Source organism: Actinopolyspora xinjiangensis (assembly GCF_900104475.1).
GTDB lineage: Bacteria > Actinomycetota > Actinomycetes > Mycobacteriales > Pseudonocardiaceae > Actinopolyspora > Actinopolyspora xinjiangensis.
In genome coordinates, this window is sequence record NZ_FNJR01000012.1 from 1 (window position 1) to 220,665 (window position 220,665).

Annotated in this window: 193 protein-coding genes, 1 tRNA gene and 2 pseudogenes; 129 read left to right on the top strand and 67 right to left on the bottom strand. The window is 68.3% G+C overall.

Annotated elements, in window-relative coordinates; all coding sequences use genetic code 11:
- A partial coding sequence (locus BLQ75_RS17535; protein ID WP_170837552.1) for a methionine adenosyltransferase domain-containing protein occupies positions 1 to 479 on the top strand: 479 nt, incomplete at its 5' end.
- 67 nt (positions 480 to 546) lie between these two features.
- Here BLQ75_RS17535 and BLQ75_RS17540 read toward each other — a convergent pair.
- The gene (locus BLQ75_RS17540; RefSeq protein ID WP_092603734.1) at positions 547 to 1,839 is read right to left on the bottom strand and encodes a serine hydrolase domain-containing protein; all 1,293 of its coding nucleotides are present in this window, start codon (positions 1,837 to 1,839) and stop codon (positions 547 to 549) included.
- Positions 1,840 to 2,260: 421 nt separating this feature from the next.
- Complete coding sequence (locus BLQ75_RS17545; RefSeq protein ID WP_092603736.1) at positions 2,261 to 2,716, bottom strand: tRNA (cytidine(34)-2'-O)-methyltransferase; 456 nt, start codon at positions 2,714 to 2,716, stop codon at positions 2,261 to 2,263.
- A 235-nt stretch (positions 2,717 to 2,951) separates the two neighbouring features.
- Between BLQ75_RS17545 and BLQ75_RS17550 the strand changes: the two genes are divergently transcribed.
- On the top strand, positions 2,952 to 5,006 hold the full coding sequence (locus tag BLQ75_RS17550) for a primosomal protein N' (protein WP_092603738.1): 2,055 nt from the start codon (positions 2,952 to 2,954) through the stop codon (positions 5,004 to 5,006).
- 225 nt (positions 5,007 to 5,231) lie between these two features.
- On the opposite strand, the gene BLQ75_RS17555 is transcribed toward BLQ75_RS17550, so the two are convergent.
- The gene (locus BLQ75_RS17555) at positions 5,232 to 6,305 is read right to left on the bottom strand and encodes a polysaccharide deacetylase family protein (RefSeq protein WP_244515670.1); all 1,074 of its coding nucleotides are present in this window, start codon (positions 6,303 to 6,305) and stop codon (positions 5,232 to 5,234) included.
- Positions 6,306 to 6,496: 191 nt separating this feature from the next.
- Between BLQ75_RS17555 and BLQ75_RS17560 the strand changes: the two genes are divergently transcribed.
- The 7 genes from BLQ75_RS17560 to BLQ75_RS17590 all read left to right on the top strand — a co-directional run bounded on the left by BLQ75_RS17560 (position 6,497) and on the right by BLQ75_RS17590 (position 13,929).
- Positions 6,497 to 8,155 carry a putative glycoside hydrolase gene (locus tag BLQ75_RS17560; RefSeq protein ID WP_092603742.1) on the top strand — a complete coding sequence of 553 codons (1,659 nt, stop codon included), beginning with the start codon at positions 6,497 to 6,499 and terminating at the stop codon, positions 8,153 to 8,155.
- Between the two features lie 259 nt (positions 8,156 to 8,414).
- A complete protein-coding gene (def, locus tag BLQ75_RS17565; protein WP_092603744.1) occupies positions 8,415 to 8,963 on the top strand; it encodes a peptide deformylase in 549 nt (182 codons plus the stop codon).
- A gap of 2 nt (positions 8,964 to 8,965) precedes the next feature.
- Complete coding sequence (gene fmt, locus BLQ75_RS17570; protein ID WP_092603746.1) at positions 8,966 to 9,904, top strand: methionyl-tRNA formyltransferase; 939 nt, start codon at positions 8,966 to 8,968, stop codon at positions 9,902 to 9,904.
- Complete coding sequence (locus BLQ75_RS17575; protein WP_092603748.1) at positions 9,901 to 11,322, top strand: RsmB/NOP family class I SAM-dependent RNA methyltransferase; 1,422 nt, start codon at positions 9,901 to 9,903, stop codon at positions 11,320 to 11,322. Before fmt ends, BLQ75_RS17575 begins: the two co-directional genes overlap by 4 nt.
- Positions 11,323 to 11,365: 43 nt before the next feature.
- Complete coding sequence (locus BLQ75_RS17580; protein ID WP_092603750.1) at positions 11,366 to 11,782, top strand: OsmC family protein; 417 nt, start codon at positions 11,366 to 11,368, stop codon at positions 11,780 to 11,782.
- Between the two features lie 126 nt (positions 11,783 to 11,908).
- On the top strand, positions 11,909 to 12,370 hold the full coding sequence (locus tag BLQ75_RS17585; protein ID WP_092603752.1) for a nucleoside deaminase: 462 nt from the start codon (positions 11,909 to 11,911) through the stop codon (positions 12,368 to 12,370).
- Between the two features lie 131 nt (positions 12,371 to 12,501).
- Entirely contained in the window at positions 12,502 to 13,929 is a 1,428-nt protein-coding gene (locus BLQ75_RS17590; protein ID WP_092603919.1) for an amino acid permease, read from the top strand.
- 13 nt (positions 13,930 to 13,942) lie between these two features.
- Here the strand turns inward: BLQ75_RS17590 and BLQ75_RS17595 are convergent, their stop codons facing one another.
- Positions 13,943 to 14,431 carry a nitroreductase family deazaflavin-dependent oxidoreductase gene (locus BLQ75_RS17595; protein ID WP_170837553.1) on the bottom strand — a complete coding sequence of 163 codons (489 nt, stop codon included), beginning with the start codon at positions 14,429 to 14,431 and terminating at the stop codon, positions 13,943 to 13,945.
- A 184-nt stretch (positions 14,432 to 14,615) separates the two neighbouring features.
- Here BLQ75_RS17595 and rpe point away from each other — a divergent pair, with 184 nt between their 5' ends.
- The 7 genes from rpe (at position 14,616) to BLQ75_RS17630 (ending at position 20,844) form a co-directional block, all read left to right on the top strand.
- Positions 14,616 to 15,293 carry a ribulose-phosphate 3-epimerase gene (gene rpe / locus BLQ75_RS17600; RefSeq protein WP_092603756.1) on the top strand — a complete coding sequence of 226 codons (678 nt, stop codon included), beginning with the start codon at positions 14,616 to 14,618 and terminating at the stop codon, positions 15,291 to 15,293.
- Entirely contained in the window at positions 15,290 to 16,330 is a 1,041-nt protein-coding gene (ribD, locus tag BLQ75_RS17605) for a bifunctional diaminohydroxyphosphoribosylaminopyrimidine deaminase/5-amino-6-(5-phosphoribosylamino)uracil reductase RibD (protein ID WP_092603758.1), read from the top strand. The genes rpe and ribD overlap by 4 nt, the downstream gene beginning before the upstream one ends.
- 143 nt (positions 16,331 to 16,473) lie before the next feature.
- Positions 16,474 to 17,124 (top strand): riboflavin synthase, encoded by a 651-nt coding sequence (locus BLQ75_RS17610; RefSeq protein ID WP_092603760.1) that lies wholly within the window; start codon positions 16,474 to 16,476, stop codon positions 17,122 to 17,124.
- A gap of 44 nt (positions 17,125 to 17,168) precedes the next feature.
- Positions 17,169 to 18,437, top strand: a complete 1,269-nt coding sequence (locus BLQ75_RS17615; RefSeq protein WP_092603920.1) for a bifunctional 3,4-dihydroxy-2-butanone-4-phosphate synthase/GTP cyclohydrolase II — start codon at positions 17,169 to 17,171, stop codon at positions 18,435 to 18,437.
- Entirely contained in the window at positions 18,434 to 18,934 is a 501-nt protein-coding gene (gene ribH, locus BLQ75_RS17620; protein ID WP_092603762.1) for a 6,7-dimethyl-8-ribityllumazine synthase, read from the top strand. The genes BLQ75_RS17615 and ribH overlap by 4 nt, the downstream gene beginning before the upstream one ends.
- Positions 18,931 to 19,392: a PH domain-containing protein gene (locus BLQ75_RS17625; protein WP_092603764.1), complete on the top strand. Its 462-nt coding sequence runs from the start codon at positions 18,931 to 18,933 to the stop codon at positions 19,390 to 19,392. The genes ribH and BLQ75_RS17625 overlap by 4 nt, the downstream gene beginning before the upstream one ends.
- A gap of 426 nt (positions 19,393 to 19,818) precedes the next feature.
- Positions 19,819 to 20,844, top strand: a complete 1,026-nt coding sequence (locus BLQ75_RS17630; protein WP_244515675.1) for a beta/alpha barrel domain-containing protein — start codon at positions 19,819 to 19,821, stop codon at positions 20,842 to 20,844.
- Between the two features lie 73 nt (positions 20,845 to 20,917).
- Here BLQ75_RS17630 and BLQ75_RS17635 read toward each other — a convergent pair whose 3' ends face one another.
- Entirely contained in the window at positions 20,918 to 21,619 is a 702-nt protein-coding gene (locus tag BLQ75_RS17635) for a hypothetical protein (RefSeq protein WP_092603766.1), read from the bottom strand.
- Between the two features lie 457 nt (positions 21,620 to 22,076).
- Between BLQ75_RS17635 and uvrC the strand changes: the two genes are divergently transcribed.
- The 9 genes from uvrC (at position 22,077) to BLQ75_RS17680 (ending at position 31,942) form a co-directional block, all read left to right on the top strand.
- Positions 22,077 to 24,311 carry an excinuclease ABC subunit UvrC gene (uvrC, locus tag BLQ75_RS17640; RefSeq protein ID WP_092603768.1) on the top strand — a complete coding sequence of 745 codons (2,235 nt, stop codon included), beginning with the start codon at positions 22,077 to 22,079 and terminating at the stop codon, positions 24,309 to 24,311.
- Between the two features lie 3 nt (positions 24,312 to 24,314).
- Entirely contained in the window at positions 24,315 to 25,193 is an 879-nt protein-coding gene (gene rapZ / locus BLQ75_RS17645) for an RNase adapter RapZ (RefSeq protein ID WP_092603770.1), read from the top strand.
- 203 nt (positions 25,194 to 25,396) lie between these two features.
- A complete protein-coding gene (locus BLQ75_RS17650; protein WP_092603922.1) occupies positions 25,397 to 26,395 on the top strand; it encodes a gluconeogenesis factor YvcK family protein in 999 nt (332 codons plus the stop codon).
- Positions 26,386 to 27,402 (top strand): DNA-binding protein WhiA, encoded by a 1,017-nt coding sequence (whiA, locus tag BLQ75_RS17655; protein ID WP_092603772.1) that lies wholly within the window; start codon positions 26,386 to 26,388, stop codon positions 27,400 to 27,402. Before BLQ75_RS17650 ends, whiA begins: the two co-directional genes overlap by 10 nt.
- Before the next feature lie 445 nt (positions 27,403 to 27,847).
- On the top strand, positions 27,848 to 28,858 hold the full coding sequence (gene gap / locus BLQ75_RS17660; protein ID WP_043574628.1) for a type I glyceraldehyde-3-phosphate dehydrogenase: 1,011 nt from the start codon (positions 27,848 to 27,850) through the stop codon (positions 28,856 to 28,858).
- Positions 28,859 to 28,942: 84 nt separating this feature from the next.
- A complete protein-coding gene (locus BLQ75_RS17665) occupies positions 28,943 to 30,145 on the top strand; it encodes a phosphoglycerate kinase (RefSeq protein WP_092603774.1) in 1,203 nt (400 codons plus the stop codon).
- Positions 30,142 to 30,933, top strand: a complete 792-nt coding sequence (gene tpiA / locus BLQ75_RS17670) for a triose-phosphate isomerase (protein WP_092603776.1) — start codon at positions 30,142 to 30,144, stop codon at positions 30,931 to 30,933. The genes BLQ75_RS17665 and tpiA overlap by 4 nt, the downstream gene beginning before the upstream one ends.
- 318 nt (positions 30,934 to 31,251) lie before the next feature.
- Entirely contained in the window at positions 31,252 to 31,488 is a 237-nt protein-coding gene (gene secG / locus BLQ75_RS17675; RefSeq protein ID WP_043574635.1) for a preprotein translocase subunit SecG, read from the top strand.
- 100 nt (positions 31,489 to 31,588) lie between these two features.
- Positions 31,589 to 31,942: an RNA polymerase-binding protein RbpA gene (locus BLQ75_RS17680; RefSeq protein ID WP_092603778.1), complete on the top strand. Its 354-nt coding sequence runs from the start codon at positions 31,589 to 31,591 to the stop codon at positions 31,940 to 31,942.
- A gap of 140 nt (positions 31,943 to 32,082) precedes the next feature.
- Here BLQ75_RS17680 and BLQ75_RS17685 read toward each other — a convergent pair whose 3' ends face one another.
- The 6 genes from BLQ75_RS17685 to BLQ75_RS17710 all read right to left on the bottom strand — a co-directional run bounded on the left by BLQ75_RS17685 (position 32,083) and on the right by BLQ75_RS17710 (position 45,237).
- Entirely contained in the window at positions 32,083 to 32,613 is a 531-nt protein-coding gene (locus tag BLQ75_RS17685) for an NADAR family protein (protein WP_092603923.1), read from the bottom strand.
- Positions 32,614 to 32,716: 103 nt separating this feature from the next.
- Positions 32,717 to 34,291, bottom strand: a complete 1,575-nt coding sequence (locus BLQ75_RS17690) for a sigma-70 family RNA polymerase sigma factor (RefSeq protein ID WP_092603780.1) — start codon at positions 34,289 to 34,291, stop codon at positions 32,717 to 32,719.
- 7 nt (positions 34,292 to 34,298) lie between these two features.
- A complete protein-coding gene (locus BLQ75_RS17695; RefSeq protein WP_092603782.1) occupies positions 34,299 to 39,116 on the bottom strand; it encodes a DEAD/DEAH box helicase in 4,818 nt (1,605 codons plus the stop codon).
- Positions 39,113 to 42,034 carry a hypothetical protein gene (locus tag BLQ75_RS17700; RefSeq protein ID WP_092603784.1) on the bottom strand — a complete coding sequence of 974 codons (2,922 nt, stop codon included), beginning with the start codon at positions 42,032 to 42,034 and terminating at the stop codon, positions 39,113 to 39,115. Before BLQ75_RS17700 ends, BLQ75_RS17695 begins: the two co-directional genes overlap by 4 nt.
- 839 nt (positions 42,035 to 42,873) lie before the next feature.
- Positions 42,874 to 43,635 carry a DUF4190 domain-containing protein gene (locus BLQ75_RS17705; protein ID WP_092603786.1) on the bottom strand — a complete coding sequence of 254 codons (762 nt, stop codon included), beginning with the start codon at positions 43,633 to 43,635 and terminating at the stop codon, positions 42,874 to 42,876.
- Positions 43,636 to 44,010: 375 nt separating this feature from the next.
- On the bottom strand, positions 44,011 to 45,237 hold the full coding sequence (locus tag BLQ75_RS17710) for a DNA sulfur modification protein DndB (RefSeq protein ID WP_170837554.1): 1,227 nt from the start codon (positions 45,235 to 45,237) through the stop codon (positions 44,011 to 44,013).
- 196 nt (positions 45,238 to 45,433) lie between these two features.
- On the opposite strand from BLQ75_RS17710, the gene BLQ75_RS17715 reads away from it, so the two are divergent.
- The 3 genes from BLQ75_RS17715 (at position 45,434) to BLQ75_RS17725 (ending at position 55,120) form a co-directional block, all read left to right on the top strand.
- Positions 45,434 to 47,590 (top strand): N-6 DNA methylase, encoded by a 2,157-nt coding sequence (locus tag BLQ75_RS17715; protein WP_092603788.1) that lies wholly within the window; start codon positions 45,434 to 45,436, stop codon positions 47,588 to 47,590.
- A gap of 247 nt (positions 47,591 to 47,837) precedes the next feature.
- Positions 47,838 to 50,984, top strand: a complete 3,147-nt coding sequence (drmD, locus tag BLQ75_RS17720) for a DISARM system SNF2-like helicase DrmD (protein ID WP_092603790.1) — start codon at positions 47,838 to 47,840, stop codon at positions 50,982 to 50,984.
- Positions 50,981 to 55,120 (top strand): Eco57I restriction-modification methylase domain-containing protein, encoded by a 4,140-nt coding sequence (locus tag BLQ75_RS17725; protein WP_092603792.1) that lies wholly within the window; start codon positions 50,981 to 50,983, stop codon positions 55,118 to 55,120. The genes drmD and BLQ75_RS17725 overlap by 4 nt, the downstream gene beginning before the upstream one ends.
- A 38-nt stretch (positions 55,121 to 55,158) precedes the next feature.
- Here the strand turns inward: BLQ75_RS17725 and BLQ75_RS17730 are convergent, their stop codons facing one another.
- A complete protein-coding gene (locus tag BLQ75_RS17730; protein ID WP_211481445.1) occupies positions 55,159 to 56,508 on the bottom strand; it encodes a Shedu immune nuclease family protein in 1,350 nt (449 codons plus the stop codon).
- Between the two features lie 405 nt (positions 56,509 to 56,913).
- On the opposite strand from BLQ75_RS17730, the gene BLQ75_RS17735 reads away from it, so the two are divergent.
- The gene (locus tag BLQ75_RS17735) at positions 56,914 to 57,282 is read left to right on the top strand and encodes a hypothetical protein (protein ID WP_244515676.1); all 369 of its coding nucleotides are present in this window, start codon (positions 56,914 to 56,916) and stop codon (positions 57,280 to 57,282) included.
- Positions 57,279 to 57,818, top strand: coding sequence for a DUF3558 domain-containing protein (locus BLQ75_RS17740; RefSeq protein ID WP_244515677.1), 540 nt, complete (start codon positions 57,279 to 57,281; stop codon positions 57,816 to 57,818). The genes BLQ75_RS17735 and BLQ75_RS17740 overlap by 4 nt, the downstream gene beginning before the upstream one ends.
- A gap of 109 nt (positions 57,819 to 57,927) precedes the next feature.
- Here the strand turns inward: BLQ75_RS17740 and BLQ75_RS17745 are convergent, their stop codons facing one another.
- On the bottom strand, positions 57,928 to 58,119 hold the full coding sequence (locus BLQ75_RS17745) for a DUF397 domain-containing protein (protein ID WP_092603794.1): 192 nt from the start codon (positions 58,117 to 58,119) through the stop codon (positions 57,928 to 57,930).
- A 514-nt stretch (positions 58,120 to 58,633) separates the two neighbouring features.
- On the opposite strand from BLQ75_RS17745, the gene BLQ75_RS17750 reads away from it, so the two are divergent.
- Positions 58,634 to 59,053 (top strand): hypothetical protein, encoded by a 420-nt coding sequence (locus tag BLQ75_RS17750; RefSeq protein ID WP_139183021.1) that lies wholly within the window; start codon positions 58,634 to 58,636, stop codon positions 59,051 to 59,053.
- 38 nt (positions 59,054 to 59,091) lie between these two features.
- Positions 59,092 to 59,595: a DUF3558 domain-containing protein gene (locus BLQ75_RS17755; protein WP_223208077.1), complete on the top strand. Its 504-nt coding sequence runs from the start codon at positions 59,092 to 59,094 to the stop codon at positions 59,593 to 59,595.
- A 103-nt stretch (positions 59,596 to 59,698) separates the two neighbouring features.
- Here the strand turns inward: BLQ75_RS17755 and BLQ75_RS17760 are convergent, their stop codons facing one another.
- Together BLQ75_RS17760 and BLQ75_RS23590 are read right to left on the bottom strand one after the other, a co-directional pair.
- The gene (locus BLQ75_RS17760; RefSeq protein ID WP_092603798.1) at positions 59,699 to 59,890 is read right to left on the bottom strand and encodes a DUF397 domain-containing protein; all 192 of its coding nucleotides are present in this window, start codon (positions 59,888 to 59,890) and stop codon (positions 59,699 to 59,701) included.
- Complete coding sequence (locus tag BLQ75_RS23590) at positions 59,887 to 60,240, bottom strand: Scr1 family TA system antitoxin-like transcriptional regulator (RefSeq protein WP_342028316.1); 354 nt, start codon at positions 60,238 to 60,240, stop codon at positions 59,887 to 59,889. Before BLQ75_RS23590 ends, BLQ75_RS17760 begins: the two co-directional genes overlap by 4 nt.
- 93 nt (positions 60,241 to 60,333) lie before the next feature.
- Here BLQ75_RS23590 and BLQ75_RS17765 point away from each other — a divergent pair, with 93 nt between their 5' ends.
- Positions 60,334 to 60,753 carry a hypothetical protein gene (locus tag BLQ75_RS17765; RefSeq protein WP_092603800.1) on the top strand — a complete coding sequence of 140 codons (420 nt, stop codon included), beginning with the start codon at positions 60,334 to 60,336 and terminating at the stop codon, positions 60,751 to 60,753.
- Between the two features lie 53 nt (positions 60,754 to 60,806).
- Complete coding sequence (locus tag BLQ75_RS17770) at positions 60,807 to 61,304, top strand: DUF3558 family protein (RefSeq protein ID WP_244515696.1); 498 nt, start codon at positions 60,807 to 60,809, stop codon at positions 61,302 to 61,304.
- Positions 61,305 to 61,413: 109 nt separating this feature from the next.
- On the opposite strand, the gene BLQ75_RS17775 is transcribed toward BLQ75_RS17770, so the two are convergent.
- Both BLQ75_RS17775 and BLQ75_RS23595 read right to left on the bottom strand, forming a co-directional pair.
- On the bottom strand, positions 61,414 to 61,605 hold the full coding sequence (locus tag BLQ75_RS17775) for a DUF397 domain-containing protein (RefSeq protein WP_092603802.1): 192 nt from the start codon (positions 61,603 to 61,605) through the stop codon (positions 61,414 to 61,416).
- On the bottom strand, positions 61,602 to 61,955 hold the full coding sequence (locus tag BLQ75_RS23595) for a Scr1 family TA system antitoxin-like transcriptional regulator (RefSeq protein WP_342028317.1): 354 nt from the start codon (positions 61,953 to 61,955) through the stop codon (positions 61,602 to 61,604). The genes BLQ75_RS17775 and BLQ75_RS23595 overlap by 4 nt, the downstream gene beginning before the upstream one ends.
- Before the next feature lie 93 nt (positions 61,956 to 62,048).
- Between BLQ75_RS23595 and BLQ75_RS17780 the strand changes: the two genes are divergently transcribed.
- A complete protein-coding gene (locus BLQ75_RS17780) occupies positions 62,049 to 62,468 on the top strand; it encodes a hypothetical protein (protein WP_139183022.1) in 420 nt (139 codons plus the stop codon).
- Positions 62,465 to 63,010 carry a DUF3558 family protein gene (locus tag BLQ75_RS17785; RefSeq protein WP_244515678.1) on the top strand — a complete coding sequence of 182 codons (546 nt, stop codon included), beginning with the start codon at positions 62,465 to 62,467 and terminating at the stop codon, positions 63,008 to 63,010. Before BLQ75_RS17780 ends, BLQ75_RS17785 begins: the two co-directional genes overlap by 4 nt.
- Positions 63,011 to 63,119: 109 nt before the next feature.
- Here the strand turns inward: BLQ75_RS17785 and BLQ75_RS17790 are convergent, their stop codons facing one another.
- The 3 genes and pseudogenes from BLQ75_RS17790 to BLQ75_RS24280 all read right to left on the bottom strand — a co-directional run.
- Positions 63,120 to 63,311: a DUF397 domain-containing protein gene (locus BLQ75_RS17790; protein WP_092603806.1), complete on the bottom strand. Its 192-nt coding sequence runs from the start codon at positions 63,309 to 63,311 to the stop codon at positions 63,120 to 63,122.
- A complete protein-coding gene (locus tag BLQ75_RS24275; protein ID WP_244515698.1) occupies positions 63,308 to 63,859 on the bottom strand; it encodes a DUF5753 domain-containing protein in 552 nt (183 codons plus the stop codon). Before BLQ75_RS24275 ends, BLQ75_RS17790 begins: the two co-directional genes overlap by 4 nt.
- 90 nt (positions 63,860 to 63,949) lie before the next feature.
- Positions 63,950 to 64,180 (bottom strand): annotated as a pseudogene (locus tag BLQ75_RS24280) (helix-turn-helix domain-containing protein); the annotation flags it as partial.
- A gap of 309 nt (positions 64,181 to 64,489) precedes the next feature.
- Here BLQ75_RS24280 and BLQ75_RS17800 point away from each other — a divergent pair.
- The 10 genes from BLQ75_RS17800 (at position 64,490) to BLQ75_RS17845 (ending at position 80,577) form a co-directional block, all read left to right on the top strand.
- Complete coding sequence (locus BLQ75_RS17800; RefSeq protein WP_092603810.1) at positions 64,490 to 64,795, top strand: hypothetical protein; 306 nt, start codon at positions 64,490 to 64,492, stop codon at positions 64,793 to 64,795.
- A complete protein-coding gene (locus BLQ75_RS17805; RefSeq protein WP_092603811.1) occupies positions 64,785 to 65,108 on the top strand; it encodes a hypothetical protein in 324 nt (107 codons plus the stop codon). The genes BLQ75_RS17800 and BLQ75_RS17805 overlap by 11 nt, the downstream gene beginning before the upstream one ends.
- 563 nt (positions 65,109 to 65,671) lie before the next feature.
- On the top strand, positions 65,672 to 66,079 hold the full coding sequence (locus BLQ75_RS17810) for a hypothetical protein (protein ID WP_092603812.1): 408 nt from the start codon (positions 65,672 to 65,674) through the stop codon (positions 66,077 to 66,079).
- Complete coding sequence (locus tag BLQ75_RS17815; RefSeq protein WP_211481446.1) at positions 66,076 to 66,381, top strand: transcriptional regulator; 306 nt, start codon at positions 66,076 to 66,078, stop codon at positions 66,379 to 66,381. The genes BLQ75_RS17810 and BLQ75_RS17815 overlap by 4 nt, the downstream gene beginning before the upstream one ends.
- A 491-nt stretch (positions 66,382 to 66,872) precedes the next feature.
- Positions 66,873 to 70,826 (top strand): DISARM system helicase DrmA, encoded by a 3,954-nt coding sequence (drmA, locus tag BLQ75_RS17820; RefSeq protein ID WP_092603813.1) that lies wholly within the window; start codon positions 66,873 to 66,875, stop codon positions 70,824 to 70,826.
- 323 nt (positions 70,827 to 71,149) lie between these two features.
- Positions 71,150 to 73,054: a DUF1998 domain-containing protein gene (gene drmB, locus BLQ75_RS17825; protein ID WP_092603814.1), complete on the top strand. Its 1,905-nt coding sequence runs from the start codon at positions 71,150 to 71,152 to the stop codon at positions 73,052 to 73,054.
- 10 nt (positions 73,055 to 73,064) lie between these two features.
- Positions 73,065 to 73,853 carry a DISARM system phospholipase D-like protein DrmC gene (drmC, locus tag BLQ75_RS17830; RefSeq protein WP_092603931.1) on the top strand — a complete coding sequence of 263 codons (789 nt, stop codon included), beginning with the start codon at positions 73,065 to 73,067 and terminating at the stop codon, positions 73,851 to 73,853.
- A 464-nt stretch (positions 73,854 to 74,317) separates the two neighbouring features.
- Positions 74,318 to 76,018 carry a serine/threonine-protein kinase gene (locus tag BLQ75_RS17835; protein ID WP_092603815.1) on the top strand — a complete coding sequence of 567 codons (1,701 nt, stop codon included), beginning with the start codon at positions 74,318 to 74,320 and terminating at the stop codon, positions 76,016 to 76,018.
- A gap of 122 nt (positions 76,019 to 76,140) precedes the next feature.
- Positions 76,141 to 78,234, top strand: coding sequence for a UvrD-helicase domain-containing protein (locus BLQ75_RS17840; RefSeq protein ID WP_092603932.1), 2,094 nt, complete (start codon positions 76,141 to 76,143; stop codon positions 78,232 to 78,234).
- Between the two features lie 66 nt (positions 78,235 to 78,300).
- Positions 78,301 to 80,577: a GmrSD restriction endonuclease domain-containing protein gene (locus BLQ75_RS17845; protein ID WP_092603816.1), complete on the top strand. Its 2,277-nt coding sequence runs from the start codon at positions 78,301 to 78,303 to the stop codon at positions 80,575 to 80,577.
- Positions 80,578 to 80,740: 163 nt separating this feature from the next.
- Here BLQ75_RS17845 and BLQ75_RS17850 read toward each other — a convergent pair whose 3' ends face one another.
- Complete coding sequence (locus BLQ75_RS17850) at positions 80,741 to 81,040, bottom strand: hypothetical protein (RefSeq protein WP_092603817.1); 300 nt, start codon at positions 81,038 to 81,040, stop codon at positions 80,741 to 80,743.
- 134 nt (positions 81,041 to 81,174) lie between these two features.
- Here BLQ75_RS17850 and BLQ75_RS17855 point away from each other — a divergent pair, with 134 nt between their 5' ends.
- The 5 genes from BLQ75_RS17855 to BLQ75_RS17875 all read left to right on the top strand — a co-directional run bounded on the left by BLQ75_RS17855 (position 81,175) and on the right by BLQ75_RS17875 (position 85,481).
- Positions 81,175 to 82,035, top strand: a complete 861-nt coding sequence (locus BLQ75_RS17855) for a helix-turn-helix domain-containing protein (RefSeq protein WP_139183024.1) — start codon at positions 81,175 to 81,177, stop codon at positions 82,033 to 82,035.
- A 2-nt stretch (positions 82,036 to 82,037) separates the two neighbouring features.
- On the top strand, positions 82,038 to 82,223 hold the full coding sequence (locus BLQ75_RS17860) for a DUF397 domain-containing protein (RefSeq protein WP_092603819.1): 186 nt from the start codon (positions 82,038 to 82,040) through the stop codon (positions 82,221 to 82,223).
- A 126-nt stretch (positions 82,224 to 82,349) separates the two neighbouring features.
- Positions 82,350 to 83,015, top strand: a complete 666-nt coding sequence (locus BLQ75_RS17865) for a DUF3558 family protein (protein ID WP_092603933.1) — start codon at positions 82,350 to 82,352, stop codon at positions 83,013 to 83,015.
- A 12-nt stretch (positions 83,016 to 83,027) separates the two neighbouring features.
- Positions 83,028 to 84,557 carry a hypothetical protein gene (locus BLQ75_RS17870; protein WP_170837551.1) on the top strand — a complete coding sequence of 510 codons (1,530 nt, stop codon included), beginning with the start codon at positions 83,028 to 83,030 and terminating at the stop codon, positions 84,555 to 84,557.
- A 36-nt stretch (positions 84,558 to 84,593) separates the two neighbouring features.
- Positions 84,594 to 85,481 carry an ESX secretion-associated protein EspG gene (locus tag BLQ75_RS17875; RefSeq protein ID WP_244515680.1) on the top strand — a complete coding sequence of 296 codons (888 nt, stop codon included), beginning with the start codon at positions 84,594 to 84,596 and terminating at the stop codon, positions 85,479 to 85,481.
- Positions 85,482 to 85,535: 54 nt separating this feature from the next.
- Here BLQ75_RS17875 and BLQ75_RS17880 read toward each other — a convergent pair whose 3' ends face one another.
- Both BLQ75_RS17880 and BLQ75_RS17885 read right to left on the bottom strand, forming a co-directional pair.
- Entirely contained in the window at positions 85,536 to 85,934 is a 399-nt protein-coding gene (locus BLQ75_RS17880; protein WP_092603821.1) for a hypothetical protein, read from the bottom strand.
- A gap of 99 nt (positions 85,935 to 86,033) precedes the next feature.
- Positions 86,034 to 86,696: a hypothetical protein gene (locus tag BLQ75_RS17885; RefSeq protein ID WP_139183025.1), complete on the bottom strand. Its 663-nt coding sequence runs from the start codon at positions 86,694 to 86,696 to the stop codon at positions 86,034 to 86,036.
- Positions 86,697 to 86,958: 262 nt separating this feature from the next.
- On the opposite strand from BLQ75_RS17885, the gene BLQ75_RS17890 reads away from it, so the two are divergent.
- The 3 genes from BLQ75_RS17890 (at position 86,959) to BLQ75_RS17900 (ending at position 90,691) form a co-directional block, all read left to right on the top strand.
- The gene (locus tag BLQ75_RS17890; protein WP_092603823.1) at positions 86,959 to 87,279 is read left to right on the top strand and encodes a type VII secretion target; all 321 of its coding nucleotides are present in this window, start codon (positions 86,959 to 86,961) and stop codon (positions 87,277 to 87,279) included.
- 5 nt (positions 87,280 to 87,284) lie between these two features.
- Positions 87,285 to 89,636 (top strand): coiled-coil domain-containing protein, encoded by a 2,352-nt coding sequence (locus BLQ75_RS17895; protein ID WP_092603824.1) that lies wholly within the window; start codon positions 87,285 to 87,287, stop codon positions 89,634 to 89,636.
- Between the two features lie 377 nt (positions 89,637 to 90,013).
- Positions 90,014 to 90,691, top strand: coding sequence for a hypothetical protein (locus BLQ75_RS17900; protein ID WP_139183026.1), 678 nt, complete (start codon positions 90,014 to 90,016; stop codon positions 90,689 to 90,691).
- A 122-nt stretch (positions 90,692 to 90,813) separates the two neighbouring features.
- Here BLQ75_RS17900 and BLQ75_RS17905 read toward each other — a convergent pair whose 3' ends face one another.
- Complete coding sequence (locus BLQ75_RS17905) at positions 90,814 to 91,122, bottom strand: Kae1-like domain-containing protein (RefSeq protein ID WP_092603826.1); 309 nt, start codon at positions 91,120 to 91,122, stop codon at positions 90,814 to 90,816.
- A gap of 174 nt (positions 91,123 to 91,296) precedes the next feature.
- Between BLQ75_RS17905 and BLQ75_RS17910 the strand changes: the two genes are divergently transcribed.
- The 4 genes from BLQ75_RS17910 (at position 91,297) to BLQ75_RS17925 (ending at position 94,378) form a co-directional block, all read left to right on the top strand.
- Positions 91,297 to 92,166 carry a metallophosphoesterase family protein gene (locus tag BLQ75_RS17910; protein WP_170837557.1) on the top strand — a complete coding sequence of 290 codons (870 nt, stop codon included), beginning with the start codon at positions 91,297 to 91,299 and terminating at the stop codon, positions 92,164 to 92,166.
- Positions 92,163 to 92,810 carry a 4'-phosphopantetheinyl transferase family protein gene (locus BLQ75_RS17915; protein ID WP_092603827.1) on the top strand — a complete coding sequence of 216 codons (648 nt, stop codon included), beginning with the start codon at positions 92,163 to 92,165 and terminating at the stop codon, positions 92,808 to 92,810. Before BLQ75_RS17910 ends, BLQ75_RS17915 begins: the two co-directional genes overlap by 4 nt.
- Before the next feature lie 534 nt (positions 92,811 to 93,344).
- A complete protein-coding gene (gene rraA / locus BLQ75_RS17920) occupies positions 93,345 to 93,821 on the top strand; it encodes a ribonuclease E activity regulator RraA (RefSeq protein ID WP_092603828.1) in 477 nt (158 codons plus the stop codon).
- Positions 93,822 to 93,976: 155 nt separating this feature from the next.
- Positions 93,977 to 94,378, top strand: a complete 402-nt coding sequence (locus BLQ75_RS17925; RefSeq protein WP_170837558.1) for a VOC family protein — start codon at positions 93,977 to 93,979, stop codon at positions 94,376 to 94,378.
- A 231-nt stretch (positions 94,379 to 94,609) separates the two neighbouring features.
- On the opposite strand, the gene pgl is transcribed toward BLQ75_RS17925, so the two are convergent.
- The 7 genes from pgl to BLQ75_RS17960 form a co-directional block, all read right to left on the bottom strand.
- Positions 94,610 to 95,374, bottom strand: a complete 765-nt coding sequence (pgl, locus tag BLQ75_RS17930; RefSeq protein ID WP_092603830.1) for a 6-phosphogluconolactonase — start codon at positions 95,372 to 95,374, stop codon at positions 94,610 to 94,612.
- A complete protein-coding gene (gene opcA / locus BLQ75_RS17935; RefSeq protein WP_092603831.1) occupies positions 95,371 to 96,342 on the bottom strand; it encodes a glucose-6-phosphate dehydrogenase assembly protein OpcA in 972 nt (323 codons plus the stop codon). Before opcA ends, pgl begins: the two co-directional genes overlap by 4 nt.
- Positions 96,339 to 97,868 carry a glucose-6-phosphate dehydrogenase gene (gene zwf, locus BLQ75_RS17940; RefSeq protein ID WP_092603832.1) on the bottom strand — a complete coding sequence of 510 codons (1,530 nt, stop codon included), beginning with the start codon at positions 97,866 to 97,868 and terminating at the stop codon, positions 96,339 to 96,341. The genes opcA and zwf overlap by 4 nt, the downstream gene beginning before the upstream one ends.
- Positions 97,869 to 97,895: 27 nt before the next feature.
- Entirely contained in the window at positions 97,896 to 99,521 is a 1,626-nt protein-coding gene (locus tag BLQ75_RS17945) for a glucose-6-phosphate isomerase (protein WP_092603833.1), read from the bottom strand.
- A 262-nt stretch (positions 99,522 to 99,783) separates the two neighbouring features.
- A complete protein-coding gene (gene tal / locus BLQ75_RS17950; RefSeq protein ID WP_092603834.1) occupies positions 99,784 to 100,890 on the bottom strand; it encodes a transaldolase in 1,107 nt (368 codons plus the stop codon).
- A 49-nt stretch (positions 100,891 to 100,939) separates the two neighbouring features.
- Positions 100,940 to 103,009 carry a transketolase gene (gene tkt / locus BLQ75_RS17955; RefSeq protein WP_092603835.1) on the bottom strand — a complete coding sequence of 690 codons (2,070 nt, stop codon included), beginning with the start codon at positions 103,007 to 103,009 and terminating at the stop codon, positions 100,940 to 100,942.
- A 466-nt stretch (positions 103,010 to 103,475) separates the two neighbouring features.
- A complete protein-coding gene (locus tag BLQ75_RS17960) occupies positions 103,476 to 104,132 on the bottom strand; it encodes a DedA family protein (RefSeq protein ID WP_092603836.1) in 657 nt (218 codons plus the stop codon).
- Positions 104,133 to 104,491: 359 nt separating this feature from the next.
- On the opposite strand from BLQ75_RS17960, the gene BLQ75_RS17965 reads away from it, so the two are divergent.
- A complete protein-coding gene (locus BLQ75_RS17965) occupies positions 104,492 to 104,860 on the top strand; it encodes a group I truncated hemoglobin (RefSeq protein ID WP_092603837.1) in 369 nt (122 codons plus the stop codon).
- A 90-nt stretch (positions 104,861 to 104,950) separates the two neighbouring features.
- Here the strand turns inward: BLQ75_RS17965 and BLQ75_RS17970 are convergent, their stop codons facing one another.
- Entirely contained in the window at positions 104,951 to 105,919 is a 969-nt protein-coding gene (locus tag BLQ75_RS17970; protein WP_092603838.1) for a quinone oxidoreductase family protein, read from the bottom strand.
- 238 nt (positions 105,920 to 106,157) lie between these two features.
- On the opposite strand from BLQ75_RS17970, the gene BLQ75_RS17975 reads away from it, so the two are divergent.
- From BLQ75_RS17975 to BLQ75_RS17985, 3 genes are all read left to right on the top strand, one after another.
- Entirely contained in the window at positions 106,158 to 106,478 is a 321-nt protein-coding gene (locus tag BLQ75_RS17975) for a hypothetical protein (protein ID WP_092603839.1), read from the top strand.
- A gap of 59 nt (positions 106,479 to 106,537) precedes the next feature.
- Positions 106,538 to 107,431 (top strand): ATP-grasp domain-containing protein, encoded by an 894-nt coding sequence (locus tag BLQ75_RS17980; protein ID WP_092603936.1) that lies wholly within the window; start codon positions 106,538 to 106,540, stop codon positions 107,429 to 107,431.
- 250 nt (positions 107,432 to 107,681) lie between these two features.
- The gene (locus BLQ75_RS17985) at positions 107,682 to 108,170 is read left to right on the top strand and encodes a GbsR/MarR family transcriptional regulator (protein WP_092603840.1); all 489 of its coding nucleotides are present in this window, start codon (positions 107,682 to 107,684) and stop codon (positions 108,168 to 108,170) included.
- Positions 108,171 to 108,179: 9 nt separating this feature from the next.
- Here BLQ75_RS17985 and BLQ75_RS17990 read toward each other — a convergent pair whose 3' ends face one another.
- The 5 genes from BLQ75_RS17990 to mptB all read right to left on the bottom strand — a co-directional run bounded on the left by BLQ75_RS17990 (position 108,180) and on the right by mptB (position 113,906).
- Entirely contained in the window at positions 108,180 to 109,124 is a 945-nt protein-coding gene (locus BLQ75_RS17990) for a COX15/CtaA family protein (RefSeq protein WP_092603841.1), read from the bottom strand.
- Between the two features lie 148 nt (positions 109,125 to 109,272).
- A complete protein-coding gene (locus BLQ75_RS17995) occupies positions 109,273 to 110,124 on the bottom strand; it encodes an SCO6745 family protein (protein ID WP_092603937.1) in 852 nt (283 codons plus the stop codon).
- A 42-nt stretch (positions 110,125 to 110,166) separates the two neighbouring features.
- Positions 110,167 to 110,883, bottom strand: coding sequence for an ABC transporter permease (locus BLQ75_RS18000; RefSeq protein WP_092603938.1), 717 nt, complete (start codon positions 110,881 to 110,883; stop codon positions 110,167 to 110,169).
- Positions 110,884 to 111,008: 125 nt separating this feature from the next.
- Positions 111,009 to 111,947 (bottom strand): ABC transporter ATP-binding protein, encoded by a 939-nt coding sequence (locus BLQ75_RS18005; RefSeq protein ID WP_092603842.1) that lies wholly within the window; start codon positions 111,945 to 111,947, stop codon positions 111,009 to 111,011.
- Positions 111,948 to 112,286: 339 nt separating this feature from the next.
- Positions 112,287 to 113,906, bottom strand: a complete 1,620-nt coding sequence (mptB, locus tag BLQ75_RS18010) for a polyprenol phosphomannose-dependent alpha 1,6 mannosyltransferase MptB (protein WP_092603843.1) — start codon at positions 113,904 to 113,906, stop codon at positions 112,287 to 112,289.
- A gap of 138 nt (positions 113,907 to 114,044) precedes the next feature.
- Between mptB and BLQ75_RS18015 the strand changes: the two genes are divergently transcribed.
- The 7 genes from BLQ75_RS18015 to BLQ75_RS18045 all read left to right on the top strand — a co-directional run bounded on the left by BLQ75_RS18015 (position 114,045) and on the right by BLQ75_RS18045 (position 120,657).
- Complete coding sequence (locus BLQ75_RS18015) at positions 114,045 to 114,890, top strand: helix-turn-helix transcriptional regulator (protein ID WP_092603844.1); 846 nt, start codon at positions 114,045 to 114,047, stop codon at positions 114,888 to 114,890.
- Between the two features lie 50 nt (positions 114,891 to 114,940).
- Positions 114,941 to 116,347, top strand: coding sequence for a Fe-S cluster assembly protein SufB (gene sufB, locus BLQ75_RS18020; RefSeq protein WP_211481457.1), 1,407 nt, complete (start codon positions 114,941 to 114,943; stop codon positions 116,345 to 116,347).
- Entirely contained in the window at positions 116,347 to 117,540 is a 1,194-nt protein-coding gene (gene sufD, locus BLQ75_RS18025; RefSeq protein WP_092603846.1) for a Fe-S cluster assembly protein SufD, read from the top strand. Before sufB ends, sufD begins: the two co-directional genes overlap by 1 nt.
- A gap of 103 nt (positions 117,541 to 117,643) precedes the next feature.
- Entirely contained in the window at positions 117,644 to 118,420 is a 777-nt protein-coding gene (gene sufC / locus BLQ75_RS18030) for a Fe-S cluster assembly ATPase SufC (protein WP_092603847.1), read from the top strand.
- Positions 118,417 to 119,757, top strand: a complete 1,341-nt coding sequence (locus tag BLQ75_RS18035) for a cysteine desulfurase (RefSeq protein WP_244515684.1) — start codon at positions 118,417 to 118,419, stop codon at positions 119,755 to 119,757. The genes sufC and BLQ75_RS18035 overlap by 4 nt, the downstream gene beginning before the upstream one ends.
- Positions 119,758 to 119,767: 10 nt before the next feature.
- Positions 119,768 to 120,229, top strand: a complete 462-nt coding sequence (sufU, locus tag BLQ75_RS18040; protein ID WP_092603848.1) for a Fe-S cluster assembly sulfur transfer protein SufU — start codon at positions 119,768 to 119,770, stop codon at positions 120,227 to 120,229.
- A complete protein-coding gene (locus BLQ75_RS18045; RefSeq protein WP_043574771.1) occupies positions 120,226 to 120,657 on the top strand; it encodes a metal-sulfur cluster assembly factor in 432 nt (143 codons plus the stop codon). Before sufU ends, BLQ75_RS18045 begins: the two co-directional genes overlap by 4 nt.
- A gap of 488 nt (positions 120,658 to 121,145) precedes the next feature.
- Here the strand turns inward: BLQ75_RS18045 and BLQ75_RS18055 are convergent, their stop codons facing one another.
- A complete protein-coding gene (locus tag BLQ75_RS18055; RefSeq protein ID WP_092603850.1) occupies positions 121,146 to 122,939 on the bottom strand; it encodes a GGDEF domain-containing protein in 1,794 nt (597 codons plus the stop codon).
- A 218-nt stretch (positions 122,940 to 123,157) separates the two neighbouring features.
- The gene (locus BLQ75_RS18060) at positions 123,158 to 124,393 is read right to left on the bottom strand and encodes a lycopene cyclase family protein (RefSeq protein WP_092603851.1); all 1,236 of its coding nucleotides are present in this window, start codon (positions 124,391 to 124,393) and stop codon (positions 123,158 to 123,160) included.
- A 64-nt stretch (positions 124,394 to 124,457) separates the two neighbouring features.
- On the opposite strand from BLQ75_RS18060, the gene BLQ75_RS18065 reads away from it, so the two are divergent.
- The 5 genes from BLQ75_RS18065 to BLQ75_RS18085 all read left to right on the top strand — a co-directional run bounded on the left by BLQ75_RS18065 (position 124,458) and on the right by BLQ75_RS18085 (position 130,558).
- A complete protein-coding gene (locus BLQ75_RS18065; RefSeq protein WP_092603852.1) occupies positions 124,458 to 126,053 on the top strand; it encodes a deoxyguanosinetriphosphate triphosphohydrolase family protein in 1,596 nt (531 codons plus the stop codon).
- A gap of 110 nt (positions 126,054 to 126,163) precedes the next feature.
- Positions 126,164 to 126,844 (top strand): acVLRF1 family peptidyl-tRNA hydrolase, encoded by a 681-nt coding sequence (locus BLQ75_RS18070; protein ID WP_244515685.1) that lies wholly within the window; start codon positions 126,164 to 126,166, stop codon positions 126,842 to 126,844.
- A 489-nt stretch (positions 126,845 to 127,333) separates the two neighbouring features.
- Complete coding sequence (locus BLQ75_RS18075) at positions 127,334 to 128,962, top strand: ABC-F family ATP-binding cassette domain-containing protein (RefSeq protein ID WP_092603853.1); 1,629 nt, start codon at positions 127,334 to 127,336, stop codon at positions 128,960 to 128,962.
- Between the two features lie 419 nt (positions 128,963 to 129,381).
- Entirely contained in the window at positions 129,382 to 129,591 is a 210-nt protein-coding gene (locus BLQ75_RS18080) for a helix-turn-helix domain-containing protein (protein WP_017975887.1), read from the top strand.
- A 157-nt stretch (positions 129,592 to 129,748) separates the two neighbouring features.
- Positions 129,749 to 130,558, top strand: a complete 810-nt coding sequence (locus BLQ75_RS18085; RefSeq protein WP_092603854.1) for an enoyl-CoA hydratase/isomerase family protein — start codon at positions 129,749 to 129,751, stop codon at positions 130,556 to 130,558.
- A 200-nt stretch (positions 130,559 to 130,758) separates the two neighbouring features.
- Here BLQ75_RS18085 and BLQ75_RS18090 read toward each other — a convergent pair whose 3' ends face one another.
- Positions 130,759 to 131,502, bottom strand: coding sequence for a sugar isomerase domain-containing protein (locus BLQ75_RS18090; protein WP_092603855.1), 744 nt, complete (start codon positions 131,500 to 131,502; stop codon positions 130,759 to 130,761).
- 288 nt (positions 131,503 to 131,790) lie between these two features.
- Between BLQ75_RS18090 and BLQ75_RS18095 the strand changes: the two genes are divergently transcribed.
- Positions 131,791 to 132,582 (top strand): Imm1 family immunity protein, encoded by a 792-nt coding sequence (locus BLQ75_RS18095; RefSeq protein ID WP_244515686.1) that lies wholly within the window; start codon positions 131,791 to 131,793, stop codon positions 132,580 to 132,582.
- Positions 132,583 to 132,633: 51 nt separating this feature from the next.
- On the opposite strand, the gene BLQ75_RS18100 is transcribed toward BLQ75_RS18095, so the two are convergent.
- On the bottom strand, positions 132,634 to 133,461 hold the full coding sequence (locus BLQ75_RS18100; RefSeq protein ID WP_092603856.1) for a M55 family metallopeptidase: 828 nt from the start codon (positions 133,459 to 133,461) through the stop codon (positions 132,634 to 132,636).
- Positions 133,462 to 133,611: 150 nt separating this feature from the next.
- Here BLQ75_RS18100 and BLQ75_RS18105 point away from each other — a divergent pair, with 150 nt between their 5' ends.
- The 4 genes from BLQ75_RS18105 to BLQ75_RS18120 are packed head-to-tail and all read left to right on the top strand — an operon-like array spanning position 133,612 to position 139,006.
- Positions 133,612 to 135,453, top strand: coding sequence for an ABC transporter substrate-binding protein (locus BLQ75_RS18105; RefSeq protein ID WP_244515687.1), 1,842 nt, complete (start codon positions 133,612 to 133,614; stop codon positions 135,451 to 135,453).
- Between the two features lie 3 nt (positions 135,454 to 135,456).
- Positions 135,457 to 136,491: an ABC transporter permease gene (locus BLQ75_RS18110; protein WP_092603857.1), complete on the top strand. Its 1,035-nt coding sequence runs from the start codon at positions 135,457 to 135,459 to the stop codon at positions 136,489 to 136,491.
- Positions 136,488 to 137,390, top strand: coding sequence for an ABC transporter permease (locus tag BLQ75_RS18115; protein ID WP_170837560.1), 903 nt, complete (start codon positions 136,488 to 136,490; stop codon positions 137,388 to 137,390). The genes BLQ75_RS18110 and BLQ75_RS18115 overlap by 4 nt, the downstream gene beginning before the upstream one ends.
- Positions 137,387 to 139,006, top strand: coding sequence for an ABC transporter ATP-binding protein (locus BLQ75_RS18120; protein WP_092603858.1), 1,620 nt, complete (start codon positions 137,387 to 137,389; stop codon positions 139,004 to 139,006). Before BLQ75_RS18115 ends, BLQ75_RS18120 begins: the two co-directional genes overlap by 4 nt.
- 55 nt (positions 139,007 to 139,061) lie before the next feature.
- On the opposite strand, the gene BLQ75_RS18125 is transcribed toward BLQ75_RS18120, so the two are convergent.
- Positions 139,062 to 139,694 (bottom strand): nucleoside/nucleotide kinase family protein, encoded by a 633-nt coding sequence (locus BLQ75_RS18125; RefSeq protein WP_092603859.1) that lies wholly within the window; start codon positions 139,692 to 139,694, stop codon positions 139,062 to 139,064.
- Positions 139,695 to 139,751: 57 nt separating this feature from the next.
- On the bottom strand, positions 139,752 to 140,690 hold the full coding sequence (locus tag BLQ75_RS18130; protein ID WP_092603860.1) for a S66 peptidase family protein: 939 nt from the start codon (positions 140,688 to 140,690) through the stop codon (positions 139,752 to 139,754).
- A 304-nt stretch (positions 140,691 to 140,994) separates the two neighbouring features.
- On the opposite strand from BLQ75_RS18130, the gene BLQ75_RS18135 reads away from it, so the two are divergent.
- From BLQ75_RS18135 to BLQ75_RS18175, 9 genes are all read left to right on the top strand, one after another.
- A complete protein-coding gene (locus BLQ75_RS18135) occupies positions 140,995 to 141,561 on the top strand; it encodes a DUF3090 domain-containing protein (RefSeq protein ID WP_092603861.1) in 567 nt (188 codons plus the stop codon).
- 6 nt (positions 141,562 to 141,567) lie between these two features.
- Positions 141,568 to 142,359, top strand: a complete 792-nt coding sequence (locus BLQ75_RS18140; RefSeq protein ID WP_092603862.1) for an SCO1664 family protein — start codon at positions 141,568 to 141,570, stop codon at positions 142,357 to 142,359.
- 275 nt (positions 142,360 to 142,634) lie between these two features.
- Entirely contained in the window at positions 142,635 to 143,576 is a 942-nt protein-coding gene (locus BLQ75_RS18145; RefSeq protein ID WP_092603944.1) for an MBL fold metallo-hydrolase, read from the top strand.
- Between the two features lie 142 nt (positions 143,577 to 143,718).
- Positions 143,719 to 144,954, top strand: coding sequence for a cysteine--1-D-myo-inosityl 2-amino-2-deoxy-alpha-D-glucopyranoside ligase (gene mshC, locus BLQ75_RS18150; RefSeq protein ID WP_092603863.1), 1,236 nt, complete (start codon positions 143,719 to 143,721; stop codon positions 144,952 to 144,954).
- Between the two features lie 632 nt (positions 144,955 to 145,586).
- Positions 145,587 to 146,849 carry a sensor histidine kinase gene (locus BLQ75_RS18155; RefSeq protein WP_244515689.1) on the top strand — a complete coding sequence of 421 codons (1,263 nt, stop codon included), beginning with the start codon at positions 145,587 to 145,589 and terminating at the stop codon, positions 146,847 to 146,849.
- On the top strand, positions 146,846 to 147,289 hold the full coding sequence (locus tag BLQ75_RS18160) for a roadblock/LC7 domain-containing protein (RefSeq protein WP_092603865.1): 444 nt from the start codon (positions 146,846 to 146,848) through the stop codon (positions 147,287 to 147,289). Before BLQ75_RS18155 ends, BLQ75_RS18160 begins: the two co-directional genes overlap by 4 nt.
- An 18-nt stretch (positions 147,290 to 147,307) precedes the next feature.
- Complete coding sequence (locus tag BLQ75_RS18165; RefSeq protein WP_092603866.1) at positions 147,308 to 147,679, top strand: DUF742 domain-containing protein; 372 nt, start codon at positions 147,308 to 147,310, stop codon at positions 147,677 to 147,679.
- A 13-nt stretch (positions 147,680 to 147,692) separates the two neighbouring features.
- A complete protein-coding gene (locus BLQ75_RS18170; RefSeq protein ID WP_092603867.1) occupies positions 147,693 to 148,250 on the top strand; it encodes a GTP-binding protein in 558 nt (185 codons plus the stop codon).
- Between the two features lie 54 nt (positions 148,251 to 148,304).
- Complete coding sequence (locus BLQ75_RS18175) at positions 148,305 to 149,537, top strand: styrene monooxygenase/indole monooxygenase family protein (RefSeq protein ID WP_092603868.1); 1,233 nt, start codon at positions 148,305 to 148,307, stop codon at positions 149,535 to 149,537.
- A 168-nt stretch (positions 149,538 to 149,705) separates the two neighbouring features.
- On the opposite strand, the gene BLQ75_RS18180 is transcribed toward BLQ75_RS18175, so the two are convergent.
- Positions 149,706 to 150,614: a PAC2 family protein gene (locus tag BLQ75_RS18180; protein ID WP_092603869.1), complete on the bottom strand. Its 909-nt coding sequence runs from the start codon at positions 150,612 to 150,614 to the stop codon at positions 149,706 to 149,708.
- Between the two features lie 216 nt (positions 150,615 to 150,830).
- Here BLQ75_RS18180 and BLQ75_RS18185 point away from each other — a divergent pair, with 216 nt between their 5' ends.
- The 3 genes from BLQ75_RS18185 to BLQ75_RS18195 all read left to right on the top strand — a co-directional run bounded on the left by BLQ75_RS18185 (position 150,831) and on the right by BLQ75_RS18195 (position 153,032).
- Positions 150,831 to 151,550 (top strand): HAD family hydrolase, encoded by a 720-nt coding sequence (locus BLQ75_RS18185; RefSeq protein WP_244515691.1) that lies wholly within the window; start codon positions 150,831 to 150,833, stop codon positions 151,548 to 151,550.
- A gap of 66 nt (positions 151,551 to 151,616) precedes the next feature.
- A complete protein-coding gene (locus BLQ75_RS18190) occupies positions 151,617 to 151,880 on the top strand; it encodes a phosphoribosyl-ATP diphosphatase (RefSeq protein ID WP_092603870.1) in 264 nt (87 codons plus the stop codon).
- A 303-nt stretch (positions 151,881 to 152,183) separates the two neighbouring features.
- Positions 152,184 to 153,032 carry a VOC family protein gene (locus tag BLQ75_RS18195; protein WP_092603871.1) on the top strand — a complete coding sequence of 283 codons (849 nt, stop codon included), beginning with the start codon at positions 152,184 to 152,186 and terminating at the stop codon, positions 153,030 to 153,032.
- 257 nt (positions 153,033 to 153,289) lie between these two features.
- On the opposite strand, the gene BLQ75_RS18200 is transcribed toward BLQ75_RS18195, so the two are convergent.
- Positions 153,290 to 154,075: a thioesterase family protein gene (locus BLQ75_RS18200; RefSeq protein ID WP_092603946.1), complete on the bottom strand. Its 786-nt coding sequence runs from the start codon at positions 154,073 to 154,075 to the stop codon at positions 153,290 to 153,292.
- A 59-nt stretch (positions 154,076 to 154,134) separates the two neighbouring features.
- Positions 154,135 to 155,037 (bottom strand): RecB family exonuclease, encoded by a 903-nt coding sequence (locus BLQ75_RS18205; protein ID WP_092603872.1) that lies wholly within the window; start codon positions 155,035 to 155,037, stop codon positions 154,135 to 154,137.
- Positions 155,038 to 155,248: 211 nt separating this feature from the next.
- On the opposite strand from BLQ75_RS18205, the gene BLQ75_RS18210 reads away from it, so the two are divergent.
- Together BLQ75_RS18210 and BLQ75_RS18215 are read left to right on the top strand one after the other, a co-directional pair.
- The gene (locus tag BLQ75_RS18210) at positions 155,249 to 156,385 is read left to right on the top strand and encodes a site-2 protease family protein (protein ID WP_092603873.1); all 1,137 of its coding nucleotides are present in this window, start codon (positions 155,249 to 155,251) and stop codon (positions 156,383 to 156,385) included.
- Positions 156,386 to 156,530: 145 nt separating this feature from the next.
- A complete protein-coding gene (locus BLQ75_RS18215; protein ID WP_092603874.1) occupies positions 156,531 to 157,361 on the top strand; it encodes a tRNA (adenine-N1)-methyltransferase in 831 nt (276 codons plus the stop codon).
- Positions 157,362 to 157,445: 84 nt separating this feature from the next.
- On the opposite strand, the gene BLQ75_RS23600 is transcribed toward BLQ75_RS18215, so the two are convergent.
- The 3 genes from BLQ75_RS23600 to BLQ75_RS18230 all read right to left on the bottom strand — a co-directional run bounded on the left by BLQ75_RS23600 (position 157,446) and on the right by BLQ75_RS18230 (position 159,959).
- Positions 157,446 to 158,297, bottom strand: coding sequence for an Rv0361 family membrane protein (locus BLQ75_RS23600; RefSeq protein ID WP_170837561.1), 852 nt, complete (start codon positions 158,295 to 158,297; stop codon positions 157,446 to 157,448).
- A gap of 268 nt (positions 158,298 to 158,565) precedes the next feature.
- Positions 158,566 to 159,057, bottom strand: coding sequence for a hypothetical protein (locus tag BLQ75_RS23135; protein WP_139183027.1), 492 nt, complete (start codon positions 159,055 to 159,057; stop codon positions 158,566 to 158,568).
- Positions 159,058 to 159,278: 221 nt separating this feature from the next.
- The gene (locus BLQ75_RS18230; RefSeq protein ID WP_092603877.1) at positions 159,279 to 159,959 is read right to left on the bottom strand and encodes a hypothetical protein; all 681 of its coding nucleotides are present in this window, start codon (positions 159,957 to 159,959) and stop codon (positions 159,279 to 159,281) included.
- 537 nt (positions 159,960 to 160,496) lie between these two features.
- Between BLQ75_RS18230 and arc the strand changes: the two genes are divergently transcribed.
- Together arc and BLQ75_RS18240 are read left to right on the top strand one after the other, a co-directional pair.
- A complete protein-coding gene (arc, locus tag BLQ75_RS18235; protein WP_092603947.1) occupies positions 160,497 to 162,290 on the top strand; it encodes a proteasome ATPase in 1,794 nt (597 codons plus the stop codon).
- Between the two features lie 174 nt (positions 162,291 to 162,464).
- On the top strand, positions 162,465 to 163,418 hold the full coding sequence (locus tag BLQ75_RS18240) for an aldo/keto reductase (protein WP_092603878.1): 954 nt from the start codon (positions 162,465 to 162,467) through the stop codon (positions 163,416 to 163,418).
- 431 nt (positions 163,419 to 163,849) lie between these two features.
- On the opposite strand, the gene BLQ75_RS18245 is transcribed toward BLQ75_RS18240, so the two are convergent.
- Complete coding sequence (locus BLQ75_RS18245) at positions 163,850 to 164,440, bottom strand: helix-turn-helix domain-containing protein (protein WP_092603879.1); 591 nt, start codon at positions 164,438 to 164,440, stop codon at positions 163,850 to 163,852.
- Positions 164,441 to 164,520: 80 nt separating this feature from the next.
- On the opposite strand from BLQ75_RS18245, the gene BLQ75_RS18250 reads away from it, so the two are divergent.
- Positions 164,521 to 165,540, top strand: a complete 1,020-nt coding sequence (locus BLQ75_RS18250; RefSeq protein WP_092603880.1) for an NAD(P)/FAD-dependent oxidoreductase — start codon at positions 164,521 to 164,523, stop codon at positions 165,538 to 165,540.
- Positions 165,541 to 165,568: 28 nt separating this feature from the next.
- Complete coding sequence (locus BLQ75_RS18255) at positions 165,569 to 166,186, top strand: class I SAM-dependent methyltransferase (RefSeq protein ID WP_092603881.1); 618 nt, start codon at positions 165,569 to 165,571, stop codon at positions 166,184 to 166,186.
- Positions 166,187 to 166,284: 98 nt separating this feature from the next.
- Here BLQ75_RS18255 and BLQ75_RS18260 read toward each other — a convergent pair whose 3' ends face one another.
- Positions 166,285 to 166,932 carry a TetR/AcrR family transcriptional regulator gene (locus BLQ75_RS18260; protein WP_092603882.1) on the bottom strand — a complete coding sequence of 216 codons (648 nt, stop codon included), beginning with the start codon at positions 166,930 to 166,932 and terminating at the stop codon, positions 166,285 to 166,287.
- 154 nt (positions 166,933 to 167,086) lie between these two features.
- On the opposite strand from BLQ75_RS18260, the gene BLQ75_RS18265 reads away from it, so the two are divergent.
- A complete protein-coding gene (locus tag BLQ75_RS18265) occupies positions 167,087 to 167,851 on the top strand; it encodes an SDR family NAD(P)-dependent oxidoreductase (protein WP_092603883.1) in 765 nt (254 codons plus the stop codon).
- A gap of 100 nt (positions 167,852 to 167,951) precedes the next feature.
- On the opposite strand, the gene BLQ75_RS18270 is transcribed toward BLQ75_RS18265, so the two are convergent.
- On the bottom strand, positions 167,952 to 168,464 hold the full coding sequence (locus BLQ75_RS18270; protein WP_244515692.1) for an NUDIX hydrolase: 513 nt from the start codon (positions 168,462 to 168,464) through the stop codon (positions 167,952 to 167,954).
- A gap of 186 nt (positions 168,465 to 168,650) precedes the next feature.
- On the opposite strand from BLQ75_RS18270, the gene dop reads away from it, so the two are divergent.
- The 14 genes from dop (at position 168,651) to BLQ75_RS18340 (ending at position 184,453) form a co-directional block, all read left to right on the top strand.
- Positions 168,651 to 170,147: a depupylase/deamidase Dop gene (dop, locus tag BLQ75_RS18275; RefSeq protein WP_092603884.1), complete on the top strand. Its 1,497-nt coding sequence runs from the start codon at positions 168,651 to 168,653 to the stop codon at positions 170,145 to 170,147.
- Positions 170,148 to 170,367: 220 nt separating this feature from the next.
- On the top strand, positions 170,368 to 170,565 hold the full coding sequence (locus tag BLQ75_RS18280) for a ubiquitin-like protein Pup (protein WP_043574839.1): 198 nt from the start codon (positions 170,368 to 170,370) through the stop codon (positions 170,563 to 170,565).
- 201 nt (positions 170,566 to 170,766) lie between these two features.
- Positions 170,767 to 171,615, top strand: a complete 849-nt coding sequence (prcB, locus tag BLQ75_RS18285; RefSeq protein WP_092603885.1) for a proteasome subunit beta — start codon at positions 170,767 to 170,769, stop codon at positions 171,613 to 171,615.
- Positions 171,616 to 171,916: 301 nt separating this feature from the next.
- Positions 171,917 to 172,702 (top strand): proteasome subunit alpha, encoded by a 786-nt coding sequence (prcA, locus tag BLQ75_RS18290; RefSeq protein ID WP_092603886.1) that lies wholly within the window; start codon positions 171,917 to 171,919, stop codon positions 172,700 to 172,702.
- 206 nt (positions 172,703 to 172,908) lie between these two features.
- The gene (pafA, locus tag BLQ75_RS18295) at positions 172,909 to 174,267 is read left to right on the top strand and encodes a Pup--protein ligase (protein ID WP_043574844.1); all 1,359 of its coding nucleotides are present in this window, start codon (positions 172,909 to 172,911) and stop codon (positions 174,265 to 174,267) included.
- 61 nt (positions 174,268 to 174,328) lie between these two features.
- Complete coding sequence (locus tag BLQ75_RS18300; protein ID WP_092603887.1) at positions 174,329 to 175,804, top strand: amidase; 1,476 nt, start codon at positions 174,329 to 174,331, stop codon at positions 175,802 to 175,804.
- A gap of 163 nt (positions 175,805 to 175,967) precedes the next feature.
- Positions 175,968 to 176,954, top strand: a complete 987-nt coding sequence (locus BLQ75_RS18305; RefSeq protein ID WP_092603888.1) for a helix-turn-helix transcriptional regulator — start codon at positions 175,968 to 175,970, stop codon at positions 176,952 to 176,954.
- Positions 176,951 to 177,922 (top strand): helix-turn-helix transcriptional regulator, encoded by a 972-nt coding sequence (locus tag BLQ75_RS18310; protein WP_092603889.1) that lies wholly within the window; start codon positions 176,951 to 176,953, stop codon positions 177,920 to 177,922. The genes BLQ75_RS18305 and BLQ75_RS18310 overlap by 4 nt, the downstream gene beginning before the upstream one ends.
- 18 nt (positions 177,923 to 177,940) lie before the next feature.
- On the top strand, positions 177,941 to 178,132 hold the full coding sequence (locus BLQ75_RS18315) for a bacteriophage holin (RefSeq protein WP_244515693.1): 192 nt from the start codon (positions 177,941 to 177,943) through the stop codon (positions 178,130 to 178,132).
- A 78-nt stretch (positions 178,133 to 178,210) separates the two neighbouring features.
- The gene (gene tatA, locus BLQ75_RS18320) at positions 178,211 to 178,516 is read left to right on the top strand and encodes a Sec-independent protein translocase subunit TatA (RefSeq protein WP_092603891.1); all 306 of its coding nucleotides are present in this window, start codon (positions 178,211 to 178,213) and stop codon (positions 178,514 to 178,516) included.
- Between the two features lie 100 nt (positions 178,517 to 178,616).
- Complete coding sequence (gene tatC, locus BLQ75_RS18325; protein ID WP_092603949.1) at positions 178,617 to 179,486, top strand: twin-arginine translocase subunit TatC; 870 nt, start codon at positions 178,617 to 178,619, stop codon at positions 179,484 to 179,486.
- Between the two features lie 71 nt (positions 179,487 to 179,557).
- Entirely contained in the window at positions 179,558 to 182,356 is a 2,799-nt protein-coding gene (locus tag BLQ75_RS18330; RefSeq protein ID WP_170837562.1) for a DEAD/DEAH box helicase, read from the top strand.
- A gap of 235 nt (positions 182,357 to 182,591) precedes the next feature.
- Positions 182,592 to 183,098, top strand: coding sequence for a DUF4333 domain-containing protein (locus BLQ75_RS18335; RefSeq protein ID WP_092603892.1), 507 nt, complete (start codon positions 182,592 to 182,594; stop codon positions 183,096 to 183,098).
- A 140-nt stretch (positions 183,099 to 183,238) separates the two neighbouring features.
- A complete protein-coding gene (locus tag BLQ75_RS18340) occupies positions 183,239 to 184,453 on the top strand; it encodes a GNAT family N-acetyltransferase (protein WP_092603893.1) in 1,215 nt (404 codons plus the stop codon).
- Positions 184,454 to 184,532: 79 nt separating this feature from the next.
- On the opposite strand, the gene BLQ75_RS18345 is transcribed toward BLQ75_RS18340, so the two are convergent.
- Entirely contained in the window at positions 184,533 to 185,480 is a 948-nt protein-coding gene (locus tag BLQ75_RS18345; protein WP_092603951.1) for a 5'-3' exonuclease, read from the bottom strand.
- A 235-nt stretch (positions 185,481 to 185,715) separates the two neighbouring features.
- Here BLQ75_RS18345 and BLQ75_RS18355 point away from each other — a divergent pair, with 235 nt between their 5' ends.
- The 6 genes from BLQ75_RS18355 (at position 185,716) to BLQ75_RS18380 (ending at position 191,099) form a co-directional block, all read left to right on the top strand.
- Positions 185,716 to 186,198 (top strand): hypothetical protein, encoded by a 483-nt coding sequence (locus BLQ75_RS18355; protein ID WP_139183028.1) that lies wholly within the window; start codon positions 185,716 to 185,718, stop codon positions 186,196 to 186,198.
- 106 nt (positions 186,199 to 186,304) lie between these two features.
- Complete coding sequence (locus tag BLQ75_RS18360; RefSeq protein WP_092603896.1) at positions 186,305 to 186,871, top strand: ArsR/SmtB family transcription factor; 567 nt, start codon at positions 186,305 to 186,307, stop codon at positions 186,869 to 186,871.
- Positions 186,868 to 188,184, top strand: coding sequence for an MFS transporter (locus tag BLQ75_RS18365; protein ID WP_092603897.1), 1,317 nt, complete (start codon positions 186,868 to 186,870; stop codon positions 188,182 to 188,184). Before BLQ75_RS18360 ends, BLQ75_RS18365 begins: the two co-directional genes overlap by 4 nt.
- A gap of 254 nt (positions 188,185 to 188,438) precedes the next feature.
- Positions 188,439 to 189,593, top strand: a complete 1,155-nt coding sequence (locus BLQ75_RS18370; RefSeq protein ID WP_092603898.1) for a M24 family metallopeptidase — start codon at positions 188,439 to 188,441, stop codon at positions 189,591 to 189,593.
- The gene (locus BLQ75_RS18375) at positions 189,590 to 190,063 is read left to right on the top strand and encodes an Lrp/AsnC family transcriptional regulator (RefSeq protein ID WP_043574872.1); all 474 of its coding nucleotides are present in this window, start codon (positions 189,590 to 189,592) and stop codon (positions 190,061 to 190,063) included. The genes BLQ75_RS18370 and BLQ75_RS18375 overlap by 4 nt, the downstream gene beginning before the upstream one ends.
- A 331-nt stretch (positions 190,064 to 190,394) precedes the next feature.
- Positions 190,395 to 191,099 (top strand): class I SAM-dependent DNA methyltransferase, encoded by a 705-nt coding sequence (locus BLQ75_RS18380; RefSeq protein ID WP_211481451.1) that lies wholly within the window; start codon positions 190,395 to 190,397, stop codon positions 191,097 to 191,099.
- Positions 191,100 to 191,106: 7 nt separating this feature from the next.
- Here the strand turns inward: BLQ75_RS18380 and BLQ75_RS18385 are convergent, their stop codons facing one another.
- Positions 191,107 to 192,195, bottom strand: coding sequence for a GDSL-type esterase/lipase family protein (locus BLQ75_RS18385; RefSeq protein ID WP_092603899.1), 1,089 nt, complete (start codon positions 192,193 to 192,195; stop codon positions 191,107 to 191,109).
- 205 nt (positions 192,196 to 192,400) lie between these two features.
- Here BLQ75_RS18385 and BLQ75_RS18390 point away from each other — a divergent pair, with 205 nt between their 5' ends.
- The 4 genes from BLQ75_RS18390 (at position 192,401) to BLQ75_RS18405 (ending at position 197,511) form a co-directional block, all read left to right on the top strand.
- A complete protein-coding gene (locus tag BLQ75_RS18390; protein ID WP_092603900.1) occupies positions 192,401 to 193,006 on the top strand; it encodes an FxsA family protein in 606 nt (201 codons plus the stop codon).
- Positions 193,007 to 193,205: 199 nt separating this feature from the next.
- Positions 193,206 to 194,858, top strand: a complete 1,653-nt coding sequence (locus BLQ75_RS18395) for an amidohydrolase (RefSeq protein WP_092603901.1) — start codon at positions 193,206 to 193,208, stop codon at positions 194,856 to 194,858.
- 111 nt (positions 194,859 to 194,969) lie between these two features.
- A complete protein-coding gene (gene lnt, locus BLQ75_RS18400; RefSeq protein WP_244515694.1) occupies positions 194,970 to 196,616 on the top strand; it encodes an apolipoprotein N-acyltransferase in 1,647 nt (548 codons plus the stop codon).
- Positions 196,617 to 196,707: 91 nt separating this feature from the next.
- Complete coding sequence (locus BLQ75_RS18405; protein WP_092603902.1) at positions 196,708 to 197,511, top strand: polyprenol monophosphomannose synthase; 804 nt, start codon at positions 196,708 to 196,710, stop codon at positions 197,509 to 197,511.
- Positions 197,512 to 197,673: 162 nt separating this feature from the next.
- Here BLQ75_RS18405 and BLQ75_RS18410 read toward each other — a convergent pair whose 3' ends face one another.
- The 3 genes from BLQ75_RS18410 to BLQ75_RS18420 all read right to left on the bottom strand — a co-directional run bounded on the left by BLQ75_RS18410 (position 197,674) and on the right by BLQ75_RS18420 (position 201,006).
- Entirely contained in the window at positions 197,674 to 198,030 is a 357-nt protein-coding gene (locus BLQ75_RS18410; RefSeq protein ID WP_092603903.1) for an RNA polymerase-binding protein RbpA, read from the bottom strand.
- 602 nt (positions 198,031 to 198,632) lie between these two features.
- A complete protein-coding gene (locus BLQ75_RS18415) occupies positions 198,633 to 200,048 on the bottom strand; it encodes an MFS transporter (RefSeq protein WP_092603904.1) in 1,416 nt (471 codons plus the stop codon).
- Between the two features lie 130 nt (positions 200,049 to 200,178).
- A complete protein-coding gene (locus tag BLQ75_RS18420; protein ID WP_092603954.1) occupies positions 200,179 to 201,006 on the bottom strand; it encodes a glycerophosphodiester phosphodiesterase family protein in 828 nt (275 codons plus the stop codon).
- Positions 201,007 to 201,280: 274 nt separating this feature from the next.
- Here BLQ75_RS18420 and BLQ75_RS18425 point away from each other — a divergent pair, with 274 nt between their 5' ends.
- Both BLQ75_RS18425 and BLQ75_RS18430 read left to right on the top strand, forming a co-directional pair.
- Complete coding sequence (locus BLQ75_RS18425; RefSeq protein WP_092603905.1) at positions 201,281 to 201,643, top strand: hypothetical protein; 363 nt, start codon at positions 201,281 to 201,283, stop codon at positions 201,641 to 201,643.
- A 165-nt stretch (positions 201,644 to 201,808) separates the two neighbouring features.
- Positions 201,809 to 202,471, top strand: a complete 663-nt coding sequence (locus BLQ75_RS18430) for a VOC family protein (RefSeq protein WP_092603906.1) — start codon at positions 201,809 to 201,811, stop codon at positions 202,469 to 202,471.
- A 10-nt stretch (positions 202,472 to 202,481) separates the two neighbouring features.
- Here BLQ75_RS18430 and BLQ75_RS18435 read toward each other — a convergent pair whose 3' ends face one another.
- Positions 202,482 to 203,492, bottom strand: coding sequence for a tyrosine-type recombinase/integrase (locus BLQ75_RS18435; protein WP_092603907.1), 1,011 nt, complete (start codon positions 203,490 to 203,492; stop codon positions 202,482 to 202,484).
- Between the two features lie 182 nt (positions 203,493 to 203,674).
- Complete coding sequence (locus tag BLQ75_RS18440) at positions 203,675 to 205,036, bottom strand: M20/M25/M40 family metallo-hydrolase (RefSeq protein WP_092603908.1); 1,362 nt, start codon at positions 205,034 to 205,036, stop codon at positions 203,675 to 203,677.
- A gap of 119 nt (positions 205,037 to 205,155) precedes the next feature.
- On the opposite strand from BLQ75_RS18440, the gene BLQ75_RS18445 reads away from it, so the two are divergent.
- The 5 genes and pseudogenes from BLQ75_RS18445 to BLQ75_RS18465 all read left to right on the top strand — a co-directional run bounded on the left by BLQ75_RS18445 (position 205,156) and on the right by BLQ75_RS18465 (position 209,688).
- Positions 205,156 to 205,242: transfer RNA gene (locus tag BLQ75_RS18445), tRNA-Leu, on the top strand.
- Between the two features lie 136 nt (positions 205,243 to 205,378).
- Complete coding sequence (locus tag BLQ75_RS18450; RefSeq protein ID WP_139183029.1) at positions 205,379 to 205,855, top strand: hypothetical protein; 477 nt, start codon at positions 205,379 to 205,381, stop codon at positions 205,853 to 205,855.
- Complete coding sequence (locus BLQ75_RS18455) at positions 205,848 to 206,903, top strand: tyrosine-type recombinase/integrase (protein WP_092603910.1); 1,056 nt, start codon at positions 205,848 to 205,850, stop codon at positions 206,901 to 206,903. The genes BLQ75_RS18450 and BLQ75_RS18455 overlap by 8 nt, the downstream gene beginning before the upstream one ends.
- Before the next feature lie 526 nt (positions 206,904 to 207,429).
- A pseudogene (locus tag BLQ75_RS24760) lies at positions 207,430 to 207,795 on the top strand (transposase); the annotation flags it as partial.
- A gap of 486 nt (positions 207,796 to 208,281) precedes the next feature.
- Positions 208,282 to 209,688, top strand: coding sequence for a hypothetical protein (locus BLQ75_RS18465; protein ID WP_139183030.1), 1,407 nt, complete (start codon positions 208,282 to 208,284; stop codon positions 209,686 to 209,688).
- Here the strand turns inward: BLQ75_RS18465 and BLQ75_RS18470 are convergent.
- From BLQ75_RS18470 to BLQ75_RS18510, 8 genes are all read right to left on the bottom strand, one after another.
- Positions 209,667 to 210,593 carry a hypothetical protein gene (locus tag BLQ75_RS18470; RefSeq protein WP_139183031.1) on the bottom strand — a complete coding sequence of 309 codons (927 nt, stop codon included), beginning with the start codon at positions 210,591 to 210,593 and terminating at the stop codon, positions 209,667 to 209,669. The two genes, BLQ75_RS18465 and BLQ75_RS18470, sit on opposite strands and share 22 nt — an antisense overlap.
- A 19-nt stretch (positions 210,594 to 210,612) precedes the next feature.
- Positions 210,613 to 213,804, bottom strand: coding sequence for a type I restriction endonuclease subunit R (locus BLQ75_RS18475; protein WP_092603913.1), 3,192 nt, complete (start codon positions 213,802 to 213,804; stop codon positions 210,613 to 210,615).
- Complete coding sequence (locus BLQ75_RS18480) at positions 213,804 to 215,003, bottom strand: restriction endonuclease subunit S (RefSeq protein ID WP_092603914.1); 1,200 nt, start codon at positions 215,001 to 215,003, stop codon at positions 213,804 to 213,806. Before BLQ75_RS18480 ends, BLQ75_RS18475 begins: the two co-directional genes overlap by 1 nt.
- Positions 214,996 to 216,621, bottom strand: coding sequence for a class I SAM-dependent DNA methyltransferase (locus BLQ75_RS18485; protein WP_092603915.1), 1,626 nt, complete (start codon positions 216,619 to 216,621; stop codon positions 214,996 to 214,998). The genes BLQ75_RS18480 and BLQ75_RS18485 overlap by 8 nt, the downstream gene beginning before the upstream one ends.
- An 11-nt stretch (positions 216,622 to 216,632) precedes the next feature.
- Positions 216,633 to 218,522 (bottom strand): hypothetical protein, encoded by a 1,890-nt coding sequence (locus BLQ75_RS18490; protein ID WP_211481454.1) that lies wholly within the window; start codon positions 218,520 to 218,522, stop codon positions 216,633 to 216,635.
- A gap of 182 nt (positions 218,523 to 218,704) precedes the next feature.
- Positions 218,705 to 218,905: a hypothetical protein gene (locus BLQ75_RS18495; RefSeq protein ID WP_139183032.1), complete on the bottom strand. Its 201-nt coding sequence runs from the start codon at positions 218,903 to 218,905 to the stop codon at positions 218,705 to 218,707.
- A 468-nt stretch (positions 218,906 to 219,373) separates the two neighbouring features.
- Positions 219,374 to 219,673 (bottom strand): RNaseH domain-containing protein, encoded by a 300-nt coding sequence (locus BLQ75_RS24765; protein ID WP_092603918.1) that lies wholly within the window; start codon positions 219,671 to 219,673, stop codon positions 219,374 to 219,376.
- A gap of 165 nt (positions 219,674 to 219,838) precedes the next feature.
- On the bottom strand, positions 219,839 to 220,665 hold an 827-nt coding region (locus tag BLQ75_RS18510), incomplete at its 5' end, for an MAB_1171c family putative transporter (RefSeq protein ID WP_092603956.1).

Sequence of the window (220,665 nt, forward strand, 5' to 3'; positions counted from 1 at the left end):
CGACGGGTCGGTTCGTCACGGGTGGTCCGATGGGTGACTGTGGTCTGACGGGCCGCAAGATCATTGTGGATACCTATGGTGGTATGGCGCGGCACGGTGGTGGCGCGTTCTCGGGTAAGGACCCGTCGAAGGTGGACCGGTCGGCGGCGTACGCGACTCGGTGGGTGGCCAAGAACGCGGTGGCCGCGGGGTTGGCGAGCCGGATCGAGGTGCAGACGGCGTACGCGATCGGTAAGGCGGCTCCGGTGGGACTGTTCGTGGAGACGTTCGGCACGGAGAACGTGGATCCGGTCAAGATTCAGGCCGCGATCAACGAGGTGTTCGATCTGCGTCCGGCGGCGATCATTCGGGATCTGGACCTGTTGCGGCCGATCTACGCGCCGACGGCGGCCTACGGGCACTTCGGGCGTACGGATGTGGACCTGCCCTGGGAACGCACCGACCGGGCCGAAGCGCTCCGATCACTGGCCGATCGGTGAGCACTCCGGCCGCGCTGCCGATTCTCCGCATCCGCTCAGGCCGGGTTCGGGGTCAACTCCGCCCCGTTCACGGGACGGACGGCCGGAGCTTCGCGAGCTGGGGGACTCCGGGGGTGTCCGCGGACCGCGTGCTCGCCTTCCCGGCCGTTCCGCAGAGCGCACTGCCCTGCAGAGCGGTGAGCCGCCGGTCGATGGGGTGGGGTTCGGGCAGCCCGTCGTCACCGAGCCGCTGGTACCTGGTCAGGTTCACGCCGTAGCTGAGCTGCCGTTCTCCGTCGGCACTGCGCAGCGCCAACGCGGACATGCCCCACACCGCGCCGTCGTGACCCCACAGGGTTCCGCAGGCACCGGTCTCGAACCGCATCAGACCGAGGCCGTACCGCAGTGTCGGGCTTCCCGGCACCGCCACGGTTCGCCGCATCTGCGCGAGCGCGCTCTCGTCCAGCAGTTCTCCGCCCAGCAGTGCGTCGTAGAACCGGTTCAGATCGGATGGGGTGGAGATCAGTGCTCCCGCCGTGCGCCACGCGCTGGGGGTGTAGACGCTGTACTCCCCGCGCCGGTCCGGTTGGTGGTGCAACGCCTCGTAGGCCTTGCTGTTCGGTCCCGGGATGAACGGGTTGAACCTGGGGAAGTAGGTGTGTCGTAGCCCGAGGGGGCGGATGATCTCGCGGGTGATGTATCGCTCGGGGGCCTGTCCGGTGACCTCGCGCAGCAGTTCACCGGCGATGACGTAGTTGGTGTTGGAGTAGGACCAGCTCTGTCCCGGCTCGTTGGTCGGGGGCTGTTCGAGGCCGGTCGTGATCAGCTCTTCGGGGGTGTGGTATCGGAACCGGTTCCGTTCCAGATCGGCCAGTGAGCCCCGAGTGGCCGACTCGAAGATCACGTGGTCGTAGTCGGCGATGCCGCCGGTGTGGTTCAGCAGCATTCGCACCGTGATCCGTTCGCCGCGCTCGCCGGGGAACAGGTCGGGCAGGTAGCGCCCGACCGGGGCGTCCAGCTCGACTCGCCCCGCCGAGACCTGCCGCAGCACGGCGGTCGCGGTGAACGTCTTCGTGATGCTGCCCACCCGGTGCCGGAAGTCGGCTCCCATCGGCCGCCCCGTGTGGGTGTCGGCGACTCCCGCCGCCCCGCTCCAGGTCCGTTCGCCCTGGCGCACCGCCGCCTGTATCCCGGGCATGCCGGCCTCGTGCACGGCTTCGAGCCGCCGCTGTAGTTCTTTCGAACTCGCCGCGGCCGTGGTGTCCGATTCGCCCGCCGGTTTCGCTTCGGGGGTGGCGGCGGTGACGGTGCCGGGAAGCATCACCGCCGCCGCCAGTCCCACCGCCGTCAGTCCGCGTCGCAGTCCGCTGATCCCGCTCATCGCGCTCCTTGTGTCGGGAAAGATCGCTCTCGATTGAAACCGATCTCCCACCCGCACCGCAGCGTTATCACCGAATCATCGAGTGAGATCGTCCTTTCCGTTGCCTGGGTGGTTCCGTGGCGGAACCTCTCGCAAGGCTCTCGCCGCGGGTGCCCCGACCTCGGGTAGGTACTACACAACGTCGGGGCAGTCCTCGCGAGAGCCGCACGGGAGAACCCGCGGCGGTGCCGGTTGCTAGGGCGGCCGGAGCTCGCCCTGCGCCGAAGGCGCGGCGATTTCTCGCGAAATCGCCGCCACGGAGACCGGTGGGGAAGCGACCTCGAGCGAGGCAGCTGGATCGTCTCCGGGTGCGTGAGTCGGATGTGTCGCGAGGCAGCGGGGCACGGCGTAGGTCGGTCGAGCCGACGAGTTCCCGCGGCTCCTACGCGAAGCCCTGCTGGCGCCACGCCTCGTACACGGCCACCGCCGCCGAGTTGGCGAGGTTCATCGAACGGATTCCCGGAACCATCGGAATACGTGCCCGGATCGTCTCGGGCCCTGATGGCAGCACCCCCTCGGGAAGCCCCACCGACTCGGGACCGAACAGCAGCACGTCGTCGGGACGGTAGTCGATCGTTTCGTACGAGCGTTCGGCCTGGACCGTGAAAGCGATGATCCGCCTCGGCTCGATGGCCTTCCACGCCGCGTCCAGATCCGGGTGCACCCGCAGCACGGCCTTGTCGTGGTAGTCGAGCCCCGCGCGCTTGAGGTCCGCGTCGTTGACCCGGAATCCCAGTGGCTCGATCAGGTGCAGCGCGCTGCCCGCTCCGGCCACCATTCGGATCGCGTTTCCGGTGTTGCCGGGAATCTCGGGGTGGTAGAAGACGACGTGGAACACTCGGATTCCTTTCGGACCCGCCGCTCGGGTGTTCACCGCGGACAAGGGAGGAGCCGGCCCGCGGAGTCGCCGACCGGCGCGAACCGGTACGACCGTTCTTCCGGTAATCCTATGAGCGTGTTGCCGGGTGCGTTCGTCCGGCTCCCGGCACTCGCGCCCGGTGCGTGCCGAGAGGGGGTGCTGTCGGGGGCGGCTAAGGTGAAGTGCCGGACCGGTCGTGGTGTGGGAGGTGGCTATGTCCGAATCCGGCGGGAACACCGCTCGCTCCGACGGCCGTTTCCGTTCCGGAACGCGTCGCCGGACCGTCGAACCCGCTCCGGAACTACCCGTGGCCAGGGTGCTCGTCGACGTCTCACCCCACCACCTCGACAGGCCGTTCGACTACCTGGTTCCCAGCCACTTCGACGTCGACGCCGTGCCGGGTTGCCGGGTACGCGTGCGGTTCAACGGGCGCCTGTTGGACGGTTTTCTGCTGGAACGGCTGGCCGAGTCGGACTACCGGGGCCGGTTGGCCTGGTTGCAGCGGGTCGTCTCGTCCGAACCGGTGCTGGCGGGGGAGCTGCTCGAACTCGTCCGCGCGGTCGCCCGCCGGTACGCGGGTACGTTGAACGACGTCGCCCGGCTGGCGGTGCCACCGCGCCACGCCCGGGTGGAGAACGAGGCCGCCCCGGAGCGTCCGGACGAGCCGCCCGAGCCTCCCGAAGCCTCCGCCTGGTCCCGATACGAGCACGGTGCCGCCTTCCTGCGGGCGGTGCGCGAGGGCAGACCGGCCCGCGCCGTCTGGCAGGCGTTGCCCGACGAGGACTGGCCGGTCAGGTTGGCCGAACTCGCCGCCACCGCTGCCGTCGGGGGTCGTCCGGTGATCCTGGTCGTGCCCGATCACCGTGATCTGGCGCGGTTGACGGGGGCCTGCGCGGCCTCGGTCGGTGACCGGCGGATGGTCTCGTTGTCCTCCGAATTGGGGCAGGCCGAGCGCTATCGCCGCTGGCTGGCGGTGCGGCGCGGTGACGTTCGGATCGTCGTCGGCACCCGTGCCGCGATGTTCGCCCCGGTGGTTCCGCGACCGGGGCTGATGGTGGTCTGGGACGACGGTGATCAGCAGCATCTCTACCCCACGGCTCCCTATCCGCACGTCCGCGACGTGCTGACGCATCGCGCTCACAGCACCGGATCGGCGTTGCTGATCGGTGGGTTCGCCCGCACGGCGGAGGCGGAGCTGCTGGTCGAGTCCGGATGGGCGGGCGAGATACTCGCCGACCGGGCCGAGGTGCGCGCTGCCGCTCCTCGGGTGACCGCCATCGGTGAGGACGACACCCAGCTGGCCAGGGATCCCACCGTCCGCTCCGCCCGGCTTCCGTCGATCGCCTTCGAGGCGGTGAGGCAGTCGTTGCGCGACGGCGCTCCGGTGCTGGTTCAGGTCCCCCGCAAGGGATACATGCCCGCGTTGGCCTGCGCTCGGTGCGGTGAGCGCGCCACCTGCAGGCAGTGTGCGGGTCCGCTGTCCGTCGCGGCCGGAACCGGGCGGGACGACCCGAACCCACCGGTCTGCCGCTGGTGTGGCGTGGCGGAGGCGAGGTTTCGCTGCGTGAGTTGCGGAAACGACCGGCTGCGCGCCGTGGTGATCGGTGCCGCGCGTACCGCCGAGGAGCTGAGCAGGGCCTTCGGTGGGGTGACCGTGCGGACCTCGGGGGGCGAGCGGGCGCTGGATCACGTTCCGGCGGGCCCCGCGCTGGTGGTGGCCACTCCCGGCGTCGAGCCCACCGTGGCCGGTGGCTACGGCGCGGCGCTGCTGCTGGACGCCAGGGCCATGTTGTCCAGGCCCGAGCTGCGCGCGGGGGAGCAGGCGCTGCGTCGGTGGTTCGCCGCGGCGGCCATGGTGCGCCCCGCCGGCAGTGGTGGCCGGGTCGTGGTGCTGGCCGAATCCGAGCTGGCACCGGTGCAGGCGTTGATGCGGTGGGATCCCTCCTGGTACGCGGCGCGAGAGCTCGTCGGTCGTGCCGAACTCGGATATCCCCCCGCCAAACGGGTCGCTTCGGTCGACGGCTCCCCGGAGGCCGTGGGGGAACTGCTCGACGGGGTGTCGCTGCCCGAGGGCGGTGAAGTGTTGGGGCCGGTACCGCTGGGAGAGGTGAACGAGGAGGGCGAAGCCGAACGCGAGCGGGCGCTGCTGCGCGTCGACCGGGCGCGGGGTCGGTCGTTGGCGGAGGCGCTCTACCAGGCGCAGGTGGAGCGTGGGCGAAGCGGCGCTGGTCCCGTCCGAGTGCAGCTGGATCCGCTCGAACCGATCTGATCGTGGCCGGCCCCCGCTCGCCGCTGCCGTGGTGGCCCTGACTTCCCGGCGCGGGCGGGAGCGGTGTCGGGCGGTGGTGCGCCGCGCCGGACTCGCCCGGGCGGGGAGAGCACGTGGGAACCGGAGGTGGGTCGCGTGAGGCTGGTTTCGCCACCGGCCCGCCGCGGCATGCGGGGAACCGGCTGCTCGTCCCGGCGGGGTCGGTTCGGTCCGGTGGCTGTTCCGTCAGTCCCGGGGTTCGTAGGCCGCCGCCCGTTCGGAGTACCGCGGTGCCGGTGTGCGAGGGCTGTCCGAGGGGTAGGAGATCACTTCGGGGTCGCCGTCCGAGGTGTAGCGAGTGGACGGGTTGGCCGCGAGTTTGTCCAGCCAGGCCGTCGAACCGAATTTCGCGGACTCCCCTTCGCCGGACTGCGACCGGATACGGGGAACGTTCAGCGGGTCGAAGCGTTGCGTGAAGGGTGCGGGAGCGGGGCGAGCCCCGACGAGCAGCACCGCGTCGTGCCGGTAGCGGACACCGTCGGCCTCACCGGAGCGGGCCAGTTCCTCCCGGTCGGGGTGCACCCCGTGCGGCAGGGCGATGGTGTTCACCTCGGCCTCGGGAACCGCTTCGGTGATCTCGCGCCGCATCCCGGCGATCTGGTGCCTCACCTCCGAGGCCGAACTCCGCGAAAGGGTAGGATGATCCAGTGTGTGGTTGCCGAGTTCGAAGCCGTGCTCGTGCAGCCAGCGCATGCTCCGCGCGGCGTTCTCCCCGCCGAACGGTGGGTTGGTGATGTAGAACGAGGCGGTGGCCGGGAAGTCCCGGTGCTGTTCGGACACTTCGCGGAGGATGGCCACGGCGGTGTTCGCCGCCGGTTCTCCCGAGGAGTCCAACCGGAACTGGGTGGTCGAGGCGTCGTCGAAGGTGAGAACCACCGGATGTTTGCCCGCCGGGATGTCGATCCGACCGTTGGCGTAGTCCGTCGTGGTGATCGGCACGTAGTCCTCCGCCGCCAGCCTGCGGAGCTCGGCCCGGAACTGCTCCGGGGTGCGGTCGTAGACGCTGGTGGGGTCCGGGGTGATCCGGTGGTACATCAGCACGGGGATTCTGCCCAGCTCGTTGGCGCCTACCTCGGCGGGGGAGGGAGGCGGAGAGCTCGTCGGTTCGGTGGTCGTGGACGCCGCCGGAGGGCCACCGGTGCGTTGCGGAGCTCCCGAAGACCCCTGCGTGGCACATCCGCTCGTCGTCAGCAGTCCGATCGCGACGGTCGAGGCGAGCAGCACGCGCAGTCTGTTGGGCGTTCCTCGTGACCTTGACAAGGCTGTGCCGTTTAATTCCCACGTTAGTGCCATAGATTTCACACTGTAGAGAAAGGCAAGCCGGTTTTGGTTACTCCATGCCGGTCATTGCTCGAACCGGTATTACCTGCCACCGTGAATCACGACGTTTTGCCGCGATCTGCGAGCGGCACCGCGTCGGCCTACCGTGGTGGATCAGATGAGGTGACACGATGGTTGATCCGACGCCAGAAAACAGCGACGACAACGAAACGTCAGCGAGCGAACACAACGAGGAGCGGGACTCGGGTCCTTCCCGGCAGCGTCGTGGCAGGCGTGCTTCGCTGGGAAAGATCGCCATGACGGTCGGTGGACTGCTGCTCGTGGTCGGCGGTATCTGGGTGACGAACCTGCTCACCGCGCAACGTCCCGCCGTGCGCGGGCTGCCCGACCATCCGCTCACCCCCGCGGCCGTCACGGAGGGGGACGTCCGGGTGGAGACGGACTCCCCGGAGAAGGTCAGGGCCAGCATCGACGGGAATACCGTGCCCGTCCGGGTGCGGGACGGTACGGCACTGCTGCGGCCGAGCGAGTTGTCCGAGGGGAGCCACGAGCTGCGCGTCGAGCTGCCCTCCGGGGCGTTGCCCTGGAACAGGACCCTGACCGAGAGTTTCGAGGTGGACGCCAGCCCTCCCGAGTTGCGGCTTCCGGAGACCGTCAACAGCGAGTCCTTCTCGGACCCGGTCACCATCTCCGGGACGGCGGAGGGCGCCTCCCGGGTCACCATCGGTGGGAAGGAGGTTCCGCTCGACGGTTCCGGTCGGTTCAGCCGGGAGCTGGGCGACCCGGCCGCGAGTGTGACCGTCGAGGCCGCCGACCGGGCGGGCAACACGACCTCGACCGAGGTCAGGGTCGAAGTGGACCACCCCGGTATGCGGGCGGTGCACATGACCGGTCTGGCCTGGTCCAGCGATCAGCTCCGCGAGCCGGTGCTGCGCATGGCGCGGCAGGGACTCATCGACACGGTGGAACTGGACATAAAGGACGAGAGTGGCGAGGTTCAGTACGACTCCGCCGTGCCGCTGGCCGAGCGGATCGGGGCGGACAAGGGCTACTACGACGCTCGTCGCGCCATCGACCGGCTGCACGACATGGGTGTACGGGTGGTGGGCAGGCTCGTGGCGTTCAAGGACCCGGTCCTGGCCGAGGCCGCCTGGAAGGCAGGCAACCGGGACCAGGTGGTACGCACCGCCTCCGGCGGTCCCTACAACGGCGGTTACGGTGACTACTCGTTCACCAACTTCGCGAATCCCACGGTGCGCGATTACAACATCGACATCGCCGCCGAGGCGGCCCGGCTCGGTTTCGACGACGTTCTCTACGACTACGTGCGCAGGCCGGACGGCGATCGGAGCGGAATGCGGTTCGCCGGGCTGGAGAAAACGCCCTCCGAAAGCATCGCGGGATTTCTGCGGCAGTCCCGGGAACGACTCCGCGAACACGGCACCTATCTGGGAGCATCGGTGTTCGGCATCACCGTGACCAGGCCGGAATCGGTCGGGCAGAACATTCCGAAGATCGCGGAATACGTCGACTACGTGGCTCCGATGATCTATCCCTCGCACTGGGGCCCCGGTGAGTACGATGTGGCCGATCCCAACAACGAGCCCTACAAGATCGTGCGGCGCTCGTTGCGGGACTGGCGTGGGACGGTCGACGGAACCGGATCCGAGGTGATTCCGTGGTTGCAGGACTTCAGCCTCGGGGTGCACTACGGTCCGGGGAAGGTCTCGGCCCAGATCGCGGCCACCAAGGACAACGGGATCGACTCCTTCCTGCTGTGGTCCCCGAGCTGCGACTACACCCAGGCCGCGCTGTCGGCCGCCCCCTGACCGAGCCCGTCCGGTTCGACGGCGGGTAGGGCGCGGTGGCGCGTTGGAAGGACGTCCCGCCCGCTCGCGCTCCGGGGCGCACCGGGCATCCGACGAGTGTGCGCCCGCGGTTTTCCGAGAGGGCGCCTCGGTTTTCGTGACGGAACCCACACGGTTCCGCCACGAAAACCGTTGTCGTCGGTGCCCCGTCTCGGAGCGCCGCCCCGGCGCCACGGCCCTGGACCGGATCTCCGGTACCCCACGATCCTGGAGAGCGAGTGTGAGTGTCCGGCCGATTCGTCTTCTCGGGGACCCGGTGCTGCGGAACGGTTCCGCCGAGGTCGTCGACTTCGACAGGCAGCTCCGGGGGCTCGTGCGCGACCTCTGGGACACGATGGAGAGCAGTGGCGGCGCGGGACTCGCCGCCCCCCAGCTGGGCGAACCGCTGCTGGTGTTCACCTATCATTGTGCCGGGCATGCCGGGCATCTGGTGAATCCTTCGCTGTATCCGCTCGGTGAGCAGAAGCACGACGCCCCCGAGGGGTGTCTTTCCGTTCCGGGAGCCGATCGGGTGTGCCCGCGGTACCGCACCGTGCTCGTTCGGGGGTGGAACATGCACGGCGAACCCGTCGAGGTCGCCGGTTCGGAACTGCTGGCCCGGTGTTTGCAGCACGAGACCGATCATCTACACGGGGTGATCTTCCTCGACCGGCTCGACGAGTGTTCCCAGCCGTCCCGGACGGGACGGGGACCGGCGGAATCGCCCCTGGGCGAGGCCGGGCCGGTGACCGAGCAAGACCCGCAATCGTCGTTCGGAGGACTGCACTAGACATGCGCGTGGTATTCGCGGGCACTCCCGACACCGCAGTGCCCGCACTCCGCGGCCTGCTCGACTCGCGGCACGAGGTCGCGGCCGTGGTCACCAGGCCGGACGCCCCCGCCGGGCGGGGGCGCAGAACGGCGCCGTCGCCGGTGCGCGAATGCGCCGAGCGGCACGGGATCGAGGTGCTGACACCTTCCAGCGCCTCGGACCCGGAGTTCCTGCGGCGGCTCTCCGAACTGGAGCCCGACTGCTGTCCGGTGGTCGCCTACGGCGCGCTGCTGCGGCAGGAGGCGCTCGACATACCCCGGTACGGCTGGATCAACCTGCACTTCTCGTTGCTGCCGGCCTGGCGCGGCGCGGCGCCCGTGCCCGCCTCGATTCGCCAGGGCGACGACATCACCGGTGCCAGTACGTTCCGGATCGTGCCCGAACTCGACGCCGGACCGGTGTTCGGCGTGGTCACCGAGGGGATCCGCGCGGATGACACGGCCGGTTCGTTGTTGGACCGGTTGGCCGTGTCCGGTGCCGACCTGCTGGTCGCGACCCTCGACGCTGTCGAGAGCGGTACCGCACGGGCCGAGCCGCAGTCCGAGGACGGGGTGACCTACGCTCCCAAGATCACCACGGCGGACGCCAAGGTCGATTTCGGTACGCCCGCGCGGGCCGTGGATCGGGTAATCCGCTCCGTGACTCCGGATCCGGGGGCCTGGGCGTGGCTGGCCGAGCACCGGATCAAACTGGGACCGGTTACCGTGGTCGAGGCCGACTCCCCGGAGCTGCGTGAACTGCGACCGGGCGAGATCCTCGTCCAGCGCAAACGGGTGCTGGTCGGTACCGCCACCGATCCCGTCCGTCTCGGCGAGGTGCAGGCCCACGGCAAGAAACGCATGCCCGCCACCGACTGGGCGCGCGGTGTGCACCTCGAACAAGGAACCGTGCTGAAGTGAACCGCAAGCGTCCTCGCGCCAATTCCCGTCCGAAGAACTCCCGGCCGCCCAACCGGCGTGCCGAGCGGGCGAAACCACCGACCGACGACCCCGCCCGCACGGTGGCGCTGGAGACGCTGCGTGCCGTGCGGGAACGCGACGCCTACGCCAACCTCGTGCTGCCCGGACTGCTGCGGCAGTACCGGGTCAGTGGCCGCGACGCCGCGCTGGCCACCGAACTCGCCTACGGCGCCTCGCGGGCGCGGGGGCTGCTGGACGCGGTCATAGCCGAGTGCAGCGACCGGGCGCTCGACGAGGTGGACCCGTTGCTGCTGGACGCCCTCCGGCTCGGTGCCTACCAGATACTGCGCACCCGGATTCCCGGTCACGCCGCCGTCGCGGCGACGGTCGATCTGGTGCGCGGCAACCGCGGTTCCCGCCTGGCCGGATTCGCCAACGCGGTGCTGCGGCGGGTTGGTGAGCGCGAGGAGTACGAGTGGGTCGAACTGCTGGCTCCCGACGCGGAGTCCGACCCGGTCGGCAACACGGCGTTCCGGCACGCCCACCCCCGGTGGATCGCCCAGGCCTTCGCCGAGGCGCTGGAGGACACCGGCGCGGAGCTCGACGCGGCGCTGGCCGCCGACGACGCCCGGCCCGCTGTGCACCTCACGGCCCGTCCCGGTGAGATCAGCGCGGACGAGCTGGCCGCTGTCACCGGCGGTGATCCCGCGCCGTACTCGCCCTACGGTGTTCACCTGGAGGCCGGAGCCGGCGACCCCGGCGAGCTGGAGCCGGTTCAGGAAGGCTTCGCCGCCGTGCAGGACGAGGGCAGCCAGCTCACCGCGCTGGCGCTGACCGGCGTGGAGCTGGACGGTTCCGACACCCGGTGGCTGGACCTGTGCGCCGGCCCCGGCGGCAAGGCGAACCTGCTCGGCGCTCTGGTCACCTTGGACGGCGGGACACTCGACGCCGTGGAGCAGACCCGGCACCGCGCCGAACTCGTCGAATCGGCCACCCGTGGACTGTCGGTGAACGTGCGCGTCGCCGACGGACGTGACTCGGGGCTCTCGGGCGGCTACGACCGGGTGCTGGTGGACGCGCCCTGCACCGGCCTGGGAGCGCTGCGGCGCAGGCCCGAGGCGCGCTGGCGCAGGCAGCCCGAGGACCTGGACGAGCTCGTGCGGTTGCAGCGCGAGCTGCTGCTGTCCGCGGTGCGGCTGACCCGCCCCGGCGGGGTGGTGGCCTACGTGGTCTGCTCGCCGCACCCCGCCGAGACGACCGGTGTCGTCTCCGAGGTGGTCGCCGAATCGGGTGCGCGGGAGCTGGACGCCAGATCGTGTTTTCCCGACGTTCCGTCGCTGGGTGAGGGACCGTCAGTGCAGTTGTGGCCGCACCGGCACGGCACGGACGCGATGTTCTGCGCGCTGCTGCGGGTCTGACGACGTCTCGCGCCCCCGCGAACGACCGTTACGGAAGGTGGTTATGTCCTCAAGCCCCGTCGAGGTCACCCGGACAGGTGCCTCCACGTTCACCGCGAGCAACGATCGCGGCGGTTCCGTCGAGATCGCGGCCACCGGGATGCCGGACGCGTTCACGCCGGGCGAGCTGTTGCTGGCCGCCATCGCCGGATGCGCCCAGCTGACCGGGCAGAACCTGCTGGTCAGGCGGGTCGGTGAGGAGGAGCCGATCACCGCTCGGGCCGAGCGCACCGTGAACGAGCAGGATCCGGACACCTTCGAGTCGGTGCGGGTCTCCTTCGACGTGGACCTCTCCGCGATCGACGACGAGACCGAGCGGACGAAACTCGTCGAGGCCGTTCAGCGCGCCATCGGACGCCACTGCACGGTCAGCCGCAGCGTCGAACGCGGCACTCCGATAACGTTCTCGCTGCCGAGCTGATCCGCCCTGGCGTCGGGCCCCGGCCGGTTCGGACGCCGATGCCGCGGAGCGCTCGGATGTGGCAGGAGACCGGCGTGGCCTGGTGCGGACGACGTCCGTGCCCGGGCGCGGAGCGAAGAGCGGACGATGGAGCCAGCGACGAGGTTGGACGAGTACCGGAACTGGCTGGCCGCCGCCGTCGAGCAGGCCAGGATCGGCGGGGCCGCCGGGGGAGTGCCGATCGGAGCGGTGCTGGTCGGTGAGCACGGTGACGTTCTTGGACGCGGGCACAACAGACGTGTCCAGGACGGCGACCCCACCGCCCACGCCGAGACCACCGCGTTCCGGGCGGCAGGCAGGCACCGCGGCTACGGTGCCACGACGATGGTGACCACGCTGTCGCCGTGCTGGTTCTGCAGCGGTCTGGTGCGGCAGTTCGGCATCGGGCGCGTCGTGATCGGTGAGGCGCGCAACTTCTACGGCGGTCACGAGTGGCTGGCCGCCTGCGGGGTCGAGGTGATCCTGCTCGACGACCCCGAGTGCGTGCGACTCATGGCCGACTTCGTCGAACGCTTCCCTGAGTTGTGGTACGAGGACGTGGGCGACTGAACCCCGGCCGCTTCCGATACGGGCGCCGCGATTTCGCCGGAGATCTGCGGGAGCCGGAAACCCACCCGGCGGAACCGTTCCTCGACTCCCTGCCTTAGATTGTTGGCCGTTTGAACGGCGCTTTCCGGGGCATGTGGGAGGAAAACGGGGTGCGGCAGCGGGCCGAGGAGTCAGAGGGCGGATTACGCAGGGACCTCAGCAGCAGACAGGTCGGGATGATCGCCGTGGGAGGCGCTATCGGCACCGGTCTGTTCCTGGGCTCGGGGCTGGCGATATCCATCGCGGGACCCGCGGTGCTGATCGCCTACGTGGTGGCGGCGCTGGCCGCGCTGGCCTTGGCGTACGCCCTGGCCGAGATGATGGTGGTGCATCCCGAAGCGGGCGGCTTCGGGGCCATCGCGCACCGCTATCTCGGTGGGATGGCCGGTTTCGTGCAGCGGTGGATCTACTGGGCCGCGCAGGTGGTCAACATCGGCAGCGAGGTCGTCGCCGCCGGTATCTACTTCCGCTTCTGGTACCCGGAGGTCCCGCTGTGGCTGCCCGTGGTGGCGTTCTCCGCGATCATGCTCGTGGTCAACGCGGCCGCCGTGCGCTACTTCGGCGAGTTCGAGTACTGGTTCGCCATGATCAAGGTGGTCACGATCGTGGTGTTCATCCTGCTCGGTGCCGTCTACATCGTCTTCGGGCTCCCGGGCGCGCCCGCCACGGGGATGGGGGCGATCACGGCCCACGGCGGATTCCTGCCCAACGGCATCGGAGCGGTGTGGCTGGCGTTGACCGTGGTCACCTTCTCCTACCTCGGCACCGAGGCGGTGTCGGTGACCGCCTCGGAGTCGCGCGATCCGACCCGGGACGTTCCCCGGGCCGCCCGGGGCATGGTGCTGCGGCTCGCGCTGTTCTACGTGCTGGGCATGTTGGTGATCGTCTCCATCCTGCCCTGGAACAGCGCCTCCGGCGGCGACGAGCTGACGCGGAGCCCGTTCGTGCGGCTGTTCGAGATCGCCGGTGTTCCCGCCGCGGCGGGCGTGATGAACTTCGTCGTGCTGACGGCGGCGTTGTCCGCGATGAACACGAATCTCTACGTCACCGCCCGTATGACCTACTCGCTGGCCCGCGACGGTTACGCGCCCCGCTGGTTCGCCGGCCTCAGCGGGCAGGGCACGCCCCGCCGGGCACTGCTGCTCTCCGCCGTCGGGCTGGCGCTGGCGGCGGCCGTCTCCGCGCTGGCTCCCGGCTCGGCGTTCCCGGTGCTGCTCGGTATGGCACTGTTCGGTGCGCTGCTGACCTGGCTGATCATCTTCGCCAGCCAGCTGGCCTTCCGGTACAAGCGTGCCGCGGCCGGGCTGCCGAGCTCCCCGGTGCGGCTGCCGGGAGCCCCGGTCACCACCGTGCTCGCCATGCTCTTCGTGCTGGCGGTGCTGCTGACGACACCGTTCACCGCCCAGTTCGGCATGGCGTGGAAGGCGGGGTTGCCCTTCGTGGCGGTGCTGCTGCTCGCGTACTGGTTGGTTCGTCGCCGGTCGGACCACCGCGCTCCCGAACGAGAGGTAGAGCTCTGAGGGCAGCGGGTACTCAGGCGGAGCCGACGTGGTCGCGCGGGGTGAACGAGACGGCGGGCAGCCGCCGCGCCAGTTCCGCCCTGCCCTCGGGGCTCAACAGCGGCCGGCCGGTCACCCTGGCCAGCGCCCGCGCCACGTGGGGGTGCTTGCGCACGTAGCCCGCCAGCAGGTCGGCCGTCTCGGACTCGTCGAGCACCCGCTGGCGGGGGTACCGGTAGTGCTGCCCGCCGACCCGGATCTCCACGGCGGGGGAGCTGGTGATGTTGCGGTACCACTGGGAGCTGGTCCCCCAACCGGATACCACCACGACCTCCCCGGTGTCGGGCCGGTAACGCACCACCTCCAGAACCGTCTCCCGCAACCGGCCGCTGTGGCGGCCGCGGTGGACGAGGTAGAGGAATCGGTGGCCGAGCAGCCAGCCGAGGTCCCTGCGGTAGAGCCTGACGGGGGCGCGAAGAGCCCGGCGCAGCAGCCCGCGCGGTCCGTGCCGTGTGATGGACACTTCCAGCCTCCAGTCCGTGTTCGGGGCCGCCCTCGGCTGTTGCCCGCTCCACCGTGGCGGTGACGGGCCCGCGGCGTCACCGGCGCGTTCCGCGGCGGCCCATCACCCAGCTCCAACGGTTGTCCGGGGAGTGACGTGCCGTCGCGCCGCCGAGAGCTATCATCCGATTGTGTCGAACCAGCCCATGATCGCTCCCTCAATCCTGTCCGCGGACTTCGCAAGGCTCTCCGACGAGATGGCGGCGGTCGGTGGCCCCGGTCGAGGGGCCGACTGGCTGCACGTCGACGTCATGGACGCGCACTTCGTTCCCAATCTCACCCTGGGACTTCCGGTCGTCGAGTCCCTGCTGCGCAGCACCGAGACCCCGCTCGACTGTCACCTCATGATCGACTCCCCGGACCGGTGGGCGCCGGGCTACGCCGAGGCCGGCGCGCACAACGTCACCGTGCACGCCGAGGCCGCCGAGGATCCGGTCGCGCTGGCCAAGAACCTGCGCGCCGCCGGGGCCAACGCCGGGCTGTCCGTCAAACCCGACACTCCGCTGGAGAACTACACGGACGTCCTCAAACACTACGACACCCTGCTGGTGATGTCCGTGGAACCGGGGTTCGGCGGCCAGAAGTTCATCGCCCGGGTGCTGGACAAGGTGCGTGCGGCCCGGCGCATGGTCGACACCGGGCACCTCAACCTGCTCGTCGAGATCGACGGCGGTATCAACGGCGACACGATCGAGCAGGCGGCGGAGGCGGGCGTGGACTGCTTCGTGGCCGGTTCGGCCGTCTACGGCGCCGAGGACCCGGCCCGCGCGGTCGAGGCCCTGCGCTCTCGTGCCCTGGACGCCTCCGCGCACCGCTCGGCATGAGTGAGACGGAGTGGGCCCGGAGTCCGGCGGTGCTGCGGGCCATGCGGCAGGCCGCCGAGCTCGGGCAGGAGGTGCTCGGAACCACCAGCCCCAATCCCCCGGTGGGGTGCGTGATCCTGGACCGCCGGGAACGGGTCGTGGGAACCGGCGCGACCCGTCCGGTCGGTGGGGAGCACGCGGAGGTGATGGCGCTGCGTGCCGCCGGGGAGGCCGCTTCCGGGGGAACGGCGGTCGTGACCCTGGAACCGTGCGCGCACACCGGCAGGACCGGGGCCTGCGCCTCGGCGCTGCGGCGGGCGGGGATCGCCCGGGTGGTTTACGCGGTCGCCGACCCGAACCCGATGGCCTCCGGTGGTGCGGAGATGCTGCGTGCCGAAGGGGTGAGCGTCGTCGGGGGAATCCTCGAATCGGAGGTGTCCGGTGGGGCGCTGCGGCCCTGGCTGCACTTCACCAGGACAGGGCTGCCCCACGTGACCTGGAAGTACGCCGCCAGCCTCGACGGTCGCTCGGCGGCTTCGGACGGCACGAGCCAGTGGATCAGCTCCGAGGAGTCGCGCACCCGGGCGCACCGGATTCGGGCGTGCAGTGACGCCGTCCTCGTCGGTACCGGCACGGTGCTGGCCGACGATCCGCGGCTGACCGTCAGGGACGGGGACGGTTCCCCGCTCCCGGAGCAGCCGCTGCGCGTGGTCGTCGGTGACCGTGAGATCCCCGGCTCGGCCAACGTGCTCGACGACTCCGCCCCGACCGTCCGGCTTCCTGGGGGAGACCCGGACCACGCGCTGCGTCCGCTGGCCGAGCGCGGAGTGGTGGGCGTGATGCTGGAGGGCGGTCCGACCCTGGCGGGGGCTTTCCTGCGTGCGGGCCGTATCGACCTGGTGGAGGCCTTCGTGGCTCCGACCCTGCTCGGTTCGGGCAGTGCCGCCCTCGGCGACGCCGGAGTGGCGAGCCTCTCGCAGGCGTGGCGCTTTCACTTCGAACGGGTCACGATGTGCGGACAGGACGTGTGGATCAGCGCTGTTCCGTTCGAGGGCTAGAGTGGGGGCAGCGACCTCGGTTCGCTACGTCGTACGGGTAATGACTTTCCGCACGGAACACGTTGGGTACGGTGCCCTTGCGGGAAAATCCCCGAACGTCGTCCCCCAAACGGCTGATTGGAACGCCCAAAGGAGGGTGCCACGTGTTCACCGGGATCGTGGAGGAACTCGGGGAGGTCGTCGCGGTCGAGCGGTCCTCCGGCGGTGCCCGGTTCTCGCTCGGCGCCTCGGTGGTCACCGGTGACGCCTCCCACGGTGACTCCATCGCGGTCAACGGAGTCTGCCTGACGGTGGTGGAAGTAACCGAGAACGGGTTCGACGTCGACGTGGTCGACGAGACCCTGCGCCGCTCCACACTGGCCGACCTCGCCGTGGGGGACCGGGTGAACCTGGAACGCGCCATGGCGCTCGGGGACCGGCTCGGCGGGCACATCGTGCAGGGGCACGTGGACGCCACCGCCACGGTCCTCGGAGTCGACTCCGACGGCCTCACCGAGTTCTCGCTGCCGCCTCACCTGTCGCACTACCTGGTCGAGAAGGGTTCCGTCACCGTGGACGGAGTCTCGTTGACGGTGGTCGCCCCGGCCGAGGACCGGTTCAGCGTGGCCCTGATCCCCACCACCCGTGAGCTGACCACACTGGGGCTGCGCGCACCCGGCGATCGGGTCAACATCGAGGTCGACGCGCTCGCCAAGCACGTGGAGCGGTTGATGGCCCCGCAACTCGACCGGCTCGCCCGCACCGGAACACGGCGTGCGGTGGACAATGGTGAAAGTAGGGAGCAGGCGCGGTGATCTCGAACGAATCCGTCCCGGACGGCAGCAAGGACTCGGACCAGGTGGGCAGCACGACTTTCGCCGACATCGAGCGGGCGCTGGCCGAGATCGCCGCGGGCAGACCGGTCATCGTCGTCGACGACGAGGACAGGGAGAACGAGGGAGACCTGATCTTCGCGGCGGAACTGGCCACGCCCGAACTGCTGGCGTTCATGGTCCGCTACACCTCGGGGTACGTGTGCACCGCGCTGACCGGCGAGGACTGCGACCGGCTCAACCTGCCGCCGATGTACCATGCCAACCAGGATCTGCACGGTACCGCTTACACCGTCACCGTGGACGCGGCGTCCGGGGTGGGAACCGGGATCTCGGCCTCCGACCGGGCCCACACCATCAACGTGCTGGCCGCCGCCGACACCACCGCCGAGGACCTCAACCGGCCGGGGCACGTTGTGCCGCTGCGGGCCCGCGAAGGTGGGGTGCTGCGCCGCTCCGGCCACACCGAGGCCTCGGTCGATCTCGCGCGGCTGGCCGGGCTGCGTCCCGCCGGGGTGCTCTGCGAGATCGTCAGCGAGAAGGCCGAGGGTGAGATGGCCAAACGCGACGAGCTGGAGGTCTTCGCCGCCGACCACGAGCTCTCGCTGATCACCATCGCCGACCTCATCGCCTACCGCAGACGCTTCGAGAAGCAGGTGCAGCTGGTCGCCGAGGCGCGCATCCCCACCGCGCACGGCACCTTCCGCACGTTCGGCTACGACAGCCTGCTGGACGGCATCGAACACCTCGCGCTGGTCTACGGCGACATCGGCGACGGGGAGGATCTGCTGGTGCGGGTGCACTCCGAGTGCCTGACCGGTGACGTGCTCGGCTCGTTGCGCTGCGACTGCGGTCCGCAGCTCGACGCCGCGCTCGAACGGGTGGCCGAAGCGGGCAGGGGCGTGGTGCTCTACATGCGCGGTCACGAGGGGCGGGGCATCGGGCTGATGCACAAGCTGCAGGCCTACCAGCTGCAGGACGCGGGAGCCGACACGGTCGATGCCAACCTGGCACTGGGTATGGCCGTGGACGGCCGTGACTACGGGCAGGGGGCGCAGATCCTGGCCGACCTCGGCGTCCGCTCGATGCGGCTGCTGACCAACAACCCGGACAAACGGGTGGGGCTGGAAAGCTACGGGCTGCGCATCGTCGGTCGCGAACCGCTCCCGATCCGCCCCAACGCCGAGAACCTGCGCTACCTGCGCACGAAGCGGGATCGGATGGGGCACGAACTGCAGTACCTGGACGACGGCGAGGACTCCTCGATCGGCGGTGGCTCGGAGGTGACGGCATGAGCGGGGAAGGAAGGCCGGAGGTCTCGGTGCCTCACGCGCCCGACCTGCGACCGGCGATCGTGGCCATCCGGTGGCACGCGGACATCGCCGACCAGATGCTGCGGCGTGCCCTTGAGGCCGCCGAGCGAGCCGGTACCCAGCAGCCCAGGGTGGTGCGAGTGCCGGGCTCCATGGAACTTCCGGTGGTCTGCCAGCGGCTCACCCACGACTGCGACGCCGTGGTGGCGCTCGGGGTGGTGGTCCGTGGCGGCACTCCCCACTTCGACTACGTGTGCGAGTCGGTGACCTCGGGGCTGACCCGGGTCGCCCTGGACGAGTCCACCGCGGTGGGCAACGGCGTGCTGACCGTGGACAGCCGGGAGCAGGCCACGCTGCGCGCCGGGTTCGACGACTCGATCGAGGACAAGGGGTTCGAGGCCACGGCGGCCGCGTTGGAGACCGCGCTGGTGCTGCGTGAGCTCCGTGGTGACTACAGCAACGAGCGGGGGTTCCTGTGAGCGCCACGGCCGGTGGCGGCAACCTGGTGCAGGTGCGGCCCAAGCGGGTGCGCAACGTGGCCGTACCCGCCGCGCTGGTGGTGTTCGTGATCTGCGGCATCGCCGCGTTGATGCTGCGCAGAACCGCCAACGGGCTGCTGCTGACGGTCTCCGACCAGGTAGCCATGGTCGGGATCGGGGCAGTGCTGGCCGGGCTCATCCTGCTGTCGACCAGGCCGAGGCTGCGCGCCGACGAGAACGGTGTGGAAGTGCGCAACTCGATTCTGACCCGCCGCTACTCGTGGTCCGACGTGCGGGGCGTGAGTTTTCCCGAGGGAGCCACCTGCGCGCGCCTGGAACTGCCGGACGACGAGTACGAGCCCATCACGGCCATCCAGTCCTTCGACGGGGAGCGCGCTGTTCGCGCCATGCGAGACCTACGTGCGCTGCGGCGCGAGATCGGCCACATCGATAGTTGAGGGTTCGTCGGCCCGCTCGTCACAGTGGGCCGGGTGGCGGAACCTCTCGCACGGCTCTCGTGAGGACGGCCGGAGACACTGTGCGGTGACTCCCCGATGTCTGCGGCACCCGCGGCGAGAGCCGCACGGGAGAACCCGCGGCGGTGCCGACTGCGAGGATGGTGGAGTTCGGCGTGCGTGCCGATGAGTGGCACGCGGTCGGGCCTCGGGGAGATCGCATCGCTGCCGGACGAAGCGCTTCCGGGAAATGTCCGGTGTGAAAGCATCGCCAAGGGGACGCCACAGCGCCTGCGCGCCGCACAGCATCTCTACAACTCGGGTGGGAATTACCTGTGCACCCACCGCGTGTGCCGTCGTTCGCCGATGCGCGAGAATGGCCGCGGTGACATCGGATCGGTCGCCGTCCAGGCGGTGAGGGGAGAGAACGTGAGCTTGGCTCAGGAGCGCAACCTGCGGTTGGTTCGTGCTGACGAGACGGCGGGGCCCCACGTGCGGCTCGGGGACATCCGACTCCGCAACCGCCTGGTGACCTCCTCGAGCATCCTCGGCTACGGAGTGGCCAACTCCAAGCTCATCCCCTACGGCATGAGCCCCGTATCGCAGTTCGTGCCGCTGGACAGGTTCGGGGCCATAACCACACGCACCGTCACGGTGGAACCCCGCGAGGGGCACTTCACCACCCGTGACGTCTGGCCGCTGCGCGAGCTTCCCGGGCTGCTGAAGCGCTACGGCAGGGCGTTGCAGCGGGTCGACGGCGGTTGGCTCAACGCCTTCGGCTGGTGCAACGTGGGCATCGACTCCTATCTGCGGGACTACTACCCCCGCACCCGGGGGCAGAACACGATCATCTCGGTGGGCGGCTTCTCGACCGAGGAGTTCGTCACCCTGGTGGACAAGATCAATAATGCGGTGCCCTCGGGGGACATCGCGGCGGTTGAGTTCAACGTCTCCTGCCACAACGTCAACTTCGACTTCAACGCGATCATCGAGTCGGTGCTGGCCGAGGCGGTGCCGCGCAGCAATCACCCGGTGATCCTCAAGCTCTCGCCGGACTACGACTACCTGCAGCACGCCCGGCTGGCCGCCCGGCACGGCGTGTCGGCGCTGACCGCGATCAACACCGTGAAAGGACTGCGCCTGGACCCGGAGACCGGGAATCCGCTGCTGGCCAACGGCTTCGGCGGACTATCCGGGAGAGCGATCAAGCCCGTCGGTCTCCGGGTGGTCTCCGAGCTGCGCGACGCCGGAGTCACCCTGCCGATCATCGCCACCGGCGGAATCCGGAACTTCGACGACTGCCGTGAGTACTTCTGGGCCGGTGCCGACGCGGTGAGCCTCGGCAGCGCGGGGTGGTTCGCCAGCTATCCCGGTTACCTGCTGTCCCCGCTGTACGCGCTGCGCATCAGGGGCCTGTTGCGGCGGATCGAGAACTACCGGCCCCCGAAGCGCTGAGGACGCCGAGAACACCGGGGTGCTGTGGGAGTCGGGTGGGCCTGCGCCACGGCGCGAGGTGCCCGCCCACTCCTCAGAGATCGATGTCGGTCCCGGACCACCGGTCGGCGTAGGTGATGTGTAGCTGGCTGCCCTTGTCGGGATCTTGGTGGAAGCGGAGCTCGTTGCAATGGTGCGCCTTGCCGGTCAGGGAACGCATTCGGGGAGCTCTTGTAGCGAGTTCGAGGAAGTGCGTGCTCAGTTCCCGGAAGAGCGGTGCGTTCCCGGTGAGCAGCAGCGTTTCCGCGTACACGTGCTGCCGCAGCGGGTGCTGGTCCATCCAGTGCTCCTCGAAGGGGAGCGGCGCCTCGTCGTCCGGAGCATCGCTGGCGGGGAGTTCGGCCGTCTCCGGTCTGCCGCTGTCCAGCCGGGCACGTACCTCCTTCCAGCGCGACGGGCGGAACTGCAGGCCGCGGTGCAGTAGCAGCAGGTCCAGCTGCCGTTCGTCCCTGGCCGGCGGACAACACCACTCGAGGCATCGCGGCCAGCACTGCGGCGTGACCGGTGTGGGTCTGCCCCGTAGCGGAATGTGCACCAGCGATCGCGGTGATCGGGCGGCGAGCAGCCAGGCCACCCCGATGCGGTGAGCGGCATGGGCGTCGAGTCGGATGTCGTACTCGTCGTGTCGGTTCCTGAAGTCCCGCAGCACCACGTTCGGCGGGGTGGGTCTGGGCCGGATCACCCGGTAGGAGTGCTTGCCGAGCCGCGCCCGGTGCACCGTGATCGGAAGTCGCATCCCGCGAATTGTTCCCCGGACCCCGCGCCGCTGTCGCCCCGATTCTGGTTGGCACTCCCGTGTGCCGAACTCCTAACACCCTCGAAACCGACACCGCTGCGGGTTCTCTCGTGGTGCTTTCGCGGGGAAGACCCGACGTGGCGTAGTACCTACTCGATGTCGGGTCTGCCCACGGCGAGAGCCGTGCGCGAGGTTCCGCCGAGCGAGCCGCCATGACGGCCGGGCCACGGAGTCGCACCATCGTTGTGCGGGCTGAGCAGCGTGCGTGTCCCCGGTGCGTGAGTCGGATGCATTGCGAGGCCGGGCCGCTCGCCGCGTAGGTCGCTACTCACCAGCCGGCCCAACGCCGCGAGGCGCCGACTCACGTGACGGCTAACCGACCATGCAACACGAGTGCCGCTGTGGATTCTCCTACCGGCTTGGTCAAGAGGGTGGGAAGCGCACGTAGGCTGGGGGCGTGGCCGATCCGTCCACCTACCGACCAGCTCCCGGAACCATCCCGGACTCGCCGGGCGTGTACCGCTTCCACGACGGCGACGGCCGGGTGATCTACGTCGGCAAGGCGAAGAGCCTGCGCAGCAGGCTATCCTCCTACTTCGCCGACCTCTCCGCACTGCATCCGCGCACCCGGCGGATGGTGACCACCGCCACCGGAGTGCAGTGGACCGTGGTCAACACCGAGGTCGAGGCGTTGCAGCTGGAGTACTCCTGGATCAAGGAGTTCGACCCCCGCTTCAACGTCCGCTACCGCGACGACAAGTCCTACCCGGTGCTCGCGGTCACCCTGCACGAGGAGTTCCCCCGGCTGCACGTCTACCGCGGTCCCCGACGCAAGGGAGTGCGCTACTTCGGCCCCTACGCGCACGCCTGGGCCATCCGCGAGACCCTCGACACGCTGCTGCGGGTGTTTCCCGCCCGCACCTGCTCCAACGGTGTGTTCAAGCGCCACGCCCAGATGGGGCGGCCCTGCCTGCTCGGCTACATCGACAAGTGCTCCGCCCCCTGCGTGGGCAGGGTCGAGGCCGACGAGCACCGCCGCATCGTGGAGGAGTTCTGCGACTTCCTGTCCGGCCGCACCGACACCATGATGCGCAGGCTGCGCGAGCGCATGGAGCGGGCCTCCGAGGAACTGGACTTCGAACGCGCCGCCCGGCTGCGCGACGACCTGGAGGCGCTGCGCCGCGCGATGGAGAAGCAGGCCGTGGTGCTCGGCGACGGCACCGACGCCGACGTGGCTGCCTTCGCCGAGGACGAGCTCGCCGCCTCGGTGCAGGTGTTCCACGTGCGCGGCGGCCGGGTGCGCGGCCAGCGCGGCTGGGTCATAGACAAGGTGGAGCGCACCGAGACCTCCGAACTGGTCGAGCAGTTCCTCACCCAGTTCTACGGCGAGCAGGCCGCGCTGGCCGACCAGGCCGACGCGGGGGGCACGCCGGTGCCCCGTGAGGTGCTGGTCCCCGAGCTCCCCGAGGACTCCGAGGCCGTCGCGCAGTGGCTCGGCAGGCTGCGTGGCAGCAAGGTCGGGCTGCGGGTCCCGAGGCGCGGTGACAAACGGACGCTGCTGGAGACGGTGCGCAGCAACGCCCGGGAGGCCTTCAAGCAGTACAAGCTGCGCAGGGCCGGCGACATCAGCGCCCGCTCCGCCGCCCTGCAGGAGCTGCAGGAGGCGCTCGCGCTGGACAGCGCGCCGCTGCGGATCGAGTGCGTCGACGTCAGCCACGTCCAGGGCAGTGACGTGGTCGCCTCGCTCGTCGTCTTCGAGGACGGGGTGGCGCGCAAGTCCGAGTATCGGCGGTTCTCCGTACGGGGCGGGGCCGACGGAGGCGACACCGCCGCGATAGCCGAGGTGGTCCGTCGCCGGTTCAACCGGTACCTGCGGGAGACCGGGGCCGATTCGGCGGGAGCGGAGCCGACGCCGCCTCGGGTGCGACCGGACGCCACCACCGTCGTCGAGTCCGTCGCCGAGTCCGAGCGGCGGCACGCCGACGACCCGGTCACCGTGCGGGAGGAGACCACTTCCGAGGGTGACGGCTCGTCCGGAGCCGAACCCCCGTCCGGTGTGGACCCGGAGACCGGCAAACCCCGCAAGTTCTCCTATCCACCCAACCTGCTGGTGGTCGACGGCGGCGCTCCTCAGGCCAACGCCGCCGCCGACGAGCTCGCCGAGCTCGGTATCACCGACGTCGCCGTCATCGGGCTGGCCAAGCGGCTGGAGGAGGTGTGGCTGCCCGCCGAGCCGGAACCGCTGGTGCTGTCCCGCACCAGCGAGGCGCTCTACCTGCTGCAACGGGTGCGGGACGAGGCGCACCGATTCGCGGTCGCCTACCACCGCAAGCAGCGTTCCAAACGGATGACCGACTCCGAGCTGGACTCCGTGCCCGGCCTGGGACAGGTTAAGAAGAAGGCACTGCTCAAGCACTTCGGGTCGCTGCGCAAGATCCGGGCTGCCACGATCGAGGAGATCAGCGCCGTCCCCGGATTCGGCAGACGGACCGCCGAGGCGGTGCACGGCGCGTTGTCCGGTGGCGGGGAGACCGACGCCGCGCCGGATGTCGCGGCGACGGTGAACGAGTCCTCGGACGCGGACGAACCACGGGGACGCACCACCTCGGGAACCGTCGCGGAGTCGGGGGGAAGCGCCCGGGACTCCGGCCCGGGGTCAACGAGGGGCGACGAGGCTACCGCAGGGGGTTGAACAGTGAGCGAAGAACACGGCGGGATCGAAGTGGCGGTCGTCAGCGGGCTTTCCGGGGCGGGCCGCAGCACCGCGGCGAAGTGCCTGGAGGACCTGGGCTGGTTCGTGGTGGACAATCTGCCACCCGAGCTGATCGCCACCATGGTCGAACTGGGCGCGCGTTCCAGTGACGCCATCACGCGGGTGGCCGTGGTCATGGACGTGCGCAGCCGGGCGTTCACCGAGGACCTCGGTTCGGTGATCAAGGATCTCGACGCGCGGGGCTACAAGCCGAAGGTGCTGTTCCTGGAGGCCACGGACGAGGTGCTGGTGCGCCGGTTCGAGCAGGTGCGGCGCGGCCATCCGCTACAGGGCGAGGGCAGGCTCGCCGACGGCATAGCCGCCGAGCGTTCGCTGCTGTCCAGACTCCGCGCCGAAGCGGACCTGGTGCTGGACACCACGGGACTCTCGGTGCACCAGCTGCGGACCAAGATCGAGGACGCCTTCGGTACCGAGGCCGGCACCCGGACACGGGTGACCGTGCTCTCCTTCGGATACAAGTACGGCCTGCCGATGGACGCCGACCTGGTGATGGACTGCCGTTTCCTGCCCAACCCGTTCTGGATACCGGAGCTGCGCGAGTTCGACGGCACCGACGACGAGGTGCGCAACTACGTGCTGGGACAGGAGGGGGCGGAGGAGTTCCTGGACGGTTACCAGCGGCTGCTGCGGTTGGTCGGTACCGGGTACCAGCGCGAGGGCAAGCGCTACCTGACGCTCGCGATGGGGTGCACCGGTGGCAAGCACCGCAGTGTGGTGCTCACCGAGGAGCTGGCCAGGCGGCTTTCCGAGAGCGACGGGATGACCGTCAAGACGGTCCATCGCGATCTGGGCCGCGAGTGATCGTTTCGGGACCGGCACGGAGCGGTTCCGCGTCCGGCACCGGATGACGCGCCGCCACTTCGCCGCGCACACCGGCGGGGCCTCACCCGGCGTGTGTCGTCGGTGGAGTCGCCCGTTCCGATTCGCCGGAGACGAGGCGGTGGGGCACCGGCCCGAGAAAGCGGCTCCGCGAATCGGGTTCCGAAGTGGTGGGAAGGAGCAGTGTGGAGGCGAGCGAAACGACGAGTCGGCCGGACGGACCGCGCGCCGTCGCTCTCGGCGGTGGACGGGGACTGCAGGTGAGCCTCGCCGCGTTGCGGCGGATAACCCCCGACATCACGGCCGTGGTCACCGTGGCCGACGATGGTGGTTCCTCCGGCAGGCTGCGGCGCGAGCTCGGCATGCTTCCACCGGGTGACCTCCGCAAGGCGCTCTCCGCGCTGGCGGCCGAGGACGGCTCGGGTCACACCTGGGCCCGGTTGTTCGAGCACCGCTTCGGCGGTAACGGCGCGCTGGCGGGGCACGCGGTGGGTAACCTGCTGTTCGCCGGATTGCTGGATGTGCTGGGCGACCCGATAGCGGTGCTGGACGAGGCGTGCGGCCTGCTGGGGGTGCGGGGGCGTGTGCTGCCCATGTCCGTGGAGCCGCTGGACATGGAGGCCGACGTCACGGGCCTGGACGAGGATCCCGGGGCGGTGCGCACGATCCGGGGGCAGGTGGCCATCGCCAGCACGCCGGGACGGGTGCGCCGGGTCCGGCTCAACGCGGTCAACGGGGGGCCGCATCCGCCGCGTGCCGCTCCCGAAGCCGTTCGAGCGGTGCTGGACGCCGATGTCGTGCTGCTGGGGCCCGGTTCCTGGTTCACCAGCGTGCTGCCGCATCTGCTGGTTCCCGAGCTGCGCGACGCGTTGGTCAGCACCTCGGCTCAGCGGATCGTGGTACTCAATCTTGTCCCGCAACCGGGTGAAACAGCGGACTTCTCACCGGAGCAACACCTCGACGTGATCTCCGAACACGAGCCGAAACTGCGGGTAGACGCGGTATTGGCCGACTCCGACGCGGTGCCGACGCCCGATCGGCTCCGTGCTGCGGCGAGCGGACTTGGTGCGCAGACTTTGCTTGATCGAGTCGCCGCCGCACCCGGTTCCGGAAAGCACGACCCGGATGCTCTCGCGGCGAGTCTGACAGCGGCACTGGAGAGGAGGACGGACCGGTGGCCATGACCGCGGCGGTCAAAGACGAACTGAGCAGGTTGCCGACGACCAAGGCGTGCTGCCGCAGAGCCGAGGTGTCCTCGCTGTTGCGCTTCGCGGGCGGGCTGCATCTCGTCGGCGGGCGAGTGGTGGTGGAGGCGGAGCTCGATTCCGGTTCCACGGCGCGCAGGCTCCGGCGGGAGCTGCACGAGCTCTACGGGTACCACTCCGACGTGCACGTGATCACCTCCGGTGGGCTCCGCAAGGGCACCCGCTACGTGGTGCGCGTCGTCCGTGACGGGGAAGGGCTCGCCAGGCAGACCGGATTGCTGGACCCGAGGGGGCGTCCCGTGCGGGGGCTTCCCTCGCACGTGGTCTCGGGCGGGATCTGCGACGCGGAGTCCGCCTGGCGGGGCGCGTTCCTGGCGCACGGCTCGCTGACCGAGCCGGGGCGCTCCTCCGCGCTGGAAGTCACCTGCCCTGGGCCCGAAGCGGCTCTGGCGTTGGTCGGTGCGGCCCGGAGGCTGGAGGTGCAGGCCCGTTCGCGGGAGGTGCGTGGTGCCGATCGGGTGGTGGTCCGGGACGGCGACGCCATCGGCGCGCTGCTGACCCGGCTCGGCGCGCACAACAGCGTCATGACCTGGGAGGAGCGGCGGGTGCGCCGTGAGGTGCGCGCCACGGCCAACAGGTTGGCCAATTTCGACGACGCGAATCTGCGGCGTTCGGCCCGTGCCGCGGTGGCTTCCGCGGCCAGGGTGGAACGCGGCCTGGAGCTGCTCGGAAGCTCGGTTCCGGAGCACCTGCTGGTTGCGGGCAGGCTCCGGCTGGCGCACCGACAGGCCTCGTTGGAGGAGCTCGGACAGCTCGCCGATCCGCCGATGACCAAGGACGCGGTGGCGGGGCGGATCCGGCGCCTGCTGGCCATGGCCGACAAGCGAGCCAGGGAGCTGAACCTGCCGGACACCGAGTCCGCCGTCACCGCCGAACTGTTGGAGTCCGGTGTGGACGGAATGCTGCGGGAGGAGCAGCACGACTGAGCGGGTGGACGGCTCGCACGAGTGACCGGTGAACGACCGCTTCACCGGTCGCGCTCGTCCGGATCGGCTTTCGCCCGGTGGAACTCGCGCCGTATGATGCGTTCGGGGGAAGGCGGTGGTGCGCGCGCTTTCTCGCGCTCACCGCGCTTCACTCGTGGAAGTGAATTTCCACCGGTGTTTGTGAATCGTTACAGTCGTGTTCCGTGTCGCTCCGATCCGGGGCAACCCGTCCCGATTTCTGGGAAACCCGATGTCGGACGGCCGCCCGGAGTGCTCCCGGCGCTTCACGGCGACGGCCGAGGGGACGAGTACCCCGCCGCCGTCCGGAGGCGCGGCGTCTCCCGCGTTCGTAACCGGGACGAGTCGGGCGATAGGGTCGATGACGAGTCCATATGACCGCCACCTGCCGACGATTCGGCAGGGTAAGTCGCGAGGAGAGATCGGCGTGACCGTTCGCGTGGGTATCAATGGCTTCGGCCGGATCGGACGCAACTTCTGGCGTGCGGCAGTTGCCAGCAAGCACGATATCGAGGTCGTGGCCGCCAATGACCTGGGCGACGTCGCAACCATGGCGCACCTGCTCAAGTACGACAGCGTGCTGGGCCAGGTCCCCGAAGAGGTCAGCGTGACCGACGAGGGGATCAAGGTCGGCGGCAAGACCATCAAGATCCTCGCCGAGAAGGACCCGGGCAAGCTGCCTTGGTCGGACCTCGGTGTCGACGTCGTGGTCGAATCGACCGGGCTGTTCACCAAGGCCGAGGACGCCCGCAAGCACGTGGACGAGGGCGGCGCCAAGAAGGTCATCGTCTCCGCTCCCGCCAAGGGCGAGGATCTGACCGTCGTGCTCGGCGTGAACGACGACTCCTACGACGGCACGCAGACCGTGCTGTCCAACGCCTCCTGCACCACCAACTGCCTGGCCCCGATGGCGAAGGTCCTCAACGACAACTTCGGCATCGAGCAGGGCCTGATGACCACGGTGCACGCCTACACCGCCGACCAGAACCTGCAGGACGGTCCGCACAAGGACCTGCGCAGGGCCCGTGCCGCAGCGGTGAACGTGATCCCCACCAGCACCGGTGCCGCCAAGGCCATCGGTCTGGTGCTGCCCGAGCTCAACGGCAAGCTGGACGGCTACGCCATGCGCGTTCCGGTGCCGACCGGCTCGGTCACCGACCTGACCGCCACGCTCAAGACCAAGGCCACCGAGGAGCAGGTCAACGAGGCGTTCAAGGCGGCCGCCGCCGACGGTCAGCTCAAGGGCATCCTGCGCTACAGCGAAGACCCGATCGTGTCCAGCGACATCGAGGGCGACCCCGCCTCGACGATCTTCGACGCGCCGTTGACCAAGGTCATCGGCAGTGAGGTCAAGATCGTCGGTTGGTACGACAACGAGTGGGGCTACTCCAACCGCCTGGTGGACCTGGCCGACCTCGTCGGTTCCAAGATCTCCTGAAGCCGCACCGGCCCCCGGGCAGCTCGGCCCGGGGGGCCGAGCTGTCCCACCACCCCTTGTGATCCCTGGCGAGGAGCTACAGGCTTGAAGAATCTCGACGACTTGCTCGGCGAGGGGGTTCGGGGCAGGTACGTCCTGGTGCGTGCCGACCTGAACGTCCCGCTGGACGGCGAAACCATCACCGACGACGGCCGGGTCCGGGCCGCGCTCCCGACGATCGAGAAGTTGACCTCGGCGGGTGCCCGCGTGGTGCTGACCGCGCACCTGGGCAGGCCCGAGGGCGCACCGGACGCCCGTTACTCGCTCGCCCCGGTGGCGCGCAGGCTCGGCGAGCTGCTGGGCTCCGAGGTCGCGCTGGCCGAGGACGTGGTCGGCGCCTCGGCGCATCGAGTGGTCGGCGGTCTGGCCGACGGCGGTGTCGCGGTGCTGCAGAACGTGCGATTCGACCCCCGCGAGACCAGCAAGGACGGCGCGGAGCGCGGTCAGCTCGCCGACGCGCTGGTCGAGCTGGTCGGCGAGTCCGCGGCCTTCGTCTCGGACGGCTTCGGAGTGGTCCACCGCAAGCAGGCCTCGGTCTACGACGTGGCGACCAGGCTGCCCGCCTACGCGGGTGGGCTGGTGCTCAGCGAGGTCGACGTGCTGCGCACGTTGACCGGCGATCCGAACCGGCCGTACGTGGTGGTGCTCGGCGGGTCCAAGGTCTCGGACAAGCTCGGCGTCATCAACGCCCTGCTGCCCAAGGTGGACCAGCTGGTCATCGGCGGCGGCATGGCATACACCTTCCTCGCGGCCATGGGCAACTCCGTGGGGGACTCGCTGCTGCAGCAGGACCAGATCGCCACGACCAAGCAGCTGCTCGACGAGCACGGCGACAAGCTGGTGTTGCCCGTGGACGTCGTGGTGGCCGACCGGTTCGCCGCCGACGCCAACACGCAGGTCGTCCCGGCCGACGCGATCCCGCAGGGCTGGCAGGGCCTGGACATCGGTCCGCGTACCGTGGAGCGCTACGCTGGCATCCTCGGCTCGGCGAGCACGGTGTTCTGGAACGGGCCCGCCGGTGTGTTCGAGTTCCCCGCCTTCGCGGAGGGAACCCGGGGTGTGGCACGGGCCATCGCCGATTCCTCGGCGTTCAGCGTCGTGGGCGGCGGGGACTCCGCCGCGGCGGTGCGCACCCTCGGACTGGACGAGCGCAGCTTCTCGCACATCTCCACCGGGGGCGGGGCATCGCTGGAGTTCCTGGAAGGTAAGGACCTGCCGGGCGTGGCAGTACTGGAGGGTCGGGCATGAGCAAATCCAGGCAGCCGCTGCTGGCGGGCAACTGGAAGATGAACCTCAACCACCTCGAGGCGATCGCGCTGGTTCAGAAGATCGCCTTCGCCTTGCCGGAGAAGTACTTCGACAAGGTCGAGGTGGCCGTGATCCCGCCGTTCACCGACCTGCGCAGTGTGCAGACCCTGATCGACGGGGACAAGCTGTTGCTGCGGCACGGCGCCCAGGACGTCTCGCAGCACGACTCCGGCGCCTACACCGGTGACGTCTCCGCTCCCATGCTGGCCAAGCTCGGCTGCGACTACGTCGTCGTCGGACACTCGGAGCGCAGGGAGCACCACGGCGAGACCGACGAACTGATCAACCGCAAGGTCCGCGCGGTCCTCAAGCACGACATGTCACCGATCCTGTGCGTGGGCGAGGGCTCCGACGTGCGTGAGGCGGGCGATCACGTGTCGTACTGCACGAGCCAGCTCATCGAGGGGCTCAAGGGGCTCAAGCAGGACCAGGTGCGCCGCGCGGTGATCGCCTACGAACCGGTCTGGGCGATCGGGACCGGCAAGGTGGCCACCGCCGAGGACGCCCAGGAGGTCTGCGGGGCGCTGCGTGCCGCGCTGGCCGACAAGTACGGCACCGAGATCGCCGAGGAGATCCGCGTGCTCTACGGCGGTTCGGTCAAGTCCAGCAACATCTCCGACCTGGTGGGCCGGGAGGACGTGGACGGTGCGCTGGTCGGCGGTGCGAGCCTCAACGGCGACGAGTTCGCCAAGATGAGTGCGCTGGCGGCGGGTGGGCCGCTCCCCTGAGCCCGTTCCCGTGGAAATTCGTCCGGTCGGTTTTCGTGCGGGCTCGCTTGGCGGAACCTCCCGCCGGCTCTCGCTTCGCCGAGGCCCGACATCGGGTAGTTACTACACCACGTCGGGCCTTGCTCGCGAGAGCGCGCCGCGGGAGAACCCGCGGCGGTGCCGGTTGCGAGAGCGGTTGTTCGGCAGCTGGAATGCCGAGAAACCGGCGGAATACCGAGCCGACGGAGGCGAATCGAGAGTCCAAGATGCCGACGGTGGTCCACGGCGGCGAGCCGGTTCGGTAGGCTTGTCACGAACCGTGGTGCGAACGAGGACGTTATGACACTTTTGTTGCAGATCATGGTCCTGCTGACCAGCATCCTGCTGGTGCTGCTCGTGCTGCTGCACCGGGCCAAGGGCGGCGGGCTCTCCTCGCTGTTCGGCGGTGGTATGCAGTCGAACCTGGCGGGGTCCAGCGTCGCGGAGAAGAACCTGGACAGGATGACGTTGTTCGTCATCGCACTGTGGGTGATCTCCATAATCGGCACCGGCTTGCTGATCAAGCTGGGTGGCTGACGACCAGGCGCGCGGCCGGGTCTCCCGGCCGCGTCGTACTGCGGTCCCGGGCCGCACGGTGGCTGTCCGACCGACGGTTGGGAACGGTGGGTAGAAGCGGATGACTGGTGGTAACGCGATAAGGGGCATGCGCATCGGGTCGAGCCCGGTCGGTGTCGAGATCGATCGTGGTGACTCGGCTCCCCGACAGCAGGTCGCCTACTGGTGTGACAAGGGGCACCTGACCGAACCCTCGTTCGCGATGGAGGCACGGGTCCCCGACACCTGGGAGTGCTCACACTGCGGCCTTCCGGCCGGTCGTGACCGCGAGAACCCACCGCCGCCGAAGCGCAACGAGCCGTACAAGAGCCACCTCGCCTACGTGAAGGAACGGCGCAGCGACGCCGACGGGATGCGGCTGCTGGACGAGGCGCTGCGCAAGTTGCGGCAGCAGCGCGGCCGTTCCGAGGAGTGAGCCGGCGGCACTCCGCCGTCGCCACCTTCTGCCGCTTCTTCCCGCCGCGGTTTCTTTCTCGCCGCGGGGCCGCTTCCGGCTCCGCTCGTTTCCGTCGCGGGTGCTCTCGAAGAGTCCGTGGCGCTCCCGACGGGGTGGTTTTAGTCGATGGGCCCGTGCTCGCGCAGCGTTTCGCGTACTTCCATGAGCGCGAAGCCGAGCAGGTTCAGCCCCGGCCACCGCTCCGGATCGTCCGCCGCCGGATCGTCGGCGGCCAGGCCGATGCCCCACACCTTGTCGCGCGGGCTGGCCTCGACCAGCACCCGATCGCCGGTGTCGCGCAGGAAGCGGCGCGGTTCCTCGTGCTGGGCGAACTTCGCCACGTTGCCCGTGACCACGGCGGCGAACCGTTCCCGCTCCCACTGTCGTTGGTCGAAGCCGCGCACCTCGCGGCCCAGTGTTTTCGCGCGGTGCGGGTGCTCGGCGGCCAGGATTTGTTCCGCCATCTCTTCGTCGCCGAACAGCCGTGCCTTGCGCCACATCATGTAATGCTCTGCGGTGGCGAAGACACGATCGTGCGCGATGAATGGGGCGGGCCACCACTGACTCAGGCAGCCCCGGCCGGGACTGCCGTCCCGCTCCGGACGATGTCCCCAGAAGAACACGAACTTCGTCCGCACGCCCAACCGCATTCGCTCGACCAGCTCGGCGACGTCGCGCGGGCGGCGCGCCGAGCCGGTCGCTGCGTCATTGTGCTCGTGCGTGGCGGGCTCGTTGATGGACACGTGGATGATGCTACTTTCCCTCGTCCTCGGCAGGGGCGGTAGCGCTCTTGGCGTTCTCGGATTCCGCCCCGCCGTGCGGCGGTGTCTCGTCGTACAGCGACGGCGTGAACCGCCTGAGCTTCTTGATCGCTTTGCTCTCGATCTGGCGGATTCGTTCCCGGGTGAGCCCGTACTCCTGCCCGATGGTGTCGAGCGTGGCCGGTTCCCCGACGAAACCGTGCCGCCGCCGCAGGATGTCGCGTTCGCGGTCTTCGCACCATCCCAACGCCCGTTCCACGTCCTCGATCTCGAGGCCGAACAGATCCGGCTCGATAGGATCCCGGTAGCGTTCCGCCGCTTCGTGCAGTGTCACCGTGTCCAGCTTCTCCAGCAGTCCTTCCAGCGAAGTACTCGTGGGTAGTTCGGTCAGCAGCCGCCGCACTTCCTCCTCGGAGGTTTCGAGCCGTTCGGCGACGGCTGAGTATTCGACCACCGCATCGGAGCCGCGGAGCGTCTCGATCGCCGCGAGCACAGGGTTCAGCCGCTCCATGACGTGAACCGGATACCTGATCATGCGGGGCTGGTCGGCCAGCGCCCGGGTGATGGCCTGCCGGATCCACCAGGTCGCATAGGTCGAGAACTTGTTGCCCTGCCGATAGTCGAACTTCATCACCGCGCGCAGCAGCCCCAGGTTGCCCTCCTGCACCAAGTCGGCCAGATCCAGACCGTGTCCTTGGTATTTTCGGGCGTTGGAAAACACCAATCGCAGGTTGGCGTTGACGAATTCGTCGAACGCGTCCCTGCCTTGGCGAACCAGTGTTCGTAGTTCCCGCGCCTGTGAATCGTTCTCCGCCCGCTGCTCCAGACATTGTTCGGCGAACAGTCCGACCTCGATCGTCTTCGCGAGTTCCACCTCCCGCTCGGCCGACAGCAGCTCGTATTTCGAGATCTTCTCGCGGTACCGCCACACCCAATCCTTGGGAAAGTCAACGGGACCCGAGGATTCGGAACGGTCCTCCTTACGCGTCTCGGGAGGCCGCTGCGCGGGAATTTCGGGATGATACATCCATCCCCGGGCCGGTGTCGGAGCACTCGCCTGCGCTGATGTCGACGCCGGTTTCACCTCGTTTCCTTCCCGCTCGTCCGAGACCTCCCCGGACCGCTGTTCGGTGGGAACGATGCCGAGGTCGGCGAGCGAGATCCGCGAGAGGTCCAGCACCTCGTCCCCGCGCAGCGCGAGCTCCGTACGCGGTTTCGGGACCCCCGCCCCGCTCCGATTCGGGCCGTACGATCGGCTCCGCCGATCCGGATGGGGAGCGGTTTCCGAACCGGAGGTCGATTCCGGTCGAGGAGTCGTTTCGGGACGGGGACCAGCGGGGGCCGATACCTCCTGCCCCGCCAGTGCCGCGGGCAGTGGGATACCGGCTCGTACCAGTTCGCTGAGCAGCGATCGGAATTCCGCTCGCGGGATGCCGAAATCGCGGATCACTGACTGTACGTCGGGAAAGCCGAGCTCGCGTTGTGCGGCGAGTTCACGCAGCGCGACGACGGCCGCGTCACGAGAGGTCGCGCCCCTGTCCGGGGAGTCGGTCTCGGTGCTGTGCATGGCGGTCTCACTTCGCTGTGGCGTCGTTCGGTGCGAAGCTGTCCGGCAAGGTGCCGTTCCGGCCTGTCTTGTTGGTGACCGCGTTCTCCGGGACAGCGCCCTTCAAGGCAGCGTTTTCCGTGAGGGGAACGAACTCGTGCAGCAGTCGCAGCGCGGCCCCGCGTGAGAGCAGCTCGTGGTAGCGCTGGTTGCGGAATCCCCGCAGGCAGCCGTAGCAGCTCGTTTCCGGTCCGCACTCACAGTCGTGCATACGTTTCGCGGCGGCGCGTACCACGTCCACGAGACCGTGGGCGATGCGTTGTGTGCTGCCCGCACCGCCCGGCGTGGTGTCGAACAGCACCAGCGAAGGCACGCCGTCCTCACCGCGGTGCACCGTGCCGTCGATGTCGTCGCGGCTGATCTCCAGCGCTACGGCCGCTCCTTCCAACAGTGCGTACAGCGCCGAGCGCAGCGCGTTCTGGTCGTGGTCCAGTAGCAGCATCGGCGGGAAACGCAACTCGACGAAATCGGTCTCGTAGCGGTGTGCCAGTGAGGACCTGCGTAGCGGACCGTCACAGTCGCCGTCCTTGAGCAGGTGGCGGTGTGGTCTGGGGGGCTTGTCCGGCCCCACGGGCTGTCCCCATCCGCACCATTGGCACAACTGGAAACCAGCGTGGTTCGGGCCTTCGTTGATGACCACGAACCTCCCGCGCGTCCCAGCGCGCCAGCCCAGTATCTCCCCGCTGGGAAAGGTGACGCTGTCCTCCTCGACGTCCGCGTGCGAGTCGACGATGTAGGTGGTGCCCGTCCATGAACGCCTGGGGGCCTGGCTCGCCTTCTGCTCGGTGTGCTTGGAGGCGACGAATCCGTATGAGGGTTCGACGTATTGCTGTGCCTTGTTTGTGCGGACCGTGTGGCAGGCGGGGCACTCGGCCTCCGGGGGCTCGACGGATTCCCGGTAGTGGCCGCACGCTTCGCACACCGCGTAGTGTCGGCTGACCAGATCCCGCCCCGGCAGGCGGTACACTCCTCCCGACGTCCACCGCCTGCCACCGGCGATGACCTCTGATCCCGGTGCGTACTCGTTGACGGCCATGCTCAGATCCCTGGTCAGTTCGAGATCGGGTTTCCGTCCGCCCCTCGCGTGGTCGGTGCGCAGTTCGACGGTGTCGACCGGAAAACCGTACTTGGGCAGTACATTGTGGGTGGCCAGGAAGTTGATCAACGGGCGCTTCCGAAGCGTTTCGAGTACTTTCTTGTACTGTTCGGCAGCCCGGTAGTTCTGCTGCCGTACCGCTTCTTCCCTGCGCTCCTCGAAAGCGGCCACATCCTGGCGAAGTTCCCGGCGGGTACTTTCCAGCAGCCGTTCGAGTTCGGTGACCCAGGAGTCGGTGGCCACGCCGATCTCCCGGTGCACGCTGTCGGGCAGGATCTCGTCCAGGCTGGCACGCACCGAGTTCGGCACCGGATCGAGGAACTCCGAAAGCCTTGCGACGGGCAGCACGAAATCCGGCGGCGTGGGATCCGGCGGCAGGAAGAACTCGCCCGCCGTGCGCCAGCTCTCCCCGTGTCGCTGCTTCATCGTTCGGAAGAACGCGGCCAGTGCCACCGAATGGGCGTGCCTGCGGTCGATGCGTGCGTTCTCCAGCGGCACCACGGGTGGCCGGGTCTCACCCGCGATCATCTTCTCCGGTTCGTTGAAGCGGAACAGATCGTGCGAACGCCGCTGTGCGTATGTCAGCGCCAGCGCCGCCGAGTCGGCACGTCGACCGGCCCGGCCCGCGCGCTGCACGTAGTTGGCCGTGGTCGGTGGCATGTTGCGCAGCACGACCGTTTGTAGCTCGCCGACATCCACGCCGAGTTCGAACGTGGTGGAGCAGGACAGCGCGTTCAGCTCGCCCCGGACGAATTCGCCCTGGATCTCGGCGGCCTTCTCGTTGCTCCACTGCGCGGTGTGCTCCTGCACGCTCATGGGGACCGGATCGGACTTCTGGTACAGGTGCCGGTAGTGGTCACGCTCCTCGTGCTCGGCTGGTCGGTACCAGGGTTCGAGGGTCCCGTCACAGCGCAGGGTGGGGCAGACACCGTGAACGTCGAAGCCGAGAATGCGACGACAGCGGTCGCAGCGGAACAACCGCTCCGACTCACGCACCGGCCGCAGCCGCAGTTTGCGGTGGTCGATCCTGTGTACCGTGCCGAGTCGGGGCAAGGTCTCGGAGCGCAACCAGTCCGAAGGACCGTCACTACTCTTCGTCGGGGTGAGGTCCTGCCACAGCTCTTCCAGCAGCTTACGCGGGTCCGTATCGCTGCCGATCCGTCGTAGCACTCGGGTCAGGTAGTCCAGGCGCCGGTTGGTACCGGATGTCGGCAGCCAGCTCAGCACTTTCCGCTTGGCGTCGGAACCCGACATACGCACGTGGATCGGCCCGCGTCGAGGTGCGAACGCCTCGTCGTCGGCGTCGACGTCCTCCGGCATGTCCACCGCACCCTGGGTGCGCAGTGTGCGCAGCAGTTCCTGTAGCAGGTTCCAGCTCTCCTCCTGGGTGAGCCCCAGTTCCAGCAACCGCCGTGGGGGCCGCCAGTGGGGTTTGCGTGCCAGTTCCACTCGGAGCAGGCCCACGCCTTCCAGGGATTGGCGGTCGTGGTAGCTGATCACTTCCCGCATCGTCCACAGTGCGGCGAACCGTTTGCGTTCATTGCGGGAGGTGTCCTCCTCGAAGACCCGGGCGTTGTCGGCCGTCCGGGCTGTCCGGTGTGCGAGGTCCTCGATCGTGGCGGGTTCGCCTTTCGCCTCGTCCCAGCCGCGCAGACTCGACAGCAGCAGTCCGCGGTGCGCGAGGCTCTCGTGGGTGTCCTTGAGATAGGGGGCGAAGTAGGCGGCGGTCTGCCTGCTGTCGCTGAAGAACAGCAACTTGCGCCCCTGTCCCGGCAGGTTCACGGTTTCGTCGCTGGTGTCCGGCGGCAGCGCCTGGTACAGAGAGGTGGCCAGCACCGAGGTTGCCGCTTCGGCGCCGCTTTCCAGCAGCCGGATCAGTCCACTGCCCCGAGCTCCGCAGGCCAGGCAGTGGTCCAGCGCTCCGGACTGGGAGTGGATCAGTCGCACCGGGCGCAGCTCGGTGCCCGGGCATTCGTCGACCGGGCATTCGCTCGCGGTGCCCTGGTGCAGCGATCCGCAACCGACACACAGGTGGTACGGACTGTCCTCGGTGGTCTTTCCTTCCTCCAGCAGTGCGTCGTCCTCGTCCACGTGCCGGGGGTCCGCGCTGTCGTGATCCTCCAGCAGCAGCCAGGCGTGCCGGTGGTCCACTCCCGCCCGCCAGGGGACGTGGCGCGGCAGCCGTCCACTTTTGTTCATGGCACCGTGCAGGTGCACTGCTCCGCACCGCTGGCAGCCTCCCAGCTCGAACACCATCCTGGGGCAGCGTTCGCACCGCTCCCGGCGGCTCAGGCTCAGATGTTGCTCCTGGTCGGTTCCCAGACAGCTGAACGCGCCCTCGGTGGCGCGTACGAAGAAGTGGAACCTGGTGGAAAGCACCGGGGTCCGATCCGAGTCGTGCACACTTCCCGCGAGCGTGACCAGAGCTGTGGCGGTCTCGGTGGCCTCGTCGCCGTGTTGTTCGGGGACGAGTTCCGCGGCGATGTCCCGGATCGGTCGCGGGTGTTCGTCGAGCAGCTCGTGCAATCGTCGCAGCCGTGCCTCGCATCGCAGCGCTTCGGCGGCGTCGTTTCCCTCCCAGCCGTGTTCGCGCGCGGTGCGCAGCAGCTCGGTTCGTGGATCGTCCGTCGCCAGCAGTCCGGCATAGCTCGACGGTGGCAATGGTCCCCATTCGACCGCCGTCGTGAGCCGCGTGGGTTTCACGGCGGTGACCAGATCCTGTCGATCCGAATTCTCGGGGGCCCAGTCGAACGGAAGTCCGAACAGTTGGGTGGCGAAGTCGGTGACCGCCTTCGGGTCACGCTCGGCTCCGACGGTGGCGCTGGTGGCTATCGCGCGCGGTTCGTCAGTCGTACCGACTCGGTTCCGCAGTCGGCGCAGCAGCATCGCCAGCTCGCTGCCCTTGGCTCCGTCGTAGACATGCGCCTCGTCTACGACCACGAAGCGCCAGTGGGAGGAGTCGGTGTTGGTGAACAACTCCGTGTCCTGCGGGCGCAGCAGCAGGTATTCCAGCATCGCGTAGTTGGTCAGCAGCAGGTGCGGCGGTGCCGCGCGCATTTCCTCCCTGCTGAGCAGCTCGTTGGGTAGCCGCTGCTCGCCCGGGTTGAGTCGGTGGAAGTGCTCCTCGGCTTTGGATTTGGTTTCGTGGGTGTCGCCGGTGTAGCGGCCGAAAGTGACGTCGGGAATCGTGGCCAACAGTCTGCGCAGTCGTTTCATCTGGTCGTTGGCCAGCGCGTTCATCGGGTACAGCAGCAGAGCTCGAACCCCGGGACCGAGCGTTCCCGCCGCTCGCTGTTCGGCCAGGTGCGCCAGGACGGGCAGCAGGAAACTCTCGGTCTTTCCGGAGCCGGTCCCGGTGGCCACCACGAGATTTCGTCCCGCTCGCGCTTTCCGCACCGCGTTCTCCTGGTGCCGGTGCAGTGGTCGATTCGCGGGCAGCTCCGGTCCGGTGAAATCCAGGAAGGACTCGGGCAGCACTCCTTCCGCGATCAGCTCGGTGATGTCCGCGCCTGCCTCGTAGCTCGGGTTCGCTTCCAGCAACGGGCCGTTGGACAGCAGGGGGCTGCTGGTGATGGCTTCGTCGAGTGCGCCTGCCAGTGCGGAGTCCCGCAGTGGGAGCAGCGAACGCAGGTAGCGGCGGTATGCCTCGTTGATCTGTGCGCTGGCGTGCAGTGGGTTGAATCGGTTCACGAAGGGTTCTTTCTGCTGTGTTGTGGTGTCGGAGAGGTTTCGTTCGACTGCTGTTCCTGCCGCGCCCGCTGCTCCTGCCGTGCCTGGTGTGCCACCGTCAGGAACTCGGCGAGCACCAGATCGGTGGCGACCCGATCGGGAGCGAGTTCGGCGAGGTGGGTCCAGCCGTGGCGCACCAGTCGTTCGACCGCCGCCGCGTCGCGGTCCCGCTGTGCGGCCAGCCGCGCCGTCAGGGCCAGTTCGAGGGACAGCCGTTCCAGTGGAAAGTCGGGATGTGGATCGGCGGTGCGACGTCGCGAGGCGATCTCGAAGAGTTCGGGATATCGCTTGCGGTAGATGAACCGTCGCAGCTCGTTCCGGCAGTTCCGCAGTTCGTCGAGCGATTCCGCGGTGAGGGTCAGTTCGCCGCTCGGGGTGGGGTGCTCGGGTGTCTGTTCGCCCAGCAGCGGGGGTGTGTTCTCGTCCGGATCGGTGCGGTCGCCGGTGAGCAGTTCGAGTGCTCGCGGCGCGCACCGCTGGTCAAATGTGTCCAGCAGTGCGGTTTCCGTCGTGTCCAGTTCGTCCTGCTGCCAGCCCGTCGATCCGGTGCGGTAGAACAACAACGGGCCGGTCAGCAGCAGCGCGGGTAGCGGTCTGCTGGTCCAGAGGGAGCGGACTCGTTCGGGATCGGCCACATGGCGCGAGGCGTGTGCGGCGATTCCGGACCGTACGATAACCGGAATGAGATCGCGCGCGCTCGTTCCGCTGTCGGAACTGGCCAGCAACGAGGCCACGGGATCGTCCCCCAGCCTCATGGCGCATTCCTTTGCCGTGGTGCGCCCCGACGCCGGTTCGAGTAGTTGTTCGGCCCGCGCGGCCGAGGCCCACAGCAGCGGTAACGCCGTGGTGGTGCGGGGCAGCGATCCTCGCCCCGCGAGATAGCCCGCCGTTTCTTGCTCGACCGGTTCGGCGAGTTCCGGAATCCGGCTCTCGTCGCCCACACGGAAGACGCTTCCCGCTTCTGAGGGGGTGACTCCGCCGGTCCGGTTCGGTTGTGCCCAGGAATGGTGCACCGTGACCAGCAGTGGTGCTTCGGTATCGAACCGGGGCGGCAGTTGGACGGTGTCCTCGGAGGCGGCCAGCTCGACGGTGTGTGTGGGTCGCCAGGGCGTGTACGGGCAGTCCACCCGCACCCGCAGCCGTTCCCGAGTCGCCCGCTCGGTGATTAGCAGCCGGGCGTCTTGTTTCCGTACTCCACTCGCCGGTTTCGGTAGCCGTACGGTGGCGAGCTCGACCCCCTGCCCGGGCAGGTCCAGTCGGAGCCGCAGCGAGCCGTGCGCGCGTACGGTGTCGATCAGTCCGGCGAGTTTGTAGCGGATCACATCGCTGGCGGGCAGCCGCTGTCCACGCAGCTGTTGCAGCGTGTCGCTCCCGTCGTGGGCCAGCAGTACGGGACTCCCCTCGTGCGCCTCGCGTATCACCTCGGGTAACGAGAGATCCAGGCACGCGTTCTCGGACAGCTGCCCCAGGGTGTAGTGCAGCCGGTTGATTCCCCAGTCCTGGTTGTGCGTGCCCAGCCGTTTCCGCATCGCGGCGTGCTCGGGTTCCACGCGCAGCGTCAGCCGTCGCGTCTCGTCGGCCGTGCGCAGCTCAACCGCGCCGCTGCGGGCGCTCTCGCGCAGTTGAACGGTTTCCGGAACCGCGAGGACGTTCTCCGGGGTGCGGATCGAAACCCGCGCTCGGTAGAGCTGTCCCGTTTCCCGGAGCATCCGCACCCGTGGAGTGGGGGTGGCACCGAGGCCTTTTACGAGGGTGAATGTGGTGCTGCTCGCCTGCCCGCCGGAGTCGACCGCTCGGATCCGGAACCGTCCCATGGCGGAGCGGGGCATCAGTTCGTCCAGCTCCACCGGGCCGTCCGTCGCGTTCACCTCCCACGAGGCGCTCTGCCCGGGGGTATCACCGATGATCTCCACCGTCCACCGCTGGGTGTCGTCGCCGGTGAGGTGCAGGACCGGCGCGGCGGAATGAACCGAGTCCCCATCCCGGTCGCGTAGCGTCGGAACCGGGGCGTCGAAGGTGAACTCGGCGTGTGTCGCGAGGTTCACGGTACGCCAGGTACCGAACCGCGTGCCGGCCCTGCCGTCGCCGATCCCGGGACGCACGCCCCGGGTCTCGTCGAGCAGTACCCGTCCCAGCCACCAACCGGACCAGCCGTTCGGCGGTGCGAGTTCCTCCAGCACGTGCCGTTTCCCGTCGAAGCACCCCGGCCCCGGTTCGCCCCGATGCAGCAGCCACACCTCCCCAGCGGGGATCGGTTCTCCCGACGGGATGAGCGCACCCTCGGTGTCGAAGACCAACAGCGGGTCGTCCGGACTGACCAGCGGCACCCACTGCGACTGCCCGAAAGGATCGCGGCACTCCACCGTCTCGACGGGTCGTGTCACCAACCAGTGGTTCTCGACCGATGGGCACACGGCGCTTCCGGCTCGAACGCGCCACAGTCGCGGCAATGTCGCGTCGGAGGTCAGCACCACCGTGCCCCGATCCGGATCGAGCCCCGCCTCGAAAGTGGCCGCCTGTGGTTCACCGGTTCCAGCTGTCGAGAGCAGCGCGGCCAGAGCGGTGGTGTGCCGCTCGTCGGGGTGTGCCGTGAGTTCGTTCCGGTCCCGTTCGGTCAGGGTGTGCCAGGCCGCGGCGAAGGCGCGTAGCCAGGTGTCGGCGTCGATCGTGACGGGTGTTTCCGCTGCCGGACCCAGTGCCGTTTCGACGGCCGGTGGGGAAAGCGCGCCACGTGGCTCGCCGGGATCGGGTGAGTCGGCGACCAGCCGCACCAGCGTGACCACGGTGCAGTACGGCCAGCGCCGGAACACGGTACCCGGATCGGAGTCGGTGGCGTGCTCGGCGCGAAGCCGCTCGTAGGCGTGCAGTGCGACAAGCACCAGATTCCGGCGATGTTTCCCTGAAATGGGGTTTTCCGTTGCCCGTGCCGCGTGCGGGGTGTTCCGCCAGCGACGCTCGCTGTCGTCGAGCAGTTTCAGCGCGGGCAGGGTCGGTGCCGGTTCTTCCGCTGGTGCGATGTCCGTGGTCGTCGGAGTCTCGTCAGTCGTGTCCGGTAAGGGGATCACCCCTCGGAGCGTGTAACGCCGCACCGAGGGGCGGACATCGGTCTTGGCCGGTGCTGTGACCGTTTTCGGAGAGGATTCCGGAGGATCGACGGAGACCGGAACCGTTTCAGGGATGATGGGTGACCGCTCGCCGGGTGCGCGTGAATCACTGGGTGGATGTGGCTCGTTAGGCGGGCATGGTTCGCTGGGAGGGCAGGACGTTTCGGGAAGCGCTGTGCTGTGCATCGGGTGTCGGGCTGGGGGGCGGGGTTCGATGACCGCTACGGGAATCGGTTGGGTGGGATGCGAGTCCGGGGAGTCGGGGGAAGGAGCGGGCTCGTCGGTTCGAACCTCGTCAGGGGAATTCGGTGATCGCCCTCGGTGCGGTTCCGTACTGGGCGATTCTTCGTCCCCAGTGGTCCGGAACAGTTTCCGGAGGTCGGCCATGAGTTCGCTGAGGCGGTCCCTGAATCGCAAGGTTTTCCCGGATGGTTACGTCGGTGTGCCGGAGCGATCCCGTTGGTTTCGTGATGGCTCGGGATTCGAGGGGCGGGAACACGTTTCCCGAGACCACGACGAAAGTGATTACCCGGCGCTGGTTTGCCTCGTGGCAGTCTAGTTCACTGCCCGGTCCGCGCGGGTTGTTTTCGGATAACAGCGATGGTTCGCACCGGTCACACCTCGCCCGCGAAGTAGACCGTGTTCGCGGCGAACGCGTTCGGCTGCACGCTGACCTGCAGCTCGCCCGGTTCCTCGGATATCTCGAAGACCATGGTGTAGGTGACGTCGCCTCCCGGTGGCAGTTCGGTGTTCGGCAGCTGGTCACCGGCGGTGTAGTTCTGCTGGGCGACCTTTCCGGCGTGCTGGGCTGTGATGCTCACCGAAGCGACGTTGTACTCGTCGTCGCCGTTGTTGACCACGTGGACGTCGAACTGGACGTATCGTTTGCCCGCCTCCGGCTGGAGGAACTGGTTGCTCTCGGTGTAGGGACTCGGTCGCGAGACGGAGATCGTCTCTCCTCCGCGCCAGGTGTGTTTCTCGCCGAACCCGAGTTTCTTGGGCGATTCGGATGATCCGGAATCGGAGGAGGAACCCGAGTTGTTGTTGGATCGTGAGGTCACCGCTGGTTCGCTGTTGGCGGCCCCAGCCTCCTTCACAGCGTTATCGATGCCTTGAACCAGTGCGACCTGGACCACCACGGTGACCACGATCCCCAGTACGCCCAGTCCGGTGCCGATCCCGGCCATCACCTTCCTGGTGCCGAACAGGGCGATGACACCCAGGACGACGCCCACGAAAGCGGCTACGGCGGTCAGGTTGTTCAGGATGGGGACTATCGATCCGCATGTGCCGATGATTCCCAGCACCAGGCTCGCCACTGCGAGGCCGGAGAACTTTCCGTTGCGTTGTTGCGGTGGAACGGGCGTGTAGGTCATCTCGTTTTCCTTTCATTCGATGCGGACCATCCGTCGGAGGACGCGTCCGTTGGCGAACACGATGTGTTGAATCGAGGTTTATTCCGTACCGTCGACCGGTGGGCGGTACCGCCGTCGAGGCGCGACTACGAACGGCGCCACGCCCGTATCCCCGGTGCGTGAGTCGGATGCGTTGCCGTTTGGCGGTCCTTCGGCGCGTCGGCGCCGAAACGACTACCCACGCGGCCCGCACCGCTGCGGGTTCTCTCGTGGTGCTCTCGCGAGGACGGCTCCGACGTTGTGTAGTAACTACTCGATGTCGGGGCACCCGCAGCGAGAGCCCGCGAGAGGTTCCGCCAAGTGAGTCCCGCGCCAACCGGAACTGAGCACCTTTGGTTATCGGCCTCGGATCCTTCGTCCGTACTGGCTCTCGGGATGCACGATGGCGTCGGCCACCCGGCCTCCCGCGTCCTTGGCGCCGCCCGCGAAGTTCAGCGTGCCCTTGGCGTTGGCGCTGGCCGCCACGCCGTGCCAGTACCTGGCTTCGCGTTCCCAGCGCACTGTGGACAGCAGGTGGAGCAGCTCGTCCTCGGTGAGCGTGCCCCCGGTGGTGGCCCAGCCGGTCGCCTGGTGCGCCGCGATGCCGATGCCCGCCAGCACCGCCGGGGCGGACACGGCCGAGCGCGCGAGGAAGTGCTCCCGCAGCGTCGAGATGACCGTCGACAGCAGCGGCACGAGCCTGCGGGTGGCCTGTTCGGCGGTGACTCCCTCGGGCAGTTCCTCGTCCCGCAGGGTCGATCCCGAACGCGTGAGCCCCGCCCTGCCGAACAGCGTGCACACCACCAGCACGCGCAGCGCCGAGAGGGTGACCACCTCGGGCGCGGAAGCCTTGAGCTGCCTGCCGCGGGTTTCGACGAACTTGCCGAACGGCACGGACTCGCCGTCGCGTTCGACCCGCACGGCGTCGATCACCAGGTGGGCCAGCCGGGTGCCGAAGTCGCGCTGGTCCATCGACATGGCCAGGTTCTTGGCGACCGTGATGCCCTCGACGTTGCGGTCGTAGAAGATCTGCCGTGCCTCCTTGACGTCCAGGCCCCAGAACAGTTCGAAGGGCACCCGTACCCGGTTCAGCTCATCGATGGTGAGCCCGTAGCGCTCGGGTGAGTCGTAGAGCTCGTGCCAGGCGGCGACCTGCGTCTCGCCGTCGATGGCCACCACGGGCGAGCCGGGGGCGATGGACACCGTTCGCATGCCGGTTCCCGCGACGAGTTCCTCACCGATCGAGGCGAGCTGGGATCCCAGCCAGAGCGTGACCGGGGGTGTCGACCACGCGGCCCCCAGATCGCCTTTCACTCCGGCGGCCATGTAACCGGCGTAGGAGGCGACGTTGCGCCCCTTGCTCGTCGATCGCAGCATCCGCTGCACCAGCCCGCGCACCTCGGCGTGCCTGCGCAGTGTGCCGGAGGCGTGTTTGAGCGCCTGCTGGTTCTCCTGTGTTTTCGGTGAGGGGACCAGCTGCAGCAGGGTGGGCAGGCCGAGCGCGCCGATCACCGCGTCCGGGCGGAACGGGGTGACGTGCAGCCGGATGCCCTCCGTTTCGCTGGTGGGCATGGGGATGGACATGGCGTTCCTCTCTCGTGAAGCGGGTCTGGCCTCTCTCGTGGAACAGCTCTGGGTGGTGCGATCGTCTGACAACCGCCCGCGTTGAAAGCGTGATCATAAAAACACAAGCTGAAAGCACTGTCAAACATGTTTACAGATTTGATCGGTGTTGTAGGCTGTTTACGGTTCGGATCCCGGAACAGGACAGGACGTCGCGATGCCCCGATCAGCCGCGCGGCTGACCGCTGCCGAGATCTCCCGCATCGCGGGGGTCACGCGGGCGACGGTCAGCAACTGGCGCCGACGCCACCCGGACTTTCCGGCGCCGGTGGGTGGAACCGACAGCAGCCCCGCCTACGACGCCGAACAGGTGCGGAGCTGGTTGTCGGAGCGGGGCCAGCTCCCGCGACGAACCCCGCGGGAGGAACTGCGCGACACACTGCGCACGGCCGGGGACGAGATCGGCGGCCCGGCCGTCCGATTGCTGCCGCTGCTGTCGGCGCTGGCCGGGCTCGACGAGTCCGAACGCGCCCGGATCGCGGGCTCGCCCGAACCACGGCAGTGGGAGCTGCTGGACCGGGTGATGAACGAACACCTCACGGAGAGCCCGGGGGTGCGTGGGCCGTTTCCGGACGAGGTTCCGGCGACGGTGCTGCGCTCGCTGCTGGACTGCGTGACCGCCGACGGCGTGCTCGCCGCACTGGACGTACTCACCGAGCTGATCACCGAGGATCCGGAGACCGGCACCACCCCGACCCCTCGGCCGCTGGCCGAGCTGATGGTCTCGCTATTGGCTCCCGGCGAGGAGCGGTTCCCGAGGTCCGTTTTCGACCCGGCCTGCGGCGCGGGCGGGTTGCTGCTCGCGGCGGCCGAAGCCGGTGCCGCCGAGGTGTCCGGCCAGGACGCGCACGACCCGCAGGTCGCGCTGAGTTCGGTTCGGCTCGACCTGGCCACCTCGGCCGAGCGGGTGATCCGCGCGGGTGACAGCCTCCGCGCGGACGCCTTCCCCCGGCTGCGTGCCGGGGGAGTGGTCTGCGGCCCGCCGTACGGGGTGCGGGACTGGGGCCACGAGGACGTCGCCTACGATCCGCGCTGGGTGTACGGGCTGCCGCCGAAGTCGGAGTCCGAACTGGCCTGGGTACAGCACTGTCTGGCCCACCTCGAGCCGGGCGGCCGGGCGGTGCTGTTGCTGCCGCCAGGTGTGGCGGAGCGGGCCTCCGGGCGTCGGATCCGTTCCCAGCTGGTGCGTTCCGGCGCGCTGCGGGGGGTGATCGGGTTGCCGCCGGGCGCGGCGGTGCCCTCGCACCTCGGGCTGCACCTGTGGCTGCTGGCCGCGCCCGACCCCGAGCACCGCGAGGTCGCCCCCGTCCTGTTCCTGCAGCCACCGGCCGAGGAGACGGCGCCGCCCGCCGATTCCTCGGGCGAGCAGCGCGCCTCGGGACGTGCCGCGTTGTCCTGGGAGGCGCTGCGGGAGCGGGTGTTGCCCGCATGGCGCGACTTCCTGGCCGATCCGGAGGGTTTCGAGGCCGTACCGGGAGTCGCCTGTGCCCGTCCGGCCGTGGACGTGCTCGACGAGAACGTCGATCTCACGCCGCGACGCCAGGTGCACACCGGTGCCGGGACGGTCGATCCGGCGCGCAGGCACGATCGGGTGCTGCGGTCGTGGCAGCGGCTGCACCGCGCCGGCTCGGAACTGCTCGACTCGCTCGACGTTCCGGAGTGGCGTTCCGCCGGTTCGGAGCCGGTCGCCTGGCAGTCGGCCACTGTGGCCGATCTGCTGCGGGGCGGGGCGCTGGAGCTGCACCGGATCTCGACCTCCGGTGCTTCGGAGGAGACCGCCGGTGCCGAAGTGGCTTGGCGGGTGCTCACCTCCGCCGATGTGTGGGAGCACGCGGCGCCTTCCGGCTCCACCGGGCAGCCGCCCCCGGAGACGGTGGAGATCACCGAGGGCGACGTGATCCTGCCGGACACGCTCAAGGGGTTGCGGCGGGTACCGGTGCGCGTGGCAACGGCCGAGGACTCCGGGGCGCTGCTGGGGCGGCAGTTGTATCTGCTGCGGCCGGATCCGGAACGGCTCGACGCGTGGTTTTTGGCCGGTTTCCTCGGCTCGGAGGAGAACACGCACAGCGCCACCACCGGCAGTTCGATCCTGCGGCTGGACGCCAAGCGGCTGCGGGTGCCGCTGGTGCCGCCGGAGCGGCAGCGCGGCTACGGCGACGCCTTCCGGCGGCTGCACGAGATGCGGGAGTCGGCCCGCGCGGTGGACCGGATCGCGGCCGAGGCGCTCCGCGAGACCACCGCCGGCCTCACCGAGGGCGCGTTGCTGCCGCCGACCGAGGACTCCGAAACGGAATCCGATGTGGACCTTCGATGACCACCGGCGACCCCGCGGCGCCGGGCACCGCCCCCGCAACCCGCACAGAGCCCGCACCCCGCTCTGAATCCCACGCCGCCCGAGAACTCGACGCCCCGAAGCGGTGGGGTACCGACACCGCCCCGGCTTCGTCGTCGCGAATCCGATACCGAACACCTGTCAGTGAAAGATCATTCGTCAGTAGTATTTCAGCAGGTCGCGTTCGTGCGACAGCTGCGGGGAAACCGACCCGGCCGGGGGAAAGCCGATGACAACGACCAGTGAGGGACTGGAGACCGGTGCGCTGGTCTCGGTCCGTGGGCAGAAGTGGGTCGTCAGCGAGGTCGACCAGGGCGAGACCAGCACCCTGGTGGGGTTGCAGAGCGTGGAGGACGGCCGTTACGGCGAGACGCTGGAGGTGCTCTGGGAACTCGAACCGGGCAGGCAGGTGCTGCCCGCCGGTTCGCTGCCGGAGCTGCCCGAACAGGACTTCGACCCGCCGGAACGCCTGGCCGCCTTTCTGGACGCGGTGCGCTGGTCGGCGGTGACCTCGGCCGACGTGAAGACGCTGCAGGCTCCGTTCCGCTCGGGCGTGGCGATCGAGGACTACCAGCTCGAACCGGTCGCCCGCGCCATGGACTCCCCGCGCGTGAACCTGCTGCTGGCCGACGACGTGGGCCTGGGCAAGACCGTCGAGGCCGGGCTGGTGGCTCAGGAGCTGCTGCTGCGCCAGCGCGGCAAGCGCATCATGATCGTCTGCCCGGCCGGGTTGACCGCCAAGTGGCGCGACGAGATGGCCGAGAAGTTCGGCCTGGACTTCACGATCATCGACTCCGAGTGCTGCGCGCGGGTGCGCCGCGAGTACGGCAGCGCGGCCAACCCGTTCAACATCTTCCCCAGGGCCATCGTCAGCCTACCCTGGTTGCGCGGCGCCAAGGCGCAGCGACTGCTGGGCGAAGTGCTGCCCGCCGGAGAACCGACCTACCCGCGCACCTTCGACCTGCTCATCCTGGACGAGGCCCACCACGCGGCCCCGGCCGCGCCGAAGCAGGTCTACGCCGTGGACTCGCAGCAGACCAAGCTGATCCGCACGCTGGCCCCGCACTTCACGCACCGGCTGTTCCTCTCGGCCACCCCGCACAACGGTTACCAGGCGTCGTTCACCGCTCTGCTGGAGATCCTCGACGACCAGCGGTTCGCTCGCGGCGTGGAGCCGGACCGGGCGGCGGTGGACGAGACCGTGGTGCGGCGGCTCAAGACCGAGATCACCGACGCCGACGGCACCCCGCGCTTCGCCCGCCGCCGCGCGGTGGCCCTGCCGGTGGAGTATCCGGACAGCGAGCGCGAGATCCACGGCCTGCTGACCCGGTTCGCCGCGGCACGCCGCGACAAGCTCGCCTCCCGCCGGGGCCGCAAGGCCACCGACCTGGTGACGCTGCTGCTGAAGAAGCGGCTGTTCTCCAGCCCCGCCGCGTTCGAGCACACCGTGGGGGTGTATCTGGACACGCTGCGCTCGCGGTCCGGCTCGGCTCAGCTCGACGACGACGTTCCGGAGTGGATGGACGAGTTCTTCGACGAGCTCGCCACCTACGACGACGAGCACATGGCCGACGCCGAGGACGACGCGCTGGACCGTACCCGCCCGATGCAGCCGGACCCGGCCGAGGACGAGATCGGCCTGCTGGAGCGGATGCGGGAGTGGGCGCGCTCGCACGAGGCCCAGCCCGACGCCAAGGCCCGCGAGCTGATCAAGCACCTCCAGCAGGTGTGCAAACCGGACCGGGACTGGACCGACGAGCGAATCGTGGTGTTCACCGAGTACCGCGACACCCAGCAGTGGCTGGCGAACCTGCTCCGCCAGGAGGGCCTCGGCGGTGACAGGCTGGCCGAGCTGCACGGCGGCATGAGCACCGAGGAACGGGAGCGGCTGCGGCTGGCCTTCCAGAAGCACCCGAGCGAGCACCCGCTGCGCATCCTGCTCGCCACCGACGCGGCCAGCGAGGGCATCGACCTGCAGAAGCACTGCCACCGGCTGGTCAACTACGACATCCCGTTCAACCCGAACAAGCTGGAACAGCGCATCGGCCGCATCGACCGCTACGGCCAGACCCGGGTCCCCGAGGTCCGGCACTTCGTCGGCACGGGCTGGGACGGCGCGGTGGACTCCTACGAGGCCGACCTGGAGTTCCTGGCCCGGGTGGCCGACAAGGTCGCCCGCATGGCCGAGGATCTGGGGTCGGTCAACGCGGTGCTCTCGGACAAGGTGCAGCGCCGGATGCTCGGCCAGACCGTCCGCGACGACGAGGTGGACAGCGCGGGCAGCACGAAGGACCGGCTCGTGGTGGAGTCGAACGTGCGCGAGCAGGTCCGCAAGCTGCGGCAGAACCTTGACCGCACGGTCAGCGAGCTGGGGATCACCCCGCGGCGCGTCAAACGGGTGGTCGACACCGCGCTGGAACTGGCCGGGCAGCAGCCGCTGCGCGAGCACGTCGACGACCGCGAGGCCCCCGTGCCCGGGACGCTGTACGACGTGCCCGCGTTGACCGGCTCCTGGACCCGCGCCACCGAGGGGCTGACCGAGAAACCGGTCGAGCCCGACCAATCGCGAAACGCCGAGCAACCGCGCCAGCTGCCGGTGACCTTCGACCCGGCCGTGGCCGAGGGCCGCGACGACGTGGTGCTGGCCCACCTCAACCACCCGCTGGTGTCGATGTCGACCGGTCTGCTGCGCTCGGCGGTGTCCAACGAGAACTCGGAGCTGCACCGGGTGACCGCGGTGGTCAGCGACGACCCAGAGCTGGAGGACGTGCTGGTCGGCGCGTACTCGCGGTTCGTGCTGGTCGGCGCCGACGGGGTGCGGCTGCACGAGGAGGTCATCCACGCGGGCGGCTGGGCACCGGCCAACGGGCGGTTCCGCAGGCTGGAGAACCTCGGCACGCTCGGCGGCATCCTGGACCGCGCGCTGACCGACGGCACCCCCGCGCCCCCGCCGGTGTGGAACCGGATCGTGGGCCGCTGGCCCAAGGTCCGGGAGGGCCTGCTCTCGGCCATCGACTGGCGCACCCGCACCCGGCGGGACTCGCTGCGGCGCACGCTGGCCCAGCGCGAGGAGGCCGAGCGGGAGCGCATCAACACCGTCATCGACCAGTTCGCGAGCACGCTGCGCGCCAAGCTGGCCGAGGACGAGGACCAGGCGGAGGAGGCGTTGTTCAGCCGCGCCGACGTCAGCCGCAGCCGGGAGGAGCGCGCCCAGTACCGCCGCGACCGGCAGAAGTGGCAGCAGCGGCTGGACCAGCTCGCCACCGAGCGGGACCGCGAGCTCGGCGTGATCGCCGAGCGCTACCGCGAGCAGGAGCCGCACCGTTTCCCCGTAGCCGTGATCGTTGTCGTGCCGAAGCGAGAGGCGACCCGATGAGCCCGAAACCGTTCCACCGCAAGGCACCGGACGCAGCAGAGCAGCACCGCGAGTGGCTGGACCTGGTCGAGGTGAGCGGCCCGTTCCTCTCGCTGCCGGTGCTCAAGCGGCACTGGCCGAGCGGGCCGGACGCGCTGGACAAACCCACCAGGCAGCGGCTGCGTCGCGCGCACTCGGCCTGGCAGGCCGACGTGGTCGCGGGGCAGCGGGACTGGATCGACTACGTGCTCGGCGAGCTGCTCGGCTGGGGCGAGCGGCTGCGCCGCGAGGGTCTGGAGGGGCTCTCGCTCGACGTGGCCGAGCACGACACCCGGCTGGCGCCCTCCTTCGCGCTGGTCGAACCCGAGGAGCGCGTCGAGCCGGACGGGCGGGCCGAGCCGGGCGAGCGGGCCGAGTCGGCCGAGCAGGTCAAGCCGGACGCGGTGCGGCTGCTCGGCATGGTCTGCGAGCCGGGCCAGCAGCCCACCGCCCGGCTCGCCGGTTCCAGCTGGGCCGCCACGCCCGCCGACCGGCTGGCCCAGCTGTGCCGCCACCACGGCGTCGAGCTCGGCCTGGTCACCGACGGCCGCTGGTGGGCGCTGGTGCGCGCCCCGCGCATCGGGGTGACCACCACGGCCGTGTTCGACGCGGTGCCGTGGCCGGAGGCCGCCGAACGCGACGTGGTGCGCGCCTTCGTCTCGCTGCTGGGGCGCAAGCGGTTCTTCGCCGTGCCGGAGGGCGAGCGGCTGCCCGAGCTGCTCAAGGCCAGCGAGGACTCGCAGGAGGAGATCACCGAAGCGCTGGGCGTGCAGGTGCGCGAGGCGGTGGAGCTGCTGGTGGCCGCGTTCGGCCGGGCCAGCACCGAGCAGCGCCGCCGTGGCGAGTCCGAACTGGACTCGGTGCCCGCGCACGAGGTCTACCGCGGCGCGGTGTCGGTGATGATGCGCGTGGTGTTCCTGCTGTTCGCCGAGGAGCGCAGGCTGCTTCCCTCGGACAACGAGCTGTATGCCACCACCTACTCGGCTGGTCGGCTCTACGACGAGCTGGAGCGGCGCGAGCTGGAGTCCAGCGAGGAGGATCTGCAGCAGACCTACACCGGCTGGTACCGGCTGCTGGCGCTGTTCGAGGCGGTCTACCGGGGCGTGAGCCATCCCAGGCTGACGATGCACCCGCACGACGGTTCGCTGTTCGACCCGGACGCGTTCCCGTGGCTGCCGCTGAACATCGACGACCGCACCGTGCTGCACATGCTGCGGTCGGTGCAGCACGTCTGGGTGGGCAGCGGTAAGTCGCGCGAGCGGCGCACTCTGTCGTTCCGCTCGTTGGACGTGGAGCAGATCGGCTACGTCTACGAGGGCCTGCTCTCCTACGACGGGTTCCGCGCCGAGGACACCACCGTGGGGCTGGTGGGCAAGCAGGGCAGGGAGGCCGAGGTGCCGCTGCGGCGGCTGGAGGAGCTCGCCGCCGACAGCGCCGACACCACCGAGCTGGCCGGGACGCTGGCGGCCGAGTTCAAGGACTCCGGCATCGGCACGGCCAAGCAGCTGGCCAAGCGGCTCGCCCCGCCGGACGCGGTGGAGCGGGAGGAGCGGCGCAAGAAGCTGCTCGGCGTCACCAGGGGTGATGCCGCGCTGACCGAGCGGCTGCTGCCGTTCCGGGGTGTGATCCGCGACGATCTGCGCGAGCTGCCGGTGGTGGTGCTGGGCGGGGAGCTGTTCGTCACCGAGTCGCCGCTGCGCGCCAACACCGGCACGCACTACACCCCGCGCTTCCTGGCCGAGGACGTGGTGCGCCACGCCCTGGAACCGCTGGTTTACGAGCCGGGGCCGTTGACCACGGCCGAGCAGCGCGAGTGGCGGCTCAAGCCCAGTGAGCAGATCCTGAAGCTGCGGGTGGCCGACATCGCGATGGGTTCGGCCGCGTTCCTGGTGGCGGCGGCGCGGTATCTGGGCGGCAGGCTGCTGGAGGCCTGGATCGCCGAGGACGACGAGCGGGTGCGCGAGTACCAGCCGCAGGAGCACGCCGGGGACAGCGAGGAGGACCCGGCGGTGGTGGAGGCGCGCAGGCAGGTGATCGAGCACTGTCTGTACGGCGCGGACATCAACCCTATGGCGGTGGAGATGGCCAAGCTCTCGCTGTGGCTGGTTTCCATGGACTCCCAGCGGCCGTTCACCTTCCTGGATGACCGGTTGGTGGCGGGGGACTCGCTGTTGGGGATCACCTCGCTGGAGCAGCTGGAGTACATGCACCTGGACGCCAGGAAGGGGCGGGCGATCCACGAGCGGTCCCCAGTGGACTTCACCGCCGATGTTCGTTCGCTGGTGTCCGAGGTGGCCGAGCAGCGCCGTGAGCTGCGCGAGATCGATGGCACCACAATGGAAGGGCTGAACCGCAAGCGCGCGCTGCTGGCCGAGGCCAACCTCAAGGGCAGGCGGGCCGAGCTGGCCGCGGATCTCACCGTCGGCGCCGCTCTCGCGCATGCCGGGCGCGGTGAGAAAGGGCTGCGCGACGGCTCCATCGCCGCCGCCGACCACGCGCGGCGAATGCACACCGACGAGGCCCGCGCTCGCGAACAGGCCCGCGAGTGGCTGGACACCGACCTGCCCGAGGGCAACTTCGGCCGCGAGACGCTGCACTGGCCGCTGGTCTTCCCCGAGGTCTTCGAGGACGGCGGCTTCGACGCGGTGGTGGGTAATCCGCCGTTTTTGGGTGGGCTGAAGCTCACCGGTGCGCTCGGCACGGCGTATCGCGAATTTCTGGTGCACACTCTTGGCAGAGGCGCACGTGGATTGGCCGACCTCGTGGCCTATTGCGAACTGCGTGCTCACGCTGTGATTAACGAAACTGGCCAGAGTGGCTTGATCGCCACCAACACCCTGGCACAGGGCGACACCCGCGAGGTCGGCCTGGACCAGCTCGTCGATGACGGAGTGACGATTCGCCGTGCGGTCAAGAGCGAACCCTGGCCGTCCAAGAGCGCGGCGCTGGAGTACTGCGCCGTGTGGACCAGCAGGGCTGAGCTGAGCGCGCGGGCGCGACGAATTGCCGATGGGGTTGCGGTGGATGGCATCACACCTTCGCTCGATGTCGAATCCCGTGTGACCGGCAACCCGGAACGGCTTGCGGCGAACCGTGGTATCGGATTCATCGGCTCATACGTGCTGGGCAAGGGATTCCTCATGCGGCCTGAAGAAGCAGCAGCCATGATTGAGAGCGATCCCAGTAACGACGAGGTCCTCTTTCCTTACCTCAACGGGGACGATCTCAACTCGCGGGCGAACTGCGAGGCCAGTAGATGGGTAATAAACTTCTTTGACTGGCCTGAAGAGGAAGCCAAGAAGTACCCGACCTGCTACGAGAAAGTTCTTCGAGATGTCAAGCCTGTAAGGGAAGAGAATAATCGCAAGGTATACCGCGATTACTGGTGGCAGTATGCTGAGCAACGTCCAGCGATGCGGAAGGCTATCGCTGATCTGGATCAGGTGTTGGTGCTCACGCGGGTGAGCAAGACCGTGATGCCAGCGATGCTACCCACCGGTCAGGTTTTCTCAGAGGCGACAGTTGTGTTCGCCACCGAGGACACGGCGATGCTGTCCTTGCTGTCGAGCGCGCAGCACTACTGGTGGGCGAAAACTCGTTCCTCGTCGATGAAGACTGATCTCCGCTATGCGCCCTCCGACGTCTTCGAGACCTTCCCACTGCCGGAACTCACTCAGGAACTACGGGATCTCGGCGACGAGTTGGATCGCTATCGCAGGGACGTGATGCTCACGCGGGATTCGGGGCTGACCAAGACCTACAACCTGGTGTTCGATCCGGAGTGCACCGATTCGGACATCGTCGAGTTACGGCGGATTCATCGCGAGATCGACGAGGCCACGGTGCGCGCCTACGGTTGGCAGGATCGCATCGACGCGGTCGGCGGCCTGGACCACGGTTTCCACCCGGTCGGCCGCGAGACCCGCTACACCATCGGCCCCGCGGCCCAGCGCGAGATCCTGGACAGCCTGCTCGAACTCAACCACGAGCGCCACCAACAGGAAGTCGCCCAGGGCCTGCACGACAAGAAGAAGGGCACCAACAAGCAGGCGACCGCCAAGAAGAACACCTCACGCAAGTCCAGCGAACCCGAGGACGGCCAGGGAACCCTGCTGTGACGCCACCCCGACCTCGACAACTCCAGAACCGGAACCGGTTACCTGTTGGTCGCGGGGCCGCGCCCCGCGCCTGCGGAAGTTTCCCGGCGTTGGAGCGGAAAGACAGTGGTTCTGCGCCGCTTCTCGGGAGGCGGCGCAGAATTCGTCTCTCGTGCTTTACGGGGTAGGCGCGTCTCCCAATGCGCGTGCGGCGTTGTCGAGGAGCTCGGTGTAGGTGAGGACTTCGACGCGGTTGGTGTGGGTGTTGAGGGTGCGCAGGGCTTCGTTGAGCTCGCGCTCGGCGATCTCCGGGTGCAGCTGGGGGTGGCCGATGACCACGGTCGCGCTGGCGCGCTTGGTTTCGAGCCCGAATTCGTCGCGGATGCGCTGTCGGTGCTCGTCGAGGCTGGCGAGGTAGTTGATGGCCTGCCCACGGCGTTGTGCACTTCGGCAGTGGGCACCCAGGCGTTGCGGTGTCGTTTGATTATTCCGGAGACGCCCAGGGAGCGCTTGAGTTCGACGATGTGCAGGGACCCGTCGGCCCGGATCAGTGGGATGTCGAGTTCCTCGCCGTCGACCAGGCGACGTCGTGTGGCCGCATCGACGAAGCGCCCACCGAAGATCCAGGGGTGATGCTGGAGGAGTTCTTGGAGAGCTTCTTCTCCTGTCGTCGGGTCGTCGACGAGCTTGCGGAGCTCGGTAAGGGTGTCCGAGCGTTGTTTGAGTTCGGTGGCTTTGAGGATCGCTTGTCCGTCCGGATCCTTGGCGAGAGCTTCGACTTTTTCCGAGGACATGGCGATTCGCTGCGCTGTTTCTCCGGGATTTTCGATGTCGATTCGTTCGGACAGAACGCGTTGTAACCAGAGCATCAGTTCGGCTCTTCCGCGCACTAGACGGTAGCGACCTGGAGTCTCTTCAGGAGCATCGAGAAGCTGTGCGTCATCACCCAACTCCCTCAAGCGTGTGAGTAGATCGTGAAGTCCTGCTCCCGGCTGCTCGACGAGATAATCGTTTCCTGCTTCGTTGATAAACTTGAGTGTGCGGCTGAGCGTGCCCGCGACGAGTTTCTGCAGGCTGTCTTTACGTTTACTATCCTTGATGAGACGATAACGTTCGTCGAAATCGGGCTTAAGGATCCTGCCAGTTGCGTAGCCATGTGCCTCGTGGAGTAGACAGACGATGTCCCACTCGTTTTCTTCAGATGCACGTAGCCGAGCCTGCTCCAGTAATCTGCGCAAGGTTTGTCCTGCCCTGTAATCTCGACCTTTTCCGCTGCGCATATGCGCGATGACGTCAGTGATGGCCTGTCTCACCTCCTGGGCGGTCGCTTCCCGCTCGGTGTGTTCCAACTGCCGTTCCAGCGTCGCGTCAGCTCGAATCTTCATATCGAACATTGTGTGCAAAGACACGACAGATTACACTAGGGCGATTGAGAAACTGTACTGAAACTACATTTCGATGCAATGCACGGACGATTACATCCGACGGTTCTGCCCTACTCAGCACGACTGCGCCGTTACCAGCGGTGTTCGGGAGTTCGAGTCGGGCTGGGCAGTCAACCGTGTGTGGGAGCAGCGACCACGTCTGTGTTGGTTTCCTGTGTGGCACTGTGTCCGCGTGCTCGTGTGGATCGACTCCGCGAAACCTTGGTCACGGTCGGGTTCGCCGATTGCGGGCCAACGTGGGGGCTCGGTCGGCTAGGGTGATCGTGAACGAGTGGGGTCGTGCACGGTGATCGTGCTTGGGACGTGAAGGGAGCCGTGATGGCGGAGCAGAGCGCCGATGCGTCCGGTTTCGAAGGAGCTGGGGCGGCGTTGCAATCGATCCGAGACGAGAACTCCTGGATCCAGCAACAGATCTCCGGCGGCGGACTGAGCATGGAACCCCAAGCCGCCGACGACGCGGCGGCGGTGTACGAACGCGAAGCCGAAGAGGTTAGTTCACTGATTCGTGCAGCTATGCAGCTGCAGCAGGTTCCCGGGCTGGGTGACTATCCCTCGGGGCGGCAGTTGGCGGCCAAGTTCGGGCAGAAGGCCAGCAACGGTTCCAACGGTGCGGCGGATTTGTTGAGAGAGTTCGCTGACGAGTTGTATCGCAAGGCCGATCTGTTTCGGCAGGCCAAGAAGAAGTACCAGGCCACCGATGACCAGGCCGCCCGGGAACTGCGAAGGAGTACGGAGTGAACAGGCGGATGCGGTCGTTGGCAGCGGTTATTGCCGGGGCGGCGCTGATCGGTGCGGCAGGGTGCTCTTCCGGCGGAGGCTCCGGGAACGCCTCAGAGACAGATACGTCTTCGTCGGAGGAGAGTTTGGCCAGCATGAAGCCGTGCGATGTGCTGCCGCAGGATACTCTGAAATCCTTGGGCCTGGAAGTGCCGGGAGAATCCGTGGAACATCTCCCATGGGCTCCAGGATGCGATTACGACGGCGATCCCGTTGGATTAACATTAGAACTGAATAAGCGCGAAGCGGTCGCGGACGCTGAGCAGAAATCCGTGTGGGCGGAGTTCGAACGTCTCAAGGTCAATGGTCGTGCCGGAGCGCGGGCGATTGTCAAGGGAGCGACGCAAGCGCGAGGCTGCGATGTGATGTTCGATGCTGGAGAAGGGATGGTCCAGGTTCGCACGACTGAAACTGGTCGCTTCGACAGTGTCGACGAGTGTGCGAAGGCGTTGGAGATCGCGAAGAAGGTGGAGCCGAACGTTCCTGAGCCCGCGTGAGTGGGGCTCACGGCACGCTGCGCTTGCAGGCCTGTTGCGACCTTGGCGGAAGTGTGGACGCGGGTAGCGCCTCCGGTGGTGTCGGAGGCGCTGCGTCGCCGAAACTGTCTCAGCTGAACCGGTCGGTTTTGACCGCGTCCAGGAACGTCTGCCACTGCGCGCTTGTGGTGGTGAAGTAGCCGAGCGAGCGGTCCTTGGTGTCGCGTACCGCCGCGCCGTCGCCGACTCGGCCGACTTCGACGCAGGCCGTGTGATTGCTTGACCGGCTGGACTTACGCCAGCGCGTAACCGTTTCCGTCACGATATACTCTCCTCAACAGCGTCTGCACGGTCGGCGATGAAACTCAACGATTTCTCTGTGCTTACGGCCGTTCCCCGCAGGGTATCGAGAGCTAGGGGGTATTTCTCAACTCGAAGAGGCAAAATTCGCTTGAGTGGGTTAATGTCCAGCGGTTTGTTGTGGGAGCGGGGATTGTTCTGGCGACTCCGCTTTTGCTTGCCATGCGTCGCGCTACTGTCAGTATTTCCCAGGAGTTCGAGCTGAGCCGGGCTGTCAGGTTGGGAGTGGCCCCACATATCCGCCGAGTGGATCTGTTCGAAGGCTGAGAGCACCGAGTGTGGGAGCAGTGACCACGTCTGTGTTGGTGTCCTGTGTGGCGCTGTGTCCGCGTGCTCGTGCGGGTCGACTCCGCGAGACCGTGGTCATGCTCGGGTTCGCCGATTGTGGAACAGCGTGGGTGCTGGTTCGGCTAGGGTGATCGTGAGCGTGTGGGGTCGTGCACGATGAGCGTGCCTGTGATGTGAAGGGAGCCGTGATGGCGGAGCAGAGCGCCGATGCGTCCGGTTTCGTGGGTGCTGGGGCGGCGTTGCAGTCGATCCGGGACGAGAACTCCTGGATCCAGCAGCAGATCTCCGGCGGCGGGCTGAGCATGGAACCCCAAGCCGCCGACGACGCGGCCAAGGTGTACAGGCGCGAAGCCAAAGTAGCCGATGAGCTCGCTGTTTCAGCCGGTAGGTTGCAGCAGGTTCCAGGTCTGGGGGCTTACACCTCTGGACAGCAGTTGGCGGCCAAATTCGGAAACAAGGCTCAAAACGGTTCGAGCGGTGCGGCGGATTTGTTGGGGCAGTTCGCTGAAGAGCTGCGGCGCAAGGCGAATCTGTTCGAGCAGGCAAAGAAGAACTATCAGGCTACCGATGAGCAGGTTGCCGACGATCTGCGGAGGGGTGCACAGTGAGGTTGTGGACGCGATCATTGTTGGCGGCTGTTGCCGGGGTGGCGCTGATCGGATCCTCTGCGTGTTCGCCGAGTGAAGGCGCTGGTGACGGCTCGTCAGAGACCACTGGGAACTCGCCTTCCGACGAGGCACTGGCGAGTGTGAAGCCGTGCGAGATGTTGTCGTCGGAGACTCTAAAGTCATTCGGTCTGGAAGTGCCGGGGGAACCTAAGGATCAGCTACCTTGGGCACCGGGGTGCTATTACTCTGGTGAACCGGTTTCAGTGAGAATGGAAAAAAATACACGTGAGACAGTCTCCTCTTCAGAGGAGAAATCTGTTTGGGTTGAATTCGAGCGCCTTGAGGTGAACGGTCGTACTGGGGCTCGGGCTATTAACCAGGGGACCACGAAGGCTCGACTTTGCAATGTGATGTTTGACGCCGGTCAGGGGTTAATCCAGGTTCAGGCTCGCGAAAATCAATTGCCTGACGATGTGGATGAATGTCAGGAGGCGTTGAAAATCGCGAAGAAGATCGAGCCGAACGTTCCGGAGCCGGCGTGAGCGAATGGCTCAGCGTCTGTGCTGGTAGGTGTGCTTCGGCCTCAGCGAGAGTGAGGGCGCGGGTAGCGCCTCCGGTGTTGGCGGAGGCGCTGTGTCGCCGGGGTCAGTTGAACCGGTTGGTCTTGACCGCGTCCAGGAACGTTTGCCACTGCGTGCTTGTGGTGGTGAAGTAGCCGAGCGAGCGGTCCTTGGTGTCGCGGACCGCCGCGCCGCCGTTGATCCGGCCGACTTCGACGCAGCTGCTGTTCGGCCCGGATCGGCTCGATTTGCGCCAGCCTTGCGGGGGCATCGTCATAGTTGCCCTTCTATCTCGTCTTTGATTTTGGCGATGAGCCCGATCGAGTCTTCCGGGGTCATCGTCAGTTGTTGCAGGGCGGTCGCCGCCGTATCGTACGCGGCAACATCCCTACTCTTGTGCAAGAACGTGGTCGAGTGGAAGTTCTCGACGTGCACGATCGGTGCTGACGTGGGGAAGTGGAAGACGAGGAACGCACCTGAAAAGCCACTCTCAAGAAGAACACCTCGGGCGACTCCGACCAGCAGAACGGCATCGAGGCCCTGTTCTGATCGGATGTCCGGCTGACCGGCAGCGAAGCCGTGACCGATCGGGCGACCGGGCTCGCTGCCACAGTCGGGTTCGCTGATTGCGGGCCAGCGTGGGTGCTTGGTCGGCTAGGGTGATCGTGAGCGTGTGGGGTCGTGCACGGTGAGCGTGTCTGTGGTGTGAAGGGAGTCGTGATGGCGGAGCTGAATGCTGATCCGTCGGGTTTCGTGGGTGCTGGGGCGGCGTTGCAGTCGATCCGGGACGAGAACTCCTGGATCCAGCAGCAGATCTCGGGCGGCGGGCTGAGCATGGAGCCCCAAGCCGCCGACGACGCGGCTGCTGTGTACGAACGCGAAGCCCTGGAAGCTGATCGTCTGGCAGAAGATGCTGTCCGGTTGCAGCAGGTTCCTGGCTTGGGCGATTATAGCTCAGGGCAACAGCTAGCTGCCAAGTTCGGCCAGAAAGCGACTAACGGTTCCACTGGCGCAGCTGATTTGCTGAAACAGTTCGCTGACGAGTTGCGCCGCAAGGCGGATCTGTTCAAGCAGGCGAAAAAGAACTATCAGGATACCGACGAGCAGATTTCCGGCGATCTGCGGAGGGGTGCGCAGTGAGGTCCTGGACACGATCGTTGTTGACGGCTGTTGCCGGAGTGACACTGGTTGGTGTGGCCGGATGCTCGCCCGGAGGAGCAGCCGACGGTGGTTCAGGAGACCCGTCGGGTTCGACGATCTCTTCTTCACCGAGGGATAGCTTGGCTGATATTAAGCCGTGCGACATGCTACCTCCGGGAACTCTGAAATCGTTTGGACTTCAAGTTCCTGGTGAACTTGACAACATGTTGGAATGGGAGCCCGCCTGTGATTATCAGGGTGACCCAATCAATGTCAACATGATTAAAAATATGCGGGAGACGGTGAAATCCGCCTCAGAGAAGGATGTGTGGGCGGAGTTTGAACGTCTCCAAGTCAATGGTCGTTCTGGAGCGCGTGTCATCACTAAGGGTGCTACGAAGGCTCGAAGCTGCACCGTAATGTTCGACGCGGGGAAGGGAACCGTCCAGGTCCAGGCCAACGAAGTACGTCTCCCTGACGATGTGGACGAGTGTCAGAAGGCGTTGGAGATCGCGAGGAAGGTGGAGCCGAACGTTCCTGAGCCCGCGTGAGCGGGCGTTGCGGCACTATGCACCGGCAGGCGTGCCTCGGTCTTGGCGGGAGCGTCGGCGCGGGTAGCGCCTCCGGTGGTGTCGGAGGCGCTGCGTCGCCGAAACTGTCTCAGCTGAACCGGTCGGTTTTGACCGCGTCCAGGAACGTCTGCCACTGCGCGCTTGTGGTGGTGAAGTAGCCGAGCGAGCGGTTCTTGGTGTCGCGGACCGCTGCGCCGTCGTTGATTCGGCCGACTTCGACGCAGCTCGTACGTTGCTGGGGTCGGCTCGATTTGCGCCAGCCTTGCGGGGGCATTGTCATAGTTGCCTTTCCATTTCGTCTTTGATTTTGGCGATGAGCTCGATCGAGTCTTCCGGGGTCATCGTCAGTTGTTGCAGGGTGGTCGCCGCCGTATCGTACGCGGCAACATCCCTACTCTTGTGCAAGAACGTGGTCGAGTGGAAGTTCTCGACGTGCACGATCGGTGCTGACTTGGGGAAGTGGAAGACGAGGAACGCACCTGAAAAGCCACTCTCAAGAAGAACACGTCGGGCGACTCCGGCCAGCAGAACGGCATCGAGGCCCTGTTCTGATCGGGTGTCCGGCTGACCGGTAGCGAAGCTGCGATCAACCTGGCGGATGGGCTCGCTGCCACAGTCGGGTCCGCTGATTGTGGGCCAGCGTGGGTGCTTGGTCGGCTAGGGTGATCGTGAGCGAGTGGGGTCGTGCACGGTGAGCGTGCCTGTGGTGCGAAGGGAGTCGTGATGGCGGAGCAGAGTGCGGATGCGTCCGGTTTCGTGGGTGCTGGGGCGGCGTTGCAGTCGATCCGGGACGAGAACTCCTGGATCCAGCAGCAGATCTCCGGCGGCGGCCTGAGCATGGAACCCCAAGCCGCCGACAAGGCAGCCGAGGTGTACTTGCGCGAAGCCGGGAAAGTCGACGAACTTATCGACGCTGCTATTGGCCTTCAGCAGGTACCAGGTCTCGGGGCCTACACCTCTGGGCAGCAGTTGGCGGCCAAGTTCGGGAACAAGGCCCGTAACGGCTCGAACGGTGCGGCTGATCTGCTTGAACAGTTTGCTGATGAGCTGCGGCGTAAGGCGGATCTGTTCAAGCAGGCGAAGAAGAACTATCAGGCTACCGATGAACAGGCTGCCGATGATCTGCGAAGGGGTGCGCAGTGAAATTGTGGACACGCTCGTTGTTGACCGCTGTTGCTGGGGCGGCGTTGATTGCGGCTTCCGCATGTTCGCCGAGTGAAGGTACTGGTGACGGCTCGTCAGAGACGAGTGGGAATTCGCCTTCCAGTGAGGCATTAGCGAGTGTTAAACCGTGCGAAATGCTTTCCTCGGATACCCTAAGTTCATTCGGGCTGGAAGTGCCGGGAAAGACCAAAAGTGAACTACCATGGAAGCCGGGTTGCTACTACGAAGGTGATCCGTTCACTGTGAGGATGGAGAAAAACACCCGTCAAACGGTGGATTCATCCGAGCAGAAATCAGTTTGGGCTGAGTTCGAGCGTCTTGAGGTCAATGGTCGTTCCGGAGCCCGAGTGATCACCAAAGGAGCAACACAGACGCGGGCTTGCGGCGTTATGTTCGATGCGGGGGAAGGGATCGTCCAAGTCCGAGCCCGTGAGATCCGTTTGCCTGACGACGAGGATGAGTGCGCTGAGGCTTTGAAGATCGCGAAGAAGATCGAACCGAACGTTCCTGAACCCGCGTGAGTGGGTGTCGCGGCACACTGTTTCGGTAGATGTTCTTTGGCTCGGCGAGAGTGAGAGCGCGGTGTAGCGCCTCCGGTGGTGTCGGAGGCGCTGCGTCGCCGAGGCTGTTTCAGCTGAACCGGTCGGTTTTGACCGCGCTCAGGAACGTGTGCCACTGCGTGCTCGTGGTGGTGAAGTAGCCGAGCGAGCGGTCCTTGGTGTCGCGTACCGCCGCGCCGCCGCCGATCCGACCGACCTCGACGCAGGCCGTGTGCTTGCTTGACCGACTGGATTTACGCCAGCGCGTAACAGTTTCCGTCACGATATGCTCTCCTCAACAGCGTCTGCACGGTCGGCGATGAAGTTCAATGAGTCTTCGGGGGTCATCGTCGCCTCGCGCAGGGTATCGAGTGCCTGGCGGTGTTCCTCAACTGCTTTGTTATCGGTGAGAAACACTGCCGAACACAGCTGCTCGAAGTGCACGATCGGTGGTGCCTTCGAGAACTCGAACAGGACGAACTCGCCGGAGTGAGCCGGTGTCCAGCGGTTCACCATTGAGGGGAGCACGCGTACGGTCACATTCGGGAACTCCGCTGTCTTGAGCATGTGCCGTAGCTGGTCGGCCATGGTCGCTGCGTCGCAGACTCGCTCTTCGAGCGCACGCTGCATGATGATGGCCTCGAACTCCGGAGCGTTGCGGCCGATGAGGATGTCGCGTCGACTCGCCCGCATCGCCACTCGCGATTCCAGCTCCTCGGGTGGAGCTTCGGTCATGACGGCCCGCGCGTAGTCCCCGATCTGTAGCAGTCCAGGGATGAGCAGTGGGGCGATTTCGGCGATGTACGTCGCGGTGCGTTCGTACTCGATCAACGAGACGAGCTCCTGGTGAGCACCTGGGAAGCCCGATCGTATCCAGTTCGGATGGTGCGCTTCACGGGCTGATTCAACCAGCCGTTCCCGCTCGGAAGTGGGGAGTCCGAGAGCTACGGCGATCCCGGCGACGTCTTCTGGAGTAGCGGCACGTTCGCCCCGTTCGGTTCGGCCGACCCATGCGTGCCCCATGTTGACTCTGCGAGCCAACTCACGAGTGTTGATCCCTGCCTCGTTGCGAGCTTTCCGCAGTTCAGCGCCTAGCGAGCGTGCTCGTGGATTTCCGGGTTTGGATCCGACCATGAGCCAAGAGTAGTTCATGTTCCCAACACATTGGATCACTCAAAGGTGTCATTGCGTAGCTGGCTACAGTCCGAGATCTTTGGATCGAATCCAAAAGCTTTGGATTGGGTTAACAATGGAGAGACTATCAATGAATACCTTTCGTAGAAGACTGGTGGCTTGTGTGCCAGTGAGCCAGCTTCGACAGTGGTCAGTCATTTCCCAGCTGTTTCCCGGGATGTTCCGGTGACTCCGCCGCCGAGCGCTTGGCATGACCTGGCGTTGCACTGGCATGCCCATGCGGATCTGCGGGCCAGTTGTTCCAGGTCTCGTCGTGGACGGCGGCCGGTGGCGGTGTTGTTCACGCCGCGGGCCGCGGCTGCCTGGCTGGCCGGAACCGTGCAGCGCTACCGCAGCGAGGCGGTGGCGGTGCAATGCAACACCGCCACCGGCCCTGCCCCTACCAATTCGGAGTCGCGGGACAGCTGTCACGACCACCATCTGCTGTCGCTGGGCTATCCGCTCGACGCGTTGATCCTCACCGCCAGCGGGGAGCTGTATTTGCACCTCGACCCGCTCGGCCCCCGCGAATGCCCCTACCACCGACCCGAACGATCCGAACGCCCCAACCCAGGAGACAACCATGTTTACTAACACCATGACGCTGTACCGGGTGGTCAACCCCGACTCGCTGGGCTCCTACACCGAACTGCTGCACCACCAACCCACCGAGCACCGCGTCGACGACGCCGAAGCCTTGCCCTGGCTGCGTGAGTGGGCGCTGGCCGTGCTTTACCGCACCGAGGAACGGTTCGGGATGTATCAGATCGCGATTATGCCGCTGGACCAGCACGACAGACCCGACGAGAACGCCTTCCACGACCTCATCGCCGACGACACCGAGGTCATCGAGGACTACCTCTGCTGGTCCGGATGCTCCGAACTCGTCCCCGCATCAGGAAGTTGAGGGTTTCCGGCCGGGTTTCGTGGGTGGCCGCTCGGCGCAACCTCGGGGACGGCTCTCGCTCCGGCCAGGCCCACCATCGAGTAGCCACCTACGCCACGTTGGGCCTTCCTCGCGAGAGCCGCACGCGAGAACCCGCAGCGGTGCCGATTGCGGGAGTGGTCGGAGTGCGGCCCGCGAGGGTGGTTGAGGTTTGGCACCGCACTTTGCCGAGGGCCGGAGATTTCGCGAGAAATTGGCGGTACTCCGGAAGCTGGGGGAGTGGGGGTTCGGCTCTGCCACACCGACGAAAACATTTCCGCGTTTCCTTGGTGGGGAGATGCTTCTCGCGTCTCGTTGATCACGTCGTCGGAACGTGGGGCGGTGCGGCGATCGCCGTGACACTCAGCTTGCGGGGTGTGAGTAGATCAGCCGCATAGCCGGACGCGGCGGCCACCTCGAACGCGAGCGCAGGCCGGGCCGCCGCGACGAGCTCGTGGGCAGTGGTCGACCCCAGCGCGCTGTTTCGTTTTTTGTAACTGGTTGCGAAAATCGAATTAGCTGGCTGGGCACCGAAAGGAGCGAAGATGACCGACCAGGCACGACAGGCCCTGGAGAACGTCCGCCGCGCCCCGTCGTTGTATCGGCGACCGCGCGTCGCGGAGATCGCACTGGCGGTGCTCAGCCTCGGTGCGCTGAGTGCCGGGGCGAGCTGGGTGATCCAATCCGATCCGCCGCTGGTGGGGTCGCTGTTGGCGGCCCTGGCGATCCTCGCTGTTCCGTTCTCGTGGCACTGGGCGGCGTTGCGCGCTCCGGGACGCGCACCGTGGCGGCGTGTCGACACGCTCCTGGCAGGCGCGGCGCTGCTCGCGGGCACGTTTCCCGTATCCGAACTGCTCTGGTCCGATGGCTCCAGTGGGGCATCCGCCCGGGTCGCTTCGGCGGTAGCCGCTGCGATGCTGGCGATTTTCATCGGTGTGCGGTGGCGCCGATGAGCACGGCCCGAGACCCCCGCGAAGCACTTCCGACCATCCTGCACTCACCGGTGCGGCTGGCGATCCTCGGAGCGCTGCGGCACGTGCAGGCCGCCGATTTCGGCGACCTGCAACGCGGCCTGGAAATCACCACCGCCGAACTGTCGCGTCAGCTCGGCGTGTTGCATCGCGAGGAGCTGATCGAGATCAGAAAGGTGCAGCGCCACCGCCACACCATCACCAGGGCCCGGTTGTCCGAGCAGGGGCGATCCCGCTTCGAGGACTACCTCGCCGAGCTGCATCGGGTGGCCTTCGGGCCGTGACCGGCGGTTTCACACGTGCCCTGTCGGCGACAGCGCTCGCGGGCACGCCGGACGCGTACGGGGCACGCCGTACGCGCTCGGTCGGGTCCGTTCAACGATCGGTATCCGATGTATGCGAATTCCGGGCCAACTCCGCCGTGAGCTGGTTTATCCTCTGCCACTGGTGGGACGACGATCTTCACGTCCCGGTGAACGGGACTTCGAGGACACCTCGCCGTTGGACGCCTTGTGCGACGAGAATCCGGGCGAGTCGCCCGGCGCGGCGACCGGTGTCGGACCCGTGTGAGAGAAATCGGGATGATCACCGAACCGCGTGATTCCCGGACCGGGCGGGCGCGTGCGCGAAGCGGTGCCGCGCGGCACCGCCGGATCGGCGCGGCGGTGTACCGGCTTCCCGGTCCGTGGAGCCGTCTCCCACGACCGACCCCGGACGAGCCACCGACAGCGAGCCACCGCCCAAGAAGAGCCACCGAGAGGGAGCACAACCGTAAATGACCACCCCGGACAGCTCGGACGGACTGTTCATGAACCCCAACGGTGAACAGGGCAGCCTCGACATGCCCACCGGCGCGGCGCGCGGCTCGGGCGGCAACGGCGGCACCGGCAACACCGGTACTGGCGAGACCGGCGCGGGGGGCGAGGACGCCGACGCGCGGCCGGACCCGACCCGGCTGCTGGACACCGAGCAGCGGTTCCCCGACACCAGCGGCGCGCAAGTGCGCGACGGGTTGCAGGAACTCATCGTGCGCGACCTGCTCGGCCCGTGGGACGGCGACACCGAGCAGCTGCCCTACGGCTCCAGTGGCCCCCGCGAGCGCTACCTCGTCGGGATGCTCGGCCCCAAGCAGGACGCCTGCCCCACCGCCGACGCCGAACCCGCGCCGGACACCGGGGCCGAGACCGGCGGCGAGGCCAACGGCGAGGGTGGCGGCGAACTGCCCAACGTGCTCAGCCCGCAGAGCCTCGGCCGCATCTGGGCCTCCTCGATGGGGCTGAGCTGCACCGTCGCGCGGGACACCACCGCGCTGCACGTCACCGCGGAATGGGGTCGCTACACCAAGGAGGACACCGAGACCGCCGAAGGCGCCAAACGCAGGCTCTGGACCCGCGAACCCGTCACGGTCAGCCGCGAGGTCCGGCTCGACGGCACCGGCTCGCACCGCCTGCCGCTGACCGCCGACACCGCCGAGGAACCCGGCGTGCTGCTGGCCGTGACCGCGCGCGACCGCGACGGCAAGCGCGTCGTGGAACTCACCCTGGTCAACGCGCAACGAGAAGGCAAGCCGCAGGAGGAGTCCTGGATGTTCCAGACCCGACTGCGCGTCACCGCCCTCGACGGCGCGTCGCCGGTGTTCCTGCCCGCCGACGACCCGCTGTACGACAGCGCCGCCGAGGACGACCCGGAGGAACAGCACCTGCGGCTGCTCTACCGCGACCAGCTGCGCTACGCCTCCGGCCACAACGTCGCCGTGCACCCGCACACCACCCCCGGCACCCGCCGCGCCCACCAGCTCGAAACCACCTGGCTGCCCACCTACGAGGTCCCCGCCACCGTCGCGCCGGGCAACCAGCGGGGCAGCCCGCTGGCGGGCACCGAACTGGCCATGGACACCCTGGCCACCGCCGAACCGTCCGAACTGCGCGCCGGGCTCGCACCGTTGTCCGAGGGCTACCGCCGCTGGCTCGACCAGCGCGAGTCCGAAGCTCGGGAACTGCCCGACTCGCTGCGCGAGACCGCCGAATCCGCCGTCTTCCAGGCACGCCGCGCCGCCGACCGGGTGCGGGCGGGCATCGACCTGCTCACCGACCCCGACCACCCCGGCCACGCCGACGCGCTCGCCGCGTTCCGGTTCGCCAACCGCGCCATGGCCGCCCAGCGCCGCCACACCGACCTCGCGCGGCTGCGCGAGACCGCCGAGATCGACTACTCCGAGGCCAAGCAGCGGGTCGAGGCCAACGGCGCGGCCGGGGCCTCCTGGCGGCCGTTCCAGCTCGCCTTCGTGCTGCTGAACCTGCCCTCGCTGGTCGACCCGGACCACGCCGAACGCGCCGCCGACTCGAACGCCGTGCTCGACCTGCTGTTCTTCCCCACCGGCGGCGGCAAGACCGAGGCATACCTCGGACTGACCGCGTTCACCTTCGCCATCCGCCGGTTGCAGGGCACCTTCGGCAGTGGCGAGGAGGCCCGCGACGGCGGCGCCGGAGTGGCGGTGCTGATGCGCTACACCCTGCGGCTGCTGACCGCGCAGCAGTTCCAGCGCGCCGCGGCGCTGGTGTGCGCGGCGGAGATGATCCGACGTGAGGACGAGGCCACCTGGGGCGCCGAACCGTTCCGCATCGGGCTGTGGGTCGGCGGCAGCGTCTCACCCAACTGGTTCGGCCAGGCCGAACAGCAGATCAGGGAGGCCCGCGAGGCCGGCGACGGCAAACGCGCCAACGTGCTGCAGACCCTGGCCTGCCCCTGGTGCGGCTCCGCGCTGCTCGCCCACCGCGACGCCGAGGTCGACACCGCCACCCGCCGGGTGCTGCTGCACTGCCCCAACGCCGAGGGCAGCGACGCCTGCCCGTTCTCCAAACCGCACTCGCCCGAGGGCCTGCCCATCCTCACCGTCGACGAGGAGATCTACCGGCTGCTGCCCAGCCTCGTCATCGCCACCGTGGACAAGCTCGCCCAGCTGCCCTGGAAGGGCTACGCCGGGATGCTGTTCGGCCGGGTGCGCCGCTGGTGCCCCCGGCACGGCTACCGCCACGCCGACCTCGACGCCGAGACCGGCTGCGCCGACAAGCACCACAAGAAGAGCGGCCACCCGAACGTGAGCAGTAAGCCCGTGGCGCGGCTGCGCGCGCCCGACCTGATCATCCAGGACGAGCTGCACCTGATCTCCGGGGCGCTGGGCACCACCGTAGGGCTGTTCGAGTCCGCGGTGGACGAGCTGTGCTGCTGGCGCACCCCCGGCGGCAACGAGGCCGGGCCGAAGATCATCGCCTCCACCGCCACCACCAAACGCGCCGGCGAGCAGGTGCGCGGGGTGTTCAACCGCGATCTGGCGGTGTTCCCGCCGCAGGTCACCGAGGTCTCCGACACGTTCTTCTCGCATCAGGTGTCCACCGCGGACAAACCGGGCAGGCGCTACCTCGGGATCTGCGCCCACGGGGTGCGGCTGAAGTCCGCCGAGATCCGCGTCGCCGAGATCCTGCTGCTGGCCGGGCAGACCCTGTTCGACCAGCACGGCGCGGCGGCCGACCCGTACATGACGCTGGTCGGCTACTTCAACGCCACCAGGGAACTCGCCGGGATGCGGCGCTCCCTCGACGACGACGTGGCCACCCGCGTGCGCACCCACGGCCGCAGGCGCGGCATCTCCGACCGGCTGCTCACCCGCGCCGCGATGCTCAACATCCAGGAACTGACCTCCCGCATCTCCTCGGCCGACATCAGCGAGGTGCTCACCCACCTGGAGAACGGCTTCGACGCCGAGATCGACACCACCCCACGCCGCCGCGCCATCGGCGCGAACCTGCGCGAGATCTACGGGCAGCGGCGCAAGTCCTCCCGCGGCAAGGACACCCCCGAGCCGCATCCGCTCAGCGCGCGCCGCGAACAGCGCCGCAAGGACGGCCGTGACCCGGTCGACGTGGTGCTGGCCACCTCGATGCTGCAGGTCGGCGTGGACGTCTCCCGGTTCGGGCTGATGATGGTCACCGGCCAGCCCAAGAACACCGCCGAGTACATCCAGGCGTCCTCCCGCGTGGGCCGCACCGACAGCGGGCCGGGGTTGGTCGTCACCCTCTACAACTGGACCAGGCCCCGCGACCTGGCCCACTACGAGGACTTCGAGCACTACCACGCCACCTTCTACCGCCAGGTCGAGGCGCTCTCGGTCACCCCCTACACCCGCCGCGCGCTGGACCGGGGAGTCACCGCCGCGTTCGTGGCGGCGGTGCGCAACGCCGCCGAGCCGCACTCCGGGGAGAACGACGCCCAGGAAGTGGAGCTGGACTCCCCGCTCGTGCGGCGCATCACCGAACGGATGCTCGACCGTGCCGAAGCCGTGCGGGGGCAGCGGGGGCGCGATTACCTGGCGGAACGGCTCGGCCGCACCAAGGACCTCTGGAGCGGCGAGCAGGACGGCGAGCACTCGGTCGGCTACGTCGGTCGTTCCTCCGGCCGTGACGACCAGAAGCGCCGAGCGCTGCTGACCAAACCCGGCGACCACACCTGGCGGGACAGCACCGTGGCGCAGTCGATGCGCGAGACCGAGAACGAGATCAACCTGCTCGTGCCCGGCGGTGAGGAGCTGTTCCAGACCCTCTACAACGCTCCCGCGTGGACCTTCGCGCCCCCATCGGACGGTGACGGCGAGACCGATGCCGAGGACGAGGAGATCCCCGAGGGCGACGAACTCGGCGACACCGCACTGCCCACCACCAAACGCAAATCGTGACAGCGACCCTCGCTCGGCTCTCCCAGGTGTTGGCGGTGCCGCACGCACTGGACCTCCCGACACAGTGGCCGCGATTTCTCGCGAAATCGCGGCGCCCTCGGCGCGGTGCCGAGCACCTACCGCCCCCGCAGGCCGCACTCCTACTACTCACGCAGCCCAACCACCCGCGGGTTCTCCCGTGCGGCTCTCGCGAGGACGTCGGAGACGTTGCGTTACCTAACCGATGTCTCCGGCACCGCAGCGAGAGCCGTGCGAGAGGTTCCGCCAAGCGAGGGTCCTGGCAAGCCCCGACAACTTCTGACACCCGCTCCGGAAGGAGCTCTATGACTACGAACCACCGCCGTCGCGTGGGCTCGGTCCGCCCGAGCCACCTCATGTTCACCAGCGGGGTCGGCGCGCTGGTCGACATGCCCAACTTCTCCGTGCTGGTGCGCGGGCTCGACGACTGGAACTACAACGACGTCCGTGAGCGGAACGACTGGAAGCCGATCGCCGAGCCCCGGCTGCTGTCCGCGGTGCAGGGCATCTTCGGCAAGAACGTGAAGGAACTGCTGCCAGCGCCCTGGCTGGACGGTCTCGACCAGGACCCGCGGGGCCCGGCTTCCAGGGTGGGCGTGCCGACCGTGCCGTTCCCCTCCTGGCTGCGCTGCACCGCCTGCAACGAGCTCGCCCCGGTGGACTCGCGGGTGTTCGGCTTCGAGAACGAGGTGCCCCGCAGGCCGCAGGACGCCCGGTTCTTCCACCAGGGCTGCGGCGTCAAGAAGAGCGGAGCCCCTCCGCTGGCGATCTCCTCCCGGTTCCTGATCTCCTGCACCGCCGGGCACCTGGACGACTTCCCCTACCCGGAGTTCGTCCACCACGGAGCCGAGTGCCCCAAGGTGAAACAACCCAGGATGCGGATGGAGGACCGCGGCGGCAATCGCGGCGTCAACGTCGAGATCAAATGCGTCAGCTGCGGTGAGCACCGCAACATGGGGCAGGCCATGGGCCAGCGCGGCGAGCAGAATCTACCGCGCTGCCGGGGCAGGCACCCGCACCTGAACCGGTTCGACCCGCAGGGCTGCGAGTGCGCGCCCAAGGTCCTCACCGTCGGCGCCTCCAACCAGTGGTTCCCGCAGAACCTGTCGGTGCTGGCGGTTCCCCGCACCGAGGCGAGTGAACTGGAGACCAAGGTCGAGCAGCACTGGAACGCGGTGTCCACGCTGCCCGCGGCGATGTATCCCTACGCGCGGGAGAATGTGCCCGCCTTCCACGAGCTCGCCGGCTGGAGCGACGCCGAGATCGAGGCGGCGGTCGAGCGGGTGCGGGCCAGGATGGAGCAGGAGAGCGAGGAGGACAGCGAGACCGAGCAGCTCGATCTGCGGACCCCGGAGTGGGAGGTGTTCGCCGCGTCCGAGCTGCCCGCACCCGCCGACGACTTCACGCTGCGGCGCGCCGAAGTGCCTGCCGATCTGGCGGGCTACTACGCCGACGTGGTGCAGGCCGAGCGGCTGCGCGAGGTCCGCGCGCTGACCGGGTTCACCCGACTCGACGCGCCCGACCCGGAGGACCCCAAGCTGGTCACCCGCGCCCCGCTGGCCCGGTCCACGCCGCAGTGGGTGCCCGCCAGCGAGGTGCGCGGCGAGGGGATCTTCCTGCGCGTGCCCGAGGACCTGCTGCGCGACTGGGAGAGCCGCGCGGCCGAGTCGCGGGCGATGCACCGCCACCGGCGGGCCTACGCGGAGTTCCGCAAGAACCGCTACTCCGACCGCATCCCCGGCGAGTTCGACGAGATGCGCAACTGGCCCGGTGCCCGCTATCTGGCGCTGCACACCCTCTCGCACCTGCTGATCCGCACCATCGCCCTGGAGTGCGGCTACAGCTCGGCGAATCTGTCCGAACGCATCTACGCCGGTACCGAGGACGACCCGCGCAGCGGCATCCTGCTCTACACCGCCGTGCCCGACGCCGAGGGCACCCTCGGCGGGCTGGTCTCGCAGGCCGAGCCCGACCGGCTGGTGCGGCTGACCCGCCGCGCGCTGAGCGAGGCGCGGCGCTGCTCTTCCGACCCGCTGTGCGCTGAACGGCTCCCGCAGCCGCCCGCCGACCACCTGCACGGCGCGGCCTGCCACGTCTGCCTGTTCGTCTCCGAGACCACCTGCGAACGTGGCAACCGGTTCCTGGACCGCAGGTTCGTGGTTCCCGTCGACGAGCACGAGGACCTGGCGTTGTATCGCGAGCTGCCGTGAGGGTGTGGGCATGACCGGCGAACCGTCCGATCTGGAGAGTGTCGCGGCCGAGGCGTTACCCCGCCTCGGCGCGACCGCGCTGCGCACGCTGGCCGACCGCATCCAGGCGGGCTGGCCGGAGCAGGCCGTGCTGGCCGGGCCGGGGGAGGAGTACACCGAGACCGCGCGGGCCGTCCTCGACGCGCGGGCCGCGGAGGGGCGTTCGGCCGAGGAGACCGCGGGGTTCCTGCGCGGACTGGCCGCCGGTTACAACCGCCGTGCCGCCGAGATCGCGGTCGAACCGGTCTGGAGCGGCCCCGGCACCCACCCGGTGCCGGTGCGCGCCACCGCGCGGGTGCTGGTCGAACTCATCGAGCGGGCCAGCCACGAGCTGATGCTGATGACCTACTCGGCACGTCCGCACGAGCAGCTGCGGCGGGCGCTGCGCGCGGCGGTCGAGCGGAGAGTGGCCGTCACCGTGGTGGTGGAGACCCTGCGGGGCGCGCGGGGTGCGCTCGGCGAGCCCGAACCGGCCGAGGCATTCGCGGGGATCGGCGGCATCGAGTTGTGGCACTGGCCGCCGCGGCAGCGCACCGAACGCAACTCCAGGACCCACGCCAAGATCGCGGTCGCCGACCGGCGCGAACTGCTGGTCTCCAGCGCCAACCTCACCCAGTCCGGAGTGGACCGCAACATCGAGGCGGGGCTGCGGGTGCGCGGCGGGACCGCCCCGCAGCGCGCCGCCGAGCACCTCACCGAGCTCAAGACCCGCGGAATTCTCGAACGGTTGCACCTCGACGAACGAGCGAACCCCGGATGAACCGGCTCGTTGCTACGAAACCGAATCCGCGCACGGTGGAATCATGCTGCGGAGCCATGGTGCGGTAGGCATCTCCCTCGGCCGGGCCGCCGGATTCCGGAAACAACTCGGCAACGGTCGGATTCTCCGACAGTGGGAACTGTTCGTTAGTTCGATGCGCTATCTTACGGAGACGGAAGAAACCGTGGTAGAGCTCGGGGTGTGCGGACTCGCTGATGTAGAACCGCACTAGCCCGAAAAGGGGATAGCCGATTGATCTCGACGGGGCAGGGGCGCGTTCGCCGGTTCCCCATCTCCCGTGTATCCACCGACCCCTGGTCTCGTTTCGAGCGGAACTTTCGATTACGCCGAACGGAACGGATTTTCCGCCGGCGGTCGCGAGTACCTGTCAGCGTCGACATCGCAGGCTCGGCCGGAAGCGGACAACCCAGCGAGACTCGCGCACGGGACTTCGGGGAGGAAACGTGGCGGAACCGACAGTGATCAATGATCGCTACGAACTCCAGGCCGTTCCGCTGGCCAAGGGCGGTATGGGGGAGGTGTGGGCGGGACGTGACACCAAGCTCGAACGGGAGATCGCCGTCAAGTTCGTCCGGTTCCCCGATGCGGAACCCGACGAGGAGCTGGTGAGCAGATTCCACCGCGAGTCCCGCGTCACCGCGCGGTTGCGGCATCCCGGTGTGCCCTCGATCTTCGACGTGGGTGCGCACGGTGATCGCCCCTACCTGGTGATGGAGCGTGTTCACGGCATCAGCGTCTCAGATCTGATCGCCGAGCACGGCACGCTGCCGCTCGGCTGGGCCGCCGCCATCGCCGCGCAGACCTGCTCGGTGCTCACCGCCGCCCATCAGGAACAGCTGGTGCACCGCGACCTCAAACCCTCCAACCTGATGCTGCAACCGGACGGCACCGTCAAGGTGCTCGACTTCGGACTGGCCGTGGCACTCGATGTGGCGGACATGTCCCGGTTGACCCGCACCGGCCAACACATCGGTACTCCCGCTTACATGGCTCCGGAACAGATCCAGGACGCCACCAGCTCCACCCGCAGCGATCTCTACTCGCTGGGTTGCGTGCTCTACGAGGCGCTCACGGGGATGCGGCTTTTCCGAGGGCCCACCGACTACGCCGTGATGAACAAGCAGGTCGGCCAGCCACCGGTACCGGCACTCGAACACCGCCCGGACATCCCCGGCGAGCTGGACGAGCTACTCTCCGAGTTGCTGGCGAAGGAAGCCGAGGAGCGCCCCGACAGCGCGTACACCGTCTACCGGAGGCTGCTGCCGTTCACTCGGCACCTCGAAGCGCTGCCGGGAGCGCTCGCGGCGCCGGACATCCCCAGCCCGACCAGGATGTACGCCTCGGTGCTGAGTCGGGTTTCGCCGTTCGACGACTCCGATCAGGCGGGTCCGGCGTACCCGTATCACGGCGGACCAGCTCACGACGGCCCGGCTCACGACGGTGCGGCCGACAGAGCAACGGGCGGTACCGGGACGGAGATTCCGCACGAGGAGGCACCGGCGCGACCGGAACCACCGGAAACGGGCGAGCCGAGCACACCCGCTGCCTCCGGCGAAGGCCGGGACGGTCGGAGCTCACTGACCCGCGACGAGTTGGAAACGGCCAAGAACCGGGCCGACTCCTACGTACAGCGTTCCCGCTACGACGAGGCCGCCGAACTGCTGCGGACCACGGTGGACTCGGCGAGCAGGGCCTTCGGCAGCACCGACGGCGAGGTCATCGGGCTGCGGTTGGAGTGGGCCAGAGTGCTCTACGACGGCGGTCGGTACCAGCGGGCGGGGCCCGTCTACCACGCGTTGGCCACCGATCTGGCACAGCGCGACGGGCTCGACAGCGAACTCGTCTTCCACTGCCGACTGCGCAACGCGAGCTGCCACGCGCTCGGCGGCAACCACGACCACGCGCTCCGGGCCATGAACAGCCTGCTGGCCGACGAGCAGCGCGTCTTCGGCGACGACCACCCCCGAACCCTGGACCTGCGGCGCCAGGTCGGGATGCTCCAGCTGGGTGCGGGCAGGACCGAGGAAGCCGAGACGACCCTGAGCACACTGCTCGACGACCTGCTCCGCACCCACGACCCCGAGCACTCCACCGTCGTCAAAGTACGCGAACTGCTCGACGGCCTGACCCGTCGAGGAGGATGATCATCAGTGACCTTCGGGGCGCGTCGGGCACCCGAACCGGAGACGGTCGAGTGCTCCCCGGTGAAGGCGACACGGCGGACGACAGTGACAGACAACGACGGACAGCGGGACCGGAGACGGAAGTGGCCCGACTCGGCATAGACAAGGACTTCCTGCGGGAGTTCGCCAAGCTCGAGAAGCAGGTTCAGGAGCGGGTGAGCCAGACCCTGACGAAATTCGGTCAGGTCAGCCACGCCGGAGCGCACCTGGAGAAGATCGCCAACGCGCGCGACTCCCGGTTCCGCTCCATCCGGATCACCGACTTCTGGCGCGGCATCGTGCTCGCCCCGGACTCGGGCGACAGCTACACGCTGCTCACCGTGCTGCCGCACGACGAGGCCTATGCCTGGGCGAAACGGCGCAGTGCCTCGGTCAACGCCGCCACCGGACGGATCGAGATCCGTGACGTCGCCGCGGTGGAGGACAGCCTGCCCGGGCTGTCCAGAATGGCCGAGAGCTCACCCAGCCGCCTGTTCGACCACGTCAAGGATTCCCAACTGCGACAGCTGGGCATCGACGAGCAGACCCTGGTCTTCGCCAGGGCACTGACGGATTCGACGCAGCTCGACGCGGCCAAGTCCTTCCTGCCGGGAAACCAGTGGGACGTGCTGTTCGGACTGGCCGCCGGTTACACCCCCGAACAGGTGTGGGCCGAACTCGCCGCCGAGGTCGGTGACACCGGATTCGACCCGGACGATCTGGACGCGGCCGTGGAACGCAGCTCCGATCGCGTCGTGCTCGTCGACGGTCCCGAAGAGCTCATGGCTGTCTTTCGGCACCCGTTGACGATGTGGCGGATCTACCTGCACCCGGTGCAGCGCTCGGCGGTGGAGGCCTCCTACAACGGCCCCGCGCGCGTCACCGGAGGTCCCGGCACCGGCAAGACCGTGGTGACGATGCACCGCGCTCACCAGCTCGCGGTGAACGGATCGGGGCCGGTCCTGATGACCACCTTCACCGCGACTCTGGCCGAGTCACTCGGCAAGGGAGTGGAACTGCTCGTGGAGGAGCCCGAGGTGCGCGAGCGCATCCACGTGCACCACGTGGACCAGTTCGCCAACCGCGTCTTCCGCGAACACCACGAACAGCCCACGATCCTGACCACGGACGAGCAACGACAACTGTGGCACTCGATCGCCACCGAGCTGGAAGTACCGTTCTCGCCCGACTTTCTGGCCGAGGAGTGGCGGCAGGTCGTGCTGGCCCAGCGGGTCGGCAGTGCCGAGCAGTACCTCGGCGCGAAACGCGACGGCAGGGGACGTGGCCTGGGAAGCCGACAGCGGGCCCAGGTCTGGCAGGCGATCTGGGAGTTCGAGAGCACGCTGCGGAATCGGGGAGTGTGGACCCACGAGACGATCTGCGTCGAGGCGACCAGGCTGCTCGAACGGCGAACCGAGAAGCCCTACCGACACGTCGTGGTCGACGAGGCCCAGGACCTCAGCCCGGTGCAGTGGCGGTTGCTGCGTGCCGCCGTGCCCGAGCTGCCCGACGACGTCTTCCTGGCAGGCGACACGCACCAGCGCATCTACAACAACCGCGTCAGCCTGCGTGAGGTGGGTATTCGGGTGACCGGGCGGTCGAGCCGGTTGAACGTCAACTACCGGACCACCGCCGAGATCCTCGCCTGGAGTCTCGGGTTGCTGCGCGGCGAGACCATCGACGACATGGACGAGGGGCTCGAAGCCATCGCGGGCTGCCGTTCGGAAGTACGCGGCAAGCACCCGTGGGTTCGCGGTTTCCCCACCAGAGCCGCCGAACTCGAACAGTTGGTGACCACGCTGCGGGGATGGATCGACACCGGAATCGCCCCCGGCGAGATCGGTGTGGCGGTGCGCTCCAACAAACTCGTCGACACGGTCGTGGCCGAGCTCGGAAGGGCCGGAATCCCGAGTGTGAAGCTGCTCGGTGGCACGGTCGACGAGGAGGACGCGGTCGCGGTGGGCACCATGCACCGGATGAAGGGGCTGGAGTTCCGCTGTCTGGCGGTGGCCGGGGTCACCGAGCACCACGTGCCACCCGCCAGCGCGATCACACCCGTCGAGGAGGACGCCTCGGCGCACCGCAGGGACACCCAGCGCGAGCGGTGCCTGCTGTTCGTCGCCTGCACCCGTGCTCGGGAGCAGCTCGCCGTGTCCTGGCACGGCGGCAGGAGCCCGTTCCTGCACCCCCAGGACTGACACCGGTCGCGTACGAGGTTTCCGCACTACTCCGCGCGACCCGCCACGACCACAGGAAGGTGGAGCATGCCCACGCTTTCCACACTGCTGTACCAGATCGACTCCGGCTCCGTACTGCTTCCCGAGTTCCAGCGCGGCTACGTGTGGAACCGCGACCAGGTACGGGAACTGATGCAGTCGCTGTACCGGGGACACCCGGTGGGTGGGCTGCTGATGTGGGAAACCGACGCAGCGGGGATCTCCGTCCGGGGCGAGGCGAGCGACCGGCAGGGAACCCATCTGCTGTTGCTGGACGGTCAGCAGCGCATCACCTCGCTGTACGGCGTGGTGCGCGGCAGGGCCCCGGCGTTCTTCGAAGGGGACCCCTCGGTCTTCGCCAATCTCTACTTCAACGTCGTCGAGGAGAAGTTCGAGTTCTACGCGCCGTCCAGGATGGCCGACGACTACCGCTGGGTGAACGTGACCAAACTGTTCCTGGAGAATCTCGGCGAGTACATCACCAGTTTCCAACAGCACGACCCGGACAATCTCGGCGTCTACGTGGAACGGCTGAATCGGCTGCGCAACCTGCTGGAGCGCGAGTTCTACGCGGAGAAGATCACCGGCAACGACAAGAACGTGGACACGGTGGTCGACATCTTCAACCGGGTCAACTCCGGCGGGACGAAACTGTCCAAGGGTGATCTCGCGTTGGCCAAGATCTGCTCGCAGTGGAGCGAGGCGCGCGGCGAGATGCGCGAGAAGCTGCGGAAGTGGCAGGAGGCGGGCTTCGACTTCACACTGGACTGGTTGTTGCGCAACGCCAACGCGGTGGCGACCGGTCGAGCCCTGTTCACCGCGCTGGACAACGTCTCGGCCGAGGACTTCCGGGACGCGCTGCACCGATCCACCGGCTACATCGGCCGGTTCCTCGATCTGGTCTCCGGGCGGCTCGGCCTGGACCACGACCGGGTTCTGATGGCCCGCTACGCCTTCCCGGTGGTCTCGCGGCTGCTGGAGCTCAACGGCGGCGGGTTCGACGACCGTTCCCACCAGGACAAGGTGCTGTACTGGTACGTTCACGCCGCGCTGTGGGGGCGCTTCGCGGGCTCCACCGAAACCTTCCTGCAGAAGGACTACGAGACCGTCGAGCGCTCCGGCATCGACGGGCTGATCACCTCGCTGGAGCGTTGGCGCGGCGGCAACCTCGACGTGCACGCGCACGACTTCGAGGGATCGACGAAGGGATCGCGCTTCTACCCGCTGCTGTACATGTTGACCAGGGTGAACCAGGCCCGCGACTTCGGCAGTGGAATTCCGTTGCGCGCCGACATGCTGGGCAGGAACTCCTCGCTGCAGGTGCACCACCTGTTCCCCAAGTCGTTGCTCTACCAGGCGGGTTACGAGCGTTCCCAGGTCAACGCCATCGCCAACTTCTGCTTCCTCACCCAGGACACCAATCTCGTGGTGGGGAACCGGCCGCCCGAGGAGTACTTCGCCGAGGTGGAGGAGAAGCACCCCGGCGCGCTGGCCTCGCAGTGGATTCCCACCGATCCCGAACTGTGGAAGATCGAAAACTACCCCGACTTCCTGCAGGCGCGGCGTGAACTGCTGGCAGAGGCGGCACAGTCGTTCCTCACCGAGCTGCGCACCGGGGAGCCGGTCGCCGACCGGGAAGAGCTGCAACCGCTTTCAATCGCCGGGGACGACGACATGGACGCCCGGGTGGCCCAGGTCAACGGGCTCATCTCCGAGCTGGTCGAACTCGGCTGCGCCTATCCGGCCACCGACACCGAGATCGCCGATCCCCGCACCGGTCGGCCGTTGGCCGTGGCCGAGGCGTTCTGGCCCGAAGGGTTGCAGACCGGCCAGGGGAGCCCGGTCGTGCTCGAACTCGACACCGCCGACGCCGATCTGCCCCGGCTGGAGGAGCTCGGCTACGAGGTGTTCACCTCGGTCGACGCGCTACGTGGCTACGTGCGGCGCCGCAACCGGAGCGAACCGGAGTCCGATGCCGAGCCCGTCGCTGCCGAGCAGCCGCGCCGAGCGGATCCCGTGCGGGAACCGCTCGTGGCCGAGTTCGAGCAGCGGATGCGTTCGCTGTACGAGCGGGGGCGTCGGGAGGCGCACTACACCGCCACCTACTTCCTGAGCATGCTCGCCGAGCACGGCGGACTGGCCACCGCGCACAAACTGCTGGCCGGTGCGGCGGTTTCCGACGGTTTCGCCGCGCTCTGGGAACGCGGCAGGCTCGACCTCACCGTCGAGGCGCTGGTCACCGAGCCGCGCTTCGCCGAGCTGTTCTCGGCAGAGGAACTGCGGATCGCCGAGTACCGGCTGAGCCAGTTCGGGTACGTGGCCTGACCGGGATCTCCCGAGCGCTCACCGGAGTTCCGATCGGATGGCTTTCCGGGGCACGACGCCGGAATCCGACATCGTGCCACTCCGATGCGCCCACCGCCCGGTGCGCTTCGGCGTGCCGGGCGGTTCGTCGTGCGTGGCCTGTCGGTGCGGCGGGGTTGTCAGGTCAGGTGGGGGTGGGTGGTTGGTGCGGCCAGACGAGGTGGAGGTTCCGGCGAAGGGCGAGGCGGTCGCGGGCGGTCGCGGCGTCCCGGAAACCGATGTGCAGGCTGCCGCCCAGTCCGATGAGGTCGGCGTGGTCGTCGTGGGCCATTCCCCAGTAGTGCAGCACCGCGTCGTGGCGGTCGCCGAGCTCCTCGCACAGCGCGAAGACGCGCGGTGCGTTGTCCTCGACCATCTCCCGCATGGCGGTCATGAACTCCTCGCGGGTGCCCAGGGGCGGGAGTGAGGGGTAGTTAGGAAGCATGTTTCCTCCTTGGTTTGCTGATCTGGCTAACAGGTTAGTAATTAACGGTTAGCGTGTGGATCCTTCGATTGGGTGTTTGTGGCTGTCAAGCGTTGTTGAGGGAGACTGGTGTCCGCTTCGAGGAGGTGCATCTGGTGGATCGATCGGACTCCGCGTCGTTGCGTCGACGGATCGGTATGAGGTTGCGTCACGCGCGAGCCGACGCTGGTAAGACCACCAATGAGGCGGCAGCTGAGCTGGAATGTTCGCGCGGCAAGATCAGCCAGATGGAAGCCGGTATGTACCGCTTCCAGCCTCGGGACGTGCGTGATCTGCTCAGGTTCTACGGAGTTCCACAGTCCGAGCTGAATACCTTGGTCGAACAGGCCAAACGGTCGGGGGAGCCGAGTTGGTGGGCGCCCTACTCCGATGTGGTGGAGGAGTGGTTCGCTTTCTTCCTGGGATCGGAAGGTGAGGCGGTTCGTGAGTTCAACTATGAGCAGTTGGTGGTTCCCGGCCTGCTGCAAACTCGGGAGTACGCGGCGGCACTGACCGAGGCCAGTCGCAGCGTGGCGACCGAGGATCATCAAAAGGTGGCTGAGCTGCGTTTGGAGCGCCAGCGGCTACTCGCTGCGCCGGAGCCGCTCGTTCTGCACGCGGTGCTCGAAGAGTCCGTTCTCTGGCGCCCTATAGGCGGGGTGGACGTTCTTCACGCGCAGATCAGGCACCTGATCGAGATGACTGCCCTGCCGCATGTGGAAGTCCAGGTCATGCCCACCGGGGTAGGCGCTCATTCCGGTATGGACGGCAAGTTTGTGTTGCTGGAGTTCACGGAGTTCGGCCCCGGCGTGTTCTTGGAAAGCCACCCCGTACTGGGAGCCCGCTACGACGTGGAGGATCCGGAGCTCACTGAGACCTATGCCTCTATTGCGAAAGCTCTTCGTGATGAGGCATTGGATCAGCGACAATCGGTCGAGCTCATGGAACGCGTGATCGCTGATCTGACACAGGAGTGAGTATGCGAGCCGTAGCTGCGGTTGCCTGGAGAAAGTCCTCCCACAGCATGAACCAGGGGGCGTGTGTGGAGGTAGCCCCGATGGAGTGTGGGGTTGCTGTCCGGGACTCGAAGGATCCGGCCGCTGGAGTGCTGCTGGTGAACCGTCGTCAGTGGACGGACTTCCTGGCGGCGTTGCGAACCCCTTGAAAGTGACTTGCGTCACCGGTCTGGTTTGTCGGTTTGGCGGATGAGGGGTTCTGGTGTGGGTTAGGGTGATCGTCCGGTCGGAGTGGCGCGGTTGCGGTGAGCTTGTTCGGAGTCGGAGGGGCTGTGATGGCGGACGTGGCGGCGGGGTTCACGGGGGCGAGTGCGGCGTTGGGGGTCATCCGTGAGGAGAACGCCTGGATCCAGCAGCGGATCTCGGCGGGGCAATTGACCGTGGAACCGCAGGCCGCCGACAGTGCTGCCGCGGTTTACGAACGTGAGGCTTCAGAAGCTGATCAGCTCGCTGATTCCGCCGGATGTTCGCCCGATGGCATTGCCGATGATTCCTCCGAAACCACAGGTGCCAAGCCTTCTGGTGAGGTGCTTGCCGGAGTGGATCCGTGTGACTTGTTGTCGGATGAAGAATTGAAATCGTTCGGGCTGGAAACGCGGGGGGAGTCCAGGAGTGAACTGCCATGGGCTCCAGGGTGCTACTACGCGGGGGAGCCGGTTACCGTCCGGTTGGAGAAGAACACTCGCCAGACTGTGGCCTCTTCGGAGAAGAGGTCCGTGTGGGCCAAGTTTGATCGAACTCAGGTGAACGGTCGTGCTGCCGCGAGTGCTGTCCCCAACGGGGCCACTGAAGCTCGTGCTTGTGTCTTGATGTTCGATGCCGAGCAAGGATTGATTCAGGTTCAGACACAAGAAATCCGCCTCCCCGAGGACGTCGACGAGTGCGCGAAGGCGCTGGAGATAGCCGAGAAGGTTGAGCCGAACGTTCCGGAACCTGCGTGAGGGGGCGCTGTCATGGGTATCCGATCCTGGTTTGACGAGCACATGGGGTCGGCGGATGAAGCCATCGCCGGCGCGTTGCGGGATGTTCCCGGTACCATCCGGGACATTCCCGGGACGCTGCGCGACGACGTGGGCAAGCTGTTCGGCTACGACACACGCGCGGAGAACGCCCACCAGGAGCGGGCCGCCGCCGCCGAGGAGGAAGGCGAGAAACGGCGCCAGGAGCTCGAAGAGCGCAACCGGCGGTTGGACGCCCCGGCGGGCTACGACCCGCAGTCGATCAAGCAGCACGAGAACTGGCAGTCCTACGACCACAAGAAGATCTACGACACCAACCAGAGCACGTTGAACTTCTCCGACGCGAAGGCCGTGGGCGAGGCGTGGCGCGACATCGGTAAGAAACTCGCCGAACTCGGTGAACGACTGGAGGGGGATTCCACCAAGGCCATCGACAGCGGCTGGTCCGGCAAGGCGGCGGAGACGGCCAAACAGTCCGCACGACCACTCGCCACCTGGGCCCGCGGCAGCGGCGAGTGCTTCCGGCTGACCGGCAACAAGATCGAGGAGGCCGGTTCGGCCGCAGGTCAGGTCAAGGAGATGGTCCCGCCGCCCCGCGACTACAACTTGAGTCGCTCGTTCTTCGCGGGGATCGCCAGCGGCCCCACCGGTGCGCAGCAGGACGCCAAGCGGCAGATGCAGGAGCGCCAGCAGGAGGAGCGCCAAGCCCAGGAGACGATGGATCGGGTGCTGGGCGCGACTTACCGGGATGTGGACGCCACCGTTCCCGCCTACCGACAGCTCGACGGCGAACCCGCGCAGCCACCCTCGCAGCCTCCCGTCGGTGAACCACCGGCGATTCCGCCCGCCGTGCCGCCGGGGCGCACCGGCCAGGGCACCGCGCCCGGTGACTACTCCGGCAGCGGCGTCGGTGGCAACGGTTCCGGAAGCGCTGGCCCCGGCAACGGCACTCTGCCCGGTAGCGGCGGCTCCTACCCGGGACAGGGCGGTACCGGTGGTGGTTCGGGTACCGGTTCCGACCCCGGAACATCGGGACAACCACCCGGTTCGGGGGACTACCCGGACAGTCCCGCGGGCAGTGGTTCAGCCTGGACACCGGACCCGAGTGGTCCCACCGCGCCGGGTTCCCCGGGCGCGCCGGGCGGTCCCGGCGGGAGCGGTGGTGCCACGGGACGCGGTGCGGGCGGCGCGATCGGTGGTGTCGGCGGGGTCGGCGGCTACGCCGGTGGAACCGGCGGTGGTGGAACTCCCTCCGGCTCGGGACGCGGCGGTACCACGCCCGGTTCGGGTGGCCGTGCCGGTACCGCACCGATCCGAGGCGGTTCCACCTCCTCGGGCGCGGCCGCAGCCGGTGCCACCTCGGGCCGCGCGGGCGGTGGGCGAGCGCCTCTGGGAGCCATGGGAGCCGGTCGCGGCCAGGGTGGTGACGAGGACCAGGAGCACGAACGTCCCAGTTGGCTGGAGGAGTGGGATGACGTGTGGTTCAACGACATGCCCCGGACAGCCCCGCCGGTCATCGAGTAGTGAGCTCCTCGCCGAGCGGCGCTTCCGGAAGGATTCGTGACGACAGCGACGGCGCGACCGGCCCCGGGGCCGGTCGCGCTCGGGCAGGAAGGGAACGACGTGGCCGTTTCCGGCCGTTGGCAGCTGCACCCGCTGCACCTGTACTTCGTGCACAGCTATCTCGGGTTGGACGACCTGGCGCTGCCGCTGGAGGTGGAGCCCTACACCCACACCCGGGAGCAGTTCGCCGAGGTGGGCAACCGCGAGTACGAGACCATGCGCTCCGAAGGGCTCGTCGTGGACGACGAGGTCGAGCCCGGGCTCGCATGGGCGCTGGCGGTGCTGGCCAAGCCCTATCTGTGGGTCGATTCGATGTGGTTCCCGAGGTTCGGCGAACCACCGATGTGGCGCGCGGTCGCCGCCGTCACGGCGGGCAACCGGGTGGTGCTCGGAGTGCAGCCGCCGGGCGAGACCGAACGCTACGGCGGTGCGCTCACCGTCGAACTCCACGACCGGGTGAGCCTGTCCCAGGTGCTGCTGCCGACGCTTCCCCCGGCACCGCCGGGCAACCAGGGGCCGGTACGAGTCCCCGAGAGTTCCTTTCCCAGGCAGGACTCCGAAGCGGAATCCGAGTCGCACGGTCTGCTCCGTCCTGCGGCGGGTTCCGCCGGTGGCAGCAGCGGCGACCGCCAGCTGGAGCTGTACCGGACCATCGGTGCGGCCGAACACCTCCGGGCGGGCCAGCTCGCGGCCAACCTGCGCGACCGCAACGGGCGCGTGACCCGTTCCCGGGTGGTGCGCTGGTTCGACAACGCCGAACCGGACGGCCGCTACCTCGACCACCACGAGCGCGGCACGACCGGCGAGCCCATCCACGCCCTCACCCCGGTGGACGCACGCGCACTCGGCGGCAAGATCGAGGAACTGGTCGCCGAGGTCCGGTGAGCCGTTCGGCGGGCCGCAGCCGTCACCGCCGGAGCACGCGGCGGCCGGGTTCGTTCAGTGCTTGCTGTCCGGTAACAGCTCGTGGAGGCACTCGATCGTCCGGCGGTAGTTCTCATATGCCTCGGGATCGTCCGGCCCACCCGCCTCGATCATCTCCTCGTAGGCACGTGCCTGGGCGGAGACGATGCTGTGCAGCAGCAACGCCTGCTGGCGGAACCCGTCGAGGAGGTCACGCAACGGGGTGCCGCCCATGCCGAGCTCGTCCAGTCTGTCCAGCTCGGGCCGCTGGTCCGGGTGCATCCGATCGGCCAGCAGCCGCCAGCCCGCCGAATGGCGGCGCAGCATCTCACCGTAGTCCGTGTCGCCGGTGCCTCGATCTTTCCCCGCACCGCTACCGCAGGCACCGGAAGGCGTGATGTCGTCCTGTTCATCCCCACCGGCTGCTTCGTCCATTCTCCGATCGTGCCACGGAATGCGGCCGCGCGGCGGCCGTGATCGATCATGGGCCTGCTCCGCGCTGCGGCCGTGCACGATCCGGACGCCGAGGACTCGTCACCAGGCGAGTCGTTCCAGCAGCTCGGAGGCGACCAGCAGGGCCATCCCACCCACCGCGCACGGCAGCACAAGCAGGGCGATCCTGCCGAACTGCCGTTTCGAGCCGACCGCCAGCAGCAGGATCACCAGCACGACCAACGACGTACACACCGCGAACACCGGCTCGACCCGCAAGGACGGGTAGAGCTCCCGGGCGAGGTCACCGAGCAGTATCCCGATCGCGGTGGTGGTCGCGATCGCCGCCGACCAGCCTTCCCGCCCGATGTGGCGGAAGACCGTGCCGCAGGCGATCCCGGCCAGCACCGCCAGCACCAGCCAGGCCGCCATCCGTTCCGGATCGACCGCGTAGTCGGCCCCGGGGTACTCCAGCACGTGGATCCACTGCCTGCCGAGGTAGAACACCAGCACCCCGGTCAGCAGTACCGCGGTGGCGCGGCGCACCGCCGTTCGCAACGTGTGGCCGGCGGTGGTAGTCACCCCGAGCACGACCCAGACCAGGAAGCCGTGCGCGAGCCACTCCAGCCCGGCCACGTAGTAGGAGATCGCGGCCAGTCCGCCGGAGAACGCTCCCGCCGCCACGATCCCCAATCGGGTGCCCGTCGATTTCGCGAGCGAACGATCGGAATGCGTCTCTTCCCGGTCCGCGACTGTCGATCGCACTGCTCACTCTCTCGAACGGCCGGTATCGAACAGCCGAATACTACCGGATGGTGGGATCCGAAGTCGTGACCAGTCAGTTCTCCGACGGATTCCGCGTTGCCGAACGCCGCGTTCCGGGGGAGCGAGCGGCGACGGCGGTTCCGATCTCCGGTGGCGCTACGTATGTGTTCTCTCACTTTCAGGTGATCTTCTGGTGGGGACTCGGTAGTTTCCTCCGACCGGAGTGGAGTTGCGTCGATGCCGTTTCCCCGGGGGGTGCGATATGGGGAGTTCCGGCGGTGGTGGTCGTTACGCCGTCCATCCCGAGGAGCTGACGAAGATCGGCAGGAGAGCCGCTGATCTGGGCGACAGGCTGATCGAACTGAAGCGGGCGACGGCCGAGGATTCCGCCGCGGTGGTTCGGATCCACGGTGGCTGGGCGTTCTCGGCCGCCCTCGAGCGGGTGCAGTCCAGCTGTGAGCGCGACGTCGAGGGGTTCGGCCGCTGGCTCGACGACATGGGCGACAGGCTGATGGGCGCGGCCAGGGACTACGAGGAAACCGACGAGTGGGCGGTGGCCAAGCTCCGAGGAGAAGGTGTCTGAGCACTGTGGACTACCGACAGCTGATGGAGGCCGAGCCGTCGGCGATCGCCCGAGCCGCCGAGGCGTGGAAGTCGCTGGCCGAGAAGTACGACAAGGTTCTCGGGGACTTCGACGCGAAGGTGCGGGGTCCGCTCGACAACGAGGAGGCCTGGCAGGGCGAGGCCAAGGACGCCGCCACCGGCCACGCCGAGCACATCCGCGAGAAGATGCGCGAGTACCTCGACAGGATCGAGTCGGTCCGCGGGACGCTGGAAGAGGCCTCCTCGGAGATCGAGACCTGCCGGGCACGCCTGGAACGGTTGTCAGACGAGATCAACGAGGTTGAGGGCTGGGATATCTACCCCGACGGGCGGATCGAGTATCCCGAGGGCCAACAGGCCAGGTACGAGTCCTACGCCGCCGAGATCGACGGGGTGCTGGCAAGGGCGGAGCAGGCGGACCAGAACGCGGCCAGCGCGCTCGGCGAGGCCGACGAGTCGCTCGGGTACCTCGACGAAGTGCTGCGCGAGGAGCGTGGTGAGGAGGAAGCGGCCGCCAAGCGGGCGGCCAAACTGGCCTCGCAGCCGCCGGGCGAGCTGGACTTCGAGGAGGGCGAACGGCTCGCCCGCCTGCTGCGGGAGCACGGGCAGGACCCCGCCTTCGCGGGCGAGTTCCTGGAACGGGTGCGGCCGAAACAGCTGCTCAAGCTGACCGACCACCTGCAGGACATGGGAATGACCCACTGGGACGGCCACAACGGGGAATCCGGTCCGAACCGGTCCGAGCTGATCGGCCAGCTGCAGCGGCACCTCGGCGAAACGCTCGCGACCGGTACGAGTGAGAGCGGCAGGCGTTATCTCGGTGAGGACCTGCACGGCGACGGTACGGACGGCGAGGCCGACAACCGGGCCGCCAGCTACGGCAAGCGGCTCGCGCGGGCGGCGGAGAACTGGGACACCGGTTTCCTCGGGATGGGCGACCACGAGGACACCGGTTACCGCGCGCTGGGGATGCTGCTGCACAGTGGCGAGTACTCCGCGGACTTCTTGAACCCGGTCGGGGACGCGATGATCGACGCCGACCGGAAGGACACCTTCGACCGGATCCAGAGCAACGACCTCAACCACGTCGATGATCGCGGCCGCGGCGGCGATCCGCTCGTCGGGTTGATGACGGCGTTGGAGCACAGCCCCGAGGCCGCGAGTTCCTTCTTCGACCCCGAGCGCGAGACCGGGAACATGGGTTACCTGATCGAGCGGGACTGGCCGGTCGACACCTACGACCACGCCCCGGGGCCGGCCAGTGACTTCACCCCCACCGAGAAGGAGAAGTCACTGGGGCACGACGTGCTGGGCAAGGCCCTGGAGTCGGCGACCCTCGGCGAGCAACAGGGCACCGCGGAAGGGGCCCGCGTGTTGTCGGGGTTGGTGCACGAGTTGGCCAACACCGAGCAGTCGATGGAGAACCCCGGAGAGGGGACGGTGCCGGAACCGATGCGCGACAGCGTCGGCCGCATGATCTCGCACCACATGGCGGCGGTGCACGATTCGGGAGCCGTGTCACCGAACAGCAGTGGCTCACTGGACCTGGACGGTGACGACCCGAAGTGGGCGAAGGGCAAGACGGGGGACATGAGTCCCCGGTTCAGCCAGGCCGAGGTGTACAAGGTGATGGGATCGGCGGCCTACGATCCTGATGCCTACGCGGAGATGCGCGACGCCAACATGGTGCACACCGGGCTCAAACTCGACGAGATCGCCGGTGACGAGGATCGGTCGATGGGCGATCGACGGGACCACATGGCGACTGTGGCGAAGGAGTCCGCCTCCGTGTTCGGGGCGCTGGACGAGGCGCGCACTTACGCGGTGGACCAGGCCAACGATGACGATGATGCCGAGCACAACGCGAAGATCGACGCGGGCGGCACGCTGGCCTCCTGGGCTCTTACCGGGGCTGGTGGTGCGGTCGGCGGGGCCGCGGGCGGTATCGGTGGTGCGGTGGGCGGTGAGGCCGTCAACCAGATCGCCGAACAGCTCAAGCAGGACAGCTCGAACATCGTGACCAGGGATACCGCTGCCATCAAGGAAAACGGACCCAACGATGCGAGCGACCTGTTGAATCAGGCGTTGTGGGAGAACCAAATGTGGAAAGACGGTGTCTACCCGCCGCCGATCTCGCCCGGATCTGAGGAACTCGAAAATCCTAACAGGATCATCAATTCAGACGGAAATATGCCGCGCAGTATGAGGGACTGGGTGAGCGAATACAATCCTTATGAGGTCGATCAGCAAGTCGTGCAGAATACTTACCAGAATGGTGCCGGAGTCTACTCTGATGCTACCGGTAATCGCCCCGTTTCGGTGAGTGATACCGAGTGAAGGGTATATACATGGGCTGGAGTCGGCTGGCGACCGGTTGTTTGGTATCTCTGCTTGTGCTGAGCGGTTGTTCGGGAGCGGGTGACGATTCGGAGGTCCCTGCGTGGGTGCGGTCACCGCCGGAGTACTTGTCGTGCGAAGGTATGACGAGTCCGAGGCTGATGGTTGATCTGATTCAGGCCGCAGATCTTGGTAAGCCGAGGTCCGAAGGGTCAAGTGTTGAGATAGACAATGACCGTCCCTCGGTCGATTGTAATCAAATAGGGGCGGGTGAGCTCGGAATCGGAAACTATCCGGCTGAGACCGGTTATATGGCCAGCGGTTATAGTCCGCCTCCTCCGTTGTCAGTGCCGATTTCTGATCTTCCAGGGTTTGTGGTGCACGATTACGGTAGGTTGTACGTGTCGTGCACTAGAGACAACAAAGAGATAACTCTGAAAAATTCGATTAGTATCGATTCGTCCGAGCTGGACAATCCTGATGCGCGGTTGGCGATGGCGCGGTTGTTGGTGGATATGACCAACAGGGCGCGGGCGCGGTTCGGATGTGCGGAGTCGGCGAACCCGTTGCCGGTGCCGAGTGAGCTGCCGGAGATCCCGGAGGTGGGGCGGCTGGCGGCGAGTGGAGTCGATGCTCCGTTCCGGGGGACGGCGTGTTCCTTCGTGAAACCGTCGTTGTTGCCCGATTACGAGTGGGAGCGGGGCGAGGAATGGGCGATGGGGACGCCGCAGCCCAGTGGGTTGATCAGCACCTGTGATATCCGGACCGGAAACCGTGCTTCCACGGACGGTGATGTACCGGGCAGGCCGAGGAAGGCGTTCGTGATGTACGAGGGTCCGTTGGCGCGGGCGCGGCACGAGTCGGAGAAGTACTCGCTGCCGGAGTACGACGTGATGTGCCACGGCGAGCCGGTGTCGTTCCGCCAATACGGCCCCAGCGAGGACGATTCGAGTCACTGGGAAAAGGATCCCGCCGATCAGCCTTCCGACAGCGACTTTTTGGATCACTTCGCCCGCGCCGCCGCCGAGCGGGCCGGGTGCCCACTGCCGGAGTAGACGGGACCGCGACGCCGCAACCGCTCGTCGCGGCGTCGCCTCTCGACCTCTGCGGCCTGCGATGGGAGTCCGGGGAGCTCCCGTCACCGTCACACCGCCACCGTGGCCGCACCAACGGCGGCTCACGCCCTCCGACGGTCGCGTTCGGTCGCCACCGCGACCTGCCCGAGGCTGATCCCGCCGTCGTTGGGGGGAACCCTGGAGTGCAGCAGCACCCGGAAGCCGTGCCGCCGCAGCGCGTCCACGGTGCGGCGCACCAGCAGCATGTTCTGGAACACCCCGCCGGACAGCGCCGCCACCTCCACGCCGGTCGCATCGCGCAGCCACTCGCACACCCGTGCGATCAGCTCGGCGACTCCGTTGTGGAGCCCAGCCGCGATTCCAACAACGCGGTCCCGGTCGAGCCGATCAGCCTCGGCCGTGGGCCGCACACACCGGGCAGCACACCGGCTGCGCGTGCAACCGGCGGTTCGCCGGAGCGGGGGACGGCCCGCCCCGGGGAGGTTCCGCTACGGACACCGACCCGGGACGGTGGCGAGCCCGTGGGGGCGAATGTGTGACACGTCTCCTCCCCAGCGAACTGACCTGCCGGTAGGGTCTGCCGCATGGTGGCGCCGTCGTTACTCGCGACCAGCGATCTGCACGTGTCGCACCGCGACAACCTCCCGGTGCTGGACGAGATCCGGCCCCGCAGCGACGAGGACTGGTTGATCGTGGCGGGCGACGTCGCGGAAAGGACCGAGACGATCGGCTGGGCGCTGGGCAAGCTGCGCGAACGGTTCTCCCGGGTGATCTGGGTTCCGGGCAACCACGAACTGTGGACGCCCCCCGGCGACGACGTGCGGGCCAGGGGAGTGGAACGCTACGACCACCTGGTGCGGATGTGCCGGGAACTCGACGTCACCACCCCGGAGGACCCGTACCCCGTCTGGCGTGACGAGCAGCACTCGGTCGTGGTGGCCCCGCTGTTCGTGCTCTACGACTACAGCTTCCGCATCGCCGGGATGGACGCCGAGCAGGCGCTGGCGCACGCCTACGACACCCACGTGGTCTGCACCGACGAGGTGATGCTGCACCCCGATCCGTACGAGTCCCGAACCGAGTGGTGTCACGAGCGGGTAAGGCAGACCCTGACCAGGCTGGAGGCCGTTCCGGAGCACCTGCCCACGGTGCTGATCTCCCACTGGCCGCTGCACCGCCAACCGACCACGCGGCTGTACTACCCCCAGTTCGGCATCTGGTGCGGCACCGAGCTCACCTCCGACTGGCACCTGCGGTTCCGCGCGGTGGCCGAGGTGCACGGGCATCTGCACATCCCGGTGACCGACCGCATCGACGGTGTGCCCTTCGAGGAGGTCTCGCTCGGCTACCCACGGGAGTGGCGCAGGCGCGGTGGGCCGGGAGATCCGCTGCACAGCATCCTGCCTCCGGCCCCGGAGCGGAGCTTCGAGGAGTTGGTGAGGTCCTATCAGTGATCGAAGGAATCCTGCCGCGCGCGGTGGTCTCCGCCGAGGTGTTCGGTGACGATCCGCACGCGCGGCTGTTGCCGGAGGAGGAACAGTACGTCGCCAGGGCGGTGGACAAGCGCAGACGGGAGTTCACCGCGGCCCGAAGCTGTGCCCGGCGTGCCCTCGCCGAGCTCGGCCATCCCGGATTCGCCGTGCACAGCGGGGAGAGACGTGAGCCGCTGTGGCCCTCCGGCGTTGTAGGCAGCATCACGCACTGTCAGGGCTACTGCGCGGCGGTGGTGGCCCCTGTCGAGGAGGTGCGTTCTCTGGGGATCGACGCGGAACCCGACGATGTGCTGCCCGACGGCGTGCTGGAGCAGGTCACCGTCGAGCGGGAGCGCGAGCTGCTGGCCGGTCTGCCCACCGGCGTCAACTGGGACAGGTTGCTGTTCAGCGCGAAGGAGAGCGTGTACAAGGCCTGGTTCCCGCTGACCGGACGCTGGCTCGGTTTCGGTGACGCGTTCGTTCGTATCGATCCCGCCGGTGAGTTCCACGCCGAGCTGGTCGGAGACCCCGCACCGAGCTCGGTGGGCGAGCTCACCGGTTTCTCCGGCCGGTTCCGGTTCGAGACGGGACTGGTGGTCACCGCCGTCACCGTCTTCCCCGACTGAATCGCCCGACAGCGTGCTCTCGGGGCTCGACGTACTCGTTGTCCGCTCGGTTGCTTCCCCGCCGTGCGTTTCCCCGCAGGCCGAACCTCCCACCACCCTTGTACGCACCCCCGGAACACACCCACGAAATCGCCGCGCCACCAGCACCGAGAGGGAGCCGCACTCCGATCACTTACGCAATCGGCACCGTCGCGGGTTCTCCCGTGCGGCTCTCGCGAGGAAGGCCCGACGTGACGTAGGTGCCTACTCCATGTCGGGCCTCCCGCGGCGAGAGCCGTGCGAGAGATTCCGCCGGGTGCGACTCAGTTCGCCCCGCATTCTCAGGAGTTCGTTCGGAGGAAGCGTTGGTTCAGCACTCGAAGAAACCGGGCCGGGTGTCCCCGGTGCGTGAGTCGGATGCATTGCGAGGCCGGGCCGCTCGCCGCGTAGGTCGCTACTCGAGAGCGGCCCAACGCGGCAAGGCGCCGACTCGCGTGCCGGCTACCCGACCATCCGGGCGAGTCTCCTGCAAATTTTTCGACGAAAGGAGTGGAAATGACTACTACCGCTGACCTGGCCGACCGCGACGGCGACGAGGTGCGTAGCTGCGACCTGCAGCTGCGGCGGTTCGGTAACCGCGAGGTGTTCTCCGGGCCGATCCGGACGGTGCGGTGCTTCCAGGACAACGCCTTGCTCAAGAAGCTCCTCTCGGAGCCGGGCGAGGGCGCTGTGCTGGTGATCGACGGTGCGGGCTCGGTCCACACCGCCCTGGTGGGTGACCTGATCGCCGAGCTGGGACGTTCCAACGGTTGGAGCGGGCTCGTCGTCAACGGCGCGATCCGCGACTCCGCCGTGATCGACGGGATGGACTTCGGGGTCAGGGCGCTGGGAACCAACCCGCGCAAGAGCTCCAAGACCGGCTCGGGCGAGTCGGACGTGGTGGTGGAGTTCGGTGGTGTCAGCTTCGTGCCGGGCGAGTACCTGCTCAGCGATCACGACGGGGTGGTGGTCAGCCGTCCCCCGGTGGAATGAGCCGCCGACCGGCGCGGACTGGTGATCTCGGCGAAAGCTCGTACCGTGATTCGGGGACTCCGTCTCGCGGTCCCGGCGCCGGACGGTTCGCCTTCCGGAACCGGGGCTCGCGTGGTCGGTGTCCGCGACGATCCCCGTGGGACGCGAGGTGCCCGATGATCACAAATCCCAAGTTCGTGGTGCTCTACGTGGCCGACCAGCAGACGGTGCTCGACTTCTGCACCCGGAAACTGGGGTTCGAGGTCAGGACCGACGCACCGTACGGGGACGGCAACCGCTGGATAGAGGTGAGCGTGCCGGGAGCCGAGACCTACCTGGTGCTCGCCAAGGGTGATCCGCAGGTGCGTGATCTCGTGCGGCAGCGGTTGGGCGAGCTCAGCCACGTCTGGTTCGACTGCGACGACCTCGACGCCACCTTCGAGGAGCTGCGAGGCAGGGGAGTGCGCTTCCCGGTGGAACCGCGCACGGCACCGTGGGATCCCGGGGGCAGGACCCGCTGGGCGCAGTTCGCCGATCCGGAGGGCACGCTGTACGGGCTCACCGAGCGCGGTGCGTGACCGCACCGGTGTCCCGGTGCGGTCCCGTCGGGCCCGCGCCTCCGGCCGCGTTCCCGAGGCACGTCGTCCGGCCCCCGGCGGGGGCGAGACCCGCGGCGGTGCGGCCGTTCCGGGACACCGGACCCGAGGGGCCGGAGGAACGACGGGCTCCGCGCGCCGTGACGACGGCGCCGGAGCCCGGTGGCACCACCCCCGGACGCGAGGTGCCGGGGCGTGGGGCGGCAGTCGTTCTCAGTCCGCGACGGCGGCTCCCTTGGCGGCGTCGCGGTCCAGCAGCCACAGCGTCCTGTCCCGCCCCCGGGCTCCCGCCGCGGGGATGTCGACAGGATCGGCCCCGGCCATCGCCCGTGACACGGCCTCGGCCTTGCCCGAGCCGGTGGTCATCAACCACACCTCGGAGGCCGCCCCGATGGCGGGCAGGGTCAGCGAGATGCGCGTCGGCGGGGGCTTCGGGCAGTCCCGGACTCCCACCACCGTCCGCTCCTCCTCGCGCACGTACGGCGTGTCGGGGAAGAGCGAGGCCGTGTGCCCCTCCTCGCCGACACCCAACATGAACACGTCGAAGTGCGGCACCGCCGTGTCCGAGTCGGCACCGGCGAGGGTCCGCAGCACCTCGGCGTAGTGCCCGGCCGCCGCTTCGGCGTCCGTGCCGAACCGGCCGTCGGAGGGGGCCATCGGGTGCACGCGTTCCGGGTCGAGCGGGAGGTGGTCCAGCAGCGCCCGCCGGGCCTGGGTCTCGTTGCGCTCGCCATCGCCGTCCGGCAGGAAGCGCTCGTCACCCCAGAACAGGTTCACCGCCGACCAGTCCACGGCCGACCGGGCCGCCGAGTCGCGCACCCGCTCCAGCACACCGATGCCGGTACGTCCTCCGGTCAGCACCACCGAGGCGACGCCCCGGGCCGCCTGCGCGTCCACCACACGGGTGAGCAGTCGGGCGGCGGTCGCCTCGGCCAGCACGTCCCCGTCGGGGTGCACGATCATCTCGTCGCCGCTCATGACTGCTGCCCCGCCGATACCGGTTCCGCCTGTTCCGCGCTGTCGACGGGTTCGCCCCGAACCACGTCCGAGAGCCCGCGTAACGTGCTCTCGTAGATCTCGTCGGGGCCGAGCCTGCGCAGCTCCTCGGCCAGGCAGTCGCGCACGGCCCTGCGGTGCAGCGTCACCCGTCGGTCCTGCTGACCGGGCTGGGTGAGGTAGCCGACCTTGCCGTCGGGCCGCACGACCTCCACGTTCCCGCTCGGACGTTCCAGCACCGCCGAGACGATGCCGGGCCCCCTGTGGACCTCCCGCCGCACCGGGATGCCGAGGCTGGCGGCCAGCCATCCCGCCAGCAGGTCGGTCGAGGGCGAGTCGGACTCGCCGCTGACCACCGCTCCTTCGATGGGTTCGAACGGCGGCAGGTCCAGCGAAGCCGCCAGCAGCGCGCGCCAGGAGGTCAGCCGGGTCCAGGCCAGGTCGGTGTCGCCGTCCACGTAGGAGCGCACCCTGGTGCGCAGCGCCTCGATCGGATCGGGTTCCGCGGCCGCGTCGGTGATCCTGCGGTGCGCGAGTTCCCCGATCGGATCCTTCGCCGGGTACTCGGGCGCGTCGTTGGGCCACCACACCACGACCGGGGCGTCCGGCAGCAGCAGCGGAACCACGGACCCCGCGCCCTCCTCGGCCAGCGGGCCGTACAGCCGCAGCACCACCACCTCCGAGGCCCCGGCGTCGCCGCCGATGCGGATCTGGGCGTCCAGCCTGGCGGCCGCCTGCCTGGCACCCTTGGCGACCACGATCACCCGTGCCGGGTGCTCCCGACTGGCCTCGTTGGCCGCCTGAATCGCCTGTTCGGTCTCGGTCCCGTCCCCGGTGACGATGACCAGTGTCAGCACCCTGCCTAGTGCGACGGCACCACCGGACTCCCGCAGCTCGACCATCTTCTTGTTGACCTGCGAAGTGGTGGTGGAGGGCAGATCGACGATCACGGCCGCCTCCAGACGCGTCCAGTGCGGGCCAGCATCGACTCCGCCGACGGTGGCCCCCAGCTTCCTGCCTTGTACTTCTCGGGATATCCGTGCTCGGCCCAGTAGTCCAGGATGGGGTCCAGGATCTGCCAGGACAGCTCCACTTCCTCGTTGACCGGGAACAGCGACGGCTCACCGAGCAGCACGTCCAGCAGCAGCCGTTCGTAGGCCTCGGGCGAGGACTCGGTGAACGCGTGTCCGTAGCCGAAGTCCATCGTCACGTCCCGCACCTCCATCGAGGTGCCGGGAATCTTCGAGCCGAACCGCATCGTGACGCCCTCGTCCGGCTGCACCCGGATCACAAGGGCGTTCTGGCCGAGTTCATCGGTCATGGTGTCGTCGAAGGGCAGGTGCGGTGCCCGCTTGAACACCACCGCGATCTCGGTGACCCGCCTGCCCAGGCGTTTTCCGGTGCGCAGGTAGAACGGGACGCCTGCCCAGCGGCGGTTCTCGATCTCCAGCGTGATCGCGGCGAAGGTCTCCGTCTTGGAGTCGGAGGCGAAACCGCCCTCCTCGTGCAGCCCGGGGACCTGCTGGCCGCCCTGCCAACCGCCGGTGTACTGCCCCCGGGCGGTGGTCTGCTCGAACGGGCCGACCGGTTTGGTGGCCGACAGCACCTTGCTCTTCTCCGCCCGCAGGTCACCGGGGGCGAAGGACAGCGGTTCCTCCATCGCGGTCAGCGCGAGCAGCTGCAGCAGGTGGTTCTGGATCACGTCCCGTGCCGCGCCGATGCCGTCGTAGTAGCCCGCACGGCCTCCCAGCCCGATGTCCTCGGACATGGTGATCTGCACGTGATCGACGTAGTGGGCGTTCCACAACGGCTCGAACAGCTGGTTGGCGAATCGCAGCGCCAGGATGTTCTGCACCGTCTCCTTGCCGAGGTAGTGGTCGATGCGGAACACCGAGTCCTCGGGGAAGACCTCGTTGACGATCCGGTTGAGTTCCTTGGCGCTTTCCAGGTCGTGCCCGAAGGGTTTCTCGATGACCACCCGTCGCCACTGGTCCTCGGTCTGCTCGGCGAGTCCGGAGTTGGACAGGTGGGTCAACACCGTCGGGAACATCGACGGCGGCACCGAGAGGTAGAACGCGTGGTTGCCACCGGTGCCGCGTTCGGAGTCGAGCTGTTTGACGGTCTGGGTCAGCCGGTCGAAGGTGCTCGGGTCGTCGAAGCTGCCCGGGACGAACCGGATCCCCTCGGCCAGCCGGTCCCAGACGGCCTGGTGGAACGGCGTGCGCGCGTTCTCCTTGACAGCCTCGTAGACGACCTCGCCGAAGTCCTGGTTCTCCCAGTCACGCCTGGCTACTCCCGTCAGGGCGAACCCCGGCGGCAGCAGCCCCCTGTTGGACAGGTCGTAGATGGCGGGCATCAGCTTCTTGCGGGACAGGTCCCCGGTGACACCGAAGATCGTCAGTCCTGCCGGTCCGGCGATGCGCGGCAACCGCTTGTCCCGCGGATCGCGCAGTGGATTGTGCTCGGGGGAGCTCACGTGTTGTCCTTTCCTGCCGCTCGCGCCTCAGCCCGCCGTACGCAGATCCTGCACCGCCTTGACCAGTTCCACCAGTCCGGTGGTCCGGTCCGTCAGGTGCAGCCGGAGCACCGGCCGGTTCCGCTGTGCCAGGACCTGCCCGTCTCCGAGGGCCTGGGCGCGCTGCAGCCCCGAGAGGGTGTACGGGCGTCCCGGAACCTCCATGTCCTCCTCCACGGCCCCGGTCACCTGCAGGAATACCCCGTTCTGGTGGCCGCCCTTGTGGTACTGGCCGGTGGAGTGCAGGAAACGGGGCCCCCAGCCGAAGGTCGTCTGCAATCCGGTGCGGCGAGCCAGCTCGGGACGCAGCACGGTGATCGAGGCGTCGTCGATCCGGTCGAGGTAGGCCTGCACGGCGAGGTAACCGGTGGCGGGGGCCGCGCTCACCAGGGCCCGCAGCGCCTCGGTCACGGTGCCGACACCGGCGGAGAGCCAATCACCCTCGGCGTGGACCTCGATCGACCCGTCCACCGTGGCCGGGGTGGCCACGGGACCGCCCGCCGGACCGTCCAGCAGTCCCCGCGCCGCCTGCTTGGCGGCCTCCACGTCGGGCTGGTCGAACGGGTTGATGCCGAGCAGCCTTCCCGCCAGTGCCGTGGCGAACTCCCACAGCAGCATCAGACCGCCGAGGGAGCCGTACGTGCTCACGGCGGCGTTGTCCGTCGGCGGGCCGATAGCCACCGGTGTGGCGTCGCCACCGGCCGTGGCGAAACCGGGAGCCGCCACGTTCTCCACCGGCACGGGCAGCAGCCCGATCCCGGACTTGCCGGTGGACTCGGCGATCAGCTGCTCCGCCCAGTCGGCGAAGCCCACCACTCCGGAGCCGCTGTCGGCCAGCACCACCTTCTCCGCCCCCGACTGGTGCGCGGCCGACAGCGCCGCGGCCAGCCGGATCGCCGGGTTCGACTCGTCGTCGGCGCGCAGTGAGGGGAAGGTGGACTCGGCGTCGTCCAGCAGACCGGCGATGTCGGCACCGGCCAGCCCGGCGGGCACCAGGCCGAACGCGCTCAGCGCCGAGTAGCGCCCACCGACGTTCGGGTCGGCGGTGAACACCTTGCGGTAACCGGACTCCTCTCCGAGGGTCTGCAGCGGTGAGCCGGGGTCGGTGACCACGATCATGCGCCGGGCGGGGTCCAGCCCCTCCTCGGAGAAGGCCCGCTCGAAGACGCGCCGGTGGCTGTCCGTCTCCACCGTGGTCCCCGACTTGGAGGAAACCACCACCACGGTGCGCTCCAGCTCGCCCTCCAGGGCGTCGCGCACCTGCGCGGGATCGGTGGTGTCCAGCACGACCAGCGCGGTACCCGCCGTGGCCGTGATGACCTCCGGAGCCAGCGAGGAGCCACCCATGCCCGCGAGCACGATCCGGCTCAGCCCCTCCTCGCGGAGCTCGGCGCGCAGCGCGTCGATCTCGGCGACCAGTCCGCGCGAGGTCTCGTGCAGGGTCGTCCACGACAGTCGGACCGACGCTTCCCGTTCGGCCTCCGGACCCCACAGCGTCGGGTCCTGCTCGGCGAGTTTGCCGGCGGCCCGGTCGGCGACCAGCCGCTGGACCAGGGGCTCGGCCTCCCGTGCCAGCGAAGGATCGGTGATCTCGGCTGAGGTCTCAGTCGTCATATGGTTCCTTCGCGTTCGATACGTCAACACGTGACGAGACGGTTGGTGCACACATTGACAGGCGGCCGCCGATCCGCGAGGACCTCGTACGAGCGGCGTCGTGGCACACCGGGAACCGCCCCCGGGGCCACCGCCGTGCTCGGGCCGGTCGTCCGTGCCGAACACCCACTCGCCGGGACTCCTCGGTCCGACCGGGCGGCCGCCTGCTGCCGCGTTGTCGTCCGCTCGCGCGGGGAGCGGTCCCCACGCGAGCGGGTCACCGTTACCGAGCCTGTTCGAGCTGTTGCGAAACCGTCCGGAGCAGCTCGTCCCAGGACTTCTCGAACTTCTCCACGCCTTCCCGCTCCAGCACGGCGTAGACGTCGTCCAGGTCGATGCCCACCTCGGACAGCGAATCGAACACCTGCTGCGAGGCGCCGGCCGTGCCGCTGACCGTGTCACCGAGGACGTTGCCGTGGTCGGCGACCGCGTTCAGCGTGGACTCGGGCATCGTGTTGACCGTGTTCGGGGCCACCAGCTCGTCCACGTACCGCGTGTCGGAGTAGGCGGGCTCCTTGACGCCGGTGGAGGCCCACAGCGGCCGCTGCCGGTGCGCCCCCGCCTGTTCGAGGGCCTGCCAGCGCTGGCCGGCGAAGACCTCCTCGTAGGCGGCGTAGGCCAACCGCGCGTTGGCGATGGCCGCCTTGCCGTACAGATGCTCGGGAGCGTCGATCTTCTTCAGCCGCTTGTCGATCTCCGAGTCCACGCGGGAGACGAAGAACGAGGCGACCGAGAAGATGCGGCTGATGTCGTGGCCGTTGTCCTTCGCTCGCTCCAGACCGGTGATGAAGGCGTCCATGACCTCGCGGTAGCGCTGCACCGAGAAGATCAGCGTCACGTTGACGCTGACGCCCTCGGCCAGGGTGCGCGTGATCGCCGGCAGGCCCTCCACCGTGGCGGGGATCTTGACGAACAGGTTGGGCCGGTCCACCGCCTTGGCGAGTTCCAGCGCCTCCCGGACCGTGCCCTCGGTGTCGTGGGCCAGCCGGGGGTCCACCTCCAGCGAGATGCGGCCGTCCTCGCCACCGGTGGCGGTGTGCACCTCGCGGAAGACGTCCGCGGCGTCGCGGATGTCCTTGGTCATCAACTCGCGCACGGCCTCGTCGACCCCGGCCCCCCGGTTGGCGAGTTCACTCACCTGGTCGCTGTAGTCGGCCGCGTTGGAAAGCGCGCTGGCGAAGATGGTGGGGTTGCTGGTCACCCCGACCAGGTTCTTGTTCGCGATCAGCTCGGCCAGGTTGCCGGAGTTGATCCGCTGCCTGGACAGGTCGTCCAGCCAGATGGCCACTCCGGCGTCGCTGAGTGCCTGCAGATTGCTGTTGCCGCTCACTATTACCTCCGTCGTTCGCAGCTGTTGCGGTTCGGCCGGGTGTGACCGGTCACTTCGACCGCGCGCTGCTCAGGCTCCGCCGGGCGGCGGCGACCACGGCCTCGGTGGTGATGCCGAACTTCTCGAACAACGTCTTGTAGTCGGCAGAGGCACCGAAGTGCTCCAGCGAGACGATCTCGCCGCTGTCCCCCGTGAAGCGGTACCAGGGCTGTGCGATACCGGCCTCCACGGCGACACGGGCACGCACCGAGGACGGCAGCACCCGCTCCCGGTAGTCCTCGTCCTGCGCGTCGAACCACTCGACGCACGGCATCGAGACCACACGGGTGGCAACGCCCTCGTCCTCCAGAACCTTCCTGGCCTCCACGGCCAGCTGCACCTCGGAACCGGTGGCGATTAGCACCAGCTCCGGTGTACCCGAGGACGCCTCGGCCAACACGTAGCCACCCCGCGCGACCCCCGCGTGGTCGGTGCCCTCCAGGGTCGGCACCCCCTGTCGGGTCAGCGCCAGTCCGGCGGGACCCTCGGGCCGCTCCAGCACCGCCTTCCACGCGGCGGCCGTCTCGTTGGCGTCGGCCGGGCGCACCATCGCCAGCCCCGGGATCCCGCGCAGGCTGGCCAAGTGCTCCACCGGTTGGTGGGTCGGCCCGTCCTCGCCGAGACCGATCGAGTCGTGGGTCCAGACGTAGATGGTGGGCACCCGCATCAGCGCCGCGAGCCGCACGGCCGGGCGCATGTAGTCGGAGAAGATCAGGAAGGTGCCGCCGTACGGACGGGTGCCGCCGTGCAGCGCGATCCCGTTGAGCAGCGACCCCATGGCGTGCTCGCGAACACCGAAGTGCAGCGTGCGGCCGTAGGGCTGTGCCTGGAACATGCCGGTGGAGATGCTCTCGGGACCGAACGAGTCGGCGCCCTTCATCGTGGTGTTGTTGCTCTCGGCCAGGTCGGCCGAGCCGCCCCACAGCTCGGGCAGCACGTCCTTGACGGCGGCCAGCACCTCGGCCGACGCCTTTCGGGTGGCCACGCCCTTGGGGTCCGGCTCCCAGCTGGGCAGCACGTCAGCCCAGTCCGCGGGCAACTCGCGGGCGTTGATCCGGTCCAGCAACGCCTTGCGCCGCGGATTCTCCGCGGCCCACGAGTCGAAGGCGATCTGCCACTTCTGATGCGCGGCCTGGCCGCGCTCGGCGACCGTGCGGGCGTGGGCGAGGACCTCGTCGGCGACCTCGAAGGACTTCTCGGGGTCGAAGCCCAGCGCCTTCTTGACCTCGGCGACCTCCTCGGCCCCCAGGGCCGCACCGTGCGCCTTGCCGCTGTTCATCTTGTTCGGCGCCGGGTAGCCGATCACCGTGCGCAGCACGATCAGGCTCGGACGGTCCGTCTCGGCGCGCGCGGCCTCCACCGCGTCCAGGAAGCCCCGCACGTCCTCGCCGCCGTCGACGGTGACCACGTGCCAGCCGTAGGCCTCGTAGCGCTTGGCGGTGTCCTCCGACAGGGCGATGTGGGTGTCGTCCTCGATGGAGATCTCGTTGGCGTCGTAGATCACCGTGAGGTTGCCCAGCCGCTGGGTCCCGGCCAGCGAGGACGCCTCGGAGGTGACGCCTTCCTCGATGTCACCGTCGGAGGCCAGCACGTAGATCTGGTGGTCGAAGACGCTCTCGCCCGGCTCGGCGTCCGGGTCGAACAGGCCGCGCTCGCGCCGCGCGGCCATGGCCATGCCGACCCCGTTGGCCAGCCCCTGGCCGAGCGGGCCGGTCGTGGTCTCCACACCCGTGGTGTGGCCGTACTCCGGGTGGCCGGGTGTGGCCGAGTCCCAGGTGCGGAGGTTCTTGATGTCCTCCAGCTCCATCCCGTATCCGCACAGGTAGAGCTGCAGGTAAAGCGTCAGGCTCGAGTGCCCGGCCGAGAGCACGAAGCGGTCCCTGCCGATCCAGCTCGCATCGTTGGGATCGTGCCGCAGCACCCGCTGGAACAGCGCGTACACGGCAGGGGCCAGACTCATCGCGGTGCCGGGGTGACCGTTGCCGCACTTCTCGACCGCGTCGGCGGCCAGTACGCGGATCGTGTCCACGGCGCGTTGGTCCAGCTCGGTCCAGTCCTCGGGAACTCGTTTGGTGGTCAAACGGGCAAGGTCGTCTGTGACGGACACTCCTCGCGGCTCCAGTTTCCCTCGCGCGGTGAATCGATCGAACTTGACCGATTCGCTCCGCTGTTATCCCTCGTCCAACTTGCAGCGTAATCCCGTCGCGTGGCCGATGTCGCGGCCCGTCCACCTCGTGGTGAAGTTCGATGCCTCACCATCGTTCGGATGACAGCCCGATCCATGCGTCACGTGTCCGATACGTAACATTCAGTAACTGTTCTCGGTTTTGCGATCCGGCCGGTGGGAACCCGCGGCGTCGGAGTCGTTCCCCGGCGACAGCGTCCCTTCCGCTCCGTAGCGTCGCCCATGTCGTTCGGCGCCTTCGCCGTGCGGCGCTCCGGACCTCCTCGCCCGAGCTCTCGGACGCCGGTTTCCCGGGTGCCACCGGCTGCGACGGGACGAACTCAGAACCCGCCGCGTGACTTCGACGCGGCTCCCCGACGGTTCACTCCGCTTCGGCGGAGCCCCCAGGATCGGTGGAGCGCTGCTTCCCGTGCGTTCGGGCGCGTCGGACGAGCAGGAACGTCACCGTCCCGACGGCCAGCGCGCCGAAGACCACCCAGCTGGCGTTGCCGAGCACTGCCCCGACCCGTTCCAGTGAGGCGCGGGCCAGCGCACCCGTGCACACGTAGACCAGGGACCACAGGGCCGCCGCCGACAACGAGGCGGCCAGGAAGCGGTTGTAGCGCAGTTGGGAGACACCCGCCGCCGCGGGGGTGAAGGTCCTGACTATGGGCACCAACCTGGTGAGGAAGATCGCCGCGCCACCGTGCCTGTCCAGCGCGGCGGTGGCCTGGTCCCAGCGCCGCACCCCCATGCGCCGCACGATCGAGGTGGAACGCATCGCGGGTCCGTAGCGTCTGCCCAGCAGGTAGCCGATGTGATCGCCTCCCGAGCCCATCACGGTCACCACCAGCAGCATCACCCCGAGCAGTGCCCGGTTGTCCACGGAGGCGCTGGCGATCAGCACGCCGGTCTCGCCCGGGATGAACATCCCCAGCCCCAGGCCGGACTCCACGAAGGCCATGGTTCCCGCGACGGTGAGGAGCAGCCCGTCGGGAAGCGACGAAAGCGTGTCCAGCACGTCGGAAACCAACGACATTCGTGCCTTCCTCCGGGGCGCGTGATGATCATGCGGGAGCGTTACGTGCACGATCCTACACAGGCTCTCTTTCGGTTCAGCCGTTCGAGCGAATCCTTCGGCCGAACGTGAGCACTCGCGGCGGAGAGGCTTGACGGGCTGGAACGCGACCGGCCCGCCCGCCGCGACCGGAGCGCCACCGGGAACGCGGGAGCGGTGAGGATTCCGGGATACTCGTACGGACACCCGGTGAACCGGCCGTCGAGTGTTCGACGTCCGGGCCGACAAGTTACTTCCGGTGTTCACGCAGTGATTACGCCCCGGAAAAACGAGTTGGATTCACTCGGTGGTGACTCGAATTTCCAGCGCCGGAGGCAGCGATGAACACGATTCACGAGCAGATCGGTGGCGAGCCCGTCGTACGCGATGTGGTCTTCCGGTTCTACGAGAAGGCACTGGCGGACTCCCGGTTGGCCGGGTACTTCCACGGTGCCAACCTGGGGCGGCTGCGCGAGCACCAGGTGCGGCTGTTCACCGCCGCGCTCGGCGGTTCCCAACAGGCCCCCGGAGCGGACGAAGCTCCGACGCCGGGGATTCACCACGACGAGTACGACCTGGTCATCGGACACCTCGCCGACGCGCTCCGCGAGAGCTCGATACCGGAAACCCTGCTGAGCGGAATACTGTTCGCCGTCGCGCCGCTGGCCAGGGACGTGATCAACGTGCCCGTGGTGGCCACGAGCACGTGATCCCCGCTCCGGACACCGGGTGGTGGCCCAGGGCGCGGGTACGCACCCGATCCGCCGCCGGGACACGAGCCGTCCCGGCGGGGAGCGTGCTCACGGCTCCAGCAGAACCTTCCCCGTGGTTCGACGTCCCTCCAACGCCTCGTGGGCACGCGTCGCCTCGGCCAACGGGTAGCTGCCCCCGATACGAATCCGCAGCTCGTTGCGCGTGATCAGATCGAACAGCTCCCCGACCCGCCAGTCAAGTTCCGCGCGGTCCAGCATGTGGTGTGCCAGGGTCGGCCTGGTCAGGAACACCGAGCCCGCCGAGTTGAGCCGTTGCGGATCCACCGGCGGCACCGGACCGCTGGCCGCGCCGAACAGTGCCAGCGTGCCGCGAGGGCGAAGTGAGGCGAGGCTCGCGTCGAAGGTGTCCCTGCCCACGCCGTCGTAGACCACGTGCACCCCGACCCCGCCGGTCAGCTCCCGTACCCGTTCGGTCACGTCCTGCTCGGTGTAGCGAACCACGTCGTCGGCCCCGGCCTCCCGGGCCAACCGCTCCTTCTCCGGGGTGGACACCGTGCCGATCACACGGCCGCCGCGCAGCGTGATCAGCTGGGTGAGCAGCAGACCCATCCCGCCCGCGGCGGCGTGCACCAGCGCCACCGTGCCCGGCTTGACCGGGTGCGTGGAAGCGGTGAGGTAGTGCGCGGTCAGTCCCTGCAGCATCGCCGCCGCGGCGGTCCGGTCACTGATCTCGGTGGGAAGCGCCACCGCCTTGCTCGCGGGCACCACCGCGCGCTCGGCGTAGCCGCCGGGCGCCATCGCCCAGGCGACCCGGTCGCCGACCGCGAAGCCGGTCACCGCGGAGCCAGTGGAAAGCACGGTTCCCGCGCCTTCGGAGCCGGGTACGAACGGCAACGTCGTCGGGTAGACCCCGCTGCGCTGATAGGTGTCTATGAAGTTCACACCGGACGCGGTGACCCCGACCAGCAGCTCTTCCGGGCCGGGCTCGGGATCGGCCGTGTCGACGGCCTGCAGCACTTCGGGACCGCCGTGCTCGGTGACCTGGACAGCGCGCATTCCGGCCTCCTGATCCGTGTTCTCGTCTGGGAGTTCCGTGGGCAGGGGGGCTTGTCCGAGAGTCGCGGAGCCGGGCCCGGCGGACCGAAACGGAGCGGCCCCGAGAGGGGAGGTGCTCGGACAGGTACTCAGATCGTGCCACGCGAACTCCCGGCCGCCCCGCTCGTGCCCATGGCACGGAGAGGCGTGGGTCACTCGGTCCTCCGCCACCGGACCCGTTGCCGTTACGATCAGCCCCGTGACGACGCAGCAGAGTGGTGAGGCCGCGCCGACGCAGCCCCCGAAACGTGCCGTGTCCACCGCCGCCGAGTTCGTGACCGGGCACGGTGGCTCGGCGCGCGCCGTGGTGGAGAACCTGGGCAGGGGAGGCGCACGGATAGTCCTGATCGGTCAGGACGGTGCGCTCGGTGACGTGCTGGTGCCCGACCCCACAGTCGGGCAGGCCGTGGTCGAGGCGGTGGAAGGGCTCGAACTCGGCGATTGGGACTCCGAGACCGCGGCGGCGCTGACCATCGGACCCGCCCACCGCAGGAAGATGGCGGGGTCCCGCGCGAAGTGACCGCCCGCCCGAACACCTCCGCCGCTCGGCCACGCGTGCTGTTGGCGACCTACGCGGAGATGCCCGACTCCCACGAGGACGAGCACTCGTTGCCCGCCGCGCTCGACGAGCTGGGGATCGACGTCTCCTGGGCCGTCTGGGACTCGGAGGCACGAGCCTTCGACACAGCGGACCTGGTGGTGCTGCGCAGCACCTGGGACTACACCTCGCGGTTGGAGGAGTTCCTGCGCTGGTGCGATTCGGTCCCCGCGCTGGCCAATCCCGCCCCGGTGGTGCGTTGGAACACCGACAAGCGGTACCTGGCCGAACTCGCCGACGTCGGACTGCCGGTGATCCCGACACAGGTCGTCGCTCCGGAGCACTTCGAGGCGGGGCCGGACGGACGGGAATCCCGGAACGTCCGGCTGCCGGATCGGGAGTTCGTCGTCAAACCCGCTGTGGGCGCCGGTTCCCGAGGGGCCGCGCGTTTCCTGCCGAACCAGCGGGAGCGCGCTCTCGAACAGGTGCACGCGCTGCACGCCGCGGGCGTGGCGGCACTGGTCCAGCCCTACCAGCCGGCCGTGGACCGGGAGGGTGAGACGGCGCTGGTGTTCTTCGGCGGGGTGTACTCGCACGGTTTCGTCAAGGGGCCGCTGCTCGACCCGGCACGCGAGGCGGGGAGCGCCGCACCGAACGGGCACGGAGTGGGCAAGGGGCCGTTCGCCACCGACCCCGCTCCCGAACTGCGGCGGGTCGCCGAGGACGTGCTCGACGCCGCCGGAGATCTGCTGGGGGTGGCGCGGCACGCTCTTCTCTACGCGCGCGTGGACCTGGTGCGCGGCGAGGACGGCGGACCCATGCTGCTGGAGCTGGAACTGATCGAACCGCGGCTCAACTTCCGGCTCGTCGACCGGGCGGCGCCGTTGCGCTTCGCCTCGGCCGTGCGCGGCGAACTCGCGCGGCGTGCCGTTTGAGACCGGGGCTGTTCCTCCTGCCGCTCCCGCGTTGATCCGCCGCTCCCGCGTTGATCCGCGTGGAGGACGGTATTCAGGGCAGGACGGTGCGTCGTTCGTCGTGAGCGCGGCGATCCGGTGGTAGAGCGTGTTGATCGCTGGAGTGTGGTGGTGTCGCCTTGCCTCCTGTGTCGGTTGCACCTATGGTTTCAGTGTTGAACGAAACCGATCACGGTACTCCCGTGGTCCGGCTCCGGAGGCGAACACACCAGTGGTCGAGTACACCCAGCGCACCGACCGCCCCGCGATGTCGGAGTGGATAGAGCGGATGGCGGCCTACTTCGAGTCCACCGAGGGGATGCCGCTGATCGCCGGGCGAATTCTGGCCTTCTTGCTGATCTGTGATCCCCCGGAGCGCACCGCCGCGGAACTCTCGCACGCGCTCAGCGCCAGCACCGGGTCGGTCAGCACGAACGTGCGGTTCCTGCTGCGGTTGGGGATCATCTCGAAGACCACTCGCCAGGGACGCGAGGCCGCACTCTACCGCGTGGAGGAACACCGATGGCCGGAGCTGGTCAGCGCCCGGATGCACCGCATGGTCGAGCTGGAGAGCCTGATCGACTCCGGACTGCGGATGTTCAGCGGACAGGGGGAGCGCGCCCGCCGGTTGCGGACGGTCCACGAGTTCTACCAGTGGCTCTCCGAGGAGATCCCGGAGTTGTGGCACCGTTGGGAACGTGACTCCCGCAGGCGGACTTGACCGAGCCGGTCAGCCACCCACCGGTCGTGATTCCGAGACATTCGAGCGCGCCCGCCTCGGTTCGGATGGCTTCCCCCGGTAGCGGGATTCGGCCCACAGCAGCGAGGCCGTCGCGATCACGACCGTGGCTCCGAGGACGTGTGCCACCACCAGTCCCTCGGGCACGCCGGTGACGTACTGCACCGACCCGAGCACCCCCTGCGCGAGCACCACGAGGCAGGCGACCGTGTAGGCGCGCAGCAGTCCGCGCGTCGGCGAGGTGCCGCGCAGCCAGAAGCCGAACACCGCCAGCAGGCAGAGGTAGGCCATCACCAGCAGCCCGTGCACCTGGGTCAGTATCGGAATGGGGATCGGCAGCCTCGGGGTGCTCGGGTCACCGGCGTGCGGTCCTGCCGCCGTGACCAGCGTGCCCGCGAACACCATGGCCGCCGCGACCACCATCAGGGCCACCAGCACCCCCCGCATCCTGCCGGTGACGATCGGAAGGGGTTTCTCGTCACCCTCGCCCGCCGCTTTGACCAACAGCCCGGAGAGCCATATCAACACCGCCGAGGCCATGAAGTGCAGCGAGACACTCCACCAGCGTAGGTCCAGCAGCACCGTCATGCCGCCGATCACGGCCTGTACCGGAACCCCCAACAGCACCGCGCCTGCCAGCAGCCGCAGCCTCGGGCGGGTCGGACGCACCCGCCAGACCAGCAGCAGGCAGATCAGTGCCGCCGCCGCGACGACCCAGGTCAGCAGGCGGTTGCCGAACTCGACCACTTGGTGCAGCGGTGCGATGTCGGCGTGCGAGACCGGCACCATGCTGCCGGGGAAGCACTGCGGCCACGTCGGACAGCCCAGTCCTGATCCGGTGACGCGCACGACCGCCCCAGTGACGGCGATCATCATCTGGGTCACCAGCACCGCGATGGTGGAGGCGCGAACCAGCCGGACGGAAGGCCGGGACATTCGTTCTGGCAACGACGGTGTCGGCACGTGACGATGGTAGGCACACCGCGCTTCCGTCCGGTGCGGGGGAGTGTGCCTCGGTGTCGCACGCCACGGTGGTGACCACTCCCCGGGGAAGCCACCACCGTGGCGGTGGAGCGCGGCGAGGTCAGTGCTCGAATATCCCCTTCGGTACGGCGCCCGCCTCGACGAGCTGTTTGCTCAGCGCGCCACCGGTTTCGAGCAGCCTGGAGAATTCCGAGGCGTCCAGGTTGCGCCACGGTTCCAGCGAGGCCGCGTCGGTGGCGTCCTCGATCTCGTCGAGTAGTCGCTCACCGGCCGTTGTCACCACCCCGGAGGAGTCCAGCAGGCCCCGGTCGGCCAGTTCCAGTTGTGCGTCGGTCCACTGTTCCTCGGACCAGGCGCGGGTCTCCTTCAGCGTCGCGGCGTTCATGCCCCGCCTCGCCGAGCTCTGCAGCACCGGCGCCTGCAGCGGGCCGAGCCCGGCCTGTTGCAGCACGGCGATGTGCGCGTCGCCCCGGAACTCCCGTAACAGGGTCAGGGCGTGCCACAGCCGTAGGTGAGGCTCAGCCGGATATTCGATCTCGGCGTGGGCGGCGAACAGGGGTTTGCCCGCCGGTGAACACCCCTCGGCGGCCTTGGTCGCCAGCCGTCCGGCTTCGTCCACCGCCTCCGAGCTCAGCGTTTCCGCGCCCAGCATTCGTTCCAGAGCTCCGGAGACCGCGCGGAACCGGGCGGCGACGATGTCGGCGGGGCTCGCTATCGACCAGGCGGCGGGGATGTGCCGCCGCACCAGTTCGGGGTTGAAGTTGTAGAAGGTGGCGGCCACCACTTTGGGTCCGACCGCTCCCAGTGGGGCGGCCCGGCTCGCGAAATAGGCCCTGCTCCAGGAGTCCAGCCCGATTTCGGCCATCTCCCGTTGTAGTTCGGGAGCGAAGTAGATCATCGCGTGCGGCAGGTCGAGCGCTTTCTTCGCTTCGCGTGCGGCTTGGGTCTGCATGATCCACACCCTATTGGTCCTCGCTCCCCGATGGGGCGCGAATCAGCTGAGTCGGGTGGTGCGCAGCGCGAGTGCTCCCGCGGCTACCCCCCACGACACGAGGACCAGCAACGATCGCGCGGAGGGTGCCGTCCCCTCGGAGAGGCAGGCCGCGAGGGCCTCGGCCAGCGCGCCGGACGGGAGGTACTCGTCGAGTGAGTTCATCACACCGGGAAGATGACGGGCCGGCACCGCGAGACCACCGGCCAGCAGCAGCACGAACCATGTGGTGTTGGCCACGGCGAGCACGGTCTCGGCCCGCAGCGCACCACCCACGAGCACGCCGCCCGCACCGAAGACGAGGGTGCCCAGGACCAGTATGGGGACCGCGGCCGCCACGCCGGTACCGGAAGGCTGCCACCCGAGCACCAGGGCGGTGCCACCGAGGACCACGGTCTGCAGGGCGACCACCAGCAGTGCGGCCAGCACTCGTCCCGCGATCAGCACCCAGCGGGGCAGGGCGGTGGCGCTGAGGCGTTTGATCACCCCGTATCGGCGGTCGAAGCCCAGTGCGATGGCCTGGCCGGTGAAGCCGGTGGACATCACCGCCAGCGCGAGTATCCGCGGGGCGACAGAGTCCACGCGCGGTGGTTCCACCAGGCCGACCTCGAGCGTGCTCATCCCGATCAGCAGCACGAGCGGGATCAGCAGGGTGAGCAGTGCCTGCTCCGGATGTCGCAGCGTCAGCAGCGATTCCATCCGGGTCTGGGTGGCCAGCATCCGAAGCGGGTTGGCCCGTCCGGGGGCGGGGCGGAACGTTCCCTGGGGGAACAACGACCCGTGGGGCGCTTTGTCGGCCTCGTCGGCGATTCCTTCGTACGCGCCGCCGGAGCTTTCCTGTCGTGTCAAGCGCGCAACTCCCGTCCGGTCAGTTCGAGGAAGACGTCCTCCAGACTGCGTCGGCCGAGCCGCAGCTCGTCGGCCATCACCCCGTGCTGGGCGCACCAGGCCGTCACCGTGGAGACGGTCTGCGGGTCGATGTGTCCCCGCACCAGGTACTGCCCCGGACGCACCTCCCGGGCCGAGCATCCCTCCGGCAGCGCGGTGAGCAGCGGTTCGAGGTCGAGTTTCGGGCGGGAGCGGAAGTGCAGTTCACGTCGGTGCTCGTCGCCGGAGGTGAGCTCTTCGGGGCTTCCCCGCGCCAGGACCCGACCGTGGTCGACGATCACCACCCGGTCCGCCAGGGTCTCGGCCTCGTCCATGAGGTGAGTGGTCAGCAGCACCCCGACCCCGTCGGCACGCAGGGCGGACATCAGTTCCCAGACCAGGTTGCGGGCGTGGGCGTCCATGCCCGCCGTGGGTTCGTCGAGGAACACCAGCTCGGGCCTGCCGACCAGCGCGCACGCCAGCGAGAGCCGTTGCTGCTGCCCGCCGGACAACCGTTTGTAGGGGACGGTGCGCACTCCGTCGAGCCCGAGGACCTCCAGCAGCCACGCGGGATCGAGCGGTTCGGCGCAGCAGGCGGCCACCAGGCGGAGCATCTCCTCGGCACGTACGCCGGGGTAGGCGCCACCGCCCTGCGGCATCACTCCGATCCGGGGGCGCAGCCGGGTTCCCTGGGTCGTCGGATCCAGGCCGAGCACTCGGACCTGGCCCTCGTCGGGGCGGAGGAAGCCTTCGCAGATCTCCACGGTAGTGGTCTTGCCCGCACCGTTCGGGCCGAGCAGGGCCAGCATCTCACCGCGTGCCAGGTGCAGGTCGATGCCGGCGACGGCGGTGTGACCGCCGAATCGTTTGGTCAGCCCCCACGCCCGCACAGCGGCGGAATCGGCGTCCTGGTTCACGTCCAGTCAGAGTAGTAGGTGCTTGTTCATCCGGTCCTCGCAGGTGTGCTCGCTCGGCGGAGCCTCTCGCGGGCTCAGGAAGGGGCCTGGTCCCGGTACGGGGCAGGACCGCGCGACGTCGGGCCTTCCCCGCGAGGGCACCACGGGAGATTCCGCGGCGGTGTGAGCTGTGGGAGTGGCCGTTTCGGCGCTGGTGACGCCGGAGGAGACATCGAAGACGGCCTCAGGCGACACGTCTCCGCATGTCTCACCTGACGCCGTCTGCCGAAACGAGGGTTTCCGCTCCGTGCGGACCCGGCCGACGCGGGCGGTGGAGTCCCTTCCCGGTGTGGTCGGGTTCTAGCGTGACTCCGCCGTGGCGGAACCGTCGCGGGTGGGCAGCAGCCGGGGCACTCTGCCGCGGGTCAGCAGCAGGATCGCGGTGAAAGCCAGGAGGGCGGCGATCACGGCGAACGGGATCATGTACGCCCGCAGCACGTACCCCGCCCCGGTCGGCGGCACCAGCAGCGCCACCGACGCGCTGATGGCCGTGGTGACCAGGCGGAACCGGGAGTCGTTGGTGGACACCGCGAGCGGAGCCAGCGCCCACAGCAGGTACCACGGGTGCAGAACCGGGCCGAGCAGGGCGACCGCCCCCAGGGTTATGCCCAACCCCGTCATGGGTTCCATCCGTCCTCGGAACGAGGTCCACAGCAGCCGCAGGCACACCAGGGCGCTGATCCCGTAGCCGACGATCTTGGTGATGCTCAGCATCGCGTCGGTGTGGTTGCCCAGCCGCAGCAGCATGCTCACGCCGCCGCCGCCGAACATGCCGATCGCGGTCATGGGGGCCAGCCACGTCTTGATCCGGTTGGGCACGTCGAAGGTCTCCAACCATCCCAGACCCCAGCCGCTGGCCATCGTGATGATCGTCATGGCGGCCAGGAAGACCACGAGCAGCGCCGCCGCCACCCGCAGCAGGTCGGTGAGCCGAGCGCCGCGTCGCCTGGCGAGGTAGATGCCCAGGAAGCCGAGCGCGATGAAAGCGGGGGGTTTCACCGCGCCGGCCACGACTATGATCACCGCGCCGACGATCAGGCCCACCGGGTGGGGCAGCCGCAGGCCGAGTTCGATACCCGCCAGCATCATGCCCATCAGCAGGGCCTCGTTGTGCATACCGCTGACCACGTGGAACAGCACGATCGGGTTGGCCGCGCACAGCCACAGCGCGCACACGGGGTGAACACCGCAGCGCCTGGCCAGGTGGGGGATGGCCCAGACGGCCAGTGCCAGCGACAGCAGCATCACCAAGCGCCACATCAGCACGCCGAACACGATGTTGTCGCCGACGAGCGCCGCGATGGCCCTGCCGAACATCAGGAACAGCGGGCCGTAGGGGGCGGGGGTGTCGCGCCAGATGTTGGGGACGTTGGCCGTCAGCGGGTTGTCCACGCCCAGCGCTTCGGAGGGGCCGAACTCGTAGGGGTCCGCCCCGCTCGCGGCCACCGCGCTCTGTGCCAGGTAGGCGTACATGTCGCGGCTGAACAGCGGGGGAGCTATCGCCAGCGGAAAGCCCCACATCACTATGGTGCGACCGAGCTGGGTGCGGGAGACGAGGCGGCTCCGGCCGGGCAGGGCGAGTCGGCCCAGCCACAGCCAGCCGATCACCACCATCAGCATGCCCAACCAGGCGCAGGCCATCGCCACGGTGGGCATGCGGGCGGGCAGGCTCAGCACGCGGATGCCGGAGATCGGGTTGTCCACCGGTGCGGCTCCCGCTCCGAGGGCGGCGAACGCGAGCAGCAGGGAGCCGGTGGTGCCGAACCGGCGCACGAGCGCCAGCTGGCGGCGTTCGCTCCGGTCGAGTGGGCCCGGGGTGTCGTCCGTGCCGGGTGCGAGCGTGGCCGTCCCGGTCCGCTCGGGTGCGTGGTCCCGACCGTCGGTGGGGCCGTCCGCGTCCGTTGTTTCGCCTGCCGCCATGGGGACCGAGCCTAGCTACTCCCTCGGGGGGTGTGTGTCAAGGGCGAGCAGTAGGGTCTTGCCCCCCGGGTGTGAGACAACTCATGTGGTCGCCCCTGCCCGCTGCCGCGGGATCGATAATTAGGTAACATCAGTGTTGTGAAAAACGTCGGAACCTCCCCAGCGGACGCGGCGGTCGAGTGGACCGCCGAGGAGCCGGGCTCTGCGCGTCAGGGCACGGCTCCGGGCGTCGGCGACGGGCGGACCCGGCAGCTGGTCGCCCGGATGGTGCTGGAACAGGGCCCCGTCACGGCGGCCGGTGTGGCCGAGCGGCTCGGCTTGAGCCCGGCGGCGGTGCGCAGGCATCTCGATGCGCTCGTCGCCGACGGTGAGGCGTGGGTCAGGGAGTCCTCGCCTCGGGGCCGCAGGGGGAGGGGACGTCCGGCTAAGCTGTTCCTGTTGACCGAGAGCGGGCGGGCGCGGTTCGGCCACGCCTACGACGACCTCGCGGTGTCGGCCCTGCGGTTCCTGGCCGAGCAGTCCGGCGAACAGGCGATACGTTCGTTCGCCGAACGGCGGATGGCCGCTCTGGTGGAACACCACCGTGACGCGTTGGCGGCCAGCGAGACCGTCGCCGAGCGCGCGCAGGTGCTCGCTGACGCGCTCACGCGGGAGGGCTACGCCGCTTCCGCGCGAACCGTTGGATCGGGGGAGCAGCTTTGTCAGCACCACTGCCCGGTGGCGCATGTCGCTGCGGACTTTCCGCAGTTGTGTGAAGCCGAGACCGAGGCGTTCGCCGAGGTGCTCGGCACTCACGTGCAGCGGCTGGCCACGATCGCCAACGGCGACGCGGCCTGCACCACGCACGTTCCGCACGCACGATCGGAGGACCGGGCGGAGAGTCGTCCGGGAACCGGTCGCAACGCTGTCGTGACGGACTCCGCGCGGCGGAGCCCGAACCGACAGGACACAGCCCCGAGTCCTCATGGAGGGGAGCCCGTATGACTGCCGCTGCGGAGCAGCGCACACCCACCACGGTGCCCAGTTCCGAACCAATGTCCCAGGAAGAGACGCTGGCCACGCTCGGTAATTACGAGTACGGCTGGGCGGATCCGGACGTCGCGGGCGCGAACGCGCAACGCGGCCTCAACGAGAACGTCGTCCGCGAGATCTCGGAGAAGAAGGGCGAACCCGACTGGATGCTGCAGGCGCGGCTGAAGGCGCTCGGCCTGTTCGAGCGCAAGCCGACGCCCGCCTGGGGCGCCGATCTCTCGGAGATCGACTTCGACAACATCAAGTACTTCGTCCGGTCCACCGAGGAGCAGGCCCAGACCTGGGACGACCTGCCCGAGGACATCAAGAACACCTACGACAGGCTGGGCATCCCCGAGGCGGAGAAGCAGCGTCTGGTGGCCGGTGTCGCCGCGCAGTACGAGTCCGAGGTGGTCTACCACAAGATCCGCGAGGACCTCGAGGAAAAGGGTGTCAAGTTCCTGGACACCGACACCGCCCTGCAGGAGCACCCCGAGATCTTCGAGGAGTACTTCGGCTCGGTCATCCCAGCGGGTGACAACAAGTTCTCCGCGCTCAACACCGCGGTCTGGTCCGGCGGCTCGTTCATCTACGTCCCCAAGGGCGTGCACGTCGACATCCCGCTACAGGCCTACTTCCGGATCAACACCGAGAACATGGGCCAGTTCGAGCGCACCCTGATCGTGGTCGACGAGGGCGCCTACGTGCACTACGTCGAGGGCTGCACCGCCCCGATCTACTCCACCGACTCGCTGCACTCGGCCGTGGTTGAGATCGTGGTCAAGCGCAACGCCCGTTGCCGCTACACGACCATCCAGAACTGGTCCAACAACGTGTACAACCTGGTCACCAAGCGTGCCAAGGCCGAAGAGGGCGCCACCATGGAGTGGGTCGACGGCAACCTCGGCTCCAAGGTGACCATGAAGTACCCGTCGGTGTTCCTGATGGGCGAGCACGCCAAGGGCGAGGTGCTCTCGGTGGCCTTCGCCGGTGAGAACCAGCACCAGGACGCCGGCGCGAAGATGGAGCACATGGCGCCGCACACCTCCTCGTCGATCGTCTCCAAGTCGATCGCGCGCGGTGGCGGGCGCACCTCCTACCGCGGTTTGGTCAAGGTCGCCAAGCGGGCCAACCACTCCGCGTCCAACGTCAAGTGCGACGCCCTGCTGGTGGACAACATCAGCCAGTCGGACACATATCCGTACGTGGACGTCCGCGTCGACGACGTGACCATGGGCCACGAGGCCACCGTCTCCAAGGTCAGCGACGACCAGCTGTTCTACCTGATGCAGCGCGGCCTGACCGAGGACGAGGCGATGGCCATGGTGGTGCGCGGGTTCGTGGAACCGATCGCCCGCGAGCTGCCCATGGAATACGCACTGGAACTGAACCGTCTGATCGAGCTGCAAATGGAAGGGGCCGTCGGCTGATGACGGAGTCGACTCTCGAAACGTCCGGCCGGAACGGCCTCGACGAGAGCGGCGCGCAGAACTCCGCGGTACCGCCGCGGAGTTCTCGCGGGCATCGCTTCACCTCCTACGACGTGCGGGCCTTCGAGGTGCCCGGCGGCCGGGAGGAAGACTGGCGCTTCACGCCGATGAAGCGCCTGCGCGGGCTGCACGACGGCTCGGCCTCGGCCACCGGTTCGCTGGAGGTGGAGGTCACCGGTGACTCCGCCGCGAAGGTGGAGACCGTGGATCGCTCCGACGAGCGGCTGGGCACGGCAGGAGCTCCCGCCGACCGGATCGCCGCCCAGGCGTGGAGTTCCTTCACCGAGGCGACCGTGGTGACGATCCCGAAGGACACGCAGGCGGCCGAACCGGTCACCGTTACGGTTCACGGGCCGGGGCAGGACCGGACCGCCTACGGCCACCTGCAGGTTCGTGCCGAACCCCTGTCCGAGGCCGTGGTCGTGCTGGACTACCGCGGTTCGGGAATCATCGGCGACAACGTCGAGATGATCGCCGAGGACTCGGCCCGATTGTCGGTGATCACCATTCACGACTTCGCCGACGACGCCACCCAGGTGTCCTCCGAGCACGTCCACCTCGGCAAGGACGCGGTGTTCCGCCACTTCGCGGTCTCGCTCGGCGGTGACCTCGTGCGGGTCAACACCAAGGTCACCTTCGGTGATCGCGGCGGCGACGCCGACTTGCTGGGCGTGTACTTCGCCGACAGCGGTCAGCACCTGGAGCACCGGCTGCTGATGGACCACGCGCAGCCGAACTGCCGCAGCAACGTCACCTACAAGGGGGCGCTGCAGGGCGATTCGGCACGTTCGGTCTGGATCGGTGACGTGCTGATCCAGGCGAGGGCCGAAGGTACCGAGACGTTCGAGCTGAACCGCAACCTGGTACTCACCGAGGGAGCACGTGCCGACTCGGTCCCCAACCTGGAGATCGAGACCGGCGAGATCGCCGGTGCCGGGCACGCCAGCGCGATCGGGCGCTTCGACGACGAGCAGCTGTTCTACCTGCAGGCCAGGGGGATTCCCTACGACCAGGCGCGGAGGCTGGTGGTACGCGGGTTCTTCGGCGAGATCCTGCAGAAGATCACGGTCGACGAGGTCCGCGAGCGGCTGGAGGCCGCGATCGACAAGGAACTGGCGGCGGCCGGAGAATGAGCCGGCCACGGCCGAAACGTCCGTCGTTTCGGCCGCCCGCCCCGCCGCTGACGCGGCGTCACGACACAGCTTTTCGCGCGAACACCTGGAGAAGACGAACACGATGGCCACCCTGGAGATCAAGGACCTGCACGCCGAGGTCGACACCGAGGAGGAAGGGTCCAAGGAGATCCTCACCGGCGTGAACCTCACCGTGCGCTCGGGCGAGATCCACGCCTTCATGGGACCGAACGGTTCCGGCAAGTCCACCCTGGCCTACGCGGTAGCCGGGCACCCCAAGTACCGCGTCACCTCGGGTTCGGTGCTGCTCGACGGTGAGGAAGTCCTGGAGATGAGCGTCGACGAGCGCGCTCGCGCCGGGCTGTTCCTCGCGATGCAGTACCCGGTCGAGGTGCCGGGCGTTTCCATGTCGAACTTCCTGCGCAGCGCCGCCACGGCCACCCGGGGGGAGGCCCCGCAGGTCCGCCACTGGGTCAAGGAAGTCAAGCAGGCGATGAGCGACCTCGAGATCGACGAGTCGTTCTCGGAGCGCAGCGTCAACGAGGGTTTCTCCGGCGGTGAGAAGAAGCGCCACGAGATCCTGCAGCTCGACCTGCTCAAGCCGAAGTTCGCGATCCTCGACGAGACCGACTCCGGTCTGGACGTGGACGCGTTGCGCGTGGTCTCCGACGGCATCAACCGCTACACCGAGAGCGGTGACAAAGGGGTATTGCTCATCACCCACTACACGCGCATCCTCAAGCACATCAAGCCCGACTACGTGCACGTGTTCGTCAAGGGCCAGGTCGCCGAGTCCGGCGGTCCTGAGCTGGCCGACGAGCTCGAGGAGTCCGGCTACGTCCGCTTCACGGGGAAGAAGGAGGCGGCCGCACAGTCATGACCGTTGAGCCTCCCGGTGTCCGGGGAGCGGACACCGCGCAGACAGGTGCGGGCACCGCACCGGCACCGCTGGACGTCGCGGCGCTGCGCGCCGACTTCCCGATCCTGCGGCGCACGGTGCGCGACGAGCGTCCCCTGGTGTACCTGGACTCCGGGGCGACCTCGCAGCGCCCCACCCAGGTGCTCGACGCGGAGCGCTCCTTCCTGGAGAACTCCAACGCCGCGGTGCACCGTGGTGCGCACCAGCTGGCCGAGGAGGCCACGGACGCCTACGAGGGTGCTCGTGCCAAGATCGCCCGCTTCGTCGGCGTGGCGACGAACGAGATCGTGTTCACCAAGAACGCCACGGAAGGGGTCAACCTCGTCGCCTACGCCATGAGCAACGCGGCGACGTCCGGTCCGGAGGCGGAGCGTTTCCGGATCGGCCCCGGTGACGAGATCGTGGTCAGCGAGATGGAGCACCACGCCAACCTCGTGCCGTGGCAGCAGCTGTGCCGGCGCACCGGGGCCACCCTGCGCTGGTTCGGGGTCACCGACGAGGGCAGGTTGGACCTGTCCGAGCTGGACTCGTTGATCAACGAGCGCACCAGGGTGGTCGCGGTGACGCACCAGTCGAACGTGCTCGGCACGGTCAACCCGCTCGAATCCATCGTGGAGCGGGCGCACCGGGTCGGCGCGTTCGTGGTGCTCGACGCCTGCCAGTCGGTTCCGCACGGGCCGGTCGACTTCGCCGCCGCCGGTGTCGACTTCGCGGTCTTCTCCGGGCACAAGATGTTGGGTCCCAGCGGTATCGGCGTGCTCTACGGCAGGCACGAGCTGCTGCGGGCCATGCCGCCGTTCCTCACCGGTGGTTCGATGATCGAACTCGTGCACATCGACCACTCGACCTTCGCCGAGCCGCCGCAGCGTTTCGAGGCGGGAGTTCCCATGACCTCGCAGGTGGTCGGTCTCGGCGCCGCCGTGGACTACCTGTCCGTGGTCGGCATGGAGCGGATCGCCGCGCACGAGCACCAGCTGGTCGAGCGAGCGCTGCGCGAGCTGTCCGCCGTTGAGGGCGTACGCATCATCGGCCCGGAGAGCACCGAGAACCGCGGCGGCGCGGTGTCCTTCGTCATCGACGGGGTCCACCCGCACGACGCCAGCCAGGTGATGGACGATCAGGGCGTCGAGGTGCGAGTGGGGCACCACTGTGCCTGGCCGCTGCACCGCAGGATGGGTGTGCCCGCGACGATCAGGGCGAGTTTCTACCTCTACAACCAGTTGGACGAGGTTACCGCTCTGGTGGATGCTGTCCGTGAGGCCCAGCGTTTCTTCGCGGTGACACCGACGGCAGGCTGAGGATGTGGTGATGCAGCTCGAACAGATGTACCAGGAGATCATCCTGGACCACTACCGGAATCCGCACCGGCACGGCCTGCGGGAGCCGTTCGACGCCGAGTCGTTCCAGGTCAACCCGACCTGTGGTGACGAGGTGACACTGCGGGTCCGGTTGGTCGGCAGTGGCACGGAGGCGACCGTGGCGGACGTCTCCTACGCCGGGCAGGGCTGCTCGATCAGTCAGGCTGCCACCTCGGTGCTGACCGACCTGGTGGTGGATCGTCCGCTGCGGGAAGCGCTGGACAAGCAGGCGGCCTTCACCGAGTTGATGGAAGGCCGCGGCCAGGTCGAGCCCGACGAGGACGTCCTGGAGGACGGAGTCGCCTTCGCGGGGGTCGCCAAGTATCCGATGCGGGTCAAGTGCGCTCTGCTGGGGTGGATGGCTTTCCGGGACGCCGTATCGCGTGTTGTCGATGAGGTGGGAGCGTCATGACCAGTACCGAGAACCAGACGAAGGACCAGACCTCCTCCGACGGGAGTGCCGAAGTGGTGCGCGGGGCGGAGGGCATGCCCGAACCCCCGGCCGCTTCGGCCGAACTCGCGGCGGTGGAGGATGTCGAGGAGGCCATGCGCGATGTGGTCGACCCCGAGTTGGGAATCAACGTGGTCGACCTCGGCCTGGTTTACGGTGTGCAGGTCGAGCAGGACAACTCGGCTTCGATCGACATGACGTTGACCTCGCCCGCGTGCCCGCTCACCGACGTCATCGAGGAGCAGGCTCGTTCGGTGCTGACCGGCGGACCGAACGGTGGTCTGGTCAACGACTTCCGGATCAACTGGGTGTGGATCCCGCCGTGGGGTCCGGAGAAGATCACCGAGGAGGGACGCGAGCAGCTCAGGGCGTTGGGCTTCACGCTGTGAGGCCGCGCCACCGGGCGTGTTCGAGGCCCGGCCGTTCGCGGTGGTGAGTCCGCGACCGAAACGCCGTCGGGAAGAGCCACGAGAGGGGCGCCGCTCCACGGGCCAGATCCTGTGGAGCGGCGCCCCTTCTCGGTTGGTGGGCCCGTGGCGGACAGTGCTCCGGACTGCCCCGGGGCCGGTCCGCCCGATGAGGCGGCTGGGCGGACGGGGACGGCGAAGTCCCGCAGGACGCCGGAGCCGGTCTCCTCTTCCGCCTCGTGGGCGGTGAGCGGCTTGGCCGGGGTCTCCCGGTTGACGCGTTCGGCGCGCACTCCGAGGACCGGTTCGGCGAGGCTGTCGAGCGGCATCACGGCGGCACCGATCAGGAACGCCGGGGGCACGTTCCCCACCCGTTCGGTTTCGACGAGCTGACCGAACGGCAGCGCCGCCGTCGTCCCGTCGACCGTCGTGTCGGCCGTCGTGTCGGCCGAGCTCCCGAGCGGTGGTGATCACCGGCCCTCGTGGTGACGTGCGCCTGACTCCCCGGCAGCGTCCGGTGGATCGGGGTCGCGGGTGGGAAACCCGGGGTCTCCCTGTTGGGGGATGTCACCGTGCGAGCCGCGCAGCACGTCGATCCGGTCCGAGCCGGTCCGTGACATCACCCAGCTGGAGCCCCGCAGTGATTTCGCGTGCTTTTTCAACGGAACGAGCATCCGCGAGACGTCCTGGTACGAGGTGGTGCCGCTCTGCGTGCACACCAGTGTCGACAGGGAGAGGCTGACGTCGATGCCCCCGGCGCGGCGGGGCGGGTCCAGCACCATCTCCGCGAGGTTCACCAGATCGTCGAGATCGGCGACCAGCAGGAAGTCGTCGCCACCGACGTGCCCCACGCGCACCGAGCCCAGCGAGGTCGCCGCGTCGGTGAGGCTCCTGCCGACCGAGCGGATCAGCTCGTCCCCCGCGGAGAAGCCCGCGCTGTCGTTGACGGTCTTGAAACCGTCGATGTCCAACCAGCTCAGGGCGAACACCTCGCCGCCCGCTATGCGGCCGTCGACATCGCGTTGGATCGCGTCGCTGCCGGGCAGCCGGGTGAGCGGGTTCAGTGACGCGGCCTGTTCCGCCTTGAACTCCGCCATCCCCCGGATCAGATGCACCGCCCGCACGGTTCCGAGGCATCTGCCGGCCTCGTCCACCACGATCGCGTCGTCGTGCACCCTGGTGTGGTCGGCCCCGCTGACCAGCGTCAGGGCTTCCATGGCGGTGGTGGCCGTGGTCACCACCCGTGGTTCGTCGGCGAGCCGAGCCGCCGGCCGTTGCGCGTGCAGCGCGTGTCCGTACGGGCCGGTGACCGCGAGCAGGAACCGGTTGCGGTCGATGGAGTACTCGGGGCGGTTGTGCTCGTCGACGAGTACGACTCCGCTGACCTCGGGATGATCGGCCAGCACGCCGCGCACCGAGTCCGCCGTGGCGTCGCGGGAGAGCATGGTCGCGGGGGACAGGAACTCGGTGACTCGGGGCCCCGAGGGGGTGGGGACCGACCCACTGTAGGGCTCATCGGTCTCGGGGACCGCTTCGGCGATCTGCAGCGAGGTCGGTGGTTGTCGTGCGGCTGGGGCCAGCAGGTTGCCCTGGACCACGCGCACGCCCGCTTCGCGCAGTGCCTTGAGCTGTTCCCGCCGTTCCAGTCCCTCGGCGATCAGGATGGCGCCGGTCGAGTTGCACAGGCGTTGCAGTGAGTCCAGCAGCGCGGCGTGCCCCCGGTCCTCGGGCAGGCTCTCGATGACGTCCCGGTCGAGCTTGATCGCGTCCGGGGCCAGGTCGGCGAGCAGGGTCAGCGGCACGTCCCCCTCCCCGACACCGTCCACCGCGACCCGGTAGCCGTGCGAGCGCAGGTTCGCCACTTCCGAACACAGCTTCCGCCGGTCGAGGCGGGCGAACGGCGGGGCCAGTTCGAGGGTGATCTCGGGGGCGCGACGTCCCACCTCGGCGAGTTTGTCGTGCAGTGCGCGCAGCCGTTGTGGTTCGTGCGTCACGGTTCCGCCGAAGAGGTTCAGGTGCAGCGGCAGCAGCGACTGCTGTTCGCTCACCCGGTCCACGGCGGAGACGGCCAGGTCCACGTCCAGTTCCCCGACGCGTTTCTGGCGGGCGGCTTCGCGGAAGAAGTCCGTGATGTGTCCGTCGGCGGGGCGGGCGAGCGCTTCCACGGCGACCACCGCTCCCGTGCGGATGTTGATCAGCGGCTGGAAGGCGAATCGCACATCGTTGGCCGGTCCAAGCACGTGATCGATACTGCCGGGGTTCATGTCGTCTCAGCGAGCCTGTTCACCAGCTGTTCACCGTCATATCAACGCTCCTGCCTGTCGTCTTTCGACAACATAGCGCGCTCACGCGTGCCGCGGCAGCAATCGCGAGCTGAGAATGTGGTAACCGGCACAACACGGTGGCCACGGCTCGACACGTGCTGTCGTCCGTTCACCGTAGGGGGTGCCGTTCGGATGTGCTCCGCTGTTCGGCCCCGCCCTTACTCGCTCCCGTGGTGGACCGGCCGTTCCAGCTCCCCGCCGCTCGGGGAGCTCGGGCCCACCAGGCCACCGACGACCAGTCGCCGGCGCAACCACCAGGGAGCACGGCGGAACAGTTCCGACATGGCACCGCCGCACTCCCGGGGCGAGGCCGACGGTGACAGGAATGCCCGCCGCCGCGGGAGCGGCATGTCGAAGAACACGTCGAAGAACTCGGGCACCACGCGCGGGGGCATCGCGAGCAGCCCCTCGGCGGCGCGCAGCCGCAGCTGCCGTGTGGTCAGCGCCGACACCGGCCACAGCACCGACCGCGCGCCGCGCGCGGCCGTGACGGGGTCCCGCTCCAGCCCGTCGCTCAGTGCGGCGGCCACCAGTGGGGCCGACCGCAGCACGTCGGCGACGCTGAAACCCGTGGCCGGGTGTACCAGCCCGGCGGCGGCGCCGAACGGCACGGTGCCGAACGGTTCGGTACGCCGTCGTTCGGGAAGGGGGTCGTCCAATGGGAACCGCACCCGTTCCTCGGGGCCGGCCTCGGAAATCGGCACCCCCGCCGCCCACAGCCGTGCCCGGAGCCGTCTCCGCAGCGTCGCCAACGGCAGTCCCGGCCGCCGCGCCAGGGCGGTCTCCTCCAGCAGCGTCCTGCCTCCGGGGAGAGGAACGGCGTAGAGGAAGCTCGGCCACGAGTCCTCGTCCGGCCGAGCGGGTCGCCAGTCCATGAAAACGCCGTGTCCCGTGGGGACCAGCGGTTCCGCGTGTTCGCTCGGCACCGTCACCCCCACGGCCGTCTGCTCGCTGGCCACCCGATCCGGGCGCCCTCCCGAGAGCACCCGGTTGCTTCCCGAGGCGTCCACCAGCACCGCCGCGTTCAGTTCTCCTCCCTCTCGCAGCCGCACCGTGCGCCGGGCGGTGTGGTGCTCCACCTCGACCACGGTTCCGGCGACCTCGCGGATCCCGTCTCGGTGCAGCAGCCGGTGCAGCGCGGAGTTGTCCAGCACGCAGTAATGACCGTGCAGCGGGTGCGGTCGCGTACCCACGGCGGTCGTTCGCGTCGCGGCACTGGCGACGGCGCCCTCCGCGACGGTGGCGGGCAGCTCGGCGCGCCAGCAGGCGTAGGTGTGCGGCCATCGACGCCGCGGTGCCGGGTCGACGAGCGTGACTCGCAGCCCGAGGTCGGCACACGCCGCCGCCATCCCTCTCCCGGCGGGGCCGCCCCCCACCACCAGCACGTCCGCCATGCCGCCATCAGATCACGGCGGTTCCTGCGAGGAGTTCGGGCGGTGGTCGCGATAGCGTTGCGGCATGGAACTCCAGCCGCCATCCGGGCGAACCGCGCGACGTGGTCACCGCTCGCGCGTCGCCGACGAGCTCGCTTCCGCCCACCAGCCACCGGATCTGGCGGCCAGCCCGTTCCGGGCCGACCGGGACCGCATCTCCGGGTCGGCGTTCTTCGCCCGTCTGGGTGGGGTGACCCAGGTCGTCAGCCCCAGCGGGTCCGGACTGCTGCTGCACAACAGGTTGACGCACAGCCTCAAGGTCGCCCAGGTGGCCAGGGCCATCGGGGAGAGCCTGCTGGACGACGCGGACACCCGCCTCGCGGTGACACGGCTCGGTGGGTGTGACCTCGATGTCGTGGAGGGCGCCGGTCTCGCGCACGACCTGGGACATCCCCCGTTCGGTCACCTGGGTGAGCGGGTGCTGGACCGCATCGCGCGCCAGCGCTTCGGACTGGTCGACGGGTTCGAGGGCAACGCGCAGACCTTCCGCATCGTCAGCAGCATCGATGTGCGGGGTGGTGGCGGGGACGGCCTCGACCTGACCGCGGCCGTGCGGGCGGCGCTGCTGAAGTACCCCTGGACCCGGCTCGCGGCGCCGGAGCCGTCGTCGCACTCCCTGCCGCCGCGCGGTGCCACGGAGCCGGAGGACGCGCCCGGCACGGGGGCCTCCAAATTCTCGGCCTACGTCACGGAACTCGACGACATGCTGGACTGCCGGGCTCCCTTCACGGAAGTGCTGGCGGGGTGGCAGCAGACCGTCGAGGCCTCGGTCATGGACACCGCCGACGACATCGCCTATGCGATCCACGACCTGGAAGATTTCCACCGTGTCGGCATCCTGCAGCACGCGACCGTGTCCACCGAGCTGACCGAGTGGCTCGGCAGGTCCGCTGAGCTGGCCCGGTTCGACGATTCCGAGCTTCGACGCAGGGCGGAGGCCCCCGGCTATTCGCTGGAGGAGTTGCGCAGACGGCTGCACGCCAAGGACTCCTGGATAGCCGACGACGAGGCGTTCGTGGGCGCCGTCAAGAAGGTGCAGTCCGACCTGGTCACCAAGTTGCTGGAACAACCGTTCGACCGTTCCAAGCAGGCCGAGCGGGCCGTCGCCGCGTTCTCCGGGGCCTGGACGCGTCGACTGGTGCACGGGGTGCGGGTCGATGTCGAGCCGACCACTCGTTCGGGGCATGTCACGTTGGACACGGAGCAGTGGCACGAGGTGCAGATCCTCAAGTTCGTGCACCGGCGTTTCGTGCTGCAGCGTCCCGATCTCGCGCTGCACCAACGCGGTCAGGACCGGTTGTTGAGCAAACTGGTGCAGGCGCTGGACGAGTGGCTGATCGACCGCAGCGAGTCCGCCCGGCTGCCGCACCGGCTGCGTGATCTGTTCGAGCACGCCGCCGCCGAGCTCGACTCGGTCCGGCGCGAGAACGTCGCGCTGCTGGCTTTGCCCACGGAGGCACCGGGAACGCATCCGCCCGACCGCGAACAGCTCGAACGGATGGCCCGAGGCAGGGCCGTCATCGACTTCGTCGCCTCCCTCACCGACGAGCAGGCGGCGGCCCTGCTGGAGTCGTTGTCCGGGCGCACAACGCAGCTGTGGTCCGACACCTTCGTGCTCTGAACCGGTGTGTCGCGGTGTTGTCCCGCCACCGCTGGAGCTGCCCCCGTTCATTTCTGGCCCGGGGTCGTCCGTTCCGACGGGCACGCCCGGTCCACTAGGATTTTCCGACTGTGAGCAGCAGGGTGCGCCAGCTACCGGGCGGCGGTAGAGCGGTGGAGGTGGAACCGGGCCGGCTGTCCGGCTGGTTCGAGCGGTTCGCTCGGCGCCACGACGGGGTGACGCGGAGCCGAGAGCAGTCGAGCACCGTGCGGGTGATCGCCGTCGATGGCGCGGAGGCCCTCGTGCGGGTCCCGTTCGGGGGGCTCGACGAGCCGAGCGGTGAGTCCGAGGGGCTGGTGATCCCCGGGCTGCTCGAACACCTCTCGCGTTCCCGGCGGCTCGGTCTGGTCCTCGTCCGCCACGGGGCACACAGCATCGGTGTGGTCCAGGACGGCGAGGTCGTGGCATCCAGCACCGATCGCCACTACGTGCAGGGCAGGACCAAGGCGGGGGGCTGGTCGCAGAAGCGCTACGCCCGCAGGCGGGCGGGCCAGTCCCGCAAGGCGGTGGGCTCGGCGGCCGGTGCCGTCGCGGAAATGCTGCTTCCGGTGCGCCGGGAGTTGGACGGGATCGTCCTCGGCGGCGATCGTGCCGCCCTGGAGGAGTTGTCCTCCGACGCGCGCCTGTCCGGACTGCTGTCGGCGGCCGAGCCGCGCGTGCTGGACGTCCCCGAACCGAGGCTGTCGGTGCTGCGGGAGGCGGCGGGGCGTGCGATCTCGGTCGAGGTGGAGGTGCGCGAACCGGGGGAGTGAGTTCTCGTCGTTCCGCCGGAGCGCCGGCTCGGCCGAGTCTCTCGTGCTCCGTCGTCCGATGTCGGACCCACCGGGGACGGAGAGTTCCGCCGGGTGGATTCCCTCGAGAATCGTGGGAGTCCACCGGTTCCCTGGATGTCGAAAACGAGTCGTGCGGCCGGTATACTCGCGGTGGTTTGTGATCGCTTTCCGTCGCGGCGCGTGTGGTGCGCGGACGTCGATCGCCGTGGCTCGTGCGTCGATGTCGCTGGGGGACTCCCCCGCCGGGTGGCCGGGTGGTTACGGTCCAGAGGACCGTGGTTCGCCCGGTGGTGCGGCTCGCCGTTTGGCGGCGCGGCCGAGCGCCGTACGCGCGAGGTGACGTTCTCCGCCGTCGTGGGGCGTCCGATTCGCGCGGGCGACGGCGGGGACTGACCGGAGTCACGCGGTTCCGGGGGCGGTGCCCGCCGACAAGCACGTTGACCGATATGTCTCGATCCGGAGTTTGCGTTGATCTCTGCCAATGGCCTCGAACTCAGGGCCGGTTCCCGTATCCTGCTCGAGGACACCTCGCTGCGCGTTCAGCCCGGTGATCGAGTCGGTCTGGTCGGGCGGAACGGCGCGGGCAAGACCACCACGTTGCGCGTGTTGGCCGGTGAGGGCGAGCCCTACGGCGGTGAGATCACCCGGCACGGTGAGATCGGCTACCTGCCGCAGGACCCCAGGGAGGGGGACCTCTCCGTCACGGCCAAGGACCGGGTGCTCTCCGCGCGGGGACTGGACCGTGTCCTGCGCGACATGGAGAAGACCCAGTCGGAGATGGCCGAGCTCGTCGATGACGCGGCGCGGGACAAGGCGATCCGCAAGTACGGCAAGCTCGAGGAGCGGTTCGCCGCGCGCGGTGGTTACGCGGCCGAGGGCGAGGCGGGGCGGATCTGCAGCAACCTCGGGTTGCCGGACGGTGTGCTGCAGCAGCCGTTGAGCACGTTGTCCGGTGGGCAGCGCAGGCGTGTCGAGTTGGCCCGGATTCTGTTCGCGGCCGCGGAAGCCGGCCCGGGAGGTGCCTCCAACACGACGTTGTTGCTCGACGAGCCCACCAACCACCTCGACGCCGACTCGATCAACTGGCTGCGGGACTTCCTCAAGGTCCACGACGGCGGGCTGGTGGTCATCAGCCACGATGTCGAGCTCATCGACGCCGTGGTCAACAAGGTGTGGTACCTGGACGCCGCACGCGGCGTGGCCGACGTGTACAACATGAACTGGCAGCGTTACCAGGAGGCCCGCGCCGACGACGAGAAGCGCAGGCGACGTGAACGGGCCAACGCCGAGAAGAAGGCGGCCACCCTCAAGGCGCAGGCGGACAAGCTGGGCGCCAAGGCGACCAAGGCGGTGGCGGCCAAGAACATGGCGCGCCGTGCCGACCAGATGCTCTCCGAACTCGAGGACGACCAGCCCTCGGAGAAAACGGCCAGGATCAGGTTTCCCTCACCCGCGTCCTGCGGCAGCACGCCGTTGACGGCCACGGGGCTGTCCAAGTCCTACGGCTCCCTGGAGATCTTCAGCGGAGTCGATCTCGCGGTGGACCGCGGCTCCAGGGTCGTGGTGCTCGGCTTCAACGGTGCGGGCAAGACCACGCTGCTGCGGCTGCTGGCCGGTATGGAGGCGCCGGACGCGGGGGAGGTCCAACCGGGCTACGGGCTGCGGATCGGTTACTACGCGCAGGAGCACGAGACGCTGGATCCGGACGCGACGGTTTGGGAGAACATCCGCACGGTCGCTCCCGACACCTCCGAACAGCAGTTGCGCACCCTGTTGGGGGCGTTCTTGTTCAGTGGTGAGCAGCTGCAACAGCCCGCCGGCACCCTCTCCGGGGGTGAGAAGACCCGTCTCGCGCTGGCCGGACTGGTCTCCAGCGCCGCCAACGTGCTGTTGTTGGACGAGCCGACCAACAACCTGGATCCGGCCAGCCGGGAGCAGGTGCTCGATGCGCTGCGCAGCTTCACCGGAGCGGTCGTGCTGGTCACCCACGATCCGGGAGCGGTGCAGGCTCTGGAGCCGGAGCGGGTGATCCTGCTTCCGGACGGCAGCGAGGACCACTGGTCCGAGGAGTACATGGACTTCGTGCAGCTCGCCTGACCGCCGGTGCGGTGTGACCGGGTGCCGTGCGAGGCGACCACGGCCACCTCGGGCACGGTCGCGTCGCGAGCCGGTTCGGGCGAGTCGCGCCGCCGACCGGGAGGCGGTCCAACTGGGATCATTGTCTCACCCGGTCGTCGGCGCTGTACCGGTTCGGTTCCCGAATGATCTCCGCCCCTGGAGGGGCGTTTTTTCGTCTCCGTGCTCTCACGGAACGGATCTCCGTATGCCGGTAACGAAATGTTGATCTTGTTTTGCGGGTCGCAATACCTGATTTTCATGATCAATAGGAATATATCCGCCGTTTGGTCGGGATCTGTTGGCAAGGTCGTCTGGCGTTTCCGGCTTTCCTGTTCGATCATTGGCTTGACAGGGGTCGCGAGCGGCCCGACCTGTTCTACGGGGAAGGCGGGGACACAGTGGTTGATCTGAAGAAGGGTGCGCGAATCACCGGAAGCGCACGAGACAAACTGGCCAGTGACCTCAAGAAGAAGTACGAGAAGGGGGCGAGCATTCGCTCCCTGGCGGAGGCCACGGGCCGTTCCTACGGTTTCGTCCACCGCGTGCTGGTCGAGTCCGGAGTGCAATTGCGGGGTCGCGGTGGCGCGACCCGATCCAAGAAGAAATAGGTACTCACGGCTGCGGCGTGCCCGGCACGCTGTCGGCACCGGGCACGCCGTGCCCGAACGGCCCGTACCGACACGGCCTCCGATCGCGGACCCATGATCGGTCTTCTAGGGTGGTTGCCATCGTCGACCGCTCGGTGTGTAGCGACGGAGGGCCCGTTTGACGGAATCGGTAATTGATCCTGGTGTACTGGATCGTGGGCACGTTCGACTGACGGTGCGCGGTTCCCGCGCGACGATCGTCCTCGACCGGCCTGATCAACTCAACGCGCAGACGCCGGACACGTGGAAGGCGTTACGCGAAATCGGTCAGCACCTCGCTCCGGAGGTGCGCGTGGTCGTGGTCCGTGGGGAGGGCAGATCGTTCTCCGCCGGGCTGGACCGGCGCCTGTTCGAGGCCGAGGAGGTGGACGGTGCGCCGGGGTTGATGTCCCTGGCCTCACGTCCGGTGGAGCAGGGGGACGCGGAGATCGCCGCGTTCCAGCAGGGCTTCAGTTGGTTGCGTGACCCCGAGCGGGTGACTATCGCGGCTGTGCAGGGGCACGCCATCGGCGCCGGGTTCCAACTGGCGCTGGCCTGTGACATGCGTGTGCTCACCACCGACGCCACGCTGCGGATGGCGGAGACCAGCCTGGGGCTGGTTCCCGATCTCGGGGGGACGCTGCCGCTGGTACGGGCGGTCGGTTACTCCAGAGCGGCCGACATCTGCCTGACGGGGCGGGAGGTGGCCGCCGAGGAGGCGGCACGGATCGGGCTGGCCAATTCGGTGGTCGAGCCGGACGAGTTGGAGGCCGCCACCGACCGGTTGGTCGAGGCGATCACGCGTTCGCCCGCCGGAGCTGTGCGCGAGACCCTCGCGTTGCTGTCCCAGGCCGAGGAGGCGGAGGATCCCGAACAGCAGTTCGCCGCGGAGCGAGCGGCCCAGCTGCGCAGGCTCAGGGAGCTGGTCGGTGATTCCGGCGGCGAGTAGCCGACCGGCGTGGGCCCGCCCGGTCGCCGTGGGGCTCGGGCGGTGCTACCCGATGGGGCGGGGCGGGCCCGTCGGTCGTGCGTCCGGCCGCGAACCGCCCCGTCGAACCGGCACCGGGTCGCGACGGCCCGGACCGGTTTCGGTCTAGACCAGTCGCGACAGTCGTCGAGGTCGGCTTTCGGTGTCTCCCGGTGACGCGGTCAGCGTAGTCGGGGAATACGTTTGCCGTACTGCTCCAGTCGGCCCGAGTTGGCCTCGTCCCCACCGGGGACGTTGGAACTGCGCCACCACGGCAGCGATACGCCGAGCTCGTTGGCGCGTTCGTAGGTCTCGACCATCAGCAGATTCCACAGGAACACGTTGGCCAGCGAGGATCCCGGCGCTGTGGCGGGTCGTTGTTCGGGATGCGTGACGTCGCCCGCGGGAACCAAGGTGTCGAGCAGACACGTGGCCTGCTCCGCCAGCGTCCCCTCCGCCGTGCGACGCGGTGCTCCGGCGGAGGCCGCCGTTGAGGTGACCGCGATGACCTCCGAACCCTCGCGTCGTGCCGTGGCCGCCAGTTCCACGGGGTAGGGGTTCGTTCCCGAGTTGGAGAACACCACGAGTACGTCGGTGCCTCCGCGCAGTCCCGCCTCCTGAAGGACCTCCCGGGCCAGACCCTGCTTTCGTTCCGTGGCGGTGCTGGTCGCCGCGCCGTGGAGCGGGAGCAGGTCCGGGTGGTAGAGCGGCCGTACCGCGGCCAGACCGCCGGCCCGGTAGAAGCTTTCCAGTACACCGGCCAGGGAGTGCCCCGCTCCCGCGGTGAACACGAGTCCGTCGTCGTCGAGACAGTCGATCAGCTTCCCGGCCGCCTCGCCCAGCGCGGCCCCGTTGTGCTCGGCCACGCGATCCAGGTCCTGCAGGTTCCGCTCGGCGTGCTTGCGTGCGTGCGAACCGTCCGTCATGCCGTCCTCTCGGCTGGGGGCTGCTGTCGGAAGCCGATAATCGCAGCGAAGTTTCCGGAACTGGGCCATGTGTGACAGATCACTCGTCATCCGTTTCGGTCGTTCGAGGGGTCGTCACGTGGTCCGGGGAAACACCTTCGAACCGTGACCGGGGCACGGTTCGGTGATTTCCGGCGATGGCGTATCGGGCCGAACCGTGTACCCACGGTAGTCTCTCGGGTGATCCCGGAGCCGGCCCCGGGAACTTTCGGTCACCGGCCCGTCCGGACTCCGTCCGAAGCTGGCAGCATGATCGCCAACAGCTTGGTGGGGTCGGACGGGTGCCACCAGGGAAACGGGTACACGGATTGGAACACGGAAGGCATGTCGAATCCGCCGTCACACGACGAGTCAGCCGCGCCGGGCAACTTCACGGAGATCTTCACCCGCCTGACGGATGTGCCGTTGGACCACGTGGACAAGCTGATCGACGCCACCCAGTCCGTCTACGCGGACCTAAACCGGGTGATGGAACATCCCTACTGGGCCGACCTGGTGTTTCACCAGGGAGCGGCCCTGCGCGCGTTGCGGGAGGCCCGCGCGGAGCTGGACGCCTTCCGGGCCGAAGCCGTCGGAGCGCGTAACACCGAGCTCGGAGTCACGGTCGCCACCGGTGTGATCGGTGAGCAGCGGGAGTACGCCGAGCGGGACGAAAGCAAGCGCGAGCTGGTGGAACGACTGCTCCGCCCACCGAAGCAGGGATGCGCCTGCAGGCTCTACGTCTGGGACAGACCCTACGAGAACGAGCAGGAGCCCGGCCCCTACAGCGGCCTCCGGATCGTGACCTCGGCCGACGACGAGATGGGAGTGCTCAACTACACCGAGGAGGACGAGCAGGGCCAGCTCTCCTCCTGGCAGACCCGCAGCTCCGAGCCGGATTCGCGGGCTCCGGTGCTGCGGTTCGACCTCGGCAGCCCGTTGACGTTTCCCACCGATTCGGTTCTCGGGTTCGCCGAGCTCCGGGCGGCCCTCGACGAGTTCGTGAGCACCGGCGAGTGTCCGCGCTCGGTCGGCTGGCAGCGGGCCCGCTGGGGGCAGTAGGCCCCAACCGCGCCGCCACCCGCCGGGCGGTTCCACCGGACCCGGCCCGGCTCAGCCGTAGACCTCCTGCGCGGCGCGGGAGGCCACGGTCGTGATCACCTTGAAGGTTTTCATCGTGGTCGTCATATCGGTGGCCTCGAAACCCACCGTGCGGGTTCCGAGCCGCTTTACGGTGGGCACCAGTTCCGCGGCCGCCGCCAGATGCGTGCCGGTGAACTCGAGCTCGACTCGGTGTGGCGATGCCTCGGGAGTGCCTCGCCCCGCCAGCCGCATCGACCGTTCGGCGGCGGTGCGGATTTCGGTGGCGGTGTGCTCCGGTGGTGAGCAGATCGCGGCGTACCTGCTCACGCACTCCTTGACCGCGACCACGGCGCTGTCCGGCGCGTAGTCCCGTGCGTCCGAGCACGTCAGGTCGTCCCCGGTGACCAGCAGGACCGGGACACCGTGCTCGGCGGCCAGGGCCGCGTTGAGCCTGCCCTCGCTCGCGTGCGCGCCGTCCAACCACACCCCGAGCAGCCCGCTCTCCATGTAGGTGTGCGAGAGCACGCCCTCCACACCCGCTCCGGTGTGGTAGCCGAGGAACACCACCCCGTCCACGCCCGAGTCGATCCCCTCCATCATCGACAGTGGTTTGTGGCGTCCGGTCAGCATCCGCGCGCGTCCGTCGAGCCGTTCCAGCAGCAGGTGCCGCTGGATCGAGTGCGCCTCGTTGACCAGCGTCGCGCTCGCTCCGCCCGCCGCCAGACCGGCCACGCAGGCGTTGACGTCACCGGTGAAGAGCTCGCGGAACCGCTGCCACGCCTCCCTGCCCGCCACCACGTCGTCCGTACCGGTGACGCCGGTGGCGCCTTCCATGTCAGCGGAGATCAGAATTCGCACGACTGTCCACCCTAGATGTCGAAACCACTGACGGCAGCTCGTTGCGCACTCCGAGCCTCGGCGTGCTCGCCACGCCGAATCGGTGAACCATTGACTGGGAACCGTTCGGAGTGGTTCTTTCTTACCACGTAGCGCGAAAGGGTGATCACAGTGGGTGTTGGACCTTCGGGTGCCCCGAGAGCGGCTCCACGGGCCCTGCTGTTGATCCTCACCCTGCTCCTGGCCGCTGCGGTTCCCGCCGCGGGACAGAGCACGCGCTCCGCTTCGCCGGAAGCGGATTCCGGCGGTGAGGTGACCCTCCGCGTCGGCATCCAGCAGGAGTTCGACTCGCTCAACCCGTTCCTCGGGTTCAGCCTGGCCTCCACCAGCGTCTTCAGGCTGATCTATCCCACCCTGACCACCTACGGCGCCGAGGACTTCTCGGTGGTCCCGGAGCTGGCCACCGATTGGAAGTCCTCGGCGGACAAACTCAGCTGGACGTTCCACATCAGGCAGGGGGTGCACTGGTCCGACGGAGAGCCGGTCACCGCCGGCGATGTGGCCTACACCTTCAACCGGATGATGGACGACCCGGCGGCGGCCACCGCCAACGGCAACTACGTCGAAGGCTTCACCAGCGTGACAGCCCCCGACGACCGCACCGTGGTGATCCGCACGACGAGCCCCCAGGCCACCATGCGCTCCATCGCGGTACCGATCGTTCCCGAACACGTCTGGTCGAGCGTCGACGACGTCGCCGAATTCGCCAACCAGCGCATGCCCATCGTCGGCAACGGCCCGTTCATCGCCACCGAGTACCGTCCCCAGCAGTTCCTGACGCTGCGCGCCAACGAGGACTTCTGGCGAGGTACCCCCAACGTAGACAGGCTCCGGTTCGTCAACTTCGAGAACAGCGACGCGGCCGTGCAGGCACTGCGCAAGGGCGAGATCGATGTGGTTCGCGACCTGACCCCCACCCAGTTCGACGCGTTGCGTGGTGCAGAGAACATCCGGCGGGTCCGGGGTAAGGGGCGGCGTTTCTACGAGATCGTGCTCAACCCGGGTGCGGCCAACAGCGCGGGCGAGCCCATCGGCACCGGACATCCCGCGTTGCGCGATCCCCGCGTGCGCAGGGCCATCGACCGTGCCATCGACCGCGAAGTCCTCGTCGAACGCGTTCTCGGCGGTTACGGCACCGTCGGCGCGGGCTACCTTCCCCCCATCTTCGAGGACTACTACTGGACACCACCCCCGCGCGCGAGGCGTCCCTTCTCGATCGAATCGGCCAACCGGGCGCTCGACGAGGCGGGCTACCCCCGCGGGCCCGACGGCGCTCGTCACGGGCCCGCCGGTAGGCCCCTGGACTTCGAGTTCGTGCTGCACGGTGATTCCTCTACCGACGCGCTGGTCGGCGAGTTCGTCAAGGAGTGGTTGTCCCGGCTGGGCATCCGGGTCCGGCTGCGGCCGGTCTCGGACAACCAGGTCAACCAGCGCACCACCGCGGGTGACTTCGACATGGTGGTCAGCGGCTGGTCGGTCAACCCCGATCCGGACTACGTGCTGCGCCTGCAGACCTGCGGTGCCCGCCCCAAGCCGGGCGGGGGCGGGTTGCCGGACAGCTTCCTGTGCGATCGGCGTTACGACGAGCTCTACGCCCGCCAGCTCGCCGAGTTCGACCACTCCGAACGGGTCGAACTGGTCGAACGGGCGCAGCGGCGCTTCCACCGGATGGCCACCGGGCTGATCCTGTTCTACCCCAACGCCCTCGAGGCGTACCGCTCCGACCGCTTCGCGGGGTTCATGCTGCAGCCCACCGAAGGCGGTGTCATCACCGCGCAGCAGGGCTACTGGGGCTACTACCGGGCACGTCCCACCGAACAGGCCAGAGCCGCCTCCGGTGGGGCGGGGTACCGCTCGGCGGCCTTCGTCATCGTCGGGGTGGCGCTGCTCGGCGCGGTCGTGCTCGCGTCGGTGGCGGCACGTCGTCGCCGTACGGCGGAACATCGGGAATAGGTCATGACGGACACACGCGACGAGTTCGAGACGAGCGCCGCTTCGACAGGGCCGCCACCCCTGCTCCGCTTCGTCGCCGCGAAGGCCGGGGGCGGAGTGGTGAGCCTGTTCCTGGTGGCGGTACTCGGTTTCTTCCTGTTCCGGGTGTTGCCGGGAGATCCGGCACGCACCATGACCAGATCCACTCCGGTCAGTGCCGAGCAGCTGGCTGCGCTGCGGCACCGCTTCGGGCTGGACCAACCGCTTTACCTGCAGTTCCGCGACTTCGTGATCGATCTGCTGCACGGCGACCTGGGGACCTCCTACATCTACAACCGTCCGGTCGCGGAGCTGATACTCGAACGGGTCGGCCCCACCGTGCTGCTGGTCGGCACCGCCACGGTGCTGGCAGTGCTGGTCGGGCTCTGGATGGGGGCCCGTGCCGCCTGGCACCAGGGCGGTCCCGTGGACCGCTGGTTCACTTCGGTCGGGCTGACGCTGTGGTCGGTGCCCACCTTCTGGCTCGGCCTGCTGGCGCTGATGGCCTTCGGGGTCGGCGTCGGGCCGCTGCCCGGGCTGTTCCCCGTTGCCGGAATGTCCTCCGCGAACGTGCCCGCCGGCGTCGTCCCCCACGTGCTGGACGTGGCTCACCACCTGGTGCTGCCGTGCCTGACCCTCGTCGCGGTGATCTACGCGCAGTTCATGATGGTCATGCGCACCTCGTTGCTGGAGGAGATGGGAGCGGAGTACCTGACCACCGCGCGCGCCAAGGGGTTGCGTGAGGACCTGGTGCGCCGCAGGCACGCCGTGCCGAACGCGCTGTTGCCGACCGTGACGCTGATCTTCCTGCACCTCGGTCTGGTGGTGGCGGGGGCGATCACGGTGGAGACCGTCTTCTCCTGGCCGGGGCTGGGCCTGCTGACCTACGAGGCGCTGCGGGTGCCCGATCTGCCGCTGTTGCAGGGAACGTTCATTGTCCTCGCGGGGAGCGTGATCGTGATGAACGTGCTGGCCGAGCTGGTCTACCGTCTTCTCGACCCCCGGGTGCGTGACTCGTGAGCGCCCCGCCGAACCCCACGGGTGCCGCGGGGCGACGTCTGGCCGCGCTGGCGGAGGGCTGGCGGGTCTACCGCGCCGACCGGGGCGGGCTGTTCGGACTGGCCGTGCTGTCGCTGGTCGTGGTGCTGGCGCTGCTGGCTCCGGTCCTCACCCCTCCCGCAGAGCTCGACGTCACCAGGGCGGGGGGTGCGCCGCTGCGGCCGCCCAGCGCGGAGAACTGGCTGGGCACCGACGAGTCCGGGCGTTCGGTGCTGCTGCTGACCTGGTGGGGTGCCCGCATGTCGCTGCTGGTCGGGCTGTCGGCCGCCGTGCTGTCGATGCTGATCGGCACCGTCGTGGGGCTGGTGGCCGCGCATTTCGGTGGGTGGGTTTCGACCCTGCTGCTGCGGTTGACCGACTTCTTCCTCGTGTTGCCGGCCCTGGTGCTGGCCATAGCACTGTCCACCGTGCTGTCCAGGGGAGTGCTCACCATCGTGCTCGCCATCGGGGTGACGTCCTGGCCGCAGACGGCGCGGCTGGTGCGGGCGCAGACCCTGACCGTGGAGACCCGTCCGTACATCGAACGAGCCAGGGCGCTCGGCGGGGGACACCGCCACCTGCTCGGCAAGCACGTGTTGCCCGCCGTGCTGCCACTGGTGTTCGCCACCACCACCCTGACCGTGGCCAGCGCGATCATCGCCGAGTCCACGCTCTCCTTCCTGGGGCTGGGCGATCCGGCCATGATCTCGTGGGGGTCGATGCTGAAGTCCGCCATGGATACCGGAGCGGTCACGGCGGGCGCATGGTGGTACCTGCTGCCGCCCGGCCTCGGCATCGCGGTCGTGGTGCTGAGCTTCACGTTGTGCGGTCGCGTGCTGGAAACCGTGCTGAATCCGAGGCTGCGGGGGGAACGTAGATGACTCCGATACTGCGCCTGGACGGGGTTTCGGTCACCTACCGCGGGGAGGACGGGCCGCACCGGGCCGTGGTCGATGCGAACCTGACGTTGCGTCCCGGCGCCACGCTGGGACTCGCGGGTGAGTCCGGTTGCGGCAAGACGAGCCTGGCACTGGCCGTGTTGCGGCTGCTGCCGCGTTCGGCCCGCGTCGACGGCACGATCCTGCTCGACGGGCACGACATCGAGCGGCTGACCTGGGGAGAGCTGCGTGCCGCTCGTTGGACGAGCGCCTCGGTGGTCTTTCAGGGAGCGATGCACGCGCTGAATCCGGTTCGCACCGTCGCCGAGCAGATAGCCGAACCCATCAGGCTGCACTCGCCCGAACGTCCCGCCGCGGCGCGGGTTCGGGCCCGCGTCACCGAGTTGCTGGAGCAGGTGGAGCTCCCCGGTGCCCGGCGGGACGCCTACCCGCACGAGCTGTCCGGTGGGCAGCGGCAACGCGTGATGATCGCGATGGCGCTGGCCTGCGATCCCCGCCTGATCATCGCGGACGAACCCACCACCGCGTTGGACGTGGTGGTCCAGGCACAGGTTCTGGCGCTGCTGCGGCGCCTGGTGTCCGAACGGGGCATCGCGCTGCTCATGATCAGCCACGACCTTTCGGTGCTGGCGGCGAGCTGCCGATGCCTGGGTGTGATGTACCGGGGGAGACTGGTGGAGGAGGGCCCCGCGCGGCAACTGGTGGCCACGCCCGAACACGAGCACACCCGAGCCTTGGCCGCGGCCTTTCCCACGATCGGTGACGAAGGGTCGCGATACCCGGGGGCTGGGGAGCCAGGTGAGTCGGCCGGGGGTGTGCGGGGATCGCTGTTGGCGGCGGAAGGGGTGAGCGTCGAGTTCGGCGACCGCTACCGCAACCGGGTGCGTGCGGTCCGGGACGTCGATCTGGAGGTCATGGGCGACGAGATCCTCGCCCTGGTGGGGCAGTCCGGGTCCGGCAAGACCACGCTCGCCCGCACCCTGTTGGGCCTGTGTCCCCCGAACGCGGGAACGGTGTACTACGAGGGTCGTCCACTGGCCACGTCCGGACGGGAGCTGCGTGCCTTTCGCGGCAGTGTGCAGCTGGTGCTGCAGGATCCCACGGGTGCGTTGAATCCCAAGCACACGGTCTACGAGGCGGTGGCCGAGGGGCTGCGGGTGCACGGTTGCGCGGACGACGAGGCGGTGCGGGTCCGCGAGGCGCTGGAAGCGGCCGAGCTGCGCCCCGCCGAGGAGTTCACCGCGCGGTTCCCGCACGAGCTTTCCGGCGGCCAGCGGCAGCGTGTGGTCATCGCCGGGGCGTTGGTGCTGCGTCCGCGTGTGCTGGTCGCCGACGAGCCGGTCGCGTCGCTGGACGCCACGGTGCGCGGCGAGATCCTGGCGCTGCTGTTGCGGCTGCGCCGCGAGCGGGGGCTGTCCGCCCTGGTCATCACGCACGATCTCGGGCTGGCCTGGAACATAGCCGACCGGGTGGCCGTCATGCGGTCCGGCGAGATCGTCGAGACGGGACCGGTGGAGCGGGTCCTGACCGAACCCCGGCACGATTACACCAAGGAGTTGTTGGCGGCTGTTCCGTCGTTCGAGGGAAGTGTCTCGTGATCGGCGCGTTCGGGAGCGGTCTCCCGGGGCGCGACGAGCCGTTCCCGAGCGGCAGCTACTCCAACGAGTCCACCACCACCGGGCGCTCCGGTCGGTCCATCCGCACCAGACGGTCCGCGAGCAGGTCGGGGCGGGCCTCCCGCTGGTATTCGGTGAAAGCGGGCAGTTGCCACTCTTGCTCCGCGCCCACTCGGCGCACCAGTACCTTCTCGGACATCCAGAGGTGCACCGTGAAATCCAGTTCGAGTCCGCCGCCGAGCAGGAACGGCCCGTCCAGGACGGCCACACCGCCCTCGGTGAGCCGCACTCGTTCCAGGCGGGGTGATCGGTCGAGTTCCGGGTCCCAAAGCGCGGGGAGCACGAGTCCGGATCCGCCCGGTGTGAGCGGGGTGAGCACTTCCCTGGTCAGTCCCTCGAAGTCGAACCAGTCGAACCGGAACGAGTCCGGGTTCTCGCGTCCCCGCTCCAGCCGCAGCGAGGCGGGACGAACGTAGTCCCACAGCCGCACTCGCAGCACGTGACGTCCCCGTAGCCGTAGCTGTTCGGCCAGGGAATCGGCCAGCTCGCCCGTTCCGGTGAGCGGGTGACCGTCGACGGCGACTCTGCTCCACGGGCGCCCGGGGGCGTCGAGCAGTGCCTCGCTCAACTCGGCCGCCAGCGGGTCCGGGGTGGTGGAGCGTACTCGCATTCCTCGTGCCGCCGCCTTTCGAAAACCGTTCCCACCGCCTCCGGTGGGGCGTCCCGATCAGTCCGGGCGGGGCTCGGTGACGGTGAGCGTACCGGCCTCGGCGTCGAGTTCGGCGCGCACGCCGAGCGGCACCGTGAGCTGGCCGTCGCAGTGGCCGAACCCCAGTTCCCGGACCACTGGTACCCCGAGGTCACCGAGTACGTCGAGCAGGGTCTCCAACACCCCCTCGGCCGATCCGCAGTCCCGCCACGAGCCCAGCACCACTCCGGCGGCGGTTTCGAACCAGCCGGCCCGTCTCAGCTGGGTGAGATACCGGTCCAGCTGGTAGGGCTGTTCCGTCACGTCCTCCAGCAGAGCCAGTCCGGGACTGGGTGGACGGGGCAGGTCCCCGGATCCGAGCAGCCCGGCCAGCACGCTCAGGTTGCCGCCGTGGGTGATCCCGGCCGCCCGGCCGGTGCGCAGGGCGCCGGAGCACGGGGCGGTCAGTGAACGAACCTCCTCCGGTTCGAACAGGCTGTGCCACAGGTGCTGTCGGGCCGGGGGATCCTCGGTGAAGGCCTTCGTGGCGATCATCGGGCCGAACAGGCTCGCCACTCCCAGGTGGTGTCCGACCGCCTCGTGCAGTGCGGTCACGTCGCTGGATCCGACCAGGAGTTTGCCGGGTACCCGGGCCATGGCGGGCCAGTCGAGCCGGTCCAGGATCCGCACGCTCCCGTAACCACCGCGTGCGCAGAACACCGCTTTGATGCCGGGGTCGCACCACGCCCGTTCCAGGTCGGCGGCCCGCTCCGCGTCGGAACCGGCCAGGTAGTCCAGTCGGGGGTGTCGGCTCGTGACGTGCTCGCCGACCTCGACCCGCAGGTCCCAGGATTCGAGCAGTTCGACACCTGTCCGCAGCTGTTCCTCCGGCACGGGGCCCGCCGGTGCGACCACCGCGACGGTGTCTCCGGGGCGGGGGAGGGCGGGGAGGCCGCGTGTCGCTGTGATCGTCGGCATCGGTTCATCATGCCCCGAACCGCGCGGTGGTGCGTGCCCACGATCCGATTACTAACGGTCTCGTGTCTGATACGTTTGGTGATGATCGGTGGTGTCATGGCGACGGGAGCGGCCATCCCCCGAGGGGAACCCGGAAACCGGTGCCGTTGTTCGCGGGGGGCGAACATCGTCGACCTCGGGGTGCTTTCGGTCGCTGTGCTCGGCGGACGGCAGTGACGCCGACGCTGCCAGGGACTATTCGCTTGGTGTTCAAGGGGACGGGGCTGCATGGTCGGCACCGCTGTGGCTTAGTGTCGAGGGCGTCATGGCTCGTGTCATCCACGTATTCCGTCAGCCCGACCGTTTCATCGTGGGAACGGTCGGTGAGCCCGGCGATCGCACCTTTTACCTGCAGGCCACCGAGGACTTGCGAACGGTGAGCGTCCAACTGGAGAAGCAGCAGGTCTCGGTGCTGACAGAACGCATCGACGCGCTGCTGGAAGAGGTGCAGCGCCGGTTCGACACCGAGCTGCCCTCCGAACCCCCGGAGGAGCTGGTCGACTCCGGACCGCTGGAAGTTCCCGTGGAGGAGGAGTTCCGCGTCGGCACCATGGGGCTCGGTTGGGACGCCGAGACCGAGGCGGTGGTCGTGGAACTGCTCGCGGTCACCGAGGAGGAGGTCGACGAGTCGGTGGTGCTCGACGATACCGAGGAGGGGCCGGACGCGGTTCGGGTCTTCCTCAGCGCCGCGCACGCGCGGGCCTTCGCCGAACGTGCCCAACGGGTGATCGAGGCGGGCAGGAAGCCCTGCCCGTTGTGCTCGGAGCCGCTCGATCCGGAAGGGCACATCTGCCCCAGGCAGAACGGTTATCGCCGTTCGGAAGAGGAGTAGCGCGTCGTGCTCGCCGACGACGTCGCTGTCGAGCTGCTGCGAGAGGGGCGGCTCGAGGTCCAGGGGCGGCTGATCGAGGCCTCCAACGCCACGCTGCTGTGCTCGGTCGAGGACGGGGACGTGCGAGCCGAGTGCGTGTACAAGCCGGTACGCGGCGAGCGGCCGTTGTGGGACTTTCCGGACGGCACGCTGGCGGGCAGGGAAGTCGCTTCCTACCTGCTTTCAGAGGCGTTCGGCTGGAGCCTGGTGCCGCCGACCCTGTTACGTGAGGGTCCGCACGGCCCCGGGATGGTGCAACTGTGGGTCGAGACCGGACCGGACTCCGAGTTGGTCGACGTTCGCTCTCCCCGGGACGTGCCGTCGGACTGGCTGACCGTGCTGCACGCGCGGGACGAGAAGGGGGAGCCGGTCGTGCTCGCCCACTCCGACCACGAGGAGCTCCGCCGGTTGGCCCTGTTCGACGTGGTGATCAACAACGCCGACCGGAAGGGCGGCCACGTGCTGTGCACCCCCGGTGGGCGGGTGCTGGGCATCGACCACGGTGTGAGCCTCAACGCCGACGAGAAACTCCGGACCGTGCTGTGGGGCTGGCTGGGGCGAGGTCTCGACACCGTGGAGGTGCGTTCCCTCGAACGGCTGCGCGGGGAACTGGACGGCGAGCTCGCCGACCGGTTGGGTGAGCACATAACCACCAAGGAGATCCAGGCCTTGCGGGAGCGGATCGAACGGCTGCTCGAAAGCGGGGTCTTCCCAGCGCCGTCCGGCGAGTGGCCGGCGATTCCCTGGCCTCCGTTCTGACGGGGCGTTTCACCCGGTCCTACGAGCGGCTTTCGGTGCCGCGTCGTCGTGCCCGAAGGTCCGCGCGGCGCGATGACCTCTCCGCGAACCCCGCGGGAGCCTCTCGCCGAACGACCCGTCCGGCCGGCGCCGCTCCTGTGAACGGCGCCACCCCGTGTCACCCGTCGGGCCGCTACGAACGGGGTGTGATCCGTGGCAGGCTGGGATTCTCCCGCTGGTGTTCTCTCCCGGCGGGACCACTCGCTCGCCGAGGCATTCGACCCGGGGTGGTGGGGATGGCGATCCGGTTCCCGCGCGGCACCACGTTCACCGACAGACTGGTGGGGCCGCTGCCGCGGTTCGGTGACGTGCTGCGCTTCATGTGGACCTACGAGGTGCCACGCCGGAGCGAACTCGACCCTCTGCTCGTGCCTGTGAGCCACGCTCCGTTGCCGGCGATCGGCCCCCGGCAGGCGGCGCTGACCTGGATCGGGCACGCGACGTACCTGCTGCGCGTGGCGGGCACGGGAGTGGTGATCGATCCGGTGTGGTCGAGGCGGATCCCGGGCGTACCCCGCAGGCTGAGCGAGCCGGGACTGGAGTTCGCGCGGCTGCCTCCGGTGGACGTGGTTCTGATCAGCCACGACCACTACGACCACCTGGACGCGCCGACGATCGAGCGCTTCCCGCGCGATGTGGCCGTGCTCGTGCCGCTCGGACTCGGGAGCTGGTTCACCGCGCGGGGGTTCACCGCCGTCACCGAGTTCGACTGGTGGGAGTCGGCGCGGATCGGAGCGCTGCGGTTCGACTTCGTGCCCGCCCGGCACTGGAGTCGCCGTGGCCCGACCGACTTCTGCCGCAGCCTGTGGGGCGGTTGGCTCGTGACGGCCCCCAACGGACTCAGGTTCTACCACGCGGGAGACACGGGCTACGGTCGGCACTTCGAGCGGATCGGGCGGGCGTACCCGGATATCGACGTGGCCATGCTGCCCATCGGCGCCTACCACCCCACCAGGGTGATGCGGCCGGTGCACCTCACCCCGGAGGACGCCGTGACGGCCGCCCTGGATCTGGGGGCGAGCCGGTTGGCGAGCATGCACTGGGCGACCTTCCCACTGACCAGGGAACCGGTGCTGCAACCCCTGGAACGATTGCGCGTGGCCTGGTTCCGGGCGGGTGGCACTTCGGAACGGTTGTGGGACATGGCGGTCGGGGAGACGCGGACGCTGCGCTCCTGAGGCCGACGCCACGGCCCGCTCGGGGCGCGCTGGGCGGCCGTGAGCGCGCTCGCCTCCGGCGGAGCCGGGGGCGTTTCCCACGTCGGTGGGAAAGCTCCGGCCCGCCACGGGTCACTCAACCGTGGCGGCTAGGGTCGGACCCATGCAACCCTGGTCATCGGTTTCCGTGCCCAGTCTGCCCGGCACTCCGCATCCGTTGCGACTGTTCGACACCGCCACCGGTGAGGTCAGACCGGTCGGTACCGGGTCTCGGGTGCGGATGTACGTCTGCGGCATCACCCCCTACGACGCGACCCACCTCGGGCACGCCGCCACATACATCGCTTATGACCTGGTGCACCGCATCTGGTTGGACAACGGCAGCGACGTGCACTACGTGCAGAACGTCACCGACATCGACGATCCGCTGCTGGAGCGTGCCGCGCACGACAATGAGGACTGGGTCGTGCTGGGGATGCGCGAGACCGCCCTGTTCCGCGAGGACATGGCCGCCCTCCGGGTGCTGCCCCCTCGGGACTTCATCGGGGCGGTGGAATCCATCCCGGAGATCGAGCAGGCGGTGACCAAACTGCTTTCCTCCGGGGCGGCCTACCGGGTCGACCACGAGTTCCCCGACGTCTACTTCCGGCACGACGCCACCGGCAGGCTCGGCTACGAGTCGCGCTACAGCAGGGACGAGATGGCCGAGGTCTTCCCGGAGCGTGGCGGTGATCCGGAGCGGCCCGGCAAGGAACACCCGCTCGACGCCTTGCTGTGGCGGATGGCGCGCCCCGGCGAACCCTCCTGGGAGTCGGAGCTCGGCGCGGGGCGTCCCGGCTGGCACCTGGAGTGCTCGGTCATCGCGCTCAACCGCCTCGGGATCGGGTTCGACCTGCAGGGCGGGGGTTCGGACCTGGCCTTCCCGCACCACGAGTTCAGCGCCGCCCACGCGGAGGCGCTGACCGGTCAGCACCCCTTCGCCGGTCACTACTCGCACGCGGGCATGGTCGGACTCGACGGGCAGAAGATGTCCAAGTCCAAGGGGAACCTCGTGTTCGTCTCCCGGCTGCGCGGTGACCGGGTGGATCCGATGGCCATCCGGTTGGCGCTGCTGAGCGGGCACTACCGCTCCGACCGTTCCTGGAACGCGGACCTGCTCACCAACGGGGCCGCCCGGTTGGCTCGCTGGCGGCGGGCGGTGGAGCTGTCCAAGGGGCCCGCCGTCGAATCGACGCTCGACCTGCTGCGGGAACGGCTCAGCGACGACCTCGACACGGAGGGTGCGCTGCGAGCCGTGGACGCCTGGGCCGACGAGGCGCTGTGTGGCAGCGGGGAGGACACCAACGCTCCCGCGACGGTTCGTGACGCGGTGGACGCCCTGCTGGGTGTGGTCCTGTAAGCACCTGCCGGTCGCGCCGGTTCGGGCCGGTGGGCAGCACGGGCGGTGGCCCTGTCCCGACGGGTCGCCGCCCCGGACACCGCGAGCGGGAATTCCGTCCTGCCGAACCGGCCGGAACGTGATGCGCGGGTCGGTTTTCGGCCGAGTGATGCGGTGGCGTGCGATATGCTCGCCATTCTCCCTTTTCGGGGAAATACGAATGCCTGCGCTCGTGCTCGTGGCGCGTCGCTTTCCGTGCCATTCCGCTGTGGTCGACTTCGGTGTATCCGACACGTTTCCGACCGTTTCCGTGGACCGGACCGCTTTCGCGTTCCGGGGGAGGTGGGGGCCGCGCCACGTGCGGTGGCGCGTGGTGTTTCGGTCGATCTCACGAGAGTTTTACGCCCTGGTGATGCGGGCGGTGCGGCGTGATCCCGTTCGTGCTTTTGTTTCAGTGAGCTGGGAAAATGCTCTTCGGTGTCGATTTTTCGGTAATACGCGACAGTCACCGGCCACCCCGGACGGTCAATGTGAACGCCACGTAGACTTTCGCCAACCGGTCTGATTGGATCTCGTGACACGAGTCCGCACGAAGCCCGGATCGGTAATAGGCGCTTTGGTTGCGAGGTGGGATGGTGAGTCGGGTATGGGATATGCTCGAGCGCTCGCGCAGATCGTTACGGGACGGCGCGGCCAGACAGCGGCTGGAGGGCTCCACCAGACAGCTGCTGCAGCGCTCCCGCGACACCGTGGCCCAGATCATCGGCCCCGCGCCGTCGCGTGAGCCGAGTTCGCAGGACGTGCTGGCCGGAGTCTGCTCCAGTGTGGCCCTGCGCGATTTGAACCTCGTGGACTCGTTGCTCGAACAGCTCGAACAGATGGAGTCCGAAGAGGACGATCCGGAGTCGTTGGACCGTCTCTACCGGCTCGACCACCTGGCCACCCGACTGCGACGCAACGGTGAGAACCTCCGTGTGCTCGCCGGTCGGGACGCCGGTGGTACGAAACCCGAGACGGCTTCCCTCGTGGACGTGATCCGTGCGGGCATGTCCTCGATCGAGCACTACAGCAGGGTGGAGATCGGCAGGGTCCCGGAACTCGGCGTGGTCGGCTTCGCCGCCGACGATGTAAGCCGGTTGCTGGCCGAACTCCTGGACAACGCCACGGCGCATTCCCCGCCGAACTCGTCGGTGACCGTCAGCGCGCACCTGACCGAGCAGGGCAGCATGATGGTGCGCGTCGAGGACGCCGGGATCGGACTCCCCGCCGCCAGGCTCTCCGCGCTCAACGAGCGGCTCGCGAGCGCGCCGGTGCTCGACCGCGACGCGGTGCGGCACATGGGGCTGGCCGTGGTGCGCAGGCTCTCCTCTCGGCACGGTATCCGGGTTTGGCTGGCTCGCCGTGCACCGCACGGGACGACGGCCTCGGTGCTGTTGCCGGATTCCCTGGTGCACGAGAACGTCTCGCCGCGTGGCGGGAGTCAGCGGCGCTCCGAGACGGTGGAACCGGCGATCCCGGACATGCGTTCCTCTCCGGGAAGCGGGGAGAGCTCCACGAGTGTCGGTGTGGAGCACCGATCCAGCGGTACGGAGAGCGGGCTGGACGCTCCCTCGGTGGCCGCGGAACCCGTTTGGCCCTCGGAGGAGCAGGCGGCGGCGCAGCGGAACCACCAGCAGCCCGCCACCACGGCCAACGGGTTGCCGCGCAGGGTTTCGCGGAGTCTGAAGGAGTCGGCGAGCGGCGGGCGCGGGCAGGCGGCGGCCGCTTCGACCTCCGAGGGCGACGGCACGGAGCGCGACATCCGCGAGAGCCATCAGCGACTGCTCGCCGACCTGGGAGATTTCACAGCGGGCGAGCAGGAGGCCCGGCAGGGGCAGCACAACGACAACGACGATGCCGAGAGGTCACAGCAGTGACGGCTGCAGAAAGCAATGCTCAGTCCGCGAATTTCGACTGGCTGGTCGATGATTTCGTGCACCGGGTGCACGGGGCCACCCACGCGCTGATCCTGTCGGCGGACGGTCTGCCGCTGGCGGCTTCGACCTCGGTCACCAACGATGAGGCCGAACAGCTCGCCGCCATCTCCAGCGGCATGCTCAGCCTGGCGCACAACGGTTCCGCGCTGTTCGACAAGGGTGGTTGTGAACAGATCATCCTTCGGCTGCGCCATGGATACTTCCTGTTCATGGGCATCGGCACCGGTGCGGGGCTCGCCGTGCTGACCTCGGCCGAGGCGCAGATGCGCGTGGTCGCCTACGAGATGACCCAGTTCGTGGAGAACACCGGGCACGCGTTGACTCCGGAGGTCCGTGCCGACTTAAGGCGTGTGGTGACGGCGCGGCGGCCGAGCGACTGATCGGTTGAAGGAATTCCCATGGTCACGAACTCACAGACTCAGCGGGAGAACCGCAGTAGCCGGGTGCGGCCCTACGCGCTCACGCACGGACGGACCCGGACCAGGTACCCGCTCCTCGTCGAGACGATGATCTCGGTGCCGGACTACGACACCGAGTTCTCCCGGAAACTGCTTCCCGAATCCAGGGCGGTCTACGAGCATGCCCGGAGTCCGGTATCGCTGGCCGAACTCTCGGCCTCGCTGGACATCTCGCTCGGCGTGATCCGGGTGCTGGTCAGCGATCTCGCGACGGAGGGGGCGATCGTCATTCACCCCACCGGACAGGCTTACAGTTACGATCACAATATCCTCGAGAGGATTCTCGATGGCCTCAACAAGCTCTCCGCGTGACCCCGCCGAGCTGATGCTTTCGGCGAAGATCGTGGTCGCGGGCGGATTCGGAGTCGGTAAGACCACCTTCGTATCGTCGGTGTCCGAGATCGCCCCCCTGAATACCGAGGCGTGGATGACCGAGGCCAGCGAGGGCGTGGACGATCTCGACCCCGAGGGGGAGAAGACCACCACCACGGTGGCGATGGACTTCGGGCGCATTCAGTTGCACTCGGACCTCATGCTCTACCTGTTCGGTACGCCCGGGCAGTCCCGTTTCTGGTTCCTCTGGGACGACCTCGCGAGGGGGGCGCTGGGTGCGGTGGTGCTGGTGGACACCAGACGGATAGAGGAGTCGTTCGCCGCGATCAACTATTTCGAGCACGACTCGGAAATCCCGTTCGTGGTGGCGGTCAACCTCTTCGACGGGAAACTGACCCACGAGTTGGAGGAGATCCGCGAAGCGCTCGCGGTCGGCCCGGACGTCCCGTTGATCACCTGCGACGCGCGTGATTCAGTGTCCACTGTGGATGCTTTGCGGGCACTGGTTACCCACACGATGCGGCTGAACGTGACGCACGGTGCCGCATGATCCGTCGCCGTGTCCCGCGACGAACGGACGTCGTCAGGTGAAAGGAAGGGTTCGATGCGCAAGATTCTCATAGTCGGAGCCGGGCAGGCCGGCCTGCAGATCGGGCTGTGCCTGCTGGAACACGGCTATGACGTCACGGTCATGTCCGCGCGGACGCCGGAGGAGATCCGCGGTGGCCGCGTCATGTCCACCCAGGCCATGTTCCACACCGCGTTACAACACGAGCGGGACTACAAGCTCAACCTCTGGGAGAGCCGGGCGCCCCGCATCCAGGGGCTGGGCGTTTCCATCGCGGCCGAGGACGGCGCCAGGGCGCTGGACTGGGTGGGGATGCTGGACAACTACGGACAGTCCGTGGACCAGCGCATGAAGATGGCGGGCTGGCTGGAACTGTTCGAGGACAACGGTGGCAAGGTCATCTTCCACGGGGTGACCACTTCGGACCTCGACTCGTTGACCCGGCACTACGAGCTGGTGCTCGTGGCGGCGGGCAAGGGGGAACTCGTCCAGTTGTTCGGTCGCGACCCCGACCGCTCGCCCTACAACACGCCGCAGCGGGTGCTGTCGGTCAGCTATGTGCACGGCGCGGAGCGCCGACCGGAGCACCCGGACATGGACGCGGTGCGGTTCAACGTGGTCCCCGGCGTCGGTGAGCTGTTCGTGATCCCCGGACTGACGCTGAGCGGGCCGTGCGAGATCCCGTTCTTCGAGGGCATACCGGGCGGGCCGCTCGACTGCTGGTCCGACAGGCCCGCTCCCGGCGACCACTGGCGGCGAATGCTGGAGCTGATGCGGCAGTACGTCCCCTGGGAGTACGAGCGCTTCAAGCACGCCGAGCTCACCGACTCGCAGGCGACCCTCTCCGGCGGTTACGCGCCGGTGGTGCGTCACCCGGTCGGTCAACTGCCCTCGGGCGGGGTGGTGCTCGGCATGGCCGACGTCGTGGTGGCCAACGATCCCATCACCGGCCAGGGGTCCAACAACGCGAGCAGGTGCGCCGCCTCCTACCTGGAGAGCATCCTGGAACGGGGGGACGAACCCTTCGACAGCGACTGGATGCGGCGGACCTTCGAGCGTTACTGGTCCATCGCGGAGCCGGTGACGACCTGGACCAACGCGATGTTGCAGCCACCGCCCCCGCACATGCTCGACGTCTTCTTCCGGGCGGCGGACAACGCGAGCATCCGCAAGCGCTTCGTCAACGGGTTCGACAATCCGGCCGACTTCGGCGACTGGTTCCTCGATCCGGAGCTGGCCGAGCAGTATCTGCGCGAGGTCGACGGCTGACGGAAGTCCGGACGACGGGTACGTGACCGAGGGTCGCCGGGGCCGCCCCCTCCGGAGCGGTCCCGGGACACGGCGGAACCGGATTACGCACCAGGGTTCCGCACCTCGATCGGTGCCCGAGGTGCGCCCCACCCCCGTGCTCCGGGAGTCCCGACAGATGGAGGGGGCTCAGCTCTTGCCCGGCCCGGTGGGCCCCTTGCCGCGTCCCCCCGCGCCGCCCGGTCCACCCGGGCCCCGGCGGCGCAGGTAGCGCTCGAACTCGGCCGCGATCGCCTCACCGCTGGTCTCGCTCAGTGAGTTCTCGGCGTCGCCGCGCTCCTCCAGCGCGCGCACGTAGTTGCGGACGTCCTCGTCCTCCTCGGCCATCTCGCTGACGGTGTTCTCCCACTCCTCGGCCTGCTCGGGCAGGTTGTTGAGCGGAACCTCCAGGTCGAGTGCCTCCTCGACCCGGTGCAGCAACGCCAACGTGGCCTTGGGTGAGGGGGGCTGCGAAACGTAGTGCGGCACGGCCGCCCAGAACGAGATCGCCGGGATGCCCGCTTGTACGCACGCGTCCTGGAAGATGCCCAGGATGCCGGTGGGGCCCTCGTAACGGGAGCGCTCCAGCCCGAACCGGCTCGCGGACTCGGCGTCGTAGGCGGTGCCGGTCACCGGAATCGGCCGGGTGTGCGGCGCGTCCGCCAGCAGCGCTCCCAGACTGACCACCGTGCTGGCCCCCGCCCGCTCGATGTGGGCCAGCAGTTCGGAGCAGAACGCCCGCCAGCGCATGTTCGGTTCGATGCCGTGGATCAGCACCACGTCCCTGCTGCAGCCAGGCGGTCGGCACACCGAGAGTCTCGTGGTGGGCCAGGAGACCTCCCGGGTCACCCCGTCGACCAGCTTGACGCTGGGCCGGGACACCTGGAAGTCGTAGTAGGGATCCGGGTCGATCTCCGTCCAGCTGGTAGCGTCCCAGGTCAGCTGGAGGTGTTCCACGGCGGTACTGGCGGCGTCGCCGCCGTCGTTCCATCCCTCGAAAGCGCAGATTATGATGCTGTCCTCGAGGGTGAAACCGGCAGGTGGGGCAGGTACGGACACACGGCGAGGGTACTACCCGCGCTGCGTGCTGTCGGAGATGATTACCGTCGGCCGCCTCGCGCCGGTTCCGAACCGGAGCCGTGGCCGTACTCACATCACGAGCTGCGCGCCGTGAACGAGCCAGTAGGCTGGATACATGCTCAACGATCTTCGGCGGTCCTTCGCGCCGGGCCGTCCCGGAGTTCTGCCTCGGGAACGGACGGGTGAACCACTTCGATGACCGAGACCGATCCCCATGCCGCCGGGCCTCACAGCGCCGCGGCCGCGCCGGAGCTTCCCGCCGCCGTCCTCTTCGACATGGACGGCACCCTGGTCGACTCCGAGAAGCTCTGGACGGTCGCCATGGACGACTACGCGGCCGCCCACGACGGCGAGATCAGCGATGCCGCGCGGGCGAGCATGGTCGGCTCCAACATGTCCCGCAGCATGCGGTTGTTGCTGGCCGATCTCGGCATGCCCACCGAACCCGCCGACGTAGAGGCCGCTGGCCAATGGGTGGTCGCCCGGATGTCCGAGATGCTGAGCAACGATCTCACCTGGCGTCCCGGTGCGGAGGGGGCGCTCCGGCGGGTCAGCGCCAGCGGGGTACCGGTGGCTCTGGTGACCTCCACCATCCGTTCCCTCACCGACATCGCGCTGCGGACGATCGGGACCGGGGTGTTCGACGTCACCGTCTGCGGCGACGAGGTGGACGGCCGCAACAAACCAGACCCGGAGCCCTACCTGCGCGCGTGCCGGCGCCTGGGGGTGGATCCGAGGCACTGCGTGGCCGTCGAGGACTCGCCCACCGGGGTGAGTTCCGCGGTGGCCGCGGGCTGCGCGGTGCTCGGGGTCGCATGTGAAGTACCACTGAACCCCGAGTTGGGGTGTACCCTCCGGGACTCCCTGGAGGGAATCGACGCGGTCGAGCTCGGCTCGTTGTTGCGTCGTGGCTGACCTCCCCGGCGCCCGCGCGGCGGCCGGTGTCCGAACGCGCGCGGCGGGATGTAAGGATCACCGGTCGTGAAGACCTTCGACGAGCTGTTCAGTCAGCTTCAGCAGCGCGCGCACAGCCGACCCGAGGGCTCTGCCACGGTCGCCGCCCTCGACGCGGGAATCCACGCACAGGGCAAGAAAGTCCTCGAGGAAGCGGGCGAGGTGTGGTTGGCCGCCGAGCACGAGTCCGACGAGCAGCTCGCGGAGGAGGCCTCCCAGCTGCTCTACCGGTTGCAGGTGATCCTGCTGGCGCGGGGACTCTCCCCCGACGACGTCTACCGCTATCTGTGAAGTGTTGCTCTGCTGGAGCTTGGGCTCGGTTAGCCGGTCGCTGCGGCGGACGCTTGCGGCGTTGGCCCGCTCTTGAGTAGCCACTACGCGGCGAGCGGTCCTGCCTCGCGATCGAACCCTCGCGACGTCTTGATGTCGGAATCCCGGCCGGGGCGGTGGTTCCCCGCGTCGTCCGGCCGGTATCCGACTCGGACGGTCCCGCGTTCCGATGAGGTGACCGGATCGTGATCCGAACGGCCCATGCGACGCGCGTCAGGACGGATAATGGTGTCCGGAAGACGCCGATCATCAGCGGGAGGAACCATGGGTGTGGTTCCGGTGGGCTCCGCGCCGCCGAAGTGGCAACTGTACGCGGGGATGCCGTGTTGGATCGAACTGGTCACCCCGGACCTGGACAGTGCCTGCGAGTTCTACACGGCACTGTTCGGTTGGCGGTACGAAAACCGGCGGGCCTCGGACGAGGGGGAACACCTGATCGCCTCGCACGACGGCTTCCCCGTGGCCAGTCTGCGGACCTCGGTGGAGTGCGGAGCGCGGTGGCGGTTGTTCCTCGCCACGGGGGACTGCCGCCTCGCTTGCGAACAGGCGGAGAGCAACGGTGCCAGTGTGACCACGCCGCCGCGGCATCTCAGCGGTATCGGCACCAAGGCCGTGCTCGGCGACCCTTGCGGTGTCGAGTTCGGACTGCTGGAACCGGAGACCTCCTGGCAGTTCGACGTGGGGCTTCCAGCGACCCTCATGTGGGCGGAGCTGCTCACCATCAAGGCTCAGACGGCCGATCTGTTCTTCCAGGAGTTGTTCGGCTACACCGCCGCGCAGTTCGGCACCGAGAACCAGCTCGACTACTCGGTCTGGTACCTGGGTGAGGAGTCGGTGATGGCCCGTGTCAGCATGCTGCGCGAATACATCAACGACGAGACCGAGCCGCACTGGTTGATCTACCTCGGGGTCGATTCCGACATCGGTACCGACGAGGCGGTCCGGCGCGCCATCGCCGCCAACGGCAGGGTCCGGGTCAACCCCTACGACTCGCCGCTGGGCAGGGTGGCGGTACTCCGCGATCCCACCGGCGCCAGGGTTGCCCTGGTGGACGCCTCCCGAGCACCGGAGGGGAACGGAATCCCCGGAAACTACGATCCATACGAGGACTGACGGGGCCTTCCCGCCTCGGGTGGCGAGAGGCCGGGGGCGGAAGCCCCCGTCGGTTACCGTCGCCGTGCCGCACCGAACGGGCACCGTGCTACGCCGGTGCCGCCCCGCATGAGCGTGACGCGGCAGCCTTCGGAAGACCGACGGCCTGAGCGATCGGAGCCGACAGTGTCGCCGGGAGTATCCGTCCCGCTCCGGGCCGTGCCCGGGGCGGGACGTGTGTCTTTCGGACGGTTCGCGGGAACGGCCGATGGGGTCGTTCAGAGCCTGGTGGGAAGCAGTGCCTGCGCTCCCTGCCCCACCGGTCCCGCGGCGTCGTGCAGCACGGTTCGGGTCGTTCCCGCGCCGTCCGGGCCGAGCGTCATCCGCGCGTCGAGCCCCATCCACTCGCCGCCTGGTTCCCGTGACAGGTGCACGGTGAGATCGGTGTTGGCGAACGCCCACCGCTCGAACGGCAGGCTGCTCGACACGCCGCTGGCGCAGTCCGCGACGGCGAACAACCGTTGCAGCGGACTCGGTTCCTCCCCGGCGACCAGCGGCATGCGCTGCCTGGCCCACACCCGGGCGCGGCCGGGCTCCGCTGGTTCCGAGGCCGCCGAGCGCCACTCCAGCGCGTTCGCGTAGCCGCCCGACCACCCTTCGGGCAGCGGCATCGGCGGGCAGTGCTCGGGAGCGGTGAGCCGCCTCGCATCGTCGTGTGCCACGTCGGTGGTGTCGGAACGCAGCATCCGCCAGGCCCGTGCCGTGGCCGCGACCCTGCCGGAGGCCGCGATCTCGGCGGTCACCAGCTCCACGGAGCGCCCCGGGCGGGCCACCTCGGCGCGCACCGTCACCTCGTCCACCGGCACCGGGCCGAGCACGTCCACGCTCACCCGGCGGACGGCCCGCCGTTCGTCGGGGGCGCAGCGCTCGACGGCGCGCACCAGCAACGCGGCCACCGGGCCGAGATGCTGCGCCTTGTCCGACCATGGGCCCACGGTGTGTTCGGTGGCTCGGAAAACGCCCTCGTCGAGCGGTTCGTAGAACACGTCCTCGGATGTCGTCAACACGTTCGCCTTTCGGTCATGGTCGTCCCATAGGGGCCGTCACGGGGCCGCCGTGGAGCTCATTCGCCGGCCCCGGCCGGGGTGGCTGTCTCCCGCTGCGGCTCGGGCCATCCCGGATAGGGAGGGGCGGTTCCGCCGTGAGCGGGGCACAGCGGTTTGAAGTCACAGAAGTCGCACAACCGGGACGGATTGGGGCGAAAGTCGCCGCTGCGTCCCGCGCGCAGGATGGCCTGCCAGATGGCGTCGAGGGTCCGCTCGAACCGGCGCAGCTCCGCCTCGTCCGGGGTGTAGGCCAGCGACTGCCGATCGGCCAGGTACATCAGCAGCAACTGCCGTGGCATCTCCCCACGGGCGCGCCACAGCACCAGGGCGTAGAACTTCATCTGGAACAATGCCTTGTTCTCACCGAACTGCCGGGGTGCGGAACCGGTCTTGTAGTCGACCAGCCGCACCTCGCCGGTGGGGGCGACGTCGACCCGGTCGATGAACCCCCGCAGCAGCACACCGCTTTCCAGTTCGGTCTCCACCCGCATCTCGCACGCCTCGGGTTCGAGCCGCCGCGGATCCTCCAGCTCGAAGTACGACTCGAGCAGCCTGCCCGCCGATGCCAGCCATTCGGTCAGCTCGTGCTCGTCGGCGAACAGTTCGGCCAGCTCGGGCCGCTCGGCACGCAGTTCCCGCCAGGCGGGGGTGAGGAGCTCGGCCGCCGTGGTGCGGTCCCGTCTCGTGGCGGGCAGATCGAACAGTCGCTCCAGCGCCGAGTGCACCACGGTGCCGCGCGCCTGCGCTTTCGTGGGGGTCTCCGGAATCCGGTCCACCGCACGGAACCGGTACAGCAGTGGGCACTGCTTGAAGTCGCTCGCCCGGGACGGTGAAAGCGCGGGGCGGCGGCGTTCACCGGATTCCTGGGGCGTGGAGCTCGCGAACTCGCCGTTTGTCTCGTTCCGGGCCGATTCCGCCATGTCCGGCCACCCTAGTAGGGCAGTCCTCGAACCGGTCGCCGTGGTGGCCGCCCCGCCGGACCCGCGTTCCCGCGCGTAGCGACCGGGGACTCGAACCGTCGCGTTTCCCGGAAGGCGTGTCGTGCCGGAGCCGGTACCAACCCGGCGCGACACGCCGTGCTCGCGGCACCGCGCTCCGCTCCTCGTCGCTGCGGCGTTCTAGGCTGCGTTCATGGCCACCGAGCGGACACGAACGGGACTCGGCAGCGGGGGACTGCGCCTCTTCCGGGTCGTGGGGGTGCCGGTGCTGTTGTCCCCGTCCTGGTGGCTGGGGGCGGCCGTCATCGTGCTGCTCTACACCCCGCTGGTGCGCGGCCTGCTGCCCCACGCGGGTGTCTGGGCGAGCGCGTTCGTCGCGGCGGCGTTCACGGTGTTCCTGGCCGGTTCGGTGCTGCTGCACGAGCTCGGGCACTGCCTCGTGGCGCTGCGGCTGGGCCTGCCGGTGCGGCGGGTGCGGCTGTTCCTGCTGGGCGGGATCTCCGAGATCGCCCGCAGTCCTCCCACCGCCTTCCGGGAGGGGCTGATCGCGGCGGCCGGGCCCGTGGTGTCCCTGGTGCTGGCGGGCTGCACCGGTATCGGCTGGTTCGCGCTGCAGCCGCACGGCGCGGTGTGGCTGCTGGTGGCGCAGACGTGCGTGGCAAACCTCGCGGTCGGGGTGTTCAACCTGTTGCCCGGATTGCCGCTGGACGGCGGCAAGCTGCTCCGCGCCGCGACCTGGCGGCTGACCGCGAACCGGCACCACGGCACCGTGGCCGGGGCGTTGGGAGCGGTGGCGGTCGCGCTGGGTCTGCTGGGCTGGGGAATCGGTGGTTTCTTCTCCGACTCACCGGGTGCGTGGCTGCGGTTCGCGGTGTGCGTGCTGATGGCCTGGTTCGTGCTCGCCGGGGCGTTCTCGGAGTACACCGCCGGGCGGGGAGACCGCTGGCCCAGTGGACTGGGGCTGGAAGATCTGCTTCGTCCCGTGCTGCAGCTGCCCGCGGAGAGCCCGGTGGGCGACGCGTTGTCGGCCGCGGCCGGACGCGGGGTGGTGTTGGTACGCGCCGACGGTGTGGCGGTGGGGCTGCTCGACCAGTCCCGAGCCGCCGAGCTGGCGACGATCTCGCCCCGTGAACCCGCCGAGCGGGCGTCGGAGGCGGTGCTGCCGGAAACCGTGCTGCTGCGCGACGAGGAGCACGAGGAGGTGCTGTGCAGACTGCGTACCGTCTCGGCCGAGCAGTTCCTCGTGGTCGACCCGGAAGGCAGGCCGTGCGGCGTGCTGAGTCGTACCGCCGTCCGGGACGCGGCCCGCAGGTACGGCCCGGAGTCCTGAAGCACCGGTGGGGATGGTGGCGTTTTCCCGCGTTGCCCGGCGGTCGCGGCAGGGAGTCCTCGCCGACGGCGAGCGGGGCGTCTGGCAGGATGAGCCGCCGTCTCCGAAACGGGCGAGCAATGCATACGCGGGAGGTTCTACACAGGTGAGCAGCGTCAGTGGGCCGTTCGGGCCAGGGGATCGAGTCCAGTTGACCGATCCCAAGGGGCGACGCAAGACGATCGTCCTGCAGCCCGGCGGCGAGTACCACACCCAGCACGGTGTGCTGCCGCACGACGAGATAATCGGCCGTGATGAGGGATCGGTCGTCAGTTCCAACGGCGGGACCTCCTACCTGGCGGTCCGCCCGCTGCTGTCGGACTACGTGCTGTCCATGCCGCGCGGGGCGCAGGTCATATACCCCAAGGACGCGGCACAGATCCTGATGTGGGGCGACATTCGGCCCGGAGCGCGGGTGCTGGAGGCCGGTGCCGGGTCGGGCGCGTTGACCTGCTCGCTGTTGCGCGCGGTGGGCGAGAGCGGTTCGGTGACCTCCTGGGAGGTGCGTCAGGATCACGCCGATCACGCGGAGCGCAACGTCGAGCGGTTCTTCGGTGAGAAGCCGGACAACTGGACGCTGCACGTCGGCGACGTCACCGAGTACGACGGTGGTCCGGTCGATCGGGTCGTACTGGACATGGTCTCGCCGTGGGAGGCGCTGGAGCCGGTGCACCGTGGTCTCGTGCCCGGTGGCGTGCTGGTGATCTACGTGGCCACCACGACCCAGCTGTCCACGGTCACCGAGGCGTTGCGCGAGCACCAGGGCTGGACCGAGCCGCAGTCCTGGGAGACGTTGTTGCGGCCGTGGCACGCGGTGGGCATGGCGGTGCGCCCGGAGCACCGCATGGTAGCCCACACCGCGTTCCTGCTGGTGACCCGCCGGCTGGCCGACGGGGTGACGCCGTTGCGGGTGCACCGCAGGCCGAGCAAGGGATGACCGGTGGCCGCGCGAGTGGGGGTCGTGCGGCCAAGCCGGGTGGTTCGCCCGACTTCCGGACGGCGGAGCCGGGCGGGCTGTCCCTCAGCCGGTGGACGAGTCGGCGCCGTCGCACATCTTCCACTCGCCGTCCTCGACGATCATGTCGAACTCGTGGTCGAATTCCTGGTTCTTCGTCGGGAGCCCCGGGACGCCCGTGTCTATCGTCATGCTCCCGGTCAGATGTGCCACAGCCCTGGTGTCCGACTTCTCACGCACCTCACGCGCTTCGATGTCGAAGCTCAGGCCCTCGTAGATCTTTCTGGCCCGCTCCTCGCTGAGGCCGCCCTTCTGCATCTCTTCGATGAAGTTGTCCTTCTTGAACCGTGAGACATCGCTGTTCTCCGTCCCCCGGTTCTGCTCACAGGTCATCGAAGCGACCGCGGAGAAGTCCTTGTCGTTGATGCTGTTGACGTACTTCTGTGCAGTGTCCTTCGGATCACCGGGGCCGCCCAGCACCACGAACAGCAGCACGGCGACGCCGCCGAGGACGAGGAGGCCGCCGCCGGTGCCGCCGAGAATCCAGGGAAGTTTGGACTTCTTTTGCTGGGGGTGGTACCCGCCGGGCATTCCCGGCTGCGGCTGGCCCCAGGCCTGTTGCTGTCCCCATCCCTGCTGGGGGTGGTGTCCGGCGGGTTGTTGGCCCCAGCCCTGTGAGTCCCAGGCTGTCGGCGGGTACTGCCCGCCCGGTTGTTGGCCGTAGGGGTCGGGTTGGCCGGGCTGCTGGCCCCAGGCGGGCTGTCCGCCGCTCTGGGGGTACTGTCCCCCGGGCTGCTGGCCCCACGCCGGTTGCTGCCCGGAGTCCGGGTAGTGACCGCCGGGGTATCCACCCTGTTGCCCCCAGTTCTGCTGTTGCCAGGGATCGTTCGGGCCGGGATTCTGCGGTGGGTAGGTCATCTCTCCTCGCGTTTCGGGGATTTCGTTCGAGTGGTGCGGTCACCGGCGGGTGCCGTGCTCGGAGCACCGCGCCGTTTTCGGCGGTGACGCTCGGCATCAGGAGGAAAAACATACCTTCCAGGAGCCTTCCTCCTGGACCGGATCGAGTTCTTGGGTGATCGATTCCTCTCCGGAGGTGCTCATCCTCATCGTGAACGTTCCGCTGCCGTCGTCGTGCTCGACGTTCCGCGCGGTCACGCTCGACCGGCGCAACTTGGACAGTTCCCGGTCATCGAGCTGTGAGGTCTGCTCCGGTTGGCCGCGAAGACTCTCCTTCACGGCTCGTCGCTGTTCCTGGCAGAGCAGGTCGTCGTACTCCGAGGTGGGCGGGTGGGGCCAACGGGTTGGTCAGCTGCCGTTGTGCGAGCGTCTCGTAGCGAGCCACCACGTCCTCGGGGCCGTTGCCGCCCAGCGTCACGAACAGCAGTACGGCGACGCCGCCGAGGATCCAGGGGAGTTTGGATCTCTTCCGCTGCTGGGGATGGTAGCCGCCGGGGCGTGCGTAGGACGGGTAGGCGTTGGGCTCGCCGGACGGCCCCGGTTGTGGCTGGCCCCAGCCCTGCTGTGCACCCCACACCTGCTGCGGGCCGTTCTGAGGGTGGTGTCCTGCGGGGTTGCAGGCCGTAGGGGGCGGATTGGCCGTGCTGCCGGTCCCAGGCGGGCTGTCCGCCGCTCGGCGGATGCTGTCCACCGGGCTGCCCACCGTACGGTCGTTGGTCACCCCGAGGATCACTCTGCCCGGGATGTTGTGGATGTGTCATGTCGTTTCCTCGATCCGAATGTTGCGCGATCACGCGCCGGAGCGGTGAAGAGGTCTCGGAATCGTTGCCCCCGTTTCACCACCCGTTGCTGAGCGGGTGACGCGGAGTCCCCTCATCCGCCGGTCGGTCGCCCGCTGGTTCGCTCGATCCGGCCCGGTGGAGGGACAGCTCCGTGGTGTTCTCAGCGCGCCAGGTCGCAGATCTTCCACCGCTCCTCCTCCCACCGCAGGCCGAGCTTCTGGTCGACCGGATAGGACGCGCTTCCCGCCGAATAGGTTCCGGTGACCCGTACGGTTGCGCTGTCGCCTCGTGCACTGATCTCCCCCAGGGTCAGGTCGAACTCGCCCGCGCTGAGCTGTCCGAGCTGCCGGAGCAGCTTCGCGCGGTTGGCGACGCACAGTTCCCGTTCGAGTGCGCCGAATCGGCCCTCGTTGATTTTGTCCAACAGGTTCGCGGCGGCAGGCCCGGGGGCCTCGGGGCCGGTGAGGAACACGAGGTATCCGCCCGTGGCGGCTCCGGTCAGCAGCACACCGAGCAGTGCCGCGACCACCCACGGTTTGCGGGAGCGAAATGTCGGGGGCGGCTCCGGTGCGGGCGGCTCGCCGCTCTGCTCCGGAACGACGGTGTGGTTGAACTCGGGGGCGCTCCAGTCCGGTGGTGGAGGCGGCGCGCCGGGAGTGTGCCGTCCTGCGGGGGGCGGGCCGCGGTGGCCCGGAGGCAGCGGTTGTCCCACGAACCGCTGTTCCTCCTCGGCGCGTTGCCACGGCGCCGGGGCCTCACCGGGGGCTCCGGGATGTCCGGTTCCGTTTCCCGGCCGACGGGCGTGCCCGCCGTTCCCGGAGCTTCGTGACGGGTGGGTCATCGGATCCTCCCGAACAGCGTGTACCCACTCGGTTTCGGGCTTCCCCGGGGAGGTCCGGTGGGAGGTTCCGCCGGTCACCCACCCACGGAAACCGGGTCGGGGAAGTCCTGCAGGTAGTGCTCAAGTAGATCAGAGTAGGTGTCCCGGCAGGTGGGCAGTTGGCGAAGCCTGTTCGTACGACCGGGTTCGTTCCGAACGGTGGGAACAGTGGTCGGGCGTGTCCGGATCACGAATCGGTTACCACACGGATGCCCGTGTGCTTTCCGTGCGGCTGATCCGCGGCGACACCAGGTGTGCGAACAGGCCTCGTGGCCGGCGCGGACGAGAGCGTTTTCTCCCGAACGGGCCAATGGGACGAAACGCACCGTGGTCGTCGGGCGAGTCGAGTGCCGTCTCGTGACAACGCCGGAGTGGCTCAGTTCATGTGGTGTGGGCGATTTCTGTGGCACGCTGGGCCGTCTAGCGGGATTCGACGACCTCGCGTTGTCGTTGATCGCCGGTACCGTGGTGGTACGAACACGGGAGGAGGGTGCCGATATGCAGCACGACCGTCCCGACAACCGGCCTGAAGAGGGCGTTGGCCAGGGAGCTCGAGGCAGTGCGGAGACGAACAAGCAGATCCGCGAGCTCGAGGACGAGGTCGCCTCGCTTCGCAGCAGGCTCAACGAGTCCCCGCAACAGGTGCGGTTGTTGGAGCAGCGGCTGGCCGAGGCATCCGAGAGAGTGAGCCAACTCACAGAACGGAACGCCAAGCTCACCGAGACCCTCAAGGAAGCGCGGAGCCAGTTGACCGCGCTGCGCGAGGAAGTTGACCGGCTCGCTCAACCACCGAGTGGGTACGGCGTTTTCCTCAGCCGTTACGAGGACGGCACGGTCGACGTGTTCACTTCCGGCAGGAAGATGCGCGTGGCCGTGTCACCGAACGTGAATGTGGAGGAGTTGCAACTCGGCCAGTCGGTGCGTCTGAACGAGGCGTTGACCGTGGTCGAGGAAGGAACATTCGAACGTACCGGCGAGGTGTGCACCTTCCGTGAGCTGCTCCCGACCTCCGAAACGGATCAGCCTCGACGCGCACTGGTGACCGGGCACAGCGATGAGGAACGCGTTGTCTGGTTGACGCCGCCCATGGTCGAGTCGGGCCTGAAATCCGGTGACTCGGTCCTGGTGGACACCAAAGTCGGCTACGCCTACGACACGGTTCCCAAGGCCGATGTCGAGGACCTCACCCTGGAGGAGGTGCCCGATGTCGGTTACGAGGACATCGGTGGCCTCGGTGGGCAGATCGAGGAGATCCGCGACGCCGTCGAACTGCCGTTCCTGCACTCGGATCTCTACGTGCAGTACAAGCTGGCACCCCCCAAGGGTGTGCTGCTGTACGGTCCGCCCGGTTGCGGCAAGACCCTCATCGCCAAGGCGGTGGCCAACTCGTTGGCCAAGAAGGTAGCCGCCTCCAGGGGGGATGAGGACGGGCAGGCCAAGTCCTACTTCCTGAACATCAAGGGTCCCGAACTGCTGAACAAGTTCGTCGGCGAGACGGAGCGCCACATCCGGCTGATCTTCCAGCGCGCCAGGGAGAAAGCTTCCGAGGGCACGCCGGTGATCGTGTTCTTCGACGAGATGGACTCGATCTTCCGCACACGGGGCAGTGGTGTCTCCTCCGACGTCGAGACCACTATCGTTCCCCAGCTGCTCAGCGAGATCGACGGTGTGGAAGGGCTGGAGAACGTCATCGTCATCGGTGCCTCCAACCGTGAGGACATGATCGATCCGGCCATCCTGCGGCCGGGCAGGCTCGACGTCAAAATCAAGATCGAGCGGCCGGACGCCGAGTCGGCCAAGGACATCTTCTCCAAGTACCTCACCAGCGACCTGCCGATCCACGAGGAGGATCTGCGGGAGTTCAATGGGGACCAGCCGTCGTGTGTGGACGCGATGATCCAGACCACGGTGGAGCGGATGTACGCCGAGACCGACGAGAACCGGTTCCTGGAGGTCACCTACGCCAACGGCGACAAGGAGGTCCTGTACTTCAAGGACTTCAACTCCGGTGCCATGATCCAGAACATCGTGGACCGAGCCAAGAAGGCGGCGATCAAGTCCGCGATCGAGACCGGCCAGCCGGGACTGCGGGTGCAGAATCTGCAGGACGCCATCGTCGACGAGTTCGCCGAGAACGAGGACCTGCCCAACACCACGAACCCGGACGACTGGGCACGTATCTCCGGCAAGAAGGGTGAACGCATCGTCTACATCCGGACCCTGGTCAGTGGCAAGAACCAGGAGTCGGGCCGGGCGATCGACACCGCGACCAACACCGGTCAGTACCTGTAACCACCGGTCTCGACGGTCGCGCACCATTCCTCGCCGGATGGTCCGGCCCTCGTGTCGAATCCGGCGGATCGACCACCGGGGCGTCACTCTTTCGGGTGGCGCCCCGGTGTTTTGTTTCGACGCGGTCCACGGCTCCGGTGTCGTCACCGCCGCACGGAGGTTAGGTTACGGCGCATGACGGGTGCCTGTGGTGGTCAGGTGGAGCGGTTCGGTATCGGGTTGGCCGCACTGGGCAGACCCGCCTACATCAACGTCGGGCGCTCCGAGGTGCTGCCGGGTACGCGCACCCTCGACGCCATGCGTGAGCGGACCAGGCAGGTGTTGGACGAGGCCTACGCGGCCGGGATTCGCTGGGTGGACACGGCGCGTTCCTACGGCAGCGCCGAGCAGTTCCTGGCCGAGTGGTTGCGCGACCGCGGCCACGAGGACGTGGTGGTGTCCAGCAAGTGGGGGTACGCCTACGTCGCCGAGTGGCGGATCGAGACCGAGGTCCACGAGATCAAGGAGCACTCGCTGGAGCGGTTCCGGCAGCAGTGGCCCGCGACTCGGGAAGCACTGGGCGACCACCTGAAGCTCCACCAGGTTCACTCGCTGACCACCGACAGCCCGCTGTTCGAGGACACCGCGTTGCAGGAGGAGCTGGCCCGCCTGCGCGACAGCGGGGTGTTGCTGGGGTTCTCCACCACGGGGGCGCACCAGGCGGCCGCGGTCGAGGCGGCCTGGGAGCTGCGCGTGGGCGGTGAGCAGTTGTTCGGAGCCGTGCAGGCCACCTGGAACTCCCTGGAACCCTCCGTCGGCAGGGCGCTGTCCGCCGCTCACGAGGGCGGTTGGCGGGTGCTGGTCAAGGAGACACTGGCCAACGGCAGGTTGGCACTGCGACCGCCCGAACCGCTCGCCGCCGTGGCGGGCAGGCACGGTGCCGGTGCCGACGCGGTCGCGCTGGCGCACGTGCTGGCCCAGCCCTGGGCCGACACGGTACTGCTCGGTGCCTCCAGCGCGGGACAGCTGCGCAGTAACCTGGCCGCGTGCTCGGTGTCGCTGACCCGGCAGGATCTCGACGAGCTGGCGGCAGCGGCCGGGGATGCGGCGACCTACTGGGGAGAGCGTTCCGCTCTGCCCTGGCATTAGGAACTCACACGGGATCGAGTCGCTCGAGCGGTTGCTTGACGGAACCTCCCGTGGGGCTCTCGCCGCGGGTGCCGGAGACATCGGGTAGCGGCCTACACAACGTCTCCGGCCGTCCTCACGAGAGCCGCACGGGAGAACCCGCTGGTGGTCGGGCTGCGTGCGTGGTCGTTTCGGCGCTGTCGCACCGAATGGACGTACGGGATCGCGCCTTGGGAGCGTTGGGCTGGCTCTTGGGTAGCGACCTGCGCGGCGAGCGGCCCGGCCTCGCGATGTATTCGACTCACGCACCGGAGACACGCACGCCGTGACCCGCACGGTCACTTTCCAACGGCGGTCTCGGCGGCGGTTTCGCGAGAAATCGACGCCCGAAACGGCGGTGTGGCACCGGATCCGTCAATTTCCCAGGCGGTCTCAGGCGGTGGTCGGTCACTTCACGAGGAGTTCCTACGGGGTTGGGCCCGCAGGTGCGCCCGTTCGCCCTGCTTGCCGAACAGGCTGAGGAACTCGACGGCCCCTCCGTCGACGCTGCCGAACCAGTGCGGGGTCCTGGTGTCGAACTCGGCCGCCTCGCCGGGGGAGAGCTCCAGATCGTGTTCGCCGAGCACGAGTCGTAGTCTTCCGTTGAGCACGTAGAGCCATTCGTAGCCCTCGTGGCTCTGCGGATCAGGGGTGGCGGGATGGCCGCTCGCCGGGATCACGAGCTTGTAGGCCTGAATGCCGCCCGCCCGGCGGGTCAGCGGAAGCAGGGTCATGCCGTGTCGGTTGATCGGCCGTAGGTGCACGCGCGGATCACCGGTCGGTGGGGCGTCGACGAGTTCGTCGAGCGTGACTCCGTGGGCCCGTGCCAGCGGGAGCAGTTGTTCGAGGGCGGGTCTGCGTGCCCCTGATTCCAGGCGCGAGAGGGTGCTCACCGAGATCCCGGTCGTCTCCGACAGCTCGGCCAGTGTGGTTTCGCGCTGCCTGCGCAGCTCCCGGAGTCGGGGACCGACTGTGTCGAGAGCTTGATCGAGGTCCTCGTCCATAAGCCATAGTTTGCCATAACGGCAATAAAGTTTGCCGAATTTGCCGATGGGGCCGCACGCTGGTCCCGGAGGTGGTCGTGATGACCGACGATTCGGAGAACCGGTACGAGGTGGCGGTGATCGGTGGTGGTGCCGCCGGGTTGAACGGTGCGCTGCTGCTGGCGCGTGCGCGGCGCTCGGTGGTGGTGATCGACGCGGGTGAGCCGCGAAACGCCCCGGCAGCGGGCGTGCACGGCTTGCTCGGGTTGGAGGCGACCCCTGTCGCGGAGTTGCTGGAACGCGGTCGGGAGGAGGTGCGCGGCTACGGCGGTCACGTGCTCTCCGGCCGGGTCACCACCGTCACCAGGCGGGGCGCGGAGTTCGTGATGGGCCTCGGTGACGGCCGAACCGTCCGCGCGAACCGGCTGCTGGTGACCACCGGTCTGGTGGACGAGCTGCCGGAGGTGGCCGGGCTGCGGGAGCGTTGGGGCCGGGACGTGGTGCACTGCCCGTACTGCCACGGTTGGGAGGTCCGCGACCGGGCCGTGGGCGTGCTGGCGACCGGCCCGATGTCGGTGCACCAGGCGCTGCTGTTCCGGCAGTGGACTTCCGACGTCACGTTCTTCTCCCACACCCCGCCTCGTCCCGAGCCCGAGGAGCTCGAAAGGTTGGCCGCCCGTGGCATCGAGGTGGTCGACGGTGAGGTGACCTCCCTGGAGGCCGGGGAGACGGGCATCACCGGGGTTCGGCTGGCCGACGGCACCGTGGTCGAGCGCGAAGTGCTGGCGGTCTCGCCCCGGATGGCGGCACGTGCCGCCGTGCTGGAACAGCTCGGCCTGCACGCGGTGGAGCACCCAGCGGGTGTCGGTGAACACGTCCCCGCCGACGCGACCGGGGAAACCGAGGTCGAAGGGGTGTGGGTCGCGGGCAACGTCACCGACCTCTCGGCCCAGGTGGGGCCGGTGGCGGCCGCGGGTGCCACCGCGGCGGCACGGATCAACGCCGAGCTGGTCGAGCGGGAGACCGCCCGGGCGGTAGCCGAGCTCCGAGCTCCGTTCTCCGCCGATTCCGAGGCACGTGCCTGCGAGCTGGTGGCGGGGAACCGCCGACACGGACTGTGAAACCCGCTGACCGCGAGAGGAGACACTCGTGACCGAGGAGTTCGACCGGGCGTTCTGGGAAGAGCGTTATCGGCGGCACCGGAGCTCCGATCCGGGAGAGCCCAACCCCCAGCTAGTGGCGGAGGTGGCGGAGTTGGTCCCCGGCTCGGCGCTGGACGTCGGCTGTGGTGAGGGGGCGGAGGCGATGTGGCTCGCCTCCCGGGGCTGGTGGGTCACTGCGACCGACATCGCCGCATCGGCGCTGGAACGGGCGCGGAGACACGCCGAGATCCTCGACGACGGTGTCGCCGACCGGATCGAGTGGGTGCGGGCGGATCTGACCGGCGAGGGTGCCGGGGAACGGCGTTTCGACTTGGTCACGGCGCACTACGTGCACCCGGTGGGCCCACCGGAGGCCATGCTGGCGAACCTGGCGGCGGCGGTCGCGCCGGGCGGCACGCTGTTCGTCGTTGGGCACCATCCCTCGCACAGGCGGCATGCCTCCGCCGCCGAGGCCTACGTCGCGGCCGAGCGGCTCGCGACCGAACTGGCTCCCGAGCGGTGGGAGGTGGTGGTCGCCGAGACCAGGAGCCGTCCGGCGGGTGGGCACCACGGGCACGGGACCACGCTGTGGGACTCGGTGCTTCGCGCCCGCAGGCGCGTGTGAGCCGTGGTACGCACGACGGGTGCGGATGGTCCCGTTCGAGCGGGTCCGCGCTCGCCGACGAGGACACCCGGCGACTCCGCGTGCCGACGACGGGAGCGTCAGCGGGAACCTGTTTCCCCGATCGCGCCGCGGATCGCCGGAAGCGCCTCCCCCAGCGCCTCCCACAGCGCGGTCCCGGCGCGCGGTGCTTCGGGGCAGCGGTCGGCGGTGTGTTCCACCGCCACGCGCAGTGCCGTATTGATCATAGCGGCCTCCACCTTCACGGTCAGCTCGTCAGCGTCGCGGCCGGTGCGCTCGGCGATGCTCGCGGCGAACTCCGGTTCCGCGTCGCGGTGGGCCTGCAGCCACACCGCTCTGACGTCGGGTTCGTCCCGCGTCAGCCGCACCAGTGCCAGCATCGTGCTCACGTCGGCGTTCTCGTCGGTGCCCGGCGATTCGCTCAACCGTTCGGGCAGCGTCTCGCCCGGTGCCCAGTCGGCCAGCGCGCCCGCCACGTTCTCGATCCCGGTGTCCAGCAGCGGGCGTACGAAACTCTCCTTTCCCTGGCCCGGGCAGTAGCGCCACAGCGTTCGCAGCGACACTCCGGCCGCCTCGGCGATCTCCTCGGCCGAGGTCTCGGTGACTCCCCTGGTCGTGAACAGTCGGACCGCCTCACGGGCGATGTCCATGCGCGTCGCCGCCTTGCGACGCTCGGTCAGCGGTGGGCGACCGGTGCGCTTGCCGGGACTCCGCTGCTCGCTCGACATCCTGCGTCCCTCCTCCGGTACCGCTTACCCGGCCCGGGTCGTCCGATTTTGGGCACTGTATGCATATGTGACACAGTGTGCCTAGAAGTATTGGGTGAGGCGGTGCCGATCTCGGTCCCGAGGCGGTTCCGCCCGGCACCGGAAGGAGTTCGGGATGAGTGGAACGGGCCTGCGGGATCGTGGTGTGGTCGTCACCGGGGCGGGAGGGGGAATCGGCCGCGCCGCGGCGCGGCGCTTCGCCTCCGAGGGCGCGCGGGTGCTCATCGCCGACCTCGACGCAGAGGGAGCGGCCGCCACGGAACAGCGGATCCGGTCCGAGGGGGGAACGGCCACCACAGTGGTCGGTGACCTGAGCGAGCGGACCGTGGCTGACGAGGTCGTCTCCACCGCCGTGGAGCGGTTCGGCGGGCTGGACGTGCTGGTCAACAACGCCGGGATCATGGACAGCTTCGCCGCCGTGGCCGATCTCACCGACGCGGAGTGGGACCGTGTCCTGCGGGTCAACCTGAGCGCACCCTTCCTGCTCACTCGAGCCGCACTGCCGCACATGCTGGACAAGGGTAGGGGCGTCGTGGTCAACACGGCCTCCGAGGCCTCCCTGCGGGGCAGCGCCGCCGGTGCCGCCTACACCGCGGCCAAGCACGGCGTGGTCGGGCTCACCAAGTCGCTGGCGGTCACATACCGTGACAGCGGTATCCGCGCCAACGCGATCGCTCCCGGCGGCACCGCCACCGGCATCACCGTCGACGCGGATCCCGAAGGACAGGGGCCCACCGTCCTCGCCGGTTACGGCAGGAACATCGGTCGGGTCGCCGATGCCGACGAGCAGGCGTCCGCCATCGTCTTCCTGGCCTCGTCGGCCGCCGGCAACATCAACGGAGTGGTGCTGCCGGTCGACAACGGTTGGTCGGCCGTCTGAGTTCCCCACGGGCGGGCGGTGCGTCGGTACCGGTGGGCGGGATGCCGGTACCGACCGCGTGAGCACCGCCCCGACGCTGGACACGGCGGGAAGGTGTCGGTCAACCGCCGCGGAACTCGAACCACTCGGTGGCGAACTGCCTGCCGTCCGGCACGAACGGCCAATCCGGGTCCCCCGTGCGCTCCCGCAGCTCGGCCAGCGGCATCCACCACCCCGCCGCTATTTCCTCCGGCTGGTGGACGATCGGCCCGTCCCAACGAATCTCGTACACGAAAGCGTGGAACCGCACCGAGCCCAGCTCGTGCCTGGTGCGGAACAGGAACCGCGGCTCCGCGTGGATACCCAACTCTTCGGCCAACTCTCGCCGGGCGGCCGTGTCCGGACTCTCACCGGCACCCACGACGCCGCCCGCCCAGCAGTCGTACATCCCCGGGTAGACGTCCTTGTCCGCCGTCCGGCGGTGTACGTACACCTCCCCGAGGTCGGTGGAGCGCACCAGCACCGAGGTGGCCGCGTGCCACAGCCCTTCGGCGCGCATCCGCGCCCGCGTGGCCGAACCGATCACCGCACCGTGCCGGTCGTAGACGGCCACTCGTTCCTCTCCCAAGGTCACATCACCCGATACTGGCAGGCCGGCCCGTGAGAAGAGCGGACACGCCGTCCGGTGTCGAGCGGTCGGTCGGGGCCCGACTCGCGTCCGTGCTCCCCCCCGTCGTACCGTCACCGCACGAAGGCTCGCCCGGAACGTGCCCGAAAAGCGGGGAGTCGTACACCGTGCTGAACCCGTAGGCTGAGCACCATGCGTCGGATCATGGGAACCGAGGTGGAGTACGGGATCACTGTGCCGGGGGACACGACCGCGAACCCGGTGCTGACCTCCACACACATCGTGCTGGCCTACGCGGCGGCGGCCGACATCCCGCGAGCGCGTCGCGCCCGCTGGGACTACGAGGTGGAGTCGCCACTGCGCGACGCCCGCGGCTTCGACATGGGCGCCTCCACGGCCTCCTCGAACGGCTCCGAGGGGGACGACCTGGGAGCGGCCAACGTCATCCTCACCAACGGTGCACGCCTCTACGTCGACCACGCCCACCCGGAGTACTCCGCCCCCGAGGTGACCAACCCGCGCGACGCCGTGCTCTGGGACAAGGCCGGGGAGCGGGTCATGGAGGAGGCGGCGCTGCGCGCCGCCAGCGTGCCGGGCACCGCCCCGATCCAGCTGTACAAGAACAACATCGACGGCAAGGGTGCCAGCTACGGCACCCACGAGAACTACCTGTGCGCCCGTGACACCCCGTTCACGGCCGTCATCGCGGGACTGACCCCTTTCTTCGCGTCCAGGCAGGTCGTCTGCGGCTCCGGACGCGTGGGGATCGGCCAGGTGGGGGAGAAGCCTGGCTTCCAGCTCTCGCAGCGGGCCGACTACATCGAGGTCGAGGTCGGACTGGAGACCACCCTCAAGCGCGGCATCATCAATACCAGGGACGAACCCCACGCCGACGCCGACAAGTATCGCAGGCTGCACGTGATCCTGGGGGACGCCAACCTCGCCGAGACGGCCACCTACCTCAAGCTCGGCACCACTGCCCTGGTCCTGGACATGATCGAGTCGGGGCTGCGGTTCGACGACCTCAGGCTGGCCGATCCGGTGAAGGCGGTGCACCAGATCAGCCACGATCCGAGCCTCAACCAGAAGGTGGAGCTGGCCGACGGGCGGCAGTTCACGGGCCTGGACCTGCAGTGGGCCTACCACGAGCGAGCCGCCGAGCACGTCGAGAAGCACGGCAGCCAGACCTCGACGGAGGTGCTGCGGACCTGGGGTGAGGTGCTCGACCTGCTGGGCCGTGACCCGATGGAGTGCGCCGACCGGCTCGACTGGCCCGCCAAGCTGAAGCTGTTGGAGAACTACCGCAGCCGGGACAACCTCGGATGGGCCTCGCCGCGACTGCACATGATCGATCTGCAGTACGCCGACGTGCGTATGGACAAGGGGCTCTACAACCGGTTGGTGAGTCGTGGTTCGATGCGCCGCATCCTCGCCGAGGAAGAGGTACGGGAGGCCGTCACGACTCCACCGGAGGACACCAGGGCCTACTTCCGCGGGCGCTGCCTGGAGCGTTATCCGAACGAGGTGGCCGCGGCCTCCTGGGATTCGGTGATCTTCGACCTGGGACGTGAGTCGTTGGTGCGCATCCCGACGCTGGAGCCGTTGCGTGGAACCAAGGCGCACGTGGGGGAACTGCTGGAGGAGGCCGCCAGCGCGGAGGAGCTGGTGGACTCGCTGACCGCCGGGTGAGGCCGCTCGCCTCGGGGAGTGCGTGAGCACTCCGTCGCGGGACATCACGCCCGAAAGATCCAAAACCACCGCCTTCGGATCTGGGCGTGCGGCCGGTTGACTAGGTAGTGTTCACACCAGGATGTTTCAGAGCCCGTTCGGCCGGCGGGCCGGGCCTCGCCCGTTGACCCCGCCGCGCCGTGACGAGCGGACATCCTCGATGAGACCACCGGGAGGCGAGATGTCCCAGGAAAAGGTTGAGCGGCACGGCGGCGGAGACGAAGGCGACAACGAGCAGAACGGCGCCGAATCCGCCGGTCAGGAACGCCGCGAGAAGCTCGGCGAGGACGTGGACACCATTCTGGACGAGATCGACGACGTCCTGGAGGAGAACGCCGAGGACTTCGTCCGGGCCTACGTCCAGAAGGGTGGCCAGTAGGAGGTCTCCCTCGGGGCGGTTTCGTCCGGTCCGTGGTCCGGCTCGGCCGGGCGCCGGATCGCGCCGCCCCGGTGGGACTCCCGATCCGTCGTCCGGTCGGGCTGGTCGGCACCTGGCCGATCAGCCCCGCCGGATACGGCCTAGAGTGTGCACGACCGATCATGTGACGCCAGTTACTTCGAGCAGGAGACGATGTCGCCCATGGAATCCAGCTCGACTCGGAGCCATCCGGGTCAGGCGCTGCCCCCCGAGTACTTCACGCCCGGATCCTCGTCGTTCACCGACTTCCTCCGAGCCGCCGCGCCGGAGATGCTGCCGCAGGTCGCCGAGAACACCGAGGGGTCGGTGGACATGCCCCACGGGACGACCATCGTCGCGCTGACCTTCAGGGGTGGTGTGCTGCTCGCGGGCGACCGCCGTTCCACGATGGGCAACATCATCGCCCAGCGGGACATGGACAAGCTCTACGTGACCGACGACTACTCCGCCGTGGGCATCGCCGGTACGGCGGGCATCGCACTCGAGATGGTGCGGTTGTACGCCGTCGAGCTCGAGCACTACGAGAAGCTCGAAGGTGTGCCGCTCTCGCTGGACGGTAAGGCCAACAAGCTCGCGACCATGCTTCGCGGCAACCTGCAGGGGGCGATGGCCGGGCTCGCGGTTGTGCCGCTGTTCGCCGGGTTCGACACCGCGGCCGAGGATCCCGACCGAGCGGGGCGCATCGTCACCTACGACGTCACCGGCGGGCGCTACGACGAGAGCGCGGGCTACAACGCCGTCGGTTCGGGCTCACTGTTCGCCAAGTCGGCGTTGAAGAAGCGCCACGACCCGGAGGCCGATGTCGACTCGGCGGTGCGCAACGCGATCGAGGCGCTCTACGACGCGGCCGACGACGACAGCGCCACGGGTGGCCCGGACGTGGCCAGGAAGATCTATCCCACGGTGGTCACGATCACCGGCTCGGAGGGGGCGGTCCGCATGTCCGAGGAACGCACCGCCGCCGTCGCCGAGGAGGTCGTCGCCGGAAGGCAGCAGAACCCCGGCGGCTGAGCTCTGGGGCCGGGTGGAGGCCGGATCGCACACCCGGCGGGACGCGTCCGCCGGGCTCCGGAGCCGTCGCGTGCCGCGACCCGGCGACGTTCCGGAACTTCCGTCCTCTCAGGGTCGAACCGCCCGGCGGGCTCGGTGCCGCCCGCCTCCGTTACCGGCGGTGCGGCGATTGGTCGTCCCCGGCCGTGGTGGTCGGGGCTCGGTCCCGCTCCGCGCCGGGAAGCGATGCCCGTCGCCGCGTGCGAAGCAAGCGCCATGTGCCAAGTCGGTACAGCACGATTCGAGCCAGGAGTGCACAGCCGTGACGATGCCCTTCTACACCTCGCCAGAGCAGCTGATGCGCGAACGCTCCGAGCTCGCCCGAAAGGGTATCGCTCGGGGCCGCAGCGTGGTGGTGCTCAAGTACGCGGGCGGGGTGCTGTTCGTGGCCGAGAACCCCTCGACCACCCTGCACAAGATTTCGGAGATCTACGACCGCATCGGCTTCGCCGCGGTGGGACGTTACAGCGAGTTCGAGAACCTGCGCATGGCCGGTATTCGGATGGCCGACGTCAAGGGCTACTCCTACGATCGGCGCGACGTCACCGGCCGTGCGCTGGCCAACTCCTACGCGCAGACGCTCGGTGCCATCTTCACCGAACAGGTCAAGCCCTTCGAGGTGGAGATCTGCGTCGCCGAGGTGGGGGCGACCCCGGACGCGGACCAGCTGTACCGGCTCACCTACGACGGCTCCATCGTCGACGAGCCGCAGTACGTCGCGATGGGAGGACAGGCCGAAACCGTCACGTCCGTGCTCAAGGAGTCCTTCACCGACGGCATGGAGCTCGAACCCGCCGTCCGGGAGGCCGTGCGCGCTCTGGTCGCGGGCGGGGAGAGTTCCCGCCAGTTGGGAGTGGGCCAGCTGGAGGTGGCGGTACTGGAACGGTCCAGGCCGCACCGCACGTTCCGTCGAATCACGGGTGCGGCGTTGCGACAGTTGTTGCCGGAGGACTCCGATGAGCCCGATTCCGGAACCGGCGGCGAAAGCGGTTCGCGTGAGTCCGGGCAGGGGAACGGACAGTCGGAAAACGGCGGCTCACCCGAGTGACACGGCCGGTTCCGGACGCTCGTTCCGGGGCCTGGACTCCGTGACGACGGGCGTGACGGGTGGCTCCGGCGTCGCTTCCCGGGCGCCGGAGCCGGCGCGAACCGTATCCTTTCCGACACGTTTCGTGTCGTGTTCGACCGAATTTTTCCGGTTCCGGCCCCGAACGGCGGACCGCCGAGTTCGACGAAGACGCCTACTGTGGAGGCATGCAACGGAGGATCTTCGGTATCGAGACCGAGTTCGGGGTGACCTGTACCTTCCACGGGCAACGCAGGCTCTCCCCGGACGAGGTGGCCAGATACCTGTTCCGGAAGGTCGTGTCGTGGGGACGCTCCTCGAACGTCTTCCTGCGCAACGGTGCGAGGCTCTATCTGGATGTCGGTTCGCACCCCGAGTACGCGACGGCCGAGTGCGACGACCTCGTCCAGCTCGTCACCCACGACAAGGCGGGGGAACGCATACTGGAGGACCTGCTCACAGATGCCGAGCGCAGACTGGCTGACGAGGGCATCGGTGGGGACATCTTCCTGTTCAAGAACAACACCGACTCGGCGGGCAACTCCTACGGCTGCCACGAGAACTACCTGGTCGGGCGTTCCGGTGAGTTCTCCCGCATCGCCGACGTGCTGTTGCCGTTCCTGGTCACCCGGCAGTTGATCTGCGGCGCGGGCAAGGTGTTGCAAACCCCGCGCGGCGCGGTCTACTGCCTGTCCCAGCGGGCCGAGCACATTTGGGAGGGGGTGTCCAGCGCCACCACCCGTTCCCGGCCGATCATCAACACCAGGGACGAGCCGCACGCCGACGCGGAACGCTATCGCAGGCTGCACGTGATCGTGGGCGACTCGAACATGTCCGAGGTGACCACGCTGTTGAAAGTGGGCACTGTGAACCTGGTGCTGGAGATGATCGAGCAGGGTGTGCAGTTCCACGACTTCAGCCTGGACAACCCGATCCGAGCGATCCGGGAGATCAGCCACGACCTCACCGGCAGGCGCCCTGTGCGGTTGGCCGGGGGGCGCGAGGCCTCCGCGCTGGACATTCAGCGGGAGTACTACGGGCGTGCGGTGGAGTACGTGGCGCGCCGCGGTTCCGATCCGATGACGGACCGGATCATGGATCTGTGGGGCCGGGCGTTGGACGCCGTGGAGTACCAGGACTACTCGCTGATCGACCGCGAGGTCGACTGGGCCATCAAGCACCGCCTGCTGGAACGCTACCGCGACAAGCACGGCCTGGAGCTGTCCAGCCCGCGCATCGCTCAGCTCGACCTGGCCTACCACGACCTGCGGCGTAATCGCGGCCTGTTCGAGATGCTGCAGCGCAAGGATCTGGTGGACCGGGCCACCAACGACGGGGACATCGAGGCGGCCAAGGACACCCCACCCCAGAGCACCAGGGCCAAACTCAGGGGGGACTTCATCGCCGCCGCGCAGACCGCTGGCAGGGACTTCACCGTCGACTGGGTGCATCTCAAGCTCAACGACCAGGCACAGCGCACGGTGTTGTGCAAGGATCCGTTCCGCGCGGTGGACGAGAGGGTGGAACGTCTGATCAGCTCGTTGTGATCAGTTCGTGTCCGATCCCCGTGGGCGGACGCGTCGAGGTGTGCCGTGACGGAGGTTGGGCATGGACTACTCGGAGTACCGCGAACACGACGGCGTGGGCCTGGCCGGGCTGGTGGCCGGCGGTGAGGTCTCGGCGGCCGAACTGTTGGACGCCGCCTTCGACCGCTGCGAGAAGGTCAACGATCGGCTGAACGCGGTGGTCCGCACGGATCGGGAGACCGCCGTGGAGCTGGCGGGCCGGTCGTCCTCCGGTGCTCTCGGGGGAGTGCCGTTCCTGCTCAAGGACCTCAACCAGGAATTGGCGGGACACCCCTCCAGTGCGGGGACCGCCGCGCTGTCGCGGGTGGCCGTGCCGGAGACGGCGGAGGTGGTGCGTCGCTGGCTGGCAGCGGGATTGTTGCCGTTCGGACGCACCAACACCCCGGAGTTCGGCGCGAAGCCGGTCACCGAGCCCGAGGCGTTCGGTCCCACCCGCAACCCGTGGGGTCTGGACCGCACTCCCGGAGGCTCCTCGGGCGGAGCGGCGGCCGCGGTCGCGGCCGGGATCGTTCCGCTGGCCGGGGCCAGCGACGGTGGTGGGTCCATCAGAATCCCGGCGGCGTGCTGCGGGGTCTTCGGGCTCAAACCGGGACGCGGGCTGGTCCCCGCCGGGCCCGCGCGGGCGGAGAACTTCCACGGGGCCGCCTCCGACGGTGTTCTTTCCCGCACGGTTCGGGACAGCGCCGCCGCCTTGGACGCTGTGGTCGGAGCCGATCCGGCCGGTCCTTACTCGCCCGCCGATCCCGCCCGGAGCTTCACCGCCGAGCTCTCCTCCGAGCCCGGTCGGTTGCGCATCGGTTTCACCTCGCAGTCGCCCCTGGGGCGGCCGCACCCCCACGCCACCGAGGCGTTGAGCGATGCCGCTCGGTTGTTGGAGTCACTGGGCCACCACGTGGAGCCGGTGAGCTCGCCGGTCGATCTCGACTCGCTTGCCGTGGACTTCCTGCGTGCCTGGTCGGTGAAGCTGGCCGCGTCGATCGACGACGCCGTGGCGGCCAGTGGGGCTCCGGAGACGTCCTTCGAACTGGACAGCCGGCTGCTGGCCGCGGTGGGACGCGCCATCAGCGGTCCCGAGTACAGCGCGCTGCTCGACCGGTGGCACGGCTACACGCGCGGGCTCGCCGAGTTCCACCGTGGCTACGATCTGTTGCTCACCCCAGGGCTCGCCGGCCCACCGATGCGGGTGGGAGAGCTGTCCACCACCGAGCCGCTGCGTGCGGCGGGCACGGCGGCGCTCAAGCTGCGCATGGGGCGACTGCTGCGGGCCAGCGGTGTGGTGGACCGGATCGCCGGGGAGAACCTCCGGCACGTTCCCTACACCCAGCTGGCCAACATCACCGGTAGGCCCGCCATGTCAGTGCCGCTGTACTGGGATCCCGAGGGGCTGCCCTTGGGCGTGCAGTTCGTGGGGCCGCTGGCGGGGGAGGGGACGTTGTTCCGGCTGGCAGCCCAGCTGGAGCGGGCGCGGCCGTGGGCGCGGAACGAACCGCCGCTGTGAGTGTGCCGGTTCCCGCGCGCGTCGGCCCGGCTCGCGGAGTGCTCGCGCCCGAGAATTCTGGAATGTTTCCAGACTAGGGGTGGCCGGTGGTTCGTGGCTTTTCGGCAGGTCACGGCGACGGCCCGCGAGTGCGGGCTTCGTGTCTGCCGCTAGAGTTGGGACAGTGGGGATTCCGCGCGCCGAACGCCTGGTCAACCTGGTGTTGTGTCTGCTGTCGACCCGTCAGTACCTCACCGCGGAGCGAATCAGAGGGATCGTTCCCGGTTATTCGGACGCGGCAAGTGACGAGGCGTTCTATCGTACGTTCGAACGGGACAAGGCCGAGCTGCGTGACCTGGGCATCCCGCTGGAAACGGGGCACAACTCGGCCTTCGACGGCACGGACGGCTACCGGATAGCGCGCCGGGACTACGAACTCGGGGACATCGCGCTCGAATCCGACGAGGCCGCCGCCGTGGCGTTGGCGTCCCGGCTCTGGGAGGCTCCGGAACTCGGGACCGCGGCACGCGGTGCGCTGCGCAAGCTGCGGGCCGCCGGGATCGATGTCGACGACGCCGCCCCCGGGCCGGTAGAACCCAAGGTCCGAGCGGACGAGCCCGCCTTCTCCCCGTTGCTGGCGGCGGTGCGCGAGGGGCGTCCGGTGACCTTCGAGTACCGCAGACCCGCCACCAGCCACTCGATGTCGCGAACCGTCGAACCGTGGGGAGTGGTCTCCTGGTGTGGCCGGTGGTACGTGGTCGGGCACGACAGGGACCGGCAGGCCCCGCGCTGTTTCCGGCTCTCCCGTATCACAGGGGAGGTGCGTGCCTTCGGCATGCGGGGCGAGGTCAGTTGTCCCGAGGACGTGGATCTGATGGACCTGGTCACCGGTTTCGAGTCGACGCCACCCCCCGCCACCCGGGTGCGGTTGTGGGTGGCTCGTGGTCGGGCCCAGGGGGTGCGCCGGGACGCGGAGGTGCTCGCCGAGCGGGAACTGGACGGGATCGCCGGCGAGGAGCTGTGTCTCGAACTGAGTTATCCCGAGTCCGCGACGGGATGGCTCGCAGGCTACGGCCCCGATGTGGTGGTGCTGGAGCCGGAGACGCTGCGCAAGGCCGTTCGAGAGGCACATCTGGCGACGTTGGAGACGCTGCGGGAGGGGCATCGGTGAGCAGTACGAGCGAGCGGCTGCCTCGGTTGCTCGCCCTGGTTCCGTATCTGGTGAGCAGACCGGGAATCCGGATGACCGAGGTGGCGGCGGATTTCGGGGTGAGCACGCAGCAGATCCGCCGGGATCTGGAACTGCTGTGGATGTGCGGTCTTCCGGGATACGGACCGGGGGACCTGATCGACCTGTCCTTCAGCGGTGACACGGTGACCGTGGTCTACGACGCGGGTATGCGCAAGCCCCTGCGCCTGACCGGCCAGGAGGCGACCTCGTTGCAGGTCGCGCTGCGCGCCCTTTCCGAGACACCGGGAATAGCCGACACCGACGCGGTGCGCCGAGCGCTGGCGAAGGTGGAGAACGCCGTGGGCGCGGCGCGCCCGCACGGCGTGGTGCTCGGGTTGGCCGACGAGTCCCGAACGGTGACCACCGAGGTCGGGGCCACGGTCGAGGAGGCCACCAGAAGGAGCAGGGCGGTGCACATCCGGTACTACACCGCCTCGCGGGACGAGATCACCGAACGCACGGTGGACCCGATGCGGCTGGTGCTGGTGCAGGGAAACAGCTACCTGGAGGCGTGGTGTCGCCGGGCGGCCGGAGTGCGCCTGTTCCGGGTGGACCGGATCGACGGGGTCGAGGTCCTCGACGAACCCGCTCACCCACCCCCCGAGGCGGTGAACACCGATCTGTCGGCGGGGCCGTTCCGCCCCGCCTCACCGCGGCCCAGCGTCGAGCTCGAGCTGCGCCCCGAGGCTCGGTGGGTGGCCGAGTACTACCCGGTCGACGAGGTCACGGACCTGCCGGACGGATCCACCAGGGTGGTGCTGCGCTACTCGGACCGGGCGTGGTTGGTCCGGCTGGTGCTCGGCCTCGGTGGAGGCGGCAGGATTCTCGCCCCCGAGGAGCTGGCCGTCGAGGTTCGACAGCGCGCCGACGAAGCATTGGAACGGTCTCTTCACTCGCTGTCCACCTGAGGGCGATACGGTATGACCGTGCCGTACGCGTTGATGGTGGGACTTGTGCTGGTGGCCCTGATCGCCCCGATTCCGGTGGTGCTGAGCACACTGCGCTCGGTTCGTCGGACACGGTCGACATACGCTCGGGTCGCCGGTGAGGTTTCCGACCGGATCGGCCTGTTGCGGGCACGTAGTGCCGGCATCGGAGTCGCCCTGAAGCGTCAATGATCCGTTCGAACCTGTCGGAACCGGCCTCGTGCGGCGTAGTATCCCCGTTGCAGCAGGCTCGAGAAGAGGTGTACAAGCATGAGTTTCCCCGGTGGCTGGGAGCTGGTCCTCATCGTCGGTGTGTTGGTGTTGCTCTTCGGGGCCGCCAAGTTGCCGCAGCTGGCCAGGTCGCTCGGCCAGTCCGCTCGCGTGTTCAAGGCCGAGACCCGAGGCATGAAGCAGGACGAGCAGGCCGCTTCCGCGCAGTCCGAGCCCGAGCGGAGCGAACCGCAGCAGCTCACCGGCGGTGAGCAGCAGCCGACCGGGTTCACGCCGACCAGCTCGGAACGGGTGAACGGCGAGCGGCCGGTCGAGGACAAGCACCGCAACGACACCGCGAACTGATCCGAGGGCTGTGACGGTGGAAGGCAGTCCGCTTCGCCGCCTCAACCCGTTCGGACGTGATCGCGCCAAATTCAGCCGTCGCCGCAATCCCGACGGCACCATGACGCTGGTCGATCACCTCTACGAACTGCGGTACCGGTTCGGGGTGGCCCTGTTGGCAGTGGTCATCGGTGGGATCTTCGGCTTCTGGTGGTTCTCCCACCAGTTGTTCGGCCTGCCCAGCCTCGGCGAATTCGTCACGGGGCCTTACTGCTCGCTGCCCTCGGACATGCGGCTGAGCCCGAACGACAAGTGCCAGCTCATGCAGACCCGGCCCTTCGAGGTCTTCATGCTCCAGCTCAAGGTGGGGCTCTCGTTGGGGGCCGTACTGCTGAGCCCGGTGTGGCTGTACCAGTTCTGGGCGTTCATCGCCCCTGGGCTGCACGCCAGGGAACGCAAGTTCGCCCGGGTTTTCGTGGGAATCGGCAGCCTGTTGTTCCTCGCCGGTGCGGCGTTGGCCTACTTCGTCGCCCCGAAGGGGCTCGCCTTCATGTCGGGCTTCGGCGGTGACGCGTTCTTCACCTCCCTCACCGGTGGTGAGTACATCAACTTCGTGCTGTTGATGCTGTTGTTCTTCGGCATCAGCTTCGAACTACCGCTGGTCATGGTGATGCTCAACCGGGCGGGGGTCGTCAGCTACGTCAAGCTGCGCAGCTGGTGGCGCGGCAGCGTGTTCACGCTGTTCGTCTTCGCCGCCATAGCCACTCCCGGCCAGGATCCGTTGTCGATGCTGGTGCTGGCCACCGCGCTGTGCGCGCTGTACGGCCTGGCCCTGCTGATCTGTCGCTCCCACGACAGGTCCAAGGCCCGCAAGCAGGGCGCCGAGGGGAACCTCGACCCCGACGAGCCCTCCGAGCTGGATACTCGGCCCTCAGCGGTGGACGCCGATGGTCCGGTGAGATCGGGTGGCGGGGACGACGAAGCCACCTGACCGGTTCCTGCGCGGCCTGGGGTGTCAGTGTGGTGGACACGTTCACGGCCGAGATATGAAAGTCTGGGAGAGTGGCTGACAGCCGTATCGAAACCACGGAGACGAGTGCCGGGCCCGCGACCCCGGCGGAACGCCATGCGGCGCACCGGGAACGGGGTGCGCATCCGAGGTTGCGGGCCTTCACCATGGATCTGTCCTTCGAGCTGGACCCGTTCCAGCGAACCGCCTGCCAGGCGCTCGAGGACGGGCACGGAGTGCTCGTCTGCGCACCCACCGGTGCGGGCAAGACCGTGGTCGGGGAGTTCGCGGTGAATCTCGCCCTGGCCGGTGGGCGCAAGTGCTTCTACACTACGCCGATCAAGGCGTTGTCCAACCAGAAGTACACCGATCTGTGTGAGCGCTACGGTGCCGGTTCGGTGGGGTTGCTCACGGGTGACACCTCCATCAACGGCAACGCCCAGGTGGTCGTGATGACCACCGAGGTGCTGCGCAACATGCTCTACGCCGGTTCGAGCAGCCTGGACGCGCTCGGCTACGTCGTCATGGACGAGGTGCACTATCTGGCCGACCGATTCCGCGGTGCGGTCTGGGAGGAAGTGATCCTGCACCTGCCGCAGCACGTGCAGGTGGCCAGCCTCTCGGCGACGGTGAGCAACGCCGAGGAGTTCGGCGAGTGGCTGGTGGAGGTGCGTGGCGACACCACGGTGGTCGTCGACGAGCACCGCCCGGTGCCGCTGTGGCAGCACATGCTGGTGGGCAACCGCATGTTCGACCTCTTCGGCGGCGAGGACGAGAACCGCGAGCTGAAGATCAATCCCGACCTGTTGCGGCACACCCGGGAGCTGGGACGTACCAGGGAGCCACCCGGTCGGGTACGTCGTGGCCGGGACGGCAAGCGCCGGGTGCAGAACCGGGGTGGGAAGTTCTTCCAGCCCTCGCGGGTGGACGTGCTCAACCAGCTCGACGAGGCCGAACTGCTCCCCGCCATCGTGTTCATCTTCAGCCGAGCGGGGTGTGACGCGGCCGTCGGCCAGTGCGTGCGTTCCGGGCTCCGGCTCACCTCCGAGGAGGAACTGGACGAGATCCGCTCGGTGATCGAGGAGTACACCAGCACGCTGCCCGAGGCGGACCTGGAGGTCCTCGGATACTGGGAGTGGCGGGAGGCTCTCGAGCGAGGGGTGGCGGCCCACCACGCCGGGCTGCTCCCCGCCTTCAAGGAGACCGTCGAGGAGCTCTTCGTCCGGGGGCTGGTCAAGGCGGTGTTCGCCACCGAGACGTTGGCGCTGGGCATCAACATGCCCGCTCGCACCGTGGTCCTGGAGAAGCTGGTGAAGTTCAACGGGGAGTCGCATGTCGACCTCACTCCCGGTGAGTACACCCAGCTCACGGGACGTGCCGGTCGTCGGGGGATCGACGTGGACGGTCACGCGGTCGTGGTCTGGCAGTCGGGTATGGATCCCAAGCAGGTGGCGGGCCTGGCCTCGACGCGTACCTATCCGTTGCGTTCCTCCTTCCGACCCGGCTACAACATGGCGGTCAACCTGGTCGGCAGGCTCGGCACCGACGCGGCGCGTGAGCTGCTCGAACAGTCGTTCGCGCAGTTCCAGGCCGATCGTTCCGTGGTGGGCCAGTCCAGGCGGGTGGAACGCAACACCGCCGCGCTCGACGGTTACGCGGAGGCCATGCGGTGCGACCAGGGGGACTTCGCCGAGTACTTCGACCTGCGCCGCCGCATCTCCGACAGGGAGAAGGAACTCGCCAAGCAGAACAAGGCGGCGCGTCGCGCCGAGGCGGCCAAGTCGCTCGAGAAGCTGCGCAAGGGTGACGTGATCACTATCCCCGCCGGCAAGCGCTCGGGGTTGGCCGTGGTCGTCGATCCGGGCCTGGATCCCATGGGCGAACCACGCCCGCTGGTGGTCACCGAGGACCGTTGGTCCGGCCGGGTCTCGGTCGCGGACTTCACCGACCCCGTCGAACCCCAGGACAGGATCAAACTGCCCAAGTACGTCGACGTCCGCTCCCCGAAGTCACGGCGCCAACTCGCGAACACGCTCCGGGAGAGCGACGCCGTCCCGGCCGGGAAACGACGCGGCAGGAAGGGTTCCTCCGCCGGGGAGGACCAGGAGCTGGCCAGCCTGCGCAGGGCGATGCGGGCCCACCCCTGCCACGGCTGTGACGAGCGCGAGAACCACGCCAGGTGGGCCGAGCGCCACGATCGGTTGCGTCGGGAGACCGAGCAGATCAGGCAGAAGGTGGCTGCCACCACGAACTCGTTGGTGCGCTCCTTCGATCGGATCACCGCGTTGCTGGGGGAGCGGCACTACCTGGATCCGCACAGCCCGGACGAGCCGGTCACCGACCACGGCAACCGGCTGGCACGCCTCTACAGCGAGTCCGACCTGTTGCTGGCGGAGTGCCTGCGGGTGGGCAAGTGGCGTGCGCTGCAACCGGCCCAGCTGGCGGCGGTGGTCTCCTCCCTGGTCTACGAGTCCAGGGGGGACGCGCCCCTGGTACCGGAGGTTCCGCCGGGGGCCGTCTCCGAAGCGCTCTCGGCCACCTGGGAGCTCTGGGCGGAGCTGGAGGAGGACGAGCGCAGGCACAAGCTGGACCGCACCCGGGAACCCGACGCGGGCTTCGCCTGGCCGGTCTACCGCTGGGCCAGGGGGGACTCGTTGGAGAAGGTACTCACCGCCTCCGCCTCGGCGGGCCACGAGCTCTCCGCGGGTGACTTCGTGCGCTGGTGCAGGCAGGTGGTCGACCTGTTGGACCAGATCCGCGAGGTTCTCGGCAGGCAGGATCCGGTCGGTTCGACGGCGAGCAAGGCGATCAACGGTATCCGGCGTGGTGTGGTGGCCGCCGGGTCGGTCTGACCTCGGGAGCGTAAGACTCGGCGAGTTCGGTTCTCCGGGGGTGTAGTGCGGCGGTGGCCCCGCCACGTCTCGTTCCGGCGGGGCTGATGTCGGCTCCTCTCGTGGGGAGCTCGGTACGTCGGGCCGGGCCGTGCCGTCCGATGCCCACCTCCGATCGTTCTCGCCGATTGTGGTTGGATCGGGCCTCGGCGTCGGCCGAGCCGACCCGAGCTGATCTTCCCGTCGAAAGGCGCACATGAGCAACCCCCACGGCTCGTTACCGTCCTGGCAGTCGGACGAACGGCAGTGGTACGGGAACCGGAGTTCCCACGGTGTCGGTTTCGAATGGTGGGGATCGGGGTCGTACCCGGCGGGAAACGGCCCTGATCATCCGGGGGGCCTGGCTCCGGGCGGCGGGCCGGTCGAGGGCGACTCCGGGCGTCCTCGCCGCCGGTTGTGGCCCTGGCTGCTCCCCTCGGTGCTGCTGCCCGCGGTGCTGGTGGGGGCGTTCCTGGGGTTCGTGACACCCGGCTGGTTCTACCGCACGGTGCTGGAGGCCGACTCGGTGCAGCAGGGGGTGCGCCAGGTCGCGCGTGATTCCTACGGCGTGGACGGAATCGAGTCGGTCGACTGCCCGGAGGGCGAGCCGGTACGTGTCGGACACAGTTTCACCTGTGTGCTGCGGGTGGGAGGAGTCGGCAAGGAGGTCCGAGTCGTGGTGCGGAACGAGGACGGGACCTACGCGGTCGACAGACCGCGGTGACCCCTGATTCCGGGAACGGGGCCGAAGACCCGGTGGAACCGCTCGGGTGCCCGCCCCGCTCCTTCGGCGCTCCGAGTGGACCGTGCCACGGGGGCGTTAAATCGTTCGACCGCGTGGAGTACGGGCGGCATCATGAACACGTGATCGAGCACGACGTCCGACCGTTGGTGGAGTCCGAGTACCGAGCCGCGCACGACCTGTTCCGAGCCGCGTTGCACATGCCCGCCGCGACGGATTCGGCCTGGCGGCGCATGGCGCCCTCTTACGAGTCCGGCCGTGTCTGGGGTGACCACATCGACGGTGCGCTGGCCGGGACCGCGATGGCGTTTCCGAGTTCGGTGGTGGTGCCGGGAGGCGCTGAGCTGCCCGCCGCGGCCGTGACCGCCGTGGGGGTCCGGGCGGATCGGACCCGCAGGGGTGTGCTGACCCACCTCATGCGCGTCCAGTTGAACGAGGCGTGGCAGGACGGTGAGGCCATCGCCATGCTGCACGCCTCGGAAACCCCCATCTACGGGCGTTTCGGCTACGGTGTCGCCACCAGGGCGCGAACGGTGCGCCTGGAGAAGGCGAGTGCGAAACTTCGCGAGGACGCTCCCGGTGGTGGTGAGGTGCGCCTGGTCGATCCCGAAAGCGCGCGGGAACTGCTGCCCGGTATCTACCGGGGGATGCCGTCCCGGGCGGGCATGATCTCCCGCCCCTCGGCCTGGTGGGAAACGCGGCTGCGTCGGGACGACCCGAGCGGGGAGCCCATCGTGATCGCCGTGCACCGCGACGAGTCCGGTGACGACGACGGGTTCGCGATCTGGATGGTGCACAGCAACGACCACAGGTTCGGCGACGGTCGCGCCACCCTGCGGTTGCTGGACATGTGCGCTGCGAATTCGGCGGCCCGCTGCGAGTTGTGGCGGTTCCTGCTCGGCATCGATCTGATCGACGAGATCGTGGCGATCGAACGGCCGCTCGACGAGCCGCTGGAGTGGTGGTTGACCGACAGCCGGCAGTGCCGCGTCCGGGACGTCTACGACGATCTGTGGGTGCGTCCGGTGGACGTCCCCGCCGCGTTGCGCGGACGCGACTACGGTGGTTCCGATGCTGTCGTGCTCGAGGTGCGCGACACCACGCTGCCGCACAACGAGGGTCGCTACCTGGTGGGCCCTGACGGGGTCGAGCGCGTGGAACGGGAAGCGCAGCTGAGCCTCGACGTCGCGCGGCTCACCCCGTTGCTGTTCGGCGAAGTCGCTTCGTCCACGCTGGCCGACGCGAACCTGCTCGCGGTCCACGACCCGGAGGCGCTGCCGGTGGCCGACGCGCTGTTCGCCACCGGTCGCGACTCCTGGTGCGGCACCCACTTCTGATTTCCGGGAGCTCGCCGGGCCCGCGTGCTCGGGTGCTCTGCTCGGGATGGAGCGGTGCGCCCCGCCGTCCCGGGCGAGCTCAGCCCGCCAACGCGGCGAGCAGCCGGTCCACCGGGCTGCCGAGGCCCCATTCCCGCTGCAACTCGCGGACCCGCTCGATGTCCAATGCGGTAACCGGTTTCGCGTCGGTGGGCAGGCTGTGGGTCACCGGGGAGTCGGTCACCGTGTTGACCACTGTCGGTGCGGCGTCGAGGTACTCGGCGGCCTCCAACAGCCTCTCCCGGTTGCGGTTGGTCAGCCCGGGAGCCCCTGCCTCGGCCGCCGCGCGCAGTTCGGCCAGCGATCCGAACCGGGTGATCAGTTTGGCCGCCGTCTTCTCCCCTATCCCGGCCACCCCGGGCAGTCCGTCGGAGGGGTCGCCCCGCAGCACGGCCATCTCGGCGTAGGCGCGGCCGGTGTCCTCGATGGGCAGCTCGTAGCGCTGCGCCAGCTCTGCCGGGCCGTAGTCCTGTGCCTTGGCCAGTCCGCCACCGATGTAGACGACCCGGGAGGTGGTGGGGGAGTCCCGTACCAGTTGGAACAGGTCGCGGTCGCCGGTGATCACCTCTACCGGATCGGTGTCCTCCCGTGTCACCAGCGTCGCGATGACGTCGTCGGCTTCGTGACCCTCGGCCTCGGCGGTGTCGATGCCCAGGGCGGCCAGCAGTTCCAGGATCACCGGAATCTGTGGTTCCAGCGTGTCGGGAACCGCCTCCTCCACTGTCCCGGTGTCCGTTGTTCCGGGATCCGAAGTGGGCTCGGCCACCCGGTGCGCCTTGTACGAGGGCAGCGCGCGTACCCGGAACTCGGGGCGCCAGTCGTTGTCCAGGCAGGCCACCAGGCGGTGCGGTCCGCGTTCGGTGAGCAGTTTCGCGAGCATGTCGCAGAACCCGCGTACCGCGTTCACCGGCGTTCCGTCCGGGGAGGTCAGTGACTCCGGCAACGCGTAGTAGGAGCGGAACCAGATTCCGGCCGAGTCGAGCAGCATCACCGATGATTTCACGCCGCTCAGCGTGTCACGTCGCCGGTCCGGCACGCCCTCTGGCGGGTGGCTCGGACCGGTGTGGCGGTTCTCGTCCCGTCCGGGGCGAAATCGGCCACGGCCACCACGGGGCGGGTGTGCCGTTTCTCGTGGCGTGGCGGGGTGGTCTTGGTCCGAACCGCACACGCGTTCCGCTTCGCCGTGCAACCCTCCACGGGTGGATCATGAAAAACGTTCGAACGTGGGTTTTCCACCCCCATCGAGGAAAGTACTGGCCGGGACGGCGGTCGCGGTGCTGACCACACCGGCCTGTTTCGCACTGCTGGGGTTGGTCAGTACCGGATACCTCGACTGGCCGGACAGGATGCGGGAAGTGGCCGAGGGGGTGACGGTGATCGCCGAGGTTTCGGCGCCCGTGGTGCTGTTCCCCGGCCTTCCGCTCGCCCTGCTGACGGAACGGATCTGCGCGCGAGCACGGCTTCCGCTGACGCTGCTGGCCTTCGCACTGGCGGGTGTGGTGGCGGGATTCGTCGCTTCGTTCCTGATCCTCTACGATCCCCTCTTCTACTCCCTCGCCGTTTTCGTCGTCCCCTTCGCGGTGCTCAGCGCGGTACTCGGAAGGGCGTTCGCCGGTCCGGTGGCTCGCAGGCCCGGGTTGTGCTGGGTTCTCGTGTTGATCGTCGCCGCTGTGTCGGTCCTGGCCGTGCTCGGATCGTCGAGCTGACCGCCCCCCGGACAGGCGGGTCCGCGCCCCGCTTCCGGAACTCCGGAACAACGCGATTCACCAAGGGAACTTGGCAGAGTTCCCTTGGTGGTTTAGGTTTCGGCGGGTGACCGAACGGGACAGCTACGAACTCGACGCGGCGAGCCTGCGCGCCCTGGCTCACCCGTTGCGCATCCGGATCCTCGGCGAGCTGCGCGCGAGTGGCCCGGCCACGGCCACGCAGCTGGCCGAGCGGTTCGAGCAACGCTCGGGGACCACCAGCTGGCACCTGCGGCAGCTCGCCGAGCACGGTTTCGTCGAGCAGGACACCGAACGCGGCAACCGCCGGGAACGCTGGTGGCGGGCGATGCACTCGGAGACAGCGCTTCGTCCGGAGAGTTTCAGCGCCGACGCCGAACTCGGCCCGACGCTGAGTACCCTGCTGCACGAGGTGGCCGCCAACCACCACCGCGAACTCACCCGGTTCCTGGCCACGCTGCCGGAGTGGTCCGGTGAGTGGGTCGAGGCCTCGGAACTGTCGGACTGGGTGCTGTCCCTCTCGCACACCGAACTGGCCGAGTTCACGGCCGAAGCGGGCAGGCTCGTGGAGCGCTACCGCCGCGCTCCCGCTCCCGGTGACGAAACGGTGCTGGTGCAGCTGCGGGCGTTCCCGCGAGGGGAGCGGCGGGAATGAACCGGTTACGGCTGCTGACCCTGTGGTTGTCGACCGGCACCGTCAGCACCGCCAGCGCGGCCGGATTCGTGGCGATCCCGTGGTTCGTGCTCCTGACCACCGCGAGCGCGGCGAACGTGGGCATGGTCACCGCGGCGGAACTCGCGGGGATGCTGCTGACCGCCGCGCTCGGTGGGCCGCTGATCGACCGAGCCGGACCTGCACGAACCGCCCCGCTGGCCGATCTGGGCGCCGCGCTGTGCGTCGGCGCGATACCGCTGGCGCAGGCCACCACCGGGCTCGAACTCTGGTCGCTGATGTTGCTGGCCGGTGCGTTCGGAGCGTTCCGCGAGCCCGGCCAGACAGCCCGCCGGGTCGCCGTCCCTGAACTGGTCACCAGGGCGGGGGTGCCCATGGAACGCGGTGCGGGAGGTATGGACGCCGCACTCCGCGCGGGCCACCTGTCCGGGGCACCGCTGGCCGGTGGTGCGCTGGCGCTGTTCGACCCTTCGGGAGTGCTCTGGATCAGCACCGCGACGATGCTGCTCTCCGCGTCGCTCGCGGCCTGCGCCTGCCACGGGGTGACCGTCTCAAGGTTCAGGGAACCCGAAGGGTTCTCGCGCCGGTACGCGGCGGGACTCGATTACCTTCGTCGTGACCGGCTGATCGCCGGGATCATGGTGCTGCTGTTGCTGACGAACACCCTTGACCTGGCGTTCACGGGTGTCTTCCTTCCCATCTACTCGGCTCGGGTCCTGCACGACTCCGTGGCACTCGGTGTGCTGGTCGGCGCGCTGGGCGGGGCCGCGCTGGCGGGGAATCTGCTGTTCACCTGGCTCGGTGCTCGGATGCGGCGTCGAAGAGCCCTGTTCGTGTTCGCCTTCGCGTTCGGGCCGGTACCGCCGCATCTCGCGCTTGCCGGAGGCGCCGGATTCGCGGTGTTGCTCGGCGTGGTGGTGGGGGGCGGACTGCTCGCCGGGATGATCAACCCGATCCTGGCCGCCGTGACCTACGAACGGGTACCGGCCGAACTGCGCGGTCGGGTGCTGAGCCTGACGACCCTCGTCGCACAGGGCGGCACCCCGCTGGGAGTGCTGTTCGGCGGGTTGGCGGTGGACTCCCTCGGGCTGCGTGCCACGTTGAGCTGCACGGCCGTGGCCTATCTGGTGGTGCTGGTGATGCCGGTGTTCGGGAAGAGCTGGCGGGAGATGGACCGTCCCCGGCCGCGGACGACGGCAGCGGAGACAGTGGCCAGTACACCGCACGGCGGACAGGAGTTATCGGATTCGTCACCTCCGGGTGGTGGTCGGCGGGCCGAGAACCCGGGATGGTGATCGTGTCGGTTCCGGAGCGCTTCCCCCTCCCGTTGTGCGCTCCGGAACCGTCACGCGCTGCTCGCCGCTTCCGGGGGACGCACGACCGCCCCGCGGCGCGCGCCGATTCGTCTCCGAGACGCTGCTCGCCCCCAGTGGCCTCGGTCGGGCCTCGAACGGAAATGGTGCGGTACCCGGGGAGCGGTCGTGCGGATGCCGCTCCGCGCGTACCGGCCAGCTGCCCCGAGCGCTACCGGGGCACATAGAGTTGAACCATGTCCACCGTTGCAACGAAGCAGGACCCCACAGTGCTCTCGGCGCGGCTACAGCGCGCCGCCGAGAAGGCTGCCGCCGCGGACATCGACGCGCTGCTGATCTCACCGGGATCCGACCTCGGTTACCTCATCGGGGTCGATGGTGAGTCCTTCGAACGGCTCAGCTGCCTGGTGCTGCCCGCCGCGGGAAGCGGGCTCTCTCCGGTGCTCGTCGTCCCCAAGCTCGAGGAGCTCGGTTACTCCGAGGTGCCCGCCCAGGAACTGGGACTCGAGATCACCACCTGGGTCGACGGGCAGGATCCGCACACCATGGTCGCCGACCTGTTGCGCAGGGGCGGCTCCACGCCTTCCCGAGTGGGGGTGGCCGACGTGATGCCCGCGCTGCACACCCTGCCGCTGCGCGGCGCTCTGCCGGGAACCGAGCAGCTGCTGGCGAACCCGGTGCTGCGCGCGCTGCGCATGCGCAAGGATCCCGAGGAGATCCGGGCCCTGCGCGAGGCCGGTGCCGCCATCGACCGGGTGCACGCCCGGATGGGTGAGTTCCTCCAGGTGGGGCGTACCGAGGCCGAGGTGGGCGCCGACATCAGCCGGGCGATCGTCGAGGAGGGACACTCCGAGGCCGAGTTCGTGATCGTCGGTTCCGGGCCGAACGGCGCCAGCCCGCACCACGCTCTCTCCGAACGGGTGATCCAGGAGGGGGACGTGGTCGTGGTGGACATCGGTGGTCCCATGCCGAGCGGCTACAACTCGGACTGCACTCGCACCTACTCGCTCGGCGAGCCGCGCGGTGCCGACGTGCGCGGCACCTACGAAGTGCTGCACGCCGCCCAGCGGGCCGCGGTCGAAACCGTACGCCCCGGTGCCACCCCCGCCGAGGTCGACGCCGCCGCCAGGGAGCCGATCACCGCAGCCGGGTTCGGTGACTGCTTCGTGCACCGCACCGGGCACGGCATCGGCTTGGACGTGCACGAGGAGCCCTACATCATGGGCGGCAGCGACATCGCGCTCGAACCCGGCATGGCCTTCAGTATCGAGCCCGGCATCTACCAGCAGGGACACTGGGGTGCCAGGATCGAGGACATCGTCGTGGTCACCGAGCACGGCGTGGAGAGTGTGAACAACCAGCCGCACGAGTTGGTGGTGCTGCCGACGTGACAGACCGGAATGCCGCGCAGAGTTCCGAGCTCGAGGCGACCGATCGGGCCATTCTCCGAGAACTGCTTCGGGACGGCCGTTGCAGTTTCACCGATCTCGGGGAACGGGTCGGGCTCAGCGTCTCGGCGGTGCACCAGCGTGTCCGCAGGTTGGAGCAACGCGGAGCGCTGCGTGGCTACACGGCCAGGGTGGACGGGGAGCAGATCGGACTGCCGCTGACGGCGTTCATCTCGCTGACCCCGATCGACCCGGCGGCCCCGGACGACTACCCGCAGCGGCTGGAGCACCTGCCCGAGATCGAGTCCTGCTTCTCGGTGGCCGGGGACGAGTCCTACATCCTGCAGGTTCGGGTGGCCTCACCACTGGCTCTGGAGGACCTGCTGCGGCAGATCCGGGAGTCGGCGAAGGTTTCCACCCGGACCACCGTGGTGCTGTCCACCCCCTTCGAGAACCGCCCTCCGGAACTTTGATCGAAATTCTTCTCGGCTTTCGGGGGGTCGCTTGGCGGAATCTCCCGCACGGCTCTCGCTCCGGGAGGCCCGACATCGAGTAGGTACTACGCCACGTCGAGCCTTCCTCGCGAGGGGCGACGCGGGAGAGTCGGCGGCGGTGCCTGCTGCGTGAGTGGTGGGGCTCGGCTCGCGAGGCTGGTCGGGGTTCGGTCTGCGGGAGCGCTGGGGGCGGTGCTGGTGGTGTCGAAGAGCTGGCGGGATTCACGTTCGGTGGATGCAAGCGGGACACGCCGTTCTCCGGCGTGTCGCGCGAGAGGAAGATCGCCGCGGCTTCCACTACCGTGACAGGGTGGCACGCAATACGATCTACGATCAGTTCGCGGAAGCCTACGCGCTGCACTCCGAGCACAGTCCGGCCAACGCCTACTACGACCGCCCGGCCATCCTGGGGCTGGCGGGCGACGTCTCCGGCAGGAACGTGCTCGAACTCGGGTGCGCGGCCGGAGTGCTGTCCGAACAGCTCGTCGAACGCGGTGCCTCGGTGTTCGGAGTGGACCGCGAACCGAAGATGATCGAACTCGCCCGTCGCAGGCTCGGTGGGCGTGCCCGGTTCGAGGTGGCTGACCTCTCGGAACCGCTCGAGACCGTGGCCGCCTCGAGCGTCGACCTGGTGGTGGCCTCGTTGGTGCTGCACTACCTGCCGGACTGGGAACCGCTGCTGACCGAACTGGACCGGTGTCTGGTTCCGGGGGGCGAGCTGGTCTTCTCCGTACATCACCCGGCGGCGGACTGGCAGTGGTTCGGGCGACCGGACTACCTGCGCACCGAGCTGGTCGCCGAGACCTGGCCGGTGGGGGGACAGGAAGTCTCGGTCTCCTTCTACCGCAGACCGCTCTCGGCGGTGTTCGAGCAGCTGCACCGATGCGGTTTCGTGGTCGACACCGTGGGGGAGCCGCGTCCACTGCCCGAGCTCAACGATCTCTCTCCTGACGCTTACGTGGAGCTGAGCAGCAAGCCCGTTTTCCTGTTCGTCAAGGCCTTCACGGTGGGCTGACGGTGCGTTAGTCGCCCCGGGAGGTCGGTTCGGCGGTGACCCGTTCGATCGGCACCATGCGCAGCGCCCCCTCACCGTCGGGTAAGCAACCCGCTTGACGCCGTTCGGAGGACAGGAACTCGTCGAGGCAGCCGGCGATGCGCGCGTAGCCGGTCGCGTTGGGATGGAACGACTCCTGCATCGCGTGCGAGGCACGTTTCTCGTGCTCCAGGTCCTTCCAGTCGACCGCGAGACGACGGAACCACTCCGTGTCGGCCGATTCGTCGGGCGCGGTGCACGCCTCGTGTCCGTGCCCGGCGCGGGAGAGGTCCAGGAACCGCACGTCCTGCCGCTCGGCCACCTCGCGCAGTCCGGCCGAGAGCCGCGGGACGGCCGTGTTCCGGACCCAGCGCACATCGACGTCTCGCAGCGGGCAACCGGACAACCCGTGCAGATCCGGGCGGATACCAGGTCCCACCGGTGAGGCGTAGGACTGCAGCACCAGTGAGTAGCTGTCCCGCGTGTAGCCCGCCCGGCGCATCACGTCCTTGATGTCGGTCAGGGCCTCGCCGACCTTCGGTCGCATGTCTTCCACCCGCTCGGGCCATTCGCTCCGCAGTCGTTTCGAGCAGCCTCCAGGGGTCTTGGAGATCCAAGCCTGGACGCAGGAGTTCAGTACACCGACGAAGTCGGGGTCGTCGTTCGCCCCGACGGCCACCACGATCTCGGTGATGCGGTATCGCTGGGCGAGCCGCGCCAGTTCGGCCGCCTGCGAGCTCCGCGCCGCGTTCGTTCCGGGGTCCAGGCCGACCGTGCCCGCTCTCGCGCCGGAACAGGCGAGATTGAAGCGTTTCACCTCGGAGGGAAGATCGAGCTGGTGGATCACGGCCTCGGAGGAGCGATGGCACCAGTTGCCGTCCCGCCCGTCCGTGCCGGGGAGATAGTCACCCGCGCCTTCGCCGGAGATCGTGCTGTCGCCCATGGTGACCACCGCCCGGGGCAGCTCCGGTTCGGGCGGGTGCGGGACGGGTACGGGCCTGTCGCTGACCAGCACCACCAGTGCGAACACGCTTCCGACGAGGAACAGGGTGATCAGTTTCGACCGGCGCGTTCGCATCACCGGTGAAGTCTATGGCCCCGCGTGCGGTGCACGGCACGGTACCCGAGGGAAGTTCGGGTAACGTTTCGAGTACCACCGGTTCACCCGTGCCCGGCGGGCGAGCGCCGTCGAGTCGTCGCGGAGTGAACCGGGGCGGGAGTAATTCGGTTTGCTCGCGCGTTGTCCACTACGAAGAGTCTGTCAGCGGAGGTGCCAGCGCGACGTGCCGATACTGATCCTGCTGCTCGTCGGGGTCGCCGTCGAGATCAGCGTGCTTGTCCTGGTCGGCCAGCTCATCGGGGTTTTTCCCACCATCGGGTTACTGCTCGCCGGTGCGCTGGTCGGTTCCTGGTTGCTGCGGCGCGAAGGCCGCAGGGCGCTGCGCGAGTTCGGTGAGGCCGCGCGCACGCGCCGCCCGCCCGAGCGCGAGGTGTCGGACGGCGTGCTCATCGGCGGTGGTGGGCTGCTGATCATGGTTCCCGGCCTGCTCAGTGACGTCCTCGGTCTGCTGGTGCTGCTGCCACCGATTCGAGCGTTGTTGCGGACCCGGATGCGGCGGAGCGCAGAACGTCAGCAGCAACGCATGCGGGAACGCATGGTCGGTTTCGGCCCCGCCGGTTTCGGGCCGGACACCTTCGCGTCCCCCGGCTCCGGTGCCGCTCGGAACGGGAGACGAGGACGTGATGACGAGGACGTGATCGACGGCGAGGTCGTTTCCGTCTCCGAGGACGACGAAGGGCAACCACCCGAGTACGGTTCCAGACCGCTGGACCAGGGTGGAATGGGCGGCCCCGACGACGACCGGGGGCAGTACCGGTGGCGGCCCTGAGTGGGTCGGCTGTAGTCAGGTCGGTACAAGCAGCGGGTTAAGCTACTTCGGGGCGACCGCGACCGACGGCGACGAGTCGTGCCGGTGACGCCGCGTAGCGGTACGGCCGAACACACGACTCGGGAAGCGCCGAATAATGGTTGGGCGGTTCGCGCAGGTTGCACACGCGAGGGTGAACTACAGGGGCCAGGTCCGATACATGTCCGACACCACGCTTTTGCTCGGCGGAAGAATCTATTCGCCGGGCAATCCGGATGCCACCGCGATGGCCGTCAGGGACGGCACGATCGCCTGGGTCGGCACCGACACGGTTGGCCGTGCGCTGCATCCGGACGCCGAGATCGTCGATCTGGCCGGTGCGTTCGTCGCACCGGCCTTCGTTGACTCGCATGTGCACGCGACCTCGAGCGGACTGCTGCTCAACGGCCTCGACCTCACCGGCTGCGCCTCGCTGACCGAGTTCCTGCACGCGCTGCGTGACTACGTCGCCGAGCACCCCGGCAGGCTCGTCTGGGGGCACGGCTGGGACGAGAGCTGGTGGCCCGAGCAGCGTCCTCCGACCCGGGCGGAGGTGGACGACGCGGCTCGCGGCGCCCCCGTTTACCTCTCCCGCATCGACGTGCACTCGGCACTCGTCTCCAGCGCGTTGCTCGACCGCGCGCCCCTGGCGAAGGGGGCCGAGGGGTGGGACGAGGAAGGTCCGCTCACACGTGTCGCGCACCACCACGCGCGCAGCGCCGCGCGTGAGTCGCTGAGCCCGTTGCAGCGCAGGGAGGCTCAGGCCGCGTTCCTGCGACACGCCGCCTCCCAGGGGATCGCCAGTGTGCACGAGTGCGCCGGGCCGGACATCTCGGGTGCCGACGACCTGGCCGATCTGCTCATGCTCTCCCGCCAGGGTGGGGTTCCCGAGGTGGTCGGGTACTGGGGGGAACTGGGAGCGCTGGAAACCGGGCGTGAACTCGGGGCCAAGGGACTCGGCGGCGATCTGTTCGTGGACGGCGCGTTGGGGTCGCGTACCGCCGCTTTGCGGGAGCCCTACACCGACTCACCCAACACCTCGGGTGTGCTGTACCTGGACGCCGACGCCATCGCCGAGCACCTCGTGGACTGCACCCGCAACGGTGTGCAGGCCGGCTTCCACGTCATCGGTGACGCCGGTGTCGCCGAGGTGGGAGAAGGGTTCCGTCGTGCCGCTCGGGTGGTCGGTACCCCGGCGCTGGCGGGCAGCGGGCACCGGCTGGAACATCTCGAGATGATCGACGGCGAACTCGCCGGGGAGCTCGCCGGTTACGGAGTGGTGGCCTCGGTTCAGCCGTGCTTCGACTCGTCGTGGGGCGGCACCTCCCGGATGTACGCCAGCAGGCTCGGATCTCGGCGCGGTGCCAGGCTGAATCCGTTCTCCGAACTGGCCTCCAGCGGGCTGGTGCTCGCCTTCGGCTCCGACGCGCCGGTAACCCCGGTCGGCCCCTGGGAGGCCGTCCGTGCGGCCGTACACCACCGCACCGAGGGATTCGGCATCTCGCCGCGGGCCGCGTTCAACGCCCACACCCGGGGTGGCTGGCGAGCAGCGGGGGTCAACGACGGGACCACGGGCACCCTCGTCCCCGGTGCCGCTGCCACGTATGCCGTGTGGAAGGTCGACGAGTTCGTCTCGCCGGTGCAGGACTCGCGAGTGCGCCGTTGGTCCACCGATTCCCGTTCGGGGGTTCCCGCCCTGCCGGACGTGTCCCCCGGAGCGAGGTTGCCGCGTTGCCTGCGAACCGTGCTACGTGGTGAAACCATTCACCAGCGCGACTGGGGCGACGACGACCACCAGGCCGACACGGCACCGCTGCCGGTCGTTTTCCCGTGAGTTCCCGCACCACGGCGCGTGTTCGGCGCAGCGCGGCGGCGGAGTAGATTCGCGTCGTGCGCCGCCGGTGACGCGGTGGCCGAGTGCTCGTTGGTGGTGAAGGTTGATCGGTTGGTTATCCCCAGAGTGAGCCCGGGAGACGGACAGCGTTCCGGCCCCGCGTCCGGGCGCGGCGTAGGACGTGCTCGCCGCACGCTCCTCGCGCGGCTGGCGCTGGTCGTCTCGGCCGGTCTCGTGCTGTACTGGTCGGGTCCACCGCGCGACCTGTGGTGGCTCGCCCCGCTCGCGGTCGCCGGGTTCGTGCTCGCGGTACGTCGGATTCGCGCCCGCGCCGGATTCGGGTACGGATTGCTGTTCGGGCTGGCCTACACGCTTCCGCTGCTCGGCTGGTTGCTGGACTTCCTCGGAGCGCAGTTCGGTCCGTGGCCGTGGCTCGGTGTGTGCCTGGTGGAGTCGCTGTTCTTCGGTCTCGCCGGAGCGGGTGCGGCGCGGGTGAGCAGGCTGCCGGGAGCTCCGTTGTGGCAGGCCGCTGTCTTCCTGACCGCCGAAGTGCTGCGCTCCAGCCTGCCGTTCGGTGGTTTTCCGTGGGGGCGGCTGGCGTTCACCCAGACCGGGGGTGTGCTGCTGCCGCTGGCCTCGTTGGGAGGCACCGCTCTGGTCGGTCTGGGGGCGGCTCTGGTCGGTGCCGGGCTGGCCGAAACGCTCGTTCGGCTGCCGTGGTTTCGGCGGGACGTCGCCGCTCGGAGCGGTCGAGAGCGGCGTTCGACGGGCCGTGGCCGACTGTTCGTGGTGCCGCTCTGTGCCGTGCTGGTACCGGTCCTCGGCGGACTCGCGGTGCTTCCCACCGTCGGCGCTACCGCGAGCTCGGACACGGCCACGGTCGCCGCCGTGCAGGGCAGTGCCCCGAACGTGGGGTTGGACCTGCTGTATCGTGACCGGCAGCTACGGCTGAACCACATCCGCGCCGCTCGCCGGTTGGCGGACGACGTGGCGGCCGGGCGGGTCAGGCGCCCCGACTTCGTGCTGCTGCCCGAGCAGGTCGGTTCGTGGGGGCCGGAGAGGCGGGACCCGGCGTTGCGGCGCATCGCCGAGCGGATCGGCTCCCCGGTGATCGTCGGTGGTCTCGCCTACGGGCCGGATGGCAGGCTGAGCAATCGCATAGTGCGGTGGGGGCCGGAGACCGGTGCGAGCGGCGAGTACGTCAAGCAGCACCTGGTGCCGTTCGCGGAGAAGATTCCGCTGCGCTCGGTGGCCGGTGCGGTCAGCCCGTTCGTCCGGCGGTTCCAGCAGGACATGGTCGCCGGCGACGAGCCCGGACTGCTCAGGGCAGGTTCCGTCCGGTTGGGTGTCGGGATCTGCTACGACGTCGCCTACGACGACGTGTTCCGGCAGGCGGCCCGTGCTGGGGCGAACCTGTTCGCGTTGCCCACGAACAACGCGTGGTACGGCCACTCGGAGATGAGCCACCAGCAGTTGGCGATGGCGCGGCTGCGTGCCGTCGAGCACGGCCGCTCGATGGTCGTCGCCGCGACCACCGGGGTCAGCGCCGTGGTGCGTCCGGACGGAAGCGTGAAGCGGCGCACGGAGCAGTTCACCGCCGAGACGGTCGTGTCCGAGGTGCCGTTGCGTTCGTCGAACACTGTGGCCACCTTTCTCGGGCGGTACGTGACGTGGCTGGTGAGCGCTCTCGGTGTCGGGGCGGTGCTGACGACCTCGCTGCGTCGGTATCGCGACCGCGCGGTGGAGCCGGTCCGGTGAGTTGTGCGTCGGTGGCCGTTCGGCCGTGCCGGTCGGGGACCGCGCCGTCGTGTGGTGCCGGTCATGTCGGCGCGTATGCGAGGAGACAAGGATGACGAACCCGCGGCGATCATCGAGTGCGCCCCCTTCCTCGGTGCTCGTGGTGATCCCGACGTTCAACGAGCGGGACAACCTGCGAGCCGTCGTGCGGCGGCTCACAGCGGCCGTGCCCGCCGCGCACGTCCTGATCGTCGACGACAACAGCCCGGACGGAACGGGAGCGTTGGCCGACGAGCTCGCCGAGACCGACGAGCGGCTCCACGTGTTGCACCGCGAGGCCAAGGCCGGCCTCGGCGCCGCTTATGTCGCCGGGTTCGACTGGGCGCTGCGACGTGGTTACGAGGCGGTCGTGGAGATGGACGCCGACGGGTCCCACGCTCCGGAGCAGCTGGCCACCATGCTCGAGACGCTGTCCGCCCGAGGTGCGGGGACGGTGCTGGGGTCGCGCTATGTCCCCGGCGGGAGGGTGCTGAACTGGCCCTGGTACCGCTCGCTGCTCTCGCGGGGCGGAAACCTCTACTCCAAGTGGGCGCTCGGCGTCGGCATCAACGATCTCACCGGGGGGTTTCGGGTGTATCGGAGTGAGGTGCTGCGCGGTCTGGACATGCACACCGTCGCCTCGCAGGGGTACTGCTTCCAGGTGGACCTGGCGATGCGGGCCGTGGAGGCGGGCAGCAGTGTCGTCGAGGTGCCCATCACCTTCGTGGAGCGGGAGAGCGGTGAGTCCAAGATGACCGGGGCGATCGTGCGCGAGGCGCTGTTCCGGGTGACCAAGTGGGGATTGCGCAGGCGCGGTGGCAGGCTGCTCGCACTGGCACGGCGCACGATCGTGCCACGGCGTCATCCGCGTCGGTGAGCACCGAGCTGTTGTTCCGGTAGTTGGGATTCTCCGGGAGCCTACGGGTGGCGCTCCGTACGAGTGAGGCGGGACGCACCGCCGAGCGGGTTTCTCGGTGAGGTGAGAACGAACGGGCGCCCGCTCACCTGCCGGAGCGGACGCCCGTGTACGGCTGCACTGTCAGTTCGTACTTTCGCTGGGCCGGTTGCGGCGTGCGCGCAGCTCCTCCAGCCGTTCGTTGAGCAGTTCCTCGAGCTCGGGTATGCTGCGGCGCTCCAGCAGCATGTCCCAGTGGGTGCGCGGCGGCTTGGCCTTCTTCTGCTCCGGCTGGCTGCCGTCGACGATCTTCGACTCGGTGCCGTGCAGGCGACATTCCCAGGTTGACGGGACCTCGGCGTCGTCGGAGAAAGGCACCTCGAACTCGTGGTCCTTGGAGCAGGCATAGCGCACCGTCCGGCGCGGTGCGAGGTCGTGGTTACGGTCCGTCTCGTAGCTAACCGCTCCGAGCCGGCTGCCACGCAGAACGCGATCGGCCATGACGGTTCCTTTCGCTTCGGGGCCCGGGGGGCCGGGCGGCTGTGCTCACCGAGTGCAACGACGTGGACCTCGTCGTCTGTTCCCGGTGTGGGGTTTCTGGTTGCCGTCGGTGACGACATTCACTCGTCAACTGGGTTGACTACCTGTGAGATGCACGGTTGCGAGGTTCGTGACGCGTTTTCCCCCTCGTAACCCACAGGTACGCCTGAACGGGTGATAGTGCCAGAACACCCGCTACTCAGACCAAATGCGAACGCGGACATCTCCCGGAATGGGACCGATATCACTTTCCCATTTGAGTTAGGGAGCGATCATTTTGTTACTCGTAGTGACTGCTGTCGTACTCGATCCGATAGTGACGCAAGGTACTGGAATATGCCAACACACGTATGAGCGGGGGGATAGTGTCACTGATTTGGAGCAGTGTCGCGTGCGGCGACGTGCCGTGCAGTCGCACTACCACCTTTTCGGGCGATACGGACAGGCCCGGTAGAACGGCCCTCACCACCGTTCGCCCCGCCCCGACGCCCGAACCCACCGGCCCCTGGTCGGGGATCTCAGTGCCCCGCGACTCATCTCCGAACCGGTGCGCGGCCGGTACCTCAGAGCGCCTCGGGAACCGAGTTGCCCGCTTCCCGGATCGCACGCCGGACCGGCACCAACGCGACCAGCAGCAGACCGAGGACGAAGAAACCGAGCAGTGACAGGATCGCCAGCCGGAACGATCCGGTGGTCTGCCCCACGACCGCGAAGAGCAACGGTCCCAACCACGAAGTGGACCGCTCGCCGATCTGGTAGAGCGAGAAGTACTCGGCCTCGCTGCCTGCCGGGATCATCTGGCTGAACAGCGAACGCGACAACGCGTTCGTGCCCCCCAGCACCAGTCCGATACCCGCCGCGACCCCGTAGAACTGCAGCGGCTGCCCCTGACGGATGAAGAACGCGCCCACCAGCACCACGATCCAGACCAGCAGGCTGAGCATGATCGTGCGCTTGGCTCCCAGCCCGCGGGCCACCCATCCGTGCAGCATCCCTCCGAGAAACGCGATGAACTGCACGATCAGGATCGTCGTGATCAGAACCTGCCGGTCGAGGCCGAGTTCTAGATCGCCGTACTGGGCCGAAACCTTGAACACCGTGCTGATGCCGTCGGTGAAGACCATGTAGGCCCCGAGAAAGGCCAGGGTCAGCGGCAGGCGCCGCGCCTGCCGCAGGGTCGTGGCCAGTTGCCGGAATCCGGTGCCCAGTATCGTCTCCTTCGAGGTGGCGCCGGAGGCGAAGTCGGGTGCGGAGCCGTGTCCGCGCAGCGTCCGGAGTGGCAGCACGGTGAAGGCCGCCCACCACACGCCGCACGAGACGAAGACCAGGCGTACGGCCGTGCCCTGATCGATTCCCAGGGCCCCGTGCCCTACGTAGATCACCAGGTGCAGTGCGAGAGCCGCGCCACCACCCAGATAGCCGAACGCCCAACCCCGCGTGGACAGGGCGTCACGTTCGTCGGGGCCGGCTATCTCCGGCAGCAGCGAGTAGTAGACCACCACGGCCGCGCCGAAGCACAGGTTCGCGAGCAGGAAGAGTACCGCGCCCAGCAGCCAGTTCCGTCCGTCCACGAACGCCAGCAGGGTGGTGGTTCCCGCGCCGCCGAAGGCGAAGGTGCCCAGCATTCTCCGCTTGTCGCGGGTCCGGTCGGCGATCGCCCCGGCGATCGGCAGGACCAGCACCTGGATCACGGCGGCAGCCGAGAGCAGGTAGCCCCACAGTGAACCGGCCGGAAACGACCAGCCCAGCACGGCGATGTCGCAGCGCTGCAGCGCGTCGCCACCCGGACAGGCGGCCATGCCGTTGCGCGCCACGTCGGACTCGGCGGCACGAGTCGCCACCGTGGTCAGGTACAGCGACAGGAACACCGTGGTGATCGAAGTGGGAAACACCGAGTTGGCCCAGTCGTACCAGCACCAACCGCGATGCTCGCGCCGTCGAGCGGTTTCGGTGGCGAACTCCGCGTGTGGGGCGCTCATGTGTGGCCGTCCTCGAAGTAGGTGACTGCGTCCGACTACTTCGAGGACTTTTCTTGCCCGAGCCGGTCGGGACAATGCGTAGTTCCACTCAGAAGTGGTGCCGGCCGGACGCTGTTCGGGGACGGTTGTTCTACCGAACCACGGGCCACTGCCCTCGCTGCCGCAGGAGTCCACGCAACAGGTCCGGGCGATCAGTCAGCAGTCCGTCGACGCCGGTGTCCAACAGTTCCGCCATCTCCGTCGGCTCGTCCACCGTCCACACGTGCACCTCGGTGCTCCTGGCATGGGCTCGTTCGACGAAACGTCGGTCCACCACCCGCAGTCCACGGTGTCGGCGCGGAACCTGGGCGGCGGCCCCGCTCGGAATCGTGCCACCGCGCACCGCCGCCGAGAGCAGGGCGGCTCCCGGGCGGGACCCCGACCAGATACCCCCGATCTCCAGCGGTCCCATCGAGGTCAGCAACCGGGGATCACCGTGGGTCCGCAGCATTCCCAGGCGCCGGTCGGAGAATCCCGCCAGGCACACCCGGTGCCAGGCGTCGTGGCGACGGATCGTCCGCAACGTGGCCACCACGGCGGAATCGGCCTTGACGTCGATGTTGAGCAGGGCCTCGGGAAGCTCCTCCAACAACTGGTCCAGTGAACACACCGGTTCACGCCCACCGATACGAGCCGCGGCTACGGTCGACCAGCGGTGCCTGTGGATCTCGCCCGTGCTGTCGGTGGTACGGCGCAGATCGGGGTCGTGGTGGACCACGGCCACACCGTCCGAAGTGGCGTGAACGTCGGTTTCCAGGTAAAGGAAGCCCTCTCGAAACGCGCGGCGGAAGGCGCTGAGCGAGTTCTCCATACCCACGAGTTCGCCGATGTGCCAGCCGCGGTGTGCGAAGGCGCGCGGGTGCAGCTCCGGACGTAGGAAGGGGTGCCGTCGAGAGATCGGTGTGAACGAGCCGAACATCGCACCACTGTGCAACGCGGGGTTCGTCGGGGCGTCACGGGGTTTTCCGGAAGCCGGCGGAGTGTTCCCGCGCTGCTGGGCGGCCCTTCCAAGGTCCAGCGGGCCCGGGTAGAAGCACTGTGCGCCGGTCTCGACAGCGGAGGTTCGGAAGTGGGTCGTTCGAGGCTGAGGAGTATCACCGGCGAAGCCGTTGTCGCGATTTTCGGGCTGTGGCGGAGGATTTTTCGGCGTGGCTCCCCGCAAATGAGCTCGATTCGGACTAGCGTGGTCAACCGTGGAGACAACACCCGATCTCGAATCGCTCCAGCCACGCAGCCGAACACCTCGACACTGTTCGTGGTGCGGCCGTCGGATACCGGGCGCGGGCAGTGTCGGTCGTCCGCGCATGTACTGCGCGCAGTCCTGCAGACAGCGTGCCTACGAGCGCCGTGCGGCGGTACAGCGCGGTGGGTTGCCGGAGGACGCGGTGGTGCTTTCCGGCGCTGAACTCGACGACCTGCAGGACAGGTTGTTCCAGCTGCGGTGTGCGGCCGAGGACGTCGCCACCGCGGCCAGGGAAGGCGCGGAGCAGGCCGAGGTCCGTGGGTTGGCGCAACAACTGCTGGACAGCGCGCGTGAGCTGGAACGTATTCGCTAACGGAACGAATGTCGGTCACCGTTGCTCCGAACGGAGCATTGTCAATGTCGGCGCGGTTGGCCAACATGATACGCCGAACTCTGCCCCAAGCGAGTGATCGTCACGGCGATACCGCGGTCGTCGGAACTCCCGGTCACTCCCGGTACCGGCTAGGAAGCTACAACGTTGCCCCCAACCTCTGCGGTCCGCGGCCTGCGCCGCGCCGAGCTGCGTACTCCCGATCCCGCCGCCACCACCCACTTCTACCGGAAACTGCTGAACTGGACGGTGCTGCAATCCGAGGAGGGGTTCGACTGCTGGGTCGGTGAGCGCAAGTGCGCCATCGTTCGTACGAACCGCTCCCGACGGGCTCCGCAGTGGCGGCTCGTGTTCGCGGGCGCCACCACGGACGGAGACCTCGCCGGTCCCGAGGACACTCACGCGAGTATGGTCAAAGGCCGCGCGCAGCACGGTCCCTGGGCGCCCTCGCCGCGCAGGGGCGAACCGTGCTGGGTGGAACTGCACACCGCCCAGGCCGAGTCCGCCGACAGTTTCTGGAGCGAGTCACTGATCTGGACGGTCGGCTCGGAGTGGGGGAGAACGAGTTACACGGTGGAGGAGCGCCCGGTGGCGGCGCGAACCGGTCCGCGCGGTGAGGCGGAAGGTACCGGCTGGTTGTGCTACTTCGTCGTCGAGGAGCTGGACGCGGCGGCCGAGCGAGTCGAGGAACTGGGCGGATCGGTGCTGGAACGCGTGCGGCACGACTCCCTGGGGGACTCCCTGGTGATCGCCGATCCGGACGGGGCCGTCTGCGCCCTTGTTGCTGAGACAGGACGCTGGGGCGGTTGAGTGAGGCGACTCACTCGGACTCAGGGTTCCGCGACAGCTCGTTCAGCACCCCGTGTGTTCGGTTCGCCCGGACGGAGAGTCGTTGTTCGCGGGCGGTCACGTCGATGTAGGTCTGACTCGAGTTGATCGAGGAGTGGCCGAGCAGCTTCGCTATCTCGGCGGCGTTCGCGCCGTCCTCCGCCAACCGGGTCGCGAAGGTGTGGCGCAGTGCGTGCACCATGGCACCCCGCCGCACCCGGTCGGAGACGCCCGCGGCACGCAGCGACTGTCTGACCAGGTACTGCAGTCCCCCGCGCCGTAGCGGTTCACCCCGGTGATTGACGAACAGCGGCTCACCGCCGGGCAGTCGCCGTCCGAACCGTCGTTTACGGGTCTCAAGGTAGTCCTCCAGGACCTTCTCCAGGGACTCGTCGATGGGTATGGATCTGTTGGCACCACCCTTGCCGTGGACGTGCAACCGCCGTTCCCCGCGTCTGCCCGCCAGGGCCGAAACGGTCAGACCCAGCAGTTCCGCCGAACGCAGCCCCGTGCACAGCAGAGTGGACAGTATCGCCAGGTCCCGTTCCGGCCATGGTTCGCGCGCCTTGCGCGCCCCCTGGGCGACCAAGCGCAGCAACCGTTCCGGGGTCTCCTCGCCGTCGAGCGGTTTCGGGGTGGTGGCGGTGAGCCGTGGTTTGGGAACCACGGGCATCGGATTGCCGGAGGTGGCACCTTCCACCACCAGGAACCGGAAGAACCCGTTCCAGCTCGACCACGCGCGTGTGACCGAGGAAGCCGAGCGACTGGCCGCATGCCTGGCGAACGCCGAGCGCAGCGACTGCGCCGTCACGGATTCCACGGGGAGCTCGTCGCCGGTCACCCCGACAATCTCGGCCAACTCCGATGCGATCGATTCGAGGTCGCGCCGATAGGCCCGCAGTGAGTTCTCGGCCAGTTTCCGCGCCTGCAGGTGCTCCAGATAGGCGGCTATCCAGTCCGTGAGCGTGGACGCTCCTCGCGCGTCCCGCGCACCGGTCGGCACCGTGACACCTCCGGATGTTCTCTCGGGGCGGGACCCGTACCGGGCCTTCGCACGAAGTCGATCATACGAGAAGTCTCCGGGCGCAGCGCGCCGCGCGTGGACGATGGTGACCGGTGGGCCGTCGGTCACCACGTCCGTGGCGCGGCGCACATCGTCCTTGGTGGGGGATGCGTATGAGCCGCTCAGGAGGTGCGGAGGAAGTGGTCCAGCACTCGGGTGCCGAATCGCAGTGAGTCCACCGGGACCCGCTCGTCCACCCCGTGGAACAGCGCGGAGAAGTCCAGATCGGCGGGCAGGCGCAGCGGGGCGAAGCCGAAGCAGTTCATGCCCAGCCTGCTGAACGACTTGGCGTCGGTGCCGCCGGACATCATGTACGGCAGCGTGCGGGCGGCCGGGTCCTCGGTGAGCAGGGAGCGGGTCATGGACTCGACGATCTCCCCCTCGAAGCGGGTCTCCACCGGTGGCAGGCCGACCCATTCCCGTTCGACGTCCGGCCCGAGGACGTCAGCCAGCTCCCGGTCGAACTCCTCCTCCCGGCCGGGCAGGATGCGGCAGTCCACCGAGGCCTCGGCCACCGAGGGAATCACGTTGGCCTTGTAGCCCGCGTCGAGCATGGTCGGGTTGGCGATGTCGCGGACGGTGGCGCCGATGATCCGGGAGAGGTTGCCGAGTTTGGCGATCGCACCGTCGAGGTCGTCCTCGGGAAAGCTCCAACCGGTGAGTTCACTGACCCCGTCCAGGAACTCCCGCACGCTGTCGTTGAGCACGACCGGGAAACTGTGCTGCCCCAGCCGGGCGACCGCCTGCGCGAGCTGGGTCACCGCGTTGTCCTCGTGCACCATCGAGCCGTGGCCCGCGCGGGCGCGGACACGCAGTTTCAGCCAGCGGATTCCCTTCTCGGCCGTTTGGATCAGATATGCCCGAACGCCGTCCCCGAAGGTCACGGAGTAGCCTCCGACTTCGCTGATGGCCTCGGTGCAGCCCTCGAACAGTTCCGGGCGGTGGTCCACCAGCCACTGGGCGCCCTGCAGTCCGCCTGCCTCCTCGTCGGCGAGGAAGGCGAACACGAGGTCGCGTGGTGGAGTAATGCCGTCCCGGCCGAGCCGGCGTGCTGTTGCCAGCGTCATGGCCACCATGTCCTTCATGTCGACCGCGCCGCGGCCCCACAGGTAGCCGTCCCGTACCGCGCCGGAAAAGGGGTGTACCGACCACTCGGTCGGGTCGGCCGGAACCACGTCCAGGTGGCCATGTACCAGCAGCCCGCCCCGTTGGCGGTCAGCGCCCGGTAGGCGGGCGACGACGTTGCCACGTCCCGGTGTGTCACCCGATTCCACGTAGGTGGTCTCGAACCCGACCTCGCCGAGCTTCTCCGCCACGTACTCGGCAGCCGGTCGCTCCGGTCGCAGGGTCGCCGGATCACCGGTGTTGCTGGTGTCGAACCGGATCAGTTCGCTCGCGAGATCGACGACCTCTTCCTCGGCCGCGCGCAGGTCCGGATCAGTGCTCGAAGGGCTTTCGTCCTGGGGATCAACATGTGCGCTCACCTGGCCTTTCTACCACCTTCGACGCGAAGGAGGGGGGTGGTTGTAGGGGCGTCGCATCGATCAGTTATCGTAGTATCACAACGCAATGAGGGGTTCGGAACAAACCGAGCTGCTACTGCGTCGGAGTGGCGGAAACGGTAGACGCGCTAGCTTGAGGTGCTAGTGACCTATTAATGGTCGTGGGGGTTCAAGTCCCCCCTCCGACACCCTGTCAGGGGAAATTTCCCCGATGTGCGAGGTTCGAAGGTCTGTTGTCGCGGCGCCGTGGGTGCCGCTGTTTTTCATGTCGTGACGCGCTGGCTGTGTGTGGGTCGTGCTGTGGCCGCCGGGGTGGTGGTCGGCATGGCTGAGTCGGTCGTGTCCGCGGTGGTTCCCGGTGCTGGGTGTGGTGAGTCCGCCCGGATTCCGGTGGCTGGTGGGGTGTCGCCGCGTGCGTTTCCGCTGGCCGAGGTGCCGGAGTCTGTCGGGGTGTCGTCGTGGGTGTTCGGCATGGGCCGGGTGGATGCCTCGGGCCGGGTCGGTGATCGTGCTGTGGTGGCCGCGTTGGGTTGGGGGCGTGATCAGTGCTGTGAGCTCGGTGTGCTCGCGGGTTCGGTGCTGCTGCGGGCCCACTCGGACGGGCTCTACGGGCTTTCCGGGGCGGGGTATGTGGTGGTTCCGGCGCGGGCGCGTTCGCGCTGCGGGATCACCTCGGGTGATCGTGTGCTGTTGGCGGGATCGCCGCGGCAGGGGGTGCTGCTGGTGCACCCGCCGGTGGTGGTGGAAGCGGCGCTGGCCGAGCGGCACGCGGCGGTGCTGGGGGTGAGCCCCGATGAATGATCCCAGGGAGCAGTCAGGCAGCACCGGTCCCGGTCCGTCGGAGCTGGAGGCGGCTCGGTTGGTGTTGGCGCGGATGGGGGTGGCGCCGGAGGATCTGGTCGGGGCCTCGGTGGGCTCTTCTGTGGTGCCGACGTTTGCTGAGTATGTGCCGGTGGTGCAGCAGGCGGTGTCGGTGGGCACTAGGCGGGTGTATGGCTCGTATTGGAAGCGGGTGTTGGAGGTGTGGGGTTCTCGGCGGTTGGATGAGCCCACCGCGTCGGAGGTCAAGCAGTTGGCTGAGTGGGTGCGGTCTCAGCGGGTGCTGCGGCGCAACGCGCGGGGTGGGCGGAGTGCGGTGGAGCACTGTATCGCGGCGTTGCGGTGTGTGTATCGGCACGCGGTGGCTGATGGGCTGCTGTCGGAGTCGCAGGATCCGGCCCGGCGGGTGGTGATGCCGCGTCGGTTGCCGAGTACGCGTCGGGGGTTGGGTGAGCGGCCGGTGGCGGAGTTGAACCGGGTGGCCGCGTCGACGGGTAATGATCCCGCGTTGGACACGTTGTTGTTGCGGTTGCACACCGAGACGGCCTGCCGCCGCGGGGGTGCCCTGGCGTTGAGGGTGGCTGATTTGGATCCGCAGCAGTGTCTGGTGTTGTTGCGGGAGAAGAACGACACGGTGCGGTGGCAGCCGGTCTCGCCCACACTCATGCGGCACCTGCGGGAGCACGCCGACCAGCGGGGCGCGCACGCCTCCGGTGATGGGAGGGTGCTGCGCTACCACAGCGGGGCAGCGTTGACGCATCGGCGGTATGACCATCTGTGGCACCGGCTGGGGCGGCACGTGTCGTGGGTGGCCACGCAGCAGGTCAGCACGCACTGGCTGCGGTATACCACTCTGACGTGGGTGGAGCGCCACTTCGGTTACGCGGTGGCCCGGGCCTACGCCGGCCACACCGACCACGCGGGCCAGGACGGGGCAACGGCGACCTACGTCCGCGCCGGACTCCCCGAAATCGCCACGGCGTTGACCGCCCTGACCGGAGAAGACCACCCACTGGCCCAGCCCGGATAAACGCCGTCGTGGCTGGTGCCCGACGTTCAGTGTTGATCCTCGGGCACAAGCCACGCGGCTGCTCGCCAGCTGTTCGCCGAGCATTGGGTGAGGAAGAAAGTCGGCGTGACAGCTACCCGCATTTGTTACGTCTGTGGATTCAGTATCGAGTAAAATTTTATCGACTCAGGCCACCAGGAGTCGTTAAAGCCATCAGCACCTGCGAGACAAGCCGAGCCTTCAAGACCCCGCTCAACGCGGTCGAGCAGGGCGAGAGCGTGTCCGCGAGACGCTTCGGACGGTGGGTAGCCGCCCTGGTTCTCCGGTGCCGCAGTCCAATGGCGCGGCTGTGAGGAAGGTGCTGGTCCCCCGGCAGGGTCATGCCCACGGCGTTACCGAGCTTGCCGATCGAGTTGCGGCCGCACGCGCCGGCGCCGACGGGACGCCAAACGCCGCCTCTGAACATCGATACCGGGGTGCTTGTCACTAAACCGCCGCAATGTGCCTCGGAGCTTCAGTCCTTGGGAAGGATGAGGGCTCAGGTCCGCGATTGTGGGAAGACAGCTGGTTAAAGTTCGTGCCGTTGTTGGACTACAGTCCCGAGGCCCGCCGGGTGCTCTACAGCACCAACGCCATCGAAAGCCTCGACGCCCGGCTGAGCCGGACGATCTGGGCCCGCGGGCACTTCCCCACCGAGCAAGCCACCTTGAAGTGTCTGTATCTGGCGGTCCGATCGCTCGAGCCGCCTGTCGGTGCCGCTGCGCCCGACCGTGACCGGCTGACGCAGGGAGGGAACACTGCCACCGTCCAATGGATACCGGCACTACGCCGCCGACAGGCCGTTGAATATCTCCTGTGCTGTCTCCTCGTCGTTTCCGAGGGTAGCTGCACGAGTCTGTTCAGGAAGCCCTGAGACCTGATGAGACGGCACCACTGTGTGGGGGGGGCTGACAGAGGCGAGATCAGTTTCAGCCGTGGGAGTCCTCGCTGGGAAACGGGGTATTGGCGCGCAACACGTCCGAGTCCGTCTCAACGGTTGGCGAGGCCGGTGTGGCAGTGGCTCGTGTACGAGTGGGCCAAGGTGGGTTCTTGTTCGCTGGATCAAGTGACGATTTCGACGACGATGTCGCGGAGCCTGCGTTACGGTTCTGCGAGGCGCCCGTTGGAGCATGTCGACGGTCTAGTTAGGTCCGCAGCGTTCTTGGTCATGAGGAAGTCCAGTGTTTGGTCGATTGCCGTAGGCGGGGGCAGCACGACCTGCAGATCCTCGGTGAATGGGGCGTTGCTCGCTGAGCTGTCTGCGCGTCTCGCCCGCTGTCGGGTTCGCATCATCGGGTGGCGGTGTGAGAGGCAGAAATTCAGAGTCCAGCGGTGCGTCGACGGTGACATTGGGGATCGCGTGCGAAAGTGGGACAAGCTCAACGACAAGCAGCATGCCGCGCTGCGACGGATCGCTGACGGCGATGACCTCAGCAGCCCGGAAGCTGTTGCTCTACGTCGGTCGGCGAGAGCGCTCGCAGACCGTGGTTTGGTGACGGTGAGCCGACGCGGTGGCTGGAGCGCATCGATCACCGATGCCGGTCGCTACTACCTCGAGCGCGGTCATCACCCTGAGCGGCCGGTGAAGGGCGGTGGTATGGGTGCGTCGGGTGAGCACAGTAGTGGAGCGCACAAAAGTCAGTCAGGTGGTGGCGGCAGGGCATCCGAGGGGCGGAGGTCGTCGCCCCACACCATCGCGGCCATAGCTGCCAAGCGGCGGGAGACCGCCGAGGAGTTGGTCGCCACGCTGCAACGCGATGGCGAGGTGGTCATTGAGGACGCGAGCACTGAGCAGCGGGATGACTTGCGGCGGGTGATCGACTTCGCGAAGCGGCACGGTCTCGTAGCCGCCAACCAGCGGATCGAGAAGAGTCAGTGGCGGAGGCGCGGTATTCGCGTGCGGTTGATCTCCGGTCCTCAGGCCAACTCGAAACCGATGTCGAATGTGACTCGCATCAAGGTGCCGATCTCGGTGGAGGAATGGCATCCACTGCTGGCGGCACTCAGCCAGCCCGGCGACGTTCTCGGTGTCTCAGAAGACAGCTTGCCGCGTGCGATGCGGATCATGCATGCGATGCTGGTGGAAACCGAGAAGCGTGGCTACGAAGCTGGCTGGTCGGACGACACTTCGCAAGGCGTCGAGATCCGCATCGACGGGTTCGCCCAGACTGTCACGATCGAGGAAGAGCTGGTGAAGCAAGACGTTGTTCCGGGCGCTGCGGAACTCGAGAAGACCGAACTCTACGACTGGCAACGGATCAGACCCGAGGTCAAGAAGATGCCCTCGGGTAAGCTCGTCATGAGAGTTTCTGGGACTTGGCGGTTCGGGGCCCAGCAACGATGGACCGATCGCAAGCGGTGGTCCCTCGAAGATCGGCTCGGAGACGTACTGGCCGCGGTTGAGGACATGGCCAGCGAGAAAGCCGAACGCAAGCGTGCCAACGAGGAGGAGGTGGCGGCTCGGCAGCGGGCGTGGGAAGACGCGATGGCGGCTGCGCGGGGCGCATTTCTGCGTGACAACCGGGTCAAAGCGCTGACGAAGCAGCTCGATGGCTGGGAACAGGCCGATCGCATTCGTGCATTCGTGCTGGCGGCACGTCGTAAGGGACAGGCTGATAACGCGTGGCTCGAGTGGGCGGAGTCCTACGCGGACGAAATCGACCCGTTGACCGGTCCTGTTGAAGCCCCGGATGATGTCGAGCCGAAGTCCGAAGACCTGCGACCTTATCTCGGACGGTGGAGTCCTTACGGCCCAGGCCGCCGCTGATTCGCGCGATTGGCTTGGCGGAGCACCTCGACCGGTATGCCCAGATCGCGTTCCAGCTCACGCGCGGTCTTCTCGTCACCGTTGTTGCGGACGGCGTCGATGGCGCGCTCGACGAGTTCGCCCAGTCGTTTCACCTCGGTGCGGAGTGCCTCGAGTTCGTCTTGCCGCGCGACGGCTTCGGCTCCGCACCATTCGCGTACGAGGTCGCGCAGGGGGCGAAATTCTTTGTCGGTCTCGGCGCAGATTTCTGGTGAGATGTATGTAGATCCCGACATATAGCCCCACCGAATTTCGTGCTCGTGCTCGCGCTCCTCCTTCGTGACCTCGGCTGTGTAATGATCGGCGTACTTCTGCGCTATCAACTGAGCCAGATCATGCATCACTCGCCACGGCACGATCAGTGAGCCGTTCTCGGCGGTGAAGACCACCGGGTCATCGACCACCCTCGCGCGTTCGATTGCGAGGTCTTCCACCAAGGCGTCGATATCCGTGATCTCCAGCGCGCCTTCGTTTCGGCCACACAGTTGCCGTGCATAGTTGTGACCGGGTAGCAGGTCGAAGATCCAACCGGCTGCGTCGTTCTCGGTGGTGCCGCGTGCGTCCGCTGAAGCGTCCCGCACTGCGTTCCACTGCCGATCGCGTTCTTGCCACGCGGCGGCGTCCTTCCAACGTACCTTCAACCGGTTCGGCGGAACCCAGTCCTCACGCCCCTCGTACTCGTCCTCGACGAAGCGCACTCGCACTCGAGCGGGACGGGCGGTACCAAGCCGTAGAACCTCGACACAGGTCACGGGGCCTCGTGCGCCTTTGCGGTACGCCCACTGTTGCTTGGGCTCGATGGGCTCGTCATTCACCGCTTTTATTGTCGGATGCTCGCCGTTGCCCTTGCCCGTCCGACTCGCCACGCCGTGCTCCTCCCCTGAGTCAGTCGTCCTCGTCCTGGGAACCCGTGTCGACATAGCGAGGGGCCATGGCTTCCATCTGCTCGATGACAAGCCGGACCGCCTCGGATTGCTTGTCGGGCGGGTACTTGTACTTCACCAACAACCGCTTGATGGACGACCGCAGCTTGGCTCGTACATCGTCACGGACGGTCCAGTCGGTCTTTACGTCGCGCTGCATGATCCCGACGAGGTCGCGGGCGATCTGCGCTAGCACGTCCTCGCCTTGCAGCTCGACTGCCGACTCGTTGGTGCATACCGCGTCGTAGAAGGCGAGTTCGTCGGTGGACAGCGGAGGAGAGAAGTGCTGACCGCGGTTCCCTTCATCGGCGACCTCCTTGGCCATCGCGATCAGTTCGGCGATGACCTCTGCCGACGTCAGCTGTTGGTTGGTGTACTTGCGCATGAGCTCGGTGATGCGTTCGGAGAACGTGCGCTGGCGCACCAGGTTGTGTTTGGTGACCTTGTCCGATTCCTCGGTGAGCAACGAACGCAACGCCTCGATGGCGAGGTGCGGATTCGACGCGGACTGCGCCTTGACCTGGAAGTCCGGTCCGAGTTCGGACAGCGACGGCTTCGGTAGGCCCGCAGCGTCGTAGATGTCGACGATCTCGCCCGGTGCCGTCGAGGTGGCGATCAGCGACGACAGCATGCGCTGGACCTCCTCGGGCACCGGCTTGCCCTCGGCCTGCCGTTCAGCCGCGTCGAACTTGCCCATCCAAACGCGGACCTCTTCGTAGAACCGCACCACCGGGCGCAGCTCCTGCACGTCCTGGCTGCTCGAACACAACGCCCAGGCGCGGGATAGCTGGCTTGCTAAGCGGCGGAACTTCGCACCGAGGGCTTCTTCGTCTTCGGGTACCTGGTTGCCCGGCGTGGCGGGTGAGCGGAGATAGCTGGTGAGTCCGTGGGCCGCTTTGAGCCAGCTCTTGCCGCCACCGTCGAGTTTCTTCCGCCACGGGTAGCCCGTGCACAGCGCGTCGAGCGTGTCGACAAGCTTCTTGGTCAGGTCCACAGCCTCGTCGATGTTCTTGCCGACCGGCTTCTGGGCCTGATCGGTCTTGGTGTACTCGGCCAGAGCCTGGTTGAGGTTCTCCGCCAGCGGCGCGTATCCAACGAGCAGACCGGAGGGTTTGCCGCGGAAGGTGCGGTTGACCCGCGCGAGGGTCTGCATGAGCTGGGCGCCTTTGAGCGGTCGGTCGAGATACAGAGTGTGCAGGGGAGGCGCGTCGAACCCGGTGAGCAGCATGTCCTTGACGATCACGATTTGGAGTTCGTCGTCTGGGTCGCGCAGGCGCTGCTGGATGGCCTTGTTCTGTCCTTCCCGTCGGACGTGTCTGGCGATCGCGCCGGTGTCGCTGGCTGCCCCCGAGTAGACGACCTTGACCACGCCCTTGTCGTGGGCGTCGTTGTGCCACTCGGGGCGGAGCTTGATGATCTCGTCGTAGAGGTCGGCGCAGATCTGGCGGGTTCCGCCGACGATGAAGGCCTTGCCGGGGGACTCGATGAACTTCCGCATTTCCGCCGAGCGCTGTTCCCAGTGCTCGAGGACGTCGGATGCGAGGGCCTCGAGGCGGGCGGGAGCGCCGTAGATGGCATTGATGACGGCGACGGACTTCTCGAGGTTCGTGCGTTCGACGTCGTCGAGCCCGGTGGTGACCTCGTCGGCCACGCGGTCGAGGTCCTCCTCGCTGACATCTTCGGACAGCGACACTTTGATCAGGCGCGGCTCGAAGTAGACGGGAACAGTAGCGCCGTCGTCGACCGCACGGGTCAGGTCGTAGGTGTCGATGTAGCTACCGAAGACCTCGCGGGTGTTGCGGTCGGTGAATGAGATCGGCGTCCCGGTGAAGGCGATCAGCGCGGCGCACGGGAGGGCGTCCTTGAGATGACGAGCGTAGCCGTCGAGGTTGTCGTAGTGGCTGCGATGCGCCTCGTCGGCGATGACGATGATGTTGCGACGTTCCGACAGCAGGGGATGGTCGAGTCCGGCGTCCTTCTCCTCCTTACTGAGCCCGAACTTCTGCAGTGTCGTAAAGTAGATGCCGCCGGTAGTGCGGTTGGACAGCTCCTCGCGCAGCTGTGCGCGCGAGGTCACCTTGGTGGCCTGTTCGGGAAGCAGCTGGGAACGCTGGAAGGCTTCGAAGAGCTGGCCGTCGAGTTCCTTGCGGTCGGTGACCACGATGATCGTGGGGTTCTTGAGTTCGGGTCGCTTGCTGACGAGATGAGCGTAGAGCTCCATCTCCATCGACTTGCCGGAGCCCTGCGTATGCCAGACGACACCGGCCTTGCCGTTGCTCTGCACCGCCGTCACGGTGCTGCCCACCGCCTTGGTCACGGCGAAGTACTGGTGCGGCTTGGCGATGCGCTTGAGGTGGCCCTCGGCGCCTTCGTCAAAGGCCGTGAAGTTGCGTTGCAGCTGCAGGAAACGTTCGACGTTGAACACGCCGTTGATGAGCAGCTCGAGTTCCAGATCGGCGTCCGGATCCTCCGTGTCGACGGGCGCGCCGTCGTCGTCGACGTTCCACGGCGAGTAGTGGTTCAGTGGCGTGAACGGCGTGCCGTAGCGGGCGGTGATGCCATCGCTGATCACCGTGGTCACGGCGAACCGAAACGCCATGGGGAACTCGCGTAAGTAGGTTTCCAGCTGCGCGTGGGCGGCAGCGATGTCGGCCTTCTTGGCACCTGCCTGCTTGAGCTCCACGATGGCGATCGGCATGCCGTTGAGGTAAAGCACGACATCGAAGCGGCGTTCGACCTCGGCGGAGCGGATCGTCACTTGGTTGACGGCGAGGAACTCGTTGTGCTCAGTTTTCTCGCTGACCAGCCGGATCGTGGGGTTCTGCTCCACACCGTCGCGGTCGATGTAGGTGATGCGGTAGCCGCCCACGCAGATGTCGTGGACCCGGCGGTTCTCCGCGATCGCGTCCTGCGAGGTCGGCTGGAGGATCTCCGCGAGCGCCGGCTCGAGGTGCTCGGCGGGCACCTGCGGGTTGAGCTCGCGCATCTTCGCCAGCAGGCGGCCGCGCAGGACCAGGTCGTCCCACGAGTTGCGGCCGTTCTCACTGCCGGGCGTGATCGCCGTGCCCGGCAGCGGCCGCCAGTCCTGGTCGGCAAGTGCTTCGAGGGCGATGTTCTCCCACTCGGCCTCGCTGAAGCCATCGTTCGTCGCCATCAGACGACCTCCTCCACAGTTCTCTCCGCATCCCGAACGCGGATCTTTCCGGACATGAGTAGGGGGAGCAGCTCGTCGCGGGTTTTGGTGAGGGCGCGGGATTCATCGACAGCCGCCTTAACCCGCGGCAGTAGGCTGTCCGCTAGTCGCCCGAACTCGGCAAGAGCTTCTGGGGCGGGGAGACGCACCTTGAAATCCTGCAAGTCTGCTGCGGCAAGGCGCTGACGGCCGGACGTCCCCGCCATGTGCCGGATCGCGAACTCACGAAACCGTTCGCTCGTTGCGAGGAAGTAGGGGAGAGCAGTCGGAATCCCTTCGTTCGAGCGCAACACGATGTACTCGGTCGAGCCGACACCGACGTCGCCTGGTTCCAGGAAGTCGATGAACCCGACCTTGCCGTTCTCCAGGCACGGGGTGATGCGCGCAAGGAGCGTGTCGCCGTTCTGAAAGCGCGCCCCTCCACGCGGTTCACGATGACCCCAGCTCTGTACCGTCATCGCCCGATCGGGCAGGCTCTTCATGTCCAGGTAGACCGCTGGGTTGCTCTTCGGAGCTGGCAGCTTCGGATTGGTCGTGACGAGCTCACAAAGCGCGACCGCCTCGCCGGGGCCGGCCTCCACGTCTATTCGTAGGCCGCGAAATCGTGTGCTGAGGAGTTCTTTTGTGGTTGCGGCGATGCGGTCATTGGCGTCGATCTTGTCGTCGAGTGCTCCCAGCACCTCCGCGATCGCTCGTTGGTCGTGGAGCTCAGGCAATGGCGGGAGGAGGAGCGCTTTCGCATCTGCGACTCGGAGATGCGCGACGGTTGATCCCATCGACTGTAAGGCGATTCGGTTTTGGACTTCCGGGCTTATAAGGAGAAAGTAGAGGTATCGAGGGTGAACGATGTTGGGATCTGCGCGTAGATGCATGGTCCTCTGTCCTGCGGCGATGTTGCCACCGGGTGGGATTCGGACAACGGGGCCCACAGGAGCCTCGCGTGCGAGGAGCAGATCCCCTTCTCTTGGTGTGAGTCGCCTCGTCCATCGTGCGAATGTTTCGCTAGAAATTCGGCGCGCTTGTCCTAGATCAATCGTATTGCCGCGCATCGCGGGTGTGCCGACTGCAAAATAATCGCCGTCTGCGGACTCAGGCGCGGTCCTGTTGACACAGTCGACGATCTCTTCGCATACTCCTGCGAGGGCGATCTGCTCAGCCATCGATCCGTTCCATCTGCTCGCGGACGACCTTCTCCAGCCGTGCCGACTCCTCGAAGGCGTCAAGGAGCTCCTTGGTCAGTCGCTGGATCTTGTCGTCGATCGGTTCCCTGTCGTCTTCCACCTCAGGCGCGCCGACGTAGCGGCCGGGTGTCAGCGCGTAGTCGGCGGCTTTGATGTCAGCCAGGTCCACCGACTTGCAGAAGCCTGGCAGATCTTCGTAAGTCAGCTTCTTCTTGGAGGCCGACCGGGTGCCGCGCCAGGAGTGGTAGATGTCGGCGATCTTGGCGATGTCGTCTTCGGACAGAGCGCGCTCCGCACGATCGACCATGTAGCCGAGTTCGCGGGCGTCGATGAACAGCACCTCGCCGGAACGGTCCACGGCGCCGTTCGGGCCCGCGGTCTTGTCCTTGGAGAAGAACCACAGGCACACCGGGATGCCGGTGCTGCGGAACAGTTGTGTCGGCAGGGCGACCATGCACGACACCAGGTCGGCCTCGACGATGCCCGCGCGGATCTCGCCTTCGCTGTTGGCCTGCGTGGACATCGAACCGTTGGCCATCACGACACCGGCGCTGCCGGTCGGCTTCAGCTTCGACAGGATGTGCTGGATCCACGCGTAGTTGGCGTTGTTGGCAGGGGGGACGCCGAACTGCCACCGTGAGTCGTCCTCGTAGCGCGTCCAGTGCTTGATGTTGAACGGCGGGTTCGCCAGCACGTAGTCCATCTGCATACCGGCGTGGTGGTCGCGCGCGAAGGTGTCGCCCCAGCGGGCGCCGAGGCCGGAGTTGTCGATGCCGTGGATGGCGAGGTTCATCTTCGCCATCCGCCAGGTTTCCTCGATGCTCTCCTGACCGTAGATGGCGACGTTCTTCGGGTCGCCGTCGTGCTCGTAGATGAACTTCTCGGTCTGCACGAACATGCCACCGGAGCCGCAGCACGGGTCATAGACGCGGCCGCTCGACGGTTCGAGCACTTCGACGAGCACCTTGACCACGCTCGGTGGGGTGAAGAACTCGCCGCCCCGCTTGCCCTCGGCGCGGGCGAAGTTGCCGAGGAAGTACTCGTACACTTCGCCCATCAGGTCGCGGGCGCGGTGCTTGCCTTGCCTGCTGAAGCGTGCGCTGTTGAACAGGTCGATCAGTTCGCCGAGGCGACGCTGGTCGATGTTGTCCCGGTTGTACAGGCGGGGGAGCGTGCCCTGGAGCGTGGGATTGGCCTTCATGACCAGGTCCATCGCTTCGTCGATCAGCTGACCGATGGTCTTGGCGGGTTCGTTCCCCGTCGCGGTCTTGCCCTTAGCGTTCTCGGCCAGGTACGACCACCGCGCGGCAGGGGGTACGACGAACACGCCGTAGCCCTGGTACTCCTCGGGCTCGTTGATGAGGTCGGCGATCTGGTCTTCGTCGTAGCCCTGCTCGGACAGCTCGGCCTGAATGGCCTCGCGGCGCTCGTCGTAGGCGTCCGAGACGTACTTCAGAAACACCAGGCCCAGGATGACGTCCTTGTACTGGCTCGCGGACAGCGATCCGCGAAGCCGGTCCGCCGCCTTCCACAGCGTGTCCTTGAGCTCTTGCGTCGTCGACGGCACCGACGGTTCTTTCTTCGTGCGTGGCGGCATGGGCGTACTTCCTATTCCTTCCTCGGCACGGTGAGCGTTACCGCACCGGCGGCAACACCGTCGATCATGGCTGACACCAGGTCATCAACAGCGGCGAGGTGTTTCCGCAGGCGCGTTTCGTACTGGGTTGCTGCGGTGAGCGCGTGTTCGAGTTGCTCGATGAGCTCCGCGTCGACGATGGGCACGTTCCAGGTGCGCCACTCGGCGGTGCCGTCCGAACGACGATTGATGATCGCTGCCGTGGCATGCGGCCCGATCCCGGTGCCGGGCTTGATGCGCAGGATTCGGGAGGGCGACGCGACCATCGAGCCTCCCACATCATCGACGAACGCGGCGGGACGGGGACGCTCGGTGAAGACGACATCTCCGGGCTCGGTACGCGCTGCACGAGGGTAGAGCCGTACCGTATCGAGCGGATCAAGTGCGAAGAGCTCGCCGCCAACGCTGGCCGAGACAACGGGCACGGAACCCGCGGGATGCGCGTGCGCGCGGTCGATCCTGCTGCCTCGCTTGACCACGAGCTGCTTGCGGTCACTGAGCTCGCCCAACGAGTGTCGGCGCACCAGCCTGGACCCCGGAGCAGCGTCGGCGAGGACGTCGAACGGCGGTACGGGCTCGCCGGTGACCAGGGTGGCTGCGTTGATGCGCGCCAGGTGTTCCTTCACCGCCTTCGTCGCCAGTTGGAGCGCCCGGATACCGCGAGGAACCACGGGGAGCCGCGAGCTGAGGATCTGCGTGAGGTCGTGCGGTCGCAGATAGCGATACGCGCGGGCGCGCTCGGATTCGAGGGCACCGGTGACGTCGGCGACGAGATCACCGGCGTCGAGTTCGTTGTCGCCGACGGCCGCGAGATCAGCGACCAGCGGGCGGTCACGCGAGACGCCTCCAGCGCAGACCCACAACCCGAGCGGTTGCCGATGAGCCTCCTGCCACAGGCCACGGGGCAGACGGAGTGCGAGAACGAGGTTGCCTGACCGCAGCGTCTGAGACCGGTTCTGCTCGAGCTCCCCAGGCAGGTCGTCGCACAGGACCGCCGCAGGGCCGAGGATGACCGCGAGCTCCGAGGCAGCGAGATCAATGATGAGCTCGTCTACGGCGTCGAGGGCGCGTCTGGGCTCCGCGCCAACGGTCGAGAGTATGCGCACGTGTGGGCTCGTGGGCTCGCTCGTCGTGGCGATCCCGCGGATGGTTGCTCTCCTGCGCAAAGCCCGCTGCTGCGATCTGTCACTCGTCACGACCACGTGGTTGAAGTCGGCAGCCAGCTTCAGCGTCAGTTGCGTGGCCTCGCCGGCATGGACCAGGGGCGTGCCCTCGGTGTCCAGGTGGAGCCCGCAGCTCGCTGTGATGTGGCGGACCAGGTCGATTGCCTCAGCCGTGAGGTCTCGCACGCCGATCGCTCGTCCGACGCGACCGTGCTCCAGGCGGTCGAGTGCCTCGGCGGCACCGAATGACGCTTCGATGAGGTCGTCGATGAACCTCACCGTTGCCGGTGAGGGTGTCATGGCTTCGACTTCGCGGCGCAGGAACTCATCCTGGGGGTCGAGGTTTGTGGCCAGCTTGTGCCGGTCCTGCGTCGTGGTCTCGGCCAGCTCCACGCCGGTTTCCGTGGCCAGACACAGCAACGTCACCAGCTCCTCCAGCTCCGCATCATCGGGTGCGCTCAGTGCCGGGGCGTCGAGATCCGCTTCGCTGTTATTCCCACGGCCCGTGCGCTGTAGCCAGTCGACGATCGCGGTACGGTCGAAGTGCTCGACACCGCTCACCACGCGGACGGGACTGGGGAAGGGGATCGCCTCGCCGCGCGCGATCGGTCTCTTGCGCCACATGCTCACGACCGGGCGCCGAACGCGGGCGAGGTCGGCGATGTCCTGCATGGTCAACGTCTGCGCGGTGTCCGACATGCGCTTCCTTCCCTCGGTCCGGTACGTAGCTTATCGAGTCGCGGTGACAGATAGTTACGACCAACACCGATAAGCCCCCTTATCGGTGTTACGGATTCGCAGTCGTTCTATGGTAAGTCGCGCTCCTGTCCTGAGCTGCCGGATGGCGGCGGCGACGAGAACAGGAGCGCAACGATGACTGACTACTGACAGGGCGCGGCACGGTTCACGAACAACATGCCGCAGTGTTGATTGAGCATCTGACGATGCGCGATCGTGATATGGTGCGAGAGGCCCAGCATTGGATGCCTGGTGAGCGCGGCCTCGTGGTGGGGGATCCCGAAGCACTGACCAGCGCGGATCTGACGGCCTTCGCCGGCGAGGCCCTGCGTCTCGGTGCGCATGCATTGACCGCGACTGGACAGGCCCAGCGAGTCGCACGCTTTCGAGCACATGCTCAAGGACGTCGGCAACCGCACCTCCAGGTCCACCGCTCAGGCGACCGAGGCCACGCAGCGGGCTGCAAACGACGCAGCCGAAGCGGTCGAAGGCAGCGTGGGATGCCCAACAGGCGATCGCTGATGCCGACGCCCGCAGTCGCAAGGAGTTCACGAATGCCGTGGATACCGCGAAGCAGACCATGAATACCGAGCTCCAGCGGATCTTCGGCGGTGAGCGTCCCGACCTCCTCGAGCTTCTCAGACTGGTGCTGGACGCATTCGGGCGCGAGCTCGACACGAAGGCAAAGGCGGGAATCACCGAGCTGGTCTCGACAAAGTTGTCAAGCAGTTCGACCCGAACTCCCCGATCGCCAAGCACGTCCAGCAGCTGTAAACGCACCAGTCCGAGCTGATCGAGAAGTTGAATGAGCATCACACAGCTGTCAACGTGAAGCTCGACGAACTGGCGACCGCGGTGAAGGTCCAGGAAGCCACGACGTCGCTGGCGAACGTGACCCCGCTCAAGGGCGAGTCGTACGCCGACCGCGTGCATGGGCTGATGCGTGACATCGCGTTGGGACTGGACTCGTCATTCCTAGTCGGTCTCGTCCGGAGGGGGCCGGGGTGGTCCTCGTCGGAGCACTTTGCCAGATGCAGGGGCAATGGTAGGCGGATGCGGTCATCCCAGGTGGCGGCTTGGTTGCACAGGCGCGCGGTGAGGGCGGCCGCCAAGTCGCGTCGTTGTCAGGTACCGGCTCGAGCGACGGCGATCTCGATGGCGGTTAGGCCGTGCCAGTCTCCGTCCATTGTCATGAGGCGCCCCCCGAGGTCTGCCTGCCGTCAAGCGGGCAGACCTCGTTTTCGGGTGGCAGGCGGAACCGTGTGGAGGGTGCTCGTTTATGGGGCCGTGGTGCTGGTGGGATGGGCGTGGGCCAGCTGGGTGTATTCGTGGGCGAGGCTCAGGAGGTGGTGGGTGTCGGCGTTGGTGTCGTGGGTGGTTGGTGCCGCGATGATCGAGGGGAGGGCTGCCTGGGTGCGTGTGGTGGTGAGGGCGGTGTGGACGAGTTGTGCTTGGTGTGCCGGAGTGTGGTTGGGGTGGATGGGTTCGGGGAGGTAGGGGCTGAGGCAGACGAGTCCGTCGCGGCATTCGATGATGCGTCGGTAGTAGCGCAGTCGCATGTGGCGCAGTTGCCAGGCTTCGCGGCGTGGGGTGGTGGGGGCGAACAGGGCGATGTTGGGGAAGTGCTGGTACAGCGCAGCCCAGAGTGGGCGGAGTTGCCGGTGGTGGCGGCGCATGGTGATCCACAGGCGGGCTTTGATGATGCCGGTGCGCAGTCCGGGGTAGCCGATGCCGAGGAAGAAGAGACCGCTTCCGATGGCCAGCAGGGGTGGTGTCCAGTGTGCTGTTCCGGGAACGGGATCGGTGCCCAACAGTAGTCGGCCGGTGGTCGACAGCACGCGCGGCAGGTGCGTTCCCAGCAAACACACGATGAGCCCGAGAGCGGCCACGGTCAGGCTCTGACGGGCACCGGAGTAGGTCTGCCTCGCCGAGGCTCGGCACAGCCAGGCACCGTGAGCGGTGGCGTAGCTCATGTAGAGATTGCCGATGAGATAGAAAGCCAGCACACCGGGATGCTGACCCGCTTCGGGATAACTAGCCCCGCGCCACTCCACGCTGGTGGCGGCGAAGGATAGCGTCAAACCGAAGCTGGTCAGGGACGCTA

Coding starts and splice junctions, on each gene's coding strand:
- BLQ75_RS17540 (WP_092603734.1), bottom strand. CDS start 1,839: ATGAGCGGGATCAGCGGACTGCGACGCGGACTGACGGCGGTGGGACTG.
- BLQ75_RS17550 (WP_092603738.1), top strand. CDS start 2,952: ATGTCCGAATCCGGCGGGAACACCGCTCGCTCCGACGGCCGTTTCCGT.
- BLQ75_RS17560 (WP_092603742.1), top strand. CDS start 6,497: ATGGTTGATCCGACGCCAGAAAACAGCGACGACAACGAAACGTCAGCG.
- fmt (WP_092603746.1), top strand. CDS start 8,966: ATGCGCGTGGTATTCGCGGGCACTCCCGACACCGCAGTGCCCGCACTC.
- BLQ75_RS17580 (WP_092603750.1), top strand. CDS start 11,366: ATGTCCTCAAGCCCCGTCGAGGTCACCCGGACAGGTGCCTCCACGTTC.
- BLQ75_RS17585 (WP_092603752.1), top strand. CDS start 11,909: ATGGAGCCAGCGACGAGGTTGGACGAGTACCGGAACTGGCTGGCCGCC.
- BLQ75_RS17590 (WP_092603919.1), top strand. CDS start 12,502: ATGTGGGAGGAAAACGGGGTGCGGCAGCGGGCCGAGGAGTCAGAGGGC.
- rpe (WP_092603756.1), top strand. CDS start 14,616: ATGATCGCTCCCTCAATCCTGTCCGCGGACTTCGCAAGGCTCTCCGAC.
- ribD (WP_092603758.1), top strand. CDS start 15,290: ATGAGTGAGACGGAGTGGGCCCGGAGTCCGGCGGTGCTGCGGGCCATG.
- ribH (WP_092603762.1), top strand. CDS start 18,434: ATGAGCGGGGAAGGAAGGCCGGAGGTCTCGGTGCCTCACGCGCCCGAC.
- BLQ75_RS17635 (WP_092603766.1), bottom strand. CDS start 21,619: ATGCGACTTCCGATCACGGTGCACCGGGCGCGGCTCGGCAAGCACTCC.
- tpiA (WP_092603776.1), top strand. CDS start 30,142: ATGAGCAAATCCAGGCAGCCGCTGCTGGCGGGCAACTGGAAGATGAAC.
- secG (WP_043574635.1), top strand. CDS start 31,252: ATGACACTTTTGTTGCAGATCATGGTCCTGCTGACCAGCATCCTGCTG.
- BLQ75_RS17680 (WP_092603778.1), top strand. CDS start 31,589: ATGACTGGTGGTAACGCGATAAGGGGCATGCGCATCGGGTCGAGCCCG.
- BLQ75_RS17685 (WP_092603923.1), bottom strand. CDS start 32,613: ATGCGGTTGGGCGTGCGGACGAAGTTCGTGTTCTTCTGGGGACATCGT.
- BLQ75_RS17690 (WP_092603780.1), bottom strand. CDS start 34,291: ATGCACAGCACCGAGACCGACTCCCCGGACAGGGGCGCGACCTCTCGT.
- BLQ75_RS17705 (WP_092603786.1), bottom strand. CDS start 43,635: ATGACCTACACGCCCGTTCCACCGCAACAACGCAACGGAAAGTTCTCC.
- BLQ75_RS17710 (WP_170837554.1), bottom strand. CDS start 45,237: ATGTCCATCCCCATGCCCACCAGCGAAACGGAGGGCATCCGGCTGCAC.
- BLQ75_RS17715 (WP_092603788.1), top strand. CDS start 45,434: ATGCCCCGATCAGCCGCGCGGCTGACCGCTGCCGAGATCTCCCGCATC.
- drmD (WP_092603790.1), top strand. CDS start 47,838: ATGACAACGACCAGTGAGGGACTGGAGACCGGTGCGCTGGTCTCGGTC.
- BLQ75_RS17725 (WP_092603792.1), top strand. CDS start 50,981: ATGAGCCCGAAACCGTTCCACCGCAAGGCACCGGACGCAGCAGAGCAG.
- BLQ75_RS17750 (WP_139183021.1), top strand. CDS start 58,634: ATGGCGGAGCAGAGCGCCGATGCGTCCGGTTTCGTGGGTGCTGGGGCG.
- BLQ75_RS17760 (WP_092603798.1), bottom strand. CDS start 59,890: ATGACGATGCCCCCGCAAGGCTGGCGCAAATCGAGCCGATCCGGGCCG.
- BLQ75_RS17765 (WP_092603800.1), top strand. CDS start 60,334: ATGGCGGAGCTGAATGCTGATCCGTCGGGTTTCGTGGGTGCTGGGGCG.
- BLQ75_RS17775 (WP_092603802.1), bottom strand. CDS start 61,605: ATGACAATGCCCCCGCAAGGCTGGCGCAAATCGAGCCGACCCCAGCAA.
- BLQ75_RS17780 (WP_139183022.1), top strand. CDS start 62,049: ATGGCGGAGCAGAGTGCGGATGCGTCCGGTTTCGTGGGTGCTGGGGCG.
- BLQ75_RS17805 (WP_092603811.1), top strand. CDS start 64,785: ATGTTTACTAACACCATGACGCTGTACCGGGTGGTCAACCCCGACTCG.
- BLQ75_RS17810 (WP_092603812.1), top strand. CDS start 65,672: ATGACCGACCAGGCACGACAGGCCCTGGAGAACGTCCGCCGCGCCCCG.
- BLQ75_RS17815 (WP_211481446.1), top strand. CDS start 66,076: ATGAGCACGGCCCGAGACCCCCGCGAAGCACTTCCGACCATCCTGCAC.
- drmA (WP_092603813.1), top strand. CDS start 66,873: ATGACCACCCCGGACAGCTCGGACGGACTGTTCATGAACCCCAACGGT.
- drmB (WP_092603814.1), top strand. CDS start 71,150: ATGACTACGAACCACCGCCGTCGCGTGGGCTCGGTCCGCCCGAGCCAC.
- drmC (WP_092603931.1), top strand. CDS start 73,065: ATGACCGGCGAACCGTCCGATCTGGAGAGTGTCGCGGCCGAGGCGTTA.
- BLQ75_RS17845 (WP_092603816.1), top strand. CDS start 78,301: ATGCCCACGCTTTCCACACTGCTGTACCAGATCGACTCCGGCTCCGTA.
- BLQ75_RS17850 (WP_092603817.1), bottom strand. CDS start 81,040: ATGCTTCCTAACTACCCCTCACTCCCGCCCCTGGGCACCCGCGAGGAG.
- BLQ75_RS17860 (WP_092603819.1), top strand. CDS start 82,038: ATGCGAGCCGTAGCTGCGGTTGCCTGGAGAAAGTCCTCCCACAGCATG.
- BLQ75_RS17865 (WP_092603933.1), top strand. CDS start 82,350: ATGGCGGACGTGGCGGCGGGGTTCACGGGGGCGAGTGCGGCGTTGGGG.
- BLQ75_RS17870 (WP_170837551.1), top strand. CDS start 83,028: ATGGGTATCCGATCCTGGTTTGACGAGCACATGGGGTCGGCGGATGAA.
- BLQ75_RS17880 (WP_092603821.1), bottom strand. CDS start 85,934: ATGGACGAAGCAGCCGGTGGGGATGAACAGGACGACATCACGCCTTCC.
- BLQ75_RS17890 (WP_092603823.1), top strand. CDS start 86,959: ATGGGGAGTTCCGGCGGTGGTGGTCGTTACGCCGTCCATCCCGAGGAG.
- BLQ75_RS17910 (WP_170837557.1), top strand. CDS start 91,297: ATGGTGGCGCCGTCGTTACTCGCGACCAGCGATCTGCACGTGTCGCAC.
- rraA (WP_092603828.1), top strand. CDS start 93,345: ATGACTACTACCGCTGACCTGGCCGACCGCGACGGCGACGAGGTGCGT.
- BLQ75_RS17925 (WP_170837558.1), top strand. CDS start 93,977: ATGATCACAAATCCCAAGTTCGTGGTGCTCTACGTGGCCGACCAGCAG.
- pgl (WP_092603830.1), bottom strand. CDS start 95,374: ATGAGCGGCGACGAGATGATCGTGCACCCCGACGGGGACGTGCTGGCC.
- BLQ75_RS17945 (WP_092603833.1), bottom strand. CDS start 99,521: ATGACGACTGAGACCTCAGCCGAGATCACCGATCCTTCGCTGGCACGG.
- BLQ75_RS17960 (WP_092603836.1), bottom strand. CDS start 104,132: ATGTCGTTGGTTTCCGACGTGCTGGACACGCTTTCGTCGCTTCCCGAC.
- BLQ75_RS17965 (WP_092603837.1), top strand. CDS start 104,492: ATGAACACGATTCACGAGCAGATCGGTGGCGAGCCCGTCGTACGCGAT.
- BLQ75_RS17970 (WP_092603838.1), bottom strand. CDS start 105,919: ATGCGCGCTGTCCAGGTCACCGAGCACGGCGGTCCCGAAGTGCTGCAG.
- BLQ75_RS17980 (WP_092603936.1), top strand. CDS start 106,538: ATGCCCGACTCCCACGAGGACGAGCACTCGTTGCCCGCCGCGCTCGAC.
- BLQ75_RS17990 (WP_092603841.1), bottom strand. CDS start 109,124: ATGTCCCGGCCTTCCGTCCGGCTGGTTCGCGCCTCCACCATCGCGGTG.
- BLQ75_RS17995 (WP_092603937.1), bottom strand. CDS start 110,124: ATGCAGACCCAAGCCGCACGCGAAGCGAAGAAAGCGCTCGACCTGCCG.
- BLQ75_RS18000 (WP_092603938.1), bottom strand. CDS start 110,883: ATGCTGGCCACCCAGACCCGGATGGAATCGCTGCTGACGCTGCGACAT.
- mptB (WP_092603843.1), bottom strand. CDS start 113,906: ATGGCGGCAGGCGAAACAACGGACGCGGACGGCCCCACCGACGGTCGG.
- sufB (WP_211481457.1), top strand. CDS start 114,941: ATGTCCCAGGAAGAGACGCTGGCCACGCTCGGTAATTACGAGTACGGC.
- sufD (WP_092603846.1), top strand. CDS start 116,347: ATGACGGAGTCGACTCTCGAAACGTCCGGCCGGAACGGCCTCGACGAG.
- sufC (WP_092603847.1), top strand. CDS start 117,644: ATGGCCACCCTGGAGATCAAGGACCTGCACGCCGAGGTCGACACCGAG.
- BLQ75_RS18035 (WP_244515684.1), top strand. CDS start 118,417: ATGACCGTTGAGCCTCCCGGTGTCCGGGGAGCGGACACCGCGCAGACA.
- sufU (WP_092603848.1), top strand. CDS start 119,768: ATGCAGCTCGAACAGATGTACCAGGAGATCATCCTGGACCACTACCGG.
- BLQ75_RS18045 (WP_043574771.1), top strand. CDS start 120,226: ATGACCAGTACCGAGAACCAGACGAAGGACCAGACCTCCTCCGACGGG.
- BLQ75_RS18055 (WP_092603850.1), bottom strand. CDS start 122,939: ATGAACCCCGGCAGTATCGATCACGTGCTTGGACCGGCCAACGATGTG.
- BLQ75_RS18060 (WP_092603851.1), bottom strand. CDS start 124,393: ATGGCGGACGTGCTGGTGGTGGGGGGCGGCCCCGCCGGGAGAGGGATG.
- BLQ75_RS18065 (WP_092603852.1), top strand. CDS start 124,458: ATGGAACTCCAGCCGCCATCCGGGCGAACCGCGCGACGTGGTCACCGC.
- BLQ75_RS18090 (WP_092603855.1), bottom strand. CDS start 131,502: ATGACGGACGGTTCGCACGCACGCAAGCACGCCGAGCGGAACCTGCAG.
- BLQ75_RS18095 (WP_244515686.1), top strand. CDS start 131,791: ATGATCGCCAACAGCTTGGTGGGGTCGGACGGGTGCCACCAGGGAAAC.
- BLQ75_RS18110 (WP_092603857.1), top strand. CDS start 135,457: ATGACGGACACACGCGACGAGTTCGAGACGAGCGCCGCTTCGACAGGG.
- BLQ75_RS18120 (WP_092603858.1), top strand. CDS start 137,387: ATGACTCCGATACTGCGCCTGGACGGGGTTTCGGTCACCTACCGCGGG.
- BLQ75_RS18125 (WP_092603859.1), bottom strand. CDS start 139,694: ATGCGAGTACGCTCCACCACCCCGGACCCGCTGGCGGCCGAGTTGAGC.
- BLQ75_RS18130 (WP_092603860.1), bottom strand. CDS start 140,690: ATGCCGACGATCACAGCGACACGCGGCCTCCCCGCCCTCCCCCGCCCC.
- BLQ75_RS18135 (WP_092603861.1), top strand. CDS start 140,995: ATGGCTCGTGTCATCCACGTATTCCGTCAGCCCGACCGTTTCATCGTG.
- BLQ75_RS18145 (WP_092603944.1), top strand. CDS start 142,635: ATGGCGATCCGGTTCCCGCGCGGCACCACGTTCACCGACAGACTGGTG.
- mshC (WP_092603863.1), top strand. CDS start 143,719: ATGCAACCCTGGTCATCGGTTTCCGTGCCCAGTCTGCCCGGCACTCCG.
- BLQ75_RS18155 (WP_244515689.1), top strand. CDS start 145,587: ATGCTCGAGCGCTCGCGCAGATCGTTACGGGACGGCGCGGCCAGACAG.
- BLQ75_RS18165 (WP_092603866.1), top strand. CDS start 147,308: ATGGTCACGAACTCACAGACTCAGCGGGAGAACCGCAGTAGCCGGGTG.
- BLQ75_RS18170 (WP_092603867.1), top strand. CDS start 147,693: ATGCTTTCGGCGAAGATCGTGGTCGCGGGCGGATTCGGAGTCGGTAAG.
- BLQ75_RS18175 (WP_092603868.1), top strand. CDS start 148,305: ATGCGCAAGATTCTCATAGTCGGAGCCGGGCAGGCCGGCCTGCAGATC.
- BLQ75_RS18185 (WP_244515691.1), top strand. CDS start 150,831: ATGACCGAGACCGATCCCCATGCCGCCGGGCCTCACAGCGCCGCGGCC.
- BLQ75_RS18195 (WP_092603871.1), top strand. CDS start 152,184: ATGGGTGTGGTTCCGGTGGGCTCCGCGCCGCCGAAGTGGCAACTGTAC.
- BLQ75_RS18205 (WP_092603872.1), bottom strand. CDS start 155,037: ATGGCGGAATCGGCCCGGAACGAGACAAACGGCGAGTTCGCGAGCTCC.
- BLQ75_RS18210 (WP_092603873.1), top strand. CDS start 155,249: ATGGCCACCGAGCGGACACGAACGGGACTCGGCAGCGGGGGACTGCGC.
- BLQ75_RS23600 (WP_170837561.1), bottom strand. CDS start 158,297: ATGACCTACCCACCGCAGAATCCCGGCCCGAACGATCCCTGGCAACAG.
- BLQ75_RS18230 (WP_092603877.1), bottom strand. CDS start 159,959: ATGACCCACCCGTCACGAAGCTCCGGGAACGGCGGGCACGCCCGTCGG.
- arc (WP_092603947.1), top strand. CDS start 160,497: ATGCAGCACGACCGTCCCGACAACCGGCCTGAAGAGGGCGTTGGCCAG.
- BLQ75_RS18240 (WP_092603878.1), top strand. CDS start 162,465: ATGACGGGTGCCTGTGGTGGTCAGGTGGAGCGGTTCGGTATCGGGTTG.
- BLQ75_RS18245 (WP_092603879.1), bottom strand. CDS start 164,440: ATGGACGAGGACCTCGATCAAGCTCTCGACACAGTCGGTCCCCGACTC.
- BLQ75_RS18250 (WP_092603880.1), top strand. CDS start 164,521: ATGACCGACGATTCGGAGAACCGGTACGAGGTGGCGGTGATCGGTGGT.
- BLQ75_RS18260 (WP_092603882.1), bottom strand. CDS start 166,932: ATGTCGAGCGAGCAGCGGAGTCCCGGCAAGCGCACCGGTCGCCCACCG.
- BLQ75_RS18265 (WP_092603883.1), top strand. CDS start 167,087: ATGAGTGGAACGGGCCTGCGGGATCGTGGTGTGGTCGTCACCGGGGCG.
- dop (WP_092603884.1), top strand. CDS start 168,651: ATGCGTCGGATCATGGGAACCGAGGTGGAGTACGGGATCACTGTGCCG.
- BLQ75_RS18280 (WP_043574839.1), top strand. CDS start 170,368: ATGTCCCAGGAAAAGGTTGAGCGGCACGGCGGCGGAGACGAAGGCGAC.
- prcB (WP_092603885.1), top strand. CDS start 170,767: ATGGAATCCAGCTCGACTCGGAGCCATCCGGGTCAGGCGCTGCCCCCC.
- pafA (WP_043574844.1), top strand. CDS start 172,909: ATGCAACGGAGGATCTTCGGTATCGAGACCGAGTTCGGGGTGACCTGT.
- BLQ75_RS18300 (WP_092603887.1), top strand. CDS start 174,329: ATGGACTACTCGGAGTACCGCGAACACGACGGCGTGGGCCTGGCCGGG.
- tatA (WP_092603891.1), top strand. CDS start 178,211: ATGAGTTTCCCCGGTGGCTGGGAGCTGGTCCTCATCGTCGGTGTGTTG.
- tatC (WP_092603949.1), top strand. CDS start 178,617: ATGACGCTGGTCGATCACCTCTACGAACTGCGGTACCGGTTCGGGGTG.
- BLQ75_RS18335 (WP_092603892.1), top strand. CDS start 182,592: ATGAGCAACCCCCACGGCTCGTTACCGTCCTGGCAGTCGGACGAACGG.
- BLQ75_RS18345 (WP_092603951.1), bottom strand. CDS start 185,480: ATGCTGCTCGACTCGGCCGGAATCTGGTTCCGCTCCTACTACGCGTTG.
- BLQ75_RS18365 (WP_092603897.1), top strand. CDS start 186,868: ATGAACCGGTTACGGCTGCTGACCCTGTGGTTGTCGACCGGCACCGTC.
- BLQ75_RS18370 (WP_092603898.1), top strand. CDS start 188,439: ATGTCCACCGTTGCAACGAAGCAGGACCCCACAGTGCTCTCGGCGCGG.
- BLQ75_RS18385 (WP_092603899.1), bottom strand. CDS start 192,195: ATGCGAACGCGCCGGTCGAAACTGATCACCCTGTTCCTCGTCGGAAGC.
- BLQ75_RS18395 (WP_092603901.1), top strand. CDS start 193,206: ATGTCCGACACCACGCTTTTGCTCGGCGGAAGAATCTATTCGCCGGGC.
- BLQ75_RS18405 (WP_092603902.1), top strand. CDS start 196,708: ATGACGAACCCGCGGCGATCATCGAGTGCGCCCCCTTCCTCGGTGCTC.
- BLQ75_RS18410 (WP_092603903.1), bottom strand. CDS start 198,030: ATGGCCGATCGCGTTCTGCGTGGCAGCCGGCTCGGAGCGGTTAGCTAC.
- BLQ75_RS18415 (WP_092603904.1), bottom strand. CDS start 200,048: ATGAGCGCCCCACACGCGGAGTTCGCCACCGAAACCGCTCGACGGCGC.
- BLQ75_RS18420 (WP_092603954.1), bottom strand. CDS start 201,006: ATGTTCGGCTCGTTCACACCGATCTCTCGACGGCACCCCTTCCTACGT.
- BLQ75_RS18450 (WP_139183029.1), top strand. CDS start 205,379: ATGGCTGAGTCGGTCGTGTCCGCGGTGGTTCCCGGTGCTGGGTGTGGT.
- BLQ75_RS18455 (WP_092603910.1), top strand. CDS start 205,848: ATGAATGATCCCAGGGAGCAGTCAGGCAGCACCGGTCCCGGTCCGTCG.
- BLQ75_RS18475 (WP_092603913.1), bottom strand. CDS start 213,804: ATGGCGACGAACGATGGCTTCAGCGAGGCCGAGTGGGAGAACATCGCC.
- BLQ75_RS18480 (WP_092603914.1), bottom strand. CDS start 215,003: ATGGCTGAGCAGATCGCCCTCGCAGGAGTATGCGAAGAGATCGTCGAC.
- BLQ75_RS18485 (WP_092603915.1), bottom strand. CDS start 216,621: ATGCCGCCACGCACGAAGAAAGAACCGTCGGTGCCGTCGACGACGCAA.
- BLQ75_RS18490 (WP_211481454.1), bottom strand. CDS start 218,522: ATGTCGGACACCGCGCAGACGTTGACCATGCAGGACATCGCCGACCTC.
- BLQ75_RS18495 (WP_139183032.1), bottom strand. CDS start 218,905: ATGCGCACCGAGACGCAGGGCCTCGCCGGCGAAGGCCGTCAGATCCGC.